Raw genomic sequence first — 230686 nt, forward strand, 5'->3', positions numbered from 1 at the left:
GTAAAATGTACTTGGGTCATGTAACGTCCTCCTGGGTATGTTTTTGTGGTTAAAAACATTGTACCGTAAAAAGGGCTGTTACATGGCCTTTTAACTTTTACACAATTATATGGACTTTATCTTTACATCTGTCTATTCTATTATATATAATTATATATATAAATATATTAGTTATTTTGTTTGTGTTTTAAAGGAGACTATTATGATACTTAATAATTTAAAAAAACTGGCAGCTGTCACATCTATTACGGCGATTTGTCTTGTAACCCCTAATATTGCCTTAGCTGATGGGATGCAACCTTCCGAAATTCATACATCAGGTTCTGCTAGCCGTACAATGGCCCCTACCTATGCCACTCTTAGTTTAGGAATTACTACAACAGACGGTAGTGTAAATACCGCCAAAATGGCCAATGATCGTGTCATGAGTAACATTATTGCAAACCTTGCAGGCCTAGGTATCGCGAAGAAGGATATTTATACGTCTAACATCAGTATCAATCCACAATATAACTATGATAATGGTAAACGTATATCACAAGGCTATACTATTACTAATACCGTTTCTATTAAAATTAATGACCTAGATAAGGTTGGGCCAGTTATTAACACAGCTGTTAATAGTGGGGCTACGGATATTCATTCCCTCAATTTTGAAAGTGACGTGAGCCAACAACTTAGTGACTCTTTAACAACGGAAGCTATTTCCAACGGTCGTCACAAAGCAGAAGTCATGGCAGCCGCCCTCGGCCGTACACTAGGACCAGTTAAATCCGTTTCCCTTATGTCTACACAAACAAGCTCTCTTGATGAAAACTACGGATCACCACGACTCTACAAAGCCATGGCTATCTCCTCCTCTACACCTGTAGAAAAAGGAACACTTATCGTATCTCAAGACGCAGATATAGTATATTACTTACAATAAATTCATTTCCTGAAAAACTCAAACACCCACATATCATTTCGCAATGACCTTCGACTTCGTCGTCAGGAGCAAGAAATGATATGTGGGTGTTCTGTTCTTTATTTTTTTGTTTCGGGCACTACACCCTCGTGCACAGCCACAATTCCACCAGTTAACTCTGTATACACAGCTTGTTCAAAACCGATGTCCTGCCAGATTTTTAGGATTTCAGTTTGATGTGGATATCGCCGTAATGATTCCGGTAGCCACGCATAAGAAGAGTTGTCCTTACTCATTTTACCTATTATTGGTAAAATATAGGTGAAGTAGAAATAGTATAACTGCTTAAAACCAAACATCGTTGGTTTAGCAAGTTCTAATACCACAACCTTACCACCTGGTTTTACAACGCGTTGCATTTCTTTCATAACTTGTTTAATGTCTGGTACATTTCTCATGGCAAAACCGCTCATAGCTGCATCAAAAGTATTATCTGCATACGGTAATGACATAGCATCGCCTTGTACCAAATTAACTCGCTCTAATAAACCGGCTTGTTCAAGGCGGATTTCACCTTGAGCTAACATCTCTGCATTAAAATCTAAAGCCTCTACCTTAAGACTTGGAACTTGTCGCAACGCTTCCTTTGTAAACACACAAGTACCACAGGCTAAATCCAACACGCGATCACTAGCTTTCAAATTCATACGTTGCACTGCAAATTTACGCCAAAAATAATCTTGCCCAAAACTCAATACAGTATTCATAACATCATAATGTTTAGCAATATTAGAAAACACACCTTGTACAAAGTATTCTTTTTCTTCAAAACTTTTAAACTCTTTTTTCACTGTTTTGCCTCAATCTCATATTTATCAAAATATCTTAATACCACTATAGTAATTCATTTCCTCTACTTAAGCAGTACTTATTATACTATATCATTACAAATTAATACCGACTTAAGGACCTCTACCCTTAATCGGAAAAATTATTATAGATATATATTATATACTATAATCTAATATTCTTGCATCTATTATTATTCTTGCATCTATTATCTAAAATAAATAATATAGCTCCATATAGCTCCATTCCATGGATACTATATCTATACAAAATTATATATTGCCATTCTAAGGTGTTCGTTGTATAATGACACATGTCTTTTCTAAAGGGATGATAATCCTAACATACACATTTCTACTGTGTGCGTGCTACTAGCGTTTACCTCTTTAGATATTGTGTTGTGTATTTCTATTTAAGTAATGGAGACTTATATGAACGGAATTATTAAATCCATCAACAGAGTCAGCCTAATCCAACAAATCATTATTGGTTTGATTATCGGTATTTTGGCGGCCCTATTCGTTCCTGAATTTGCAAAGGAACTTTCATTATTAGGCGTATTATTCGTAGGTGCATTAAAAGGAATTGCACCATTACTAGTATTCTTCTTGGTAATGGCTGCCATCAGTAAACATCGCTCTGGTCAAAAAACTGGTATGACGAATGTTATTGTATTATATTTACTCGGTACGTTTACTGCCGCAGTTCTAGCAGTAGTCGTAAGCTGGATGTTCCCAACAACACTAAACCTTGTAACCTCTGCTGCTGATGCAAAACCACCTGAAGGGATCGCCCAAGTTCTTACCACTGTATTAAAAAATGTCGTAGATAATCCTGTACATGCCATTATGACTGGTAACTACATTGGCATTCTGGGTTGGGCTCTTATGCTTGGCAGCGCGCTTCGACATGCGCCAACTACTACAAAGGAAGTTATCGAGCATATATCAGCCGCTGTAGCCACAGTAGTAGGCTGGGTTATTCGCTTCGCTCCGCTTGGCATCATGGGCTTAGTCGCAGATTCCATCGCTACTAGTGGTCTTGACGCACTACTTGGCTATGCAAAACTACTCGTAGTCTTACTTGGTTGCATGATTTTCGTAGCTCTTGTGGTAAATCCACTTTTAGTATTCATTTACCTTCGTCGTAATCCATATCCATTAGTATTCAAATGTCTTCGAGAATCTGCAGTATACGCATTCTTTACACGTAGCTCTGCTGCTAATATCCCTGTAAATTTGGATTTAGCTCGTCGTTTGAAATTAAATCCTGACATGTACTCTGTATCCATTCCATTAGGTGCAACGATTAATATGGCTGGTGCAGCGATTACGATTACAGTAATGTCCTTAGCCGCTGCTAATACATTAGGTATTCACCTTGATATTCCAACTGCTATCTTATTGAGCATCATCGCAGCTATTGGTGCCTGTGGTGCTTCTGGTGTGGCTGGCGGTTCCCTCTTGTTGATTCCATTAGCGTGCTCCCTCTTTGGCATTTCCAATGACGTGTCTATGCAGGTTGTAGGTGTTGGTTTCATCATCGGCGTTCTTCAAGACTCCACAGAAACAGCACTCAACTCCTCCACTGACATCCTATTCACTGCTACTGCAGACTATGCAAAACGTGGCTATCACGAGGATTGGGAATAATATAATAGTAATGATGATACACACTTTGGTGAAAGTGACAAAATAACACCACCTCAAGCTAGCCTGAGAAACTAGCAATGAGATAAAAGAGATAGAACAAAGCCCGTAAAGGAAACACTGAATTTCCTTTACGGGCTTATTTTAATTTGTTTTCATATACCGCATATGGACATTCATATTAGGATTAATAGCCCGGATACAGGCCACCATTACCTTCCGCACATCTGCCTCAGTAGTTTGATTACAAAATGGTACTGTCATCATAAAATCAAGTTGCTTATCTGTATCACTTCTTTCACTAATACGTACATCATGAACCTCTGCTTTTTCATCAAAGGCCTTCGCAATTTGATTGAGTCGATCCGCCCATTCTTGAGTCACTTTATCAAGCACCAATGGATCCATATGGGTTGTTAAATGAATATTTAATTTACGATACATACCTCGTTCAATACTATCAAGTAAATTATGACTATCCATAGTACTCATATTAGCATCTACTTCAACATGAATACTTGCATATTCATGGCCCGGTCCATAGTCATGAATTAATAAATCATGTACACCCAATACTCCTGGATAATTTTTTACAAAGGTTTTGATTTCATTTACACGAGCCTTTGAGGGTTCATAACCCATAATTCGGTTCGCCCCTTCCAGTAAGATACGAATGCCTGCCCACCCAATTAGGGCTGCCACAAACAACCCCAAATACCCATCAATATGAACATCAAGGTATTCACCCACTACTAATCCTATAGCAATAACAGCGGTGTCCATTACATCCGACAAACTTTCCTTACCATTAGCTACCAAAATAGGCGAATCTATATCTTTTCCGATAGCCTGTAAGAAAGAGCTCAACCAGAACTTTAATCCTATAACACCAAGCATAACAGCCAGTGACACAAAAGAAAATGCTACTGGTTCTGGATTAAAAATACGATGTACAGATTCAATACCAAGTTGCACTGCTACGACAAAAAGAATCAAGGAAAAGCCAATAGATAATAAATACTCCATTCGGCCATGACCATACGGATGCTCTGCATCTGGCTTTGCATCGGATAATTTGAAACTAATTAATGTTAATAGAGATCCCCCTGCATCGGCTACAGTATGAACTGCATCACTAACCATAGCAATAGAACCTATAAGTAATCCCACCACAAGTTCCATGACACAAATCAATACATTGACAATAACCCCAACAATGCCAGCCATACGCCCATAAACATAACGGATTCCTTGTTGATCCTTTCCCTTTGTTTTTATAAATAAACTTACCAAGAAGTTTTTCATTATATCCTCCACTGGACACCATACGATGAATTCTATTGGAAAATCATTATTCAATGATTACATTATACATCTTCGCGCCTTTATTATCAATTACTTATTTTAATTGATAATAAAGAAGATTCATATTAACACCAATTTTATAAAATATCACCAAATACTTCATCCATATCTACTTGTTTTCATCGCCAAGAGTATCTCATTAAAATTTATATTTATTTTTTTCAATATATGGTATACTAATATCATAAATAATGAGAACCAATGTACAGGTGTACTACTTTTAGTATTCAAAAAAGAAAGGATCAACTATGAAGCAATATGATGTAATTGTAGTTGGCACCGGTGGTGCTAATATTGTAGTAGACGCAGCACAACGCAAAGGTCTACGAATTGCTCAAATCGAAAAAGGAAAATTTGGTGGCACATGCCTTACACGCGGATGTATTCCAACCAAGGTTATGGTTACGGCAGCCAATGCTGTTCGTGAAGTAGAAGATTTCAAAAAAATCGGTATCCAAGTAGGCCCTGCGACCATCGACTGGGATGTCATGAGTAAACGAGTTTGGCACATGATTGACGAACACAAAGATATCTATAAATATTACAACGCCTTCGATAACGTTGATGTATATCGTGGTGTAGCAACATTCCTTGAGGACAAGGTAATGCAAGTGGCATTGAATGACGGCACTGTATCTGAACCAATTACAGCACCTATCATCGTCCTCGGCACTGGTGGTTATTCCAAAATTAATGATATCCCTGGTCTTGAGGAGGCTGGCTATCTCTCTAGTGAAAGTCTCTTCGGCGATAAATATCCAGAAAAGCCATTCAAAAGTTTAGCTATCATGGGTGGTGGTCCTATCGGTACTGAATTCGGTCACGTATTCGCTACTGCTGGCACAGACGTTCATTTGATTCAACACAATATACGTTTACTCCCTAAAGAAGATGCAGAAATCTCTGCACACATCTATGAAAATTTAACACACCAAGGTCTCCACGTATATCTTAACCAAGAACCTGAAGAAGTACGCGTAGAAAATGGTGAAAAAGTTGTAGTCATTCGCGATCGTGCTACAGGTGAAGTACAAGAAATCCGCGCTGAAGAAATCTTGATGGCGTCTGGTATCAAACCAGCTGTCGAAGAACTACATTTAGAACGTACCAACATTGAACAAAAACGCGGCGGTTGGATTCGTACGAACGAATTCCTTGAAACCTCTGTGGAAGGCGTATATGCCATGGGCGACGTAAATGGGGAAGCTCCATTCCGTCACAAAGCAAACTATGAAGCGGACATCTTGGCACACAATTTATTCGTTGCAGAATCCCCTGATGATTTCCGTTGGGCTCGTTACGATGTGGTACCAGCCGTTACTTTCACCTATCCAGAAGTAGGCCACGTTGGTCTCACCGAACAAGAAGCAAAAGAAAAAGGCTATAATGTGGGAGTGGGTAAAAACCATTACTCCAGCACGGCAAAGGGTTTTGCTATGGGCCTTAACCCAGGTGATGCTGATGACGGTTTTGTTAAAATCGTTGTAGATAAAGATACGAATAACATCCTTGGTATTCATGTTATCGGACCTCAAGCGTCCATCTTGTTCCAGCCATATGTAAACTTGATGAATAGTGGTACTACAACATTACAAGCCATCAATGAAGATATTGCATCTGAAACAACAAAAGCCCTTCGTGCAAAAGGACTCACTCGCAATATGGATCCACACTCTGTCATCACCGTTGGTGAAACTATGAGCCCTCATCCATCTTTAATTGAGGTTATTATGTGGACACAAGTATACTACGAAAATCGTTGGTAATAGATGATATGCAAAATCCCAGCATCAATCGGTGCTGGGATTTTATCTGTATCAAGTTTTTTATCTGTACAAGTTATAGAAAAAACGCAGTGCCCAGACGGCCCTGCGTTTTTTAGTATAGTGATTCATTAATTATCAATTAGTCTACCACTGGAGGTAATACTTTTGGTCTTGTTTTGGATACGAAAGAACCATCCTTTGCATTAATCAATACGTTTTGGCTATAACCACCTTGATGAACTAATACAGTGTATGTTACTTCACCTTTTTCAGCTACAATTTTCCAACCTTTAGATACTGCGTCTTCACCAAGAGCATCTACAGCTTTTTGTTGTGCTTCAGCTGGAGAAATAACAGAATCTTTATTAAAGATTCGTTGAGGTATATTTTTGGGTTTGCCCCCCATTTTTTCATTGCTTGTTTTACCAGTAATGATGTCAATGTTCATGTGCATTGTGTTATTTACACTGTATCCAGTAACTTTATACACATATTTAAGGTTCTCTGTATTTAATTCCACAGAGTGCAATGCTGCATTAGGGAATCTATTTTGAAAGATTGTGCCAATTTGGCTCATCGTCATAACAACGGATTGGCCATCTTTACGATTTAACGTCATAGTAGCGTCTGTATCTGGGTTTACTTTACGAGCTTGTACATCTGTTGGTGTTCCTACCGCAAAAAATCCACAAGTTAGTGCGCCCACAACTAACATAGATGCTAATTTCTTATTCATTATTAATCCTCCTAAACACGTTGGATATTGCTTTCACAGGAATTGCGTTCACACGAAGACCATCCTATTATACCTTCATAAACAGTGATGAAACGATATTGTTATTAAGGTATTCACAAAATTGTATATCTAAGTATACCACATGTTCTATTAATACAAAATGAAGCTCTATAAAATTCGTTCATTCTATGGTTTTCTAATAATACCATACCCAAGGTACAGATTAATGTATCAATTAATATACCAATCAATAAATCATTTAATATACCTATCTCTAGGTGTATCAAAATAATGATGTATCATACGGTTTAGATAATCGCTTATCTACATCCTCCATCAAGAGTTTGTAGATTGTTGCCACTAATGGTACACCTGCAATCATGCCAACTACACCATAGAGACTGCCCCCAACAATAACGGCGGCAAACACCCATAATCCTGGCAAGCCTACGGAATTGCCTACGATTTTTGGATAAATAAAATTGCTCTCAATTTGATGTAGTACTTCAAGGATAACTACATAAATGAAAGCCTCCATAGGGCTGACGGTGAGTAAAATGATAGCCCCCATGACACCACCAATATAGATACCGAGTAGTGGAATTAATCCAGTAAGGCCGATAACACAAGCAATCGTCAATGCATAGGAGATATTGAACAATGCCAATGTAATCCCCACTAAAACACCGAGTACCAGCGCATCCAAAAACTGCCCAACAAAGAAATTACTAAATGTATCAATAGCCACTCGACCTACATAAGCGCCTTGTTCTACCCGTTTATCTGGTAAATAAGCACATAGAATACGTTTCGTCTGAGTCAATAACCGCTCTTTATCGAGCAACATGTAAATAGCGAAAATGAGTCCAATAATAATATTGAAAGTCCATTCTACCACAGAGCCCATGGCGTTAACAATGTAAGTACCACCTTTTGTTCCCCATTGTTTTAACTCGCCAATCATGGAACCCCCGTTAAGAGTATTTATAATAGCTTGGTTTCCAAAATCCGGCAACATAGTAACGTAACTGGATACCCAGCTTTCAAAATCATTATATAAAGTAGGCAAAGCTGTTACGATAATGCTCAATGAATGAACCAGTTGTGGTATTGCCATTCTAGCAATGACATAAAGAATTAACCCAATCGTCAGTAATGCCAATGTTAAGCATAAGGGACGTCGTAATTTAGCTTTCCATCCTGCGGTAGCATTTGGTAATATAAATCGCTCATAGCGCACAATCAAAATATCTAGTACAAAAGCTATGCAGGCCCCCACCACAAGTGGTACAAAGGCCTCTAATGTTTTCCCTAACCATGATGTAATGTCAGAAATACGTAAGGCAATCATAACCATAATACCGGCCAGAATAATAGCGGCGATAATCTGTTTATAATGTTTCACTCGGACCATAGGCGTTACCGTTTTCCACTAATCATAGCATCAATACTGAATCGACCTGGACCAGCTAAAAATAACATCAAGAATCCTACGCCCACCTCAATTGGATAGATCCATTTCATCATGCCATTGTCCATTTGGAAGAGAAATGCAAATAACATAGTAATGGCCACGCCTAAAGCACCTAAGCGAGTAAATAAACCAATACATACTAAGACGCCACCAATAATTTCAGTCAAGGCCGCTAATGTGCCAAAAATAAAGAACCCTTCATGAATCCCCACATTGGCAACAGCGGACCCCACAGTTGTTAATGTGGCTTCACCGCCTTGCATTTTAGCTAAGCCGTGCATGAAAATACACGCACCGATGACAAGTCGATATACCAATAAGCCTAGATCTTGATTACCAAATAAATTTCTAGTCAACAATGACATAGTCTATTCCTTTCTACACATTCTCAAAAATCCATAGTATATAAATTCTACCGTTCATAAGAATAATTACTGCTATCAAATGAGCAACCATAATCAGTAAATTTCCATTCAATGCAGAATAATAGCATTATATACATATGTAATAGTATACCATATATAAGCTATATAATATAAGAATTTTAGAGCATTGCCGAGTTCTAACTCACGAGCTTGATAATAAAAAAACCGCCCTCAAAGAGGACGGTTTTTTTATGTTATATCCTAGCTTGTATAGCTACAGATTAACGGTTAACGTAAACGTCTACACGACGGTTGTTAGCTTTACCTAGAGCGGAGTCGTTAGTGGAAGCTGGTTTGTTTTCGCCATTAGCGATACCAACTAAACGATCAGCGGAGATGCCGTTGTTAACAGCGTATTGAGCTACGTTTTGAACACGACGTTCGGACAATTTTTGGTTGTAATCGCTGGAAGCGTCGGAGTCAGTGTTGCCCAACAATTTAATTTTAGCTGTAGGGTAAGCATTAGCTGCTGTTACCATAGCTTCTAAGTTACCTTTTTGGTCTGCACGAGGTACATCTTGGTCAACATCAAAGTGGATGGATTGTACATAGTAGTCCAATTTAGGTGTTGCGTATACAGGTTGTTCCACAACTGGAGCTGGAGTGTATACAGGAGCTGGAGTTACCATTGGTTCTTCTTCAGTAGAACCACCGAAACGGTAGGACAAGCCTACAACAGCGCCTTTGAAGGATGCGTTTTGGTCGTCGTTGATTTCAGTATTGATGTAACGGTAGCCAGCGGATAAATCCAAATCTTCAGTGATGCCATAGCCTAAGCCTGCTTCCCAGATTGTAGTGGATTTAGTACCTACAGCTGCTTTACCATAAATATCCAATTTGTCAGTAAGGTTAGCTTTTGCAATTACACCTAATTGAGCGATGTTGTTAGTATCTTCAAAATCATCGCCACTTAGACGGCCCCAACCACCATATACTGCAAAGTTTTTATTCAAGGATTGAATTACATTAACTTCATGCATTTTGTTATCAGAAGTCAATTCATCATCTTCTTTTACATTTAAACCATGGTAAGCATATTGAAGAGCAGTTTTATCACCTAAAGCGTAAGTCAAACCACCATCAAAGTTCCATTTATGACCTGCATCAATAGATTCGTCAGTTACATCGTAATCGATAGCAGATGCACCCAAATCTAATTGGAATTCGCCTTTGTTGAATTGTGTTTGTGGAGTTGCACCAGCAATGGAAATACCCATAGCCGCAACAGCCAATAATGCTAATAATTTCTTGTTCATAATATTTTTCCTCCAATGTGAATATGAGCCCATTCTCTAAGGTCGCTCATATCTTAAATCTTAGAATATACTCATAATACACTCTTTTACAAAAAAATTCAATATGCTATTAACAAGTTCATTAAACTTTCATATAAACTGTAAGTTTTTCTACAAATTTATAACAAATCTTCTATGTAAATTTTTTTTACAATTAGAACTTATTCCTTTACATAGTGACGCCTATTAGTCCTCATCGTTAGAGAACCAACCGCGATGAACAATGGCCGCAATCGCTGCGCCTACCAATGGCGCTACGATAAACAACCATACTTGGGACAAAGCCTCACCCCCAAGGAATACCGCGGGGGACAAACTACGTGCAGGGTTAACCGATGTACCAGTCAATGGAATGCCAATCAAATGAACCATAGTTAATGTAGCACCAATCACAATACCGGCGATAGAAGATGTCTTTTCACTAGAGGTTACCCCCAAGATCACAAGTACAAATACGAAAGTTAAGAATGTTTCTACTACGAATGCGCCCCCCATATTTAGGCCGACTGCACTAGCAGTACCATAACCATTGGCACCAAGGCCTTTTAAGGTGTTAGAGCTAGAAACGATAAATTGTAACAACCCAGTACCTGCAAAAGCACCAATAATTTGAGCGATTACATAACCACCAAAATCTTTTGCATCCATACGCCCTGCCATGAATACACCGAGAGATACTGCTGGATTAACATGACAACCAGAAATGTGGCCGATTGCATAGGCCCCAGCTACAATTGTTAAACCGAATGCCAATGCAATGGCCATGACACCCACAAAACTACCTGCAATACCCGCTGTCAAACCACTGGTGACAACGGCAGTACCAGTACCAAAAAATACTAGAATCATGGTACCAATAAATTCTGCAACATATTTGTTCATTACTGAACCTCCTTAATAAAATTATATATACCTGCAATAACTGCATAGAATACTATACTCCCCTTTACTGCATAGAATACTATACTCCCCTTTTATGAACATAAGATGTAAACTTCCTTACAATTTGATGGCTTATTATTAGGCTTGTTATTAGGCTTGTTATTAGGCTTGTTATCAGATGATTTTGTGATATTCTTCACTTAATATTCTATAGAATTTATCGTATAATAAAATGCATAACATCTAATCTTCATTTATTAGCATCCCTATATGTTGTCACCCGAATATATTACATCCATTAAGGAGGACCTATGTCACGCACAGCCTACATCATCCGCCACATCAACTTCGAAGACTTTGGTATTCTCGAGCCAGTACTAATCAATCTAGGCTACATCGTGACCTATCTCGATGCACCATTATTGGACTTCTCAGCCTATAATCCAACGTCGCCAGACTTGCTAGTAGCCTGTGGTGCCCCAATTGGTGCCTATGATGAAAGCACCTACCCATTCCTCATCACTGAAATGGACTTTATTAAAGCTAGATTAGATTCCAAGAAACCAATCCTTGGAATTTGCCTTGGCGCTCAATTAATGTCCCGCATTCTTGGTGGCTCTGTGGCCCCAATGACACATGGGAAAAAAGAAATTGGATTTAGCACGCTCACACTGACATCTGCGGGAGAAAGCTCGCCCTTACAATTTTTATCTAATGTCCCTGTACTCCATTGGCACGGTGATGAATTCCAAATTCCACCAACATCCACTCGTTTAGCAGAAACAGACCTCTGCCATAACCAAGCCTATGCCATTGGCAACAATGTATTAGGTCTCCAATTCCATATGGAGGCGGATCCTAATAAAATTGAATCCTGGCTCGTAGGACATGCTAGCGAACTCAACAGTGCTGGTATAGATGTGTGCCAAATCCGTGCAGATGCAAAGAAATATGGTGATGCATTAACAGAGGCGGCCACCAAAACGTTCCACGCATGGCTCGCCCAATTGGACGCGTAAGTTGTGCTATGTTCCTATCACGCCCGCGACGTAAGAGACTGTGGCAGCCGATAATGTTTTATATGTTAACCCAGTGGCGATTTGAGCATCATGAAATGCCCTAGCTCTTAATATCTTTATACACAAATAAGAACCCCTATATATCTTTGCAGCGACATTGCGACGCAGGAAGCTCGGAGCTAAAAGATATATAGGGGTTCTGTAATTTTGCTAATATAATAATGGATGTTAGAGCTAGGGCCAGTATTAATGCTCAAATTCCCACACTTTCACAAATTAAACGATTTTATGCTGCCACTGCCCTTTCACAAAGCGAGCGTAGGAACATAGCAGTCGAATCGACTGATCGTTGAGAAGCGCCAACCACGCCCCTGCCAGTCCCCATCCAATAGTAATACATAATGTATAGGTCACAATCGGTCGAATAATGGCGATACTGATGAGGGAATATTTCATGATGTAATAAGTATCGCCTGCGCCTTTCAGCACCCCGGAATAAACTAGTTGCAACGCCTGTGGGAATGCAGCGAGCGCCATGATTCCCATCATACTACCAGACATAGCCACTACAGCCACATCGCGAGTATAGAGTTGTACGATATATGTACCAAGCAATATAAATATGAGTGCACTGACAATACCCACTATCCAGCCAATACGAGAGCCGATTCGACCGTAAGCCAGCGCCATATCTGGACGTTTATGACCGAGACTCTGTCCGGTATGAGACGCCCCAGCAAATCCAAGGCCCATAGCAAAATAGTAAAAAATATCCATGAGATTCATACACACATAATGAGCCGCTAATGCCGTAGCCCCCAGGGATGCTACAATCATTGTGTAGGTATACATACCGAAACGTTCAAAGAATTGTTCCCCTAAAGAGCTACCACCTACGTGATACACCGTATGCACAACTTCACGATTAAACTTCCACGGCGCTTCGTGTTGTAATGTCAAAGTTTGGTCGCGCTTATTAATAACCCGAAACAATAGAGCTGCAATAAGGGCGCTGCTAAGCATTGTTGATATCCCCGCCCCCATAACACCTAGTTTAGGAAAGAATCCAATACCATAAATCAGGAAAAAATTCATCACCGTGTTCGCAATATTACCAATAACATTAGCCTTAAATATAACCTTCGTATTGCCATAACCAATGAGGGCGGCTCCCACAATTTGACTAAAGGACTGAAAAATTAACGCTATAACAATAAACTGACTATAATCGACAGCAGTTCCAATATAACTATCCTCTGCGCCAGTAAATCGCAAGATGTGCTCGATGCTAAAAAAACAAATGATGAGTAAAGGAATATAAAATAGCATAGTCATCATAATAGCTTGTTTTAATACGGAATTCATACCCGCATCGTCACCCTCGCCTTTACGACGTGCAATGATGGCTGTAATCGCTACGGACAGTGCTCGTACAAATACGAGCATAACCATTTCAGGCTGCCCCATGATTCCCACCGATGCTAGCGCCTCTGCACCAAGGGCCCCTACCATAGCCAAATCGATAGCCGTCATAAATTGTAACATCAACCCTTGCAATGTAGCAGGCCACGCGATTTTTAGGTATTTATCATATAATTCTTTTGTCGTGCCTATTGATCCCAATCGTTCTGCCTTAGGCAAAATATAATCGACTTGGAACCTTCGCAGTACGGCGTCAAACATAATATCCCCATTCACTCAATAACAATAACATACCCATACAGGTTCTAGTTAAATGAAAATCCATTTCATTTAAAATATTATCCCTATTATATCCAATATTTGATTTAATTTCCAGTATATATGAGTATCCATTCATATAAATATTTCATAATGAAAGCGCCCTCGGTTTAGAACTTAAACCGTAGGCGCTTTCATCACTATAGGAAAATTATTACTAGACTCTCTGGAATGTGCTGCTAGACGCTCTGGAATGTGCTGCTAGACTATCGGGCATTTACTGCTAGATAACACGTCCTTATATAACAGACCGCAATAATTCCGTTGTGTACTCCGATTTTGGATTGGTCATTACCGATTTTGTAGGTCCCGATTCAACTACAACACCATCGTTCATGATAAGGATTCGATCTGTCAACGAGCTCACTAAGGGTAAATCATGAGTAATAAAGATAATACTCATTTCATGCACCTCACGAAGATGTAATAAAATATCTACAATACGAGCCTGTACGAGTACATCAAGGGCTGACGTTGCTTCATCGCAGATGAGTATTTTCGGATTCACCGCAATGGCCCGCGCCAAGGCAGCACGTTGGCATTCACCACCACTGAGTTCATGGGGGTATTTTTTTATATAGGTGGCCGGTAATCCTACATCTCGTAGTGTTTCTATGACCAAGATAGATCGTTCTTCTTTGGATAAATCTCGCAGTTTACTAATAGCAGATTCAATGGATTGGCCTATGGTTTTACGAGGATCAAAGGACCCCACCGCATCTTGGAATACCATTTGAATATGGCTATAGGTATTACGACGAACACGCCCTTTCACATGAGAAATATCCATCGTCTCCAATAAAACTTCACCACTATCCATCGATTCAAGCCCCATAAGAATACTGGCAACGGTAGATTTACCACTGCCACTTTCACCAACGATACCGAGAATTTCTTGTTCCCCTACTGTGAAAGACACATCATTCACGGCTATTATTTGTTTGCCATCTTTCACAAAAGTTTTCGTCAAATGATTCACTGTTAATACATTACTCATGATACACCTCTGTGTCTCGTCCATCATGTGTATGAAGATTTCTATCATCATGACTATGGAATCCCATACCATCATGTGTATGACGACCTTGAGCATCGTGGTGATGATGACCATGCGCCTGATGAATCTGAGCTTGTTCCTTCGTCTCTATGGAGAATTTCAAATTAGATTTCGGCAATGGCCCATTTAATATAGGAACTGCCCCCAATAGAGCCTGAGTATACTCATGCTGAGGATGCTCCATAACGTCTGAGGTAGTGCCAGATTCTACAATACGCCCATCATGCATAACATACATCCGATGTGTAAACATAGCCGCCATATTAATGTTGTGCGTTACCAATAACAACGCCGTTCCATAAGCTTGACATAGTTCCAATAACTCTTGTAATACTTTTTTTTGCACCGTTGCATCTAGGGCCGCGGTAGGCTCATCCGCTAGCAGCAATTTTGGTTTCAACACCAGTGCTAGGGCTATGGCTACACGTTGTGCCATGCCCCCAGATAGTTCATGAGGATGGGCTGCCAAAATACGTCGGGGCTCTTGAAAGCCCATATGTGCTAACATTTGGCAAAAATCCTCAACCCCCTTATCTACGGGGACATGGTGCGCATCTAATAATTCCTTACATTGTGCCTGAATAGTACGCAATGGATATAAAGACATATAAGCCTGCTGGAATACGCGTGCAATCCCAGATCCCATCAAGGTACGACGTTCTGTTTCATTAATCTCACGTAAGTTCAAGCCATTGTATTGAATGGTCCCCTCTAAAATTTGTATCGGCGTCCCTTTCAACATCGTTATACTGTGTAATAATGTACTTTTACCGGATCCACTCCCACCTACTACACCGATGATTTCACCAGGTTGCACTGTTAGGTTAATATCGTGGAGAATTGGTGTAACAGTGCCCTCATCATTAATATATCCTGCATGGAGTACTTGTATATTCAATATTTCATTCATAATCTACAATCACTCCTTTTTTAAATCTTTCGTCATTTGGTAATAATCTGTTGGGGATGTGGCAAATCCGGTTATATGTTTAGACAAGCCTACGTAGGATGTATGGAATCCTAAGTAATTATAGGCCGCATCATTTAGTGCTTGTTCTTGAATATCATGAACGAGACGAATCTGCACAGCCTCCGGATTTCGCTGACTCAATTGATGTAACCATGTATCTACCTGTTCATTGTGATAATGTCCAAAATTAGCACTTCCCTTTTGTGACATCGTGTCATTTAAAAATGGATACGGTGAGCCTGTCGCGGTGGTAACCATAGCATAAATCCCCATTTCAAACTTGCCCGCCTTGAAGTAATTAGACTTTTCATGGGTATCAATAGTCATATCAATACCAATTTGTCGTAATTGTGACTGCATTTCGGTAGCAATATCTTGTATGGCCAAACGTTGATAAACACTCAAAACTATTTTTAATGGCTTCCCATATTTTTCCACTATGCCATCACCATTGGTATCTTGGTATCCATCTGCAGCTAAAATGGCACGCGCCTTAGTGGGATTATAGGTTGGCACTTGCAGATTACGTCCATTATACACAGTGAAATCCGGAAATGCTCCTTGCGTAGGGTACACACTGCCTTGCAATTGTTTAACCCCGATGGCTTCTTTATCGATACCATAAATCACGGCCTCGCGAACAGCCTTGTCCGTCATAACATCCATATTGAAATATAGATTGTATAGACGTGGTTGCACCGTTGAAAGCACCGTCATACTGCCGTCATCTTGCATTGTTTTTGCAATGGATTGTGGCAAATCAAGAGCAATATCGAGTTCCCCCCGTTTCATCGCCAAATAGAGCAAGTTCATATCGGATACAACACGATAATCAATAACTGCTGCTTGCGCCTTGCCATCCCAATAGTTTTCATTACGTACCATACGAGCGTACTTATTCGGTTCAAAACTAGCCGCATCAATCACAAATGGTCCTGTTGCGATAGGTTCATAGTTAAAATTCTTAGTATCCGCTACATCAAGAATGGTGGCAAAGGGATCTGATAAATCATTAATCAAGAGCTCATAGGGTTCCTTGGTAACAATCAAAATAGATTGCGCTTCTGCAGTCATGGTAGACTCTTTAAACACTTTCGCTCGGTTATTTTGTTCACCAGACCGTTTTAACGACGCAATGACATCCTCTGGTGTCACCTTACGCCCATTAGAAAATGTCACATTCGGTTTTAAATGAATACGCCATGTTTTATCATCAATGCGCTCATAGCCACTGGCAATCCATGGCTTAATTTGCAATTCCTGACTTAGTTTGAATAGGGTTTCCCCTATACCATAACGCAAGGTATACCAACCATCCCAATCCTTATGAGGATCAATTTGTGTTTGTACGATGGTGCGCCCCCCTACATGGATCGTAGTATTATCAAAGGTTTGCTCTCCACAACCGCCAAGAATGCCTGCCATAATTAGCAAACTAGCTACCAATATTCGCTTAGTAGGTTTCATATAGTTCGTTATTTTATTTACTGTCAAACGAATCATGGTCGCTCACCTCGATTCGTTTTAGGGTCTAAATAGTCTCGCACTTGATCACCTAATGCATTAAACACCATCATCACAATAACCAGTACTAGGCTCGTACTCAACGCCACCCATGGTGCCTGATATAAAACCTTTAAACCTTCACTAATCATGGATCCCCATTCGGCATCCGGTACTCGTACGCCTAGCCCCAAGAATGAAAGTCCCGCCAGCCCCATCACAACCGTACTAATATGGAGTACTGCGGTCACAATAATGAGTCCCCACGTGTTTGGTAAAATATGGTGCAATAAAATTTCACCATTCGTAGCACCGCTAATTTTGGCAGCTTTCACAAAGGTCTCATTTTTAATGTCTTGAACGAGAGAGCGAGATAGTCGTGCGTATTGTGTCCATGTAGTAGCAATAATAGCCACCATAGCATTTACGAGGCCCCCTCCGAGTACCCCTGCCACAGCAATGGCGAGAAGCAAATCAGGGAACGCCAAAAATATATCCGTTATACGCATCAAAATAGCATCGACGCGTCCACCATAATAACCGCCAATCATCCCCACCATGCACCCGATAATAGTGGCAATGACAATAATAGCAAAGGAAGCAAAAATAGAGGTTGTACTACCAATGAGTACACGAGAAAATACATCTCGACCGAAATTATCCGTCCCAAACCAATGCGTTGCGCTGGGCGCCTGCAATATAGCATCGGGATTGGTATCATACGCATCATAAGGCACTAGATATGGTGCCAGCACGCTAATGAGTAGTACAATGCCAATACTAGTGAGGAGGAAAACTTGTATTCGTGTTACTGTTCGTTTCATGGCCCCTCCTTAGGATTCCTTCATTTTAGGATTCATGATTTGTGAAATCAAATCTGCTAATAGATTCACTAGCAAAAATACAAATGCCATCCATACTACAATAGCTTGCACCACTAAATAGTCACGATGCATCAAAGCATTTAATAAAATATAGCCTAATCCAGGCCAGTTAAAAATCGATTCTACAATAACTGCACCACCCATCAATGAACCGATGGATAAAGCCGTCAATGTGACAATGGTGGGGCTAATGCTAATCAATACATTCGGCATCATCACGTGCCATTCTGATAAGCCCCGCGCCCGTAGGCCCATAATATAGGATTTAGATAATTCCTCCAGTGTAGCCACACGAACTTGGCGAATATAACGTGATGACATAACAATAGCTAATGTCATAGCTGGCAGAATAACACCTACAAAATGCCGTGTAGGCAATACGGGAACCCATTCTAATTGAAATGCCACCACATATAATAGAAATATGGCGATAATAAAATTAGGTATAGAATTTCCCAAAAATGTTAACCATCGTACACCGGTGTCTATACGACTATGCTGACGATTCGCCAAATACATTCCTACGGGTACGGATACTGCCAAGGTAATTACCATCGCCACCAAGGCCATAACAATCGTATAGGGCAATGCCGCCCCTAATAAATGAGACACTGATTGATCCGTAATATAGGATATGCCCATATCTCCTTGTACAAAATGACCAAGCCAACGACCATATTGTACCCAAAAGGAATCGTTCAATCCAAATGAATCTCTTAGTGCTTGTACCATGGCTGGGTCTGCTGCAATACCAGCGCTAGATAATCTAGTATCGATTGGATCTCCTGGTGCCATATGCATAAGGCCGAACGTCACAAAGGTAACGCCTAATATGGCGGGTATAAATTGTAATAATCGATACAAAATAAATCTTTTCATTATTGTTAGTCTCTATCTCTTTCTACTTAGCTTTCTGGTTAACTTCCCAATTTGTTATCTAGTTAGTATCCCACTTATATTTCACTTAGCGTTTCACATAGTTTTCTTTGCTAGATACTGCTCAAGTCATTCTTCATAGGCACATATTCCGTGCCATCCATGATAACTGGCTCTGCGTATTTATGAAAGCCTAGTTTTTCATACATTCCCGTCGTTGTATACCTTGCCGTCACAGTTACCGCATCAGCACCCATAACATTTTTTGCATGATGTAAGCCGACCGTCAACAATTGACGCGCCAAACCACATCCACGTTTACGCACCACCATCCGACTAAATGCCACATGCTCACTATTGATGCCTGGCTCTAACACACGCAAATAGCCTTGTAGTCCATTTTCATCAGACACCCAAAAGTGATAGGCATGATTATCTTTACCATCGATTTCCTTGCGAGCACATTCTTGCTCCGCTACAAATACATCTACACGAAGGCGCAAAATTTCATAGAGCTCTGTAGTTGTTAATTCATCAAATCGTTTACAATGTAATTCCATCATAGCCTCCTTTGTGTCCCAACGCACTAATGTATCTTCTTTACCAGAATTGCTACAAGTAGGCCAATCCGCCTTAACTTCCATCGGTGACATTTCTAGTCTTGATGAAAGCAAAATTAACGCAATCGTACAAGAAGCAACTGACTTTGATTCCTGGCAAGATATGTTTGGTACAGCAGTTAAAGAGTATGCTGCAAAAAAATTCAACGTATAATCAAATTTATAAAATAAGATCCCTATTTATAGAGTAATCGAGTAGGAGGCTACCCATTAGTTGAATAGCCGACCTCTCACACCACCGTACGTACCGTTCGGTATACGGCGGTTCAACCTCTTAAGCGTATTGACTCGTATGAGCTAGATATTTCGTAATATCCAGCTTGTACGAGTCTTTCGTTTGTTATTGACCTTGAGAGAATAGGACTTCCTGCCACTCTCCAATATCCAAGTCGAGTATTAGCCCACATATAGGCCTGTTCTTCAGAAATACCTAATTGTTTTAGACTTCTAGCTTTTGTAGATATTTTCTTCCATTGCTTCCATATATACATTCTAAATCTACGTCTTAACCATTTATCGGTCTTTTCCATAGGTTTCTTCATATCAGCAATTTTGTAATATCCAAGCCATCCTTGCATATATTTCTTCACGTTTTGCATAACATGTCTAACTTCTCGACCTTGGTTTCGTTTGGTCAGTAATTTTAGCTTATCTTTCATTTTCTTTAGCGACTTTGCGTGAGCACGGATAAATACTCCGCATTTCCCTCGTCCAAAGGCAAAGCCAAGAACCTTAAAATTTCGGATAGCAAATACACTAACCACACGACTTTTATCGGTGTTTACTTGTAGTTTCAGAGTTTTCTCTAAGAATTTAGTACTAGATTCGAGCAGACGTTTCGCTGCTCTCTCGCTTATCTTTCACATGCACTCGTACCATGTTAAGCAACATGTGTTGGTTCATGGTGTCGAAGTATTTAGACAAATCGAGTGAGACCGCATAGGTATAACCTTCCTCAGCGTACTGTTGTACCCGCTTAACGGCTTGTTGTGCGCTTCGGTTCGGTCTGTACCCATAACTGCAAATGGATACAAGTCTTCATATTTCGTCATACGTATTAAATAATAATTCTACATTATCCTCATCATATTCAATTTGTTCCGACCACAAGGCAGTCTGAATTAGTGGCTCTCCAAATACAGCGGAACAAATCAAAATGAACTCGGTACTATCTCGTGCATAAGCTACTACGGAATCTGGATAGTGCTCTGTCACCTGATCTAGTTGGCGATACAAAATGTATTGATACAATCGATTAAACATAGATTGATTACAATGTTCCCAATAGATAGCCGTTTTCACTGCTGCCATTTTAGGATTTTGTGTTAGTTCATGTAATTGCTCTGACCATTTCGGACTGAGTGCCTCCAGCCCAGACATAATGTCAAAGAGCATACTATAATCCTCTGCACTTGGTATTGGTTCAAACTGAAAATCTTCTGTAGGCAATTCGATGCCTATTTCGGCTATGATATCCTCAATATGGTATATTTCCTCTATTCCAGGGATAATAAATTCGAGATTTTGATTCTGACTACGATGCATTTCATGATTAGCGTATGTATTCATATCGCTATCTTCACCAGTAACTTGTTCATCAAATGCGATGCCCATTAATAGCTCACAACTCTCCTCACAAGATAGACCTACACCACAGAGTTCTAGTTCACCAATATATTTAAAGAACCTCGGATGCATATGACAGATATTGCACAGTCCATCCTCACCATGGTCAAGTACAATACGACATAATCCATCTTGTAATAACGGACATTTACCATCTTTATTAAATTTGAAATGATGCACTCCATCCGTAACGGTCATAGCAGCACGTACGTCATCACCAAGTGGACCTGGCATGCTCTCATAACGCGCTACAGAATCTGCATCAATATCGATTTCCCATTTCTGGCAACATGTATTTTTACAATCGGCGCCTTTACACTTGAAGGCATCATAAAATTTTGGATAAATTGAAATCACAATATACCTCTTGAGTGCTAAACTTATTTTCTATTTCTACTTACATTTAAATTATACCAAAAAAGACAACACCTTCGTGTTGCCTTCTCCAGTAAGTGATAACTTACATTACATAGTTGGGTATCATTTTCAATTAATAACTAATTTTTATAGACCTATAGGGATAATGGTAGGCGTGATTGATTAAGGGCGTTATACAGCGTTTTAGCACATACAAGTTCCTCTTCAGTAAACAGATTATGCTTCTTAGCATAGCCAGCACATACGTCTAATGACCAGTTAGCTTTTTTAACTTGCTCTGCAACCCAAATAGCAAATGGACTTTCAGACGTAATGCGCTGTTTACGACCAGAACGTTTTCTGTTTTCATAGTAAACGGCTTGACCTCGACTAGGTACATACTCTGTTGGTCTGCCTCGATGTGTCGTCTTAGTTGCAGTGCCACGTTTTAATTCGTAGCCCACAGTACTAGGTGAGCAATTAAGTGCTTTTGCAATCTGGCGATAAGAGTAACCTTGCTTATGGAGCACTTTGATTTCGCATCGATCTTCAAATCTTAAGTGTTGTCCTCTTTCGCGAGGTAGGGTATTAATGGTATTATTTAGGTAGTCCATAGTGATTGCCTCCGGTTAATTTTGTGTCGTAACTTAATTTTACCATTGATGCAATCCTATGGATCTTTTTATTTAGTTTTAGTGTTCAATTTCATTCTACAATTTACGAATATAGTTTATACTACAATTTATACTACATTTATCCTACATTTTATGCTCTAATATATATTCTACGTCTATATTACGTCTAGTGTGTATACAACGCTCAACCAAGTATCTTTCACGTGCTATAATAAGAATATATATCATATATCAAGGAGGTATTAGCATGGGATTTTTTGATGAACTATTAGGCAATGCAAGTGAAGTTAATATTGAGGAACTAAGAACTGAGTATGCTAAGATTCTAACTACGAACGAAGAAATTGAAAAAGCATACAAAGTTGTCCGCGATTTATTTATCTTTACTAATAAACGTCTGATTCTTGTAGATGTCCAAGGATTGACAGGCAAGAAAATCGAATATCAATCCATTCCTTATAAAAATATTACACATTTCAGTATTGAAACGGCTGGAAATTTTGATTTAGATGCGGAATTAAAAATATGGATCTCTGGCATGGGCGCAGTGCCAATCGAAAAAACTTTCAATAAGAACTTGAATATTTATGAATTACAGAGTGTACTAGCAGAATATGTATTGAATGCATAATAATGAAATACTCTCTAATGAAAGCGACAAGACCAGCCGTCTTGTCGCTTTTTTCATAATTTCTAGCATAAATGGTTCTAAAACCTTTTACTGAGATAGTTTTAAATGCTTTTCATTAAATAGTTTTATCCTATAACAAACTATATAATATAAATATTTCTCTATATCTACATATCATGATACTCTAATAACATCCTCTTCGATAATTATCGATATTCAAGAAATACTTGAACCACTCAATAGCTTTGATATCTTTTGAATTTTCGATATTTCAGTGTATTACATGACTAGTATAGATTGGAGATTTACATGACATTACAAGAACGTATTAATCAAGGCCACATGAGCACCTACCAGTGGGGTATTGTGCTACTGGTCACATCGTTGAACCTACTGGACGGGTTCGATGTATTAGCCCTCGCCTTTACAGCATCTGCCATCAAGTCCTCCTTTGGCCTTAGCGGTGTAGAATTAGGATATTTATTGAGTGCTGGCCTCATCGGCATGGCCGTCGGTTCCATCGTATTGGCCCCTATTGCTGATACCATCGGCCGACGTAAATTGATTATCTTCTCACTGCTGTTATCTACCATCGGGATGTTTGGATCAGCCATTTCGATGGGCGTTCTAAGCCTCGGTATTGCTCGTGTCATTACAGGCCTCGGTGTAGGTGGTATTCTGGTGGGCACGAATGTAATCGTCAGCGAATACGCCTCTAATAAATGGCGCAACCTTGCCATCAGTATCTTCGCCTCTGGCTTTGGCATTGGCGCTATGCTAGGTGGTATCTTTGCGGTGGCGTTGCAAGGAACCTATGGCTGGCATTCCGTCTTCATCTCTGGCGGTATCCTCACACTCATTTGCCTAGTGGCGGTTATCAAATGGCTGCCTGAATCTATCGATTTTATCGTTTTGAAAGGCGGATCAAAGCAGCAAGAACAGTTAGAGTCTATTGCTAATACATTACGTATTACAGAACCATGGACACAAGAAAGTAAAGATACCTCACAAAAGGTACAATTACCGGTATCCAAACTCTTTTCTCCTGAATATCGTCGTCCTGTGTTCGCTATATGGATTGCCTTTGCAGCCATCATGTTCTCCTACTACTTTGTCAGCTCCTGGACACCAGCCCTTTTGAAAGAAGTAGGCATGACAACGGAACAAAGTGTGAGTGTAGGGATGATGATTTCCATCGGTGGTACTATCGGTTCCTTGATATTTGGTGTATTAGCTAGTCGATTTACGGCGCGCAATGTACTCATTGCTTTTACCATAGGCTCTGCCATCGTAGCCAGCGTGTTTATTTCCGTGGTATCTCATCTATGGATTGCCATCGTGCTCGGTATTTGCATCGGCGCATTGATGAACGGTTGTATTTCTGGTCTGTACGCCATCAATCCCACACTGTATGAAGCAGGTCTTCGCAGTACTGGCGTAGGCATCGCCATCGGTGTTGGCCGCGTGGGTGCTATCTTGGCCCCTACTATCGCCGGCGTGTTGCTCGATGCTGGCTGGGAAAAGCAAAGCCTCTATATGGGCGCTGGCGTTGTGATGCTCGTGGCTACGGCGGCGGTTGGGGTGTTGAAGAATAAATAAGAGAAGTTGATAAATAGAGAAAGGGCGTATTCATTAGGGTGGGGACTAATGAATACGCTCCTTTAATTTGTGTGAAATTTTAAAATTGCTCAATTATATCTAATGAATACTAAGCAAATTGCCTATTTACGGATAGTTCTCCTTATTTTTGAACTGTCAGCTTATAGTTGACAGTTCAACTTTCTCTCAATTGGACACTTTTAGTGGTAAAATTATATCTGCCATCTGAACTATTCGGAATTTCCGAATAGTTGCCATTCTTATCAATAGCAAACATGTGCCAACTTTTAGACTAGCATTCATAATCACGTCTGGATGCTTTCAGTTTAGAATGTTTGATTTTTAATCGGCGGATTGAAGTACATATTATACGATTTATAGAATACATAATTTGCAGATTGATATGACGGTGAGAACAGAGCTGATTCTTGTGTGCTATCCACCTCAAGTGGATCAATATACATATATGGATATTTAATAGATCCATCTAGATTATATATAGTCATCCCATTCATTCTCCATTTAATTCCCGAATTATTCTTCATCGAATTAAGTAAAGCATCTCGGTTAGAAAAATGTCCCACAAGCGATTTGAAGCTACGATTATAATCTAAGAAATATGTATTTTCATATTTTGTAATGACACTCGTATTATATGTAACTGCATATGCTATTGCATTGATTGTATAATATGGTGGTGCATAACGAACTACAGAAATACTCGCATTATCCACATACTCATCCTCCCGTGCATCAGAAAATACCAGTTGATATCGAGATGGATTTGCACGAAGTTCATCTACTGAAATTGCATCTACTATGATTGGTATCAACGTAAATAAACAAGCTAATAAATGAACTATCTTGATATAGATTACCTCCCCTTAATACTTTATATTAAATAATCACTCTATACCTCTTTGACTTTCCAATAACCGCTTTTTTTGGAGCCGATTCTTTCAATATATCCATGTTCTTTTAAAAATCTTATATTAAAATCTATCGAACTTATTTTTAGACCAATTACATGAGCAATTTGTTCTCTTTTAATATTAGGATTATTCCTCATTGCTGCCAATATTTTATTGCTGCCAATATTTTCTCTCGCGTAGCATTTAACGCTGTAGCCGTCTGCGCTTCAATAGCTATAGACGATTTAACTTTATTAATCCAATTAAAAGGTATATTTACTGCAATGGAGTTCTTTCTGAAATCAAAAGCATTCTTCCCATACGATTCAATAATTTGGGGAACACCTCGACCTGAACGCTCACTAATATGAAGTTGTAAAAATATTTCTGGAAGTTTTTCATTTACGGGAATAGATTCTCCCATATAGAAACCATCTATCGTCTGATTATCCGGAATAGTTCCTCTTGATAAAATTTCCACCCGATTACTATATATCGTTATCATAGGTGCATTGCCATCAATCCATTTATTGTGAACAAATGCATTCACCAGAGCTTCTCTAAAAGCATCCATATCAAATAATGGCACATCATTTCTGCTGACAACTCTATTTGTCTCATCAGCTTGAATAATATTGATTACCTCTCCATATTCTAAAACTCTATCTAGGCTGAGTAAAATACAAATATTTCCAAATTCTTTTACAGAATATAATGGTGACGCTTTAGTTTTCCCCGAAAACACAGACACTCTAACGGGAATATGACTATCATCAGATAATAATTGCGCCATTAGATTATATTTACCATCTTTAGTAAGGAGTCCAAGATTCTTTTTAAAAGTTTCTAGCTTAAGTGATATTCCTCTACCAGCATAATATGTAAATAGTCGACTAAAACTTAAATCCTGATAATTAGATTCGAGATTTTCGATGGTTTTAGTTTTATTTCGTAAGATTTCAAATAAATGACCTTCTCTATCCTGACACCTATTCAAATTAACTTTACTAGACCCAATTCTAAGATATCGATTCCCATCAAATGCAGTTGGTATATTTTTAGCACAAGGAATTTCTAGTATAACTAATCGCTTATTTACAAAAACCATTTCATTAAAAGAAAATGCAATATCTGGACTTACTTGTCTTGCTAAATAATGTTCTAAAGGCTCCTTATTCACATCTATTCTGAAATTAAGTTTAGTTCCGACTATTTCATGAGTTTCATCATCTATTCCCCACACTAAATATGCTTTATCTCGTTTACACAATGCTGCTGCGTTAGATAAAGCTGATATATACTCACCCAGCCCATGAGCATCAAACCAATTTTTTTTAAATTCAAACCACGCTTCTTCAGTTTTACGATTAACTAAATCATTTACAATCTCAGCATATTGACTCACTATGTTCACCTCACTTTTACTATATATTTATTGTAGTATAAATTGTAGTATAAATTGTAGTATAAAAACTGGTCCAAGTAAGATCTTGCTATTCTCGATAAAAAACAAAAAGTGCCTTGCCGAAGCAAAGCACTTAATTTATTATGGTGATCCAGGAGGGATTCGAACCCCCGACCCACGGCTTAGAAGGCCGTTGCTCTATCCAACTGAGCTACTGAACCATGTGGACTGAATCATTTTATAGTCTTAGTATATGGTATGTTGTTAATATCGTCAATTTTATCGCCCATTTTTATTAGTTACCCTAAAAAAGGCAAAAAAAAATGGAGCGGGTGAAGGGAATCGAACCCTCGTGACCAGCTTGGAAGGCTGGGGCTCTACCATTGAGCTACACCCGCAACATGGTCGGAGCAGCAGGATTCGAACCTGCGACCCCCTGGTCCCAAGCCAGGTGCGCTACCAAACTGCGCTATGCCCCGTTCTGTCAACATTGCTATTATAGCAAATCGGTAGACCTACGTCAACCACTTCTTTTACGATTTATACAACTTAATTCTTAGAATTAAACTGAATTAAACTGTAGTGCCTCATAACAAAACATATTATAGCATAAGCCTAATATATCTGGCAATATTTTTTTACAATTTTTCCAAAAAGATTTTTTTACACGGGAATTTATGCAGAAAAAAAAATCATCTATATACGCCAAAGAGCCCGCGACCAAGTCGCGGGCCCCTCACCCTATCTCAACCGGCCCAAAGGCCCTCGTTGTGCTTATTATTTTACTTTTTGAGCAATGCCTGCACGAACTGCTTCGTCAGCAACAGCTTTTGCTACTGCAGGAGCAACGCGTTCGTCGAATACGGATGGCATTACATTGTCTTCTGCCAATTCTTCGTCAGAAATCAATGCTGCAATAGCATCAGCAGAAGCCAATTTCATTTCGTCAGTGATTTGGGATGCGCGAACATCGAAAGCACCACGGAATACGCCAGGGAATACTGCTACGTTGTTGATTTGGTTAGGAGCGTCGGAACGACCAGTACCAGCAACACGTACGCCAGCAGCTTTCATTTCGTCATAAGTAGCTTCTGGAGTTGGGTTACACATAGCAAATACGATAGCATCTTTGTTCATGCTTTCCATGATTTCTTTAGTGAATACGCCAGGAGCTGAAACGCCCAACAAGATATCTGCGCCTTTAGCATTTTCAGCCAAATCGCCAGATTTGCTTTCAAGATCAAGCATTTCGATCAATTCAGCTTGAAGGGAATCAAGACGTTTGTAATCTTTGTGCAATACGCCAGAGGAAACCAATACAGTGATGTTGCGAGCGCCAGCAAGGTATAACAAGCGAGCAATGTTAGCACCAGCTGCACCAGCACCATTAACTACTATTTTAGCTGTTTCCAAATCTTTTTTAACAAGACGAAGCGCCGCTTTCACACCAGCTAAACAAGCGATAGCTGTGCCGTGTTGGTCATCATGGAATACAGGGATTTCCAATTCTGCTTTCAAACGGTTTTCAATTTCATAGCATTTAGGGGAGGAAATATCCTCAAGGTTAATGCCGGCATAGTTTTTTTGTAACAATTTTACAGTGTTAATCAATACTTCTGGATCTTTTGTATCGATAACCAAAGGTACACAATCAACATTACCAAAACGTTTGAAAAGTAAGGATTTACCTTCCATAACTGGCATAGCTGCTGCAGCACCGATATCACCAAGACCTAATACACGAGTACCGTCGGAAACAACGGCTACCATGTTACCACGGCAAGTTAATTCAAAGGATTCTGCTTCATTATCTTTAATACGAAGGCAAGGTTCTGCTACACCTGGTGTGTATGCAACGGACAAGTCATGAGCATCTTTCAACTCATATTTGCTCGCTACAGTTAAGAAACCTTGTAGTTCACGTTTTTTTTGTACTGCTTCTTCACGAATATCCATGGAAATCTCCTTTACGAATGTAATTCGGACTCCCTGCATTATGAGACTAATTCAATAGACAGCTAATGAAAAATTCCATAATCGGAGTCAATATAACTGATAGATTAATTATACTCTATCAAGAAAACTGGTTCAACACTTTTCGATATAGTATTTTAGAATACTTTTCAAAAAGCTCATTAAAGCCACAGCTTATCCAAACCTCAATTAGGGCAAACTAGGCTTTCACAGATGGTAGGTTACGACCATAGAAAATTTCCATCATCTCTTGTTTCAATTGATGTTTAATTTCTTTGATTTCCTTTTGCCCTAACTCATCCTCAGTAATACCAAACAAGTAATTATCAAGGTCAAATTCTTTGAGCATCATTTTTGTATGGAAGATATTTTCTTGATACACATTCACATCAATCATGTTGTACAAGTTGCGTGTTTTTGAATTGATGTAATTTTGAATGGAATTGATGCGATGATCGATGTAGATTTTTTTCCCCGATACGTCACGTGTAAATCCGCGCACATGGTAATCTAATGTCAAAATATCGGAATCAAAATTATTGATCAAATAATTGAGCGCATTCAATGGGGAAATATGGCCACAAGTGGACACTTCGATATCCGCACGGAATGTGCTAACTCCCTTGTGTGGGTGGCTTTCAGGATAGGTATGAACTGTCAAATGGCTCTTGTCGAGATGCATAACCACGTCCTCTTTTTCAATTTCCTCCTCAGAAATCAAAATCGTTACGGATGCACCTTGTGGGTCATAATCTTGGGATGCCACGTTCAGAATATTAGCACCGATGATTTTAGACACCTCTGTTAAAATAGAGGTCAAACGATCTGCATTGTACACCTCATCAATATATTGAATGTATTGACGTTTTTCTTCCTCTGTACGAGTGTAACAAATATCGTAAATATTAAAACTCAACGTTTTTGTCAAATTATTGAATCCATATAATTTCATTTTAGGTTTTGATTTTACAGGTGTATCCATTATATGTAATTTACCTTCCTCAAAATACTTATTTTACTTCATCAGCTCTTGTATATAACAGAACTCAACAGAAAAATGGCCATTATCATAGGTTACAATACTGAAAGTACCGCCCGACAAATCCCTCGGCAATGCTAAACTGCCGGGGTTCACAAAGGTACAACCATCCTGTTCTACTTGACCATGATGATGTGTATGTCCGGCCACGACGAGCCTAGCCCCCATAGCTCGCCCCAAATAGAGCAATTCTTGTACTCGATTATAATATGATACCTCATGACCATGGGTCATGTAAATATACGTATCCTCTAAAGGGATTAATTGTTCCCGTGGTTCCAACGGTTGTTCACAATCCGTATTACCACGCACCGCATATACGGGTATATCTATGAGCGTTTGTAAATACCGCGCATCATCACCGAAATCCCCAGCATGCAGCCACATATCTAATTCTTCATCGGCTGTAATCTCCACTACTGCATCAATGAGCTCTCGATACCCATGGGTATCACTCATGATACCAATTCGCTTCATGTTCTACGCTCCTATCTCTATATGCTTGCAATACATACGTATACGTATAGTGTATACCTATGTGCCCTAACTCAAGATTTAACCCTCTAGGATAACGTATCTAACAACAATGTAATGGCACGTCCTCGATGGCTAATACTCTCCTTCGTGTCGATATCGAGTTGGGCCATCGTTTTTTGAAAGTCCGGTACATAGAAATACGGGTCATAGCCGAATCCACCGTCGCCTACAGGTTCGTCTTGAATGAGACCATCACAAGTGCCTTGGGATGTGAAAATGACCGCATCTAGTTTTTTATCTACAATGATTCTATCGGCATGTTTAACGCCTCTTACTATATTTTCAGCATCGACTGATGCCTGCTCAACCCCTGCTGTTGCGTTTTTAGACTCTTCTAATGTATTTGTAGTAAACTCTGATACATATTGATTAGGCACCGCCAATGCCAATGCCGCCACATAGTGGGCCGTTCTACTTTCAAAAGGGATACCTTGCAAATTCGCCACTAGTTTTTTATTGTTCGCATCGTCATCGCCATGTTCGCCATCGTGGCCCGCATAACGTGCCGAGTAAATACCGGGCTCACCATTCAGCGCATCCACGGCAAGTCCTGAATCGTCAGCTATGCAAGGCAATCCACAGGCCTGCATGTAATAGGTGGCTTTCAAAATGGCATTTTCCATAAAGGATGTGCCAGTTTCCTCAGGTTCCGGCACGTCGCACACGTCCTTAATGCCAATGCACTCGATGCCGCGATGACCGAAGGCCACTTGGAATTCACGAATCTTGCCCTTATTCCCCGTCGCCAGTACTAGTTTCATAGACCTTGCCTACCTTATTTGCTAAATCGCCAAGTGTCTCACGTTGAATCGCCATCAATTCATCTGTCGCTGCCTCAGCTAAATCTAATAATTCATTCAATTCCTTCCGTGTGAACGTACCGTGTTCACCAGTACCTTGCACCTCAACGAGATTGCCCGCACCTGTACGAATAACATTCATATCCACAACGGCTGCACTATCCTCAACATAGCAAAGATCCGTAATCGGGCCTTCCTCGCCAATGCCAACGGAAATGGCCGCTAGGAAATCCGTTACAGGAAATTTGCCGTAACCGCCGAAGATTTTATCTACAGCGTCCACCATCGCCACATAGGCACCTGTGATAGAGGCAGTACGCGTACCACCATCTGCTTGAATTACGTCACAATCTAGTGTGATAACTCGTTCACCAAGGGCCTCCATATCCACAACGGCACGCAAAGCGCGCCCAATCAAACGTTGGATTTCAACAGTACGACCTGTTTGCTTCCCCTTCGCCGCCTCACGGCTCACACGAGTTTGCGTGGAACGTGGCAACAAGGAATATTCCGCCGTCACCCAGCCTTGACGTGTGCCCTTTAGGAAACGAGGCACCTTATCGTCAACGCTGGCCGTACAAATCACCTTTGTATTGCCACATTCAATCAATACAGAACCTTCCGCATAACTGGTAAAGTTTCTTGTAATTTTCACAGGTCTCAATTGACCTGCTGCTCTATTATCTACACGCATAATTTCTCCTTAAACCAACACACTCTTTGGTCTTTTTCACATAGCAAGGCCCCTTTTATAAAAGGGGCCTTTTATACTTATAATTTTATCATATTCTAGAACCAATAGTATATTATTTTTATCACTAACTGAGCGGATTATTGTACTAGTGAAAGCTCTGATTCTCGCATTAATGAAAGCGACTTACAAGAGCCATAACCGCTAACACTATAACACGGTCTGCCCTTTGCCGAACGGATCCACTACGACGTATTGGCTCACTTCGCCCTCAGCCTTAACGCGTTCTGCCTCTGCATAGGCATCGGCCCTACATTGTTCGTCCGCCTGCCACGGGATAAACATGGCGTAAATGCTTTGACGGCCGTATGGGCCCCCGCGACCTTTTGAGAGAATACTGTGCCAGCCAAGGCGCGGGCGTACTGCATCATTAGGAAACGAGACATTGTCAACCTCTGTATTTCCACCAAACGGTTCCTTATACATACGAATAGTTTCCAACCGTTCCTCAGCGATGCCCGATTCATCATAGTAAATGCTCCGTTGTTCGCGATGCAGTTCGCCAGCACTTTCATATTCGTCGGACTGCATTTGATGACGTTGAGGCCACTGGATTTTCCATTTCGCGATAAGGTCATCAATGTATCGTGTCACATCAGGTTTCTGTGCATACCGTTTAGCATCAAAGGCCGGTTCCACTACATGACTGTAATCGAGTCCCGCCATGGAAAGGATAATGCCAGTGTTTACATATGGCAAAGCCTCTTGCACGGAATAGCCCCCCTCAAGAACCGCTATGTCCGCTTGAAGCATATCTACCAATTCTGCATAGCCCTTAGCAGTGACCTGCATATTCGCCAATGGATCGCTAAAGTGATTATCTTGGCCGGCAGAGTTAATGACGAGCTCTGGACCAAAGTCCTCAAGCATAGGCAACACTAGCTCTTTCATCACCTTTTTCAAACCTTCGTCACCCGTTCCTGGCGGCAAAGGAATATTTACATTCGCCCCAATGGCTTGGGGTCCGCCAAACTCGTCCATAAAGCCCGTCCCTGGATAGAGTGTCCGCCCATCTTGGTGGAACGAAATATACAAGGTATCTGGATCGTTATAGAACACCTCTTGGGAACCATCGCCATGATGCACGTCCGTGTCGACAACGGCTATTTTCTTGATGCCATAGGTGCGACGAATATGAGCAATCATGACGGCCTCAATGTTGATGGTACAGAACCCGCGAATGCCGTGTACCATTTGCATGGCGTGATGCCCTGGTGGGCGCACGAGGGCAAAGGCCCTGTCTACTTCGCCTTTCAATACCTCATCAGCAGCCGCAATAGCACCGCCAGCGGATACGCGATGGGCATCGGTCACCCAAGATTCTAAATCTGGTGTGCCCACATGGACGCGTTTGATAATATCCCAGCTCGCCACTTGCGGATTATATTCGCGAATGAGTGGACTATCTAACAATCCCTCCTCCACGATTTGATCGCGCGTATAGAGCAAACGTTCCTGCCGTTCCGGATGGGTTTCAGAAATCTTCCAATCGAAGGCCGGGAAAAATACGAGTCCTAAATTAGGGCGATTCGTTGTTTTCTCTCCGCCTTTATCGTGAAAGTGCCCCTTCCGTTTGATTATATTTGGATTATGATACATACGTGCTCACCCCTGCTTTCAATTGGACTTTCACAGTAATTAATCGTTCCATGGAATGCCAGCCCTCGACCACCGGAAAATCCTCTACGCTGATGAGTTCTGGTTCTTGTACATCGCTAAGGCCTAGTCGCTGAGCCTCGCGTTTTACATATTGGAACGCCAAATCGACCGTCTCTTGCCCATGATGAATGGTAGCATTTTTCTCGTTTATGCCCAATTCTGGTATGACCAGGAGTCGACGTTTCGTATCTACATGCAATGTGATTTCTATGGTATTTAGTGCCACAGCGGCACCAATAGCATTCGCCACGGCTGCCGATTCGGGTATTTCTACAGCAAGGTCCATCGTTTTCCCGATAATAGGGCCTAGGGATTGTGCCGTGCCGCCCACCACAACGAGAGCTTGTGGTTTGAATTCGTCAGGATTTACAATATCCTCTACCACATAGATAGGTCGTTTATTTTCGAGCGTTACCACCTCTTGGATGGCTTGTTGCACCTGAGATACGGCGTTTTGAATGATAAGGTCACTCACTTCGTCCGCGGAAAGCAATGCACCATTAATTTGAACCGGTAATCCCGATTCATTTAATTGGTCAGATGATGCCGATTCACTTGTTTGAGCCGCCAACAGTTTCCCCACTGCTATCATCGCCTCGCGTGCTAGTACTTCATCCCCATAGTAGGCGTAGCCCTTTGTGATAAGTGCATCACCCAATGTTGGCTCACTGCCACCGAGGGCCACGGATGGTCCTCGACGTTCAGGCCCCACATGTAGACCAGCTTCGTCTACTGTTACCACCGACTCGCCACCAATACCAACGGATTGCACCGCAAAGGAACGCACGGCACTAGGGTATTCTCGAATCATGACACCACCCTTGGTCATCAACGGCTTGCCCTCCTTCCATAGGGAAATATCTGTGGTAGTACCACCAATATCTAGAGCCACCGTATGATGGGCCTTGACCTGATCTAGGGCGTAGAGACCTAATACACTGGCCGCTGGACCGGTAAATACTGTTTCCACAGGACGGTCTGCCATTACCTCGATAGGTAATGAACCACCATCAGCCTTGAGGATATATAATGGTGCCGTAATATGACGAGCCGCGAGGGCTTGTTCTACGGAGCTTTTAAAATTAGAAAATACTGGTGTTACAGCACTATTGAAATAGGCGCTAATCGTACGGCGTGGAAAGTTTAAAGAACCACTCAAGGCACCACCACGAGATACCGTTTCGTAGCCAAGGTCTCGTAAGCCATCCGCCAATTTTTGTTCCTGTTCCGGATTGCGAACAGAAAATTTTGCGGAGATGGCCGCTAGAGCTGGCTGAGATTCTTCTGAGTTAGTATGTTCTGTTTGTCCAGAATTAGCATTCGCCGTCTGCACGGATTTTGTCCCTACCGATTTCGGTTTCAATTCCGCTAGCGAATTCACCGCCGATGGTTCCACCACGATTCCTCGATGATCCGTATAGCCATTAACGTAAATAGGCGCTACCGGGAAACTGTGATCCACATTCATGCCTGGGCCTGTTACCACATATAAATCTACGGGGGCCTCCTTGCGAGACACGATGGTATTCGTTACCACCGTCGTGGATAGGGTAACGCGCTCCACTTGGTCTGGAATGACCACATGCATGACACGGTCCAAGGCCGCTAGAATACCGTACATCAACTGTTCTTTGGTAGTTCGTTCCTTCCCAGATGCTAGGATGTGGCCATCTTGAATAACCACCGCATCCGTAAAGGTACCGCCTACGTCTATACCGATTAACATAGTACGCCTCCTTCCGGGCTATACATATTATAATTACTTCTTACTTTCATCATATCACAAAAAAAGATACCCATCGGCTACAAATGTAACAAATGGGTATCAAATTTTTATTTTATGAGTTTTGCGATGCCGAACACGGGCATCGCGAGCGCTCAATTATTTTGCGTTACATACAGCAATGCAATTTATTTTGCATTGGACACAGCGGCGTAATTTTTGATGATTACGATTGGTGTCATTTGGCTCGCATTACCGAATGGATTATCGATCAAAATTTTTGCGATTTTAGCTGGATTCATACCACGGCTAGCACCAAGTACAGCAGAGCGTTTCAAATCGTTTACGTCCGCTACAACGGCGCCGTAAGCACCAGTGCGAGACACGATTTTTTCAGCCACTGCATCAGGATTTTTAGGACCGTATACGATGTGTTTATCGTATGGAGGCATTGTACCTGTTACGTCATCTGTAAGAGAAGCTTGACGCGCCAATTGGTAAAACACGCCATTTTTTCGAAATACTTTCGCAATAGCGCCAGCGATGAAGGCGAACAATACTTTCCATTCTCCTTCCAGCTCCATCGCAGCTTGCATACCGTAGGCAGAGCTCATGGAACCTTCAGCTGGAACAAAGCGGCACAACATGCGCGCTTGCCAGGACAAGTTCAATTCTTCAGGACGCGTAATATGACCCTGTGTAATAGCCACAACGGATTCAGCCACACATACGATGTCCTCAGGACCAATTTTATCGCCACCAAATTCGATGATGGCATCAACGATATCGTCTTTTTCTGTTAGGATACGTGTAGGAACACATACCAATTCTAATTCTGCCATGTTTATTCCTCCTTATTGACCTAACGCTGCTTGTAATTCTTCAGATGTTAAACAAATACGATTTTTGGAAATATGCCAATCCGTACGTCCTACCACTTGGTATACGATGTCGATATTCATATCAGGGAAACCTTGTAAATCCTTGCGGATGTTGCCATTTTTACCAGTCATGATTACATGTAAACGGATGGTGCCACCTTTTTTAGGCTCTACGATGTAGGATTCAAAGTAACCGTCATGACGAGGTCTTGCCACGTCCATAGTCCAACATTCTACATGTACATTATCGAATTGTTCTTGTGGTAACAAATGACGTGGGTACAAATCCATGATAGTACCATTTTGTTTTCCTCGGTTGGTGAAAGGAATATCGCACACCAACGTTACTTTATCAAAGGAAATATCCTCTAATTGGAACGCTGATCTACGTTTTGTCACCATTTGAATGTGTTCGTCACCTTGTCTCACAACGTAGAATCGGAACGCTAAATACAGTACTGCAATTACTACTAAAATAGTAATTACTACATTTAATAGGGTATAAAACCACATAAATTACAACTCCTTTATCATGTAATGACGTCCATTGGAACGCCTTCTGGCATCACGAAACAACACGCTAGATTATACTGTCGCTATTTCATAGGCAATACCATTAATTTATAACGTAACGACCTTCACCTGTACGTCCTCTGGCTTCATAAACCGTTGGCATAATGTAGCGGCCAAATCCGTTTCTTGCGTAAACCACAGCCGAATAGTACCCGCTTCAGTACTAGGATTCAATAAATCCCCACTCTCTAAGGTACGTCGCACTACATCAGACGTTTCATAGGCTGGATCTATATAATGAATAGAATCCTTGGAAATAGATTCCATCGCCGTCTGAACAAAGGGAAAATGTGTACATCCCAATACAACGGCGTCAATTTTCTCTGCCATGATGGGAGCCAAATACTCTCGCAAAGCTTCGAGCACTGGTTCATCATCAATATGACCACCTTCAATCAATCCAGCTAGTTCTGGACAAGGTTGTTCCCACACAACAATCTCTGGATCATATTCAAGAGCTACATGCTTATGTATATGACTATTAATAGTTGCTACCGTAGCCATAACGGCCACACGTCGTGCATGACTTGCTGTAGTAGCAGATTGCATGCCTTGGCTCACCCCAATAACTGGGCAATGCACTCGATTACGTATAGCATCAATGGCTACAACCGTAAAAGTATTACAAGCAATTACTAGCATTTTAACAGGTTCTCTGTCTAAACGTTCGGCAATACGACTAGCAATGTTCTCAATTTCCTCTGTCGGTCGATTCCCTACAGGATTATTTTTATTATCGCCAATATAGATGAAATGTTCATGGGGAAATTGTTCTTTTAGAACTTTCAACACGGAGAGCCCGCCTACCCCAGAATCAAAAACACCAATTGGCAAATGTTGCTGTTCTAGTTTATTCATTTGGCATTTCCTCAACAGATTCCAACATTGGTTTATAGAATTTATCTGATACACGACAAATCTTGCCTGTAGATTTCATCATAAAAGCATTCTTAGTTTCCCCAGTAGCAAGCAACACATCATCTGCATCACGCACCATACGGTATTTAAATACCATTTGAGCCCGCGTCAATTTCGTCAAATACGTTTCAATACGAATCACATCATCAAATCGAGCTGGTTCGTTATAATGACAAGATACGTTCATGATGGGAAACACAATATCCTCATCCATCATGCTACCCAAAGTTATACCAATATGTCGTAGATATTCTACACGTGCATTTTCAAACCATCTAAAGTGGTTACTGTGATGAGCAATCCCCATCATATCGGTTTCGTAAAACCAGACATTAAATTTTGCGCTATACATATAATTCCCTCTTTTAGGTTAACATTCAACCTTCATTTTACTTCTATTGACGAGTACTGTCAAACGAAACCAGTATTTAGCGGGCTAAATTAGGGCCCACTATTCTCTGCAGTATACATTTACTGAAATATGTGTAACTTGAGTTTACAAAGATCTTTGAAAACAGAGTATAAAAATAGGAGACAATCTCTCGATTGACTCCTATATATTATAAACTATCTTTGCCAAATGGTACCCAAGATTTTGCTTTTTCATGATGAATAGCTTTAATATAGCGATTTGCTACCTTAAAGGCTACACCAAGAACAGCCAAATCATCGAGCCAACCAAGGCCTGCTACAGCATCAGGCATCATGTCCATAGGGATAATCAAATAGCCCAACGCACCAGCAATAACAGCCTTAACATATTTAGGTGTTTCTGGATCACGGAAACACAAAAATAGTACCACTGCTTGACGCAAGAATGTTAAATTCTTGCCAATATGAGAGGCAAAACTCATAAATCGTTTATTAGTAAAATGTTTTCCATACTTGATAATTTTAAATGGATTCATTAACTCATCCTTTATTTATTGCGGAATTCTTCAACTTTAGCTTTCGCTGTTTCAGTAACTTCCGCTGCTTTTTCTAATACAACACCGGTTTTTTCTTTCACAGTGTCTAAACTTACAGGTGCTTTTTCCAAAACGGCACCAGCTTTTTCCTTAACTGTTTCTAATGTAACAGGGGAATTTTCTTTTACATTCCCTGCCATTGCGCTCGCTGCTGCTGTTACCATAGCAGATGCACCAGTAGCAACGTCTTTCGCTGTAGACACTTTATCGCCGACTTTATCAGTCACTTTAGCCACTGCTTCAGCAGCTTTGTCGTGTACTTTGTATTTTGTTTCATTCTCCCATTGTTCTTTCAATGGTGTGACTTTTTCTTCCACTTTGGCTTTTAATTGACCGCCAGTCCATTCTACTTCATTTTGAATGCCTGCCCATAAATCTCTTTGACCTTCTGTGAAAGGAATGCTATTACCTGCATCACGTGCGATTTCGCTAGCCATTTTTTTGCCATTTTCGAAATACTCTTCGATCATTGGTTTATAGCGACCAATGTCACCAGGCATACCATCTTGAATCCAAATATTGGCTACTTTTCCCAATGCATATGTCAATGCTACAGCAATTGGGACACGACAAATTTTAAATGGTGAAAGCAACATTAAACTAGCCGTTGCAACTGCAGTTCCCAAGCCACCAACTAAGCCTACTACAGCACCGTTTTTAATATCCACATCATATAAACGGCCAATAGCAGTAATCATATATGCAGCGTTAGCGCATAAACCTACATAACTATACTTTGGAGATGACGCTGCAAGTGCTGCACGACCTGCACCCCAAAATATTAATTGTTCCACTAAATACTCACGATCTTGACTGCCATCAGATAAAGGTTGGATTACTACTCCATTAATTTCTGCCATGATTCTTCTCCTCGCTTTAACGTATTCCACTTGCGAATAAAATTGCGAATAAATATTTCTTTTATTATAACATTCCACACGGTGGAAATAAATTCTTTTATTCTCGATAATAAAACATTATGAGAAATTGATATACCTAACCTAATCAATAGTGAATTTATATCCGGTCTATAATCCTGTTAGGTTGTAGGCTCATTAAACCATTGGAACATATAAAATAGATGAAGATATTGCATATAATTTATGAACGATAATTATATGTCCAAACAGTTGCTATACAACTAGGCCATACAATCTATCATCAATTAAATCCCATCATTACCAGCTAGTAAGACCACCATCAATAGTCCAAGCAGCGCCAGTAACAAAGGATGCCTTGCTACTTAATAAGAACGCAATAACCTCGCCAATTTCATGAGGCTTGCCAATACGCCCTAATGGATAATGTTGTCCCATTTCCTCTTTGGCTTGTTCTGCATCTTGATTCGTTTGAGCAATTTGTTTATCTACTAATGAAGTATCTACATCACCAGGGCATACACAGTTAACACGTACACCATGCGGTGCCATTTCAAGAGATAAGGATTTTGTAAAGCTCACTACAGCACCTTTGGAGGCACCGTACACAGAGCATGCCACATTTCCCTGCAATCCCGCATCACTTGATACAGTTACGATACTCCCTTTTGTGTTACGAATATAAGGTAATGCGGCCTGACACAAGAATACTGTGCCTTTCACATTGGTACCAAACATTTCATCAAAGGATTGTTCCGTTACATCCAGCAATAGTTCTTCCTCGTAATACCCTGCGGCCGTCACTAACGCGCTAATGTCACCAAACATATCCACGGTTTGTTTCACAATTCGTTTACAGTCATCGACCTTACTCACGTCACCAACGACAAAACGTACCTTTGATGAAAATCGTCGTAATTTTAATGCAGCCCGTTGTCCATCTTTTTCATGACGTCCATTGATAACCACGCACCACCCTTGCTTGAGCAAGAGTTCAGCAGTGGCCATACCAATACCAGATGTACCACCACTAATAAGAGCCACTTGCATATCAGTTTTATGCGGCATTTACTCACCTCATCCCGTATATTACTAGTTATCGTCTTGAGTCGCTAATAGACCTAACACTAATTTGTATCCATCAGCTCCATAGACTAGACAACGTTTCACGCGACTGATAGTAGCTGTACTAGCACCAGTGCGTTCCACAATATGATCATAACTCTCGCCGTTTTGGAGCATTTTTGCTACCGCTAACCGCTGAGACAAAGATTTCAATTCATTGACAGTGCATAAATCCTCAAAGAATTCATAGCATTCATCAACGGTGTTAAGAGTCAAAATCGCTTTGAATAATTCGTCATTCATCGGATTTCGCAGTTTTTCATTGACACTCATGAGTGCCTCCTTATTTTTTATTCATCCGTTTGGACAATCCATCGCCTGCCATTTGGATTAGTTGTACTAATACAATCAAAATGATGATGGTCGCTAACATAACATCACCTTGGAAACGTTGATACCCATAGCGGATAGCAATATCACCAAGGCCACCGCCACCGATAGCACCGGCCATAGCAGAGTAACCAATTAAATTGACGATCAATACCGTAATGTTGTCAATAATCGTCGGTAAAGCTTCTGGTAACAATACTTTGCGGATAATCTGTAATGGAGATGCGCCCATCGCTTGTGCCGCCTCAACAACACCGAAATTAATATCCTTAATAGAGGTTTCTACAAGACGGGCTAAGAATGGTATGGCCGCAATTGTCAACGGAACACAGGCTGCCGTCGTACCAATAGATGTGCCAGCGATCATTCGTGTAAATGGAATAATGGCAACCATCAAAATGATGAACGGTACAGAACGCGTGGCATTAATCACTACACCTAATGCTTTATTAACAGCTAAGTTTTCAAGAATATGACCTTTAGATGTGACTACCAAAATCACCCCTAATGGAATTCCCAGAATCATAGCCACTACTGTACTGATAACAGTCATTTGTAACGTTTCTAAGGTACCGGTTAATAATAGCTTAATGATTTGCTCTGACATAACCGATCACCTCGCTTCCAATATTCAATTCATTCAAATAATGTAAGCCTTCTTGAGCTTTAGTGCGATCACCATTTAAAATGAGAATCAAACGACCTACACTAGTATTTTGAATGTAATCTACCCCACCAAAGAGAATGCTTACATCTAAATCAAAGCGTTTTACAAGACCGGCTACTACAGGTTCATCCGTAGCTTGGCCAGTAAACTTCAAACGCACTAATGGCGCCGTACCTTCAATCCACTCATCATGGAGTTCTAAATGTTCTAGTGCTTCTGGTGGTAAATTATCACTTACCACGGCGCTAATAAAGTCTTTCGTAGTTGCCTCTTGAGGATTCGTAAACACATCAACGACAGTGCCTTCCTCGAGTATGACACCACCTTCTATAACGGCTACACGGTCACAGATTTCACGAATAACTTGCATTTCGTGAGTAATCAAAACGATAGTAAGGTTTAATTTTTGATTGATGTCCTTTAATAGCTCCAAAATAGATTTTGTTGTTTGTGGATCCAAGGCAGATGTAGCTTCGTCACATAATAGTACCTTCGGATTACTAGCTAATGCACGTGCAATGCCTACACGTTGCTTTTGACCACCCGACAATTGGGATGGATAATTATCTAAACGATCTGATAATTTAACAATGTCTAGGATTGGCAAAATGCGCTCTTTAATTTCCGCTTTGCTCATGCCTTGCAATTCCAATGGAAATGCTACATTATCATATACGGTACGCGATGAAAGCAAGTTAAAATGTTGGAAAATCATACCAATATACTTGCGCTCTTCTCGTAATTGCTTTTCATTTAATGTTGTCAAATCTGTGCCATCAATAATGACATTACCAGAGGTAGGAACCTCTAACATGTTAATACAGCGAATCAATGTAGATTTACCGGCCCCAGACTGACCAATGATGCCATAAATTTGGCCCTGTTCAATAGTCAGGCTAATATCTTTTAATGCCTCTACACGATTAGCGCCTTCGTAAATTTTGCTAATGTGTTTTAATTCAATCACAATAAATTCCTTTCAAAGTCCATCTATATCGGAAAAAAGGCTTGCAATCAAGGCAAGCCTTCCTCCATTAATTTGTTCAATGACTCTTGAAGACGTTTTGTAACCTTACCAGGTTTACCATCGCCTACTACATTGCGTTCTAGTTTTGTAATCGGAATTACCCCACCAATAGTATCAGTAAAGAATAATTCATCTGCATCCTCTACAAAGGCACGATCAAACTCCTTTTCAATAACAGTAACACCAATAGAAGGTGCCACGCGAGTTAAAATCATTTGGCGTGTAATGCCTTTGAGGATTTTGTTATCCGCTGGATGAGTATAACAAATTTCGTCTTTCACCACGAATACATTAGAGCAAGCCCCTTCTGTACAAATATCATCGCGGAACAAAATAGCCGAGTAGGCAAATTTCTTTTCTGCTTTTGTTTGAGCCAAGATATTTGGAATCAAATTCGTAGTTTTAATGTCTACATGTAACCAACGTTCGTCAGGTAGGCAAATCGCCTTAACACCGTCTTCGTCCTTGCGAATAGCATCCATGTCTAAGTTTTTAATGTACATCAACATTTGTGGTTCTAATTTAGAACGATCATAGGCATGATGACGTGGAGCTGCACCACGAGAAATCTGTAAATAAATGTAACCATCTTTGATTTCACTTTGCTCACACATGATTTCAAGGAGCTCTGTCAAATCATCAGGTGTCATTTTTACAGGAATATCCATCTCACGCATAGACCGATACAAGCGATCTTGGTGATAGGACCAAGCAAAACATCTCCCATTCACAACACGAGTTACTTCATACACAGCATCACCAAATGTGTAGCCCCGATCGTCGATGCTGACAACCTTTGCACCAGGCTCGACGAATTCACCGTTAAAATACGTTAATTCTTGCATCTGAGTACCTCTCTTCACTATACAATCGCAATCACGAGTCACCCGCGTTGCGGAGAAATCAAATAATATTTATACGACATCATTATATCACAATTCTCAAAAAAATTTCACACTTTAATGAGCGAAAGTTTGAAATTTAAATCCTCTGTACTATTATCTCAATTCAAATCACTGCCATCATGTTTTAAGTTAAATTAATTCCATCAAAGTTTTAACAAAGAATATGGTGAGAACCAGTAAAATGATAGGCCGTACAGAAAAACTTTGCTTTCCAATAAATTGACGTGTCCCTAAATAATTTCCTGCAATACTAAAAAGACCTGCCGTTAATCCCAACATGAGATCAACCGTTCCGTGAGTGAGGAATACATAAAGAGCACCAAAATTAGTGGTTAAATTTGCTGCCTTGGTAATCCCATTAGCCTCTTTAATATTCATATTGGCCAATCCCATGAACGCAAGCAACATAAATGTGCCCGTACCTGGTCCATAAAACCCATCATAAATCCCCATTACCAAACCAATGGCCATACAAATTAGATTTTTATGATTGACGACCTTCCCGCTTGTCTCCTCTGTAGCGCCAAGACTATGACTTCTAAACACATACCAGGATGTTAGTGGAATAATAACGAGCATTAAAATCTTAAAAATGTGGGCATCAATGAGTAGCGCAATATACGCCCCCATCTGAGAACCAATTAAAGCACTAATAACCGCAAACAAAGCTTGTTTCCAAGGTATAAATCCATTGCGTGCCAGTCGCCATGTGGCCAGCGTCGTTCCCATAGAAGAACTCAATTTATTCGTACCTATAGCAAGATGTACGGGCATACCGGTCAATAAATACCCGGGCAGAGAAATAAATCCCCCCCCACCAGCCATGGCATCAACAAAGCCTGCTAAAAATACGAGGGGACAAACTATTAAATACCTAATTAATTCACTATCCATCTACACTATTACCTACCCTTACAACATACGCTACGTCAAGTCTAACCAAATCTACGGGCATCATTCTTTATGCCTGTATGATTCTTACACTTTTGTATGTTTTACGCTCCTGCATTTTATACTTATACATTTCTTATACTTATGTATTTCTTATACTATACTATATATACAACGAATTATCAGTAACATATTTTCATTTTCTGCAAGAAATTAAATCAAACCAAACTTGGAAAAGTCTAGGCAATCAAAAAAGGACAACAACTCACCATGAGCATTGTCCTTTTTGTACTATAGCAACTATAGTATATACAGTTTTTAACTGGCCCTAATGGCCCAACACATATTTCCGCACTGGTTTAGGCAATTGTTGCAGCGCCAATGTCGTTAAATAGGATAGGCACACGGCCACCATATACAACGCAACTACATGCACTACAGTATATGTCCAGTTGATTTTAGCCATCCAACCAGTAAGGATAATTAACCAGAACGGATGGGTAAGGTAAATGCCATAGGATGTATCCCCAATTTGTTCCCAAAAGGCCTTAATGCTGGCATTCATAGGAGATACTTGGAACAAGAATAGGAAAAATACTGTTCCCATACCTGTATAAAATAGCCCCATCGGACTCATTTGATGAACTGTATAAATTGCCTCGAGCAATGTGTAATGCCATTCATCCATGACGTAGTAATAGGCGCCAAGCATCAGTGCTACAGATACAACGAAACCAACGGTAATAAGGATTCGATATTTCCACAATTGTTCACAGATACTTTCATAGCGTTCTGCAAAAATGGCCCCCATAAGGAAGATCCACACATAATGGATGACCCAATAGTTGAGGCGCATATCAAACATATATTTCAAAGCTGGATAATTCGCTAGGTATTTTGTAGCCCAAGCCCCTGCCATGTAGGAGGACCAATAATCCACGCCCACTTGCAGGATAAAGAGTGCCGTTAGCCACACTGCCGCATTGGGTAGTATAGCTTTCACCATCCAGCGCCATAAAGGCATCATCAAGTAAAACCAAATCAAAATGACTAGGAAATAAAGATGATACATGGAGGTGCCTACGAGTAAATTTACAAGGAGTGGTAGGGGCTGAAGATTGCCAAAATTATGCGACATAGCGCCACTATATAGGAGATAGAACAAAGACCACACGATGTACGGCCACAGCACTACTTGAATGCGGCGACTCATAAAGTCCAGGAAGGAGAATTTATCCTCTACGGATGTGTGATAAAACAATCCAAACGCAGATAAGAAAAAGAATGCCGGTACAGCAAAGCGTGACAAGATCTCCAGGACGCTGATGAGTTGCACATTAGCGAGCGGATTTTGTAATGCGTAAGAGCCCACATGGATGCCGATGACACCAAGCATGCAGAGTCCCCGCATATACGTTATCTCTGGAAGAAATGGTCGTTTCATATTATTGTCCCACTGGAGTAGCTGCTGTTGTATTGGCCGCTGGTGTAGCTGATTTACCTGCTGCCGCCGCGTCCGCTGCAGCTTTCAATTTTGCTGCTGCTTCTGCTTTTGCTTTAGCCTCTGCTTCGGCCTTAGCTTTTGCTTCTGCTTCACGTTGTAAGCGCAATTCTTTTTGCAATGGCGCAATTGGTTTATCATACACAGAAATATCGGTCTCGAACAAACGTCCCCAAGGGAATCGTGCTGAAACCGTACGAGGATCGATGCCTAAATACTTTTCAGCAAAGTCTTGAATCCGTTCACCCAAATAACTTTCCAATCGTTCATTCAATTCGCCAGAATAACGCACATTGTCCGTGCGAATTGTATCTTGCATACGATAAATATCTTTACGAATATTTGCTTGATATGCCCAGTTGTCCAAATATTGTTGTGTGAGCATATCCTTATGCCCTTGTGGAGACATTGTTTTAGATAGCAAACCTTGTGCTACTGCATACCCCACCGTGTTACTTGCTGTATTCCATCCGTTATAAGCACCTAATTTATATAGTAAACCTCGTTTATAGAATGACCCTACCAATGTATTATCTGAGCCATTGGAATAGGCAATATCTGCTACGCTCACATCAACGCCTTGATTCAAGGCTGCTTCAATACGATCCACGAAAGCATTGGTACTATTAGAAATCATTGGGAAGTTTTCAAATGCTTCAGATTCACCTGTAGTTGTAGTCAATGGTGTATTCACCGCAAGCAATACATCTGGTTTACCCGATGTTGTCATGGTGCCACCAACGGCTTCAACGTGTTGTGCAATCGTTTTATCAATACTTTGGTCTTCGTAATGAGGCACAGTTTTACCGGCCCCACCTAGCGGATAAATGACCTCAAAACTAGGTTGCACGCTGCTTTCATCCACACGGGAACGAGCCATCAACAAGAGCCCTAACTGATCTGCCCCAGGGAAGCTACCATATTTTGTGATTGGCAAATCTTTTGCATATTTTGTCAAATAACGACCTTCCATGGCAGATTGAGACAAGCTAGAAGTATCATCATGACCTAGCGCAAAATATTGGAATACGTTCTTACGTACTTCATCAATCAAATTACGATTGACAGTCATATTTTTTTGACGACGGTCAAACCAATCTTGTAAATATTCCACTGGTACAGAGGATTGCAATGCCATCAATTGAGATGTTTCCTCAGCTGTGAGTGTGCCTGCGTCCATTTTATCTTGCAAAGCAGCGATTTGGAAAATAGTAGGACCATAATCCCCATAATATGCCGGCTCTGTGCCACCACCACTCGCACGAGGGGAACGCATAACAGTACCAAAACCATAAATTTTCAAATGTTTATTGGCTGCTTTAATAGCTTCGATACGTTTCACCCGAGCCTGTAATGTAGCCATCGGAATATTATGTTTACGAGAATCTACAAGGCCCCCATAAATCAAAGAGTCCGTACTAATCACCATCACATCTGCGCGGCCCGCATTTTGTTCCACCCAATCTAACATTTGATCGGCATAGCCTTGATAGGTTTTACCGGAAATCAAATTTTGTGGTGGGGTCAATACAGTAAAACCAGCATCTTCCGCCGTTTCCACTGTATATTTTAAACTTACTGGACGATCATCTTGTGGTACATATAGCACAGTTTCCGCGTCAACTTGGATTACTGCGCCACCCACTAATGCGGATACCATCAATGCTGTTCGCAACCACTTCTTACTCATTGCATAACTCCTTACTCCTACGACGTCTATTACAATGTCTCTATGATAAAAGCTATCGCTCTCGTCCATTTCATCGACTTCACATGAGACTTATACATTAACTCTCCGTGATGTATGAACGTACTTAGACATTTTATCTCGAATAATTTATTATATCACTTTCACCATTACTATTAAATGAAAAATGTTTTTATCGCACCTTAGGTAAGCTCCAATGAAAATATAATGCTAGCAAACGAATAACTAGTACTACCATAAATGCCCCATAAGCAGGCTCAAAGGTCCAATTGCCATGGCGCATCAAATAATACGCAACTCCCCCAATAATACTTGGCAACGCATACACATCTTCTTTCAGAACAGATGGAATTTGTTGTGCTAACATATCCCGTAAAATGCCGCCCCCAACAGCCGTAATAGTACCTAATAATACAATAAATACAGGTAATTCAGGATACGCCGCATAGCCCACCGAGGCTCCTGTAACGGTAAAGGAAGCTAATCCTAATGCATCAGCCATCATATAGCTACGTCGACTCCACAGCCCCATCACCTGTTTATAATACCGTGTCCGGTAAATAAAGAACACGATAAATGATACGCCACAAACAACGAGCACATAGGCCATACCTTGCAACGAGTTTGGCGGGAAATGACCAACCAGGCAATCCCGAATCACTCCACCACCAATAGCAGTCGCTAATGCCAATACAATAATGCCAAAAATATCCATTTTTTTAGCAACCCCCACTAGGGCCCCAGAAATTGCAAAGGCCACAGTGCCGAGCATATCAAATATATACCACATAATATCCATAATTCACCTATATAGAATCCTACAAAACACAATATAATCCCCATATACTCATTTATATAGCGGCTCTTTTTTGCTCTTTTCTTATCTAGCCGATACGCAAGTACATATGCTAAACTATACTACAGATATTATACATGACCACAAAGAGGTAGTCCATTGGATACAGACATTTTGAACCATAAAATTTCAGGAGTTTTAGATAAGGTACATTCCGAATCACCTACGTTAGAAAACAATGAAATGCGTGCAACGGAATATACCGATGAATATTACATGCAGCAAGCCATCGAGGAGGCAAAAAAGGCTTACGCCGTCGGTGAAATTCCTATTGGTGCCGTACTCGTGCACGAAGGGACCATCATTTCACGCCATCACAATCGGAGAGAGCTCGACCACGATGCAACGGCTCACGCAGAGGTCCTAGTTATCCGTGAAGCCAATCAGTTGCTAGACCGTTGGCGGTTGACTGGATGTACCCTGTATGTTACGATAGAGCCGTGTCCGATGTGCGCCGGAGCCATTATTAACAGCCGTATTGATCGTGTTGTATATGGCGCTAGCGACTATAAGGGCGGTGCCGTTGAATCCCTCTTCAATGTGCTGTCTCACCCAGGTTTAAATCACGAGCCAGAAATTCTAGCTGGTGTCCTAGGTGACGAATGTAGCCAATTAATGAAGAATTTCTTTAAAGACCGGCGTAAATCACGGAGGAGTACCCAAGTGGCTGAAGGGTCCGCACTCGAAATGCGGTAGGTCGGGTAACCGGCGCGAGGGTTCAAATCCCTCCTTCTCCGCCAATAATAAATAAAACACCGTCTACGTTGTAGGCGGTGTTTTATTTATTATGACAGGTTTTCATTACGTACTCCTTTATTCGTTTAAAACATTTATATTATATTTTTACTCATTACATGATTCCCTCACAAGATACCTACCATTATGTACGGTAACTACAAGAGGACATCTTTCATTAATGATTATTTATGATTAAATTATAACATTATTTTCTAAATAAATTATGAAGACCGTCATTCTATTTCCGCATGCACCTTGCTATAATGTAATCATTACTAAATTTTCGGCTAAGGAGACCACTATGAAAAAATCATACATCTATTTTATAACACTATCACATATGATTAATGACTCGTGCCAAAGCATTTTGCCGGCGTTATTACCATTATTTATATACACCTATGGACTCACCTTAGAGCAAGCAGGTTTACTCATTTTGGCAAACACCGCGTTGTCATCATTATTACAACCTCTGCTAGGCTATGTGTCGGACAAGTTATCAGAACCCCGCCTTATTGCCCTCGGTGTATTATTATCAGCTTGTAGTACCGGTGCCATGGGGCTCGTAGATTCCTATCCAGCATTACTCGTGTGCTCCACGATGGCCGGTGTCGGATCTGCCGTATTCCACCCGGAAGGCGCTAAAATTGTGAATCGCCTTGCTGGTACAAACAAAGGTAAAGCCATGGGGACCTTTGCCATCGGGGGAAGTTCGGGATTTGCTATTGGACCTATTTTTGCAGCGGCCATCGCCTATAATATCGGACCTAGCGGTTTAGTAGCGTTCACTGTATTCGGCTTGATTTGGTCCATTGTGTTATTCTTTATGATGCCACGCATCGTAAATCACGCTAACACATTGCAACACTCCCTCGCAGCTAAGAACGATTTACCAAAACGAGAACTCACCAATAACTGGAAATATTTCGGTCTCCTATTTCTTGTCATTCTCGCTCAATCGGTCAACTTCCGCGTCATGAATGCATTTATTCCTATTTTCTGGATTCGTGAGCTTGGAGCCAGCCCTGAACAAGGCAGCTTTGCCCTCACTGTATTCTTTACCATCGGTATTTTCACTACCTATATTGGTGGAATCCTAGCTGATCGATTTGGTCCGGCTCGTACTGTTAAATGGTCCTTATTATTATGGTTACCTGCGGCCATAATATTCCCACATAGCACCTCTATGTGGATGGCATTCCCAGCTATGTTCTGCGTCGGTGTAGCCAAGGCACTTGGTTATAGTCCCGTCGTGGTGCTTGGTCAAAGCTATCTCGCTAAAAGTATCGGCTTTGCCTCCGGCATCACCTTCGGTCTCAGCATGACCATCGGTGGTCTAGTAGCACCTCTAGTGGGAAAACTAGCAGATGCCTACGGTTTAGCTCATGCGCTAAATGTGCTCGTTCCATTTATGGCTATTGGTGCTATCGTCGCCTTCTTCCTCAAGGAACCAGAAAAAGAATATTGATACAATCTTAACGTCCCTGTCAATCGTACAGGGGCGTTTTTCTCGTCCCTATACTTCTGCCTATATAGCGACTCTATTGGTAGTAGTTCCATAGGAGAAATTTACCTTTATATAAAAAATCACCCACATTACAAAAAATCAATATAAATTATCACCCATCAATTTTATTGATAGACACCCCTTTTATCCTTACTTTTTACTAATTTCTTACCCTATTACTGTTATATTAGATAAATCCAAATATATCGATAAACACAAAGTATTTTCTATAAAATAGGACTATACTAATAGTATAAGGTATTTTATTGTAGTATTTTCCAGCAAATGAGGGATATCATGAAAAACAAACTTATCGCTTGGCTAATTCCTATTATTTTAGGTGTAGCCATATGGTTCATGCCAATTCCTGAAGGTGTAAAACCTGAAGCCTGGCATCTATTTGCTATCTTTGTAGCAACTATTATTGCTTTCATTACAGGTCCTGCAAGTATGGGTACCTTGTCAATCCTAGCAATTGTTCTTACGTCCCTAACAGGCGTATTGAAAATCGGCGTTGCATTATCCGGTTTTGCGAACAGCACAATCTGGTTAATCGTAGCGGCATTCCTATTATCTCGTGGCTTTATTAACACTGGCCTTGGCCAACGCATTGCGTATATTTTGATCAAATTATTTGGTAAAAGTCCAATTCGCCTTGCATACACATTATTAGTAAGTGATTTAATTCTTGCACCAGCAACTCCTTCCAATACAGCTCGTACTGGTGGCGTTGTATACCCTATCACTCGTAGTTTGGCATCTGCCTTCGGTTCCGAACCAGATGGCACTCGTCGTAAAATTGGTGCATACCTTGTACAAGTTATTTCTCAAACAAGTGGTGTAACATCTGCGATGTTCATGACATCCAATGCACCAAACCCAATGATTGTTTCCTTAGTTGCGGCATCCTTCGGTATCGCTATGAGCTGGGGTGGTTGGGCAATTGCCGGTTTAGTACCTGGTATCGTTTCCTTGTTATTGATTCCTATCGTATTGTACAAACTCTACCCGCCAGAAATTACAGATACTCGTATGGCTCAGGATCATGCAGAAAAAGAACTTGAGAAAATGGGGCCTTTCAGTTTCGGCGAAAAAATCATGTTAATCGTATTCATCGGTTGTTTAGTATTATGGGCTACTGGCACAATTACTAAAATCGATGCTACAACAGTCGCTCTATTGGGTGTTGTAGTATTGCTATTAACTGGTGTTATTTCTTGGTCTGATGTAAAAAAAGAACAAGGTGCTTGGGATACATTAGTATGGATGGGTACTTTGATTGCCTTAGCTACTCAATTGAGTAAACTTGGTTTTATTCCTTGGTTGGCTGATGTTACAGGCGCTGCTCTTGGTGGCGTTTCCTGGGTTCCTGCCCTCGTTATCCTATTCTTAATTTACTACTATATTCATTACATGTTCGCCAGCTTGTCTGCTCATGCAGCAGCATTGTACATCGCGTTCACAACTGTAGCAATCGGCTGTGGTGCACCGGTGATGTTAACATTGTACTTGTTCGCATTTGCTAATGGCTTGTTCTTACCATTAACTCACTACGCATCCGGTCCTGCTCCAATCTTATTCGGTTCCGGCTATGTATCTCAACCAGAATGGTGGAAACTTGGTTTCATCTTCTCTGTAATTTACATCCTCGTATGGGGCTCCATTGGTTCCATATGGTGGAAAGTACTTGGTCTTTGGTAAGATCACTATCATATTCATAGAATAAGAAAAGCTGCAAAAAATAACTTATCAGGTGTAACAATACACCTAAAATGAAAGTGGCTAGTCACCAAGGTGATTAGCCACTTTTGTATTTAATGCTTCAACATTTCGTTCAATATAACCACATCTGTTTGTTTCATACCCTCACGAGCGATGACACCAATACTTTTAATAGTTTCATCCACGGAATTACAAACGATACCGTCCCCTTTTTCGTAACTCTTACGAAGACGTGCTTGTTTATAACTCATAAATCCACTATCGATAGCGATAGCAATTTTCCCAGCACAAGATGGTTTTGCCCCATCACAAACGATGCCCGATGTATTGGCTAAGCCATTTGATACGGTATCTTCAATAATTTGTTGACTGTCGCCTTTCAAAAAAGCAACCGCTGCCACACCAGCTACACCAGCGCTGACAACACCACAGTAAGCAGATAGTTTACCGATACCAGATTTAATGTACAGTGTTAACAAATTCCCAAAGGCCAATGCACGATACAATTCCTCTTGGGATTTCCCTAATTGCTCGGCTGCCGTGATAATCGGCATGGATACGGTTAAACCTTGATTACCACTGCCAGAGCAAATCACTACTGGCAAGGGACAACCACTCATACGAGCATCCGAACCCGCTGCTGCGCGAGCCTTACACAAGAGTTCTAAGGATGGATTGCTTTCATCCAACAACAATAATTGACCGATGTTCGATCCATAATTATTCCCCATCCCCTCTGCCGAGATAGCTGTATTATAAGTAATTTGTTGCTCTAAACAAGGAATAGCCCCTGAAATATCACCCGTCTGAGCAAAATCGTAAATGGATTGGAAACTCATATCACATGTTTCTGATTTAGCTTTCACCTCAGAATGATGCTCATGAAGTACCTCACCATCACGTTCAACATAGGTTAAATTCGTATGGGATTGTTCAATAATAACTCTTGCCGTATGGTTCTCAGAGGTCATATAAATCTCAATAAACAGATTATCTACGCCCTCTGCCAATTCTACTTGACAAAAATCCGCATCAAGCAAGGCTGCTAATTGCTGACGATGTTCATCAGTAGCCGCCTACAGTACCTCTAGTTCACGTTCAGGTTTGCCCACTAAAGCCCCTAAAATAGCAGCACAAGCAAGGCCCTTACGCCCACCAGAATTTGGTATAGTAACGTTCTTGACGTTTTTAATGATATTCGCACTACAGCGTGCTGTCATAGACGTCGGGCACTCACCAAGCACCGCCACGCTCTTTGCAGCGGCATAAGCTAGGGCAATCGGTTCCGTACAGCCAAAGGCAGGACGTAGTTCTGCTTGCAATAACTCAATATAGTTCATAACCGATCCAATCTATTCTATAAAACTAAGGAATTAAACTTCTGCAATGATTTCGACTTCTACTAATGCACCTAATGGCAAATCTTTTACAGCCACACAGCTACGTGCAGGTTTAGATGTGAAATATTTTGCATAGATTTCGTTGAAAGCTTTGAAATCAGCGATATCCGCTAAGAAACAAGTTGTTTTGATAACTTGATCAAAGCTAGAGCCAGATGCTTCTAATACAGCGGCAATATTAGCCATCACTTGTTCAGTTTGTGCTTCTAAACCACCATCAACGATAGCACCAATGGCTGGATTAATACCAACTTGACCAGAGGCGAACAAGAAACCGCCACTAATCTTTGCTTGAGAATAAGGACCTACTGCTGCTGGTGCTTTATCTGTTTGAATTGTTTTCATGAGACTTCTCCTTTATAAAAATTATTTAATGGAACTTATTAATTGTTCCCATACAGGTTTTACATAATGACGTTCCACATCAGATGTGAGGGTTACAAATAATGTAGGATTACTATCATTTAATACTATTGTACCATGAACATAGAAAGGAAACTGCAATTGTTCTTCCTCTACCATCACCCGTGTGCCCAAGGTATAGGTTGGATATTTGGTACCATACACTTTACGCATGGATTCAGTATCCTCTAAGGTAATTTTTGTATCCTCTTCACCTGGTTTTGAATGCTTAGCTAGGCTATTATTGATACGTTGCTGTGCTTGTGGTAATGCTTGGTTAACGCCTAATAGTATCATTTGTTCCACTATAGGATTCATCTCTACTTTGCCATCAAGATTAATTGGTAATGTTACCTCTGGATGTTTAGCTTGAATTTCTTTCATCGCTTCACGCATATCCACAGCCACCACTAGGGCTGTTTTTTCACCCGTTTCGTCATGGCCTTGAATTTGGTATACATCATAGAGTTTACCGAAGTCTTTCAAGTAGTCTCCCAGCTCTGCAGTCTCTTTAATATCGTCAACCTTATGTTTCTTAACAGCTTCTGTATGGGCTTGTGTTTGGATATCTTTCACCACATCCAACAATGCACTATGGCTAAGTTGTGTTACATCCACTTGACTAGGCACGGTCATTTTACCAGCCAACGTATTAATTTGAGTATCAACTTTCGATAGGATGTTCACCATTTTTGGCATGTTATCAGGCGCCTTAGCAGTTGAGTTTTCAAAGGCAGAGCCTAACTTATTGGACCAGTAATCATAGCTAGTATCATTCATAAAGCCAAAAGAGGTAACATAACTTGTTTTTGTAGGAATCACATAGGCGCGCATGCCCAATGGTGCCACGAATCCACCAAAGCCAATGTCACCACGCAAATCAATGCGATTCGCTAATCCATAGCCACGATCTGTTTTTACACGATTAGAAGCACTCTTCGTAAATTTAAGATCTACTAGTGGCAATAATTCAGCTATATAGGAATACGTCAATTTATCGTCCTCTGTAAGGCCTGGCTTTGTCATCAATTTTTCTTTGAGTTGAGCACGCATCACAGGATCATATTTAAATTCGCTGAAATGAGTATTCACTCTATCTAACTCTGCTTGTGTAGCCTCTCCGCCACTCATTAACAAGGCCATATCAACCATTTCCAGATTTATCGGTGCCTGCCCCGTCGCCTTTGCCTCTTGGTCAAGGAAATATTGGTATGCCTCTTTAGCTATCCCTATATCTCCTAAATAGGCTGTATGATGCCCCAATTTGTCCTCGCCTTGTAATTGATAATATTGAGGTACGCCTGTATAGATTGGGCCTGTATATGGTGTAAATTTAGAACCAACTTTTTCAGAGAATTTCTTATTTAAAGAGTCACGCACTTGACTTTCAATGCCTTTAATAATTTCTGCCTCGGTCTTATGTCCGTATTCATCCTTATCATACATAACGGTACTTAGACTTACTGCTTTCACATCAGCACCTAAATCCACAGATGTTCCATCAGATAATTTGATTGTGTCTGCCATAGCCACAGAGGACATACATACGGTCATAGTTGTAGTACATGCTAATAGTATTGCTTTCTTACGTAGTTTTTTCATAAACGCACCTACACCTTCCAAATCTCTCATTCATACTGTTCTATCAAGCATTCTAGTCATAATTATACACCAATTTAAGAGGTTCTCTCAAATTTACATTTCTTACAATCTACTATACAATAGTGTATATTATTGTAAGAATTATAGGAGGCTTCATATGTGGCAAGCTCGATTTTGTTTATTATTAACCGCACTCATCTGGGGTTCTACGTTTATTGCACAACGGATGATAGCCGATATCATCAACCCTACCGGCTATAACGCGGTCCGTTTTGCCCTCGGAGCCCTGGCTCTATCACCATTACTCTTTATAATGAAAGATAGTACTCCCACCGCAAAACCAAAATTTAATATTTACTGGGCCAGCCTACTATTAGGATTATTCCTCTGCATGGGGGCTAGTCTACAACAATTTGCCATCGCCTATACAACGGCAGGCAAAACCGCATTCATCACGGGCCTATACATCGTGCTTGTACCACTAACTGGATTATTCTTGGGCCATAGCTTCACCGTTTATTCCGCCATTGGCGTGCTCCTCGCTCTTCTCGGCGCCGGATTTATGACGTTCAACGAGGCTTTCACCATTTCCTGGGCCGATGCAATTTTATTGCTCAGCACCGTATTCTGGGTTGGTCATATTTTATTATTAAATACGTTCACGAAACAATATCCTTCATTTCGATTGGCCTTCGGGCAATTCGTGGCATGTGCCGCATTCTCCTTTATTTATACACAAATAGACTCACCGATTACCATTGGTGAAATCGAGGCAGCATGGCTACCAATTCTATGGGGCGGTCTACTATCCGTATCCATCGGCTATACGGGGCAGCTCATCGGGCAACGCAAGGTACCGCCTACAGAGGCCTCCCTATTAATGAGCCTTGAAATGGTCTTTGCCGCCCTCATTGGCTACCTCGTGCTGGGCGAAACATTAACCTCCCGTGAATTATGGGGCGTATTTTTCATCAGCATCGGCGTAGTTCTAGCGCAAATCCCATGTCCCTGGGCCATTCCCCCTATTGTAAAAGCATCAAAATAGATTAATTCTATGTTCTATGCCGTCATCCTCTACAGGCTCTTACTCATGCGTCACTGTAACAGCTGTTTAATCTGATGATGGCATACTCTATTTTAATATATTATGAGGAGCTCTCATGTTAATCTCTGAAATTATCCCTTTAATGCGCCCCCGTACATTAGCAGCCGCATTCAGTCCCGTTTTTATTGGGGCCACTTTTAGTTATTATGCCTTTGGCGCCGCCCATGGCACAGGGCTCGCCCTATTCCATTCCCTATTAATCTTTCTAGCCGTTGTATGCGCTCAAATCGTAGCTAATATGTGGAATGAATATTGCGATTTTAAATCAGGCCTCGATCATGGGCAAAAAATCGGTAATGCTGGATCTGTTACACGTGGAGCTATTTCCATGAGTTTATTATTAAACCTCATCAAAGGTTTTACTGTAATTCCACTACTTATCGGCATATACCTGTCAGCTACCATAACTTGGTGGTACATTCCTGCCGGCCTGCTCTGCATCTTGATTAGTTTCTTGTACTCTGGCGGTCCTAAACCAATTTCTCGTACACCTTTTGGGGAAATTGCCTCTGGCCTTGCTATGGGCTTAGCCATCGTGTTGATTACAAGCTATGCCTGGACACGCGAATTATCTTGGGCACTATGGATTCCAGCTATTCCTTCCATTTATTTGGTAGGTGCCATCATGTTAACGAACAATATTAGAGACTATGAAAATGATAAATCCCATGGTCGTCGCACATTGCCAATCGTCCTCGGCCGTGACCGCGCCCTCAACGTAATGAGCACTGGTTACTTCTTTATCTACATGTGGTTATTCGCCTGGATCTATCAGGGCAATATTCCTATCACATCCCTCTTGGCTCTGCTCTCTGCCATTCCTGCCGCTAAGGTAGTATCCATCCTCGTTCGTAATGATGATGTATTCAAGCTAGACAAGGCGATGAGTTTTACAGCCATGGCCTCCATCCTTTATAACATTTTATGGGGTATTGGCCTCATTATCGGGAAATTCATACTTTCCCTGTAATTCACTGCCATGATACAGTAACCTTTAATTTCATATAGTATTATTGAAAGCCCCATTCACTTGTAATGGGGCTTTCACATTGTCATATATGATATTCGTTAAACTTATAATTCACAAAATAGATATAGCAATATCCTATAACCGACTATAAGTATTTACAGTTAGTAGAACCCTGTAAAATTTAGTAGTATATTGTCATTGAGAAAAAACGTTATACAGTGTTATCGAGCCAGTCTCGATTAAAGTAAGGAGATGTTATAATGAAGAAAATTTTAGCATTAGCAGCAACAGTAGTGTTAGGCGGGGCTCTATTACTCAGCGGTTGTGGCAGCGATAAACAAGCTGACAAAGCAGCTGCTGGCTCTAACGGTGGCAAAGTGGTATTAAAAGTAGGGGCAACACCAGTACCACATGCTGAATTATTAGCACAAGTAAAACCAATTCTTGAAAAAGAAGGTGTGGATTTACAGGTGGTAGAATTCACTGATTACAATACACCAAACTTGGCATTGAACGATAAGGAATTAGATGCAAACTTCTTCCAACACGTTCCATACCTTGAAGAATTTGCTAAAGGTCACAACCTTAAATTAGCAGCTGTTGGTAAAGTTCACGTGGAACCAATCGGTTTATATTCTAAAAAAGTTACTGATATCAAACAATTGACTGATGGTGCAAAAATTGCGATTCCTAATGACCCAACAAATGGTGGTCGCGCTTTGATCCTTCTAGACAAAGCTGGTCTTCTTAAATTAAAAGACAACAAAAATATCGCTAGCACAAAAGCTGATATCGTAGAAAATCCACATAATTACCAAATCGTAGAATTGGAAGGAGCACAATTACCTCGTAGCTTCGAAGACGTTGATTTAGCAACAGTAAATACAAACTATGCCTTAGAAGCTGGTTTGAACCCTGCTAAAGATGCATTAGTATTAGAGGATAAAGAATCTCCTTATGCTAACATCATTGCTGTTCGTCAAGGCGATGAAAATCGTCCTGAAATCCAAAAATTGGTGAAAGCACTTCAAAGCGAAGAAATCAAAAAATTCATTGCTGAAAAATACAAAGGTGCTATCGTTCCAGCGTTCTAATCGGCACTCTCATCCGGTATAGAATAGATTCACTCACCAAGCCATGCAACTTCTATCTGATGGCTTGGTACTCCACACCATATAAGGTTAAACAAAAAGACTCACCGACGGGTGAGTCTTTTTGTTATGTAAATACAGTTCTACCATATAGGCAAATCCATGTCCAGACTATTTCTAGACTATATATGAGGATATGCTATTTGTATATTGAGCTCTTTGCATATTGAGCGATTTATAAATCCTTTGGACCAAAACTCAATGGCAATAGTTCATCTAAGGTATACACCTGCGTATGCCCTTTAAGATTAGTCAAGATAATGGTCGGTATATTAAACTCCACCATCACCTGACGGCATGCACCACAAGGGGCACATGGACCTTCTGTATCAGCGATCACAGCAATGGCTTGAAATAGGCGATGACCTTCGGATACTGCCTTGAAAATAGCGGTCCGTTCAGCACAGTTCGTCATACCAAAGGAAGCATTTTCAATATTACAACCTTGATACACCGTACCATCCTGACATAGCAAGGCAGCGCCTACGGCAAAGTTAGAGTATGGGCTATAAGATTGTTCTCTCGCCACTGTGGCGAATTGTATAAGTGTATTGATTTCTTCGCTATCCATTGAACCTCCTTACTCTACCATGCCTAAAATTGGATTTTGTAACTCTACCGGATCTGCACCAATCGTCAAGGCTTGTACATATACATCAGCTGCACGTTCAAATAAGGATTCATCATTAGCATATAGCGTCGCCAATATTTCCCCTACTTGAACTGCATCTCCAGTTTTCTTTGCCATTACAATACCGGCTCCAAAGTCGATGGTATCTTCCTTAGTGGCACGGCCTGCCCCTAATTGTACTGCTGCCAACCCGATTTCTTCAGTTTGCATATGTTGTATATACCCGCACTTTGTGGCCTTAATATCATAGGTATATGTTGCGCCAGGCAATAGGCTCGTATCATAAATGACCTCTCCATTACCGCCTTGAGCGATAATCATGTCTTGGAATTTACGAAGTGCACTACCATCGAAAAGGGCTTGCTTTGCCTTCGCTAAACATGCATCATAAGTGCCTAAATTAGATAATTCTAGCATATGAGCCGCCATGGTGACACATTCGTGTTCTAAATCACTAGGACCATGACCAGATAATGTCTCGATGACTTCCTTTACCTCTAGGGCATTCCCAATGGATACACCTAATGGGCAATCCATATCGGTTAATAGAGCTTTCATACGACGACCATTATGTTGACCAATGCGCACCATGACTTCCGCTAGGGTATGGGCATCATCGATGTTTTTCATAAAGGCCCCACTGCCTACTTTCACATCCAGCAAAATCGCATCACTACCAGCAGCGAGTTTTTTACTCATAATAGAAGATGCGATTAATGGGATACTTTCAACAGTGCCCGTCACGTCACGAAGGGCATAGAGTTTTTTATCGGCCGGCGCCAATTCACCGGATTGACCGATGACGCTGACACCTATTTTACGAACCTGACGAAGAAAGTCTTGTTCATCCATCTCCACGCGCATGCCCGGAATGGATTCCATTTTATCCACTGTGCCACCCGTATGACCGAGGCCACGGCCAGACATTTTTGCCACCTTACCACCGCAGGCCGCCACGAGAGGAGCCAATACAAGCGTTGTTTTGTCTCCTACGCCGCCTGTACTATGTTTATCTACCTTGATACCATCAATGCTTGATAAATCCACCATGTCACCAGATTTGGCCATAGCCATCGTCAATGTGCCAAGTTCTCGATTCGTCATGCCTTGGAAGTAAATAGCCATCAAGAGTGCACTCATTTGGTAATCGGGAATGATTCCGCCTACGTAACCGTCGATGATGGCCTGAATCTCTTGATCCGCCAGCTCGCCGCCATTACGTTTTTTCACAATCATGTCGTACATTCTCATAGATCTGCCCTCAAATTATTACACCATATCATCAAGACGATTCTTCAATAGACCTACGGCGGCACTTGCACCAATACGAGAGCAACCTAATTCTAAATAGGCCACCATATCTTCCACCATACGAATACCGCCAGCAGCCTTGATTTTCACCTTAGCACCGATATGCTCCTTAAATAAGGCTACATCTTTAATTGTGGTACCACCAGTGCCAAATCCCGTAGAGGTTTTAATATAATCGGCACCAGCCTCGGTCACAGCCTTGCACATTGCTATTTTTTCGGCCTCTGTTAAATAGCACGCCTCTACGATGACCTTTAAAACATGGGTACCGCAGGCCTTTTTCAAAGCACGGATTTCCTCTGTCACCTTACGATAATCACCATTTTTCACATCAGTCACATCGATAACCATATCGATTTCGGTAGCACCTTCGGCTAAGGCTTGGCGCGTTTCTGCCAATTTCACTTCTGTTGTTTGATACCCCAGTGGGAATCCCACTACCGTACAAATCACTAAATCAGGGTATTCATCAGCCACGCGTTTAACATAATTAGGCGGAATACATACAGAAGCAGCCTTATAGGCTACGGCTTCATCGCACAAGACCTTGATAGCATCCCAGGTAGCATCAGGTTTCAATAAGGTATGGTCAACTTTTGAAAGTATGTCTCTTCCGTACATAGGAGTCTCCTTTTAGAAAAATGATAATTGTTCTGGTTCAGCAGGCTTACGTAATTCCTCTTGGGCTGCTCTATTTTTGTCATCAATGAATGGTTCTAATGGTACACCAGTTTTCCGGAGCAAATCCTCTAATGATGTAGCACCTTTCAATTTGGCTGCCTCAATGGCAATTTTAGTGCATGTTTCTGCATCATCTAATGCATAGTGATGTTTAAATTCCACCCCCAAATAAGACCCTATTGTATTCAATCTATGATTTACAAGATCAGGCCACACCTTGCGGGATAATTTCACGGTACATGCATAATCGAGCTCTGGCCAAGGAATCTTGTAATGATCGAGTGTAGCACGCAATACACCAATATCGAATTTAGCATTATGGGCAATGACAATTTTACCTTTTAAATGGTTTTCATAAATACGGTCCCACAATGTATCAAATGTAGGCTCGTTTAACACGTCCTCCATTTGAATGCCATGAATCTCGATACATTCTGGATCAAAACTCATAAATGGCGGTTTTATGAGGCTATACGCCTTTTTTACTATCTGTCCATCCTCAACGGTTACAATCGCCAAGGAACAGGCACTATTTTTAAATTTATTAGCTGTTTCAAAATCTATAGCAGCAAAGTTTAACATAGTTATCCTTTCTATCATAATTTTATTCTATTTTGCGAACACCCTGTTGATATCCACTCTCTAATTATACCACTAAATCAATCGTTTTCGATAAACAAATGCTCCTATTAGTCACCTCATGGGGAAATTTGTGCACATTAACTCAGAAAAATTAGAACCCTGATTTATGAGCTTTCATTCATATAATTATTGACAGTATCCCTAAAAATATGTGAAAATTATTAAGATATAGATGTACCAAGGAGGTTATGGCATGGCAGATGATAGATTAATTGTCGCTCTTGATGTATCAACGATGGATGGAATGAAACAAATTGTGTCCTCTCTCGGTGATTCCGTCAGCTTTTACAAGGTAGGTATGGAATTATTCTATGCCGAAGGTGAGCAAACGGTTCGTTATTTGCAAGAGCAAGGCAAACACGTGTTCTTGGATTTAAAACTCCACGATATTCCTAATACAGTCGCTCATGGCGTGTCCTCCCTAACAAAATTGGGTGCGAATTTGATTACCCTTCATTGCCAAGGTGGCCCTGTGATGATGCGTGCGGCGGCCGATGCCGTTCGTGAAAGCTCCGAAAAACTCGGCGTAGAACGTCCGTTGTTATTAGGCGTAACTGTATTAACTAGCTTTGATGACGAAGCGTGGTCTGCAACAGGTGGTCAATTACCAATCGCTGATCAAGTGATTCGTTTAGCAAAACTAGCTAAAGAGTCTGGTCTTGATGGCGTCGTAGCGTCCCCACTAGAGGCTAAACTCATCCGCGAAGCCTGTGGCCCTGATTTCCTCATCGTCACACCTGGTATTCGCCCTAGCTTTGCTGCTACGAATGACCAAAAACGTATTTCTACGCCAGCTAGCGCATTACAAGATGGTGCCTCTCTCCTCGTTGTGGGTCGCCCAATCACCCAAGCGGAACAACCACAAGAAGCCGTTCGTTTAATTATTGAAGAAATGGAGACCGTATCCAAATGATGACAGAACAAGAAGTAAAACAATTACTAATCGACACACAAGCAATTTTAGAAGGTCACTTTCTTCTAACTTCTGGCCTTCACAGCCCAATGTACGTAGAAAAATTCAACGTATTACAACATCCAAAATACACTGAAAAACTTTGCCAAGAATTGGCTGAACGTTTCCGCGATCAAAATGTAGAACTCGTTATTGGACCAATGACTGGTGGTATCCTATTGGCTCACGAAGTTGGTAAAGCTCTTGGCACACGCGCTATCTTCACAGAACGTGAAAAAGGCGTTATGACACTTCGTCGTGGCTTCAAAATCGAACCAGGCACTCGCGTATTAATCGTTGAAGACATCGTTACAACTGGCGGTTCCGTACAAGAAGTTGTAAACGTAGTTAACAACAGCGGCGGCGAAATCGTTGGTGTAGGCCTTCTAGTTAATCGTTCCGGTGGCAAAGCAGAATTCGGCGTACCTCACGAAAAAGTACAAGCATTATTGAACCTTACTGTTCCAACATACAAACCAGAAGAATGTCCTCTATGCCATGACGGCGTAGCCATGACAGAACGTGGTAGCAAACACATTAAATAAAATATCGGTGACGGTAAAAGGCGCCCCTCTCACGAGGAGCGCCTTTTTTGTTGCTGTATTGTTTCCTGTACTTTATGTTGCTATGTTTTTGTTGCACTTTATATAGTTACGTTAGTGAAGCATGTGCTTTCACCAAGATAACCGCACAGTTACTATTTACTTGTCTGTGACAATGTCACATCCTTAGTGAATGTCTGTCCATTACGTTTCGCCGTAATAGTAACAGTATCACCCGGTTTTAATGTATCCATCACCTGACGAAGTTTCATGGATGTAGTCACATCTTTGCCATTGATGAATGTAATGATATCGCCACGGCGAAGTCCCGCATTAGCTGCTGGACCAACACTATCTAATTGAACGATGGCAAGGCCATTACCGCTGAAGGCTAGATTATTTTGAGCTGCTGTTTCCTTGTCGATAGCCCACACACCAAGGTATGGACGGATTACATAACCATTTTTAATGATGGATTCAATAATCGGTTTCGCCTCATTGATTGGGATAGAGAAGCCCATCCCCTCTACACCTTCTTGGGCAATTTTCGAGCTATTAATACCGATTAAATCACCGTCTGCATTGAGCAAGGCACCACCGGAGTTACCGGGGTTAATAGCGGCATCCGTTTGAATCAATGGGAAACGTTGGCCACTTTCATCAACAGTACGAGCCAAAGCACTAATAACGCCGCTCGTTACGGAACCTTTGAATTCAAGCCCTAGTGGATTACCGATGGCAATAGCTGGCTCGCCTACCTGCAATGTATCAGAATCGCCGATCGTGATTGGTTCAATATCGGGTGGCGGATTGATTTGCACCACCGCCAAATCGGTGGACGTATCTTTGCCGATAACCGTACCGTTTACAGTTTCACCATTAGACAATGACACCGATACTGTTGTGGCATCCGCCACCACATGGGCATTCGTTACAATATGGCCTTCCTTGTCGATGAGGACGCCAGAGCCCACACCTTCACCAACGAATACAGCCCGATTAAACATGTCTTGTTGGTACACCTTAGTGGTAATGCCGACAACGGCGGAACCAGATTTTTTAGCTGCTTGCACCACATAGGTATTGCGCGCACCAGATAACTCGGCATTTGCCGCCTTACGTTGTGTACTTTCTGTTTTTACTTGCGGATTCTGCGTACCCGACTGTATTTCAGAATAAATGCAACCTGCACCCACCCCCAACACTGCCGCAATACACACCCCTGCAATTGCTTTTTTTAAAGAAATTCTATTCATATGTATACTCCTCTTTATCTATACGTTAACAGCAGATGAGAACCTTTAAAGGAATTATAATCTGTTACAATATAACACCTAGCTTGTTAACCCAACTGTTGATACATGAAATATAGTTCTTCTTCATGAAAACAATGTGAAATACATAAAGGCCGCTCACCACACTGTGAACGGCCTTTATGCATATAGTTTGAGAGCGTAAGGATATGTTGAGAGAGAGCCTTTCATAAGAAAAAGAGAGAGAGAACTTGTTAAGAGAGAGAAGTTTTAGTGTACACTTTTTCTTAATCCAGTAATATACCTTACAACACTTATAGTATACCGCGATAACTTAAATTATTAATTCTAAACTTTAAAAATCTTATAAATCGTACATTATATATATATATAATCATAATAAGTAGCGGTATAATGATTGTCCCACCTGGGTTTCTAGATAATTCTATAAATTATACAAATTTATAACCCACGCCCCATACAGTGACGATATGTTTGCAATCAGAAGGATTTGCTTCCACTTCTTCACGTAGGCGGTTAATATGTACGGCTACTGTTGCATAATCACCATAGGATTCAATGCCCCATACACGTGCATATAATTCTTCTTTACTGAATACAATATCTTTGTTGCGCATCAAGAATTCAAGCAATTGGAATTCTTTCTTTTTCAAATGTACGTCTCTTTCGCCAATCCAAACTTTCATCATTTTGGGATCAAGACGAATTTCGTCAATTTGAATCGCATTCGTATTCATAGTTTCACGATTCGTTAAACGTTTGTATTGTGACAACATCGCTTTGATTTTTGCAATCAATACACTTGGAGAGAATGGTTTCTCGATATAATCATCGGCACCTAAACCCAAGCCACGAATTTTATCGATGTCATCAAGTTTTGCTGTTACCATCACGATAGGCACCATAACTTTGTCACGGATTTGACGACATACTTCAAATCCATCCATCCCTGGCAGCATAACATCAAGAATAATCAAATCTACTGGTTCTTCTGTAGCTGCACGAACGCCTTCTTCACCAGTATTTACTACTGTTACATCATAACCAGCAACCATTAAATAGTCGCGTTCAATATTCGCAACATCCAAATCATCTTCAATAATTAAAATGTGTTCACTCATTAGTCTACCTTTCCCATTGGAAATTCCAGTATAATTCTCAACCCATGGGGTTTGACGTTCTCAATTGCTACATCTCCGTCAGATACATCCATAATTCTACGAATAATGGATAGGCCTAACCCACTCCCCTTTTGAGAATTCGTTCTTGATGGATCCACTCGATAAAATGGTCTCATCAATCGTTCTAACGATTCTGGCGGAACCCCTGGTCCATCATCACTTAACATACACACGATTCTATCGTTCTTTCGAGCTACATCAATGACACAATGTCCGATGTCAGCTGTTTTATATTTAGCACTATTGTTCAACACATTCTGAATAACACGCTGCAATAATTGTGGATTTACTTTAATGAAAGCATCCTTTTCGGCATTTACTTCTATTTCAATCCCTCGCGTCTTATAGTGTGGTGCATTTTCCTCACAGAAAACTTGAACAAAGCGACCTAAATCAATTTTTTGTTTTGGTCTAGACTCTTCCTTGTACTCCGCAGTCGTAATGAGGAATAACTCCTCTAACATGGATTCTAAATCATTAGCACGTTTTAGAATAATTTCCATATATCGACTACGTTGTTCATCTGTTGGAGCTATACCGTCTCTAACACCTTCCGCATAAGCCTTAATAGCCGTCAACGGAGTTCGTATATCATGAGAAATGCCTGCTAATAACTCTTTTTGTTGTTCTTGTTCAATTTCAATTTGATGATTAGCTTCCTCTAACGATATATAGGCTGATTCTAAAGATTCATTGGCCGTTTCTAAAGACTTATTAGCAGTCTCTAAGGACTTAGTCATACTCTTAACATGAATCATCAAGAACTTTGTCACAAAAGAGTTCAACAAATAAAACGACAATAGCAATACCAATAATGCTACTATCATGATATACACAGACACTGATTCTAACAAGTCATTATTACCGCCAATACTCTCTTTAGCAGAGAAAATATATACGTAATTGTGATTGTCGGTCCTACGTCGGCCTTCGTACACATTGGTTTCATTAGATTGATACATAATACCAACCAACTCTGGGTTTACATCTAATAAGCCCACAATGGCTGATGAATTATAAATCCCAGGATCACCATAGCGATAGATTACGCGTCCTTTATCAAGGACTTCTATATATACTTCTTTTGGGTCAAATAGACCATATGAATAATCAACAATATACTGTGCATCACGATTCTCCAAACCATAAAACGTCAATGGTTCTAGTACCCGTGTCACTACTTTCAATGTCCGCTCTGTTTCTATTCGATAATAAAATCCTGCATTAGCTAATAATTTTAACCCCAAAAAATAGGATAATAACAGCACCAACGCAATCAGAATAGGAACGACAAACATTACAATGTTTAATATCCATATACGACCTTGTAGTTTCAAACGCTTGTTACCTCATATAATTATTTAATCAGTATACATTATAGTTTAAGCTATTTATATCGCAATTAGCAAGTTATCTAGGTAAACTTATACTAACCCTAAACTAAGTATATACTGATTTTCAAAAAACACCTACTATATCGGCCGCATAGAGCAATTATATACTACTATCAATAGTATAAAAAGCACCACAGCAAGCTGTGGTGCTTTCACACTCATATATGAGGTTATTCAATCCATCGTATAGAATACAAAGGATTAAAAATTATTTACGGTTAGCATCGAAGAAGTTAACTGCTACTTCTGGGAACATAGCATAAGTTAATACGTCTTCATCAGTGATGCCATTGTAACCTTTGGAAGCAAGGTCTGCACGGTAGCCTTCCAATTCAGGAGCGATTTGGTCAGCTGGACGACAAGTGATAGGTTCTTCATCTTCGATGATTGTTCTGCGAGTTTCTTCAGAAACTGTACCAGGCAATTTACCGTATTTACCACGAACAAGGTCTTTAACTTCGTTAGGAACCATTTTGTAACGGTCGCCCATCATAACGTTCATCATAGCCATTGTACCAACGATCTGGGATGTTGGAGTTACCAATGGAGGGAAGCCCAAGTCTTCGCGTACGCGAGGCATTTCGTCCATTACGTCGAAGAAACGATCGCCCATACCCATTTCATTCAATTGGTTTTGAGTATTAGACAACATTCCGCCAGGGATTTGGTAGCGACGAACTGCTGGAATTACGTCAGAAGCTGGTTTCAAGTTAAATTCTTCAGCAATTTCAGTTTTAACTTTGCGGAAGTGTTCAACTAATGGAATGAATTTATCAAGGTCAAGACCAAGATCGTATTCAGTACCTTTGAACATTTCAATCATAGTTTCAGTAGCTGGTTGGCTAGTTGCATGAGCGAATGGGCTGATAGCAGTATCGATGATATCGCAACCTGCTTCAACAGCTTTCAAATATGTAGCACTAGCTAAACCGCATGTGAAATGGCTATGTAAGTCGATATCCAAGTTATCGCCAAAACGTTTTTTGAATGTGGATACCAAGGAGAATGCATCGTAAGGAGATAATAGACCAGACATATCTTTAATGCAAAGAGAATCTGTACCCATTTCTACCAAAGTTTCAGCAACTTTCAAGAAGCTTTCATCAGTGTGTACAGGGCTGATAGTGTAAACCATAGCGGATTGTACATGAGCACCAGCTGCTTTGGAGTATTTAATAGCGGCTTCCATATTACGAGGATCATTCAACGCATCGAAAATACGGATACGGTCGATACCGTTTTTAACTGCTGCTTTACAGAATGCTTCTACCACATCATCAGCGTAATGTTTGTAACCAAGTAAGTTTTGACCACGAAGCAACATTTGTAGTGGTGTATTTTTTACGTTAGCTTTTAATGTGCGAAGACGTTCCCATGGATCTTCGTTCAAGAAACGAAGACAGCTATCATAAGTTGCGCCGCCCCAACATTCAAGAGCTTCATAACCGATGTCATCTAATTGACCTAATACAGGCAACATTTGACCAATACGCATACGAGTTGCCAATAGAGATTGATGTCCGTCACGAAGAACGGTTTCCACTAGTCTTACTTTTTGAGCCATAACTTTTCCTCCACTTCAAGTCATCTGATTTATGTGTAACTTTATACAATCTACAATCAGATACCTCATACCTATTATTTAACGATACGAATTCTACATACATCCATAAGATTTCATAGGAATGATACCGTTAGAACATACTTATATTAGACTACAGTCAGATTTCTTTGTCAACAATGTACCTATGCAAATTACTCATCAAAACGGGAATTACAGGGCTATTTTTTATGGGATATTTTTATGTCCACCCTAAAAACATTGTTATTTACTCAACTTGTGAGAGCCAATCGTTTGACTCATGCTATAGAAATAAATATTATATTGAAAATCCATTTTTTTGAAAGAAAATAATTATTCTTAATAATCCTTATTTTATCTACTAAAACTCTCGATATTCTCCCAAATTTCTTTGATTTATATATAAATTTTATTGATGAGTTAATCCAGGATATATGAATGCATAAATTTTCGTTTTTATGATTTTATTTCCAATATTATTAGCATCCTATGACACTATAAAAATTACTCCACTAAAAAATTAGTGGAGTAATTTTCACATAGCAATTGATAGTCTATCTTATTTTACTTTTTTAGGAGCCGTTTCAAGAACGATATTCTTGCCATCTCGCTTTACTTGAATGGAAAACGCCCCTTCTCCTTCTTTAAAATACTCCATTTTAATATCTAGAAGCATCTTACCAATTTGAGTTTCCACCTTTTCCGTTAAAAACTCGCGGTAGAATTCATCTTGGCTATTGCCTTTATGAATAACGGTTTTCTTTGCCTCTGCTTCACGTGTAAGCATGGTATTCTCAAAGCTTACTTCTTCTTTGAAATTCTTCATCATATCCGCATCGGTTAACCCTTTTTGAATCTTAAATTTTGCCATACCCATACCTCCTATATCCTCTGTAACCTCTGTTATACAGACAGATTCTATATGCTTATATCGTCCGAGTTACTAACTCTCGTATAACCTGAGCCACACGTTCTGGTGTTAATTCATTCATACAGTTATGATGCCCTTTAGGACATTTCCGTTTTCGGCAACCTAAACAATCCATATCAGATTGCTGCAATACATGATAAGAGCCAGTAATAGGCCCCCATTGTTGTGGTTTTGTAGGGCCAAATAAGGATACACTAGGGACCATCTCAGCTGTGGCCATATACAAAGATCCCGTATCTCCACTAACCACGATATCACAAGCCTTGATAAGGGCTGCACTCTCGCGAATTGTGGTTTTCCCCATCATGTCATACACATGCTCACCTTGAGGTAATTGAGGACTAAATTCTCGTGCCTCCTTTGGCCCCCCAACATACACAATGTCCATCTCCGGTGAAAGTGCCCTCACTAATGATGTCCAGTGGTAAATAGGCCATTCTTTGCTCGCCCAAGAGGCACCTGGCACAATAGCGATACGAGCCCGTCTTGATTGTGTTTGAGTAGTTGGGGTAGTGCCCTCCAGAGACGGTATTTTAGAGTCATGTACCAATTTATTAAAATATGTATCCACCTCGGCTTGCGCCCAAGCGATTTCCGATTCGGACAGGTTCAATACCATCTGAAGATCTATACCATCCGATTGTGATACACCTAAAGATACTGCTGAAAAACCATGTTTCTCTAATGCCTTTGGCAATAGTTGAGCCACTTGCAAATAGCGTTTAATAACATGATCCTGGTTCGCCTCAGATTTAAAATTGGTAAATAGCCAATTCAATTCCTTCGTGCCGCCTAGTCCTAAACGGATGGGTGCGCCAGAAGCCAAGAGAACAAGTCCGGTGATGAGACGTCCCTGTACATCTACAGCGACATCAAATTTATAAGGTTTGATTTTCTCTCTTAGTTCCCACCACATGCGCCACATCGTCGGAATATGTATTTTTTTAGAATGGGCTTCGTACGCATCACGTTCCCACTCGATGATTTCGTCTACATATGGATTATGACGGAGAATCTCCGCCATAGTTGGTGTAACAATCCAGTGCAACTTGGCCTCCGGATAGTGCTCCTTAATCCATCTTGCTGCTGGTGTCGCATGCAATATATCTCCAATGTAGCTCATTCTTACAAATAATATATTCATAGGTTGAGCTTTCTATCTAAAATATTTACCAAGGCTCGTTGCTAATACCTCTATGCCATGGTCCCCCTCTCGGCAAACGCAGTTCCGTTGCATTGACTCAAGAGGGAATCAATACATTCTTGCACATACGTTTAACGAGTTTTCTTATCTGAATCAGATTTACTATCAGAGTTTGATTTACTGTCAGACTTACTATTCGATTTGCTATCCGATTTAGATTTGCCAGCAGTATCTTCTCTTTCATCAGTGATTTTTGTGGCCGTATCAGAACCATTAGCCATGATATCTTTCACCTCATCCATTGTCACCTCGGACAATGTGATAGGGTTATTATATTTGTACACAGGTTTAAATCCTACACCCAATTTACCTTCGTAGACCGCCAGTGCGTTATCATCCTCGTCAACGCGAGCAATGTAGATATTTTGTTTATTATCTACGCCAATCAAGCGGTAACGGCCGGATGGATTGATAACACGCCAACCACCTTCTGTACCGTCGAACATAAATACGTCGCCAGTACGAACATTGTCGTAGAAGAATTTATCTTCGTCATAGAAGACAGCGATACGGCCAATGTTGGAGGCCTGCATGTACACACGACGTGTATCATAATTGGCATCAGTACGGTAAATACGATATGTACTTTCCGCGACTTTCACCTTCATGTACACCACGTTTGTCGCCTCTGAATAAGCTACATCAACGATTTTACTTCCTTCTGGAACATCCTCGAGCTCAGTATCTACTTCATGGTCTGGGTCATCAGCATTGAGACGGGCCATGATAACTTGATCCTTAGGTCCACCATAGAGGCCCATGATGGCAAGGTTACGATCAGGCATCCAGTCAAAATAGCTAACGGAACGACCTTTGAGGTCAATTTCAGCAGGAGTATCCTTGCCAGATGTGTAAATACGAATAGATTTTTCTGTTACCACCGCCATATATTTACGGTCGTAGGAGAAGTATTTATTACCTTCTTTGATGTCAGGGAAATTGTCGTCTGCTTTTTGACTTTCACCAGCCACACTAAAATCCGTAGTTGGTGCAAACATATATTGATCTAAATAATAGTAAATACCGCCTTGTAGCAAGATGCCTAGGGTAAAAGCAGTCATTACCTTTGTGATAGGTTTCATGAGTCCTCCTATTTCACGATAAACGCAGTTGGAATCATGCGTTCACCCAGTAAATCGGCTGGTTTATTAACCACCTTGCCATTTAAATACAATGTTGTACTAGAACCACCATCGAGGTTCGCCGCAATGTACGCACCTTTTTCATACAAGATATCTTGTACATCCCGCAATGTGGCCCCGATGGAATAGCCCGGTTGACGACCGTCGATAACAAGGAACAATACTGTACCATCCTTGCGTTGACCAATCGCAGTACGAGGGCCTACGCCCCAACCGCCGTCACCGTCAGTAATCATTTTTTCACCATTCACAATCAATGGAGGTCCAAAGGTAATCCCTTCAGATGCATCCATATCTTTCAATTCAGTTTTATCGTAGTTACCGGCAATCAAGTTACCAGATTTAGAGAAACCAACAAAATCAACGTCTTCGTCAGGGCCAACGTCCTTGCCGATGATGTATTCCCCATCATGCAAGATGAAACCATATGGCAAACGTCCTGTACCAGTACCGTTTGGATCATGGAAACCACCACCATTGATAGCTGCTACCCCATCATTCATTTTAGCGATGTTACTTGTAGTATCGCCTTTTTCTTGAATGTTAGCAGCTGTGGCCACTTGAATACGTTTTGGATTCGGAATTTCAAGAATGTAACCCACGTAACGAGCAGACTCAATTTTTTGCAAATTGAGAGAAGCGTCCTCTTTAGCTTCAAATTTAAATAATTCTTGGCTTTTAACAACCCCTACCGTTCCTAGGATTTTTTGCAATTGCTCATCATTGAACAACCACGTAATATAGTGCGGATGACGAGATTGCAACACCGCACCGATAACGGCACGTTTTACATTGTTGAAAGGTCCAAACAACACCACGAACGGTGCAGACACGGCTGTAAATATAAACATGAGCAAGATAAACTTGACCCAAAACTTGCTGAAAAATGATTTCATAATAACCTCTTAAATATCGCTGTAATGCATTGTGTTCAAGCGTTCTTCAAAATGCTGTAGGTCTACGGCATTGCCAACCCAAACGCGTAAAATATTGTACGGATTGTCACCTTCGTGAGCCCAGCCAGATTTCATCATCATAGCCATTTTGATGCCCGCCTTCTTGGCAGCCGCTTGAGAATATTCGTTTGTATCACCATAAGGGAAACAGAACCACATGTTGTTATCAATGCCGACCTCTTTTGCTAATGCGTCTTGGCCCTTCTTGATATTTTCATATTGTTCTTGTTCTGACAGTTGCCCCATTTCCACATGGTTAAATCCATGATTTGCGATAGTCATACAGCCCTTTTTCATTTCCCGTACTTGATCCCATGTCAATCGTGTTCCGATATCACCAGGATTGATAAATACGGTGCCTGCAAAGCCATATTCTTTTAGCACTGGATACACAATGCTATATGTATCTGCGTAACCATCATCAAAGGTGAGTACCACTGGTTTTTCTGGCACTTTGTCACCCTTTGTGACATACGCGTATAATTGCTCCATTGTGAGCGGATGATAGCCATTGTCCTTGAGGAATTTCATTTGTTTACGGAACAAATCCTCAGCAATGACCGCATCATTGTCCTTGTCAGGACCTACCTTGTGGTACATCAATACTGGTATACCTTCCTTCGGTGTCACAAGATTTACCTTTTCCTTTGGTTTCTCTTGTTGTACCGCCGTCTGTCCAGCATTTGCCTGATTCTTGGAATCCGTGTCGGCACCAAACAGTCCACACCCTGCCATGAGCAGTGCCATCGATGCAATGGCGATTATGAGTAAAGAAATTCGTTTCATAGCGACTCCTTATTTTGCGTATTAAATTACAGTTTATTGTACCACTTTTTCACCATATAGTAAAAAATAAAAGGGCTCTCACCGTGAATATATTGCAGAATTTACAAAATATTCATGGTGAAAGCTCTAGTTTATGATTATTTGCCTATGAGAAACATAGTAACCGCCATATTCTGATAGTATGATACCGTTCGATGTATATGACTTTACTTGAATATCGAGTTATATTACTTTAATCGAATAGCGAGTTATACAACTTTAGTGGGATAACGACGCTCGAATTCATCGTAAATCTTGCGCAAGCGCTCATCTAAACATGCTTCTGTAGCTTCTTTCAATTCGCTAGGCACCCCATAGTAGGCAGCTGCTACTCCACCAGCTATAGCTGCTATAGTATCGCTATCCCCACCGATAGAAATGCAGTTGCGGATACAATCCACATAGTCGGTACTTTCAAAGAAGCACTGCAGAGCCTGCGGCACCGTCCCCTGGCAGGTACCATCAAATTTGTAGGTTTCACGCAGTTTATCAATGGTAAATCCAATTGGATAGTACTCATCATTAATGACGCGTTCGATATCGTCCATAGATGCACCATGTTTCGCCATAAATACGGCAACAGCGGTCGCTTCGGCCCCTTTGAGACCCTCAATATGATTGTGAGATACCATTGTCACGATTCTTGATAACACCTTGACCTCACCGATGTCATTCGCCATTTCGCCTACAGAACTGATACGCATGGCAGAACCATTGCCACAGCTGTTGTAGCCAATTTCATCATCAGAGTACATCCATTGATAAAAATGAGACCCATAGCCACAATCATCATAGGGCCGGCCAATCATTTTCATGAATTTAACAACGATTTCGGCAATTTCTTCCTCTTGTTTCCACGTCAATTGGTGATATTTATCAAATGCGAGCAGACCTTTTTCCTTGCAGTCCAAGAGTCCCCCACCAATGGCGATAGTCATGATAGAATCGTCCGTCACATAGCAACCTGGTGCAAAGAAATCAAAATCTTTCGCGCGGTAATTATTAAATTCAAATGGTGAGCCAATAATATCCCCAATAATTGCACCTATCATAGTTTTCCCCTCCGTAACGCAAACAAATTAAATTTCCCCTGATTTTTCTAATTCTAACAGCTTTATTTTTTTGTCAACGCCACCAGCATAACCAGTCATTTTCCCATCTGCCCCCATCACACGATGGCAAGGGACGATGATGGAAATAGGATTATGACCAACCGCACCACCAATAGCACGAGAACAAGCTTTGGAGGTTGGATCTATTTGTTTCAACATATCTGAAATTTCCCCATAGGTCACGGTTTTACCATGCGGAATTTCAAGAAGAAGATTCCACACTTGTTGTCTAAATGGTGTTCCTACGAATTGTATGGGTGGGAATTTCTTAGGTTTCTTACCAGCAAAATATTCCTCAAGCCACTGTTTTGTTTGTTCCAATACGTCGCAAGTTTTTTCAGTATATTCTGCGCCTAATGTGGCACGATCATATTTTTGTCCGTCAAACCATAGGCCTGTTAGGGCATCGCCGTTGCTAGCGATGGTGATGGGGCCTAGTGGGGAATTAAAATGTTGGATGAATTCCCTGGTGATACCCATATAGTTATTTTCCTTTTCAAAAATGCATTTACAGTTCTCAGCAATATACAAAGTTACACTACTCTCAAACGAGGAAGTTAATTGCACCACCAACTACATTGTTTTGGAGATTTACAGAATTACACTACTCTCAAACCACACTGTTGCATTGTTTGATAATGTAATAGTTTTGGAGATTTACAGAATTACACTACTCTCAAACCGTTCTATTCAGACAACTGATAGGGGTGTGGTTTTGGAGATTTACAGAATTACACTACTCTCAAACGCACGAATGGCTGGTGCAATTCACACCGTCGGTTTTGGAGATTTACAGAATTACACTACTCTCAAACTTGCACTGCCTACATTGTTTAGATGATAACGTTTTGGAGATTTACAGAATTACACTACTCTCAAACTATACACCCCTCTGTAGGGCAAGTTCCATCGTTTTGGAGATTTACAGAATTACACTACTCTCAAACCACCCTCTGTGCTTTCATATAATACCATTAGTTTTGGAGATTTACAGAATTACACTACTCTCAAACGAATAAAAAAGAGCGGTAAGTATTAGCAATGTTTTGGAGATTTACAGAATTACACTACTCTCAAACTTCACATGCCGGAGTTATCCATGAGCATATGTTTTGGAGATTTACAGAATTACACTACTCTCAAACGACTCCGCAAATGTTTGGCTCGCTGGGTTGAGTTTTGGAGATTTACAGAATTACACTACTCTCAAACTGACAGCATATCTGATTTAGTCGAGCGGTGGTTTTGGAGATTTACAGAATTACACTACTCTCAAACGTAATAACTACCCGCAGAGGCAACCGTATCGTTTTGGAGATTTACAGAATTACACTACTCTCAAACTTTAGGGTACGGTGGAATTGTAGCACAACGGTTTTGGAGATTTACAGAATTACACTACTCTCAAACTCAATTGTCGATAATATGATTGAGCCTATTGGTTTTGGAGATTTACAGAATTACACTACTCTCAAACTATACCCGAGTAATTTTATACTGGCCATCAGTTTTGGAGATTTACAGAATTACACTACTCTCAAACACTCTAAAGAGTGGTATAAAACTAGAAGCAGTTTTGGAGATTTACAGAATTACACTACTCTCAAACTGGTCAGAACAACGCACTACAAAAAGTGGTGTTTTGGAGATTTACAGAATTACACTACTCTCAAACACTCTAAAGAGTGGTATAAAACTAGAAGCAGTTTTGGAGATTTACAGAATTACACTACTCTCAAACGCGTAGCGTAGTCGAGTTATTAATGTGAATGTTTTGGAGATTTACAGAATTACACTACTCTCAAACCTCCTCTATTGCGTCTAAACGTTCGCTTAAGTTTTGGAGATTTACAGAATTACACTACTCTCAAACATTGACTGTATCTAACAGATTCGCCCATGGGTTTTGGAGATTTACAGAATTACACTACTCTCAAACACTCTAAAGAGTGGTATAAAACTAGAAGCAGTTTTGGAGATTTACAGAATTACACTACTCTCAAACCTTATTTGTCTTGCTACTAGTATCTTTCATAGTTTTGGAGATTTACAGAATTACACTACTCTCAAACTTTAAAAAACTCATCATCACGAAGCTTTAAGTTTTGGAGATTTACAGAATTACACTACTCTCAAACAGAGACTAGGAGGTACGTGGTGGCTAGAAGGTTTTGGAGATTTACAGAATTACACTACTCTCAAACTAAATAGGGGGTCATTATGAGCGTAAATCTGTTTTGGAGATTTACAGAATTACACTACTCTCAAACCGTACAGCAGGGCAATTAATCGAGGCCCTTGTTTTGGAGATTTACAGAATTACACTACTCTCAAACCACGCGTCTCTCGGCTATGAATACGATTTGGTTTTGGAGATTTACAGAATTACACTACTCTCAAACCTTATTTGTCTTGCTACTAGTATCTTTCATAGTTTTGGAGATTTACAGAATTACACTACTCTCAAACAGAGACTAGGAGGTACGTGGTGGCTAGAAGGTTTTGGAGATTTACAGAATTACACTACTCTCAAACTAAATAGGGGGTCATTATGAGCGTAAATCTGTTTTGGAGATTTACAGAATTACACTACTCTCAAACAATGGTTTGTATTCGTTCTAATTCGTCTCTGTTTTGGAGATTTACAGAATTACACTACTCTCAAACTGACGGTATATCGGATTTAGTCGAGCAGTGGTTTTGGAGATTTACAGAATTACACTACTCTCAAACACATCATATCAGCCATTTGCTTGCCACTTGGTTTTGGAGATTTACAGAATTACACTACTCTCAAACGCAGATGAATACAAGGACATCACAGGGGAAGTTTTGGAGATTTACAGAATTACACTACTCTCAAACAGAGGTGATTAAATGAATGAGATTATAGCAGTTTTGGAGATTTACAGAATTACACTACTCTCAAACGAGGAATGCAAATGTTCAAGACAATCACAAGTTTTGGAGATTTACAGAATTACACTACTCTCAAACCTAGTCCAGGCTCGGCTGTGCAGGATATCGGTTTTGGAGATTTACAGAATTACACTACTCTCAAACGTTCCTAATTGATGTCCTGTAACACTTGATGTTTTGGAGATTTACAGAATTACACTACTCTCAAACGCGTTCGGCTGGCTTTTGTTCGAACCGTTCTGTTTTGGAGATTTACAGAATTACACTACTCTCAAACGCACTGTAGTTGGTCTCCTACGCTGTAGTAGTTTTGGAGATTTACAGAATTACACTACTCTCAAACCAAAGCTTGAATATACAATATTACTATCCTGTTTTGGAGATTTACAGAATTACACTACTCTCAAACGACAAGGTTGACTTGGATGCGACAATTAAGGTTTTGGAGATTTACAGAATTACACTACTCTCAAACTATTTTGTATTGTAGCCGTTTCAACAAATTGTTTTGGAGATTTACAGAATTACACTACTCTCAAACTTAATTTTCCCATATGTGTCCATTGCGATAGTTTTGGAGATTTACAGAATTACACTACTCTCAAACTCATAATACGGATGCATCTGCACATACAGCGTTTTGGAGATTTACAGAATTACACTACTCTCAAACGTTCCGACTTGATGCCCCGTAACACTTGATGTTTTGGAGATTTACAGAATTACACTACTCTCAAACCACTTCCGCATCTTCTTTCTTATTCAAGTTGTTTTGGAGATTTACAGAATTACACTACTCTCAAACTGGTTATGGCCACTATATCCAAAGTCAACAGTTTTGGAGATTTACAGAATTACACTACTCTCAAACATATTAATTGTTTCTTCAACATCGTAAATGGTTTTGGAGATTTACAGAATTACACTACTCTCAAACGGTGATATCGCAATGGACACATATGGGAAAGTTTTGGAGATTTACAGAATTACACTACTCTCAAACCATTTTGACGCGGATAGGTGATGAACGCATGTTTTGGAGATTTACAGAATTACACTACTCTCAAACACACCTCACTCTTCTATCTTTAGACCTGATGTTTTGGAGATTTACAGAATTACACTACTCTCAAACTCAAACTCGAAATCCCAGAGCGGTTCGAACGTTTTGGAGATTTACAGAATTACACTACTCTCAAACTGGTTGTTTTTGTCTGTTCCGCGAGTAACAGTTTTGGAGATTTACAGAATTACACTACTCTCAAACAACTAATTGCTCGTTTTAAATGTTTGCGCAGTTTTGGAGATTTACAGAATTACACTACTCTCAAACGAACCATAAACTCCTAGCAAGTCGCCAGATGTTTTGGAGATTTACAGAATTACACTACTCTCAAACGACCAATGTTCGCAATTTAGAATATTTATAGTTTTGGAGATTTACAGAATTACACTACTCTCAAACAGGAGGATGTAAAATAATGGAAGACAATGAGTTTTGGAGATTTACAGAATTACACTACTCTCAAACAAAGCATTGCGACAGAAATAGGGGAAAAGTGTTTTGGAGATTTACAGAATTACACTACTCTCAAACTAACGCCTTGCGTTGGAATGGTGGAGTTGGGTTTTGGAGATTTACAGAATTACACTACTCTCAAACAAGTAGGCGAATTAAAAGGCGCTGCTGCTGGTTTTGGAGATTTACAGAATTACACTACTCTCAAACCATATTGTCTAGTATATGTTGATTTCTGATGTTTTGGAGATTTACAGAATTACACTACTCTCAAACTGCCGACGCCGATTGGCAATCTCGAGGATATGTTTTGGAGATTTACAGAATTACACTACTCTCAAACTGTCGAATGAACTCAAGTAATGTACGGTCAGTTTTGGAGATTTACAGAATTACACTACTCTCAAACCAGCCTAACATCTGTAACTACATTGTTAAAGTTTTGGAGATTTACAGAATTACACTACTCTCAAACTTAGAGTTAATACGGATATCCTCAATCTTAGTTTTGGAGATTTACAGAATTACACTACTCTCAAACCCCAAATACGCGTTTGGGGTTCAAAAGCAACTCGGGCTACCACCAGGTGTAATTCTGTAAACACCTTAAATCAAACAAAAATCTTTATCTAAAATATATCGTACTTCCAGATTTTTATCAAATTCAATCCTGTCCACGGAAGATTCCAAGCATAATACAGAAAATTTCTTTTCGATCAAGGTTTTAAACAAAATCCCCCTTTCATCCACGTTGGTTACTGCATGTAGATTGACTAGAACAAATAGATTAGGGTTAATAAATTCCTGTACGACCTCAATATAAGATACTAAATCTATAAGTTCTCCTGTATTCTCAATATAGAAATTGAATCCTCCCATTTTTACAAGTTCTTGTACACTAAGCTCTTGTTTATGAATGATATCATAAGGATATTCGTTTTCTAGGGAGTAGTAAAAATTTTGGATTTTCTGATTAATATCAAAAATCTCTTGCATAAAATCATTGCCAGTTTTAATTAATTGGTTCTGTAATTTTGTCAAAATCTCCCTACTATTGATATCCGTATTTAATGGATCTCTAATTACATAAAGCTGCTTTTCTAAATTTAAACACTTACCATCTTCACCTAATACCCACAGGCCCGCTTCACCATTACTTTGAGCGACCAGATCATATAATAAATGTCTAAACTGTCTTTTATCCTCAATCACAAGAGTACTAACTTTATCATCTGTGATATCCATAGTAATCACAGAATCTCCATAAGATAGCTTCATAATATAATTATTCTCTCTGTTGTATCTATAACTTCACTATGTTTTTCACCAACAAGAACCTCCATCTTTGCAAACTGCTTTTCCGTTATGGTGAGCATAAACAAGCTACCTTCAGGTGGTTTATTGTTCCGAATGTTATTCATAATTAGATTGGCACTGGTAGTATTTAACACCAACTTAGAATATACCGACTCTTGTAGCATTTGAAACCCAATCATTATCAAGTATTTTCGAAACTTTCGATATTCACGTTTTTCTGCTGATGATACGGTAGGTAAGTCAAACATCACTAATATTCTCATAAATCTATAACTCATGTTGAATAAACCTAATCATCTGGTTATTACCAGTCCGTAGCGCTTCAAACAAACTTTTACAATAGATGCGAATTGCATTATTTAGCACCTGCACATTGCCGTCAATATATACATCATTTGACATTATTTCTATGAGTAGTCGTTTCTCTGCACCACCAAACTCTGTAAATTGATTTTTTACAACCACCTCATCTACAAAAATTCGTAAAGGTTCGACAAAATCGGATCCTAGATTATACTGGTTGAATTGATTGCAATGATTAAGCCCCAATTGGGTTATATAGCCCATCCCTACAATTTCACGATTCACAGCTGATAGCAATATAGCATATCCATAATTCAATGCAGCATTTATTACACAATCTTGTTCTCTTGTAAAAGATTTTCCAAACAATGCATTAAAATAAACTTTTGCAGCATGCCCCTCCCGCTGTGTCTCATCATTTAATGTTAATTCATTTAAATATTGATCTAGTAAATAGGCTTCCTCTTTATTCTCCGCCTTTAGAAAATTACACTGGTTTTCGATTTTCCGTCGCACAATTTCAGTCCATATGATGGCTTTTGTCTGTGTATCCCATTCACTTTGCTCTCTGCAGCGTTTGCTACTATTATGAGCCCCATAAAAAGGATTCACTTCACACATAGGGTTCCGTTTTTCATCACAAAACACTATTTTTACTTTTGCCTTCACCAATTCATTTAAGAGTACAGCGGTTAAACTAACCGCTGTAGACTCAATAATTAACATGTAAATTTCACTAATATAAATCTTCGTCGTTTCAAAGTCTTTACGAACTAGCATGTAGTTCATCTTAAAGTCTAGTTTCGCTCGACTTCCGACCACTACAGTACGCCAACTCATATTAACCTCCAATAATTGGAATCTCGTTTTTAAATAATCCGGTCACGGACTCATTAATTACAACAAATTCGTCCACAGATGATAATTTAAAACCTTGAGTTGCTCTTGATGCTTTTATTCCTAATGGTTTAAGGTCAAATGTAGATTTCAACTGAGTTAAAAAATTCAAAACTTGCATTACCTGCTTACATTGCTCCGTCAAATCAAGCTTTTTAAAATTATCTAAACCCGTTGCTCTTAAATCCTCGTACTTATTACCCCTCATATGTTTATAGATGTTACTATTAAACTTATTTATTAACTCGATAAAAATTTCTAGATTTTTATCATATGAAATGATTTGGTCATTAGGCGCCAAATTACCATTTTCAGATTGAAGTTGCACAAATTTCTCAACACTCTTAATATACTTTGTAGATTTATCACTTAGTGCAACTTGTATTGCTGCGTCTATACAGAAACGATCATTTGTTTTGCCACCGACATAGTAATAAAAGCCATCAATTTTTACAAGAGAATTTATGCATATTTTTTTACAGAGTATTTTAATATCAGATAATTTATCTGTATTTACAGTTACATATTTTTGAATTGATACATCATCATTCAACCTATTACTTACATTTAATGGTATAGGCATCATATACACGTCTCTACTGCCCTTATTATTCATCCCACTATAAATAACAAAGTATGCATTCTTTATTTTTGTATACCCTCCATATTTCGTTACATCGCCTAATTTAGAATCATTTGGTTGCATTGCTACATAGGATTCTGGTTTAGCAACTCCAGCTTTGTACACTGTTGCATCATAAAGTGCGCCTTTTTGCTCAACCAACTTCCTAGTCACCCGCACATCATTGCTACTCATCATCTTCGTAATAATTGACATATCACGCTCTTTATTCCAAATCAGCACTTCTTTACCGTTTGCACGTTTTACTAAGATGTCATTATCAAACATTTTAGCCAAGTTATAGACTCTTCGGCTGCCATTTTTTTGGATGAAATTGTATGGGTTCTTTGTGAATTTTTCTGAATATTCATTCCCCACTACAATGTTAAGATACGCATCTTTAGCATGATGATGATTATTTAATGATCTTACTTTTACAAAATCGTTATCCTGTCTAAAATCAGATACATTTTCAGCTTTTACATAGACAATTTCAGTATCAGGATATATCCGTTTTAACAATTGTGTTGTGGCTTTCACCGATTGATTAGTCTCCACAATCTGACGGGCAATAAATGAGCTAAGTTCGTCTGCTGTTAATTCAGTATGACGAATTAAACGTTCATATTTACGTTTACTAATCAAATCATGGTCAAGCAACATTTTCCAAATGGGAGCCATCTTCGCTCTAATATTGTCATATATTGGGTACACATCACTTTTATCTCGATTTAGTTTCGCTTTCACCAAAACGGTATTATCAAAGCTATCATCCTTGGTCATGCTCCTCGGGAAAATATGATCTATATCATACGCATCAGTGAATAGTTCATCTAGGCTAATAAGATCTCCGGAGTACATGCATCTACCCATTTGCGTATAATATAGGAAGAGTTTTTTACTGCGGAATTGATTTTCAGAAAATTGTTCAATCTCAGTTTTCCATTCACGAGATTCATTTTTTATAGCTTTATACAATTCCAAGAATCGTGTTTTTCTTGAAGCTTTCCGCGTTTTTTCAGCGCGATTTGTACGAGCTACTTCTACAAAGATTTTGCTTGGTACACTGCCACGTAATTGAGTAACCTCTTTCACCAATTTCAATGCTTGCCAAACAGACCTTTTAACGCCTGGAGATACTGCTAATTCTTCAACTAACGCATAGGTATCACTACCTACTGGCGCCATTCTATCCTTATTAAATTCTTCAATAGCCTCAAGATATGAATATTTAGCACTGAGTAATTGCATAAGATTTTCAGTTGTATATTCTAATCGATACATAATACTAACAGGCATATCATCCTGAGAATCTTCTGACTTTTCGATGCCTTCTAAATTAAGTAAAAACTCTTTAGATAGTCTCCCCCAATCTTTATATTTAAGGCGTTTTATAGATTTAATTTGATTATCAGACAGTTTATCTCCATATGTATCACGCAACTTATTTACGAGCATTTTCTTACTTTCACCAAACAAAGTGACCCATAGAATAATCGTTTCCGCCATATCCGCATCAAATCCGCTACCTAAAATACGTTCCATATCACGATAGGATTTCAAATCTGCTTTTATATCGGCATCAATACCACTAATTTCACCAGCGCCCGTAATTAACCCTTCTGATTTTAAGAATTCCTTGATTAATTTCTTTGTAACACGTTTATGTCCATTTTTATTTTTGAAAATCGTATTGATGAAAGCTAATTTAACCTCATATGATAATGGCTGGTTATCATAACGAATATTATTTATTTCATTGAGCAACATGAAATAGCTGTACAGCAAAGATTCTTTAGGCAACACATCTTCACCTACAAGATAGGTGCATTTATTGGTCATTTTGCGGATAAATTTTTCAGCAGAGGCTGCTTCATCAATTTTCTCAGACAGATTCCATGGATAAATTTTGCCCGGTGCCTTACGAACTGCCCATGCATGACCTTTGTCGGCATGTGATGTATTTAGTGGGCCAATATAATAAGGAATTCTAAATTGGAACATAGCTTTAATTTTGTCTGACACAGTCAATCCATCGCTTACATTACGTAAAAATGCAAAATTTTCTTCTGCCTTTATTAAAATAGCCGTCAACTCATTAAAATGCAATTGGTATGGAATAACACCATTATCTGTAATTCGTTGTAATGGCAAATACTGTTCAATATCAATCTTTCGAAGAATTTCTGCTTTCATTGGAGAATCTGGCAAATTGGAGAGTTCCGATTTTAGGAATTTATAAAAATCAGCTTTAGAACAGCTTGTTTTATCTTCTTTGCCTTGTTTAATATACTTCACGTAGTTATTCAAACCTTTTTCATCGGCTTTTAAAACACGATTATATACCTTTCGATTACTTTTCAATAGGCCTTTTAATTCAACCAATTCATCTTTATGTTGCTCATAGATTTCTATTTTAGATTGCGAAAGTGTTTTGCCATCTTTCACAATATTAGAAAGTAAAATAGCATCATAGATGGATTTACAATTGTCTAGAATCTCAATCTTTTCACCCCATGCATTAGCATATTCAGGTTGCACTTCACTAAAGTCTTTCCCAGCAAATTCTAATTCTAAATAATTTTTATCACTGTCGTGTTCTTCCCCCTCCTTGCACAACAAATCAACTAAATTAGCTTTTAATCCAAGCACCAATTTTGAAAAGGCAGTAGCACGTTTTTTTATTTTAGTATCTGACGTATAGAATTCTACAAAAGCTTTTGAACGGTCACTCTTTGTTTTAGACATATCCAAAAGGATTTCAACCAACGATTCTACAGAAAATTTTTCGGTGGTCGGTAATAACTCAAGTTGAGACAATGCACTCCTTAATACTTCATTAATAGCACTATTGGCATTAAAACTTTGACCTTCATACAAGAAATTACCACGATATTTCATAATATGATGTAACGCTAAAAATAACTCTCTAATATCCTTCGTACCTTTAGTCATTAATGTATTTCTTAAATGATAGATGGTCGGATATGTTTCATAGAAATTTTGATCAGTATATGTAGAATCTGCAAACAGCACATCTTTTTGACCTGTGGTTTTATCTTCAAAATGATATTTACTTTCTTTTAGTCGCAAGAAAAATGTAGCATCTACTTTCGCAATTTCTTCAGCAAATAGTTCTTCTAACAAATTTAGTCGAGCTTTTCTACGGGCTAAGCGACGACGAGCCGAACGAAAGGTCCTACGCTCGACTGCAGTGCGACCTTCTTCAAAGAGACGACTGCCCCACATTTTATGACCTTTACATTTTAAGAGTTCATATTGAGGATTTGTTACAGCCCAACCAACAGAGTTCGTCCCAATATCTAGACCCATGAAATATTCTGAAGCTTTCCCTCCAACTAACACGTTTTCCATACGTACCTCCTACTAAATAGTGATAAAACATCTTGACAAAGTAATACGAATATTTTATTCTATAGGTATCCAAAGGTTTTGGATATTTACAGAATTACACTACGAGTTCAAATAAAAATTTATTCAAATTGCTTCGGCAGCCCAACGTGGGCTAATTTTTCTCAATTCTTCGGAATTGAGTTTTTTTATTTTCCCCCAAAAATTATCTTCGTATTGATTATCAAGCTTTCTTATTAAACCTTGCTTATCAGCATCTATATGGCCTCATATAAATTAATATTGCCCTTACTATTTAATATTCGACCTAAGCTTTTGATTTCCTACCTAATAGGCTATACTAAATATATAAATTTCTATAATACTTATAATCTTAATCTAAATTTTACTATTCTAGACATCACTGAGGTCACCCATGAAAAAAACTCTCGCACTCATTCAAATGAACGTCGTTGCTGGCGATGTTGAACATAATTACAAACACGTTGTTGAGCTTCTCGACGAAGCGATGCAATCCAATCCAGATATCATCGTGCTTCCTGAAACGTGGAACACTGGATTTCATCCATCCGAAGATTTGCCGAACCTTGCTGACCCTGATGGTGAAAGAACAAAAGCCCTCTTCAGCACCTATGCAAAAGATCATAATGTAAACATTGTGGCAGGCTCTGTGAGTGTGCTAAAACATGACCAGGTATTTAACACATCCTATGCTTTCAACAGAGAAGGCCGAGTTGTAGGAGAATATTCCAAAATGCACGGTTTTACGCCGGCTAAAGAAGATAAATATTTTGCTGGTGGCACTCATGTAGGTCATTTTGAGCTTGATGGCATTCCATGTAGCACTGTCATTTGCTATGACATCCGTTTCCCTGAGGTCGTTCGCATGGCCGCCCTTCCTGGTACTGAGCTATTATTCGTGCCGGCCCAATGGCCAACTATGCGATTACGTCATTGGCAAGTATTGAACGAAGTTCGTGCCATCGAGAACCAATTATTCCTCTGTGCCGTTAATGGTTGTGGTGCCGTTGGTCGCGTACAAAGCACTGGTCATAGCGCTCTGTTTGATCCATGGGGTACTAATTTACTTGAAATGGATACTACCGAAGGCGTTGGTATCGTCGAGATCGATTTGAGTACGGTTGAAGATATCCGCAATAAAATCAACATCTTCCGTGATCGTAAGCCAGAATTGTATACGCTATAAAACCATAAAAGCTGTATTAGAGTTAGCATTATCTCGCTAATTCCAATACAGCTTTTTATAATTCTATTCAATTATCTAAGCACGCTAGCCCAATTATCCCAGTTATGTGTCTAGCATAATAACTATGCCTCGCCTCCACGGCCTGATTGTATTAAGACCATTGAGGAAACTAGTCTTCCATAACTATTATACCTCAATCGTAAAAATATCGCAGTTATGTATCACCGGACAATCAAAGAATTCATTCATCAATTTTTGCACCGGCGTATTTGGTTGTTCTTGCACCTGGAAGAATGCTTTCATAAACAAGGCATGCGTGAATAGTGCCACTGTTTTTCGAGCACCACCAAAATCCTCGCGGAGGCGACGGTCCGTTTCTTTCACGCGGGCGATGAATTGTTCAAAGGATTCCGATTGTGGATGTACCTGTAGAAAGGCATCATTGGTGTTCCAGAATTCCTCCACCATCGGTTTACGGTCCTCCAGATTTGTGCCCATGCATTTTTCTGGATCCAGATAGGAGAACTCGCGCGCCGATGCCCATTCGGATACTGGTGCCGTTGGATGGGCCTCAATGGTTGGTGCCGCCGTTTCCTTCGTGCGAATATAGGTAGAATGAATGATGTGATCTATTTTGTCAGGCAAACGGCTGGGCACGCCTGCGGCTTGCTCTTCGCCGAGCGGTGTGAGATGGATGGTATCAGAACCATACGTCACTTGACCAGCATTGGCCATACTTTCACCATGTCGAATTAAATAAATTGTACTCATATCAAACCTCATATATTATGCATTAATTTCTACTATTTTACGTCCATAATCGATTTTGTAGCGAGGCATTTATACGCCACTGATTAGCATTATGTGGCACTAGTTCCAATGTGCCACGGAGATGTAAAATCTCGTTAATCTCAGTATAGCCTATGCACGTGCCCTTTTCAACGGGGCCATGTATAGGTCGTGTAAATTATGTAAAAGTACCACAACAATACTACCTATATCTCGTTTACACAATAGAGCTTGTTGCTAAACGAAAAACAAAACGGGCTACCCGCACAAACATCTCTGTGGAGTAACCCGTTCCTCGCATTCGCCATATGACGATGCACTATCTTTTTTATTGATGCCAGTTAACGTTATCGCCTGTCAGCATTAATCCTCAATTAACCTTTGATAATTTGCAAGCACCCTGCGCATGCTGGGCAGTCGCAATATTCAGCACCTTGTGCTTTAATTTCTACACCATGCTCATGCAATTGTTTTGCAAAATCTGGACCGAACAATTTAACGCCTGCTTCGGATGCTGTAAAACCGATTAATGCATCAATAGTGATGATGTCGGCTTTAGCTTCTGCTAACAATTTTTCAGTAGCAGCCGTTTCTTTGTCAGTGCCAGCTGCCTCTAGCCATTCTTGACCAACTTGTTTCATTTCAGGGCAGCAAGATGGTGCTTCAATGATAGATGTTACAATTGCTTTTAATTCTTGAGTATTCATAGTATAGATCTCCTTTTCTGAAAGCTAGGTTTAACCTAATCAACCTAGTTAATCACTATATACAATGATGATGTCTAATGATTGCATGCATCATGTAAAAACTAATTCAAAACAACAAACTATTATTTTGCTAAAAATTTCTCAATCATTGGCCATGCTTGATCAAAATCCGTTATTAATACTGGATGCGGTGCATTTGGCACTATGCCGAGTTCCGCATCAGGCAATAAATGGTATGCATCGATAACGGTTTGCAAAGGTGCATTAGCATCTTTTTCACCAGCGAGGACCAGTGTTTTTGCTTTCACAGCGTCGAATACATCCGCACCAACCTCAACGGAATCATAATAGGTATTCAACGAATTGAACCATTCCTCAGCGCGAGCTGATTCAGGACGAATGTCTTTCAATTGTTCATTTCGATAGGCAAACCGAGCATTCATTTTTGAATTTATGGCCCCATTCATTTGTTTCGTTACATTATATTGGTAAATCATGGCGAGTTCTTTAATATTATTTGTATCATAACTAGAATCATTACTGTGAAAGTCACCACTAACCGCCTGTCCATCATATTGGGCTCGAACTAATTCATATCGTAGCAGTACATTCTGTTGATTCACCTTTGCCAGTTGTGCTTTAAATATGACCTCCCGTACCGCTCGATCATCCAGTGGTACAATCAGATTATCTTTTACCTCCACATAGGCATGTGTAGTACTAACGGCACTTAATAGTACCAAACACGCTATTAATAAACGTTTTTTCATACACGCTATCCTTTATCAAAACAATATCTAACTCACACTGATGAAAGCAATTATATTTTTATTATAGCAGAAAAGCACTACATCTTTAGAATTATTCCCATTAACCATCTGGAATGAACGAAAAGATGCAGTGCTTTCAAAATTATTCAATTAATTCTATTTTAATGTTATTCTAGGGCCTTTAATTCAGTCAAATTTGGAATGTCGAAAATACGCCAAGTACCATCATCCAATTGTTTAGCCAACAATTGCAAATTTACGACTTCCTTAGTTGTAGTATTTTCCAATTTCACCGTAATCGTTGCGGTGTCCTCATTATCGATATCTGAGGAGATGTCTTTCAATGCTACGTTTTTAGATTTTATGATGTTGCCATCTAAAATATCCTGTACTATATCGCCAGCATCAGCAGATTTTTTTTGTGTAGCTGCAGATTTGGAGCTTTCACCATTCACTGCAGATGTATTATTTTCGCCATTTGCTGAATTAGTATCGGCATTTTGCACGCGATCGATAATCAGATTATTCACCGCCGCCACGGCCACCGTTTTAATCAATGGGGCAAAATGTTTCACATCATCCTTGTCCGAGCCAGTCGATTTTTCAATTTCCCGATCCACAGTTTTGCCAACAATGCTCTTGGTGTCGATGTGTTTAAAAATCGTATTCGCATCGTGATTATCCACCGCTGTCCGAATAATATTCAACGTATACACCGGCGTGCGTGGCACGTACCAATCCATATAAATCGCCGCGCCGAGGGCCACGACCACAATAACGATTAACGCCCAAAGAGCATATTTTTTCTTAGATGAATTCATGGTATTCCTCTCTCTTGTGAAAGTATAATAACGCGTATACCGCCATGCATCTATTGTACCATACACTGTATACGGCCTCTAATCCGTATTATTATTGAGATATAATGATATATATTTAGAATTAACTGTAAAAACGTATAATTTCTACTGATTTTTATATTTTTGAATGAATACGATTATATTTGATATTTTTTTTGTAAAAGTTTTGAAAAAAGTACTTGCATTCATTTCCGGGTCATGTTATTATAATCAAGTAGCTAACGCAAGTTAGTACGCGGCCCCGTGGTGTAGCGGTTAACATGTCGCCCTGTCACGGCGAAGATCGTCAGTTCAAATCTGATCGGGGTCGCCACTTTTTTTTTACAAAAAATGCCTCGGTAGCTCAGTCGGTAGAGCAACGGACTGAAAATCCGTGTGTCGACAGTTCGATTCTGTCCTGAGGCACCATTTAATAATTCCATGCGGTTGTGGTGGAACGGCAGACACGCCATCTTGAGGGGGTGGTGAGCGAACGCTCGTGAGGGTTCAAGTCCCTCCAACCGCACCATATAAAATATTAGTTCTTCGTTTCGGCGGAGAACTTTTTTGTTGTTGCATCGACGCACTAAGGTGTCTGCGTCTCTCCGTTCCTAGACACCTAAGTTGCTTACGTATCCAACCACACCATATAAAAAAAGCTCTTTGCTTCGACAAGGAGCTTTTTTTATTGCCCATTCCTCTATGCAGCATCCGCAAAATGACATACAATTAAATTATAAATATGCTCTATCATTCAATGATATACACACGCGATTAATAAGGAGGTTCCCCATGAAAGTTCTTATTTTTGGTCTCGGCGGTATTGGCGGCCTAGTAGGTGGTGCCCTTGCCGACAAATACGATACAATTTATTTCTATGCTCGTAACAACACTAAAAAAGCTATTGAAGAAAATGGTTTACGTCTCGATTCAGTCAAATTAGGAAATAAAGTCGTTCGCCCTGCTATGGTATCTGATAACGCTAGTGAACTAGGTGTAATGGATGTGATTTTCCTATCTACTAAAGGTGATAAACTAGGCTCGGTATGCGAAACGTTGAAACCCATGATTGATGAGCACACCATTATTATTCCACTACTTAATGGCGTACTCGTATCTGATGTACTACGTCAACACCTTACAACGGGCCTCCTTGCGGATGGTCTAATCCGTACTTTCAGCCATATTGAAGCACCTGGTCACATTGTCCAAGATGGTGGTCCATGTGATATGCGCTTTGGTATGCAAGGCGGTGAAAACCCAGCAAATTTCCAAGAAATTGCGGATATGTTAACACAGGCAGGTATTGAAACAACTGTATCTAACACTATTGAGTTAGATAGTTGGAAAAAGTTAGCTATTACGGGCTCTATGAGTGCAATACTCTGCTACTATGATGGCACCATTGGGGAATGCCGCGCTTATGCGGATGCACAAGAGATTATCCCTGCTGCATATCGAGAAGTCCAATCCGTTGCTGCCGCTACCGGCGTTCAAATGAGCGATAATTATATCGAAACACTGATTAAAAACTTTAACACGTCCGAACCAAGCACCATTACCTCCCTCTACCGTGATTTAAAATCTGGCAAGGCACCGCAAGATACCGAACTAGATCTCATGGTTGGGTATGTTGTGAACAAAGGCAAAGAACTTGGCGTGCCGACACCTGTGTTCGAGGCGGGATATAATCGGTTTAATAAATAGTAATAAAAAAGCATATAGTTACAAACTAAAACGAGCATTGATATTATAGTCTGTGCTCGTTTTCATGTTTATTATCAATTCAATTAATCTATATACTCCAGCCATTCAACAGATTTTGAATAAAATGTATAAATATGATCTAATAAATTCTAAAATTTACGTTTAAATTTCGCATACATTCGAATTATAATTTCTACAATCCACCCGTCAATGAGAAAATCACGAGCCCTAATACACCGCTCAATAGCAACACCTTAATCGTCCCCATTTTACCTGAATAAATCAAGCCCATGGAAATCAAGAAAATCACTACGCCGCGGATGTTCGTTTCCCCCAGGGATATTGGCAAATCGGCTTTATCCCAAAATGCCAATGTCATAATTCCTACACCAGCGCTAGCGATCAGCGCCACAACGGCTGGACGAAGGCCATTCAATACACCACGAATAATCCCAAGATCGCCATATTTGAAATATAAATACGCCATCAATAGCATGATGATAACAGACGGGAATACAAATCCCGCTGTGGCTACAATAGCGCCCATAATGCCAGCTATCTTGGCACCTACGAATGTAGCCGCATTAATACCAATTGGACCTGGCGTCATTTGGGAGATTGTGAAAATATCCACGAATTCATGCATGGTAATCCAATGATGGCCATCCACCACTTCATTTTGAATCAATGGCATGGATGCATAGCCACCGCCGATACAAAATAGTCCTACCTTGGCAAAGCTCAAAAATAATTGTAATAAAATCTCCATTGTTCTACACCTCGCCTATTCCTTAATCGTACTTTGCGGACTGCATCAACACGACGCCCACAATGGCATCGACGAGGATGATATATATAATATTAATATCGAATACATAGGCCCCGATAAAAGAACCAATCATGATTAACAACGGTAATACTAATTTCTTTTTGAATTGTTTTACCAATAGGTCGATGACTACTTTCAAAATAACCGCAGTCACACCACATTGCATACCTTTCAAGAGCATTTTTACATAGTAATTACTAGCGAAGGCTTCGTAGAAATAGCTAATAGCCGTCAGCATAATAAGAGGTGGCAAAACAGTTGCGAACAACGCAGTAAACATGCCTGCCATTCCCGCCATGCGATACCCCAAAATGATGGATGCATTAACCGCCACCACGCCCGGTGAGGATTGGGCGATAGCCACTAGATTCAATGAGTCTTTATCAGAAATCCAGTGATATTCGTCGACGAATTTTGCCTTCATCAACGGAATCAATACAAATCCACCGCCTACGGTGAAAGCACTGATCATAAATGTAGATTTAAATAATGTCCATAATTTCACAGGTTCGATGTGTTCGTTCTCAGTCGTTACTACCTGTACTTTTTCTTCGTTATTAGATTCCATATAAAGTCCTTACTCTAATTTACCAACTCGCCACGCAGCCATCGGCCCTTGGTTCTGTAGCCCCCATCAATACACCGTTTTCATCACGTACGATGATTTGACCTCGTCCAAAGGAGATGAAATCAGGTTGAATGTTGACATCATGTCCTTTTGCGATGAGGGCCTGGGCGATACTTTCACCAAAGCCCGGTTCGATTTCGATATATTTGTCGCCAGTCCATTGCCAACGAGGGGCATCCAGCGCTTCTTGAGGATTCATACCAAAGTGTAACATATTCATGAGCACTTGCACATGGCCTTGCGGTTGCATGTAGGCGCCCATGACGCCAAACGGGCCGACCGCCTCGCCCTGTTTCATCAAAAATCCAGGGATAATCGTATGATACGGTTTCTTGCCGGGCACGAGATAATTATCGGCAGCCAGATTCAAACTGAAATCGGAGGCCCGATTATTAAATGCCACGCCATAACCTGGGAGCACAATACCCGAACCGAATCCCATGTAATTACTCTGGATAAATGAAATCATGTTGCCCTCGCTGTCAGCAGCGCAGAGATACACCGTGCCACCACTGAGCGGATCAATCGCCTTCGGCGACGACGCCGTGGTACCAATTTCCTGTACCCTCGATGCAGCATACTCTCCACTCAACAAATGCGCCACTGTCATTTGCTTCATATATTTTGGATCTGCCACATAGGTTTTGCCATCTGTGAAAGCCAATTTCATCGCTTCTAATTGTTTGTGGATGGTATCCGCATCATCATGATGGCCTTGTTCCATATCAAGCTGTTCCAAAATATTTAGCGCCATAAGGGCTACGATGCCCTGCCCATTAGGAGGAATTTCACATACCTCATAGCCATGATACTTCGTGCGAATTGGTTCCACCCATTCCGCTCGATAGTTCGCTAAATCTTCCTTTTGAATAAAGCCACCTGTTTCGGTAGAAAATGCATCGATAGCATCAGCGATAGCGCCACGGTAGAAGCTTTCACCATTCGTTTTGGCAATTTCGCGTAACGCACGACCGTGATGAGGTAATTTCACAATCTCACCCGATTGGGGAGCACCGTTCGCAAAGAAGGTATCATAAAGCGGTTTAAATTCGGTTTGAGTTTTGTAATCCTTGTAGACATCGTCCGCCAATGCCCATTCGTATGCCACTAACGGTGACACGGGATAGCCCTCCTCCGCGCAAGTTATAGCCGCATCAAATAACGACTCGAAGGATTTCCGTCCAAAGCGCTTGTGTAATTCGGCCCACGTCGATACCGCGCCAGGCACCGTCATGGATCCCCAGCCACGTTTTGGCATCTTACCAGGTTCACATTTCATGGTACCGTTCTTTGATTGTTCCTGCACGTCACCATTATTAAATTGACTCTGCACCGCCTCTACCGTAAGTTTAGCCGGAGCATATCCACTGCCATTGATACCGTAGAGTTTCTTGGTTTTCGCATTCCAATAGAGAGCAAAGGCATCACTGCCAAGACCGTTACTACAAGGTTCTAATACCGTCAAACAGCTGGCCGTGGCAATAATGGCATCCACGGCATTGCCTCCCTTTTTTAATACGTCTAGCCCCGCTTGCGCCGCCAACGTCTGAGAGGTGCAGACCATGCCCTTCGTACCATATACGACGCTACGACGAGATGGATAGCGATAATTGTATGTATCAAAATTCATAGGATGAAGCCTCCTAAGGGTTGATTACGATTTCTTTAAGATAAATCAATGTGATTAAGCGAAATTAATATTAGCCGTGTGGATTTTGAGCCACTGAACGATATCTGGCGGATTGAGGTTACTTGAGGCGATGCCGATGATAAAGGTTTCTAGTTCATCATCTGTGGCTACTACCTGACAGTCATTAATCAACAGGAACGCCAGCATTGAATGAAGCGCTGTACGTTTGTTTCCATCCACAAAGGCGTGATTTTTCACTAGCCCATAACACAAAAGCAACTTCTAAATCTTTGTGGAATTCAAGAATATCCGCCAATACTAGTTGAATAAACTCCGTATTCATTTGTTTTCTAGCCTCTTATAAAGGTCATATCGTTCTTTAATTAATGTCGCCGATATCTCTTTTAATTTAGCCGCTATCTCACTACTAGTTTCACTAGTTACGATTGCCCGTCCAGTCTTGTGTGTATTTTCTAGTTTTTTCATTGCTCAGACTCCTCTCCTCCATTTTAATTCCCGCTCATATTCGTACTTTCATTATAGCATGCAAAAATCCTATCTACACAGTAAAATGCGGATAGGATTTTTTATTAGTTTTCAATTTTAATCAATGCATCGTTATCAATGAGTGTTTGCCAATCGCCAACAAAACCAAGTTTTGCATTAGCTTGAGCCATTTTCCAATCGTCCCCAGTTGGGCACCAATGGGATGGAATACAACAAGATTTACCAAAATTGATGAGATATCCCATCTTTTCAGCCTCTTGAGCGCCCCACCAAGCACCAATGGCATCCTCAGGCGCTAAATACATATCTGCTAATTGTGTATCTCCTAGCCATTTCGTAATGTTTGTCCATAGCTCTTTCGGGATACAACTACTTGCTAAATATTCTTCTAGTGTCCGCTCAGCGGTCTCGCGAATATCGATTTCCGTACTCATTAAATCCCTCCTATACGCTAAATTATTATATCTCTCGCTCTTGTGAAAGTCACTTTTACAAATGATTTCCTGTGAATCACATCTTATGAAAGCTATTTTCACTACGTATTATTTTAACTATATCATGAATATTCATTAGTTGACTAATTCATTTAATTTCTAAGCATTTTTATGCACTAAATCGTTCTAAATTTTACTTCTGCTCTTGATCGCGATTTACATCCACCACGATGCCCGTAACAGCAATCAAGGAAATTAATTTTCCCTCATCATTGGTAAATTTAATATTGAACACATGGCTATTACGGCCAACAAGGACCATTTCACCAGATGCATGTAAATAACCTTCTGCCTTGGTAGGACGCAAATGTTGAGCCGTAATATTTTGGCCTACTGCGTATTTACCTTCCGGCAATAATAAATAGGATACCCATCCAGATAAATTCTCTGCATAGGCCAATGTAGCTCCCCCATTCAACCAACCAAATGGCTGAGCATGAAATTTACCAAGCTTCATTTTGCTCGTAAATGTATTACCTACAATCACTGGATCAGTAAAATCGAGACAGGAATATAATGTTCCTTCCTCGCGTTTAGGAGCCTTTTGAATTTTCTCTGCCATGCGTGCATCAATTTCTGCTTGCGTTGCATGCACAACGTTTGTATCTTTTGTATCTGTCATATGTTTCCTTATGTTTTATAACGATTTCAATATATGAAATCACTCTTGTAATAGCCTTTTGGTCGACCTTATAATCGCTCTCTACGCTACTAATGTAGAACTAATTTATAATGTCTCAATCACCACTGTCTCCACCGCATATCGGCTCAACACGTCCGGTCGCACCTCAACGCCGAGGCCTGGCCCTTTCGGTACTGTCATCTGCCCATCTGTGAAAGTAATATCTGGCACGATCAAATCATCTTCAAAATAGCGTTTTGAATCCGATAAATCACCAGCCATATATGTATCTGCTAGGGCCGCTAATTGAACGTGGAGCATTTTAGAAACGCCAGTTTCCACCATGCTGCCAATCCAGAATTTAATGTCATTATCACGACAATAGTCAATGATTCGTTTCACTGGATATAATCCACCTAAACGACCAATTTTAATATTCAATACATCGATGAGATCATGCCGTACGGCATACTCTAAATCTTCGAAGGTTAGAATGCTTTCATCGAGACAAATTGGCGTTGTTATAGACCACAAGCCTTTGCTCAAAGTCTCTTGTTTTAGGAGTGCTAGGGTTTGCACCGATGACACATCGAAGGGTTCCTCGATACAAGCCAAATTGAAGTCATTCAACAAAGCCACGTCATCAATTTGAGCAAAGCTATAACTACGGTTCGCATCCACAGCGAGGGTAATATTTGGGAAGGCCGCACGCACGAGTTTCGTTCGTTCATAGCCATCCTCTGGTTTTATCTTTAGCTTGATACGTTGGCAGCCTTGTTCTACATGAGTTCTCACCACATCAATCAAGGTGTCCATAGGAATATCTCCAATAGCTACACCACAAGGGATAGTGTCTTGGAGACTTTCACCCATCACGTATTCCACGGTATTTTGACCTTTCACAGTGCATTCCAAATTCAGGAGTGCATTTTCAAGGCCCGCCACCGCCATCGGCGAATGGATGTGCTGATATTCTGATTCAGAACCAGCCCGCTCAGAGGCCATCATTCCTAGCGCCGCGTGCACAAAGTCGGCAATATCATGGATTTCCTTGGCCCGTTCAATTTGCGCCGACAACATAGCTGGCCCATAATGATGCACCAAACGATGCCATGCCAAATCCACCGTTTCATCCGTATAGAATGGATCCGCAAAGGCCACGCATTCGCCATAGCCCTTTTGGCCATCTTCATTTTCCATTTCAATAATAATGGTTTCCCTGTTTTGCACGGTTCCCCGCGCCGTTTTAAATGTAAATTGTAAAGGTATATTTACCCGATGCAAGGTGATGCGTTTCACCAACAATGAATCTTGCATAGGTCCTCCTCATCTACCTAGTCAATCGCTACTACCAACATCGTTAGAGCCTCCTACCACATGTATGTATCGCGACTCAGCATATATCTGCAAGTCCTTTCGCAAAATTTTTCCTGTTCCGTTTCTTGGTAATGAATCCAAAATCGTAATGTATTTTGGTATTTTGTACCTAGCTAAATGATTCGACAAAAAACAGCTCAATTCCTGCTTTACAAGCGCTTCTTGGGTAAGTTTTCCTGTATTTCCTACATTTTTATCTTGTGAAAGTTCAGAATGGGTCTTATCAACCGCCACAAATAGCGCTGGCACCTGTCCCCATTTTTCATCGGCCACAGGCACCACGGCACATTCTTTCACATACGGCAATGTGTAGAGTAAATCCTCAATTTCCTTAGGGTAAATATTTTCACCACCAGATATGATGATGTCCTTGCGACGATTCAAAATATATACATAGCCATCTTCGTCCACATAACCGATATCGTCCGTGTTAAAATCACCGCGAATCGGTTCTTTGTTTAGATAACCATCCATCAACATAGGCCCAGTCAAATGGATTTCGCCTACCCCATCCACATCAGGATTTACAATATTCACGGTCATCCCCGGCAATGGCTTGCCCACGGATTCGATTTTATCAGGATAGTCTAATATGGAGAACGTCACGCTTTGGCTGAAAGTTTCCGTCATGCCGTAGGTCTTGTAAATCGGCAAGGATTTCTCACGGCACGCCTCAACGAGAGGCATAGGAATAAATTCACCGCCCAATAGGATTACACGCATTCGATGGGTTGCAATATCACCCACCACATCCTTTAGGATGGTCGGCACGAGGGATACCATATTGATTTCTTGATCATTGACGAGTCTCACCAGTTCCTGCCGGTCTAGTTTTTCCATCATTCGCACCGCCGTCCCATTATAGAGACTGCGCATCAAAATGGATAATCCGCTAACGTGGAATAATGGCAATACCATGAGCCAAGTATCATCAGGCGTAACGCCCAATGTCTGGGCCGATGCCTCTACATGTGCGCGAATTTGTCCCCAACGGAGGGGAACGGATTTAAATTTTCCCGTTGTGGCACTGGTATTCATGATGGCTGCGATGTCGGAATCGTTGAAATGCCAATCGAATCTATCTACATCAAGATTCGCAGAGTCTGCTGAATGAATGGACGCCTCATCAAAGACGATAACCTGCCCTATCCCGCTCAGATGTTCTACACCATTGCAACGCTCCCCGTTTCTTAGCTGTTCCAGTCTTTCACCAGAAACGACCACCGTATGCACGTCCAGCTCGTCTAATTGATTACGAATTTCCGCCGGCGTAAGGTGCACATTGAGGAGTAACACCTCCTTGTGAAGGAGCATGAGCGCCAACAAATACACCGCCATAGTAACTGAGTTATCCGACAACAAAGCGACCCGAGAAACGGCAGAAACCGCAGAGGACAAAGAGTCCGCCACGGTTTGCACTTGTTTATACACGTCACCAAAGGTCTGGTCGTCAAGAAAACGTTTATTCGGTTGTTCTAAAAAATGTTTCTGTAACCATTCCATGACAATGTCCTCGATAACCGATTAAGGGAATTTAGGGAATTGTTTGAAATCTGGTTTACGTTTTTCTTTGAAGGCATCGCGACCTTCTTTTGCTTCGTCAGTTGTGTAGTACATCAATGTCGCATCACCAGCGAATTGTTGTAAACCTGCCAAACCATCTGTATCAGCATTGAAGGATGCTTTCAACATACGAAGTGCCATTGGGGACAATTGAAGAATTTCTTCGCACCATTGTACAGTTTCTTCTTCCAATTTGTCGAATGGAACCACAGTGTTAACCATGCCCATTTCGTACGCTTGCGCAGCTGTGTATTGACGGCACAAGAACCATACTTCGCGAGCGCGTTTGTGACCGATCATGCGCGCCAAGTAACCTGCACCATAACCAGCGTCGAAGGAACCTACGCGAGGACCAGTTTGACCGAATTTCGCATTTTCAGAAGCGATTGTCAAATCACATACGATGTGCAATACATGACCACCGCCGATAGCATAGCCATTAACCATAGCGATAACTGGTTTTGGTGTGATACGAATCAAATGTTGCAAATCAAGAACGTTTAAACGAGGAATGTTATCTTCACCTACGTAACCACCATTGCCACGAACGCGTTGGTCACCACCGGAACAGAACGCTTCTTTGTCTTCTCCTTGGCCATGGTTAGCGCCAGTCAACACGATAACGCCTACCTCTGCATCATCACGAGCCACGGAAAATGCGTCGATTAATTCCATAACAGTTTTAGGGCGAAATGCATTGCGCACCTCTGGACGATTAATGGTAATTTTCGCAATCCCATTATATGTTTCGTAAATTACGTCTTCGTAATTACGATTTAGTACTTTCCAATCAAATTTGCTCATAGTATCTCCTTTATGATTAGTATGAAAGCTCATTTTCTTTCGTGTTTGCTTTGTGAAAGGTCCACCCGCTGACATCTAGGCTTAGCAACATGAACCATTTCATAGCATACTCTTTGTCTATTATACTGAAAATTGCTACTAACTAGCAAGAAAATCGCGGATTACCCACAAAATTTCAACGTTTCCTAATCTTATGCCACAAAATAAGCAAGCAGACAATATAATTTTTAATACGCCGCTATATTAATCGCGTAAAAAATCGAGAACCACCTTGGAAAACTCCTCAGGTTGTTCTATATGGGTATTATGCCCCGCCCCTTCAATACAGTGGGTAGTCACGTTTGGTTGTCCTTCAAATACGGATTGGCGAATGCCATCGTATTTAGTATCAAGAGAACCACTCACATATAATGTCCGACATGGCAAACGATGTAGTTCATCACCTACATAAGGCATAATTCCCTGTCCAGAACCACGCAAGGTATTTGCTAGGGCGTGCACCTGATTATGCTGACGACGAGCCTGAATTTTTGCTTTCACCGCATCTGGAAGGGACTGTTGGGAAGCAAAAATAGACACATTCGCCCACATATTAGCAAACCACGCGCTGTCGAGGGACTCAATATTCTGCGCCAAGGCCTCATCTGAATCAACGCGGGCCTGACGTTCTGTTTCATCAGCGATGCCCACAGAGCCACTTTCAAGAACGAGGGCCTGTACCTCATCCCCATATTGCAATGCATAGAGCAGTGCCAAACGAGCACCCATGGAATACCCCATCAAGGCGTACTTGTCGCCTACCGCCAAATTGATGACCGTATGCATATCTTCGAGCATCGCAGGAATTGTGTAGGGTTCTAATGGCCTTGGTTTGTCCGATTGACCATGTCCAATACAATCGATGCGATACATCGCGTGATTTACCAGTTTCACATTGTCCCAAGTATTCCCAGATTCAGAAAATCCGTGAAAACACACAATAGGTTCGCCATCGCCTATAACGCTGACACCATAGGTGCAATCCCCCACCGTAATGCGCATGGAGTTTTTATAAACAGCCATCTCTGGATCCATAATGACACAGGTAGTATATTTCTGCTTCATGAACCCTCCTAATACAACACTATATGAAAATAATCCACTAACTATGGATTTAAATATTTCTTGTGCAATTGACGACTCAATTCCTTGTTCGTTGGCACCTCAATGATTTGGATGCCCGACCTTTGTAAACTAGAGCTGAGTGCCTCAGTAAATTCGTCATAGCTAGCAATCCGATGGTACGTAATACCATAGAGTGTTTCTAACCCACTATAATCAAGGCCTTGCTCTGTACTGAACAAGTAATTAAAATAGGTCGTTCCCTTTTGTGGTAGGTATTCAAAAATACCGCCACCATCATTATTATTGACCACAATCGTCAAATTGAGGCCATGCGTTTTCCCCATGGCTAGGCCATTCATATCGTGAAAGAACGATAAATCGCCTGTCAACAAAACAGTCGGTTTTCCAGTCGTACTCACACCAAGGGCTGTGGAAATAGTTCCATCAATACCGTTCGTGCCTCGATTACCATACACAACCGCATCAGATACACCACTGCGCCAGAAATAATCCATATCGCGAATGGACATGCTATTAGCCGTCACAATCTGAGCACCTGTTGGTAGGTTGTCTTGTAATAAAGTCACAATCTTGCCTTCGAATAGGGTTTCCTCATTAATGACACGATTCAATAGTTCTCGGGCTTGACGATTATACTGTACCCAATCCTCAGAATAAGTCACATCTTGGTTTACAATCTCCACTTGGTTTACGAAGCTTTCAATATGGGCTTGAACGTGGATCGTGGTAGATAATGTAGAATTGCGGTAATCCCCATTAGGATCAACCTGGATATAATCCACTCCGTTGAGGGTGCTCAAAAATTGATGTACTCGTTTGGATACTACCATTTGGCCCAATTGAATGACACAATCTGGTGCTAACTGATGTTTCACCTCATCAGAGGCAAGGAATGCATCGTAGGAATCGATAATGTAGTCACTGTCTAGGCAACGTACGTTGGATAATGGATCCGCTAAAATCGGCGCTTTCAAACGTTTTGCCAGTTGAACGATAGAGTCTGCAGCATTCATACCACTATTAGGCCCCGCCAGAATGAGGACCTTTTTATCTTGTAAATATGGCACTAGAGCTGTTGTATTATCCATCGCCATATGGCCTATGAACAATTGGAAACTTGGTCCTATTTGACCGCCCATATAATGTACATCGTCGAGTTCAGGCACCAATGGTTCCTCTAATGGCACATTGATGTGCACAGGACCTGGTTTCGTAGACATAGCTTTCAAAAAGGCACGCTGCCCCACCTGTCTCGGATAGGTGTAGTAATTCGTATCGTTTGGCACGGACAATTCCTCGTAGAAATTGACGGCATTGCCGAATAATTTTTGTTGATCAATGGTCTGTGGCGCCCCCACGTTTTGCAAGGACGGCGGACGATCGGCGGTGAGCACAATCAAAGGTACCCCACTATGTTTAGCCTCGATGAGGACCGGATAATAATGCGTCATGGCAGACCCGGAGGTGCACACGAGAACAACAGGCTGTTGTTTCGCCTTGGCAATGCCGAGGGCAAAGAAACCTGCACTGCGCTCATCCACGTTCATATAGGTATTGTAAGCCCCGTAATCTTGGAACAACATCGCCAACGGCGTGCATCTTGAACCAGGACTAAATACCGCATCACGTACACCAAGTACGTGTAATTCATCGACTAAGGCCGCTAAATATTCATTCATATTACAGAGCCTCCACTATAGTTTTCATTTTATTACGAGTCTCACGATATTCCTCGTTCACGTTGGATTGCTCCACAATGCCACAGCCCGCATAGGCGTAGAGTTTAGGACCTATCACGAGGGCAGAACGAATACCCACAACGAGAATACCATCCCCCATGTCCTTCATAAAGCCAAATGGCGCTGCATACATGCCGCGTTCATGACGTTCATGGTCCTTTAAAATCTGCAAGGCCCGTTCACGAGGTTCACCGCCCATGGCTGGCGTAGGGTGCAAGCGCTTGCCCCATTCCACCAAGGACAATGTATCGTCCTCTGCGGTAATAGTGGTGCGCAAATGGTAGAGATGTTTCAGTTCCATGATGCCCGTTTCGCCAACGGTAATCTTGGAGGTGATTTCCTTCATATTGTCTACGATAGCATCCGTTACAATGCCATGTTCAAAGAGATTCTTTGGATCGTGAAGCAATTCATCGGCAGTGCGGCGATCTTCGCCTTCCTTGGGAGCTGTGCCTGCTAGGGCATAGCTCAAGATTTCCTTACCGCGATGACGCACCAGAATTTCCGGGGATGCCCCTAGGAATGTACGACCATCTTTCTCATAGGCAAAAATAAAGCAACCCGGGTTATTATCCACTAGTTTGTTCAACATACTCGGCACATTGAACTCTGTATCACAGGTGAATTCTGCCTCACGAGAGCCTACCACCTTTTTCACGTGACCAGATTTAATATCTCGTTGGATGGCGCCGAATAATTGCTGCCAATCCTCGAAATCGTCGCTACTCTCGTGATAATCATGGCGGACGTCAGGAATGTCGAATCGCTCTATTGTCTTTGCTTCCTCCGCGTGTAAATAAAAGGACTCTCCATTCTCCACGATGTAGTAATGGCGGAATGCTACCATCTCATCGCCTAGGCCCTGCCATTTTTCATCGCGCACAGTCTCAAAAAACGTATCCCCATAGAATACGTATTCGTAATTTTGTCTATCCTCTTCGTCCCGCACCGTGGTCAAGCGCTCGGCGCCCACAACGACACGGTCACTTTGGCGATCCACCCAGAACACGCGTTCCGCGCCAGGGAAATTCATCCAAAACTCTAGAGGATTATGTAATTGTAAGGGTTCTCTTGTATATTTCATATCCGTCCCTAATCTATATATGATGTACATATTGATGGTAAAAGTTTCATTTCACCGCTGGCATGCAACATCTATACAATGATACTATCTGCTAGCTCATTTATTTGCAAAAATTCTATATTGATAATCCTCAATTATTGTATCATTTCAGGGGATAAAAATAAATGAAAACCAGCAGATTACTGTGTTGTATACATAATTCCAAAGGGATTATATAAACGAACAGTTATCTGCTGGTTGTATTGTCATATTTCAATCTAGAAAATTAGAGTGAAAACAATTTGTATTATTTTAGATGCTTGAACGCCTTTTGACCAATATCCTTGCGGAACTGCATACCATCAAAGGTAATGCCATTCACGCGTGCATAGGATACATCAAGGGCCTCTTGGAGGCTTTCACCAAGGCCAACAACGCCGAGGACACGACCGCCGTTTGTAACGAAATGGTCGCCATCAAGTTTTGTACCGGAATGGAATATCATGCTATTATCCGTAGTGCTAAGGTCACCATTGATGACATCGTTTTTGGAGGATGTTTCTGGATAGCCCTTGGATGCCATGATAACGCAAGTTGCGTAGGAGTTTTTCCAATTCACCATGGATGCCTCCAGTTTACCTTGAGCGCAAGCAAGCATGATTTCGCCGAGGTCACCATCAAGAAGTGGCAACACCACTTGCGTTTCTGGATCGCCAAAGCGCGCATTGAATTCCACCACGCGACAACCTTGATCCGTAATCATTAGGCCCGCATAGAGGCAGCCCACGTATGGCATACCTTCTGCAGCCATAGCCGCCATCATTGGTTTCAAAATAGTTTCCATGGCTTGGTCCCGAAGCTTCTCAGTCAATACAGGCGCTGGCGCGTATGTGCCCATACCACCAGTGTTTGGACCTTCGTCATTATCGAAGATACGTTTGTGGTCCTGGGAGGCAATCATAGGAACTACTGTTTTGCCGTCAGCAAAGGCTAACAAACTAGCCTCTTCGCCAACCATGAATTCCTCGATAACCACAGTGCTGCCCGCATCGCCAAAGCGATTGCCTTCGAGCATATCGTCAACGGCTGCATTAGCTTCGTCTAGTGTCATGGCAACCACAACACCTTTACCAGCTGCGAGGCCATCTGCCTTGATAACGATAGGTGCGCCAGTTTCCGCGATGAATTTCTTCGCCTGTACTGGATTAGAGTACACACCGTATGCTGCCGTTGGGATGTCGTATTTTTTCATCATGTCTTTAGCAAAGACTTTGGAGCCTTCTAATTGCGCTGCTACTTTGGATGGACCAAATACAGGGAATCCCGCCGCTACTAATGTATCGGATAGACCCGCTACCAGAGGAGCCTCTGGACCTACCACAACGAGTTTCACATCGTGATCACGCAAGAATGTCACCAATGCATCGGTGTCTTCCCATTTCATGTCGACCACAGTGGCCACGTCGGTCATCGCCGCGCTGCCTGGGATGGCATATACAATATCAACGCTAGGGCTCATATTGAGGCGCCACGCCAAAGTATGCTCGCGACCACCTGTACCAATTACGCAAACGTTCATAGTTGCCTCCTAGTGTTTGAAATGACGAATATGAGTGAATACCATAGCGATGCCTGCTTCGTCAGCAGCTTTGATGGATTCTTCATCGCGGATGGAACCACCTGGTTGAATAATCGCTGCGATGCCGTGTTGTGCTGCGGTTTCCACAGTATCACCGAATGGGAAGAACGCATCAGATGCCAATACAGCACCTTTCGCTGCGTCTCCTGCTTGTTCCAACGCAATTTTAGCGGAACCTACGCGGTTCATTTGACCTGCACCAACGCCTAATGTGCGTTTTTCATTGGAAATCAAGATAGCGTTAGATTTTACGTGTTTAACCAGCTTCCATGCGAAATGCAATGCTGTCCATTGTTCAGGTGTAGGTTGTGCTTTTGTCACAACAGTGTATTCTGCTTGAGATTCAGCGATGTCATCTTCTGTTTGTACGAGTAAACCGCCGGATACCTTTTTCACCATCACTTGACCTGGTTCAGGACGAGCCAATTCTACGAGGCGAATATTTTTCTTAGCACTCAAAATGTCCAATGCTTCTTGTGTGAAAGCTGGCGCCATGATGCATTCCAAGAAAATTTTGCTCATTTCTTCTGCTGTGGCTGCATCCACTTCACGGTTTAAGGATACGATACCACCAAAGGCAGATACGGAGTCTGCTTCATAAGCATTTACGTATGCATCATGAAGCGTATCTGCTGTGGCTGCACCACATGGATTTGTATGTTTAATAATACATGCTGCTGGTTCTTCAAATTCCCAAACCATGTTCCATGCTGCTTCCATGTCTACAATATTATTGTAAGACAATTCTTTACCATGCAATTGTTTCAACGCACCCATGCCATGAGCTGTGCCGATTTCTTTGTAGAAAGCAGCTCGTTGGTGTGAGTTTTCACCGTAACGAAGATCGGATACTTTTTCGTAAGCACTTAAATATTCTGGAGGTGTAGGACCTTCACCCATTTGTTTGCTCAAGAAGTTAGCAATAGCTGTGTCATACGCAGCCGTATGTGCGAATGCTTCTTTAGCAAGCATGAATTTATATTCTTTAGTCAATTCGCCTTTGTCAGCTAACATAGCGATGATTTCATCGTAATGATTTGGATTAACTACGATACCAACGTACGCATGGTTTTTCGCAGCGGAACGAACCATTGTAGGACCACCGATATCGATGTTTTCGATAGCATCTTCTAATGCTACATTTGGTTTCGCAATAGTTTCGCGGAATGGATACAAGTTAACAACCACCAAATCGATTGGTTGAATGTTGTGTTCTACCATAGCTTTCACATGCTCAGGGTTATCACGAACTGCAAGAATACCACCATGCACCATTGGATGCAATGTTTTTACACGACCGTCCATCATTTCAGGGAAACCTGTAAGGGAGTCCACTGCTTTCGCTGCTACACCTGCGTGAGTGATAGCTTTCAAAGTACCGCCAGTGGAGTACACAGTAACGCCTAAATCGGCTAATTGTTTCGCAAATTCCACTACACCAGTTTTATCGGATACGCTAATGAGCGCATTTTTAATCATATGTCCTCCTCTAATTTGTATTACTATGTCAATTGTACAAAGGTTTTACGTCAAGGCGCCATATTTATGAGCGCAGCAACAACAGCGTATAACACGTTGATAACCGCGTGCTGGCGCCTAGCGATTACCCTTTAATATGTACAATATGATCTTTAATTTCAAGTTTGTCATCGCAGAACAATGCCAACGCTTCCTTGTAGGTTACGTGTTCGATTGGCAACAAACGTTCTGCCAATGTGTCCTCTGTATCATCCGCGTACACAGGCACTGTATTTTGCATGATGATTGGGCCAGAGTCCATGCCAGTATCCACAAAGTGAACGGTACATCCGCTCACCTTAACGCCAGCTACCACAGCTTGACCTTGGGCATGTAACCCAGAGAAGGATGGCAACAACGCAGGATGGATATTTAAAATACGATTTTCGTACGGCGTGATAAATGTTGGGCCTAATAGGCGCATGTAACCAGCCAATACAATTCCATCAGGGCTATATGGCGCGATGGCATCAATCATGGCTTGTTCGAAGGCATCTTTGGATTCAAAACCTTTGCGTTCGATGACAATAACAGGCACGTTCCAACGTTCAGCGCGTTCGATAACACCTGCGTCTGCGTGATCTGTCACAACCACAACGATGTCGCCATTAATAGTCCCAGCCTTGATGGCATCATGTAATGCCTCTGCATTGGAACCGCGACCGCTAGCAAAAATGGCTAATTTCTTACGCACCAAATTCACGTCCTTCCAAGATTACTGGAGTGTATCCGTCTTCGATTCGACCAATTTCGTACACTGCTTCGCCACGAGCTTCGAGGTCGGCTTTCACAGCCGCTGCGTCATCAGCAGATACGATGAGAATCATACCGATACCCATGTTGAAAGTACGGTACATTTCAGGCCATGCTACATTGCCCCATTCTTGCAATTTGCTGAATACAGGGAGGCGAGGCCATGCGTTCACGTCAACGCGAGCACATACGCCTTTTGGCAATACACGAGGAATATTTTCATAGAAGCCACCACCAGTGATGTGGACCATGCCTTTCACTTGTTCTTTTTGAATGAGTGGCAATACTGCTTTTGGATATAGGCGAGTTGGTGTTAACAATTCTTCGCCCACTGTTTTACCGAATTCAGGTACCACATCATCGATGCCAAGACCTTGCAATTCGAATACAATTTTACGAACTAAACTGAAACCGTTGGAATGCACACCGGAGGATGGCAAACCAAGGATAACGTCGCCAGCTTTGATACTTTCACCAGTGATCAATTTAGGACGGTCCACGATACCTACAGCGAAACCAGCCACATCATAATCGCCATCGCCATAGAAGCCCGCCATTTCAGCAGTTTCACCGCCAAGAAGGGCACAACCAGATTCCTCACAAGCGCCAGCCACACCGCGCACGATGTCCGCAACTTGTACAGGATCGAGTTTACCAACCGCTACATAATCTAGGAAGAACAAAGGTGTTGCACCTTGAACCAAGATATCATTGACGCTCATAGCTACGCAGTCTTGACCGATAGTATCATGTTTATCCATCATAATAGCAAGACGCAATTTAGTACCAACACCGTCAGTACCAGATACGAGCATAGGGTCGGACATGGAATGACCCGCAAGGGAATACAAACCGCCGAAGCCGCCGATATCACCTACAACACCTGGAGTATAAGTGCGTTGCACCGCATCCTTCATCAATTCAACAGCCTTGTTACCTGCATCGATATCAACGCCTGCATCACGATACGTTACGCCTACTTTATTCGAGCACATATTTTACCCCTTCCTCTTGTTCCTCTGGAACCGCTACAGCATAATCACCATCGAAGCATGCAAAGCACATTTCATGGGATTCTAAATTAGTAATAGCACGACACAAACCTTCTTGTGTCAAATAATGTAATTTGTCTGCTTTGATATATTCGCGAATTTGTTCCACTGTATGAGTGGCGGCAATCAATTCCTTACGAACAGATGTATCAATACCATAGTGACAAGAATATTCGATAGCTGGGGAACTAATGCACATGTACACTTCCTTCGCCCCAGCTTCTTTTAACATTTTTACGATGAGACCACTTGTCGTACCACGAACGATAGAGTCATCAATTAATACGATACGTTTACCGGCCACAACCTCTGGCACAGCATTTAATTTCATACGAACCGCGAGTTCACGTTCCTCTTGATTTGGTTTGATGAAAGTACGACCGCTATAACGGTTTTTAATCAAACCTTCCGCAAATGGAATGCCGGACTCACGGGCATAGCCAAGTGCTGCCGTAGTACCAGAGTCAGGAATGGACATAACGATATCCGCATCGTATTTCGTTTCACGAGCCAATTCACGACCCATGTTCAAACGAGTTTCGTACACACTTTGACCATCGATATTACTATCGGAACGAGCAAAGTAAATATATTCAAATACACAAAGTTTCTTCTCAATTTTTTCTACTGGTGCGTAAATGCGACTACGAACTCCTTCGTCATTGATGATAACCATTTCCCCTGGTTCGATGTGACGAATGAATTCTGCCTTGATGACATCAAGGGCGCATGTTTCGCTGGCTAATACATAGCCATGTTCTGTTTTACCCAAGCACAAAGGACGGTATCCATGAGGATCACGAATACCAATCAATGCATTCGTCGTGTTAATAACGATGGAATAAGCACCTTCGATTTTATTAACCGCCTCAACAATACGATCTTCGATAGTTGCTGCTTTGGAACGAGCAATCAGATTTACAATTACCTCAGAGTCCATTGTAGTTTGGAATACAGAACCATCGTCCTCCAATTGACGACGAATCGCTAATGCATTCGTAAGGTTACCATTATGAGCAACGCCCATATGCCCATCTTGGTAATGGATAACTAATGGTTGAATGTTGCGAGGGCTGTTAGAACCCGTTGTGGAATACCGTACATGACCAGTCGCAATGTGGCCTTTCAATTTTGGTAATTCCTTAATCGCCTCTGTTAATAGGCCCATATTTTTGGCGAGCTCAATATCGTCACCGTTCGTAACGGCAATGCCGGCACTCTCTTGTCCACGATGTTGCAACGCAAACAGACCCCAGTAGGTATAACGGGCTACATCGAGATGGCGGTCATAAATACCGAACACGCCACACTCTTCATGCCACTTGTCAAAAACTGCATCGTAATTCATTATGTCTCCTAATTGACTAACTTTTAGAAACTCTAGTTTATGGAATATATGCATCTATGAATTTGCATACGATGCATTTCCCCTGACGCGAATCACAGATTCGCGGTGATGATTATTTATGTAAAATTATTTATTCAACTCAGCTTGTAGTTTAGCGTTATCTTCGTTAACTTTATCAGCCATATCTTTGCGGTATGCCACATATTGTGCTTTGATGTCTTTGTTGAAAGCTGCGCAAATTTGTACGGCAAATAATGCTGCATTTTTAGCTCCGTCTACAGCCATTGTAGCTACAGGCATGCCAGATGGCATTTGTACGATAGCCAACAAGGAATCAATCCCTTTAAGAGCTGTAGCATTCAAAGGAATACCGATAACTGGCAATGTAGTGAAGCTAGCAATAACACCAGGTAGATGAGCCGCTGCACCAGCGCCAGCAATAAATGCTACTGCGCCTTCTTCTTCCAAACGTGTAACGAAGGATTTTACTTCTTCTGGAGTTCTGTGAGCAGAAGAAATTACCATTTCATAAGGGATGTTGAATTCTTTCAAAACTGCTGCTGCTTTTTTCATAGTTTCTAGGTCAGATTTACTGCCCATAACAATACCGACTTTCATAAGGACCTCCTCATACATTATATAATTTCGTGTAAAAACTCTACGTACTGTATACCATCAAATTGATATTTCTAGCACATAATTTTATATCAAAACTGTAATACTAATTCATGACAATAAAAAAATGCTCAGCAAAATAAAGCTGAGCGAAAGCGCACAAAAATAGCCTGTTTAGATTGAATTGTTTGTTGGAATTGTTCCATCATGATCTTCACAGTCCTACCTCCTCTTGTAGCCTAAAAAAATTGTAACAAAGGCACCGTCATAAGTCAATTAAATTTCGAAGATTTATTCTATTGATTTATGCAATTATTCGGAACGTATCGAACTATATTTAAAATTTACATTATTTTTTGCATTTTATTCGTATTCGATACGAACAATAGAAAAATCAAAGTGCTCCTTCATTAGGAGCTCTTTTAATCTTATTATCCTATATTAACTATTTAATTAGGATTCCAGTTCCTTATAAAAATCTAGGAACACCTCCGCCACTCGATTCGTTTCAATCCAAGCCAATGCAGTTTGTTTGGATGTGGAAATGCTTACCACATTCAATTTTTGTTTAATATCTCCATATAGTTTTTCCAACGCCACCGCGCACCCACCAGATATAGCCACTGGTACATCTCTTAAATCTGACCATTTAATCTGATGCTTCCTAGGAAAGTTTTGAAAGTTAGATGAGGCTACTAATGCTAAGTGCTCCGCCCGGGTGCAAAGAATTTCAAATTTCTCAGGTTGTGTTAACTCTACATTACATATACCAATTTCCGTACGTCCCAACAACAACTGTTCTTCTTGAGTTGTAATAATCCCCTCATTCAACTCAAAGATTACATGGGGGTATCGTTCATGAAAAGGATGTAGTACGCGCTGAATAAAGCGTTCAGAACGCCCTGGTGCGATACTAAATCGTAATACACCTTCCACGCGATTCGTCGCACTAGCTAACTCGTTTAACATGAGATCTTCCACAGAGCACAATTCCTTCAAACGCTTATATAATATCTCCCCTGCAGCGGTAAGACGCATAAATTTAGCCCCCGCTTTGTGACGAGCAGCTCTGTTTGTAACATATTTTCTAACACTTGCATTTGCTTACTTAAGGTTGGTTCTGTCGTATGTAACACCTCCGCGGCTGACGTTATACTGCCACTCTCCACAATGATAATAAAATTCCTATAATAATTTGTTTCCATTTCAGTTCCTCTTAATCCACACACAGTCATTCACATTTTTTATATCTAATACTGTTGTTATTATAAGAATAATCTTTTATATAAAATAATGAATAATAGCTATATACAAATATCTACAGAGAATATAAACCCTTATATTTACTTGATTTATACCCCATATGGTTTATTTTTCAAATATAATACCCACATATAAAAAACAGCTATATTTCCTATCCCTAATATCAATTTTACTCATTACCTATCCAGTGATATTCTGTACGTGTCAGAAGGATTTCACCTAGAAAGGAGCCATATTATTACTATGGCAATAAAAACACTAACACTACATCAACACACTATGTTGGAAGATCAGGTATCAAATTTCAAACCGTCCATGAAACCTGTATCAGGACTACTTCAAAAACTCTATCAACATTTACTTCAATGCCGATTAGAAGCCGCTAGATGTAGTCTAGAAGGTTATATGATGGATATCCCTGGTTATCCATTTCCTATGACCCAAGAAATGCGTAGATCATTACTTCATCCTCAACACAATGTATAATTAGCTCAATAGAAACAGTGCTCCCGCCTCATGAATGCTGTTTATAATCTATCTATTGTAAAACCTATTAAAACCTATTCTATATACATTCAAAAAAACTAAATTATCGAATAGACATACTAGTTATTGTCTATAAATCACAAATAGCCCATCAACTCATAGTATTAAGAGTCAATGGGCTATTTATATATATGCCTTATTTCAATATATACTTAGTGTGCGTTACTTTCAAAAACCTCTTTTAAGTCACCTACAGCATTTGGAATATAATCAACGATAGATGTCATCAAAGCGTACATCAAAGCTGGTTCAAATGCATCGTCTGCACTCATATAGATACAGTCTAAATACAATGAGTTATCCTGTTCGTCTACGTAGAGTTTGAAGTTTTTATAGGTAGCATTTTCACGATTAATAAATGCATTGATGGCCGTTAGATTTTGAGCATTCACCTTTTCAGGGCCTACTACCAAACGCATCACACTATAGATGCTATTATCTAAAATCACAAAGAAGGGCATATCCCACAAAGGAGATTTTATATAAGATCGGTAAACAACAGTACCTTCTTCATCGTCAAAGTCTTTGCGTTCAAAGGCAGTGACCTCTTCCTCTTTTAGATATTTATCAAAGCTAAGAGCTTTAGGATTCATATTAGTTACCACCTTTAACCACATCTAGCAATGCTTTATGTGTATCTTTCAAATGAGGTACAATGACATTTTTTAACAAATCAGGAATAATCCCTGCATTGAAATCAAACTCTGTGGATGGAACACTAATATCAATATATACATTATGATCTTGATCACTAATATAATATTTGGAAATTTTGAAACGTTGATTCAATCCATTTATATGTGCTAATACTGCAGGAATTTGTTGTTCCTCTACACCTTGCAATGTTACACCAATGCGAATGAAAGAAAATGCTGTATCATCAATTACCACAAATATTGGTAGTTTCAAATCATTCATTTCTAAATGTGCATGGTACACAGTTGTGTGAAATTGATCATTTAACTCTTCTTTTGTGAACCATTTATCACCACGACTATTCATAATCGCGACTAGTTCATCAAATTGTTTAACTTTGCTTTTTGGTGGTTTTGGGCTTTTAGTCGCCATAGTTCATTCCTCTTAATCTTCTACAAATACGCAACGATCATCTTTAAATTCTTTAATGCGAACCAAAGACTCTACACGATACCCAGCTTTTTCTAATCTTTCACGACCTGGTTGGAAAGATTTTTCGATGGCAATTGCCATGCCTACTACTGTATCACCTGCGTCTTGTACCAATTTAGCAAGGCCCATAGCTGCCTCGCCACTCGCCAAGAAGTCATCAATGATAAGGACCTTTTCCCCTGCTGGCAAGAATTTTTTAGAGATTGTAATATCGTAATTTTCTTCTTTTGTATAGGAATACACCACAGAATGATATACATCATCAACCATCAAAATGGATTTTTTCTTACGCGCAAATACTAATGGCACGTTCAATTCAAGGGCTGCCATCAATGCTAACGCAATGCCAGATGCTTCGATAGTAACGATACGTTGAATGCCTGCATCTCTGTAACGATCCGCAATTTCCTTGCCGATGGCTTGGAATAATCCAGGATCAATTTGATGATTTAAAAAGCTATCTACTTTTAATACGCGATTGTTGAGGACTAAACCTTCCTCGTTGATGCGTTGTTTTAAGAGTTCCATATATAACCTCCGATACTTCTATCCTTAAATTTTATCGTATTGCCTATCCTACGGTCAACTGCACATAGAAATATTTTAATATGTATTTTATCCTTTTAGAATCTCCGTGAATCGAGACGCCCCTTCAGATTGTGGTACAAGACGCGAGCGTACAAGTACAATATCACGTGTGGGAACTGGAATATCTGTATCAATCTTCACCACAGTGCCTTCGGTGATTTTTTTATTTACCACAATGCTAGGGAGCATGGAAATCCCCATGTTGATTTCCACTAAATCGAGGAGCACATCGATACTGCCCAACTCGAATCTTGGTTTGCGGCAGGCGCCATGCGTTACGGCATCAAAAAATGTACGACTTGCGGTACCTTGTTGCAAAAGTAGCATCGGTTCATTGAGCAAACGGCCTTGATCAAAGAAGCCTGCACCTCTATAATTAGGTCCACCCACGAACACATCTTGCCCCGTTGCCAACGGGATTACTTCTAGCTGTGGATTTTCTTTTAAGCCTTCATAATCATTTACCACTGCTAATTGCGCTTCTTTATTTAGTACTAGCTCCACACAACTCGGGGACGGACGATTGATGATATTCAACCCAATATCAGACACTTGAGATTCCCACTTACGGAAATAGGGTAACAAGTAATGTCTACATAATGTATCTGTAGCTGCCAAATTAAGTGTTGCAAAATCCTGTGCCACACGTTCCTGCAATTGTGTAACCCCATTATCCAATATAGAAAAGGCTTTTGCTACTGTGTCGAACAATTCTTTGCCCTCTGGTGTGAAAGCAACAGATTTCGTCGTTCTCACGAACAAGGGAATATTGAGCTCCGCTTCTAATTGTTTAATGCTCTGACTAATGGCCGATTGGGATACACCAATTTCCTTAGCAGCACGCGAAAAGGACAAATACAGCCCGACTCCAAAAAATGTTCTGTACAAATCTGCTGAAATTGCCATACGAACCTCCATAAACTATTACCATTTTTTTATGCCTAGTATATACTATAATTATAAGTCATCATATATGACGAGCATTTGCTAGTCACTGTACTCAGCTGCCACTTAGTCTTGTAAAACTATAATTAGTATGATTAATGTATTTATAATTAACATTATATTTACTTATAAGTCTAGACCGTTTATACTGAAGTTGTCAATCAAAATATATCAGAGACCCATAGGCTCATTAAAATTTACTACCACTGTGTTTTTTCCAGTTAGTTAACCTATTCTCTTTTATATAATTTAACCTATAAGTACATTTAGGAGGTCCCCTATGTCCATCTACCGTTTGTATGTACGTAAACGAGAAGCATTTGGTCAAGAAGCAACTCGCATGTTAGACACCATTACAAAAGAATTATTGTTACCTGCCACTAAGGTAACAATTTATGAACGTTATGATATCGAAGGTCTTCCTCAAGATCAATTCGAGAAAGCAAAGCACTTAATTTTCTCTGAACCACCAGTTGATGAAGTGTTCACTGAATTGCCTGACACAGCTGGGGCCTATGTATTAGCTAGCGAATTCGTCCCAGGCCAATACGATCAACGCTCTGACAGTGCCGAACAATGTTTGTCCATGCTAACGCTCGACACTGGTTATACGGTTCGCACAGCACGTATTTTCGTTATTGAAGGTAGTTTTACAGCAGAACAAAAAAAAACTATCGAAAAATATTACATCAACCCTGTGGAATCTCGCGTAGCATCCCTCGACATGCCAGCATCCTTGCAATTAACATTAGAGAATCCTGCGCCTGTGCAAATCATGGGCGGTTTCCGCGATTACACTGAGGCTCAATTGACTAATTTTCTCAAGGAACTCGGTCTAGCTATGACATTAGCAGATTTGAAACTCATTCAGGAACAATATAAAAACGTGGAACAACGCGATCCAAGCATCACTGAAATCCGTTTGTTCGACACCTATTGGTCCGACCACTGCCGTCATACAACATTCATGACTGAATTAACGGACATCACTATTGATGAAAGTCGCTTCACGGCGCCTGTAAAACAAGCCCTTGAAGAATATACTGCAGGCCGCAACCTGCTATACACCACTAAAGTGAAAGCTCGCACCATGATGGATATGGCGACTCTTGCTGTGAAAGAATTACGTCACGCTGGGGGTCTCAAAAATCTTGATGAATCTGATGAAATCAACGCATGTACTATCATCATCCCTGTAGACGTAGATGGCAAAGAAGAAGAATGGTTGTTATTGTTCAAAAACGAAACTCACAACCATCCAACTGAAATTGAACCATTCGGTGGTGCCGCTACTTGTCTTGGCGGTTGTATCCGTGACCCATTGAGCGGTCGTTCCTATGTATACCAAGCAATGCGTGTCACTGGTTCAGGTGATCCTCGCACACCTATCTCTGAAACATTAGAAGGCAAATTGCCTCAAAAACAAATCACCCAAGGTGCTGCGCGTGGTTATTCTTCCTATGGTAACCAAATCGGTCTTGCCACTGGTGAAGTTAAAGAATACTATCACAATGGCTATGTGGCAAAACGTATGGAAATCGGTGCCGTTGTAGGCGCTGCTCCTCGTAGTGCGGTACGTCGCGAAGTACCAACACCTGGCGATATCGTTGTATTATTAGGTGGTAAAACTGGTCGTGATGGCTGTGGTGGTGCTACTGGTTCCTCCAAAGAACATACCCTTGAATCCTTGGAAACTTGCGGTGCAGAGGTTCAAAAAGGTAATCCATTAACAGAACGCAAAATCCAACGTTTATTCCGTCGCCCAGAAGTGACTACCCTTATTAAACGTTGTAATGACTTTGGTGCAGGCGGTGTATCCGTTGCCATCGGCGAATTAACAGATGGTCTCAACATCAACCTCGATAAAGTACCTAAAAAATATGAAGGCCTTGATGGTACAGAACTGGCCATTTCTGAATCCCAAGAACGTATGGCTTGTGTCATTGAGCCAAAAGATTTGGAAGCTTTCACAAAATACTGTGACGAAGAAAACATCCAAATCACTGTAGTGGCAAACGTTACAGACACAAACCGTCTCGTTATGACATGGCAAGGCACTGCTGTCGTAGATATTAGCCGTGATTTCTTGAATACAAATGGCGCAAGCCAATACCAAGAAGCCCATGTATTGGCACCGGAAGGTAAATCCTATTTTTCTGGTTACAGCGGAAAAGTAAGCAATTTCCATGACCAATGGATCGAAGGCATTTCCACATTGCAAACAGCATCCCAACAAGGTTTGTCCGAGCGTTTTGACAGCACTGTAGGTGCTGGCACTGTTCTCATGCCATTCGGCGGTAAATATCAAAAAACACCTACCCAAGGTATGGTAGCAAAATTACCGGTTCTTCATGGAGAAACTACAACAACGAGCATCATGACACATGGTTTCAATCCTGACCTTGCGGTTTGGAGCCCATACCATGGCGCACAATATGCTGTATTGTTATCCGTAGCCAAAGGCGTAGCAATGGGCGGTCATCGTGAAGATATGTACCTCACATTGCAAGAATACTTTGAACGTTTAAATAGCAAAGAATCTTGGGGTAAACCAGTGAGTGCCCTTCTTGGGGCATACAAAGCTCAAAAAGAATTAGGTATCGGCGCTATTGGCGGTAAAGATTCCATGAGTGGTACATTCATGGACCTCACCGTCCCTCCTACCCTCGTATCCTTCGCAGTCGCTACAGCACCTGTAGACCGCGTAGTATCCCCTGATTTGAAAGGCGCAGATCATCGCCTCGTATTCCTCGATGTACCTCGTACATACGAAGATACGCCTGATTGGAATCGATTCAAAGAAAACTGCGACATCGTACAACGTGAAATCGATAATGGTCGCGTATACAGTGCCTACGTTGTAGAAGCTGGTGGTATTCCAGAAGCTATTACTAAAATGGCTCTTGGCAACCGCATTGGTGTGAAATTCGACCAATATGCAGAAGCATCATTGTTCCAACCTGCATTGGGTGCTTTCATCATCGAAGTAGACGTAACAGCAGTTAACCATTTATTGGAAATACCTGGTGTACGCGTTATCGGCGTGACAACAGCAACACCAACTATCGAATGGAAAGACAATGTAGTAACACTCGACGAAGCACAGGCTGCGTACGAAGCACCATTGGAATCCATTTTCCCATTACGCGATGCGAACGGTACTGGCGAAGCAGTGGCATACATCCACGATCAACACGCACCTAAGGGTACTGCAACAATTTCTGCGAAACCTAAAGTATTGATTCCTGTATTCCCTGGCACAAACTGTGAATTCGACTCTGCTCGTGCCTTTGAACGCGCTGGCGCAGAGGCAGATATCGTTATCATCCGCAACCAAACAGTGCCTCAATTAGAGGACTCCATCCAAGTCATCAAGGAAAAATTAGAACAATCCCAAATCTTGATGTTCCCAGGTGGTTTCAGTGCTGGTGACGAACCAGATGGTTCCGGTAAATTCACTGCCACCCTATTCCGCAATCCATACCTTGCAGAAGGTTTGGAGAACCTATTGTACAAGCGCGATGGTCTTGTTCTTGGTATCTGTAATGGCTTCCAAGCATTGATCAAACTTGGTCTATTGCCTGGCGGTCATATCGAACCATTAACTGAGGCACATCCTACCTTGACGTACAACCGTATTGGTCGCCATTTGTCTGGCATGGTTCATACGAAGGTGATTTCTACGAAATCCCCTTGGATGAGCGATATGAAAGCTGGCGAAATCTATACAGTACCAATTTCCCACGGTGAAGGCCGATTCATTGCTAGCCCTGCCCAAGTATTGGAATTCAACAAAACTGGCCAAATTGCTACACAATACGTTGATTTTAACGGCATTGCAAGCATGGACTCTCGTTTTAACCCTAACCAATCTGTGGCGGCTATTGAAGGTATCTTCAGCCCTGATGGCAGAGTATTTGGTAAAATGGCGCATTCCGAACGCGTCGGTTACGGGATTTCAAAAAATATCCCAGGCCAATTAGAAATGCCAATCTTTACATCTGGCGTTAAGTATTTTAAATAAAAAGAAATCCTAGGAGGACACTTGCTGGGCTCCGAACGCATCCGCGTAAAGTCGCCTGCACAAGTATCCTCCTAGGATTTTCTTTCTACATAAGCTGTGAAGGATGTAAAGATTGGCATTCTAAGGTAGCTGTAAAGATTTTTTGAAATCCCTCACCTAAAAAAGATAATGTAGTTTACAACGCTTCTACTTGGTAGATGTGCTGGTTAGTACTTGCGCTTCTGCTTGGGATATGTAGTGTGGAGAACGGCGTAGTACCTCCGGTTGTGTTTAGCACAGGCGATGGATTAGCATGCCTCGTCCTCCGGACATCGGAGTGCATAGTGTTTCATACCGCATCTGTATTTTTCAGGTGATTTATATTTTCATTTTTTACAGTTAGTTATTTAAAAATAAATATTGCTTATTGGCCTAAATATTAGTATTATTATAATATCCCAATTTGTGACATGTTTCACGTTGGCTAAACTAGTTCTATACGCTACCTGGGTTGAAATCGATTCATTTACTGGACTTTCACCATGGGTAGACAGTCATGAGATATAAGTTTATTTAGAAAGGAATTCTCTATGCATTGCGCACAAAAGATTACTGAAAACATTTATTGGATTGGTAGCAATGATTGGACTACTGAACGTTTTGAAAATTTATTCCCTATCCCAAATGGTGTTAGCTACAACTCCTATTTCATCGATGATGAAAAAACTTGCGTTGTAGACAGTGTTGATGCTGAGATTCGTGAAGAATATTTTGACAATCTAGTGCATTTGTTAAATGGTCGTGATCTTGATTACATCGTTGTCAATCACATGGAACCTGACCATTGCCAAACATTGTTGGAAACTATCGAACGTTACCCTAATGTAAAAATGGTTGGTAACGCTACAACATTCCGCATGTTTGAACAATTCTACCGCACTCCAAAACCTGACAATTACCATCAAGTAAAAGAAGGCGACACTATCGACCTTGGTAAACACAAATTAGTGTCCTACACTATGCCAATGGTTCACTGGCCAGAGGTTACAGCTACATTTGAACAAACAACAGGCACATTGTTCTCCGCTGATGCGTTCGGTACATTCGGCACAATCAACGGTAACATCTTTGCTGACCAAGCGGATTTCCGTTTGACATTCGAAGAGGAAACTCGTCGTTACTACACTAACATCGTTGGTAAATACGGTCCTCAAGTACAAAATGCAATCCGTAAATTGGGCGCTTTGGAAATCAAAAACATTGCTCCATTGCATGGTCCAATCTGGCGTACACCTGAAACTATCGAATACATTTTTCATAAATACTTACATTGGAGCTCTTACACAGCTGAGAAAAAAGGTGTTGTTATCGCCTTCGGTTCCATGTACGGTAACACTCGCGACATCGCACAACAAGTGGCAAAACAATTGTCCTTTCGTGGTGTTGAGGACATCAAAATCTACGATGTATCCAAAACTAACCCTTCCTACATCATCTCTGATGCTTGGAAATACACTCATATGGTTTGCCTAGCTCCTACTTACAACTTGAACTTGTACTTAACGATGGAAAACTTCATCCACGAGTTGAAAGCTTTGAACTTCCAAAACCACAAAGTATCCATTATCGGTAACCACTCCTGGGCGTCCGCTGCTATGAAATCCATGGTGGCTCACTTCACAGAAGATTTCAAAAACATGGAAATCGTTGGTGAACCTTTGGATATTAAATCCTCTTTGAAAGAAGAAGATCTTCCATTGATCGAAAAATTAGCTGATGACATCAAAGCATCCTTAGATGAAACTGTTATCTTCCACGCTAAATTATAATTCAGTAATCACTGATACATAGACAACAAAAAGCCCCGAACACGCGTTCGGGGCTTTTTGTTGTCTATGTATTATATTTTTTCATCGTATTGTTTCACTAATGCATTAAATACGTCTTGGTTTCCTTGAATCCAATCATCAAATGTTGTATTAGCATTACGAACGGTAGTACCTAATTCAACGATGAACTCAGGTATAAATCGTGTTTCAATAACTGCCACTTGTTCACCTAGTTTTTCAGAACCAAAGGCTTCATTACCGCCAACAAATAATGCAAACGCATCTACCGGTTTCTTGTCCACTAATTTAGCGGCGCCTTGGAACCCAATACTAGCGGTTTCATGGGTACCGCAAGAGTTATGGCAACCAGAGATATATAGACGAGGCAATACGCCTTCTTCAAAGTGATGTGGTTTTGCAGCTGCTAAAATAGCTTCTAATAGACCATGGGAATCACGTACACCAATTTGGCACACAGTGGCACCTACACAAGATACAGATTTTTCAAATGTAGTTTGAGCAGAGCGATTATCCACAAAGGCGGCAACTGTTTTAGCTTCTTCCGCTGTTAAATTGGCAATATATGCTGTTTCTTCTGCAGCCAGACGAAGTTCTACACCTTCAAATGGTTCAACTAGATCTACCAATTCAATAAATTCTTCTGGAGTAGGGGTACCTCCAATTGGATGATATTCTACATAATATAAACCCGGTTGTTTTTGTGGTTTAATTCTCCAGTTATTAATGATCTCTACAGGACCTGTTTTTTCAATAATGTTGCCTATAGGATTAATCACATCAAGATCTTTTTTCTTTGCTTCTTCAACATATTCATTATAGATACGAAGATATTCTTCTAGCCCTAATTTCACTGGTAAATAACGGGATCGATTGCTGGCACGAGTTTTATAGTCAGAGTGTTCTGTAAAAATACGCACCATTGCCTCTGCATAATATAGTACATCCTTTGGATCAATGTGATCCGCTACTTTCACCCCAATTTTAGGATTTGGTCCAAGACCACCCGCCGTATATACATCAAATGTACCATCTGTATTAGCTAAATAACCCAAATCACGAATTCGAGTGTGTCCAGAACCATCATTAGAACTAGAGAAGGATACTTTCATTTTACGTGGATATTTAACTGTGCCAATTGTCCCCAATAAATATTCACTCACGGCATTCATATAGCCTGTTACATCAAAGTATTCGTCCTTTTCAATACCGATGAGGCCTGATGATGTAATGTTACGTGGATTATCTGAACCAGCACCACGAGTCAAAATATTATTGTCATATAGCTCATTCATCAACGGTTCAATAATATCACCTGTAATGTGATGTAACTGAAGGCATTGGCATGTTGTGAAATGTACCATTGGTACATGGTATGTTTTAATAACCTCACGAAATGCTAGTAATTGATTTTTATTAATTACACCACCGCTGAAACGGCAACGAATCATTGTGCTTTTGGCGCCTCTTTCACCATAATTACCAAAACCACCAGAAATCGCTTTGTAATCATTCGGTTTCATTTCTTGTTTGTAGAATTTGTCGGCCGCATCAAAAAATGTCGGTAAATCTTGTTTAAACAACACTGTCCATTTGCTCATGTGTACATCCTCCTTAGATGTCTATTCATTAAATAATATAGTCAAAATCAAAGACTACTTTTCTAAAACGACCAAAGCTGTAATAGCGATTGGCAAATTCAACGCGTTTACGATAATCGCTAGATTCTAATTGATCATAGGATACGAGCATATTTTGTAAATCCTCTTGATTAGCGATATATAAGGCAAAACCACGACCATTTACGAGTGGGGCCCCCGTATATTTATAATCATCTAGGGCTTGAATGGTATCGACTTTACCATCGCGTATCAAAATGGATACCTTGTCACGCAATACGAGTACGTCAAAGTTCGCTGGGTAGGTGTAGCTTTCACCAGTCAATGGAATGGCATCACCCTCAGCATAGACCTGATGATTGCTAGAGGATTTGGCCACCTCATTATTGCCCACATTGTAATAGAATTCATCAAATAGCTCGCCACGCGCCACTAGCTCATCCTTGACGAAGGCAGGTTGAATGGTTTCTGCCACAGATTTTTCTGCTGCATTGACGATGCCACCACCGGTTACGTCATAGCCATCGACGATGACAAAACGACCTGTCCCCTGATTTTCACGGAATGTATCAAAGGCGATTTCTTCCTTCGTACGCAAAATCACTTCTCCTACGTCGTTCAATTTGATTTCCTTGAGGGTATCATCACTGCTATCAAGGCTGGATGCATCGATAACCTTATTGATACTTTCTACCTCAACCTCTACCTCTTGGGTCGCTAATTTCAAACGGTATTTTTTACCCACCTTGAGCGGTGTTTTACCCATCCAGAACAAGGATACGAGTAAACGGTTGGAAATATGTGGGGCCGGTTCACTAGCAAGCGTAATCAGTTCACCACGTTTATTAAAGAATTCATCTCGCACTGTAATACCCACAGATTGACCAGCATAACCCTTATTTTTACGGTCACGAGGCGCCCAATAGGCCAATGTGGAGATATGTGTTTTTTTACCACTTGGCCAGATGACGATTTCGTCACCTACCGCTAATTTACCAGCCTCAATACGACCAGCGATAATACGACGGTTATCGAATTTATACACATCTTGAATTGGGAATCGAAGTGGTTTATCGATTTCCTGCTGCTCCCCAGGTAATTCATCCATAGCCACCAATAATGGTTGATCCGTATACCATGGCATTTTATCGGATGCAGTAGCAATATTTTCGCCTGCCAAACCAGATACTGGAATGTATCGTAATGGCGTAACACCCAGTGGTGTGATGAATTCTTTCATTTCACTGGCCACGCGATGATATGTCGCCGCATCATAATCAACGAGGTCCATTTTATTGATGACAACGTACACATTCTTAATACCTAACAAACTCAACATATAGGCATGGCGTTTGGATTGTTCTTGCACACCTTGTTTCGCATCAATGATGAGCAATGCGGCACTGGCATTAGCAGCACCAGAAATCATATTTTTCAAGAACTCTTTGTGGCCTGGTGCATCAATGATGACATAATCACGTTGATCCGTGAAAAATTGAATTTGTGTGCTATCTATGGTGATACCTTGCTTTTGTTCTTCTTCAAAGGCATCTAGCAAATAAGCATATTCAAAGGGTTTACCTGTTTCCTTCGCAATACGACGTACCTTTTCAACGGCCCCCTCAGGTAGTGAATTCGTGTCGTACAACAACTTGCCAATGACCGTAGATTTACCGTGATCCACGTGACCTACTACTACTATTTTCAGATTATCTCGTTTCTTTTTCGCCATTTTATCATCACATTCCTAACTATTCTCACTCATGTATATTCATCTATTTTGTGCATTTGTATGCCTGTGAAAGTTACAATGCATATCGCATTCTGCCTATATCAGTTGTTTACCAACAGACAATAATAATTGCGATATATTACATGTATCCTTCACGACATATTACATGTATCCTTCACGACGCAATTTTTGCATGGCATAGGAATCCTCTTGGTCCTGTGCACGGCCAGCACGTTCGCTGACAGTCGTATTTTTCAATTCTTCAATGATTTCATCTAATGTAGACGCATTGGACTCTACTTGGCCTGTGCAGCATTCGCAACCAAGGCTACGATAACGGTGTCCATCTTTGGCAAAGTATAAATCAATGATAGGAATTTCTTCACGACGGATGTATTCCCATACGTCGAGTTCACTCCAGGCTAACAATGGATGTACACGAATGTGATTGCCTTTTGGAAAGTCTGTTTTAAATTGATTCCAAAGTTCTGGCGGTTGATTAACATAATCCCAGCTATCATCTTTCTTACGTTCAGAGAATATACGTTCCTTGGAACGAGAACCTTCTTCGTCACGACGAACGCCAACGATGAGACCATCAAAACCATATTGGTTTACCACTTGTTGTAGGCCCTCTGTTTTAAGCGCCTTACAGCAAGCGAGTCTCCCTTTATCTGGGCTCATGCCTGCATTAATGGCATTCCAGTTCGTATGTACAATTAAATCCAAGCCTAATTCTTTCGCCACTCTGTCACGATATTCAATCATGGCTGGGATTTTATGTTTTGTGTCTACGTGGATAAATGGGAATGGGCAATGACCAAAGAAGGCTTTTTTCGCCAACCACAACAACACGGTGCTATCCTTACCGATGGACCACAACATGCCTAATTTACCTAATTTTTTATATGCTTCACGGAGAATAAATATACTTTCTGCTTCTAATTGATCAAGATGATCCATTTGTCCTTTTGCCATACTATGACCTCCTTCAAACTATCAATAGTTATTTGATTGATTCTTTTGTATTTCTATCGTCTTTGTCTGTCCCTCAACAGATTGGAATGTCCATGTTAATATATCGCCACTATCTTTGGCATATAACAGACCGCCTCTGCCACCCGCATCAGCGCCTGTATAGAGGGCAATGGCCTGCACTGGGCATTCCTTGATACACGCCGTACAAGACCAACAGGCTCGAGGCTCACGGCTAGTCGATTTACCATTCTTCATCACTAGTAAATTGCCGGGACATACTTTCGTACATTTTGTGCAACCAATACAGGTTTGTTCATCAATATGTATCATTTATATCCCTCCTTTTACCGATGGGTGATTTACACCTATTACCGATAGTTGATCTACACCTTTTGCTGATAGCTGTCCATTCGCTTCAACTAACGGTCGTTTTAGAATGGCTATATCGCCATCACGATATACCGAATTAATATAACAATTGAATTCATCATTTAATTCAGGATATTCTACATATTCACCATATCCAGGCCAACGTGTTTCTTTACGCGCTTTCAAATGAGCAATCAGTGTTTTACATACTAACAAGCGATCTTTTAATTCCATGTATTTCATCACGCCGTACATATCTTCGGCGCCAACTTGATTGAGTAAAGATTCAATGCCGTCTATTTCTCGTAATGCCATATCCAAGCTGCGTTCCGTGTATCGATATACCGTGCCGATACCGCCTGCATGGGCGTCCATCGCCGTTTGCATGGCTTCCTCTAATTCGTCAATGGAATATAGACCTGCGTTTTTAGTATTCAATAGGCGCTGACATTCACCATATAATGCGGCGCCTTCTGGTGAAAGTTCCTGTTGAGCAATTACCTCGTCACCCAAATTCTTTTTCTCTGCACCTTGTTGCAGAGAACCTTGTTCTTGTGTACTATGCTGATTTAAAACACCTTTTTCTTTGCCACGAGCTGCCAAGTCACGAGCCACGGTTTCTGCCACAATTTCGCCTTCACTAAAGCAACCCGTCACATATTTCTGAGGGGCCCCACCGGCTACATCACCAGCCGCATAGAGTCCAGGAATGGTAGTGGATCTATCTGTATGAATCCAATATCCGCTAGCTGTATGACCACCTACGATATATGGTTCTGAACCTTCGATTTCAACATCTTGTTCATTAGGACCTCGCCCCGTTTCCATCCACTTTAAGGACTGCATAGGCGCCATGTTTAGATAGGCTTTCAACAAGGAATCCTCTGCCTCTTGCCCAATACCGGTAGTTTGCAAATAACAAGGTCCATGTCCGGCCATCACCTCTGCATTTACCGCATAGACCCGCTCGTACGTTGTATTACCATATTTATATTGGTATTGCTCGCCTAGGGCATTCACTTGCTCGGCCCCAACACCTTGTGCTAGTGTACCAGTTGGTGCGATAGTGTCCTTGCAACGAAGTGCAACAAATCGCATTTCAAAGGTAGTCATCTCCGCGCCAGCACGTAATCCCATAGCATACCCAGCGCCCGTATTAAATGGACTGTACCACATGGTGTGACGGGAACTGCCTGGTTGATTTGGCCGATAGAGACCAGAGGCACCTCCAGTACAGCAAATCGTAGCATTCGCGTGAATCTCAACAAGGCTATCCATCTCAATATTGATGCCGACGGCGCCAATAACGCGATTATGTTCCAACATATAATCCGTCATCGTCACCCGTTCCAAAACTTGAATATTCTTAGCCTGTCTCACAGCCTTCGCTAAAATAGGTTTTATATTTTCTCCATTAATTTTGATATTTCGATTGCCTCTGCCTACATAGTCACCATGCTCATCTTTCAAAATGACGAGACCTAATTGTTCCATATCTTGGGTGACGTGGTTTAATCGTTCGCTCATGGTCAACAGGAGATCTGGTCGAACGATACCATGACCATCCTTTATGGCATAGTCCACATAATTTTGAGGTGTTTGACCCTTTGTAATATACGCATTCAATGCGTTGACCCCAGCCGCTAGACAACCACTACGCTCTATGGGTGCTTTATCCACCAGTAGGATATTCATATCTGGGTTTAATCGACTCAGAGAAATTGCTGCATAACACCCAGCGGCACCGCCCCCAATGATGAGGGCATCGCATATATATCGTTTCATCTCCATATCCAGTCCTTACTCAATGTATACTTACACTGCATCTATCTAAATAATTACATAATTATCTGCCGACCTTGCACTGTTCTCGAGAATCGTTGCGCCATCGTCATTAAATTCACAAATATAATGAATACAGAGGTATACCTCATCTCCAACTGTTAGAGGATCCTTATCTAAGCTCCAGGTACCTCTTAGCAGTTCACCAGCTACGTCGATTTCTACCTCTAACATGCGACCTCTGAAATATACGCCCCGCACAATGCCTTTATCGGCTGACACCGGCATAGATAATTCACTTTGTTTCTTGGCCAGTTCAATAAACTCAGGCCGTATGATTCCTTCCCTATTCGCATGCGCCTCTTGGTGAAAGCCTCTAAATTTAGCGACATTACTCACTTTCGCATGTTCACCAATGAATTGTGCTACAAATGGAGTTTTAGGATTACGGTAAATATCTGTAGGCGTTCCCATTTGCTCTACGCGACCTTTATTCATGACGATAATATCATCGGCCACCTCAACGGCTTCATCTTGGTCATGGGTCACAAAAATACTTGTAATTCCCAACTGAGAGATGGTCTGCCGCAACCATTGACGCAAATCCTTGCGAACCTTAGCATCAATAGCGGCAAATGGTTCGTCTAATAATAATAGATCTGGTTGCGGTGCCAAAGCCCTAGCAAAGGCCACCCGTTGACGTTGACCGCCAGATAATTTCATAGGGTATGCATTCGCCTGTGCAGATAATCCAATGAGATCTATCATGTCGGCTACACGAGAAGTAATCGTTTTGCTATCATAATTTTTTAGTTTCATCCCAAAGGCGATATTTTCAGCCACCGTCATATGCTTGAACAACGCATAATTTTGGAATACGAATCCGATGCCACGCTCACCAGGCGGTACATCATTAACACGTTTTCGGCCGATGAGGATATCCCCAGAATCGGGTGTTTCTAAGCCTGCAATCATGCGAAGCATAGTTGTTTTACCACTACCACTTGGTCCAAGGATGCCTACCAAGCGCCCTGGTGCAATACCAAAGTTAATATGATTAGAGGCTAGAAAATCTCCATAAGATTTTACGAGTTCTCGACATTCTACTTCATAACTCATTCTTGGAGCCTCCTTTCACCAATCCACTCTAATATATTTCTAATGATTAATAAGATAATGGATGCCATCACTAGCACCGATGCCACTGCAAAGGCAGCCGTAAAATTGTATTCGTTATATAACAGTTCCACATGCAGTGGTAATGTGTTCGTACGCCCTCGAATATGTCCAGAAATGACTGACACAGCACCGAACTCGCCCATTGCCCTTGATGAAGCTAGGACAATGCCATACATGAGGGCAAATCGGATATTGGGGAATGTTACATTCCAAAATATGGTCCACCAACTGGCCCCCATCAATGTGGCCGCTTCTTCTTCGCTACGGCTTTGGACTTTCATCAACGGAACGAGTTCTTGTACGATAAAAGGAATTGTCACAAAGATGACCGCAATGGTGACGCCGATGATGGAGAACACTACGGAAATATCATAGTCTCGCAATATCGTGTACAGTGGGCTCTGACGACCATACATCAAGATCAACATCAAACCGATAATGACTGGGGATATAGCCAGTGGCAATTGAATTAAGGATTCAAATACGATTTTTCCTTTGAAATCAAATTTCGTAATGGCCCATGCGGCTAAGATACTAAATATAGAATTTAGCGTTATCGCTACAACCACCGTGAATATGGTGAGATAAATGGCCTTTTGTGCATAAGGTTCTTGTAATGATGCCCAATACACGGCTACGCCTTGTTTCAGCGCCTCTATCATAACGACGGCTAGGGGCGCCACCAACATAACCGCTAAAAATACCGTGGCTATCGTAATTAAAATTATTTTTGTCATGCGTTCATTCACGAGTAACCACCTCTCATTCCTTCTCAATCAAACTAATGTAAACTAGTGTATTATCAATGTTCTGCGTAACTGCCATTCATATGCATTTCGTAACTTTCACCTATCAGGCCCCTCGCAGCTGATACACATGTCGTTGATACAAATTGATAGCCGCTAATGAAAGAAACGAAAACACCAACAGCACCAACGCAATGGCAACCGCTGCATCATAATCATAAGCCTCTAGTTGGTTCATAATTAATAATGGCGCAATCTCTGTTTTAAAAGGTAAGTTACCAGAGATGAATACGACGCTACCGTATTCCCCCACACCTCTAGCAAAAGCCAAGCCTGCGCCCAACAAAATAGATGGATAAATTTCTGGCAAAATGATAGAGGTGAATCGTTTCCAACCATTCGCGCCCATCACCAACGCCGCCTCCTCATATTGTTCATCAAATTCATGGAGCACCGGTTCTACCGTCCGAGTCACAAACGGTATGCCCACAAACACCAAGGCAATGATAATGCCAATTTCAGAAAAGGCCGTCTCGATGCCTAGGGAATAAAAGAATTGACCAAACCAACCGGACTCGGCATATAACGATGTAAGGGCAATCCCCGCCACCGCCGTAGGCAATGCAAAAGGTAGATCCACGAGCCCCGCCATAATGCGCCGACCTGGAAACCGATACCTCACTAGCACCCATGCTAAGATGGTTCCCATAATGGCATTCACTATGGCTGCAATCAAGGATGTGCCGAAGGTAATGACATAAGCATGGATAACGCGTTCACTGACGATAGTATCAATGAATTTATTCAGCCCCATGCCTGTGGCATCAATTAAAAATATGGCCACCGGAATCAATACAATGAGGGATAGATACAACATGGACACCGTCAGGCTGATGGTAAATCCAGGTATCACTGATGTGTTACAATTCATAAATTTCATCAAATGTCCCTCCTTCACTAAAATGAACTTGCTGTGCTGCACTCCAGCCACCAAAACTATCAATTGTCACAGTATTAGCTGGTTTGAATTTCTGATTATATTCTTTTAAAATATCTTGATTAATAGGACGGTAATTGTGTTCTGCAATCACCCGCTGTCCCTCATCGGAGTAGAGATATTGAATATAGCCTTGTGCAATATCTCTGGTGTGTTTGCGATCCACCACCTCATCTACAACCACCACTGGCAAATCGGTTCGCATCGTAATGGATGGAATTATCATTTCATATTCGCCAGGATAATCGTGCATGATGAGCAGTGCTTCGTTTTCCCAACCAATCAATACATCACCTTGTTTGCGATTTACGAAACTCGTTGTAGAATCACGTGAGCCAGAATCCAATACCTTTACATGTCCATAGACGGATTTGATGAAAGTTTTAATGTCCGCCTCATTACCTTGATATCGTTCTCTGCCATAGGCCCAAACGCTCAAGTAAATCCACCGAGCAGCACCAGAGGTTTTAGGATTCGGTACGACAATGGATACATCATCATGAGCCAAATCATTCCAATCTTGAATATGCTTTGGATTATCCTTTCGCACAAGAAAGACTACCAACGAGGTATATGGTACGGACTGATTAGGAAATCGGTCTCGCCATTCTTGATTGATGAGTCCGGTGTTAGCTACCTTATCCACATCGTAGGCGAGTGCTAAACTCAACACATCCGCATCTAGTCCCTCCATAACAGCTCGTGCCTGTTTACCAGAACCACCATTGGATTGACTAAACTCTAATGTTTCGCCTGTAGTATTTTCCCAATAGGTACCAAATTTTTGATTATAATCTGTGTATAATTCACGAGTCGGATCATAGGATACATTCAAAATATTATGACGTTCTTGATAGCTAGCATTCACTATGTAATTACCAATGGCAGCCACGGCCACCACACATAGCGCGCCTATAATAATAGACTTACTGTGACGTCGTAACCAACCATTCACATGTGAAGATCTTTTGTTATTCATATGTATCCCCCTTTCCATTAACCTATTATTTTTAAAGGATTAAACCAATACGCTATATACACTGTTAAGGTAGGAATAAAAAAGAGTAAAAAAAAATAGGGCCACCCCACCTCAGAGGCAGTGTCCCGCGATTCCACTCTGTTCCTAGATACCTATCTAGCTCATAATCCCATAACGGAGGATTCCGAATCAGCCTACTATTAGTTCTGCTGATTAACTCACGAATGCATTCCTAAAATTCCTATTCAATAAATTTCCAGCCTAGATTTATCTCTCTGTAGAACGGATATTAAAGTACTAATTTCGATCGTCGTCATTCTCAAATTCATGTAGTTGTTTTGATGTTTGTAATTCTACAGCAGACATTTATCTCTGTCAACAAGAAATCTATAGATTTTCAAAATTTCATATAATTCAGTAAACTCCTTAATTCAGCAGAGATTAAGGTATTTTAAATGTGATATCAATCACATAGTTTTGTTTTTATATAATGGACTTTTTATAGTTCGATTCTTCTTAATATCATGATGAAAGCCCCGAATGAGCCTTCGGGGCTTTGCTGATTTCTGTATTATTTTTTCCTGTGATCTATCTGCTCTAACAAATTTGGCCATTGCAGCCAATTATGCGTTTCACCAGTTTCAGAGTTTTGTACAGATACACTCATGGTGATATCTCGCATAATCTGTTCGTATTCAGGATGGTATTCTTTCGTATCAAATCCAATTCGATGCATATAAGTCTGATTCGCCACATAAATATCTAAATAACGTCAATAAATTTCTGTTTTACGACCTGTATAGCTAATATATGTACCAACTAGGTTGTTTGCAAAAACAATTTCAGCTTTATCCATAGGCCGTTTCTCTTCTAAAAATTTATCCATCATTCTAGCATATAGATAGATTGGATAATCATTGCGATAATCTACTTTAAAGTGATTGTCATTTAATCTAACCATAAACAAATCTGTATCAGGGTGCTTCGGATTTGCATAGATTATGATACGAACACCTTTTTCATCCACTGTATCCGATACAAATTTAAAATCATTCGTACACGATAATTTAATCCACCCATACTTTCAGGGCGAGAATAGGCATCCACATAAGAAACCTCTCTAAAGGATGGTAATATATCATTACATTGTTTCTCAGGATATACATATAAATCCCACACTGGCTTTTCTGGACCTGACTTGATTAATTTCCCCGCTGTTATTGTGCGAGTAAAACCTCTAGGATCATTATCATATTTATGAACCTGTTTCTCGTAACCTACATCAAATAACTCCTTGTCAGTAAGACTTTCAAAAGGTTTATCAAAATATGGATGTCCCACCTTGTAATCCTCAGCATTTTTAGTTTCAATCACATAACGCAAGCCATCCACCTGTACCGCACTCACAGTTTTTATTGTATGGCCTGTTTCTTTATTTACATAGTTTCTCGTATGAATTGATGCAGGCACCTTAGAGATATTTACAATATAATTACTCGATTCATTGCGCTGCAAAATAACCGTATCGGTCTCTCCCACGATATTATGGAAACCCTGTACATTTAGCGTTTTATATTGCCAATCCTTTTCAGCAGTCTGTGGATCACGGCCGGGTATATCTGCTAGGGATAGTGAAAATGAGCTCATTAAGGTGCCTAGTATTGCTAATGCTAGTAGTGATTTTTTCATATGTGACCCCAACATTACCTCAGCTATTTGCCTTAATCATTTCTTGTACTGCTTGATATTCTTCATCCTTATCGAAGTCATGAGCACTCTTAGCACCTACATTAAAGCGCATCCAGATTTTTTTGTCTGGCATCAATTCAATATGCGTTGGATCAAAGATGATAGGTTGGTCATCAGTTAATCCCTCTTTAGCAAGGAATAGTGGTTGTGTTGTAGAACAGCCATCAGCAGCGGGTGCCATCAAGAGGCTCATTTCATCAACTAAACCTTTTTGCATGAAGCTCCAGTTAATAACTGCGCCACCACCAAGCATCATAGTATTAACCTTCAATAGATCTTTTGCTTTTTGGCATACCAATTCTTCGTCAATAAAGGAGGCCCTATTATTAGAAACATTTTCTACCAAGGTTCTTCATACTGCTAACCATCATTTCATTCCTCACTCAAAAAGTTATTTTGAAAATTTACGCATTGAATATACGGATATACTACAACTCACAGACTATGGAATAATCTCAGCACTAGCCGATTCTTCATTGACCTTAGATGTTGAATGCAACTATAGTATACTTTGCCAGAACAATCAAAAATGTCTTTCAATAAAATCTACAACTGATACTTCGACAACACTATATCTTCCTATCTATCTACTATCAAAATTTGGAGCGGAATTAATCTCTATTATTAATCAAGGTTCCTCAAATGAAGCCCTAAATTATTTTGCTATGGAGATAAAAACTACCAATCCCGATATTGAAACTGATGTCCGTAATTTGGTAGAAATTTCAATAGAACCTATTAACAACTAAAAATTTAAACGGCAACCTTTAAATTTTTCGCCTAATAATAAGCGGATTATTTAAGAGTGCCGTTTGGTGATTTATATGATTATTTTTAGGGGGCATTTAGGGGGCAACCTACATGCTTATAAAAGAAAAAATCTGAAACGCTTCAATCTTACCAACCGCATATTTACTAAATAAACGTGCAGTTAGAAAAATGATGAAACATTTCAGATTTCTCTAAAAAATATGGCGGAGAGCCAGGGATTTGAACCCTGGGTACGGAGTTCACCGCACACATGATTTCCAATCATGCTCCTTAAGCCACTCGGACAGCTCTCCAGGTTGACCTGTTAATAGGTACTTAGTTAGTATACGAAAAGTCATTTTAATTGTCAAGAACTTTACAATTAATTCCTCAAAAATTTTTGTCTAAAATTCCTGACCATCGGCTGAAAAAGAAATAGTTATGTACTTGGACACATGATTTCCAATCATGTGTCCAAGTACACTGCTAATACAAATACATTGTTATAGAGATCACTAATTTACTTTCACTAAACAAATACTATATAGTATAGTCGTTTCACTAGATTAACCAGTCACTCTAGATAAGCAATTTTCCATCGCCTCTACAGTATCACCTTGACTGCGCATATCATAGTATTGTCCATCCTTTTCCAGTACAAAGGTTGGGAACGATTGGGCGCCTAATTCCATGGCACGTTTAAAATCAGGATGCATGGTAGTCGTTTTTTGTGCCTCTATAAAGGCAGTCTTGATTTGCCCACCATCTAAACCATATTTTGTGGCCACTTCTTCATAGAGTGTTACATCAGATAGACTTCGGCCTTGTTGGTAGAATGCATTTTGCAAATCCTGTGCTACATGAATCCATTGAGTCTGTGGCAATTGATCTCGCAATAAACCAAATCCGATGGCTGCATCTAGTGAATTCAATACTAAACTGCCATCTGTAATCAAGTTGTTATAGGCCGTGCCAAATTCAACGCTATACATTTGATGGATTTGTTCATTCGCTACCGCCATATGCGGGAAATCACCAATGCGATTGTTTTGTGTAAACAGTCCACCAGACACAATCTCTAATTCGATGTCTGGATGAGCATCTAAAAATGGCACGAGGTTGCTTTCAAAACCATACGGTTCTAAAAAATTATTCCCTATGCTTTCTTTCACCTGTTCCTGATGATACTGCGCCTCAAATTGATACATCACAGCCGCCATATGCTTGCAATTACAATTTTTAGCCGCATACGGACATGTGCAAGAATAGTTTACTGGACTACTATTCTGTGCATCTAACGTAATCTGAACTTAATACAGCTCACTACCTTTGCTTACAGCACTGATTGTATGATTCAGCTCATCAAACACACAGTCCTTTACATAATTTGTTATAAAATACCCACGGCCTCGCTCTAAAATAATCTCATCAAAATCATCTTCCCAATTAAACATATACACACCACCTAATACACACACATTAATTAAATAACACACTATGACAACACTCATTTTAAAGTATGCTTTACTTCATCAAAGTCATATCTTAAGCCATCATCATGTTTCATGGCATCACGTAATGCTTTTAAATCTTTTGCATCTTCATATTTATCTGAATACACAGTAAAAAGCTCCCCACTCAACATCCGTTCGTTCTTCTTCCTCTACGAGAATCTTGATCATCATACAATCATTATCCCGTGGATTCCAAAAACATCGTCCAGATTTTGAGTTATAGCGAAGCAATTCGTATTGCCCAAGTACATTTCTACTTTCACTAACGAGTGAGTTTCGAATACTAGCTATACCATCACCAGTCCGTATCGCCAACCATTTTGAAATTCCCTCTAGATAATCACCTATATAGGCATGACAACTAGCGATTAACGCATCTAACAAATGTTTCAAACGATTCCCCTTGTATAGGAGATTTTGACGTTTATTGGGTACCTTTAGCGACAATTCAATGCCATAAAATCCAGACTTTGACATATCTTGTTTTATAAATTCACCTTTCTCTATGGCCGACCAAAATCCGTGTACGCTATTACAAGAGGTAGCATAGTAAACATTAGACCATCGGCCCAGTGTCTCCCCTTCTTTCCAATGCATAGATGTTGTTGTGGGTGATATCATTTGATAGCACATATGATGATTCATTGTTGCTAGCTGCGATGCATCAACCTTATCAGTAGCGCTACATTGCACATTTTGAAAGCTTCGCTCCAATAAGATTCCGTTATACATTAATCCATCAAACGGTCTTGTTCCAACATTGTAGGTCAATATGTTTTCAATATCATAATTGATTTTCTCATGCACATCGCCATAACTGTAGCAAGCATAGAGAATACTTCCTCGTCATAGCTCACGAGGAAAATATAACACGTGCAGCAGGACTGTTGCACATCACGCAGCCGACGTTGTCGCGCCAACTAAAACAGCTTGAGGATGAGTTAGGTGTCGCCCTATTCACGCGTAGCAATCACAACATTCATCTCACGGCTGAGGGCCATTTGTTGCGCCATCGTGCGGAGGAAATGGTACAGCTGGCCGAGCAGACGAGGGCCGAGTTATTGCCTCAAACGGTGTTGGCTGGGCAAATTTCCATCGGTTGTGGCGAGCTCCGCAGCGTTCAGGAATTGTCGCAGCACATGCATAACTTTCAGCAGTTGCACCCGCAAGTGACATTTGATTTGTACACGGGCGACAACAGCAATATTCAGGACCGTCTCCATCAAGGCACACTCGACATGGGCCTGCTCCTCGAGCCGGTGGACCTCAGCAAATATAATTACATCCGCTCCATACCAAGGATTCGTGGGGTGCCCCTGGCATTCAATCTGAAATGGATATTCCAGATATGAAATTCCTACCGTTAGATCCGCCGCTAGAATTAACCTCTATCCTCGTATGGAAAGGACAGGTACCGCTTTCTCCATTGGTGAAAGCATTCATTGAGTATTTACAAGAACAATATTAGTTATTCAACAAATGTATTTCTACTTTCACAAACTAAGCATTATACATTTCTCTATTCCTCTCCTATAATGAACTCATCAGGTGAACAAAACACCGCGATATGCAAACAAATTCAGCATATTCATGTAACATAAATAGATTTATATCAGAGGAATACAACAATGACAGCTCCATCTACACAAACCACATTACAAACTCGTTTACAAAATAAAGTGGCTATCATCACAGGCGGCGGTTCTGGTATCGGCCAAGAGTTAGCATTGCGTTTGGCTAGCGAAGGCGTTCGCGTTCATATCCTAGGACGCTCTGGAGGCCCATTGCAAGAAACAGCAGCTATGCACGATAATATCCAATACTCCGTAGCCGATGTGGGTAATAGCGACGATTTAGCTAATGTCATCAAAACGGTAGAAAGCACATATGGTCAACTAGATATCGTCATCAACAACGCTAGTATGGCACCTGTGACACCGTTAGAACAACAAACTATGGAGGAAGTGAATCGTACATTCCGCGTCAATGTATACGGTGTCATCGATTTATCCCGCCAAGCATTACCATTACTCAAACAGTCCAAAGGTAACATCATTAACATCGGTTCTGCAGTAGCTGCTAATCCACCGGCTAATATGGCTGTTTATGCATCCAGCAAAGCAGCCGTTGTATCCCTTACCAAAGTATGGGCTAAAGAACTCGCAAAAGACGGAATCCGCGTTAACTCTATTTCTGTTGGTCCTATCTGGACACCTATTTACGAAAAAACGTCTTTATCCGAAGAAGAAAAGCGTGCCCATGAAGAAATCATCAATCGTATGGTCCCATTAGGACGCTTTGGCTCTGTTGATGAAGTCGCCTCTCTTGTAGCCTTTGTGGCATCTGATGAAGCGTCTTATGTAACCGGAGCTGATTTTGCCGTAGACGGTGGTTTCGGAATTTAATTAACTTTCACTATGGAGGAACACACACATGAAAAACGTATTAATCGTATCCGCACACGACACTGTAGTTGATTCTGTAGCTACAAAATAAATTCTTGAAGATTTACAACAAAATTTACCAAATGCCGTATTCGACGATTTGGATTCACAATACTCGAATTTTGAATATGACATCGAAGCAGAACAACAAAAATTAGTGGCTGCAGACATCATCGTATTGCAATTCCCATTCTACTGGCATTCCATGCCTGCATTGATGCAACGTTGGATGGAACAAGTATTCCAACATGGTTTCTCCCACGGTTCCACTGGCGAAGCATTAAAAAGCAAAACATTAGTAGCATCCTTTACAACTGGTGCCCCTGATTTCGCTTATGCTTACGACGGCATGATGAAATTCCCATTGGAAGATTACCTCGCGCCAATGAAGTCCACTTGTATTTTGACACAAATGAACTTCGGCGGTTTCATTGCCACTAGTGGCGTATCCTATAGCGACCGTAAACCAGAAAACGAAGCGGCCACACGTGCAAAACTAGAAGATCACACAGGCCTCATCATTGCCCAAGCGCAAAACTATGATGCTCTCGATGCGATTTTAAAAGAAGACGTATATTATCCAATCGGCGGTGCAAGCTATGAAACCACTGAATTCAAAGCCGTTATGATTGCAGATAATATTAAACAGTACCAAGCATAACCGACCTTGCTCTATTAAAATGGATATAATGAAAGCGCTGAATCCTTCAACCGAGATTCAGCGCTTCTTCGTTTCTATATACTCTTATGTATGTCCTAACAAAATTACAGCATTTGAATTCACTATATTCCTAGAACAATACAATTACATTTATTTACCACTCACCAAATGTAAATTAGCCAATTTCTGCTCAAACTCATGGCGAGTCATTTCAGCTTTCACATCAAGGCGCAAATCGGGCAACTCTTCATACAAATGCTCACCAGGACAAGTCGTATCATTATGATCGCGATGACCGCTGATGGCAGTGCTCGCATCGAGGTTATAAATGTCAGCTAACTCGGCTACGAGTTTTACAAGTGCATTATATTGCTCAGCCCCACGTATTCTTTTTCAAAGTTCCCGGCCATACAAATTCCGATAGTATGCAAATTATCCCCTTGTGCATGAGTTCCCACAACGCTCAATGGGCGACCACGTTCGATAGTACCGTCCTTGCGAATCACAAAATGATATCCAATGCCGGCCCAACCATTCTTCAAATGGGCTTTATGAATTGCTTGAGACGAAATATCTCCACTTGGAATCGCCACATGATGGATGACAATGCCATCCGTTTCAGGGCGTACCTTCAATGGTTCTTGGAACTTGTGATGCGGCTCAACGATCATCAAATATTCCTTCGGCGCCGTATCATTATTGGGGTCATACACCGGCAAATTTTCCATACCATCCTTCACGCTAGACACAACGGAATCCGGTGCATCTGTAACTGTGAAAGTTGGATTTTCTATACAAGGTTCCAATGGTGGCATTGTAGTCGGAATGACAAATTGATTTGTAGCAATATCCTCCGCCATAACTGGCATCACCATAGTAGATATTGTTAATACCCCCCCAATACCATGACTTTATATAATGTCTTCATTGTTTCTCCTTGCTCGCCAATCGTCTTTTGCAGCTTGGCTATAGTTGTAATGTATCTATTTATGTTACTATTAATCATAGAAATTGCAAAGGATTTTATTATAGTGAGATGAAAGTCTTCACTATATAATAAATCCTAACCAATTAAATTCTATTTTTTAATCATCGAGGCTCTCATGTCTATATTCACCCAACGCATAGATATGCTGCACGGCAGCTTATGGGACAAGTTAATATTATTTTCTCTCCCATTGGCATTTACAGCATTTCTAGAGCAACTCTTTAATATCGCCGACGTCATGATCCTCGGCCAGTATCTCGGCAAGGATGCGGTGGCCGCAGTGGGCACTAACTTTCCGCTCATTATCATGTTTATCTGCCTATTTATTGGGCTTTCGCTCGGCTCAAACGTAGTTATCGCCCAATGTATTGGGGCTAAGCGCCATCAAGAGGCAAATGATGCAGTTCACGCCTCATGGCTATTGGCTGTGATTTCTGGTTTTGCCCTCGCTATTTTAGGCCAATTCGTGACACAGCCATACCTAGATATATTGAAAGTTCCACCACATATCGCTTCATTATCCGACGCATACTTGCAAACCTATTTATGGTCCATGCCGGCTATTAGTTTGTATAATTTTGAAGCAGCAATGTTCCGAAGTCGTGGCGATACCCAAACCCCGCTCATTGGGTTGGCTCTTTCTGTTATTTTAAACTTTACCCTCAATATTTGGTTTGTACAAGCTTTCACCGACGGCGTATTTGGAGTGGCCCTTGCTACTGTTATTTCCATCAGTGTGTCTGCCCTTGTCCTATTAGTCAAACTTAAAAGAGCTCCTGACGTACTGCACTTGTCATTTCGAAAATTGCACATTCATCCACCATTGATGAAAGAAATCATACGCATCGGCTGGCCTGCTGCATTGCAAGGCATGGTATTTTGTATTTCTAATCTATTAATTCAAGAATCCATCAATCGCCTAGGTCCTGATGCGATGGCAGCATCGTCAATATCAACTAGTATTGAGCTCTGCGTATACTGCCTCATTAATGCTTTTGGGCAAGCTGGAACGACATTCATCAGCCAAAACTATGGCGCTCGTAATATATTACGTTGTTTAGAGATAACAAAGTGGGCCCTCATATTGAACCTCGTATTTACTACGGTGACCAGTATCCTTGTGCTGATTTTCGCCCATCAAATCATTTATGTATTTAACGATGATCCTAGCGTTGTTCATTTAACAATACAACGAATGTGGTTTGTCGTTCTATTAGAACCAATTCAAGCCATCATCGACGTTTATGCTGGTGCCATGCGTGGCTACGGCTTCTCTATGATGCCAGCCATGCTCACATTACTCGGTATTTGTGGCGTTCGAATCGTATGGTTATACACCATATTTGAATGGAATCCGACTTTTGAGTGGTTAATGGCGACGTATCCTGTCAGTTGGGGAGTTACTGGAGGGATGCTTGTAATATTGTATAAGTATTTCATTCGGCACCTGCCTAGGGAATAGAAGGCAGGTCTATCTACACAAAACCTGATGCTCTAATTATTAGATAGACCTAACTCGCATCCCACGGCATACTACCCCAAAAATACTTATACAATAAACGGGCGTCAGTCATATCTGAAATTTTAACATTGCGCCTAAGAGCTGGAGTTGAAATTTTAGATATGTCTGCTTTTTGTGTCCCTCTAGTATTCTATTAAATTAGCCACGAACCTCATAGCGACATCCAGAATTCCCCGAATACATAGGCCGACAAGAAATATCCAATGATGGTTACCAACGTTAGGACCGACATAAACGCCGCTGTCGTCCTCCATCCAATGGCCTTAATATCTTCAATCTTAGTATTAAACCCAATTCCTAAAAACGTTAAGGTAAAAAACCAATTCCTAATTATTTTCAATAAGCCTAGAACTTCGTTGTTAAATACTTTCCCTTGTTCACTAGGCAAAATATAAATAACAATAGAGCATAATATAAATAACAATAGAGCATAATATAGATGCCCCCAACAAACCAATAATAAATCTAGGGAATCGGTCCCATACTTTTCGTGCTAAAGATAAATTATTGTCCAACGACTCTTCAGCGTGAACTTTCACAATGGCCAATTTACTAGTATTGCTAATATCCAAAGCATTAGTTTTACCACGATACTGAGGACTCGTAGGTTCCCAATAACGAACTGCGATGATACCAACTAAAACTGTCCAAATCACAACGGACATATCACGGCCGATTACTTTTACCAATGTGTAGGATTGCATAGCTGAATCGGATCCAATAGCGGCCACTGTAGTAAAGCCCGCCACGGCAGCCACTGTAGAAGATCCTGCCCAAGCCCCCGCAATAGAATGGGGAATGCCGAAGTACTCAGTCATAGCCGTTTGTAGAAACAATAAGATAATAGATCCAATAATACACAGAGCAAACCCGGTACGAATGACACGTAATTTAGCCTTAGATGCCTCCGCACCAGCCACAATCCCCGTCACATTTCCCACCGCCATAGCCGTCGCTAAGGTAGCCACCAAGCGGCGTTCTATGCGAAAAACATAGATACCAATAAACATCATTAGCGCAAATCCAATAATCCCCACCAGTAAGGCTTGTACAACCGCAATAGGGCCAACAGACATAATCATGCTCATGGGCATGGTCGCACCCATCACCCCAAGCAAGACAAATAAGAGCAAGAAATAATAGCCTACGTGTGACTCTAGCAAGATTAGTAATTCATTAAACGTCGTCCATTTACGAATACTAATATCATTCACCCAGACTAGCAAATCTACACCTAAAAAATATAAAACTGTGGTACTCACAGCAAAACCCAAGGCGATAATCATGGCCCAACTATCCTCATGGTAAAGCCATTTTCGAACACCTGTCCTAAAACTCATTTTTCTCAACTACTCTCTATTTTCACCTATGACCTATTAGTCATAATTAAAGTCTACTGCCCGAAGTCCCCTATATTCATACAGTAGCTATTCCACACACGGTCGAATCTCAAATTATGTGGAATACTTATTTATGCGCCCACTCCGCAATACGTCCAATATTCTTAAGGCCCGTACGACAACAACCTCCGATAATTTGTGCCCCTGCTTCAGCCCATGTTTTTGCATATTGATCAAAAGCATCCGCCTCACCAAACCAAGTTTTATTCACATTATCATACAATTCCCCGGTGTTTGGATACACCACAATGGCTTTGTTTGTTTTTGCTTTAATATGACGAATCAATGACTCTACATATTTAGGTTGCGTACAGTTCACACCAATAGCCTGCACTGCATCAACTGTATCTAAAAATTCTGCACAATCCTCAATTAGATCTCCGCCACAAGTGTGTTCCTCATCAGCACAAGAGAATGAAATCCAAGCTGGAATATTTCTAGACACTAATTCATCCGATAATACCTCGGCTAATGCTCTAGCCTCCTGTAATGACGGTACGGTTTCACAAGCGAATACATCTGGTTGCTCCTCTGCAAACAAGGCAATACGTCCTTTGTGAAAGTCTACTAAAACATTATCTCCTACATTATAATCACCACGATATTCAGACCCATCCGCTAAAAAAGCACCATATGGCCCCACCGAAGCAGCTACAATTGGTGTAGCTAATTGACCGTTATCTAGCACATCAATAGCACTATAGGAATCCGTGCCATTGGGATCAGTGCAATTAGAATCACTATTATTAGACTCCACAGAGTTAGTCTTATGACCACTTGCTGCCACAAACTCATCACGGGCCGCTATAGCAGTGCGAACGGATAATTTTACAAGCTCAATAGCCTCACAATGAGAAAACCCTTTGTCTTGGAATCCTACTACTGTTGCTTGATAGCCGGAGCTTTCAATAATATCTGCACCAGCTGCCAAATAGGAATTATGTACCTTTTTTACAAGATCTGGTTGCTCAAATAAAACCTTTGCAGACCATAATGGATCATTTAAATTACAACCATAGGACTCTAATTCAGTAGCGAACGCCCCATCTAGGACAAGTTGTTTTTTACTAAGTACTGCATCTGTAAATTTGGATGTTATTGTTGCCATATAATGTACCTCGAATCATTCTTGTATTAATACTGACAAGAGGCCCACCTCACAGCGGGCCTTTTACCTTGTTTATAGTATCGTTCATTGTATATTCGCTAAACGAAATTTATATTACCTATGAACTATATGTATGTCATTATTTTTCTGTAGGTGGTTCTTTATCAAACCATTTTTTATAGATTTTTGCATACTCACCATTAGCTTTAATTTTGCCAAGGCCATCGTTGATTTTTTTCAATAATTCAGTGTTCCCTTTTTTCACAGCAATACCAAGTGGCGCGGCTTCATAATCTTCACCTACTACTTTAGCAATACCTTTACCCTTTGTATTTACATAGTATTCGTTTACTGGTGTATCATTGATTACTACATCAACACCACCATTCTGCAATTCAAGGAATGCATCTACGATATTATTGAATTCACGAATTTGAGCATTTGGAATTTTGCTTGCAATTTCAGAACCAGTAGAACCGATGGAAACACCAATTCGTTTACCTGGCAAATCAGAGAACGCTTTAATATCCGTGTTATCTAGATTTACTACGAGACCACTGCCAGCGATATAGTAGGAATTAGAGAAATCCACTTGTTTAGCACGTTCTTCAGAGATTGTCATATCTGAAATAGCAACATCTAATGTATTTGTTTGTAATGCTGGTAACAATGCATCAAAATTCAAATTTTGAACCTCTACCTTAAGGCCTTCTTCTTTTGCAATGGCTTTAATGATATCAATATCAAAGCCAGCTAGATCTCCAGTTTGTTGATCTTTAAAACCAAATGGTGCATAGGTAGCATCAGTACCTACTTTCAATACTTTTGAATTATCTGCAGATGTTCCGCAACCTGCCACTAACAATCCAAGTGCTAATGTGAGCACTCCTAATATCCATACTATACGTCTATTCTTCATCAAATTCCCTCCGTAATGATATCTCTATGTATCTCTCAAGTCGATTTCTCAACTAATGTACACTGTGTATCTCAACGCATGTACCATCGTATTAACTGGTCTAATTGTAACAGAGCATACCTTTGAGGTCAACAATTCCAACTACACTTGTAGGTTTTAATTCGTTATAAAAAAATCCTATAATCATTTCCCATGTTATAAAATAAGATTATAGAAATCAGGCATAAATGATAAGATGGTATTTTATGAGGCAATATGCCGCCTTACCAATCCTCTAAACTATAATAAATCATGTATAGAAAGTATTATTTGCTTTCACCAAAAAGAGTTATAATTATACTAGATTTAGTTGTATAATATAGAAAAGGAGGAAACTCCGATGAAACGTAGAGATTTTTTAAAATCTGCCGGCCTTGGCGCGGTAGGATTAATGGGGGCGAACATCTTGACTAAGACAACAAACGAACCAATCACAAATACAGCAGCTGCGGCTAGTAATGTAGCAAATCCAGTTCCAGGTACAGATGGCGACAAATATATTGCACCATCCGAACGTACTGGCAAAGAGTCTGTCGTATATTTCACACGTGACCTCTCCCCTGCAGGTCTTGTTAAAATCTATGATAAAATCAGCACTAATTTAACTGGCAAAATCGCAGTTAAATTACACACTGGCGAACAACATGGTCCTAACATCATTCCGGCACCATGGGTTAAGGAATTATTCGACCAAAAACTATCTAATGCCACAATTGTGGAAACGAATACATACTATGAAGGCGACCGCTATACAACAGAAGATCACCGTAAAACATTGGAAGTTAACGGTTGGACATTTTCACCCGTAGATATCATGGACGAAGATGGCACTGCTATGTTCCCATTAACAGGTGGCAAATGGTTCACGGAAATGTCCATGGGTAAAACGTTATCCAATTACGATTCCTTCTTGGCATTGACTCATTTCAAAGGTCACATGATGGGCGGTTTCGGCGGTTCCAATAAAAATATTGGTATCGGTAATGCAGATGGTCACATTGGTAAAAAAATGATTCATAGCCGAAATAGCCAATGGGATATTGCTGAAGAAGAATTGATGGAACGCATCAGCGAATCCACTAAGGCTACGCTTGAACATTTCGGCGATAACATTTCCTATATCAACGTAATGCGCAATATGTCCGTTTCTTGTGACTGTGAAGGCGTAAATGCTCAACCAGTGGTAACACCAAACGTAGGCATCTTGGGTTCCACAGACATCTTAGCTATCGATCAAGCATCTGTTGACCTAGTATTCGCTATGAAAGAATCGGATAATCACGATTTGAAAGAACGCATGATTAGTCGTCACGGTCTTCGTCAATTATCCTATATGAAAGAATTAGGCATGGGTAATGATCGTTATATCTTACTTGATATCGATAATAACGATGCGCCTATTTCCCTTGCTGACGCGGTGAAAGATGTAAAACCATTCACAAAATAATAGCATATGCACATCATTTGGATGCTAACCACTCCCTTATAGAAAGAGCCCACTAGCCCACTAATAGATATATTAGTGGGCTCTTTTTGAATACTCAGTATTTTAAAATATATTAGATTATGAAGACTGCCAACATATGGAGAAAATAGGCTCTATATTACGCTTTAGCAACGACTTTTTTTGCTTTTACTTTCATAGAAAATTTATACATGTAACCGCAAAGGAAAATGTACATTACCATACCTAAGTAGGTAGCACCTGGAGTTTCAACCCATTCACCAAGGAACCAGTCAACACCAGCGATACGAAGGATGGCACTGATTAAGGAACCGATAGCACCACCGGCTACTAAACCGGAATCGATAGTACCGCCTTCGCTCATGCGTAGACGGTTAGTGTCTTCGTCGTCGCTGCTTGTGGATACTAAGTAGTTAATCAAACCGCCAACAAGAACTGGCATGTTGATTTCCATTGGTAAGTACGCACCAAGAGCAAATGCCAAAGGTGGAACTTTTACCATCCATAATACGATAGCGAAGAAAGCACCAGCCATATATAGAGGCCAAGGAGCATCGCCACCGGACATCAATGGTTCAACGATAGCGGCCATAGCGTTCGCTTGAGGAGCATTCAACGCGCCTTCGCCAACGAAGCCGTATGCACGTTAAGCAATACCAAAACGCCTACGGAAACTACTGCGGACAATACGCAACCAACGGCTTGCCATTTTTGCATTTTCGCAGGTGTCGCACCTGTGAGGTACGCTACTTTCAATTCGGCCATGAAATTACCAGCCACGCCGATACCAATGTGACGAACATAGCCAAGGAATACGGCACGAACTGGTGCATCAGCCAACAAGATTCCTTGACCTTTCACAACCATTGGGAAGTCGCCGCCCATGTAGTACACGATAGGAATCGCGATGAACCAAGAGAAGAAAGAACCTGCTGCGATAATCGCTGCATAACGTAAACCAGTGAAGTAACCAATGCCTAATAAAGCCGCATCACTATCAAGGGACATAGCTAGTTTGAATTTAGATTGGATGGCTTGGCCCCAGCTAAATGTTGTTGTACTGATAACCTCTTGCCACCACCCTAATGTATTTAATACAAAGTCATAAGCCATACCGATTAAACCACTAGCGATCATCAATTTAGCTTTGCTACCTTCGCTACTAAGCAATACTTCGGCAGCCGCACGGCCGGATGGATATGGATACACATAGTGCATTTCCTCGCAAAAATAACGACGGAACATGACGGAGAAGAATACACCTAATACACCACCTAATAAAATAGGTACAATCATTTCAAATGCAGAGACACCTTGAATATTCAAGATATATAATGCCGGTAAAATAAACATACTACCACATAAAGAGCTAGTACCAGAACTAGCAATAGCTTGAATGTGAACTGTTTCTGCAAATGCATTTTTACAATGGAAAATAATAGCTATCCCCATTGATAAAATGGATACTGGTGCAAAGGCATCTACTGTTTGACCAATTTTCAAACATAAATAGCCTACTGCTAATGAAAAGATAGCTTCAAAGAATAAGCCCCAGAATACTACGTATCCATTAATTTCCTTATACTCCTTATGAGGGTCCAACACGGGCTCTGCTGTCGGTGCGGACAAATTCGATGTATCAAAATTCCCTGTGGACTATGCCTACACTATCGATGGTGAAAGCCTCGGCCAACTCGAATATGAAACATTTAACGCTGCTAGCGGCACCGTAATGTTAAAAGGCGTTTCCGTTCATACTGGCACAGCAAAAGATATCATGATCAACTGTGGTAAACTCGCAATGCAATTTGATGCCATGCTCCCTGGTGCTGCCGTTCCTGAACACACACATAATCGCGAAGGTTTCTTTATGCTCATGAGCATGGAAACACAAGTGGATACTGGTCGCATGAATTACATTATCCGTGACCACGACAAACAATTATTCGAAGCTAAGAAAACATTTTTTGAACAAGCTGGTCGCACTTTGAATGAAATCTACGGCCGTGAAGTTGTAGAAGTTATCGTAAAAGACCAATACTATAACATGTACGATGTCATCAAAGATCGTATGGAATGCGTGAACGTAGCGAAAGCCGCGATGAAAAAAGCTGGCATCGAACCAGATTGCAAGCCAATCCGTGGCGGCACTGATGGTTCTAAAATTTCCTTCATGGGTATTCCTACACCAAATATCTTTGCCGGCGTAGAAAATCTACATGGCCGTCATGAATTCGCATGCATAGACGATATGAAAAAAGCTGTTGAAATTATAGTAAACATTGCGAATGTAGAAAAATAAGTTTCATCACTTCCCAATCTACTATAAAAAAGACTCCATCTCGGATATATTCCGAAATGGAGTCTTTCTCTGTCTATGCTACAGTTGTTTAAGCACCCTCGCTGGCACCCCACCCACTACAACATTAGGTGGTACATCGGCACTCACTACGGCGCCAGCTGCAATGATGGAATTATCACCAATGGTAACACCTGGTAGCACCGTACAATTACCGCCTAACCACACATTATGGCCGATGGTAACAGGACTAGAGATAGCCATATAATACGTTTAACGTCCACCATTATAGTCATTCTATTTTTAACCATTCCATGTATACTAATTCTATTATTTTAGTGTTAGCACCATTTCATGCCATTGCACGCCGCCATGAGTAGAGTCGGAAATACCTTTATCTTTAAATCCAAAACTACAATAGAACGGAATCAAATGGTCCTTACATGTCAAAATGATAGATTCACGATTATGTTCTTTCGCTACGTCAATGTAAGCTTTCATTAATTTAGAGGCAATGCCTTGATGTTGTTCCTTGGGATCTGTAGCTAATCCAAAAATCATTTGATTAGGTGCTGCTTCGTCATGCAAATCATTAGAGGAATATAATTCATCAATCAAATGTGTTTCTTTTGTGACACAACCATTTACGTGGCCAACGATACGACCATCTTTTTCAGCTACTAGGTAGGATGTTTTAAAATCACGCAAACGGCGTTTCAAACTATCATACGTTGCGGCCTCAGCCTCAGGGAAACATTCACTTTCAATACGATTTACGTTTTCTAAATCATCTATTGTTGCAGGTCTAATGGTAATACTCATGGAACTACTCCTTATAAACTTGCGATCAAAATCTTTTCTATATCTTCTGGCGTCAATTCTATAAACCCTTTTAAAGTACCACCCTTAGCTGCATTCCTTGCCATGGCTTTAAAATCCTTATCGCTAATGCCTAAATCACTCAATTTACTATCTAGGCCCAAAGTATCAAAGAAGAATGTACTCAATGCAGCAATGGCTACTTTTGCACCATCTATGTCGTTCAAACTTTCATCAGTATTGAATAAATCTACGCCCATTTTTTTGATTTGAGGCGCTGTTTCATCAGTCAAAATATATGTTAACCAATGAGGAATAATTATAGCTAATCCGTGACCATGAGTAATATCATAATAGGCGGATAATTCATGCTCAATTTTATGGCATGTTGGAAAATCACCACTACGTCCGAGGAATCCATTTAGCGCCCAACTGGAAGCCCACATTAAATTAGCTCTAGCCTCATAGTTTGCTGGTTCTTTAAGGGCCAGCGGCGCATATTGAATAACGGTACTCAATACCTCTGTAGCCATGCGATGAATCATATCAAACTTAGGTTTCATTGTAAAGTACATCATATCAAACACATGAGCCATAATATCCACACTGCCACTAGCTGTTTGGTATGCATTCACAGTAAATGTATATTCCGGATTTAAAAAGGATACCTTTGGTTGCAATAAACTATGTCCAATCCCATATTTTTCATTAGTCTCTATATTACTGATGACACCTACAGGATCCATTTCAGAACCTGTAGCCGCTAATGTTAATACTGTCACGATAGGTAGAGCATTAGTCACAGCAGCCTTCCCAATCACCAAATCCCATGAATCACCATCATAGAAAGTAGCTGCTGCAATGGCCTTAGCACAATCGATAGTAGAGCCCCCACCTACAGCAAGGATCATATCAATACCTTCACGTTTACAAATATCGGCACCTTTATTAACTGTTGTATGACGCGGGTTAGGTTCTACCCCTGAAAGTTCAAATACTTCGGCCCCAACGTGCTCTAATTCGGCCATCACATCATCGTAGATACCATTAGCCTTTATTGAACCACCACCATAAACAAGCAATACTCTGGTGCCACAAGCGCCAACCTCTTCGCCTAAATGGCCCAATTGATCTTTACCGAAATAGATTTTTGTTGTATTTTGAAAGATGAAATCGTTCATGTTATGCCTCTTTTACGTTTCCCTTATGAGCTACTTTCACCATCAAAAATTACCCATTTCGACGCACGCCGAAGAGACGATAGAAAATAGCTGCCACTAAGATAAAGATAGAAAAATAGTTGAATAGGAATAGTAGTACTGGTTGGTCGAAATCAAAATATGCAAAGTCCGATATAAACGTTAAGTACATAAATAAGGATTCATACCAGAACGCATAGGCACCGTATAAACAAATCAATGCCACAATTCCCTGTAACCATATATTCTGAGATTGCAGTGCTCGTTTTAATACTGGCCATCGGCCGGTAATAACGGGTACATGTAATCCTACATGAGCCGCACAAATGATAAATACCCAATAGGCTGCATAGTGGTGAATCAATCGAATTGTTCCCATTTGTTTAAAGAATATCGTATTGGGAATAACATAATGGGACATACGGATGCCACTAATCATAGTGATAACAATCCCAATGGCTAGCGCGACATTCAGTAGAACTAAAACAAAACGCTGCACATTGTATTTGCCCTTAAATAGGGATTGCCACCAGGTTCTATTCTGTACTAAATGTACTAGCACCAATAGGCCCATAATGAGGCCTAAGGATTCATGAAATACACCAATGCCAATTAGTAGATTGGCCATCAATAGTAAGAGCACTACAATCAGTGCTACATGTAGATATCGTTTCATGGTGCTCCTTTCTAATATAATATAGTATATATCAGAAAACCCTTGTTAGCCAAATACAGCATACAGGCTTGTCCTAACAAGGGTTTTCAATTATTCATCACAAGTCCCAAAAGGTTTGGCAACAAATAAGAGCTAAGTCGAATTATTTACCGAATCCTAAGGATTTTATCCAATTTTGAATTTGTGGTGCTGCATCGTTAATATCGTTACGGCTAATGGACAAACCATCTTTTACCACCTTAGCATTTGGTTCTAGTTTTTGTATGCTATTGATAGTATCAGAGAATCCGCTACCACCATGTGTGTTAAATGGAATGATGGTTTTACCAGAGAAATCATTGGCTTCAAAGAATGTGTACAATACCATCGGCATATCGCCCCACCAGTTTGGGTAGCCTACGAAAATTGTATCATATTGAGGTAGATCAGGCACATTGGCTTTCATTTCAGGACGTGCATTCACACGTTGCTCTTCCTTTGCATCGGCAATCAATGTTTGGTAATCATCAGAATATATTTTCACTGTTTCAATACGGAAAATATCGGCACCACTTGCTTCTTTAATAACATTGGCGAAGTATTCTGTATTGCCATATACTTTACCATCTTTGATGACTGCACTATTATCAGCTTCTTTTTCAGTCATTTTAGCTGGATCATACGTCATTGGCAATGAATAATATACAACTAATGTCTTACCATTAGGCTTTACCGCTTCTGTAGATACCTTTGCTGGTTGTGCTGCACTATCGGCTTTTGAACTACAACCCCAAATGACCAAGGCCATAATTAGACTAACTAGTACCAATAAGATTCGTTTCATAAAGTCCTCCTCAATTTAACTACTGCTATCGTTTCCCCTATGTTATGATGATTCGCCATTCAGGACGAAATCCATGTCGTCAAGCAAATTTATCGCCACCAAATTGGGAATGAAATAGCTGTGCTAGCAGTACCATCATCCAAACTGATTTTATCGCCAATCATTGGTGTCATAAATTCATATGGTTTGCCTTGAGATGTCGCCAAAATCCTGTCCATTGATGACGGGCTAAGGCAAATTTACTGTTGTGGACTGAAATCATCTTTTTAGCATTTACATCTACGGCAGCCTGAGCAGCCTCTTCTGGCATATTATGAATTTTTGCCCAATCCTTATTGTATTGGCCATTTTCCATAATCGCTAAGTCCATAGATCCGTATTTTTCACCAATGGTTTTAAAGAAAAAATCATTTTTGCCTTCTGCAAATGGTGCCCATGCTTCGATTTGAACGCCATAGTCTTTCATATTGTCTTGTGCCGCTACTTGCTGGAAGAACGGGGTAACTTCTACTTGGTTGACATGAGGCACAATTTTGTTAAAGGATGCCATATCTGCCAAACGATCCGGATAGAAATTGGATACACCAATGGCACGAAGCACGCCTTCTTCGTATAAATCCTCTAACGCATGGTATGCACCATAGTAATCGCCAAATGGTTGATGCAAGAGCATCAAATCAAGGTAATCTACACCGAGACGTTCCATGGATTTATATACAGATTTTTTTTGCTTTTTCATAGCCGAATTCAGAAATCCAAACCTTTGTGGTTAGGAAAATATCCTTGCAATCCACACCAGATTGACGAATCCCTTCACCCACCTCTGTTTCATTCACATAGGCCTGTGCTGTATCGATATGGCGATAGCCCACCTCCAATGCTTCTTTCACCGCCTGTGCTGTTTCCTCTGCAGGAATTTGAAAAACGCCGAAACCTAATTTAGGGATTTTAACGCCATTGCTTAATGTAATACATTCCATGATAATATCCTTTCTCTAGAACTGATAGTTCATTTGATTACAACGAATGGTGAAAGCAAACTTTCACCAATGCATATTCTTATGATTCTATTGTATCTAGATTAAGGCACCTACAGAAGTAACTAGTCATTGTATGGTTTGAACTATTAGTTAACACTAAAATACAACAGCTCTTACCATTAGCATAATTGCTACAAGTAAGAGCTGTATATTTAGACTATCAACGAACTTTAGATTCAGATGTTAGGGTTCCGTTTTCACCTTTTATACGGCCTTGTCCAGTACATATTGCACGGTTTCAGACGGCTGTTCATTATGATAGATACACATAGGAGAAATATATTTCCACTCCATTGGTTTCATCGTTACCAGTGGATGAAAGGTTCCCACGCATCTACACCAACGAGCACATCATTAGAACCTACTATCTTATTAAAGATTTGTACATCAAAGAATGGGAATTCTTCAATCTTAACTTTCGGATGATTATCTAGAATTTCCTCTTTAATCTGTGTAATATCATCAATCCAAGATGTTGAATTTAACCACACCGTATGACCATCAAGATCCGCCCATGTTAACGAATCCTTTTGAGAGAGAGGATTACGTTTTGATACAGCCAATCTGAGTGGCACATAATAGAGGTAGGTGGCGGAACAACCAGGATAATTCTTAGTTTTTTCCGAATAATTGCCTACCACGATATCAATATCCTTGCCTAAATTGCTGAGAATCTCACGAGCATTTTCGGGGTTATTTTCATAGGATACAATCTGCATATTTAGACTACCACAGGTCGCAATCAAATCCGGCCACAAATCGGTAATAAATGTTTCTGGTGTGATTAGGGATATCCCCACACGAATAACGCAATCTGATTCACGATGTTAACTGGCAAGCCCGTTGAAGAACTTCTGCATTATATTGGACCAAATACTTCGCCTCTTTAAAAATCATCTGCCCCTCTAATGTGAGCGTAATGCCCTTCGGCGAACGATCCAACAACCGCATATCGAGTTCTGTTTCCAATGTATTGATTTGTTTAATGACCGCTTGCGTAGAGATGAATAAATCCTTGGCTTCCTTTGAAAAACTGCCTGCCTCTGCCACGGCAATGAATGTATCTAATTGAGAGTTATATAACATGTGTATTTGTATGACTTTCACCAAATGTACTAATTCCATTCATAGTGAAAGTATCCATACGTCTCCGCTCTTAGTTAATGTACTGATATCTATTATTATATCATAAGGTATATGTTAAGTTTTCAATCGCAATCTATTTTGCTGGAATCAGGTAGCAATTCTAATGTGTCTGTTAGCCCTATATTCTCCCGCTTATATCGCACAAAAGGCTGTATTTACTCTAATGAAATTAAACTTTCACAATGCAACTAATAACTAGTATCTAGTATCTAATACCTGCTATCTGATTACTGATTACTGATAACTGCATGCTAATCTAGTTCATCAATATCTGAGTAATACATGATTCGTTTGCCGAAAGCGGATTCAATTAATTCCACCGCCAATTCAGCCGTTTTATTTTGAATATCTAAGATAGGATTGACCTCTACCACCTCTAAAGAGGTAACAAAGTTTCCATACGTAGATATATATTTCATAATGAAATGTGCCTCGCGATACGTTAACCCACCTCGAACAGGTGTACCTGTTCCTGGCGCCTCAGACGGATCAATAGCATCCATATCAAAGCTCACATGTAAACATGAACAATTCTTCTCCAAATATTGCATAGCCTCTTGCATGATGTGTTGTATGCCATACAGGTCTACTTCTTCCATTGTATATACTTTCACCCCATGTTGACGCAACAAGACTACCTCACCCATATCAATATCTCTGGCTCCGACAACAACAACACGTTTCGGATCAATCTTTCGTCCCGGCGTGCCGATATCGACGAACTCAGGATCACCAATGCCACAACTCACCGCCAATGGCATACCATGAATGTTACCACTTGGTGATGTCGTATTAGAATTGAAATCCGCATGGGCATCAATCCAAATGACCCCCATCTCCGGTTCTTTCCGAGCTAGACCAGCAATAGAGCCCATGGCTATAGAATGATCTCCACCCAATATTAATGGAAAACTATCTTCTTGATAGATTTTATAAACTTCCTCTGCTAGGCTACGACAAGCCGTCAAGACTTCCTCTCGATACTTCATGGCTTCATTATCGCGGTTCAACCCCACAGGAACATGAATGTTTCCTCGGTCCTCCACGATTTTCCCCATAGATTGTAATCGTTTTACAAGACTTGCTAATCGAATAGCAGATGGGCCCATATCAACGCCTCGTTTACCAGCTCCTAAATCCATAGGAACGCCAAGAATTGTCACATTTTTCACTAATAATAACACCTCCAGTGTCACATTGGTCTTTGACCAAAATATGCTGTGATTACCTAAGAATAATCACAAAAATAAAATAACACTCAAAGTATAGCATGTATAACTACAAATATCTATCCTTAAGTCGGCACATAATTAAATACCGCTACCATATTGCAATGAACCGATCAAAGCGGAACCAGAACCAGCCATATCACCCGCTTTATCTAAGGCAATCGCATTTGTTACGGCTGCGATGATACCGGATGATACCGTTAGAGGAAAAGAATACTAAAACACCAAATACGATGGTCATCATACCACCAATATTAAACCATACAAGAGCCACAGCAATAATAGCTGCCGACATAGCCACTAATGTGGCCATTTTTAAAATAGTTTCTAGTTCAAAAGCTTTCACCATGCGACGATTTATGGCACTGACAACCATAACACCCACAATATTCAAGCCAAATAAATACCGATAATTGGTAGGATCCACATTATATAAATCAATATACACATGAGGTGAACCTGTAATAAACGCGTATGCCGCCACATAGAAGAAGGTTACACACAAGGTATATTTCATAAAGGATGTATTTTTTAATAGAATCCAATAATTTTTATAGGTATTCATTAAAGAGCCTGTGGCACGTTTATCAGCAGCATGTGTTTCTGGTAAAAATACCACTGACACCATTAACAAGACACCTAAGGCCACCATAAACCAAAAGATTCCATGCCAGGAACTAATGACCATGATTTGACCACCTACTAGTGGTCCAAGAATTGGTACTACCGCCATAATCATGGTCAATGTAGACAACATACTAGCAGCCTCGGTGCGATCAAATAAATCGCGAATCATAGCACGAGAGAGCATCGGGGCCACACAAGCGCCAAAGGCTTGGAATACACGCCACACCACCATCTCTGTCATCGAAGTTGACATGGCACATCCTACAGAACCGATAACAAATAATACCGGTCCTAATAATAATGGAATCTTACGACCATATTTATCGCTGACCGCACCCCATACCAGTTGTGCTATATCATCAAATTAGTTTTACTAATGTAGTATAGATATTATTTTACCTATTCAATGATTCCCTAGATAGTTTCTAAAGGTTCAGGCGTAGCAACTTTTAGTTCACTCCCGTTTCAACAAAAAACTAGCGCATATACGTGTCAATCAAACATGTATATGCGCTAGTTTATACTAACTATTTACTTATATTATAGCTATACTCTGTGAAATTAAAGGCTAGCTTTCAAAATTTCCACAAACTCATTGCGAGTCAATGTTTTTTAAGCCTCAACGACATTGGTTTGTTCATAGTCTTCTTCATATTTTCGGCGTCTAATATTGGCAAATACAGCACCAGACATATTATGCCATACACTAAAGATAGCGCCGGCTAGTGTAGCCAATGGATTCATAGCAAAATTAGCAGTCGCAAGTGCCACAGCAAGTCCACTATTTTGCATCCCTACCTCGATAGCTAGAGCTGTTGTTTTTTCATAATTCAAACCGCATGCTCTGCTTACGATCAAACCAACACCTAGACCCATTAAATTATGAAGGCACACAACACCCAATGTAAGCAATCCGCTCATAAGAATTATATCTCGGTTCACCGCAATAATCCCAGCGATGATGAGCACGATGGCAATCATGGAAATGAGTGGACTAATCGGTCTAATGCGATCCACCCGATGTTGCCCCATGGATTGTATTAAGATACCAAGTAATACGGGCAATAAGACTACTTTTACCACGGATATCATCATAGGCACTAATTGTACATCTACCCATTGACCACCGAGAGTATACACCAATAGAGGTGTTACCAATGGCGCCAATAATGTAGAGGCAATGGTCATCCCTACAGATAGGGACACATCACCACGGGCGATATAGGTAATAACATTACTCGCCGTACCACCAGGGCAGCAGCCAACCAAAATAACGCCGATAGCAATATCTGGTGGCAATTGAAACAAGTTACAAATTATCAATGCGCTAACAGGCATAATGGAATATTGAGCCAATACGCCGATAGCAATGTCCTTTGGTCTCGTCAACACAATAGCAAAATCCTTTGCCTTGATGTTGAGCCCCATACCAAACATAGCCGCACCTAGGAAAAATACCGTATATTGTACGGCCCACCCAAAGTACTGAGGCATGACAAAAGCCATACCTGAAAATAGTAAAATAATCACTGTCACATAGCGCGCGGTGAATGCATTAATCAGTTGAAGGTATCTCATAAGTACCTCCTACTTGTTAACGCTAGCATTAACTGCCTGCTCATCATTGGCATTCACAGTATTGGTAGCACCATGAATACTCATCTCATGGGCATTCCCAGCTCTATCGACAGCATAGCTAAAGTTATCAATCAAACGAGTCTTACCAATGTACACTGCCATAGCCACAAGTACATCTCGATCAATCGTTTCCACTGGCTCCATCGTCAACGCATCTACGACGGATACATAATCAATCTTAGCTAGCGGTTCTTCATTAATGACTGCTGTCATCACATCCAACACAGATTGTGATGACACGACTATATTAGGCGATGTTTTCGCCTGTTCTTGTAAATACGTCTGCCCAGACAGAACTGATTTATACAATACAGTAGCTGCCTTACGTTCTGCATCATTCAAATAGGTATTTCTTGAGGATTTCGCCAATCCGTCCTGTTCACGTACAATAGGTACCCCTACGATGGTAACAGGTATATTTAAATCACATACCATTTTGCGGATGATGGCAAGTTGTTGCGCATCCTTTTGCCCAAAGTACGCACGGTCTGGTGTGACGATGTTAAAGAATTTACTCACCACCGTACACACGCCTTTGAAATGGATGGGGCGAGTGGCACCACATAAGTGGTCCGACAGGCCTACAATATTCACATAGGCCTTTGGATCCACATACATTTCGCTAGGCTCAGGATGGAAAATCAAATCCACCCCCATACTTTCACATAAGTCACTATCATGGTCCAAATCCCGTGGATAAGAATCGAGATCTTCCGTTGGTCCAAACTGCGTCGGATTCACAAAGATGGATACCACCACCTTGTCATTATCTTGACGAGCTTGCTTCATCAACGACGCATGTCCTTCGTGTAAAAATCCCATAGTTGGCACATAGCCAACACTCAAACCAGCTTGTTTCCAAGCTTTCACCTGCTCACGCACCGCATCAATGGTATATACAATATTCATTTTATTTCTCCTCCGTCTACTATAGATACAGAAGATAGCCTATACTTGCCCACTGTATTTCAAAACAATCGATACTACTACTGATCTTAGTCCAATACATTATTACAGAGTGGATTCCTCCGCGAGGTCCTGCACGAGGATTCATCCTAGTGCGCTCCGCGAGGTTCACATCAAATAAACGTATTATTGGTCCATCAATCGTCCGTGTTTTTCATAATTCGTAATACGGCTAATCTTGTTATTCTCATCTACAAATACGACTTGAGGGTGTTCTGTTTTTGCTTCATCTGCGTCATATTGTGCATAACACATGATAATGATTTTGTCACCAGTGCTCACGCAACGCGCTGCTGCCCCATTGAGGCATATCACGCCACTGCCAGGCTCACCGGCAATAGTATAGGTCGTAAACCTTTGACCATTATTCACGTCCACAATATGAACTTGTTCATACTCCAAAATTCCGGATGCATTCAATAGTTCTTCATCTATCGTAATACTCCCTACATAATCGAGCGCCGCTTGTGTCACGGTTGCTCTATGAATTTTTCCTTTTAACATTGTAACTGTCATGTCAAACTCCTTGTTAGTGAAAGCTAAATCTTCGTACCCGCCATATAGGTCGGTTCTAGGTACTTTACTGAGGTTTGTTTGTCATGAAATAAAACAGAGGGCCTTAGAGTATAGTTCTGTGCTACTATCTCCAATTCAAAAGTATAGCACAAAAATTCATCAAAAAGCCCTTTGTTAAAAACGTTTTATCTATGAAATCATTTTATTAAATTGCTAATTCTAATCTTAAATATAAAAGCATTTTCTACTCTCAAATCACACCAGCCATTTCGAAGAATGCTCGATATGCCGAGGCTTTGTTAATAAGGCTCATAGGAAATGCCCGTGATGTTGATGGCAAGCGAGTCAATGTGAGTTCATGGCATTTGTAATTATAAGAGATAGTCTCCCCAGTCTTTGGTAATTTCACCTTTTCAGGCAACAATCCTAATAATACCTCTGTCGCCTTGCCACCAGTTGTGGCAATATGTTTGCAATTTGGAATCGTTGCTAGCACCTCATCCAAATGAACGGGTTCCACTACCTTTAAAAATGCATCGGACGCATTGCCCTTTTCACGAATGGCGCGCACTACGGTCGGACAAGAGGCAATACCACGTTCGCTGAGGAACGCCTTGATTTTCTCTGGATCAAAGGCCTTTTTCTCACCTTTTCTAAAATGGTCCTTGTCATCGAAAAATACTAACCCATACACACGCCACATATCATTTTGAAAGTTTGGATAATGGAATTCCATAACTCTCTTTTCTGATTTTGGTGGGAATGTTCCCATTAACATAACCGTAGCCTTTTCAGGTAAATACGGTGGAAATGGTCGTGTTTCAATCTCAATGCTCGGATCTAAGGTAGATTCGTCCACATCGATGGCACTTGGCTTCATCGTTTTTGTGAATTTCACAGTTCTTTTTGGTTTTGTTGCTTTCAAACCGTTTGTCTCTTTTCCTGATTTACTATGTTTTGTATCTGTACTCATAATTTCACTCTTTTCTGATGTCTGATGTCTGATATATCAATACATCTATTATAAATCTATTATCCTCAGAAACCTATGTAATAAATCAACTATCTCAGCAATTACAAAGATATGATGCTACTATTGAGGATAAAAAACCATCTGTACTTTCATCATGACCACCCGTCTAACGGGTGGTTTGCTCACAGACTATAAGCCTGAGTTACCGGCCAGCGCCTTAAGACGCTGGCTTTCACTTCGTTCAATCCACATTGCTCTTGCTACTTTAGCTAACCCCTAAAGGGCATATTGTCTACTTGCCACCCTTAAAAGGGTCCTCATATTCTTTAATACTAATTTTATCCGACATCTTGTCATGTATTTCCTGCTCAGTGATATACTTTTTAATTGTAGCCTCATTTAGTCCTACTGTTGATATATAATATCCCTCAGCCCAAAAGTGTCTATTTCCATATTTATACTTTAAATTGGCGTGCTTATCAAATATCATCAGAGCACTTTTACCCTTCAAATATCCCATAAAACTCGACACTGATATTTTTGGTGGAATCGTCACTAACATATGAACATGGTCGATCATTAGATGTCCTTCAATTATAGTAACTCCTTTGTAATCACATAATCGTCTAAGTATTTCTCCAATACTTTCTCGATATTGATTAAATATAGCTTTACGTCTATACTTAGGAGTAAATACGATATGGTATTTACATAACTATCTCGTGTGCGCTAGGCTTTGTGCCTTTGTCGCCATAGAAATCACCTCTTCATTTGCATATAATTCGGCTTGAACACCTTCATTATATAACGATTCAGAGGTGATTTTTTAGTATAACTATCGTTTCCGCACTCGCATAGCGGTTGGTTTTATGATTCGCGATTACATCGCGAACCAGTCTAAAGACAATAATAAAAAAGATACACCAGCTAGTAACCCTAGCCAGTGTATCTCTAAAAAGTATATTATGAACTGTTATTCTAGTAATAAATGATAGAAAAAGAAGTATCACTTATGTATGCTGAATGTGAGAAGTCATTCAACAGTATATGCAAAAGAAGTAATATAAATCTTTATCATTCATACAAAACTGTATTAATTTATAGAATAAATAAAATCCTATTCTTAGAAGGAGTAATTCAATTCGGCACGGTAGAAGTTGCCCAAGTCACATTCATAAAGATGTAGTAACCACCAATGGATTGATTTTTATCAAGATTACCAACTTGTGCTTGTACCAACGTCACGCGGGCATTTTGATTAGCATTTAACGCTGCATCATGCATTGTACCTTCTACCATGGAACCATAACCCACAACAGTACTTACGTGGTTATTACCAGCTACAATACCAACCCCATCAAATGCATCATCATACATCAAGCCACCACCAATAGTTAATGGGAATCGCCCACCAATCACAGTAGCTTTGCCTACTTGATGTGCCACATAGGCTAAATCAATACGTGCATCACCTGTGCCATTAGAATTACCAAACTCAATATCATCTGATGACACACGAATCACAGCAGATGTTTTATCATTTACAGTAGCATTAAATTGTACACGTCCACGAAGGTCAAATCTAGAATGTTTACCATACGCATTGTATACTTTGTTGTCGCCCTTTTCAGAGCCTACAAAACGCAAACGAACATCACCAGTAGCCTTAACATTGCCTACTTTATTTTCCAAAGCAGCAACCCTCACACCAAGGTTATTCAATTCACTAGCAAATTCATCTGCCAAACGATTAATCATCGCTTGTTGTTCCGCATTAGCGCGATCTTGATTTGCCATTGCTTTCGCTACCATTTGAGCCATTTCATAACGGGTAATATTGTTTTGCCCTTTGAAAGTTCCATCAGGATAGCCATTGATAATCCCCACAGATGCCAACTGAGATACCGATTGGTATGCCCAGCTATCTGGAGTCACATCAGAAAATGGATTTGCCGCGAATGCAGTAGTCACACCTACCACTGCTGTCGCCACTAAAGCACTTAATACACGTTTTTTCATTGTCATTCTCCTCTCACAAAGAACTTCACAATTACAACTCGTGCTCTCACAATACATAATTTAGTTTCTCTTACAGTATCCATGTTCCCTTATAAGTAAAACTCATTTACCTATTGCAAAAAACACATTAAATTTAATTACTTTTTAGCACTATCATTTAGTAATGTAAACCATTTTTATCCACTATCTTGCAAGACATTCTAGTTTTCACTTATTTTTAACGCAGAAAGGCCCCGACTATATCTTCGCAGCGACATTACGTCGGAGGCGTTCCGGAGCGAGAAGATATAGTCGGGGCCTTTCCCCCTTGTTATTTAGTTTTAAGGATAGGAACTGTGTAAGAACCGTGTGGCATCAAGATGATTTTAGCATCTTTGCCCATTTTCGCATACGCTTTTTCAAGTGCTTCTTCCATGCTATGCACAGGCGTAAAGAATGCAGTCTTAGCGAATTCATCATCAATTTTAGACAACAAATAGAAATCGGCTTTCTTCATCAAGCGTGTAACCGCATAGGCTTTATGACGACCGATTTGGAAATCAGCACGTACGGAATCTTCAATGGATTGCAATGTATCGTGTGTTTTAACTGTTTCGTCAAATACTGGAGATCCAGAACCTTCACGACATTCCGCAAGCAAGATAACTACGCCACCTTGTTTAACGGCTTTCACTGCGTTATCCATAGTTTTTTGGCTTTGGTAGATATTGATATCTTTAGGGAAACCACCGCATGTAGCGATAACGATATCCGCTTCTTCTCCGATTTCTACACCATTTTGTTTGTTAACGAAATCACAAGCTGCTTTATGAGCTGTAATATAGTTACCCGCAAAAATGCCAGTGAATTCTTTTTCACCATTCAATACAACGTTCAACAAGAATGTTGGAGGGCACATAGCCACACCTTCTATTTGATCGTCATAAATCGGATTACCTTCCAATTGGCCAATCATGGCTTCTGGATTTAACATCAAGCTGTGGTTTTTACGTACACAATCAAAGGATGCTACACCAGGTAGTACGGCTTTACGACCGCCACCGAACCCTGCAAAGAAATGATGAACTACAGAACCTGTAGCGATAAGCACATCAGCTTCTACGGCATGTTTGTTAACTTCTACTGGCGTACCGAAGGAAGTTTCACCTAAATGTACAAAATCTTCAGATTTTTTACAGGAGGAATTGTACATTTTTACACGGCGAGCTACCTCTTCGCCTACTTCGCTAACCATTTCTTCATATGGCATATCACGATGCGTACCAAGGGCAAACAAGATTTTGATGTTTTCATCAGGAATACCTTGGGCATTCAAGTAATTCAACAACAATGGCATAAACACATATGTGTTGGCAACGCGTGTTGTATCGTTGGCAATGATACATACTGTATCGCCAGCTTTCACCAAATCCTTGAGCGGTTTGGAATCGATTGGATTGTCCAATGCTGCGAGGATTTTTTCCTCTACATTATCAAGAACAGGCGTTTCAGCCATGTGCAATTCGCCGATTACTTGGCTTTCATCAACGGAGAAATCGAGGAACCCCTCACCATAATGGAATGAATATTTTTGCATAATACTCCTCTTGCATACAAACTAATGAAAGTATTTATTGAGCTGGCGCCTCTAATAGCGTATTAAATTGCTCAAACCCAAATGGAACTGGAGATACTAAATACAAGCTAATCACTGCCAATACGGCAACAGCGATAGCCAAGTATGAGAAACTACCACGTTTTGAGAACTCGTATACACCAAACAGACGAACACCGATGGCCGCTCCAAGAGCCGCCACAAAGGCAGGAATGGAGAACATTTCCTGTGTCGTAAACACCACCATAATACCAGCAAATCCTGCTACGACAGTAATAATTGGAATCATGGAGTCCAATTTGCTCGTAAATGTACGAGTCAAACCGGATGGATAATAGGACGCTTCCACCCCGAAGGCACCAAGAAAGAAGTTAAATATTGTCCAAATGTAACCCCAAGTACCGCGGAATGCATCACGATGTTCGCCAGCGTACCAAGCAAACCCAGTAAGGACCAAAATAGCTAACCCAGCTAGACCAAAGTAAATATCGTTGGAAATAAATGGAACTAATAATGCACCTACCGCTGCTAACACACTAGCCAACACAATATGAGTAGTTACCTCACTTGTTGCTGGTCGCTCTGCACTAGGAATACCTTTGTACACAACGGCACTAATTTCAAGGATAAAGCAAGCAATAAAGAATGCTACCCCTGCGGCAGGCCAGGTAAATGTTAATGCTAACGTAATCAACACTGGAATCAAGGCCTTCCATTTAGGGAAGAATGTTAAACTTTTGAAATCCAATCGCACATTTTGTGTTGCCACCGTGAAATTGTTGTACAACACAAATAACAACATAAAAGAAATCACATCAAGTGGCGTTGCTCCCCAAATTAACAGAGCTGGTACGATGATCATAGACATAGCTACGCCTGAAATACGAGAAATACCTGCTACGGCGAGGCCTAGCAAGAAAAATGGTAATAATAAAAATAATAACTCCATGGGATACCTATAGGCTCCTTTCAACAACAACAATGTATTCTATACTTTAGTATACTTTGAATGAGCCTATCTTATCAATGATTTTACAGAATTTCTAACATTAGGACCAACAATAAATCATAGAGTCTATAACAAGACGTTTTTGTAATTTATAATGGACACACACTATTTCAATATATTTTACATATTTCTAGCTCCTCGCAATTCCACCCCAGCCTCACGCAAGCGATTTGCCACTGTGGTGCCCTGTACACCATAGATATTTCCAATATCTACTGTCGATAATTGATGTCGTGTATATAAATAGGTTACATGCTTCATAGGTAGGGACTTTTGGGTTCCTATATTGCGCACACAACCACCATTAGTTCTCACAATTTGTAGTACCCGCCATTTTGAAAGCCCCAATGATTTGCTAATAAACTCAGCACTATTACCACTAGCATAAGCACGTTTAATTGTATCAATAACCTCTGCCGTAACCTCAACAGTGCTCCCCCTTTTCTCCCGATTACATGTAAGCTCCCCTCCATTAGCCCGTATTCTATTAGCAATGGTTGTATGAGAGCAATGATACTTACTAGCTAGTTTATAAATACTCCATTTCTCTCGTTCATATAAGACTGATAGTTCTTGCATTGGCAATTCATACGGCCAAGGACGTTGTTTAATACCATACTTTTTAATACGTCGCAATATCGTATCTGTGCTACATCCAAAATACTCTGCCACCTCTGATACAGATAGACCTTGACCTTCATACAAATCCTGTAATTTCTTTTGAGAAATCTCAATCTTGCCATGATAAGCCATCATACACCTCCGCGAATGAGTTAATCTGCTCATCCTGTTTTGATTCTCCTAATCTAATGAGATTCAACCATATCATTTACCAGGCTGAGCTACTATAGTTACAAATACAAGCACACTTCATACCTTCATTATGCCGATAGCCCTATCCCAATTACAATCCCCCTAATGTACCCTATCAGTCACCTCCACACAAAATCTATCTAATGATGTCCCTATATCTTTGTAGCGACATTACGCCATAGGCGTTCCGGAGCGAAAAGATATAGGGACATCATCTCTCCGTACAAAAACAGCGCTAAAACAATCCGACCATTCTTGGAACCTCCATTTGTCCAAATTACACCCATCGCAGATGCTCAACTTTACAGTCCTGTTTTGATAAATCAATTCTACAGATTTTTGCTTTTGATTCTTCAAGACAACAATAGTTTTTCAATCTGTGATATGGCAGATGCGATATCGAGATGTGTTCTGCATTGGCTAATGAACATCTAATATTATAAAAAGGTCCACTATATATCTTTGCAGCGACTTTACGCCAAAGGCGTTCGGAGCCAAAAGATATATAGTGGACCTTTGTTATTTAAATGTATCTAACCTGGCAGAACACAACTCGATAAAGTACTACCGTACGCGATTGTGTTGCAAAGCTTTTGGTTTTTCTAAAATAATCGACCAAGCAATTGCCTGACGTAACTGTGACTTGTCGAGCCCAGGTTGCATACTTAATGGTTGAAATGCTGCTACATTAGTACGACTAGTACTCTCAACTGAGCATTGTTTTTGGGCTACTTTTTGTAATTGCGCCTGCAACGCAAGTATTTCAGTTTTTCTAGCTTCTTCCGCTTTACGCAAAGCCCGTTCTTTCTTTCCTTGAGCTTCTTGTCGTTGCTGTTCTAAACGTTTCCGCTCAACTCGTTCACGTTCTATACTTTCCAAACGTTCCCGTTCCGCTTGCTCTGTATTTGAGGGCAGCACCTCATAATTCTCAGTCACATCGTAATTAGGCTGCTTTGGTGATTGTCCAGATTCGTGCTCTATCTTGATGCCATATTCTCGTTCCATGTCCTCCCACGTCATTGGGCGGCCCGTAGGCTTGTTGAATTGGCCTGGATTCTCTGAATTTTCGTAAGTATCATAGGAATCTTGATCGTCTTGACCAGATCTCTTTTTCTTCTTGTCAAAAATCATAGATCCTAAAATGAATAGAATCACGACGATTGCCATATCCATAGGATCACCTATTTTTCTTCAGATATACCACTGAGGCTTTCACGCATTTTTGTGTCCGCCATAATATTGTTCATGTTGTAATAATCCATCACGCCCATGTGGCCTTCACGCAATGCTTCTGAAAGTGCCTTCGGCACTTCTGCTTGTGCTTCTACTACTTTCGCTTGCATTTCTTGGGTGTACGCACGCATTTCTTGTTCTTGCGCTACTGCCATAGCACGACGTTCTTCCGCACGAGCTTGGGCGATATTTTTGTCTGCTTCTGCTTGATCTGTTAAAAGTTGCGCACCAATGTTACGTCCTACGTCAACGTCCGCAATATCGATGGACAAGATTTCAAAGGCTGTACCTGCATCAAGACCTTTGCTCAATACAGTACGGGAGATATGATCTGGATTTTCCAACACATCTGTATGTTGTTCACTAGAACCTACAGTTGTTACAATACCTTCGCCAACACGAGCGATGATTGTGGATTCACCAGCACCACCAACGAGGCGATCGATATTAGCACGTACCGTTACACGAGCCCGAACCTTTAATTCGATACCATTTTTGGCTACTGCAGAAATGATTGGAGTTTCAATAACTTTAGGATTAACGCTCATTTGAACGGCTTCTAGCACGTCACGACCAGCAAGGTCGATAGCGGCGGAGCGTTCAAAGCTCAATGGAATAGACGCACGTTCAGCAGCGATTAACGCATCCACAACGCGGTTAACGTCACCACCAGCAAGATAATGGGCTTCCAATTGGTTTACGTTTACATCGAGACCGGCTTTATTGGCTTTCACTAAAGGCAATACGATTTGAGATGGGTTTACACGACGTAGACGCATACCTACGAGTGTGAAGATACCTACGTTAACACCTGCGGCCAACGCGGAAATCCAAAGGCCGATTGGCACAAAATAAAAGAATAGACTCACTGCAAGGAATGCACCAAACAAGATGAGGATAAATAAGATTTCACTATCCATAGTAATCTCCTTTTTCAAAACAAATACACATTAATCTATTAAATGGCACAAGGCCTTAGATTACATAAATTTTCAAACTAGCTATAGCTACGATGCAACCAGATTTCTCGGCAAAAACTGAAGAGGCCTGCACAATTATTTATTAGTCGGTCGTACAATATTACGTCCACCAACCACTTGAACAACTGTAATTTCAGTGCCTGCTTTCACAAAGTCCCCTTCTGTGATGACATCCACATAGTTACCGTCAATCAAGGCCACGCCGGCTGGGCGTAATGGCGAATGCGCAATCCCCATCTGGCCTACAAGGTTTTCCTGGATTTCATTGGACACATAGCCTTGATCCGTTGTGGATCGCTGGCCTAATGTGAAATGTCGTCCAATCCACGTATCGGGGAATCGATTAATAAACCAGAGCAAAAATACGCCTAGTACTACCGTAACGCCACCTACCGTGTAAATAGCAGTCATACCCTTGCCCATGAGGCCATACACGCCCCACATCATGGCACAATAGCCAAGGATACCTAAAATTGCCCCTGGCAACACTAGCTCTAAGGCAATCATAATAACGCCGGCTACAAGCCAACTGATATAACTATCCATTTAATGCCCTCCTTTCATGGGAAACAGTATACCTATATTATACAATAGCCCAGCAAAACTACCTAATAGAATTACCGGGCTAGGGAGAATATATATTCAGTTTTACATATTTTTTACTTACTCACAAGTGACTGGTAGAGAACACTTCTTTGAAAGTTCCTATCAGTCACCTCAGCATAAATACGTTTTTGACAACCAAAGAAATACAGCTTCTAGCATTTTACCAATTATTTGACTTGGCTATTACCCAAACCAGTTTTCTTGAGAATCAAAATAATGATACTTAATGCCATACCTACCACAGTAGCAAGGCCCATGCCTTTTAGCACAACAGGACCAATTACAAGCTCTGCACCACTAAGACCTACAACAAGAATAACTGATGTTAAGATCATGTTTACAGGATTTGTATAATCTACTTTACGTTCTACAAGCATACGTAAGCCAGAAGCTGCGATGATACCAAATAACAAGATACTTACGCCCCCCATTACTGGTACAGGAATGGCATGAATCAATGCTGCAAATTTACCAACAAAGGATCCAATCATGGCAAGAACAGTAGCACCACCAATAACCCACACGCTGAAGCAACGTGTTATGGCTAATACACCGATATTTTCACCATATGTCGTATTTGGTGTAGCACCAAACAAACCAGATAAAATATTAGCTAAACCATCACCCAATAAAGAACGTTGAAGGCCTGGTTCTTTCATCAAATCACGACTTACGATATTGCTAGTTACCACCAAATGGCCTACATGTTCTGCAAATACTACGAATAATGCGGGCATAATCATGATAATAGCATTGATATCAAATACAGGCATACCATAGAAGTGAGGGAATTGGAACCATGCGGCTTGTTCTACCCCACTAAAGTCTACAACGCCCATAAAAGCAGCCAATACGTAACCGGCTACGACACCAATTAATACGGGAATAACTGCTAGGAATCCACGGAATACAACCGTCCCCAATAAAGTAACACCAAGGCTAAACAAAGACAATGTGATAGCTTGACTATGCGTCATGCCATAGGTTTGATCCCCAATAAGACCGGCCATAGACATCGCCACTGGGGCCAATTCCAAACCGATGATAGCAACAATAGCGCCCATCGCAGCCGGCGGAAACAATACATCAATCCATTTTATACCGATATAGCGTACTAAAATAGATAAGAGTACAAAGGATATACCAAAGACTACAAAGGCCCCTTTAGCCGCCTCATAGCCTAGCCCAGCAGCCAATACCGATGCTACAGGAGCTATAAAGGCAAAGCTAGATCCCAAGTAGGCTGGAATTTTCCCCTCACATACAAATAGGTAAATCAAGGTACCAATACCATTCATAAACAATGCCGTTGCTGGGTCGACTTTTAATAAATACGGTACGAGCACCGTAGAACCAAACATGGCAAATAAATGTTGAAAGCTGAGTGGCAACATTTGTCCCCAACTTGGTTTTTCTTGTACATCAATAAAATCTTTCATTGTGTCTCCCCTATTAATTAACGAAATCTATTAGCACTAACGAGATATGGTTTGCCGAGCAGAATTAGGTCTGAATCGACTCTGTGTTTCTTCACGCAAAGATGGCAATTGCTCTTTCTTGCCTATTTGTTTAACACCCACCACATTACGGCGAGCTATATTACCCAAAATGCCTACAGCCACAAAATTGATGAGCAGCGAAGAACCACCATAGCTGATAAATGGTAATGGTACACCGGTTACAGGCATAACACCACATACCATAGCAATATTAAATAGTGCCTGTCCACTTATTAGCATCGTAATCCCCGTCGCTAACCAACGTCCAAAATCATCGCGAGCTTCACTAGCAATTCGCATACCATACACTGTGAACATCACAATCATAGCAATGACTATAATACCGCCAACAAAGCCAAACTCCTGAGCCCATACAGCAAAGGCAAAGTCAGTGTGCGCCTCTGGTAGGTAGAAATACTTAGATGTGCCTTGCATAAAGCCTTGTCCAAGAAATCCACCAGAACCTACCGCCAATAATCCTTGAACAGTCTGATACCCCATATCTTGCGCATGAGGCCAAGGGTCAAACCAGGATAAAAGACGTTCCCAACGGTAAGGACTAAATCGAGCCATCATGAATCCAATTGGCAATAGGCCTAAAGTCGTAGCTGCAAATAATTTCGCATCAAAACCAGCAAGAAATATGAGCATATAAGAGAACATCACAATCAATACGGAGGTCCCCATATCTGGTTGCAACATCGTTAACCCACCAAATACAACAGGCCAGGCCAGTAATGGTAGCATATACCCAAAACGTATACCTATATATTGCAAAATCTCTTCACGACCGCGTCTCGGTCTCGGTTTTCTCCATTTATGAGTTCCCAACAAGGAAGCCGTCCATATAATAGCCGCCAATTTAGCAAACTCTGATGGCTGAATAGAAATAGGACCTAATATAATCCACCGTTGCGCACCATTAATGGTAGTACCGATGACTTTCACCAAAATTAATAATAATGCTACGGCAAACATAATATTGCGTCTGAATATGGGATTTTGGAATTTACGATAATCAATTTTATACGCTAGAATCCCAATCAATCCAGTAATAGCTAAGAAGATAAGATGCTTAGGAAAGAAACCAAACAAACCACCAAATAAGCCATCATTAGAGGAAATAGAGCTAACATAGGTAGCACTAAAAATATTGATACTTCCAATGAACGTTAAAACAATGACAGGCACAAGCATCCCTTGTAAATCATTTTTAAATAATTTACTCCATATGCTTGTTGATTTGGAACGTTCCATATTACGCCTCCGTCTTTGGCTTGATGGCTTCTAATCGGAAAATTGGTTGTCCTTTGGCACTAAATTTCTCTTCGTATTCCGTTTTTACATTAGGTAGGTCTGTACTATGTAAATCATACGTTACATTTTTCAATGTCCAGCCACAATTTTGGAATTCTTCGAGGGAAAACATGAATAAACCTTCGTTATCCGTTTTAAAATGAATTTCTCCATCTTCTTTGAGTAAACGTGCGTACCGGTCAAGGAAGGTATGGTACGTTAAACGACGTTTTGCATGTTTAGCCTTTGGCCATGGATCACAAAAATTAATGTAAAAATGATCAACTTCGCCAGATTCAACAATATCTTCAATGCCAGCAATATCAAATAACGCTACCTTCGCATTTGATAAATTGCGCTCATAGAGTTTTTGTGCAGCATAATAGATAACACCCATTTGCACTTCAAAACCAACAAAGTTAGCTTCTGGATGTTCCTCAGCCATGCCTGCAATAAAACGTCCTTTGCCCGTTCCAAGTTCCATGTACAAAGGTTTAGTAGGGTCCTCAAATAATTCTCTCCACTTTCCTTTGTGCTCACCATGGTTTTCTAAAATAATATGTGAATCATACTCGTGAATCGCTTCATCAATCCACGGTTTTCTACGTAAACGCATTCTATCTCCTTTATGTACATACGAATTTCATCTTATCCTTATTATAAGAAAGGCAATTTCTTACGTCAAATAAAACATCAAAAAAGGCTGTAAAAGAATTAACTTTCGTCATTCTTTCACAGCCTCATGAAAACAAAGTTTCATCTAGCACAGCTTAATAAGCTATAGACTCTAACATATTGATTTGTTCAGGTGTTAACCCTAATTCAATCAGTTTATTTCTATGTTGTTCGTATATGCTATTAGCACCAACATTAGCTGCTAAGGCAGCAGTAATAATGATTTCCCGATCCAAGTTGCCCATTTTCGCACGGTCACGATTATATGGTTTTGGTCTTTTCTTTGGGAAATTATTATATTTTATTCCTTTGCTAGCTTCAGTAGTGCTCTCATTACTACTTTTGCCCAACGCTTCATTCAAACCTTGTAAACGTTGTTCATTTAATTTATTATAATCAATCCCAAAATCTGACTCTGCCGACATTCGATCAAATAAACCCAATGCATTATTTGTTTTTTTCAAACCCGCTGCAGAGTACAATTGACGTATAGCTACACCTTGTTCTGCAGCACCTAGAGTCTCTATTGCATACCCGCCAGTTAGTAGTGAAACCGCTAGTGAAAGTATCACTAACTTTTTCATAAGTATATCTCCCTTAAACTCTCTTGCTATATTAAATTACAGTAAGAATAATATATTCGTATTATAGCATGACAATTTATATTTTACAAATTTTTCATAATTATTTTTATACCAATTTTAACTTTTTTCTTTTTTTGTACATTCATACTGAAAAATCCCTCTACTGAGGGATTTACAGAAAGCATATTTATTTAACATATATAAAGTTGTTATTCAAATAACTGATACGAATATAATATATTTAAATCAACCATATTATATCCCTGTATTGCATAAAAAAACCTCGCAAACACAAGGTGTTTACGAGGTTTTTATTTGATACTCTATTATTCTGCAGTGAATGGCAATAATGCGATTGCACGTGCACGTTTGATAGATGTAGTCAATTTACGTTGATGTTTTGCGCAAGTACCGGAAATACGACGTGGAAGAATTTTGCCACGTTCAGTCGTAAAACGACGAAGTTTAGCAACATCTTTGTAGTCGATTTGATCGATATGGTCTGCACAGAAAACGCAAACTTTTCTTCTTGGCTTTCTGCCTCTATCTCTTCTCATTGTGAATCCTCCTTTTCGAATTAGTAGGAGTCCCTAACACAAGAACGGAAACGATTCCTTAGAATGGAATATGTTCGTCATCTCCGCCTGTACTGAAACTATCAAAATTGGACCCACCATCGAAAGAATTAGTATTCATATCAAGGGATTGGCCCACGAAGTTAGCTACCACTTCGGTAACATAACGTTTTTGACCATCCTGCGTTTCATAAGAACGAGTTTGTAGACGACCTTCAACAAAGCAACGACTGCCTTTACGAAGATTGCCTGCAGCTTCACCAAGTTTTCCCCAAGCTACTACGTTAATGAAAGCGGTTTGTTCTTTCGTTTCGTTTGTAGTGGAATCAACATATGTGTTCGTTGCCGCCACTGTGAAAGTAGCAACAGCTCTGCCAGTCTTAGTAAAACGTACTTCAGGATCACGAGCTAAATTACCCAAAATTTGTACAGAGTTCATGTCTTTACCTCCTGGGCGTTTGAATTAAGCGTCGTGTTTAACAATCAGGTGTTTAAGGATCTCATCGTTGATTTTCATAACGCGGTCGATTTCTTTGATTTCAGCAGGATCTGCTTCAAAGTTAACCAATACGTAGAAACCATCAGTGAATTTTTTCACTGCGTACGCAAGACGACGCTTGCCCCAACGATCTACCTTTTCTACTGTGCCGCCTACACGAGCAATTAACGCCTCAATTTTTTCAATTACAGCATTAGTAGCTTCTTCTTCGGCTGGTTTCACAATAACCATGACTTCGTATTTGTTCATACAAAATCACCTCCTCTTTCGGACTAATGCCCCTATCTCACATAGGGGTAGGAAGTGCTTACCATCAATAAGCTTTATTATTATAACGTAACCGGCTAGAAAAAGCAATAAGAATATATATTCATTCTACTCTTCAAGATGTACAAAAAGATGTACAAAAAATGGTACATAACTGTAACATGTTGTATCCAGATAGTAATATTTCCGCTTTTATAATCTATAAATTTGTAAAACTATCTAGCCTATAGCTTCTAGTACCTCCACTTTGATGCCCCCATCTTGACGACTGCTGCCGTAATCGCACTTTCATCGACGATATCAATCACAGTATTACCATCTTTAGATTTTATTTTTGCATCTAACTTCATGCGTGCTTTATCCGAGGCTGGGGTTTCCCCTTCATAATTCACACACTCTTCTTTGTAAAAGTTCACTACTCGAACAATATCCCTCATATCTGCTTCACTAATGTCATCTCGATTCAGAGTCATACTATCCTTCATTGTACCTGCATGTTTAATATGTTTAGACACATTAATGTCGCCCAACAAACCTACTAATTGGGTCTTCATCCATTTTGTCGTTTTCTTATTGCTATCAGTCATATGATTACGGCTCCTTTAGAACGTCGTTTCGTTCCCTTCTATCCATTATGATTAGTCCTTTACATCTTTATCATATCCGTAATCTTTATCATATCCGTATATATACAATTTAATATCTTTATTATGTAAAATCTGTGTAATGTTTTGGTATCGAGCGTGATTAGACCTGATGAGACCTAATAATACCTATACACATTTACCATAGATATGCATTCAAAACTCAACATGTCTTCACCATATGCAAATATGAAATGCAAAAATTCTATAGAAAGTTATTTACACAAACCATATTCTCTATTACTATAGTAAGTAGATAAATTTAGATATACTTTCACCATAGAAGGGAATACACATGGCACAAGTTAATGAAAATTATTTAAACCTACAAGGTTCTTATTTATTTGCCACCATCGCTCGCAAAGTTACTGAATATAGCGCAGCACATCCAGAAGCAGACATTATTCGTTTAGGTATTGGCGACGTAACATTGCCACTCGTACCTGCTGTAACAGAAGCTATGCACAAAGCCGTTGATGAAATGGGCAATGCCGACACATTCCGCGGTTACGGTCCTGAACAAGGTTACGATTTCTTGCGCCAAGCTATCGTAGATGGCGATTACAAACCATTGGGTATCGCCATTTCCATTGACGAAGTATTCGTATCCGATGGCGCCAAAACTGACGTGGGCAATATCCAAGAATTATTCAGCGAAGATAATGTTATCGCTATCACTGATCCAGTATACCCTGTATACCTTGATTCAAATGTAATGGCTGGCCGTACTGGCAAAGCTGTGAATGGCATTTTTGAAAAAGTTGTATACTTGCCAACACATGCAGAAAACAATTTCTCTCCTGAGTTCCCAACAGAACACGTAGACATTGTATACCTTTGTTCCCCTAACAACCCAACGGGTACTGTATTGTCCCGTGCTCGTTTGGCGGAATGGGTTGCATTCTGTAAGGAAAACGATATTGTGTTGATGTTTGACTCCGCTTATGAAGCTTTCATCAGCGACACTGATACAGTTCGCAGTATCTACGAAATCGAAGGTGCTCGAGAAGTCGCTATCGAATTCCGCTCCTTCTCCAAAACAGCTGGTTTCACAGGTACTCGTTGTGCCTATGCAGTTGTACCAAACGAAGTCACGGCAAAAACTAAATCTGGCGAACGCCAATCATTGAATCCATTATGGAATCGTCGCCAATGCACTAAATTCAACGGTGTGCCTTACATCATTCAACGTGGTGCAGAAGCTGTGTACACACCTGAAGGTCGCAAACAAACTGGTGAAGCGATTGCCTATTACAAAGAAAATGCTCGCATCATCAAAGAAGGTTTGGAATCCATCGGCCTCACTGTATATGGTGGCGTAAATGCCCCTTACATTTGGTTGAAAACACCTGGCAACATGACTAGTTGGGAATTATTCGATCTTTTACTTGAACAAGTACAAATCGTATCCACACCTGGTTCCGGCTTTGGTCCTTGTGGTGAAGGATACCTTCGTTTAACTGCATTCGGTAGCCGTGAAAATACATTACGTGCCATCGACCGTATTAAAACATTGAAATTCTAATTTTCCCATATAGTATGTTAGAAAGAGACGTGGTCAATTTGAATTTCATTGACCACACTCAATTTAAAATTTGTCTTTTATTAATTTTACATGTATTTATAGACTCATAGGAGGCAAAACATGAGTAATATTCGCATTGGCATCGTTGGCTATGGTAACTTGGCACGCGGTGTAGAAGCATCTGTACAATTACAACCAGATATGGAATTAGTTGGTGTATTTTCCCGTCGTGCTGGTATCCAAACTGTAAGTGGTGTACCTGCGTACACAATGGAAGATCTTCCTAATTTTAAAGGCAAAGTTGACGTTATGGTATTATGTGGTGGCTCCGCTACTGACCTTATCGAACAAACTCCAATGGTTGCTAAATACTTCACAGTTATCGATAGTTTCGATACACATGCTCGTATTCCTGAACATTTTGACAATGTTAACAAAGTAGCAAAAGAAGCTGGCAATGCCGCTCTTATCTCTTGCGGTTGGGATCCTGGTATGTTCTCTTTACAACGTGTTTACGCTGAAAGCATCTTGCCAAAAGGCAAATCCTACACATTCTGGGGTCGTGGTGTTAGCCAAGGCCACTCCGATGCTATCCGTCGTATCGATGGCGTTCTTGACGCTCGTCAATACACTTGCCCTAAAGAAGAAATTCTTAACGACATCCGTAATGGTGCCACACCAGAAGTCGACGCTTACAAAGGTCATATTCGTGAATGCTATGTAGTAGCTGCTGAAGGCGCTGACAAAGCAAAAATTGAAAACGAAATCAAAACTATGGAAAACTACTTTGTTGGTTATGAAACTATCGTAAACTTTATCTCTCAAGATGAGTTAGACAAAAACCACAAAGGCATTCCACATGGTGGCTTCGTTCTTCGCTCTGGTGAAACTACAGATGGTACTCAACACGTGGTAGAATACTCCTTAAAACTTGACAGCAACCCTGAATTCACTGGCTCCGCTCTTGTAGCATATGCTCGTGGTATCTACCGCCTTGCTAAACATGGTGGTACTGGTTGTTACACAGTATTCGATATTCCTCCAGCTTGGATCTCCACTCACTCTGCTGAAGAATTACGTGCCCATTCTTTATAAGAAAATACCTAAAATGGCTAACAAGATTCGTCTTGTTAGCCATTTCTATTGTTTATATGGTATAATACATTGTTGACGAATATCGTCGCTTACTAAATATAAACTACTATCTTGATTGTAAATCGACCTTTCATTGTAAAAGTTCGAAACTTTCACAAAGCAAGATAATTGCAAGTATAATCATAAGTTTTTCTAAAAGGTGGTACCATGAGCACAAATCTTGAAGTAGGCATTGTTGGCCTTCCTAACGTCGGTAAAAGTACATTATTCAATGCCATTACAAAAGCAGGAGCAGAAGCGGCAAACTATCCATTCTGTACAATCGAGCCTAACGTAGGTGTTGTTGACGTTCCAGATAATCGTTTACAAGTATTGGCTGATATGTTCGGTTCAAAACGTATTTTACCAGCAGCTATGCGTTTCGTAGATATCGCAGGTCTTGTAGCCGGTGCGTCCAAAGGCGAAGGTTTGGGCAATAAATTCTTGAGTCACATTCGCCAAGTGGATGCCATTGCACAAGTCATTCGTTGTTTTGATGACCCTAATATCACTCACGTATCTGGTTCCATCGACCCGATTCGAGACATCGAAATCATTAATACTGAATTGTGTTTAGCTGATTTAGATTCCGTAGAAAAACGTAAACAACGTATCGAAAAAATCGCAAAATCTGGCGACAAAGATGCCCGTGCGGAACTACCGATTTTAGATCGTATCATCGAAGGTCTTGGCGAAGCGAAACCAGTTCGTGCACAAGGTCTTGAAGAAGAAGAATTAGAAATGATCAAGGAATTATCCTTGTTAACAGCTAAACCATCCTTATATGTAGCTAATATATCCGAAGACGAAGTATCCGATTACTCCGGTAACGAATATGTAAAACGCGTTGAAGAATACGCAAAAGCTGAAGGTTCTGGTATCGTTGTAGTATCTGCGCGTATCGAATCTGAAATCGCGGAATTATCTGACGAAGAAGCCAAAATATTCCTTGGCGATCTTGGTCTTGATGAGTCGGGCCTAACAAAATTAATCAAAGCAAGCTATGCATTGTTAGGTTTAATCAACTACTTCACAGCTGGCGAAATGGAAGCTCGTGCGTGGACCATCGTAAATGGCACAAAAGCTCCTCAAGCAGCTGGTAAAATTCACTCTGATATAGAAAAAGGTTTTATTCGTGCAGAAATCGTATCCTTCGCAGACCTAGAGGCTTGTGGCAGCCAAAACGCTGCGAAAGAAAAAGGTCTTGTTCGTCTTGAAGGTAAAGACTACGTAATGAAAGATGGCGATGTAACTCATTTCCGCTTCAATGTATAATAAAATTAAATGCCTAAAGGTCGACTACACACATAGATGTAGTCGGCTTTTTTATGTTCACCATATATGACTTATTAATATATCTCCACATATATAATTACATGATTCATATCGATTTTTTTCGCTATACGTAGTATACTATACATATAAACAATAAAAATTATTATATAGTTAAAAATTTTTGATTAATTGATGAAAGAGGATCTTATGGAAACACCAACAACTAATGGAAATGCGCCAACTGCAACTCCGCCTAAGCCAGCAGTAGCAGAAAAAATGGAAAAAAAAATTGCTACAGAATATGTTATCTGTCGTGTTTGTGGCTATATCGAAAAAGCAGACGAAGCAGATAAACCTTGTCCTGCATGTGGATTCCCAAGTACAGTTTGGATGGAATATAAACCGCGTAAAATGAATGCACAACGTGCTAAATTATTAGGTCTTCATTTACATCCAATTGCAGTACATTTCCCAATTGTAGGTTCTACCTTATCTTTTGTATTACCTCTATTAGCATTGCTAGTTCCTTACACTTTGGCTTTCCGTCTATTTGACTTTACTACATTAGTAGCAATGGTATTACCTTTATTGGTATTAGTTGGTGCTGTATCTGGTTACATCGGCGGTAAAATGCGTTACAAAACTACTACCGCGTCCGCACTGAAGAAAAAAATGTATTTAAGTATTATTTACTTTGTACTCAGTTTGATTCAATCCTACATGGCTTGGACATCAGGGATTCATGTTGATAATGCCCTAATCATGATTGCCTTAGGTATCGTATCCAGTGTGTTTGCTGCAGTTCTTGGCAAAATGGGTTCCTACCTATTCGCTGGTCGTTTCGGACCATACACAGCTGGTTAATGTACTAATAAACAGATTAATGGTGAAAGTAATTAAACAGCATTAGAACTTTATATGCACAAAAGACTCGTACTAAGCCGATAGCCTTTACAGGATATCGGGCTCGTACGAGTCTTTTATTTTTCACCATATAATTCTATCTATTCAAAATCATTTTTCAATACAATACGGTAACGGGCCTTACCAGCTTCTAAATGTTCCATCGCTTCATTCACTTCGGACATGTTGAAGTTTTCAGTAATTGGTAACACCCCTTTACGTGCTGCAAATTCAATCATCGTACGCAATTGTACTGGGGATCCTGTAGCAGAACCAGCTACGCCTCTTTCGCCAGCGATAAGGGCAAAGGCATTGATATCCATTGGATCTAATGTAGCACCAACAATATGTAATTTACCTTGTGGTTTTAATAGACGTAAATACGCATTCCAATCAAGTTTTACACTAACTGTTGATACAATCAAATCAAATGTACCAGCAGCGGCCGCAAACTCTTCGGAATCACGGGAATTCAAGATATTATGAGCACCCATAGCACGAATTTCATCATATTTATCAGGTGTAGAACTGAATGCAGTTACTTCACAGCCCCATTTGTTGAAGAAATCGATTGCCATATGACCAAGACCACCAATACCAATAACGCCTACTTTATGAGATGCATTGATATTGTGTTGTAACAATGGTTCAAACACAGTAATACCACCACAAAGTAATGGACCGGCTTTACTCATATCGATACCGCCTGGTAATGGAATCACCCATTGCCATTGTGCACGCATTTTGTCGGCGAAACCACCTTGGTGACGACCATTCCCAGCAATAGTTGGTACGTTTTCAGGGCAATAGTTACCATGACCACCGATACAAGGATTACAATGTTGACAAGATTCCGATGTCCAACCAATTCCAACTTTTTGACCTACTTTGAGACCTTTTACAGCACTGCCCATACGAATGATTTCGCCTACCGCTTCATGTCCAGGAACGAGTGGGTAACTGCTCATACCCCATTCATTGTTCATCATAGATAAATCAGAATGACATACGCCACAATATTCCACCTTGATTTCTACATCATCAGCACCTAATTCTCCGGCATCAAAATCATAACGTTCTAATTTACCGCCCGCTTCTTTCACAGCCCATGCGCGAATTACATTTTCATTACTCATGATTAAATCCTTCTTTCTTCTAATATACTGATAATTATGCCATTGGTCAGACAATTTTTTCGTGACGTCGATTCAACTGTAGACAGATTAAACGATGTCTTATGCCTCATACCGCTGGCAAGGTATGCCTTTTTCATAATAAAATATACCGGAATGACTCATTTTATGCACTTTCAATAGTGAAAGTACCATCCCAACCACATTGGGGTGAACACGGATACAGAGACCACACACATCACTTAGTTCAGGAGGTGTGGCCATCAATTTATGTGGTACCAGTTCCTTAGTGAGCATAGTGTCCGCCTTAGTGGCAAAGTAATAGGAGGTAAATAAAATGATTATATCCATATTTCCTCCTTCACGCACCATAATAGTGGTCTTCATCCCCATGAGCCACATAGTATAAACACTTAAATCTGTACACAAAGTACCATTGTCCAAGATAATTATAGCTTAACTAAATCTTGCCCTACGATAGCATCCGTAATGGCATACATATTTGTAATACTGCCAACGCCTACCTGTTCTTTTATGCCAAAGTAATCGAGGCAAATGCCACAGGCTGCGATTTCTACACCCTGTTCAGCTAGCAATTTTAAATTTTCAATATGTACAGAATCATTAATAACCATTTTTACACTACTATTGATAAAGTAAATAGTTGTCGGCTTTACATCGGATTCAGTCATGCAGAGCCAGAACGTTTTCATCAATGTACGGCCTAGTTCTTCACTGCCTTCACCAAGGTAGTCCTTTGTCATCAAAATCACTCGACCGCCCATATTGTAAATGCTTTCACCAGTTGTCATACCAACAATGGCATCACCGGTAATACCAGGGACATCTACATGCACTGTATTAGCACCGGGCACAAGAACAATATGGTAATCCTTGCCCACTTGGTACACAGATGTCATATATTGGCGAGATTCACCAAATTTTTTCACATTATCTCGGCTCACCTCGTTATCTACGATAGTTTCGATAGATTGATTTGGATGTGCATCCGCTACCTTTTTTGTTTCAATTACAGGAATCGGACATAACACGCCACGCACATCTACTACTAAATCTGCTAACTTGCTTTTTGTTTCAGCCATGAATTTTCTCACTTATATTAACTATATTAGAATAGGCATTAAATATATCTTATCTCACAAGGCTAATTTGATATGCGTCATCTAAAGATGTGAATTCGATGCGTATCATCGCACAACCAGATTTAATGTGTCTCATCGCACAACGCGAATCTGATGTGCCCCTTGTTCTACCACTCGTCCAATAATGCGAGCCGCCTTAACTCCGGCCTGTTGCAATGCATCTACCAATGCAATTCCTTCTGATTCAGGTACTGACAGTAACAAGCCCCCTGATGTTTGTGGATCAAAGAGAATATCGCTCCACACAGCTTCCAGGGACGCATCAATATGAACACCACTAATGGCTTTGCGATTGCCGTAAGTCGCCGCTGGTACTAGCCCCATGGAGGCCGCCTCAATGACATCGGTAAACAATGGTAATCCCTCTGCATAAATTTCTAATGTCACATCTGAGCCACGCGCCATTTCATAGCCATGTCCCATTAAACTAAATCCCGTTACATCGGTTGCACTATGTATGGTAAAATCACGTGCTATCTCACAGGCTAATTTGTTAAGGGCACACATACTTTCAATCGCCTCTTGACCGCCTTGATGGAATATATCTCCCTTCATGGCTGTGCTCATAATACCTGTGCCTATAGGCTTCGTCAAAACCAGCACATCTCCAACTTGGGCCCCTACATTTTTCCAAACCCCTTTCGGATTTACAGTGCCAGTAACGGATAAGCCAAATAGAGGCACTTCATTTTCAATACTATGCCCCCCCACGACAGCAACACCAGCTTCACGCAAAACATCCCCAGCACCATTTAATACATTGGCGAGAACGCCTTCTTTCACCAATGGTACAGGAAATGCCACGATATTCATTGCTGTCAAAGGGACCCCTCCCATAGCGTAAACATCGCTCAAACTATTAGCCGCCGCAATTTTACCAAACAATGTAGGTTCATCCACGATAGGGGTAAAAAAATCTAAGGTCTGCACGAGAGCCATCTCGTCATTAATGAGGTAGACACCAGCATCATCAGCACCAGTCATATCCACCATAACATTATCATTCGTAACAGAACGAACCTGTTTCAGAACCTGATCTAAAATATGGGGCCCAATCTTGCATGCACAGCCACCCTTATTAGCATATTTTGTTAGTTGTACCATGCTTCTCTCCTAATTATTGTTATGTTCGTTTTCACTTTCAGGTAAGCGATATACAATTTTCTTTACTGCTTTTTCAAACTTAGGGCGACTAATGAGTAATTGATGTCCGCAGCCCTTGCAATGTATGAGGAAATCGGTACCAATCCGTTTGACCTCCCACTCATCGCTACCGCAAGGATGGGCTTTTTTCATTTTCACCACATCGCCTACAAAATATCTGACAAATGCCATACTTTCACCTCATTCGGTATATTGTATCATCACGCATAGAGCTATCCATGCCATTTCGTAATTTATGTATATCTATATTTTACTACATATATGCTTGTCCTGCTATGATTATATGAATAATTACTAATATATATTCTCATGAATACTGTTAACCTTACCTAAAATTTGCTAAGTGGTAACAGTGTCTAACATTTCTGATAGTATGATCTATTTCTTGTAAAATTTAAATATAATCCTCTAGATTATCAACAATTTAATTAATAATGATTTTTATTTAGATGTCATTCTCAATCTCATTTTATATTTTCCAAAGTAAACCAATAACTATACAGCCCTCAAAACCCGCTTAGTTAGTGCATTGATAAACTTTATCATTTATATTTTTTCGAAATACTTTCAACAAAAAACTTGCATCTCTCATTTACGTGCGTTATAATATAGTTAACAATGATTATTCGTTAAGTATACGAATTCCAATTATTGCATCCAAACTTTTACCTATACAAGCAAATGCTCGTATACAAATGATACAAGTGTATCTCAATAAGAATAGCCAAGTGGTTCTTTCATATAGCCTGTAAGTACAGATTCAATATTAGGGCAAGTGCTCTTCTAAACTATGAGTAAGTACTCATTTTTATACAATTAGCGCTATCACATACATAAGTATCTAAGAGTATACTAAGCAAGTGCTTATATACAAATTTCCAAGTGGTAATCTTAATATCATCAACCAAGTGGTTATGTGTAAGGTGAATCATTTTAGTTCAAAACAAATTTTGAAAACCGTTAAGTTACGATGTATTCAATTTTGTAAGTACAAAGGAGACATTATCATGGCAGAATTAAAAGGCACAAACACTGAAAAAAATCTTCAAGCAGCATTTGCTGGCGAATCCCAAGCATTCCAAAAATACACTTACTATGCAAGTGCAGCTCGTAAAGCTGGTATGAACAAAATTGCTGAATATTTCGAAGAAACAGCTCGCAATGAAAGCGCTCATGCTAAAGTATGGTTCAAAGAATTACACGGTGGTGACATCTCCGCAGATATCGAAGCTAACCTTCGTGATGCAGCAGCTGGTGAAAACTACGAACATACTACAATGTATAAAGAATTTGCTGACGAAGCAGAAAAAGAAGGTTTCAAACGCATTGCTGTATTAATGCGCGAAGTTGGTAAAATCGAAGCTCGTCATGAAGAACGTTACCTTGCATTAGCAGCATCCGTAAACGGTGGTCGCGTATTCAAAGCGGATCAACCAGTTGCTTGGATTTGTGCGAACTGTGGTTATGTACACGTTGGTGCTGAAGCTCCTAAACTTTGTCCAGTATGTGCTCATCCACAAGCATTCTTCTCCCAACATGTAGAAGCTATCTAATAGTTAAGTAACTATTTATCCCCAAAAACCTCAAAAGAGAACTCTTCGGAGTTCTCTTTTTTTTATATATGCACCATGTGCGCACCACATTATAATTCATAGTCAAATGCTATTTAAACACAGCATTTTAATTGGCGGCACACATAGGAAAACGCACCTACTTACGTAAGTGCGTTTATTAGCATTCAATTTCTCCTTGTGTACAGGTCCAATGGCGGTCACCCACCACAGCCACCTCATCTTCATCATGGGTTACCCACAAACAAGGAATATCCCATTGTTTAATGATGGTGACCAAGTCTGTACGGACTTGTTTTCGTAAAGTCCAGTCTAGCGCCGATAATGGTTCGTCCAAGAGTAATACGGTTGGTTTAGAATATAATGCACGTCCTAACGCCACCCTTTGTTGTTCCCCACCAGAGAGTTTCCCCGCCTTGGTGTGTCGATATTTTTCGAGGCCTAATTGCTTCAACAATGTTTCACAACTGGCCGCATCACCGCGTTTGCTATAGGTAATATTCGCCTCTACTGTGAGATGAGGAAATACCATATTGCCTTGTGGCATATATCCTACATGACGTTCTCGGACTGGTACATATAATTTATGGTCTACATTCACCCACACTATTTCATCATGTCGAATAGTTCCTGTATTAGGTTTTACGAGACCTGCAATGGCCTTAATAAAAGTAGATTTGCCACTGCCGGATTGCCCTGTAAGCACAGTAATCCCCTGTGGCAATGTGCCTTTGGCTTTCACCAGCACGGAAGGGCGCTCTATAGTGATATCAAATGTAATCATAGATCCTCCTAAGCACGATCATGGTCGCTAAATAACGTGCCCTTCGTCATGAGATGAATAGCCGATAATAACGATAGTGTCAGTACACAAATATAAATTACAAGGTCAAAGGCATCACCGTATTGACCAGATTCCACATAGGAATAAATCGCCAGCGGCATGGTGCGTGTAACACCAGGAATATTACCAGCGATTAAAATGGTGGCCCCAAATTCCCCCATGGCACGGCAAAAGGATAAAATCGCGCCAGTTAAGATACCCTTCCAAGCAAGCGGAATGGAGATTGTCAAAAATATCCGTAACTCTGAGGCCCCTAAGGTGCGAGCCACATCCTCCATATTATAATCGATAGATTGTAGGGCAGAGCGAACCGTCTGATAAAATAGGGGGAATGCAATCACTGAGGAAGCACAAATGGCACCTAGTACGGAAAATACAACTCCTAGCCCGTGAGATTCTAGCCACGCCCCAAAGACATAGCCTGGCGAAAACATCATGAGCAAAGCGAACCCTACTACTACCGGAGGTAGCACCAATGGTAACGTGAGCAATGCGTCAATAATGGCCACACCACGACATCGGCATTGCTTCATACCGAAGCACACACAAAGACCTACAATAACTACAATAACTAATGATATCGTCGCGACGTATATAGATAAAACAAAAGGACTCATAAGAACTGCGCTCCAGTGAAGCCATATTTTTCTAATACTTTTTGTGCTTCTGGTGTTGTTAAGAATTTATAAAAATCTTTCGCCAATTGACTGTCATATTTTTTCACGATACCAATTGGGTACATAACAGGATCGTGGGAATCCGCTGGTGTTTCAGCGGCAATTTGTACGGCATCACCGGCTGCGATAGCATCTGTTTTATAGATAAAGCCAGCATCTCCAGCACCTTGGCTAATCGCTGCTGTGACTGCTTTTGCATCCTTAGCATAGACAATTTTATCTTGCATGGAATCCCAGATACCCATTTTTGTTAAGACTTGTTTACCATAATTACCAGCAGGCACCGTAGCTGGTTCCCCTAATACCAAACGATTAACACTAGATAATTGGTCTAAGGACACTTTATCTTTACCTTTTGGTACGACTAGTACCAAGGAGTTGGTTACAAATGGTTTCACTTCTGTCACCAATTCTTTATCTTGTAACAATTTCATATTCTTTTGGTCTGCAGAAATAAATACCGCTGCTGGTGCCCCTTGTTCAATTTGTTGGCGTAATGTACCAGAGCCAGCAAAATTAATAGCAATTTGATCATCTTGTAAGTGATGTTCTTTTTTGTAGGCATCCGCTAATTCTGTTAAGGCCTCTTTTAGACTCGCTGCGGCCGAAATAGTAATTTTTTCAGATGTACTTGGTTTACCTGACTCTTTGCTAGTATTGCTACCACAACCGACAAGGGCTAACACTATAATTAAAATACCTAAAATTAGGAATACATACCTTTTCATAGATGTTCTCCTCATCACGACATAACATAATACGCTTTCATTATAAATTGTATACTCCTATCAGTCTAGCATATGCGACTAATAACATAATCTTATCTATTTATCACGAAATTATCAGTGCTAATTCTCACCTTTTCATTGTAAAGTATCTCTTTATTTTGTTATTATAAATATATATACAAGATATTCATTAATAGTATACCGATATTTCGTTTGATGCCAGGGCACCAAATAATCTCGAGTGAGGATAGTGGTGATTTATGAACGTATTCACATTAATTGGACATATATTTATGAATTCAATGATGCCTATATTTATGCTCATTGGACTTGGTATTGTGCTAGATCGAAAGTTTAAATTAGATTTATATACCCTAAGTAAATTGAATTTCTACATATTACTCCCGTCCTTTGTATTTAGAGCACTATACGAGGCTCAATTTGGTTGGGATAGTTTAGAAATTGTACTTTGCGCCATTACCGTTTTATTTTTAAACTATCTAATGGCTGGCATCGTTGGTAAAAGTGCCAATTACGATCAACCTAAAACTGCAACGCTGAAAAACGTTGTTATGTTTAACAACTGTGGTAATATGGGAGTAGCCCTTGCTACTTTTGTTTTCACCAATGTACCTTATATCATTGATGGCCAAACACCATATGCTTCACTAGGGCTACTCAGTGTCGTATCCATCATGGTTATTCAAACCATCACTAGTAATACCTTTGGCTTTTATCAGGCCGGTGTAGGGCGTTTAACAAAACGTGATGCCCTTAGTGTAGTGCTTCATATGCCAATGATTTACGCCGTCCCAATTTCGTTATTACTTAAATTAGCCCCATTCGATTTGCACCACTTCTTTGCCTATGCGCCACTTAGTATTTTTGCCAATGCTTTTGTAGGTGTCGCTATGCTAGCTTTGGGCGTACAGATTAACAGAACTCCTCTCAATTTTTGGAAAAAGGACGTCCTGTTAGCCTCTTCATTGAGACTTGTAGCGAGCCCGTTACTAGCAACTGCTGTTGTCATTATATTCATACATGTATACGGCCCATTTCATCCTATAGCAGCCCAAACAATTGTGCTCACTTATAGCGTCCCTAGCGCAATCAACATGGCCCTAATAGCGATTGAAATGAAAAATAATCCAGAGTATGCTACTCAATGTGTAATGGCCACCACCGTTCTATCGGCGGTCACGATGCCACTATTTATTACATTAGCGTATTTCTTATTTCCCCTTTAATGCCACAAAACATATAAAACGCCTCCCTCAAAAGCTATTCTTTAAGGGAGGCATTTTTATATGTAAATCATTTTAATATGCTGTTCTAAAATATATTTTTAACTCTATGCGGTGCTATCACTACAAAACTAGAACAAGATCTATTTAGTATTAATGTGTATTCACCCAAATTTACTGATGAGATACATGATCTAAACCTTGACGTAATAACATTTCTACATGATCATCGTTCAGTGAGTAAAACACAGTTTTACCTTCTTTTCTAAACGACACTAACCTTGCTTGACGCAGTACACGTAATTGATGAGATATAGCCGATTGCCCCATTCCCATATCTTCTGCAATAGCATTTACACTAGATTCATGGTCTAATAACAACCGTACGATACGTAGACGCGTCGGGTCCCCAAGAATTTTAAATAACTCGGCCAATAATTGAATTGTTTCTTGTGAGTATTCCTTCATGTTATCCCTACCTCTACTAATTACGCTCTACTCGCACGTCCGTTTCTGTAGTACCAGATTTAATAATATCTTCTAGCTTTCTCCCCGTATCTTTCGCCTGCTCCTCTAGTGTCTCAGGTTTTGCAACCTCTAGAGGAACACCTTTTGAATAGATACCAGTAATAACCCCGTTACCATCCTTTAATTTCATAGTGGCAATGAGTGTTCCTTTATACTCATTATAAAAAGCTTTATCGACTTTAGACAAGTCTACCTTTACACGATTAAAAGGGATATCAAATTCTACTACACCATTATGAATGCGATGAGCACGGGCAATCACATATTCACCAGTTGATGGTCTATCCATAGATGCATTTTTAACGGCTAACATACCGGTAGACTTCACATCTAACGAAATATATACAGGTTCTCCCGGATTAGGCAATCGCGTTCCTACTATAGGTGCTGCATTACCAAGAAATTTTACATCTAGATAATCAACTGGTGTCCAACTAGCAGATTTTTCTAGCGCCACCGGCCATTGATATTCTATGCCGCCGGCCTGTAACAAAGTATAACGCTGCTGTACAAATACTTGACTCAAAATCGCTATGATAACGACAAATACAAAGGCGCCTAATCTCCAATATTTCTTAATCATAAGAGGCCTCCTTGATCTGAATCATTCGACAAGGTCTTTTGATTGGTAAAAGTATCATTTTGACTTTCACCATATTGTTCACGTAGCGATTGACGAAATGCTTGTCTACGGGCCTTGCGTTCTTCATGTGCTTTACCTAATTTATTATTGGATTTAGACCACATATAAATAATATTAACCACAATTACAAGAATACCAATAGAAATGAAGGATATTCCTCTTTCAAAGAATGTAAATCCAGGATCAAAGAAACGAGCGAGAATAAGTGCTAGTACTGCAAGTATAGCGCCATTCACATACCCCACACGTTTATCCATTGTACCTCGCAGAAATAAAATAAACGCTGTTAGCAGAACAAAAGCATCAAATACAATGGATACTACGAGCGGCATAGCCCCAGAATTTGCCAACAACAAACCAAATCCAACGATGAACGGAGTTAAAGTCATGACTGCGGCTACCCATTCACGCTTCATTACCAATTTACCAAGGAAGTAAGCACATACTGCGCCCAAAAGAATGGCCATCGTCAAAGCAAGACCATTTAATGCATCTTGAATAGATATATTCCACGTATGTAATAGGGTGCCTTGAATCACTACATACAATAATCCGATTGACCCCATCGTTCTAAATGGCAATGTCCACAACCCTTTATCACGCATCAGTGTGCCAATAGCGTAAGTGCTCACTGCCAACGTAGCTACAAAGTATAGTTCCAAACCAGCTCGATTACTTTCAATAGTCAAGAAAAATGCACTAAAGATAGCCGCCACATAGGCCCAAGACAGCCACACTAGCATAGAGTAACTAGAACTATGTTTCACCGCCACCATATAAAATGGTAAGGCCCCTAAAATCAACAGCCATACAGCCATTACATTTAGTGTAATATCTAAAGAATAAGGTGCGAAGCACCAAAGGATGGCACCTAACAAGTACCCGATCATACCTAAACTAGACCGCAACACGTAAATCGCTGGTAACGATGCAATGAGTACGATTAGTAAATATAACCCATAGGACTCACCCGTATAATACGTATCCGCCATAAGGAATGTACTGCCGCCAAGAGCTAGCATATAAAATATGGTGGCCCCTTCAGCCCATCGTTTTCCCGGTTCACAACGCCAAATAGCGAGCCCCAAAATGACGAGAGCGGCTACGACGAGCGTAATAGTCCAATCAAAACGCCCATTGGGTGAAAAACTATACCAATAGCCGGCGAAGAGAAGGAAAATTCCCAAACCAATCAATACAGCCCCCAGCAACAATACGGCAATTCGAGTCAATGAAGGCCCACTAGCTGGTTTTTCCATATTATATGAGGCTTCAAGCTGAGTCTGCCCCGCCTCACTGAGCCATCCTTTTTCTTTCCACAGTGGCAACTCGCCTTGCAGCCATTTCGCAATTTTTTTGTTCATACAACCTCCTCGTGAATGGCTGAAAAAAGGCTTTGCCCGAAAGGGCAAAGCCTTTTATTCATATGTTAGCTTATTTTACTACCAATACTGGACATGTGGAGTGACTAGTTACATAGCTACTTACAGAACCCATGAATAAACCTTTCAATGGGCCAAGGCCACGGCTACCCATTACGATAAGGTCAGCATCATATTTTTTAGCAACTGCTAATAAAGCAGGACCAGGGGAGCCAACTTCAAATACACTCTTAACACTTACACCAGCAGGAATATCTTTTACAACATCATTAAGAATTTCTTTGCCAGTTTCTTCCATATCTTCAGCGATTTGTTCAGAAACATAGCCACCACTAATAGGTGTTTGGTCAAAATTAGAAATAGCAGAAACAATATTTGCTACATGAACAATGATTAATTCCGCTTCGTTACGATCAGCTACAGCAATAGCATGTTCTAATGCACGTTTAGCATTTTCAGACCCATCTGTAGGTACTACAATTTTTTTATAGGTAACCATAATAACCCCTCCTATTTACTTGCCCAATCTGGGATATTCTCGTATGTTATTCTTTACTTAGTATTTCTACAATAACACCGAAAACTCCTCTTTTTTCTCTAAAATTTCTTCTATTATATCATAAATTCTCAAATTATAATACTGTAGACGTCCCATCAGAGCCAATAATATCATCTATACGCAAGCCATCAAGGACATCAATGAATTCAGCTTTGGTTAGTTCTGTTCCTTCTGGACCTATCATACGGGCCACACCAACTTTACCTTGGTTTCCTAATACGATTTCCGAGGCAAAGGCTACGCGTTTACTAGATGCTTTAGGCTTCATTACTGAATCTTGTGCTATTGTAGTATAAGCTTGACTAGGATCATTCATTACACCAGATACGTAAAAGGCCACACGATTATTAATAATACGCATTTCATAACGATCGATACGAGCATCATGAACCTTCACAAGGGAGGCCACATAATTATCTCCCAAGGTTTGCTTCCCCAACAATGTGGGAACTCCAGCACTAATCGCCTGCCAAGGGATAGCAATCGATTCTACATCTAATTGAATATTGCCTTTGGTGAAAGCAATCTTACCAGTGGATTTTACCCGAGAAAATCCAGCAGGTTTTACAAAGCTCACACCATCATCCACCATGATGTCACCCGTTTTTTCATAATCTGATTGGTCAATTAAAGAAAAAGATGGGACAATAGTTTCTAGAATACCAGCTTCCATAAATGTCTGTGCCGTAGATGGATAGGTGCTCGCCATGTTATAGCGATGCGTTGGATCTTGGTCCATAATGAACTCCACCTCCATCAAGGACCCAACTGTCTCATCGGAATCCTGTTTAGGAGTAATACGACTCCACCGAGCCGCTTGGGCGTCTCTCTTTTCAAAAAAGCCACCATCTACGGAATTATGTTCAAATATCCCGCTATTTTTACGCCAGATTTCCAAGTACTTTGCATTGGTCATCCCTTTGATAGGTATATCATACCATGTCGTATTCCAAACTTTTTGAGATGTTCCTGTTGTAGGCGTGTTATTCCGTTTTGTAAATGACACTGTATAGGCTTCACCTGTACCAGCTGTAGTTAAGTTAAAAGAATACCCTTGAATATGTTCGCTATCACTCTTAACATCCATGTTTACATGAACTCCATCAGCTACACGCCAAGGCAGAGTAAATTCAAATCCTGCATCATAATCTTTAACCACTGTATTCATTTTAGTGGCATACTGACGATATTGATCTGGTAGAATTTCAAATGCGCCTTCATGAGATTCAGTGATAGCCTCAGGTATTCTGACCACTTGAGTTACACTATGCCCATCATCAGTTACGGTATTTTCTGCCAATCCAGGGACCACCACTAATGTGGCTAGCAAAGCCCCTAATAACAAACCTCTATTTAATTGTTTTAGCAATACAGAGTATGGTAAATTCATTTATTCCACCACTTTAGATTAACTACTGTCATTTTCTAATTTCCTTGCACAAATACATAAACTATGAGGATATGCATTGTACACACACGTGCATTATGCACATGATATAGAATACATATCCTCGTAAATGTTTACAACATAGATTCCAAGAAAGCTCTTGTCCTTGGAGATGTAGGATTACCATAAATTTGTTCTGGCGTACCTTCTTCTTGGATGATACCATCCGCCATGAAAATAACGCGGTCCGACACATCACGAGCAAAGTTCATTTCATGTGTTACGATAATCATCGTCATATGATCTTCCGCCAAACCTTTAATGGTTTTTAATACTTCACCAGTTAATTCTGGATCAAGTGCAGATGTTGGTTCATCAAAGAGTAAAATTTCTGGATCCATCGTCAATGCACGAGCAATGGCTACACGTTGTTTTTGCCCACCAGACAATTGAGATGGATACCCATATCGTTTCTCCCAAAGGCCTACCTTTGTGAGCAAACGCTCTGCGATAGGTAAAATATCTTTATCTTTCATTCCTTTCACCATACGTGGGGCCACCATAATATTTTCAAGTACCGTCATGTGTGGGAATAAATTGAAGGATTGAAATACCATACCCATGCGCAACAAAATATCGTGCGCCTTGGATTTATCCGCGTAGGTTACGATGCCTTGCGCATCTGTACTAGCAAGCACATCCTCATCAACGGTAATGGTACCGCCATCAATGGTTTCCAATTGTCCCAAACAACGTAAAAATGTAGATTTACCAGACCCAGATGGGCCGATAATAGACACGATTTCACCGCGCTTCATCTCCAAAGATACGTCCTTGAGGACCTCTTGATCACCGAATCGTTTTTCTATATGTTGCATACTAATGAAAGTCATACCAAGCCCCTTATTCGTCATATACAGCAAGGCGTTTTTCTAAATAATTGAACGCATTGGTTAATATAAAGGTAAAAATTAAATAGAATACTGCCGCCACAAGAAAGGCAGAAATATCAAAATCACGTTGCACAATAGAACGAGTGATACGCAAAATATCATTCATTGCTAAAATGTATACGAGAGACGTATCTTTCAATAAATTGATAGTTTCATTGGCCAATGGTGGTACAACACGTTTTAACATTTGTGGAAGAATAATGGTTTTCATAGTTTGTACATAAGTAAAACCTAACACCTTCGCTCCTTCGTATTGACCACGAGGAATGGACTGAATACCACCACGGAAAATCTCGCACAAATATGCAGAATAGTTAAGCACAAAGGATACAACCGCTGCTGTAGTATCTTCCATTTGAATTCCTACATAAGGAATAATTGGTAAGGCATAATACATAAATAAAATTTGAAGCATTAATGGTGTACCACGCATCAAGTATACGAAAGCATCCACAATTCGCCCCATCCATGCAAATCCAGATAAGCGAATTAAGGCTAATAAAATACCGCCCGGAATAGATAATATCCAAACAACACAGAATAATGCAATTGTGACTTTGAGACCATCCGCAATAGCTGGAATAATCTGCAAAAAGTACTCTAACATAATAAACTCCTTATCATACGTAGGAAAGGGGCCTCATCGGCCCCTCTTCTATATTCAGTGCAATGCACTCTGTATCTTATTAATGACCCTATATATATTATATACTATCAAGTCCATCAGACATACAGTAAATATTATTTTACGTCGTCTTTATTGATTTCAGATGCAGTACCGAACCATTTAATGAAGATTTGGTCAGCAGAGCCATCTTTTTTCATGTCGATCAAGATTTGGTTGAATTTATCGCGAAGTGCAGTATCTTCTTTACGGAAACCAACTGCAAATACATCTACACCATAATCAGTACCTTCAACGATTTTATATTTACCAGGTTCTTTTTGCATCGTATAACGAGCAATTACGCCGTCAGCGATAACCGCATCAACACGACCAATACCTAAATCCATGAATGCATTCATGAAGTCTGGATAACGTTTGATTTCTTTTACAGTTTTTGCTGCTGCATCTGCATCGATAGCTCGTTCACCAGTACTTGCTTGTTGTACAGCTACTACTTTACCAGCTAGGCTAGCTTTATCAGTGATGCTATTGTCATCAGCACGAACTACGATATATTCTTTGTCATTATAGTAAGGATTGGAGAACAAGATATTTTTTTCACGTTCTGGAGTTACAGTCAAACCATTCCACAATGCATCGATGTGTTTACTTTTAAGTTCAGCTTCTTTACTAGCCCAGTCGATACCTTTAAATTCAACTTCCATGCCAGCACGTTTAGCGGCCTCTTTTGCCAAGTCGATATCAAGACCTACAATTTCACCTTTTTCATTTTTAAAGCCCATTGGTGGGAAACTGTCATCTAAACCGATAACGATTTTTTTAGGCAATTCGTTTGTGGCTGCTGGTTTTGCATCATTACCACAACCTGCAATAAGTGCCATCATGGAGATAGCAGTAAGACCTATAGCTACAATTTTCTTTAATTTCATGATATTTCTCCTACAATACACATACATTTTTATCTATGAACACCATTATACTTTAGTCTGCTAAATTTGTAAACTGCTAAATCAATTGTTTTTATCAATACTTTGACATACGTAATTATTAGAAACTATAGATTTTTGCCCCATAAAATTCCAGTCATATTATATTGTCCACTGGGCTGGTAAAAATGCATCCTATTCAGACACGGTATCTGTTGGTTACAACGCTGGTATGAATAGCAATTCTGGTGATAGCACATTCATTGGCCTCTATTCTGGCCGTAATATGACAACTACTACTTCCAATCCAATGGGTAGTGTTTATGGTAACAACGTAGGGCTTGGTAGTTCTACATTAGATGGTGCCTCTGGAAATATGAATGTTGGTATTGGCACTGGTGCCACAGCTTCTGGTACAAATAGCATTTCCATCGGTACCGGAAATATAGTGACAGGCAATAACTCTGGTGCTATCGGTGACCCAACAACAATTTCTGGTAATGCGTCCTACTCCTTAGGTAATGACAATAGTATTCCTACAGATAATACATTTGTAGTAGGTAACAATGTGACTGCTACGGCAGACAACTCTGTATTCCTTGGCGATAACACAGCTTATGTAGCGCAAGGTTCTACTACAGAGGGTTTGTCTACAACTTACACAAGTAGCACTATCGGTTCTCGTACTTACAGCTATGCTGGTGGCGATACTAATACTGGTGTTGTTTCCGTAGGTAGTCAAAGTGGCACACGTCGTATTCAAAACGTATCCGCTGGACTTGTAAGTGCTACGTCTACAGATGCCATCAATGGCAGCCAATTATATGCCGTTGCTAATACATTAGGCACTGAAATCGATACTTTAAGTAATATAGTAAATAACATCAACACAAACTTCTACGGTTCCCTCAATCGATTAGATAACAAAATCAATAAAGTAGGTGCTGGTGCCGCTGCATTATCCGCACTCCACCCGCTTGATTTTGATCCAGATGAAAAATGGAACTTTGCTGCAGGTTATGGTAACTATAACAGTGCCAATGCCATGGCATTAGGTGCATTCTACCGTCCGAATGAAGACACTATGTTCAGCATTGGTGGGTCCATGGGCAATGGTATGCTCGAAGGCTATCCAGATGGTACTTTCAAAGGTAACCAAGCTATGACTCGTTACGAAATTGCAGCATTATTCTACAGAGCCCTCAAAAACGGTGCCCCTGTAGATGACACCATGGATCGTGCTATGAATGAGTTCGAATCTGAGTTCCGTCAATTGCGCCTAGAACATTTCCGTGTAGACCGCATTTCTGGCAAAGACAATGACCGCCATAAAATAGAACGTATCCGTGTGAATAATGAAGATAATAAAGAAAAAGGAATCTACAAAGACGTATATGGTTCTATCATTCAAAAATAAACTTTATCGGATATAACAAAGAGCACAAAACATTAGAAAAAATCTCCACGATAATTTGTGGAGATTTTTTTATTGCTACCTCACTGAGATATCGCCTGTATTAATTTCATCTTGTCTGGATAGGCAACAAACTGCAAGTCCACTTGCATCATATAGAGCCCCCCGCTATTACTGACAGCTTGTATTTCTTCCCAACTTTCAGTAAAACCTATAATTTGCTCATAGGCAAGAAATACAAAGTATGCCTCCTCGTGAAAGAGTATATCGAATCGCTCCCGTAAATCAATGGGACCACGCAAGATAACAAGGCCTTTTTCACAGATGAACACCTTTGGGTCTGCAATGTGATGTGTCCACCACAATACGATAACCAACACTGCATAGTCAATAAATTTAGCGAATAGCTCCGTTGTTCCCCGCGAATGATAGACTGCAAATACCATGATGATAATTGCCAGTATACGTCCAATCCAATTTAGAGCCTTGTGATTAGCAATTTCTTCCTTCACCTGTCCACAGGGAAATTTTTCAAATACTTCTTGTTTAGTCATAGTACACCTTTATTGATACGTCCATGGGGGCATCCTCTAAGGATATCCATGGCTAAACGAATTCTTAAATAAATAGGCCCCAAGTCGGGGCCTATTATAGTCTCACCCGCTAAAATAATCAACGGATTATAGTTTAGTTATCAAATGATTAACGGCGGCAAAGGCCCATAGCGAGTTCTACTTTGCGATACATTTCGCTAGCTTTTGCATGCGCTTTTGCAGCACCTTCATCGAGAATGCTATCGAGCAATTCAGGGCTGTTAATCAATTCATTGTAATGATCTTGAATTGGTTTCAATGTATCTACCAATAAATCAGCAATATCGCCTTTGAAAGCGCCATAGCCTTTACCACTGTACATTTCCTCAATTTTTTCATAGCTATCTTTTGTAATAGCACGGTAAATGCCCATCAAGTTAGAAATGCCAGGTTTGTTTTCTTTATCGTAACGCACACAGTTATCAGAGTCAGTTTGAGCACGTTTCAATTTTTTCACAATCACATCTGGTGCGTCTAACAAGCGAATTGTCGCATTTTGATTTTCATCAGATTTAGACATTTTCTTCGTTGGCTCTTGCAAACTCATAACGCGAGCGCCGCCTTCACCGATTTTAATGTCCGGCACTACAAATGTTTCACCAAACAAACGGTTAAAACGTTCAGCCAATATACGAGTTAATTCCATGTGTTGTTTTTGGTCATTCCCTACTGGTACGTAGTTTGTGCCATACAACAAGATATCTGCAGCCATCAATGGCGGGTATGTCAACAATGCTGTTGGTACGGATTCACCACGTTTTTGTGCTTTATCTTTGTATTGTGTCATGCGTTCCAATTCACCTACATAGCTGATGGATTGCATAATCCAGCCCAATTTAACATGCTCTGGTACTTCAGATTGTACGAACAATGTTACTTTTTTAGGGTCCAAACCAACTGCCAAATATAGGGCTGCTAAATTACGTGTATTTTGGAATAATTCCTTTGGATCCTGTGGTACAGTAATCGCATGTTGGTTAACGATACAATAATAACATTCATCAGTATCTTGGTATTCTAGGAAATTGCGCAAGGCCCCTAAATAATTGCCCAATGTCAATTCACCGCTTGGTTGAATGCCTGAAAATATAACTGCCATTGTACTGGCCTCCTCTTATCTATTTGGTGAAAGTATAATCGATAGCCATAGAAGGTATTCTATGGCTATCTTTTAACTTATAAATTTAGTATTCGCTTATCTATGTGCTTGTTTACGGGTATTTCCCCGCGAAAGCATGACCTAGTGAACAATCTCATATTACTCTACAGTAACGGATTTTGCCAAGTTTCTTGGTTTATCTACATCAGCACCACGAGTGATGGCTGCATAGTATGCCAACAATTGTAATGGCACCACGGCTAAAATTGGAGCGATGAATTTATTAGCACGAGGAATATAGATGGTGTGATCCACATGTTTCGCGATTTCTTCGTCGCCTTTCATACCGATACCGATAACAACTGCTTCACGAGCTTTTACTTCGCGGATGTTGCTGATCATTTTATCGAATACATCTTCTTGTGTAGCTAACGCAATCACAGGTACGCCTTCTTCGATCAATGCTAATGTACCATGTTTCAATTCGCCACCAGCGTAAGCTTCTGCATGGATGTAGGAAATTTCTTTTAATTTCAACGCACCTTCCATAGCTACCGCGTAGTCAATGGAACGTCCAAGGAAGAACGCATCAGTTTTGAAGCCATAATGCTTAGCGAAGGCTTTCATGTCTTCGTCTACTTCAAAGATAGTATGAATCAATTCTGGTAATTCATGGATGCCTATCAAAATATCTTTTGCCAACGCAGCATCAAGTTTACCATTTAATTGGCCAAGATATACAGCGAACAATAAACCTGCTACCAATTGTGTGGTATAGGCTTTTGTGGATGCTACAGAGATTTCTGGACCAGCCCAAGTGTAAACTGTTTGATCAGCTTCGCGAGAAATGGAAGAACCTACTACGTTTGTAATCGCCAAGGAGCGAGCACCAAGACGTTTTGCTTCTTTCAAAGCCGCCAATGTATCACTAGTTTCACCAGATTGGCTGATAACGATGCACAATGTAGAGCTGTCAGTCAATGGATTGCTGTAACGGTATTCGGACGCGATTTCCACATTAACAGGAATGCGAGCTAGGCTTTCAATGTATTTTTTTGTCACAAGGCCCGCATGGTATGCTGTACCACAAGCAACGATTAAAATATTTTTGATACTATCTACGTCAGATGCTTCCCAGTTTAATTCACTGAACAACGCTTGAGACATATCCTCAGAGATATGCGTACCAAATGTGTCGCGAACGGCTTTTGGTTGGTCATGAATTTCTTTCAACATGAAGTGTTCATAACCACCCTTTTCAGCAGCCTCTGCATTCCAAATTACATGGAATACTTTTTTGTTGATAGGGTTACCAGCACGATCAGATACGGATACGCTATCTTTCGTAACGATGGCAATTTCGCCATCGCTCAAGATGTATGTATCACGAGTATAGTTGATAATAGCTGGAATATCGGAGGCAACAAAGTTTTCGCCTTTGCCCAAACCGATAACTAATGGGTTTTCTTTTTTAGTACAGATGATTTTATCTGGTTCGTCCGCACAGATGATTTCCAATGCATAGGCACCATCAACGCGATCAAGCATACGACGAACAGTACCTTCAAAATTACCATCATACATATCTGCTAACAAGTGAGCGATAACTTCTGTATCTGTTTCAGATTTGAAATGGTAACCTTTTTGAAGTAATTCTTCTTTCAAAGGCATATAGTTTTCAATGATACCATTGTGAACTACAGCAAATTTCATATTTTCATCCGCATGAGGATGAGAGTTCATATCGGATGGACGACCATGCGTTGCCCAACGAGTATGACCAATACCTACTACGCCTTCGTTTGGATCTTGTTTAACGATGGCCTCTAAATTAGCAAGACGGCCAACCTTTTTTTGAATTTTGATAACATTATTGGCACCGATAACAGCGATACCTGCGGAATCATAACCACGATATTCTAATTTCGCCATACCATCCAATAAAAAATCTGCAGCTTGATTAAAGCCAATATATCCTACGATACCACACATAAATGTGACCTCCTGTAAGTGTTCTTAATGTATAAAACTCACTCAGATAATCTTTGTCGCAGCTGTTACCAACTGTTTTTGCCTTATCTGTTACGACATGAGTGTGCCGAGAGAGCATCCGCTGATGATTCGATAACCCTCTGCCTCGTCGGCCATAACGGCTGTCTCCGTTTGGCACCTGCGCTATTCGAATGTACGAATTTAGGTATCCTTTCTGAAAGTTCCGACAGATCTGGGTGTATTAACTCTATATATACCAACCTATATTATATAGGAATTGCCTGCATCCTGTAAAGACTGAGACAACTTCCCATACAGAGCATCCCCCATTTTCTGTAAGTAAATAAAACAAAAAACCGAATCCTCAATCCATGTCAATAGGATTCGGTCCTTCTCTAACTATATTCACATCTTGTCTCATAGCTTCATATAAAAAAACAAGGACTAATCAACTCTATTTTTCAGAGTGATTGGTCCTTATATATTAACTTTTTTAGTTGTTTTTTTATAACTATAGCATTATGTATTCCCGCATCACAATTCCACCAATTTATAAATATTAATGTACCTCTGCTGTTGCCTTATCTACTTCTTGAATGAGTAAGTCTGGCAATTCAGCACCGATACGTTGTTTAATCATATCGATAACTGGGCTACGAGTGGCTTTCATTTGATCGAATAGCGTTTGATTAAACGAAACGATTTCTGTACCAGAATCCGTTACAATTTTCGAACGGCCTGCCGCACGTTTATCAGTTTGATCACCAGCCCAAACCGTAGCATCCTTTGCTACTTCATCAACCAGTTTTTGTAAATCTGGTGGCAATTGATTGATAATTTTCGGGGAACCAATCAACACTACCGTATGGTAAATATGATTTGTAGTGGTTACGTATTTTTGTTGTTCATAAATGCGCGCCGCTACAATGGTTTCGATAGGATTTTCTTCACCATCAATCACGCCTTGTTGTAGGCCCATGTATACCTCAGACCAGGTCATCGGTGTTGGGTTTGCCCCCACGCCACGCCAAAATGCCAAGTGGTAGCGATTTTCCATGGTACGAATTTTCATACCTTTCAAATCATCAATACTAGCCACAGGTTTGTTGTTCGTCAATTGACGGAACCCTTGGTCAGTAATGCCGAGTAATGCGATGTTTTTCTCTGCATAGTAGCCTTTGAGTTTTTCAAATACCGGACTACCTTGAGCAATCACCTTACGAGCTACCTTTTCATTTGGGAATGCCATTGGGATATCGAACACTGCCGCTTGTGGCACGAAATTCACCTCTGGTGCCGAGTTTTGCGCCACAAAGGTTACATTGCCATTTTGGATACTTTCAATTAGCTCAATATCACCGCCCACCTGCGCATCAGAATAGTAATGGGCACGGATGCGACCATTGGAACGTTTTTCTAATTCATGCCCGAAATATTTCAAATATTTGAACGTTACTGTGTCACGCCCATTATCAGCCGCCAAATACACATCATAGACCTGGCGAGTCTGTTTGTCAGATTGACCACAACCGGCCACTGCAAGCATCGTCAATACCATCATTAGGAGTAATACTATTTTTTTCATATTCACTCCTCCTATTTCAAAAATGCCAAACTAATGTCTGGCACAAATGTAATAATTAATAACGCTACGATGAAAGCACCAATAAATGGAATCGCAAATTTAATAATGCGTTCCACAGGAATTTTAGTCAAAGCACTAGATACGAATAAGTTAACACCTAATGGCGGTGTTACGAAACCAATGGCTAAATTTACAACCATGATAATACCAAAGTGGATTGGATCGAAGCCAAAACTCTTTGCTAGTGGCAATAGAATCGGCGTCAACACGAGAATGGCTGGTGTTGTATCCATAACCATACCAACGAATAGTAAAATTACATTTACTAGTAAAATAAAGGCCACTGGATTATCTACGACACTCGTAATGGCTTGCTCGATAGTTTGTGGAACTTCCATAAACGTCAATACCCGAGCGAATGCAATGGCGGCAGCGATGATGAAAGCAATGCTAGCATACATCTTTACGCTGGCTTTCAAAATGCCATAAATATCCCCAATCCATACGCGTTTGTAAATGAACATAGCTACAAACAAAGAATAGAATACGGAGATAACCGCCGCCTCTGTAGGGGATGCGATACCACTGTATATGGTGCCCAAAATGATAATCGGAGACAATAGAGCCCAAAAACTATCAAGGAACAATTTCCATAAACCGTCTTGTTTTAATTCCTCATGGTAGGCGTTGAGTTTTTCACGGTTCTCACCATGTTTCCAGCAATAGTAATACGCATAAACCATCAAACAAATACCAATTAATAGGCCCGGTAAAATGCCACCGATAAACAATTTGCCTACTGACACGTTAGCTGCCTGTCCATAAAATATAAATGGAATGGATGGCGGAATGACTACGCCTACCCCACCGGCTACGGCCACCAAGGAGGTCGCAAACACACGATTATAGCCCAGCTTTGTAAGCACTGGAATCGTCATTGCCCCTACAGCCGCTGCCGTAGCAGGACCAGAACCAGAAATGGCGCCATAGAATAGACAAGTCACAACCACGGAAATCGGTAGACCTGCTTTCAACGGAGCGATGAAATAAGAAAAGAAGTTGAACATCTTTTCAGAAATACCGCCTTGGGCCATGATATTGCCAGACAGCATAAACATTGGCACTGCAAGAATAGGGAAACTGTTAATGCCAGAAATCATGGCACGTACGAGGTACGGCCCATCCGTCGGAAACCAACTATCCACAAGATGTGGCATAAAACTCATGCCCGCCAGCACCGTACCAATTGGCACAGCGAGACAAACAAGAAGGAAAAATGTAATACCTAATACTACTGGTGACATCTATTTATCCTCCAATCCGTGTAACTCATCTAACACGAAATTGCGTTTGCGTTTCTCTTTTACATTCTCGTAATTCATGACGCATTGTGCGATGCGAAGAAGAGATAAAAACGCACTAATCATAACAGATGCCTGTACGATGTACATTGGTACACCTAGAGCCGGGCTTATCTGTCCACTGGTGAAAGTCGCCGCCACCACTTGATAACCATAGCCAAGCATCAATGCAGCCACGGCTGTTTCAATAGCGAAAATAACATAATCTAGTATAGTCTGAACACCTTCAGGTAGCTTCATTTTAATAAGCTCTACGGCAATAGAACTTTGGTGTTTGATGCAATACGGAATGCCCAAGAACCCCGACCAAACAAACATAAAACGAACGAGTTCCTCAGACCAACTCAAAGAATTAGAAAATACATACCTTGCCACTACCTGCACCCCCATGATCAATGTCATCGCGGCTAATAGTAGGACCAGAATAATTTCCTCGAAATATTCATCAATCCACTTCATAGTGCTCCCCCCCCATAGCAAAAAATAATTAATATCTGATTCTAATTAATATCTGATTCTATAGATATGTGTTCTATTATAGCCAATCGCTCTACAGTATGCAATTGTTTTCTCCAGGTAGATATTTTTGTTTTATCTTCGTCCTAGGCTCTGTAAATGAAAAGGCCACCATATTCCACTCGTGCTCCGAACGCCTTTGGCGTAAGTCTCAAAGGTGTGCGCTAGATAGTTGCACTGTCTCTTTGTCTAATTCTGTTCTCGTCCATTTAATCCTATGAAGTTTCACCAGAATGACCTCGACATTTCGTTGTGGATAGATGCTTAGCACAACTGTTTAATTTAGATCTTACTAATTTAATCCGATGGAGATTGGAAAGAATCATTTCGACACTTAGCTGAACAAGAATTCAGGTGACATTTTAATGAATTATATATATGATAGTGGTATAGATATAAATTCTCATTTTGTTAATTATATGCACTACATCCAAGGAGGTTTATTATGTTAGATTTAATCATCACCGTCCATGACGAGGCTAATGTTGGCGAGATTCACGCATATACACAGGATAATGTATTGGCAGGACGTATTACATATGTAAAAAACGATGCCCACCATATTACCATTGAACACACCTATGTAGAAGAAGCCTTTAACGGACAAGGTGTGGGCGGACAATTGGTGAAAGCAGCGATTGAGTATTGTGAAGCTAACAATATCAAAATCACCCCGGTGTGCCCGTATGTGGTTCACTATTTTGAAAAACACGCTGATGAAGTAGCTTCAGTTCTTTACAAGTAATCGGTAGATGGTGTGGCGAAAGATGTTTTTGTTCCGTTCACCTTACATACTAATTAAATAGAAAGAGCGACGAATTCCACTCTTGTTCCGAACTCCTTCGGCGTAAGTCACAATCGTAGAACACGTCACTCTTTCTATTTATAATCCCATCTACTAGCCACTAAAACAAAAATATCTTTCGTTGCACGGTTCTACATTAACGGTGTAAAGAACTATAATCTACAGCATCTACGGTATATGGAAACAGTGAACCACATCCGGAGCACACTTTTCCAAACCAACCAGATAAGTTTGGCAATCTAGCTTCTATACATCTTTGAAAAACATAATTTTATATATATCTACCGTTTTAGAGTTATGTCGTTTTTCCGCTAGTTCTTTATTATCATTCTGGTGGTCAATCCCAGATGATAATAAATTCATACTTCCAATAAGATACCATTCATTATCTTTTATAAATAATTTGTCATGCGTATCTGATTCTAATACTCTTAATAAATAATCCTTTCCAAGTTTTTGATATATCCGTTTTATTTCCTTAATAGCTTCTCTCGAATTTTCTAGCCTCCTTTTATTATCTAAATACTTAGTAGATGCTGGGTCTCCATATCCATAAATTATTTTAGTTACCACATTATTTTTAGCCAGTTCTTCAAAGCAAGACTTATAAGTATCCTTCACCAACTTTTTACTGACCCACGGTGAAATTATACAGACTTCGGTCTTCGCCGACTTTAATCCGTCCATAAAAACTTGCCGAATTTCTTCACTCTGGAGAATTTGATCATCGAGATGTTTCTCACTATTTAAAGCTTCTATCGCTTTTATTTGTTCACTATAGGATGCATGTAGCTCATCAATTTGTTTTTTTAGCTCTTGCTTATCAGTTTCCAATTGTTCATTTTGTTTTTTTTAATCCTGATCGTAAATTGTGAGCTTTTTATTTCGCCAATGTACCTTCTACTGCACCTTTTATTTACCTAGTATATTATTAGTAAAACACCACTACATACTATCTATTACTAAACATAAATTAATCTAATTACTCTTGTAGAGAAGGCTATCTGGCCTTTAAGTTTTTCTCCCCCAAATACTATCTATTAGGCTCTCATAACAGTATTGACGCTTATAAATAAAAGAACACAATGTGTTTCGCTTTGTGAATTACGCCGAAGGCGTTCGGAACAAAAGAAATACATTGTGTTTTTCATTTACTATCTATTAAATTGTATTTACGAGCCTAACAGATTTCAGCAACTACTCCGCTAACCCTTGTTCATGAGCAATGACGTCAGCGATTTCTTGGCATAATGATTGTAGTTCTGTTTGATCCGGCCCTTCAGCCATAACGCGAATCAATGGTTCCGTACCAGAAGCACGGACGAGAACGCGGCCGCTGTCACCAAGTTCACCTTCTGCTGTTACGATAGCAGCTTTAATCAAATCGTTATCTTCCCAACCAGTTTTTGTGACAACGCGAACGTTCACCAGAACTTGTGGGTATTTAGTCATAATTTTAGCTAGTTCAGACAAGGGTTTGCCAGATTCTTTCACCAAGGCAGCCACTTGAACAGCTGTGAGCATGCCATCACCGGTAGTGTTATGATCCAAGAAAATAACGTGGCCAGATTGTTCGCCACCAACGGAATATCCGTGTTCGCGCATGTATTCAAGCACGTAACGGTCACCTACAGCAGTGCTGTAGGTGTGCATACCTAATTCTTTAGCTGCTTTGTGGAAGCCGATATTACTCATTACGGTACCAACAACCATATTATCTTTCAATTTGCCTTCGTTTTTCAATTTCATGGCGCAAAGCAACATGATTTGGTCCCCATCAAGAGTTTCCCCTTCATTATCGATGAGCAAGCAACGATCCGCATCACCATCGTTAGCGATACCAAAATCGGCTTTATGTTGCAATACTGCAACACGAAGGCCTTCTAAATGTGTGGATCCACAATGATGATTAATATTTACCCCATCTGGAGCGATATTGATGTTAATCACTTTAGCGCCAAGACCAGATAGAATTTCAGGGCCTACGCTAGAAGCTGCACCATTGGCACCGTCATATACGATAGTCAAACCTTCTAGGGATGTATCGATAGTATGGCGCACAAAATGTGCATAATGATGCGCTAAATTACTATTGTACTCAATAGTACCAATACCGTCACCAGTAGGACGAGGCAATTCATTATCTGCACTTTGGTGTACGTATTGTTCAATTTCATCCTCTACTGCATCAGGTAATTTGAAACCATTACCATCGAAGAATTTAATACCATTATCTGGGAATGGGTTATGCGATGCAGAAATGACGACACCTGCATCAAAGCTTTGTTGACGCACTAAATATGCCACTGCTGGTGTAGGCACAATGCCAGCCATCACAACATTGCCGCCTACGGAGCAAATTCCTGATGCCAAAGAGCTTTCAAGCATGGAACCAGAAATACGAGTATCTCTACCGATCAAGAACGTTGGATGTTCTTTCACCTTACTAAAATGTGTTGCCGCCGCACGTCCCAAGTGGTATGCCAATTCAGGTGTCAAAAACTCATTGACCACACCGCGTACACCGTCAGTACCAAATAATCGAGCCATAATATCCTCCAGTACGCCGTCCCTCTTGGGTCGACGTCAACTATCTATGTTCAAACTATATACATTATACAACTATATGTATTATCTAACTAGTCAACTATCTATGTTCAAACTATATACATTATACAACTATATGTATTATCTAACTATATATATTATTTATATATTATTTCCATAAGTTACCTACAGATTGAAATATACCACTATTTACCGACTGGTTTGTATTTCGCCATACATATAATGGCCGTTTCTGCACCATCAAGAGCAGCGCTCATGATGCCACCCGCATAGCCAGCGCCCTCACCCATAGGATAAAACCCTCCTACTGTAGGGGAAACACGGTTGGTATCTCGCCCCATCCGTAGAGGTGCAGATGTTCTCGTTTCTACACCGGTCATACAAATATCTGCATTATCAAAACCATGAATACGTCGTCCCCAGTACGGCAATGCTCGCTCCAATACGGACGTTACAAAATCTGGCAAACAATCATGTAAATCTCGATCCACGATGGCTGGTTCATAACTGTGAAGGCTATTTCCTACACTGGCGGAACTTTCACCAGCATCAGCTAATAATTCACGCCCTCGTTGCGCTGTTTCCTCATCTTTACTATGTGCCAAGAAGCTACCGATAGTCTGAGCTGGCGCCGCATAGTTAGCGCCACCTAATTCATAGGCTTTGCGTTCCCAAGTTCGTTGGAAGGCTACCCCATCTAAAGGATGCTGACCAAAATCATCTGGTGACACATTGACTACGAGAGCACTGTTGGCAATACCGCTATCACGAGCATACAAACTCATGCCATTTGTCACAACGCCACCATTTTCAGACGCACTCGCTACCACTTGCCCCCCTGGACACATACAGAAGCTATAGGATGTCCGGCCGGTTTCCCCATCATGATACACCAAAGAATATTCTGCCGCACCAAGGCCAAGTTCTTCTGGCATAACACCATATTGAGACACATCAATCATAGATTGTGGATGTTCTATACGTACACCAATAGCAAAGGGTTTAGCCTCCATGGCCACATGACGTTCATAGAGCATTTCATAAGTATCTCGTGCACTATGGCCTACGCCAGATAATACTATTGTCGTATCAATTCGTTCGGAACCATTGACCTCGACACCTACAATATGGCCAGCCTCAATGAATAAATCCGTTACTTGTGCACCAAACCGAACAGTACCGCCCCATTCGATAATACGCTCACGCATATTTTTAACCATAGTTCGGAGTTTATCAGTTCCCACATGTGGTTTATGTTTATACAAAATCTCTTGAGGTGCCCCAAATTCCACAAAATATTCTGCAATTTCATGTAATCTTGGATGGGTTACACGAGTTGTCAATTTTCCATCAGAAAAGGTACCTGCACCACCTTCACCAAATTGAACATTAGAGGTCGGTTTAAATTGGCCTTCTTTCCAGAATGCCTCAATATCCGCAGTTCTTGTATCTACATCTTGACCACGTTCCAACACGATTGGTGCATAACCTTCACGGGCTAAGTAAAATGCCGCCAACATACCTGCTGGGCCAAATCCCATAACTACAGGGCGATGCGCTAATGGTACATTCCCTTGTACAATTGGCTCTGGCGCCTCTGGCGTAATCACGCTAAAGTTTTTATCCTTTTGGAGTTTTTTCATCACTGTAGTTTCGTCATGAACCTCTATAAATAAGGTATATACAAAAACTACATTTGGTTTTTTCCGTGCATCAACGGCACGACGAACCACGTGGATATCTTGAATTTGACCACGTAATGGAGGAAACTTTTTCTCCAACAACTCTTGCAAACCTGTTTTCACCGTAACGGCTACACGCAGGTTAATTAATCTAATCATATTATTCCTTTTTTACAATCTCAACTTTGACATTTACAGTCTTAGTTGTACTAGTTACCCCATTAGGGAGTAATAAGTTATATGAACCTTCTACATTCGCGGTAGCTCCCGAAATGTTAACTAAATCAGTCTGTGCTTGTGTAATTGAATCCATCAATTCTTCACGCCCTAGAATGGTAACCTGTGCTGGTGTAGATGTTATGGCTTTTACCACATAACCAGGTGCCACTGCCCCTGTAGTCGACACCACTACAGGCACGGCTTTTTCTGTACGAACCGAATTCAATTCATATTGAGCCTGTGCTTGCGCAGGATTAATGGCTAAATCGAGGACATTCCCGTTCGCATCCCACGCTTCAAGAGCGCCTACACTAGTAAAGTTTTTCGTTTGACCTGTCACATCTACTTTCATAACTACACGAGCCATTTTATCAAGTAATTGTTTTCGTCCTGTCACAGTCACCTCTTTAGGGGATGTTGTGACACTCTGAATAGCCACCGTATCAGATAGTTTTCCCACCGGAACAATTTCTACATTCATTCTTTTTTCTGCATATTCATCAACAGAAATAGATATGGAATCTGGCGTCAATGCGACTACATTCATACCATTAGGTGGTGTAAAGTATACTATTAAATTAGCTTGACCTGGTGATACCGCCGAAGCATCTACGTAAGCTTTCAAATTTTCATGTTGAACATTTAAAATTTTATCCCGTGGACCACTGAGGGTAACACGTATATCTGATGGCAATCCATCTAAAATATATTGAGAATTTAAATTTTGTACTTGTAAAGGTACACGATAGCTAACTTCTATAGTAGGATTCTGATCTTTCATAATGAAAAACCACATGAATATGGCTGCTAGTACCGACAATATTTTGGCCGGCCAGTTTCCTCTCAAATGTTTCATCATTTGGAACCACCCCATTTCCACATACCCGTAATTGTTTGACGAGGGCGTTCCATAAATGTCCGCAAGGCTTCTTTAATTTGATCCTCTGGCAAATGGCGATAAATATGACCGCCATAAGTATAGGAAATCTTACCAGTTTCCTCACTGACAACGACAACAACACAGTCAGCCTGCTCTGAAAGGCCTATGGCCGCTCTATGACGAGTACCAAGTTCTGTACTCAATGTGCGATCTTCTGTCAATGGCAACAAACAACCCGCTGCCATAATACGACCATTGCGAATAATCATGGCCCCATCATGAAGCGGTGTACTAGGAACGAATATATTTTTAATTAATTCTCGAGATAATTTCGCATCCACAAGAATCCCTGTATCAATATAATCACCGAGCCCAACCTCACGTTCAAATACCATGAGGGCCCCTGTATGTTCACGAGACATAACTCGAGCAGCGGCCATAACTTCATTAATAGCGGAATCCATCTCTGCCTCTGAGACATTTTGCGCACGATTAAAAATTCGACCACGCCCTAGTTGCTCTAAGGCTCGACGTAGTTCTGGTTGGAATACTACAGGTAAGGCAAACAAAAGTACTGTCATCCCTTGTTGTAGAATCCAATTAATAACATATAGGTTCAGTGTGTGACTCACAACATTTATGAAAGCTAACACTAATAAACCTTTTAACAAGGATACAGCACGTGTATCTTTTAGTTGCTTATAAACGAAATAAATCGCTACAGCAACGGTCATGATATCTATAAAATCAAGAAACCGGAAGGTCTCTATTAACGAACTAAACTGCATGGGGGTGGTTCAACTCCTAACGGTAAAATAATTAGAATCTATGGATCTCAATGCTCACACAATTTTCAAACCGCAAACTGCGCTATCGACTGTGTTTTCACAAAACTATACGTTCTGTATTTCTATCCATACATCCATTTGTCCACCGCAAACCATACCTTCTTTAACAGCTACATCGTCGTCAAGCAATACTTGAATACGTCGATGTGATTCCTTTTTTTCTAAGGATTCTACAGCACTCAAGCGAATTTCATTTTCTGCACGGCCTCCACCGATGGTACCAAAAATACCACCATCTGGATAGACAACCATGCTAGTGCCCGCTTTACGAGGTGTAGAGCCTTTTGTATATAAAATAGTGGCTACTGCCAAAATTTTGTCAGTACGTTGACTCAAATATTCAACAAACTCACGATTCATTTGGTATCCTCCGTTCTCTCAAATGTTCCCCTTGTTTACCACGGGTTACCGCTAAATATTCACTCACAATGGATAAAGCGATTTCCTCGGGTGTTTGCGCCCCAATGTTCAAGCCAATTGGTGCATAAAGCATATCTAGCTCCTCTTTAGACCAACCTTGCTCTACCATCACATCTTTTGCATAGCGAATACGTTGGTGGCTACCCATGATGCCCATGTATGTTGGTAGTTGGTCACGCAATTGCTGTAAACAAATATTGTCATATTCATGGGCTCTCGTAACTACGATAAACCCATTATATTCATTGAGTGGCAATACATCTTTGAAACTTTCCATCGGCGTACAAACGCGGTCCACGCGCTCATCAAAGAAATCAGGGCGCAAATATTCCGCACGGTCATCAACCACCGTTACTTGGCAACCGATAAAGAGCAATAAATCTGTAATTGCTCTACTCACATGACCAGCACCGAGTACGAGGACACGAGGATCTTTTTCTACAGGTTGCACAAAGCATTCCAAGTCTCCCACCACACAAAGACTATTCATCTTCGCGGAGTTTACATTGAACCCTTCAATAGGTGAACCATACAAAACTGCACCATCATCACCATAAATAGTTTTATCCCCTTTTCTAGGGCCTGACAAAATGGTAACCATCATAGTTCCTTCTGCAGTTTGTAGGCGTTCTTTCATTACGTCATATACGCTAATCATAGTAACCTCAATCACTCTTCCATAATATATTCTATTTAGCTACGCCCACTAATGTAGGCACAGTTATATTCTGTATTATTAGCAAAATTGCTTATCTTTTTCTACTTGGTATTCCCACGCAGTAATGGCCTCCATAGCGCCACCACCAACGGCAAGGGATTTATCTGAAATGCTGTAGCAATGGAATTCCTCGCAACGAGCATCTACGTCAGCTAATTTAAAACCTTCTGTAACCATGAGGCCATTTTTCAAAATGCCTCGCAATATACCTGTAATTTTAGCACGTACAGGTATATCCTCTACATAACCAATGACTTCATTGGCTTGTACACTGTCGCCAATATGGCGTTTTGCAGTAAATAGGCCTTCTGCAGGAGAGTGAATAACACGTTCATGAGTATACCCACCGACATTACCAGGAATGCCCGTATTTGGCTGCGCTGAACCATCATAAATACAACGACCTAACCGATGGCCTCTCATGGTTTCAATCACCACATCTACGTCGACACCAGCGGTAAAGCCAGGTCCGAGGCCAATTACTAAATCTGCATCATAGGCTTGTGTGCCTTTATTAACCTTCGCCAAAATACCGTCAACAACGACATCTGGCTTGAAGGCTTGTAATACATCTAAATACGCATCTGTCACAACAGGAATCACATCAGTATTGATAAGATTCTTCGCCTCTATCATAGATACATGGCGTGCCACAAAGCGCTCTAATACCATTTCTCCACGATGTACCGCATTACCATAAGAGACTTCACGGCGAATCATAGTAGGAATAGCAATTTCATTAACGATAACAGGATATCCTGCTCGTTTCAAGCGATAAATCACACCGGATGCAATATCGCCTCCGCTACGTACTAATACTAGTGGTTTCATTTAGACCTCTCTATTTCTAGTAATCGTTGATAATCATCTGGTGTATCTACATCAACCCCCATGTCCTCTTGTATGGACACATAAGTGACGTAAGGTTTGCCCGTCTCCTTGAGGATACGGCGTCCCCCTCTATCTCCGTCAATTTGTTTGAGTTCGTTAAACCAGTGCGCCCCAAACAGCACCGGGTTTCCTGGCTGTTGGCTTTCACCATAACGTGGACAAACAATAGCCTGCTCGGAATGCTGTGCTTGAAATTGTGTGACCAATTTCGACACCACCCCGGCAGACAACAGAGGTTGATCACCCACTGAACATACTATTCCGTCCAGATGAACGTTCAATGAGTTAGCTAATTCACACACTGCATTAACACCAATTTGTAATGACACACTTTGCCCTCTAGAGGGCTCTGGATTTTGCACACTAGTAAATCCATATTGACTCAAAATCGGCACCAACTCATCATGAGTGAGACCCGTGACAGCCACATAGGGATGTTCATAGGCCTCACCTACACCATGAATACAACCTAGAGCCTGACAGACTCCGCCTGTCAACGCATCACACACGGAGTCTAAAATAGTTCCTTCCAACCAAGGAAGTAGTTGTTTATTTTTTCCCATCCGCTTGGATTCACCAGCGGTGAGCAATACAATTCCTATCGCCATAACTCAGACATTATCGGCATTGAATAATCCGACGAATTTCGCAGCTTGCCTTGTATCCATCGGCTAAATAAATAGCTGTAATATCACTATCCACCACATGGTCGATAAAATCGTCAATCACACGATGTTGCACTGTATCATAACCAGTACAGAACAAGATTTTACGACCTTTGCTGTATTGGAACAAACCTTTTTTATCTAGCACCACATGTGCCAGCATGCTAGGTGTAACGATAGCGCCTTCTTGGCGCCCCATAATATCCTTCACGAGTTCAATATTATGCACATGCTCCTCATCCAAAGAGGAACCCAACATTTGAAGATTCACCACACCGATAGTGGTCTGTGTCAACTCTGGGATAACTGGTTCTGTAGTTTTCGGTGCTTTCAGCCATTTTTCCTTAGCCCCATCCGCCTCAACAATAATTTGCCATTTATGATGTAATTTGCTCATATCGTCGATTTGTTTAGAATCCAAGGCTTGTACTTTCGTACCGTCCACACCGGTAAACCATGCCGCGCATTGACCTTTGAGGACCGCTGCTGTGCATGCCTCGTCCGCTTTGTTGATATCCGTACCATAGAATGGGTTCCATTGTGCCACTTGTGATTCGTAGAGGTGGGTTGTGGTCGTAACCATCACAGATTGCCCTGCCAAACGGCCATACTCTACCAATTTTGAAAGTACCGTCGTTTTGCCACCGGCCCCTACGAGGGCTACAATGCCAGGTTTAATGAGTCGATTCCAATAATGAGTTTGCGTTGTCATACAATCAGTCCTCCTTATGGGATAGAGAGATTTTGCTTGCACCTCGGTGATTTCGCAGGTCCTAATCGGCGCATCTCACACAATAATTAGGCACTACGAAATACACTTTGGTGAAAGCTACAAAAATATCTATACTTTATATTTCTCGTCCATACCCATAAATACCTTCTCAGGAGTCATAGGTAATGTACGAACATCTGCACCAACTGCATTTTTAATAGCATGTTGGATTGATGGACAAGCTGTATTAATAACGACCTCGCCGATGGATTTCACACCATAAGCACTGGTAGGTTCATAGGATTCTACAAATTCCGTATGTAATGTTCCCATGTCTTGACGGGTAGGAATTTTATAAGTCATAAATGTATCTGTTTCGAGTTTACCGGACGCACTATAACGCACATCTTCGTATAGAGCCATGCCAATACCTTGCACTACCCCGCCTTCCACTTGGACACGCGCCAATGTTGGATTAATTACCGTACCACAGTCAACAACAGAATAAAAATTCACTGGTGTCACTTGACCGGTTTGGGTATCTACCTTCACCTCAGCAATGGATGCCATGAATGGTGGAGGAGATGTATGACTGCCCCAAGAGGCAAAACCCGACAATTGACCATAGGTAGGACCAAAATTAACCAGCAATTTTGGCGCCAATTCTGCAACGGTCATTGTTTTAGATCCATCTTTTGTAGTAGCCACAAGGCCATCAAATTCGATAGTGTCTGCCTCAACATCCATAAATTTAGCGAACGTATCTACAATTTTCTTCACTAATTCTTCGGCTGCCGTTTTTGCAGCTGTACCAGTAACATAGGTTGTACTAGATGCATAAGAACCTGGGTCGAATGGTACCACGTCAGTATCTGATTCAACAACGGTCATGTATTCCATTGGACAACCTATGATTTCACAAGCCATCTGCGCCAATACAGTATTAGAACCCATGCCCATATCAGAGGAGCCTGTGTAGAGTGTATAACGGCCGTCATCACCTAAACGAATTTCAACGGACGCTGTATCAATTTTGGCGATACCAGAACCTTGCAATGCCAAAGACATACCAAGGCCTCCACGGTAACGGTCATCGATTTGCCAACTATGTGGACGTTCATCCCAGCCGGCCATTTTCTTAACCTTCTCCACAGCCTCTTGGAACAAACCAGATTCCATATATTCATCTTCATCGTACACGAGACTTTGCTCGCCTACAGCGATCAAATTCTTCTGCCGAAGTTCTGCAGGGTCCATGCCTAGCTCATCAGCCAAACGGTTCACTGCACATTCTAATGGCCATAAAGCCTCTGTAGCACCATATCCACGGAAGGCACCACCTGGAGAATGATTCATATACACCGCTTCAGAACCATAATGAACGGCTGTATTTTTATTATACAACGGCACTGATTTATGTTCCGCTGCCGTTGTGGTAGTAAATGCATGTGTGCCGTGAGCCCCTGCATCTGTAAGGGCGTACATATCAATAACCTTGATGATACCGTCTTTATCGGCACCAATACGGATATTCCAATCGCGGCCATGACGTGTAGTGGAGCATGTTTGTGCTTCCTTACGTTCATACACAAGAACAGCTGGTTTTTGTAACTTCCAAGTTACAAAGGCTACCATCAACTCTGTGCAAGCGGTCTGTTTAGAACCAAAGCCACCACCGATACGAGGTTTAATAACGCGAATCTTGGAGGTTGGAATGCCTAATGCACGAGATACATGACGGCGCACGTGGAATACGATTTGCGTGGAGCTTACTAATACCAAACGACCTAGTGCGTCGATATAACCAAATGTTTGGAAGGGTTCCATCGCGGATTGTACAGTTGCTTGATTATAGTACGTACCTTCCACAATGTGGTCACATTTAGCGAGTTCACCTTCCACATCGCCGACTGTTTTATGGTAGGAAATAGCAATATTACGTTTTGGTTCTGCCCCAACGTTCATATTGAAATGGATATCGTCCTCTGGATGCACAATCGTTTCATTATCGATAGCCGTATGAAGGTCTAATACAGGTTTCATCACCTCGTATTTCACCTTAATCAACGGCATTGCCTTTAGGGCCGTCGCTTCATCACGAGCTACCACTAGGGCCACTTCATCACCTACATAACGCACGATTTCATCAAGAATGAGCGCATCATAGGCAGATGGTTCTGGATAGGATTGGCCAGCTAGAGTAAATCGAGTTTTAGGCACATCTTTGTATGTATATACCGCTTCTACGCCTGGTACCAATAAAGCTTTGGATACGTCAATATCTATAATGCGAGCCATCGCATGAGGGCTGCGCAATACTTTAATAATGAGGGCATCTTTCGGGATAAAATCGCTAGTGTACGCTGGTTTACCACTCAAGATGCCTTTATGGTCTACCTTTTTATAGGATTTGCCTACATGTTTCATGCGTTTCCTCCCTGTAAAAATTTACGAACACCGCGAAGTTGAGATTCATAACCTGTGCAACGGCAAAGGTTACCAATCAAATATTCACGAATTTCATCATCGCTCGCGCTTGGATTACGTCGTTTCAACGCCAACGCACTCATCATCATGCCTGTAGTACAGAAGCCACATTGATCGGCCCCTTCAGATGCCAGGCAATCAGCTAATTGGGATGCTTCTTCTTCAAGACCTTCTAATGTAGTGATCTCATGACCAGGTGCACGGAAGGTTGGGTATGCACAGGATAATGTCACTTCGCCGTCCACCCATACCGTACAAAGGCCACAGTTCGTTGTATCACAACCACAACGAACACTATAAAAACCAAGACCTCGCAATGTGTCTAGTAACATTTCGTCGGTAGCAACATTAACAGGAACGTTTTTGCCATTAATTTTAAGTACTAGTTCCATGCTTCTACCTCCTTCACTAAACGAACCACCATGGATTTAGTCATGGCTTGGCGATATTCTTTTGATGCATGAGAGTTCTTTTGTAAATTTAATTCTTCCGCTGCCAGCTCACCAGCTTCTTTAGCGGCAGCTGCGCCTTTTTCTGTTAATAGAGCGCTCGCTTTTACAGCCTTCATAGGTGCGCCTGGACGAGTACCAACGTATACAGCATAGCCAGTCTCATCCTTGCGGATAGAACCAGTTAAATACGGGAAATCACCACGAGAAATACGGAGAGCCTCTATGGCTACTGGTACTTCATAATTAGGAATGCGGATTTCCACTAAAATATCACGATCGCGATAGGTCATATAATCCTCAAGGCTCATACGACCACCATTAGCAAGGACTACGTCGGCCTTTACAGCGAGGAGGGCTGGAATAATATCGGAGAAACCGAAACGACTCGCTACGGAACCGCCCATGGTCGCCATATTTCTAAATTGAACACCTAGGATTTCATGAATACCTGCAGGAATGATGCCCTTTACAAATTGACGAAGTGGCTCGAATTGCTCCACATCGCTTTGTGTTGCCATAGCACCAATAACAAACTCATTATTTTCTTCTTTCACATAACGAAGGCCAAGCTCGCTCAAATCAATCACGACAGGCCAAATACGACGACCTAATCGAATCCAGCACCCACCGGCGAGGAGTGGTGCCATTTTGTTTTTAACCGCTGCTTCATAGGCTTCGGCAACCGTCTTCGGTTGAATGACTTTAGAAAATGCTAACATATGATTTCCTCTCAATGTTATAATTGAACCATGATTACTAAAACTACACTTACAAACTATTGTCAAAAATTACATATACCCGTCGTCGGCGTCGCACCGTGGCCACTCCCCACAGAGGCTCGCGAGATTTTGTTCGAATCCGAACCATGTCCGTTTACCGAACCTGACATCGATGCACGTCTATCCGGTAATACAGATTTTACGCCTCACAGCGCTATCGTCTGTCTATTCCCATACTATGTACCCCATACTGGTGAAAGCAATCTCTCACGGTATACGTGGTCGGAGGATTATCACCTGGTGGTACCAGCCTATCTACAGCGTTTGGTGGACCGTCTTTCCCGGAACTATCCTGGTGAAAGCTTCTCCATTCACTGTGACACATCACCTCTAGCGGATCGCTACATGGCCTATTTGGCAGGACTTGGATTTTACGGCAAAAATCATTGCTTTATTAACCCCGTGTACGGCTCCTTCGTGTTCATCGGTACCATATTAACCTCTCTCGAGATTGAACCAGATATCCCCATGAGTGATACTTGCTTAGGATGTAATCGCTGTATCACTGCTTGTCCAGGACAATCACTGGGGAAAATTTCCACCAATCGTCAGACGTCAACCGCAACCGCAACCGCAACCGCAACCGCAACCGCAACCGCAACCGCAACCGCAACCGCAACCGAGCATAGCATATTTGGTTTTGAAACCTGCAAGAGCTATCTCACCCAGAAAAAAGGCGATTTAACTGAATCGGAACAGCACATTATACAAAAGACACCGCTTATTTTTGGTTGCGACGTGTGTCAGGATGTATGTCCTCATAATCAGAATCTTCCGACCACACCCATCCAGGAATTCCACGCTATCGATCCAAAGGTAGATGTATCTGCCTTTGAAGCCATGACGAACAAGGAATTCAAGGCCGCTTATGGGCATAAATCCTTTGCGTGGCGAGGCAAGAAAATTCTAATTCGTAACGACGAATATATTCACAAAAAATCAAAATAAACACTATATAATTATTATACTATATGCATCACCGTCTATACAGACATTATTTACTGGTCATATCGTAATAATTTAATGTATCTAAAGACTGACTTAATGCAGGAATGTACAGTTCAAGAAACTTATCTACTTCTGGCATATGCAAATCCTTTAATTTTTGCAAAATGCTAGAATATGCTTCATTGAACTCATCATTACCTGCATTTTTTTCATGTACACATTTCATGAAAGCTGAAATTGTGTCCGCTGCTTTCACCAGTGACCATTCATCGGATTCCTCAGCGTCCACAATCATCGGTTTATACGTAGCTTGCAATTCTGCAGGCAATGTGGAAAGCATTTTTTCTTGCGCCAATGTTTCCACCTCACCGTAGAGGCTACGCAATTTAGGATCAAAATACTTGATTGGCGTAGGCATATCACCGGTAAAAATTTCGCTCACCTCATGATACATAGCCATCACAGCCACCTTATTCACATCTACAGTACCACCAAAATATTCATTTTTTATACATGCCAAATTGTGTGCCACAAAGGCCACTTCTAGGCTGTGCTCCTGTATATTTTCTGTTTCTGTGTTCCGCATCAATCCCCAGCGTTTAATAAAACGCATGCGATGCAAGAATGCAAAAAATGAACTCGTCATAAAGACTCCTTATTTATCTCTTAACGCCGCAACCTCAAATCCATAATCAAGAAAAGCCGGTGCATCAGTCCAACGATCATCATCGTTCAAGAGGACCACAATCATAGTATGTCTATCCCGCGTGGCTGAGGCAATTAAGCAATCCCCTGCCGCTTCTGTATATCCTGTTTTCAGCCCATTCGCACCAGGGTATTTATTTCGGATAAAGAGATTCGTTGTACGTACGGTTTCGGCAGCACGATTTTGATATTTAACAGTGTAATAATCATTGGCCACCTTGTCTCGAAACATTTTATATTTCATACCGTATGCCGCAATCATTGCAAGGTCACGGGCTGTAGAATAATGACCTTGTTGCGTTAATCCATGGGGATTGAGAAAATGACTATGCTTAGCTCCCGCCTTTTTCGCGACTTCGTTCATAGCTTTTGCGAAATTGTGCACAGAACCACTCACATTTTCAGCCACCACAACGGCCGCATCATTACCACTAGCTACCATCATACCTTCAATGACAGCTTCTAATGGTAATTGATCGCCTACACGCAAGCCTAAATTAGATTCCTCCATGCTAACCGCATAGGGACTCACCGTGGCTAATTCATCAAGGAGTGTTCCTTTTTTTTCAAGAGCCGTCAACAAGGTCACCATCTTGGTAGTGCTAGCTGGATGCATCCATTTATCAGGATTCTTTTCAAAGAGAATTTCGCCGGTGTCCGCATCAATAAGCACGGCCGCTCCTGCAATCGTAGTAGGTGCGATAGGTTTTACTGTCAATTGGCTCACATCAACATTGCCAATGTCTGTATTATTTGTGTCAATAACAGCCACTTCTTTGGCGCCATTTTTTTGAGATGCCACAGTCGATTGACTCAGAATACTACTAGATGAACTAGCCGCCTGAACTGTGGAGCCCCCCATAAGACTTGCAGTAAAACTCAACATGAGTAGAACAGGCATTATTTTATTTCGTAATGTACTACATTTCATATACTTATTTAAATTTTTTCTCCTTAAATCGTTGCTTGTTCATCCTTTGTCACATCTGCATCAGACTCAGGATTATCTACAAGATCAATATTATTTTTCGTTTCTTCAGGTGCTTCATACACATGTATAACCCGTTGAGGGTATGGAATATCGATGCCATTAGCATCGAAAGTATCTTTCACTTGGGACATAATTTCATAAAATACAGGCCAATACTTCTCTGTACGTACTTTTGGATACGCCACAATACGCACAGAATTTTCAGCAAATTCTCGAATCCCAATTTCCAGAGTATCCGCATTGATAATCTCATCATGAGATTTAAAAATTGTTTTTAGCAATTCAATAGCCATGTGATGATCATTGGCATAATTAATATCAAAGGAAAAACTCATAACCCGCTCGTTAACAGTAGTCGTATTCGTCACCACTTGCGATGTAAGTAAGGAGTTTGGTACATAGACTAATTTATTTTCCTTCGTGGCGATAACGGTATGCATGAATTGGATACTTTTAACAGTGCCCTCTACATTATTATCCGTAGAAATCCAATCGCCCGCCTTAAATGGTTTAAATAATAGCAGTAATAAACCAGAAGCAAAATTGGACATATTATTCTGCAGAGCCAAACCAATGGCGATACCAAAGGCACCAAAAGCAGCTACAAAGGATGTAGTAGGAATACCGATTTGGTTAATACATATGAGCACTAAAACACCATACATAGTGTAATACGCAATTTGACTGATAAATGTCATCGCTGTGCGATCATAATTACCATGAATCATTACCTTTTCAATCATTTGGCGAATAAATCGAATAATCGCTCGGCCAATCAAAAATGTAATAATAGCGATGATAATATCTGGTCCTCGATCCCCCACCCAAGTGTGAAATCGTTTTAATAAATTCGCATCTTTAAAAAATATGCTTTCTAAATCTGCCCAAAATTCTGACATAGCAAAACCTCATATAATTCAAATATTTTAATATCTCTAGTATACCAAATTATGATGGTGAAAGTATGGTATAATTTGAAAAGTAGTCATACTAATTTGACAAAAAAATCGTTTCATTCAATTTGCAAACACTTTGCAACCAATTGTCTGTCCTATTCAATCAAGTAACAATAACATAGCGTATAGATGTTAAGATTATACGCAAGGAGATATTATGTCATACAACAATCCTTACATGGCCCCTAGCGAACTCGCTACGGGTGGCTATATCAACTATGAGCCGTCAGCCATAACAGTGACGTTCATGGATGTACACTATTCCTTAAGCACTGGGCAACTCAATGGTGGCTTTCACCACACACTAGGCATTCGTAACCAACAATTAACATTTATGGTAAATACAGAAAAAGAATTGCCTGGTGGCTCTGCAGCAGAGTATTTGTCTATGGAGTTCCAGCATTTAGATTTACCAATCCACTTCTGCACGGCCCTAATGACGTCAGCCACAATGGAACGTCACGTGTACACAAAGATTGAACAAGATGATACCATTGTAGAAACCATCGTCACTGGTGGATTTGAATGCACTACCCAACGCGCCGGCACAGGTTACCATTATGTGGAAAAAGATGGTGAATTTCATCAGCCCGGTACATTAAATATTTTAGTATTTACCAACAAGGCCCTCACTGATGGCGCCATGACAAAGGCCCTTATCACTATTACAGAGGCAAAAACAGCTGCATTCCAAGACGCCCAAGTCGCTAGCACTATGAACCCAGTCCATGTGGCCACCGGCACCGCTACGGATGGCATTATTTTAACCATCGATACGAATGGTGAAATCTTAACAGACGTTGGTACGTTCTCTCTGTTTGGCGATACATTGGCCAAGGCCGTGTACATTGGGGTGCAACGAGCGTTAGAGGTAAGTAAGAATTTTCCAAATTAATGACTTGCACAGCATTAATATCACGCTCCCATATATCAATGTGGTAAATCAAATTAAAAATTAAGCACATGAACCAAGAGTTTTTACTCTTAGCTCATGTGCTTTTATTTTACTAGTCTCCATCAGATGAAATTACTTCAAACTCAATACCATTAATATTCGCCAAACATGCGGCGCAATTCATTTCTATCAGCAGTTTTGGTCAATCCCAAAGCTAACAAAATACGCGCCTTTTGCGGATTCAAGGAATCGCTGACCAAGTAATCAGCTCTTTTGTCAGTTGGCACCGCAGACACAATGCCACTGCCCGTACGAGAGGCACGGACTACGGGAATGTTAATACGTTCCGTCACATTACGTATATTTTGTGGAATGGTACCATGCCCAAGGCCTGACAAGATCACTCCCGCTGGTTTTGTACCGAGAACGACTACGGCCGTCTCCTCCTGAATACCGGCATAGCAGTAAATAATATGTACCTTTGGTAGCACGTTCAATTGACGACAATCAAATTCAGACTGATTTGTGTGTCGGCGTGTAGAGGATTTATAAAAATGGGCTACCCCATCTTGGACGATACCCAAATGTCCCACAAGAGGACTATTAAATGTAGACACGTCCGTTGTATTCGTTTTTGTTACCTCCCGAGCACCATCAATCATGCCATTGAGGGCTACGAGCACACCTTTACCTGTGCTCGATGGAGTACGAACAATTTGCATCGCCTGTAATAAATTAATAGGACCATCTGCACTGACTGCACCGGATGGGCGCATGGATCCAGTCACCACCACAGGCCTGTCCGTATGCACTGTGAGATTTAGGAAAAACGCTGTTTCCTCCATACTGTCCGTACCGTGAGTAATTACAATGCCTTCCACGTCATCCCGCTCCACCGAATCTTGTACGAGGTTAGCTAAATCAATCCATTGTTGCTCCGAAATGTCCGAGCTTTCAATATTACTAAATTGATGGTATTCAAATGGACCGTATTCATCTACGCCTGGTACAGCTGCCAAAATAGCCTCTAGTGAAAGCACCCCAGATGTATAGCCCGTCAAATCAGTCTCTGAAGCCCCCTGACCGGCAATAGTTCCCCCCGTACCGATGAGGATAATTTTTTTATCATAAGTCATACTATTTCTCTCTATTTCTATTTTTTCACATATTCATCCGCATCAAAGGACGGCATCAATTGTAATTTATGTAAATTAATCTTGTGCATATGATCAATGCGTTGTTTTGTCTCCACATTATCACAAATGCCCGTGCGAATGTATCTATCTAATTCCGCATAAGTAAAGCCCAGTTTATCTTCGTCAGATTGACCACTGAGACCATCGCTCGGTGTTTTATCCACTAAATGAGCTGGGATTGGCAAGGTGCGCCCAATTTCTCGTACCTCCTCTACCAATAAATGTGCCAAAGGACTAAAGTCGCCTGCAGCATCACCATATTTAGTAGAATAACCTACGTAGTCCTCAGAACCATTACATGTATTCGCCACACGAGCACCGCCTGGCAGATTTTGACCCACTGCATAGAGTGTAGTCATCCGAATGCGAGCTGGCAAATTAATAACCGCATCACGTGCATGCTCAGTGCTACCTGTAATATCAGAAAAATGGTCTCCATCCAAAATAGATTGTTTTAAGGATTCCACAGCAGCCCCAATATTGACAACCATATGTCGAATCCCTAAGGTTGCTACAACCTCTTTGGCATCATCGATATCCGATTGCACTCCATTGGGCATCAACACACCTACCACGCGCTCTTTACCTAGGGCCTCTACACAGAGGGCCGCTACTACTGAGGAGTCCTTCCCCCCAGAAATGCCCACTACGGCAGAGCAGGTTGGTCCATTTTTGGCAAAATACTCTTGTATCCATTTCACAAGGGCTTGTTTTGTTGCCTGTGCATCTCGTAACATATAATCTCCTAATACTTGATTAACTATTTCCCATTAATAGGTTAAAAATTGATGCTTCCCCACTAATACACATATTCCAATACTATGACCATGCATACTACTAATTCTCTACGTGATGCAATAAATTCATTTTCATTTTATAATAAGCGGGACTCATATCTAGATAATGTTTGTGTGGGTTTACAAAACGTTGTTCTTCTTCCCAAATTTCATGTTTTAGTTGATGATTCACGAAATCACGCACTTCTTGTAAAGATGGCGATGGTTGTGTACGTTTACCAGATTTCACCACCAATTGTTGCATTTCTTTAAACGTGCAGTTTTCAAAATTCAACACTTTCCATGGCTTTTCAGGATCAATATAACGATACGGTTGAGACCCATCTGGCGTTTCGGTATTCAGAGTAATTAATTCTGCAATGGCTTTACCCGACGAACTATACACACGATATACTTTTTTAAGACCAGGGTTCGTAATTTTTTCTACTGACTCAGATACCTTAATGCGAGGTTCCCAAACGCCTTGTTTCCGTACACCTGCAATTTTATAAACGGCCCCAAATACAGGATCACTCTTGGCTGTAATCATTCTTTCACCAACCCCAAAGGCATCGATAGGCCCCCCCTGACGAAGCAAGGATTCAATGGTATATTCATCGAGGCTATTGGATGCGATAATTTTACAATCCTCCATACCAGCTGCATCAAGCATCCGTCGTGCACGTTTTGCCAAATAGGCCAAGTCCCCAGAATCTAAGCGCACACCTTTGAGGCGCTGACCCTGAGGTTCCAATATATCCTTCGCCACCTTGATGGCATTGGGAACGCCAGAATTTAATACGTCATAAGTATCTACAAGAAACACAGAATTTGTAGGGTAAATCTCCGCATAAGATTTAAATGCTTCATATTCAGAATCATGGTACATCACCCAGCTATGGGCCATAGTACCACTGACAGGAATATTGAACATCTGCCCTGCCAATACTGTGGCAGTACTGTCCACTCCACCAATATAGGAAGCGCGAGCACCATACACAGCAGCATCCACATTATGTGCACGACGAGCGCCAAAATCAGACACTCCCCGTCCTTGGGCAGACCGGACAATGCGATTCGCCTTCGTAGCGATAAGAGATTGATGGTTCATCATCGCTAGCACTGCAGTTTCCACAATTTGTGCATCAATAAGAGGTGCCACAATCGTCATAACTGGCTCATTAGGATAAATGACAGCACCTTCTGGAAATGAATAAATATCCCCTTTAAAAGAAAAATTTTTCAAATACTCTAAAAATGCATCACTAAATAAATGCAAACTACGGAAATATTCCACATCTTCCTCATCAAAATGGAGATGTTCAATATAATCTATAATCTGCTCTAACCCAGCAAAAATAGAAAATCCAGCTTCATCCGGATTTTTACGGAAAAATACGTCAAAGCACACAAGATCAGTATTTTCAAACTTATCAAAATATCCATGGGCCATCGTCATTTCATAGAGGTCCATGAGCATCCCTATATTTCTAGATTCATGTTGCATGGGACAATCTCCCTTCTACTATTCATTATTCTACGACGCAGCACTAATAGCTACCTCATCGAGAACTCTATTTCAAATATATTTTCTAATATCCAACTAAATGAACTCTATTGGTTGATAACTTGTACTTGGCAACTCGCCATGGTTTCGAGGGCGACTAGATGCTTTTCTGGCGTCACACCAGCACAGCAACTGGCATCTACTACAATAGGAACCTCTGGTAAGAACGCTTTAATAGCCAATGCATTACTAACCACACAGATATCTGTACAGAGCCCAATCAGTTCAATGGATTCGATACCTTCTGTTTCATAAATATGTACTAATGATGTAATCAAGGCTTTACTGCCAAATGTTACTTTTTCAAACACCGTGGCTCCATTGTCCTGTTGCCATGTTGCTAGCGCTGGTGAAAGCTCCCAGCCGGTTGTCCCTTTTATGCAATGCTCAACAGGTAAATGTTTGCCCTCTTGAGTTTTTAAATACGTAGGGCTATGTGTATCTTGAGTAAATACGACGGTTCCGTCAAAGTGTTTTACCTTATGTATCACATTATCTACGATAGCCTGAGCCTCAGGTGTACCCAAGGAACCATCAATAAAATCATTCTGCATGTCTACAACAATTAAATACTTATTCATGATCTCTAATCCTTCTCCTTCCACTCACAATTAACAATGATACCTATTTCATCAAACAGCTCTTACTAAATGTATATGTATTGTCATATATGGTTTAACAGGATGAATCATAGCGCTGCGTTTATCCCAAAGTGGTAGGCCAATGATTGTTGGTATATCTTACCAACCCCTTGCCCTTAGAATACCACGTTTTCTTCATTTTGTAATTGTCCATTGTAAAGATACACTGGCTATCTGTTTATACTAAAAAACTCTACCAAAATACCCCTCAGTGTACTATAATTATAAATAGACATAATATAATTTTATTTATACTATCATTAAGAAAACGAGGTGCGCCATGAACGCAATTGTTCAAGCAGAAAAAGTTCTTCAATTCTTTCACGATATCAGCCAAATTCCTCGTGAATCTGGCCATGAAAAGGAATTGAGCGATTATATCGTTCAATTTGCCAAAGACCGTAATCTTGAGGTGTCCCAAGATGAAGCCTGGAATGTAGTCATCAAAAAACCTGCATCTGCGGGCTATGAAGATCGTCCTACTGTAATCTTACAAGGACATATCGATATGGTTTGTGAAAAAACTCATGAATCTAATCACGATTTCCGTAAAGATCCAATTGCCAACATCATCGATGGTGAATGGTTGCATGCAGATGGTACTACACTTGGCGCCGATAACGGCATGGGTGTATGTATGGCTATGGCTATCCTTGATGACGATACCTTAGCACATCCAGCACTAGAAGTGTTGTGCACAACTAGCGAAGAGACCGGTATGAATGGTGCATCCGCAATTAAACCTGGCCAAGTAACAGGTAAATATTTATTAAACCTAGATACAGAGGTAGAACACGAATTCATCGTTAGCTGTGCTGGCGGTTGCCATGTTATTGTAAACATTCCATTACTTCGTGAAAATACATTACCTGGTTTCAATGCAGGCCTCACAATTACTGTGTCTGGTTTACTAGGCGGCCACTCTGGTCTTGAAATCAACAAACAACGTGGTAACTCTAATCAAATCTTGGCACGTATGCTCTATGCATTAGGGAAACAATATTCCTTCACATTGTCGAACTTCACAGGTGGTACAAAACATAATGCCATTCCAAACAAATCCGTGGCTACTCTCGCAGTACGTACTGAAGACGTAGAGGCTATTAAAAATCTTATTGCTCACTATGAAAGCACATTCCAACACGAATTCGCTGCCCAAGATCCTTGTTTGACAATCACTGTTGACGGCACAGATGTACCTGATGTAGTGTATGCTGATGATACAACAGAAGCGTTAATTTCTTACCTTTACCTTGCAGAAGATGGTGTTCACTCGGTTAGCAAATCCATCGAAAACCTTGTGGAAACTAGTAACAACCTTGCCGTTGTAAAAGAGGATTCTCACGCACTATCCATCTTGGTTTCCGTACGTAGTTCTTCTAAAAATGGTTTAGACTACTTAACTACGAAAATGTTACTCCTTGCTGATACATTAGGTGTGAGTGCCCGAAAAACTGATGGTTATCCAGCATGGGAATACGAACAAGGCTCTGCCCTTGAAGAACAAGCATTGACATTGTACAAAAAAATGTCACCTGTAGAGCCAACAGTGAATGCAGTCCATGCAGGTTTGGAATGTGGTCTATTAAAAGGTGCTTTACCTGATACCCAAATGATCAGCTTTGGCCCTACTATCACTGGTGCCCATACACCACAAGAAAAATGTCACCTTCCATCCGTGGAAAATGTATACATCTACCTTAAAGAATTATTAAAAGAATTACATTAATTCTAAGTTGCACCATACGCAACACCTTATTCCATTTATATTGATATTAAAAAGAGGCAGTATTGCTACACAATTTTCATGTAGCGATACTGCCTCTTTGCAGTCTATAAAACTATTTTACCGTCAATACTGGGCATTCTGCATTAGCTACCACATAGCTACTTACACTTCCAAGAATCATCCCTTCTAATTGACCTAACCCACGGCGACCAATCACAATAAGATCCATATTCTCCTCTTTCACCACCTTAAGGATACAATCACGTGCATTACCTTGCATTACACGCGTATTTACATGAATACCTTCTGGTATCATCTTTTTATGTTCCCCAAGAATATCTTGTGCAGTATGAGCCATTTCTTTCAAAATAAATAAATCTGCCCCAGCTTGTTCAAATCCTGGTACATATTCCCCCACATTCACTACAGATAATAGTTCAATATATGCTCCGCAGGACTTAGCCAGCATGCTTGCATAGGCAACTGCTATTTCCCCATATTTAGAACCATCAATAGGTACTAGAATTTTTTTAATGCTTACATCCTTAGTCATAGTAATCACTCCTTTTTCTAGAATTAGATTATCAATTAGATTATCTATGCAATCAACTTAGATATTCTAATCTTATTGTATATATTCGAGATATATCACCAATTATCCTGCCGCCATAAAAAATTAATATCTCTCCTGCAAGATTGTTCACCTAACACAAAATAAATACGCCACAAATGCAAATAGACTGGCCCATGGGCCAGTCTATTCTAGATTCATACCATTGATACCATAGATACCATAGATACTATAGATACTATTGATATCTCTTTATATGTAATTTCTAAGTTTATACTTATGCGTTCGCCAAAGCTTGCTCTAAATCAGCAATCAAATCATCAGCGTTTTCAATACCGATGGAGATACGAATCATATCTGGCGTTACACCAGCTGCTTTTTGTTCCGCTTCGTTTAATTGAGCATGAGTTGTGGATGCTGGGTGGATAACAAGGGATTTCGCATCGCCAACATTAGCCAAGTTAGAGAAGATATCTAAGGCATCAACGAATTTGATACCCGCTTCTTTACCACCTTTTACACCGAATGTGAATACAGAGCCCACACCTTTAGGGAAGTATTTATCAGCCAACGCTTTGTATTTGCTTGTAGCCAATTCAGGGTAGTTAACCCATTCAACTTTTGGATGATTGGACAAGAATTCTACGACTTTACGAGCATTTTCTACATGACGTTCAACACGTAAAGACAATGTTTCAACACCTTGCAAAATGAACCATGCAGCGATTGGTGTCAAGGATGCACCAGTGTCACGGAGCAAGGTAGCACGAATTTTTACAGTAAATGGAATTGGAAGGTCACCGTATACAATGCCATTGTAGTGAGAGTCGCCTTCTACGAAGTCTGGATATTTACCAGATGCTTTATAGTCGAATTTACCACTTTCAATAACAACACCTGCCAAAGTAGTACCATGACCACCTAAGAATTTTGTAGCAGATTCAACAACTACGTCAGCGCCGTGTTCCAATGGACGGAACAAGTATGGAGATGCAAATGTATTATCTACAATCAAGATGATATTATGTTTA

225 protein-coding genes, 8 tRNA genes, 6 pseudogenes, 1 CRISPR repeat array and 1 other annotated feature (1 of these 241 cut by a window edge) are annotated in these 230686 nt (G+C 40.6%); of the genes and pseudogenes, 43 read left to right on the forward strand and 196 right to left on the reverse strand.

The window, feature by feature from the left end; all coding sequences use genetic code 11:
- Positions 1–202: 202 nt before the first annotated feature.
- Complete coding sequence (locus tag RVY80_RS00005; RefSeq protein ID WP_310746441.1) at positions 203–928, forward strand: SIMPL domain-containing protein; 726 nt, start codon at positions 203–205, stop codon at positions 926–928.
- Between the two features lie 98 nt (positions 929–1026).
- Here the strand turns inward: RVY80_RS00005 and RVY80_RS00010 are convergent, their stop codons facing one another.
- Positions 1027–1758: a ubiquinone/menaquinone biosynthesis methyltransferase gene (locus RVY80_RS00010; protein WP_317329126.1), complete on the reverse strand. Its 732-nt coding sequence runs from the start codon at positions 1756–1758 to the stop codon at positions 1027–1029.
- A gap of 429 nt (positions 1759–2187) precedes the next feature.
- Between RVY80_RS00010 and sstT the strand changes: the two genes are divergently transcribed.
- Entirely contained in the window at positions 2188–3408 is a 1221-nt protein-coding gene (sstT, locus tag RVY80_RS00015; RefSeq protein ID WP_310746440.1) for a serine/threonine transporter SstT, read from the forward strand.
- A gap of 141 nt (positions 3409–3549) precedes the next feature.
- Here sstT and RVY80_RS00020 read toward each other — a convergent pair whose 3' ends face one another.
- Positions 3550–4710 (reverse strand): cation diffusion facilitator family transporter, encoded by a 1161-nt coding sequence (locus tag RVY80_RS00020; RefSeq protein ID WP_317329127.1) that lies wholly within the window; start codon positions 4708–4710, stop codon positions 3550–3552.
- A gap of 308 nt (positions 4711–5018) precedes the next feature.
- On the opposite strand from RVY80_RS00020, the gene RVY80_RS00025 reads away from it, so the two are divergent.
- Complete coding sequence (locus tag RVY80_RS00025; RefSeq protein ID WP_295191183.1) at positions 5019–6536, forward strand: dihydrolipoyl dehydrogenase family protein; 1518 nt, start codon at positions 5019–5021, stop codon at positions 6534–6536.
- A 139-nt stretch (positions 6537–6675) separates the two neighbouring features.
- Here RVY80_RS00025 and RVY80_RS00030 read toward each other — a convergent pair whose 3' ends face one another.
- The 5 genes from RVY80_RS00030 to RVY80_RS00050 all read right to left on the reverse strand — a co-directional run bounded on the left by RVY80_RS00030 (position 6676) and on the right by RVY80_RS00050 (position 11348).
- Positions 6676–7272 carry a PepSY domain-containing protein gene (locus tag RVY80_RS00030; protein WP_317329129.1) on the reverse strand — a complete coding sequence of 199 codons (597 nt, stop codon included), beginning with the start codon at positions 7270–7272 and terminating at the stop codon, positions 6676–6678.
- Positions 7273–7555: 283 nt separating this feature from the next.
- On the reverse strand, positions 7556–8686 hold the full coding sequence (locus RVY80_RS00035) for an AI-2E family transporter (RefSeq protein ID WP_310746377.1): 1131 nt from the start codon (positions 8684–8686) through the stop codon (positions 7556–7558).
- Positions 8687–8691: 5 nt separating this feature from the next.
- On the reverse strand, positions 8692–9111 hold the full coding sequence (locus RVY80_RS00040) for a DoxX family protein (protein ID WP_317329130.1): 420 nt from the start codon (positions 9109–9111) through the stop codon (positions 8692–8694).
- 281 nt (positions 9112–9392) lie between these two features.
- Positions 9393–10427, reverse strand: a complete 1035-nt coding sequence (locus tag RVY80_RS00045) for an OmpA family protein (RefSeq protein WP_317329131.1) — start codon at positions 10425–10427, stop codon at positions 9393–9395.
- Between the two features lie 225 nt (positions 10428–10652).
- On the reverse strand, positions 10653–11348 hold the full coding sequence (locus tag RVY80_RS00050; protein ID WP_317329133.1) for an MIP family channel protein: 696 nt from the start codon (positions 11346–11348) through the stop codon (positions 10653–10655).
- 311 nt (positions 11349–11659) lie between these two features.
- Here RVY80_RS00050 and RVY80_RS00055 point away from each other — a divergent pair, with 311 nt between their 5' ends.
- Positions 11660–12367 (forward strand): glutamine amidotransferase, encoded by a 708-nt coding sequence (locus tag RVY80_RS00055; protein WP_317329134.1) that lies wholly within the window; start codon positions 11660–11662, stop codon positions 12365–12367.
- A gap of 276 nt (positions 12368–12643) precedes the next feature.
- Here RVY80_RS00055 and RVY80_RS00060 read toward each other — a convergent pair whose 3' ends face one another.
- From RVY80_RS00060 to RVY80_RS00090, 7 genes are all read right to left on the reverse strand, one after another.
- Positions 12644–14050: an MATE family efflux transporter gene (locus RVY80_RS00060; protein ID WP_317329135.1), complete on the reverse strand. Its 1407-nt coding sequence runs from the start codon at positions 14048–14050 to the stop codon at positions 12644–12646.
- Between the two features lie 295 nt (positions 14051–14345).
- Positions 14346–15104, reverse strand: coding sequence for an ABC transporter ATP-binding protein (locus RVY80_RS00065; protein ID WP_295193939.1), 759 nt, complete (start codon positions 15102–15104; stop codon positions 14346–14348).
- Complete coding sequence (locus RVY80_RS00070) at positions 15097–16074, reverse strand: ABC transporter ATP-binding protein (RefSeq protein ID WP_317329137.1); 978 nt, start codon at positions 16072–16074, stop codon at positions 15097–15099. The genes RVY80_RS00065 and RVY80_RS00070 overlap by 8 nt, the downstream gene beginning before the upstream one ends.
- A 9-nt stretch (positions 16075–16083) precedes the next feature.
- Positions 16084–17601, reverse strand: coding sequence for an ABC transporter substrate-binding protein (locus RVY80_RS00075; protein WP_317329138.1), 1518 nt, complete (start codon positions 17599–17601; stop codon positions 16084–16086).
- Positions 17602–17633: 32 nt separating this feature from the next.
- A complete protein-coding gene (locus RVY80_RS00080; RefSeq protein ID WP_317329139.1) occupies positions 17634–18461 on the reverse strand; it encodes an ABC transporter permease in 828 nt (275 codons plus the stop codon).
- Between the two features lie 9 nt (positions 18462–18470).
- A complete protein-coding gene (locus RVY80_RS00085) occupies positions 18471–19400 on the reverse strand; it encodes an ABC transporter permease (RefSeq protein WP_295191150.1) in 930 nt (309 codons plus the stop codon).
- A gap of 110 nt (positions 19401–19510) precedes the next feature.
- On the reverse strand, positions 19511–19957 hold the full coding sequence (locus RVY80_RS00090; RefSeq protein ID WP_317329141.1) for a GNAT family N-acetyltransferase: 447 nt from the start codon (positions 19955–19957) through the stop codon (positions 19511–19513).
- A gap of 13 nt (positions 19958–19970) precedes the next feature.
- Between RVY80_RS00090 and RVY80_RS00095 the strand changes: the two genes are divergently transcribed.
- Positions 19971–20171: a hypothetical protein gene (locus RVY80_RS00095; protein ID WP_317329142.1), complete on the forward strand. Its 201-nt coding sequence runs from the start codon at positions 19971–19973 to the stop codon at positions 20169–20171.
- Positions 20172–20283: 112 nt separating this feature from the next.
- Here RVY80_RS00095 and RVY80_RS00100 read toward each other — a convergent pair whose 3' ends face one another.
- The 3 genes and pseudogenes from RVY80_RS00100 to RVY80_RS00110 form a co-directional block, all read right to left on the reverse strand.
- On the reverse strand, positions 20284–20781 hold the full coding sequence (locus tag RVY80_RS00100) for a group II intron maturase-specific domain-containing protein (protein WP_317329143.1): 498 nt from the start codon (positions 20779–20781) through the stop codon (positions 20284–20286).
- A 274-nt stretch (positions 20782–21055) separates the two neighbouring features.
- Positions 21056–22000 carry a flagellin lysine-N-methylase gene (fliB, locus tag RVY80_RS00105; RefSeq protein WP_317329145.1) on the reverse strand — a complete coding sequence of 315 codons (945 nt, stop codon included), beginning with the start codon at positions 21998–22000 and terminating at the stop codon, positions 21056–21058.
- Between the two features lie 158 nt (positions 22001–22158).
- Positions 22159–22614 (reverse strand): annotated as a pseudogene (locus RVY80_RS00110) (transposase); the annotation flags it as partial.
- A 268-nt stretch (positions 22615–22882) separates the two neighbouring features.
- Here RVY80_RS00110 and RVY80_RS00115 point away from each other — a divergent pair.
- Both RVY80_RS00115 and RVY80_RS00120 read left to right on the forward strand, forming a co-directional pair.
- Positions 22883–23266 carry a PH domain-containing protein gene (locus RVY80_RS00115; RefSeq protein WP_295190301.1) on the forward strand — a complete coding sequence of 128 codons (384 nt, stop codon included), beginning with the start codon at positions 22883–22885 and terminating at the stop codon, positions 23264–23266.
- Positions 23267–23575: 309 nt separating this feature from the next.
- Complete coding sequence (locus tag RVY80_RS00120) at positions 23576–24865, forward strand: MFS transporter (protein ID WP_295193927.1); 1290 nt, start codon at positions 23576–23578, stop codon at positions 24863–24865.
- A gap of 326 nt (positions 24866–25191) precedes the next feature.
- Here RVY80_RS00120 and RVY80_RS00125 read toward each other — a convergent pair whose 3' ends face one another.
- The 28 genes from RVY80_RS00125 to RVY80_RS00260 all read right to left on the reverse strand — a co-directional run bounded on the left by RVY80_RS00125 (position 25192) and on the right by RVY80_RS00260 (position 48835).
- Entirely contained in the window at positions 25192–25599 is a 408-nt protein-coding gene (locus RVY80_RS00125) for a hypothetical protein (RefSeq protein WP_317329148.1), read from the reverse strand.
- A 176-nt stretch (positions 25600–25775) separates the two neighbouring features.
- On the reverse strand, positions 25776–25934 hold the full coding sequence (locus RVY80_RS00130) for a hypothetical protein (protein ID WP_317329372.1): 159 nt from the start codon (positions 25932–25934) through the stop codon (positions 25776–25778).
- Positions 25931–27181 carry an RNA-binding domain-containing protein gene (locus RVY80_RS00135; protein WP_317329149.1) on the reverse strand — a complete coding sequence of 417 codons (1251 nt, stop codon included), beginning with the start codon at positions 27179–27181 and terminating at the stop codon, positions 25931–25933. The genes RVY80_RS00130 and RVY80_RS00135 overlap by 4 nt, the downstream gene beginning before the upstream one ends.
- A 144-nt stretch (positions 27182–27325) precedes the next feature.
- Positions 27326–27402: transfer RNA gene (locus RVY80_RS00140), tRNA-Arg, on the reverse strand.
- Between the two features lie 103 nt (positions 27403–27505).
- Positions 27506–27579 (reverse strand) — tRNA-Gly (locus RVY80_RS00145).
- 4 nt (positions 27580–27583) lie between these two features.
- Positions 27584–27660 (reverse strand) — tRNA-Pro (locus tag RVY80_RS00150).
- A gap of 298 nt (positions 27661–27958) precedes the next feature.
- A complete protein-coding gene (locus tag RVY80_RS00155) occupies positions 27959–29137 on the reverse strand; it encodes an NAD(P)-dependent malic enzyme (protein ID WP_295193039.1) in 1179 nt (392 codons plus the stop codon).
- 217 nt (positions 29138–29354) lie between these two features.
- Positions 29355–30137, reverse strand: a complete 783-nt coding sequence (speD, locus tag RVY80_RS00160; protein ID WP_295193038.1) for an adenosylmethionine decarboxylase — start codon at positions 30135–30137, stop codon at positions 29355–29357.
- A gap of 33 nt (positions 30138–30170) precedes the next feature.
- Positions 30171–30671: a metallophosphoesterase family protein gene (locus tag RVY80_RS00165; protein WP_317329152.1), complete on the reverse strand. Its 501-nt coding sequence runs from the start codon at positions 30669–30671 to the stop codon at positions 30171–30173.
- An 86-nt stretch (positions 30672–30757) separates the two neighbouring features.
- The gene (locus RVY80_RS00170; protein WP_295190322.1) at positions 30758–31492 is read right to left on the reverse strand and encodes a non-canonical purine NTP pyrophosphatase; all 735 of its coding nucleotides are present in this window, start codon (positions 31490–31492) and stop codon (positions 30758–30760) included.
- Positions 31464–32225 (reverse strand): ribonuclease PH, encoded by a 762-nt coding sequence (gene rph, locus RVY80_RS00175; RefSeq protein ID WP_317329153.1) that lies wholly within the window; start codon positions 32223–32225, stop codon positions 31464–31466. Before rph ends, RVY80_RS00170 begins: the two co-directional genes overlap by 29 nt.
- 207 nt (positions 32226–32432) lie before the next feature.
- Positions 32433–33881, reverse strand: a complete 1449-nt coding sequence (locus RVY80_RS00180; protein ID WP_317329154.1) for a histone deacetylase family protein — start codon at positions 33879–33881, stop codon at positions 32433–32435.
- Positions 33871–35667 carry a hydantoinase/oxoprolinase family protein gene (locus RVY80_RS00185; protein ID WP_295190330.1) on the reverse strand — a complete coding sequence of 599 codons (1797 nt, stop codon included), beginning with the start codon at positions 35665–35667 and terminating at the stop codon, positions 33871–33873. Before RVY80_RS00185 ends, RVY80_RS00180 begins: the two co-directional genes overlap by 11 nt.
- Positions 35668–35852: 185 nt before the next feature.
- Positions 35853–36506: a coenzyme F420-0:L-glutamate ligase gene (locus RVY80_RS00190; RefSeq protein ID WP_295190333.1), complete on the reverse strand. Its 654-nt coding sequence runs from the start codon at positions 36504–36506 to the stop codon at positions 35853–35855.
- A 12-nt stretch (positions 36507–36518) separates the two neighbouring features.
- Positions 36519–37058, reverse strand: coding sequence for a hypothetical protein (locus RVY80_RS00195; RefSeq protein ID WP_295193029.1), 540 nt, complete (start codon positions 37056–37058; stop codon positions 36519–36521).
- 108 nt (positions 37059–37166) lie between these two features.
- Positions 37167–37976, reverse strand: a complete 810-nt coding sequence (murI, locus tag RVY80_RS00200) for a glutamate racemase (RefSeq protein WP_295190338.1) — start codon at positions 37974–37976, stop codon at positions 37167–37169.
- Positions 37969–38388 carry an acyl-CoA thioesterase gene (locus RVY80_RS00205; RefSeq protein WP_310746112.1) on the reverse strand — a complete coding sequence of 140 codons (420 nt, stop codon included), beginning with the start codon at positions 38386–38388 and terminating at the stop codon, positions 37969–37971. The genes murI and RVY80_RS00205 overlap by 8 nt, the downstream gene beginning before the upstream one ends.
- Positions 38389–38596: 208 nt before the next feature.
- Positions 38597–38944, reverse strand: a complete 348-nt coding sequence (locus RVY80_RS00210; RefSeq protein WP_317329156.1) for a YkvA family protein — start codon at positions 38942–38944, stop codon at positions 38597–38599.
- An 11-nt stretch (positions 38945–38955) separates the two neighbouring features.
- Positions 38956–39864 carry a hypothetical protein gene (locus tag RVY80_RS00215; RefSeq protein WP_317329157.1) on the reverse strand — a complete coding sequence of 303 codons (909 nt, stop codon included), beginning with the start codon at positions 39862–39864 and terminating at the stop codon, positions 38956–38958.
- A 318-nt stretch (positions 39865–40182) separates the two neighbouring features.
- Positions 40183–40950, reverse strand: coding sequence for an SDR family NAD(P)-dependent oxidoreductase (locus tag RVY80_RS00220; RefSeq protein WP_317329158.1), 768 nt, complete (start codon positions 40948–40950; stop codon positions 40183–40185).
- 24 nt (positions 40951–40974) lie between these two features.
- Entirely contained in the window at positions 40975–41280 is a 306-nt protein-coding gene (locus RVY80_RS00225) for a YerC/YecD family TrpR-related protein (protein WP_295190352.1), read from the reverse strand.
- A gap of 10 nt (positions 41281–41290) precedes the next feature.
- Entirely contained in the window at positions 41291–41944 is a 654-nt protein-coding gene (locus RVY80_RS00230) for a methionine ABC transporter permease (protein WP_295190355.1), read from the reverse strand.
- Positions 41925–42971: a methionine ABC transporter ATP-binding protein gene (locus tag RVY80_RS00235; protein ID WP_295190358.1), complete on the reverse strand. Its 1047-nt coding sequence runs from the start codon at positions 42969–42971 to the stop codon at positions 41925–41927. The genes RVY80_RS00230 and RVY80_RS00235 overlap by 20 nt, the downstream gene beginning before the upstream one ends.
- Before the next feature lie 47 nt (positions 42972–43018).
- Entirely contained in the window at positions 43019–43876 is an 858-nt protein-coding gene (dat, locus tag RVY80_RS00240; RefSeq protein WP_295190361.1) for a D-amino-acid transaminase, read from the reverse strand.
- Positions 43877–44065: 189 nt separating this feature from the next.
- Positions 44066–44830, reverse strand: a complete 765-nt coding sequence (locus tag RVY80_RS00245; protein WP_317329159.1) for a sulfite exporter TauE/SafE family protein — start codon at positions 44828–44830, stop codon at positions 44066–44068.
- A gap of 325 nt (positions 44831–45155) precedes the next feature.
- A complete protein-coding gene (locus tag RVY80_RS00250) occupies positions 45156–46271 on the reverse strand; it encodes an acyltransferase (protein ID WP_317329161.1) in 1116 nt (371 codons plus the stop codon).
- A 1-nt stretch (position 46272) separates the two neighbouring features.
- Complete coding sequence (locus RVY80_RS00255) at positions 46273–48018, reverse strand: DUF4127 family protein (protein WP_310746114.1); 1746 nt, start codon at positions 48016–48018, stop codon at positions 46273–46275.
- A 190-nt stretch (positions 48019–48208) separates the two neighbouring features.
- Positions 48209–48835, reverse strand: coding sequence for a trimeric intracellular cation channel family protein (locus RVY80_RS00260; RefSeq protein WP_317329163.1), 627 nt, complete (start codon positions 48833–48835; stop codon positions 48209–48211).
- A gap of 240 nt (positions 48836–49075) precedes the next feature.
- On the opposite strand from RVY80_RS00260, the gene tadA reads away from it, so the two are divergent.
- The 4 genes from tadA (at position 49076) to RVY80_RS00280 (ending at position 52838) form a co-directional block, all read left to right on the forward strand.
- Positions 49076–49588 carry a tRNA adenosine(34) deaminase TadA gene (gene tadA, locus RVY80_RS00265; protein WP_295190383.1) on the forward strand — a complete coding sequence of 171 codons (513 nt, stop codon included), beginning with the start codon at positions 49076–49078 and terminating at the stop codon, positions 49586–49588.
- Positions 49542–49632 (forward strand) — tRNA-Ser (locus tag RVY80_RS00270). The genes tadA and RVY80_RS00270 overlap by 47 nt, the downstream gene beginning before the upstream one ends.
- 299 nt (positions 49633–49931) lie before the next feature.
- The gene (locus RVY80_RS00275; protein ID WP_317329164.1) at positions 49932–51098 is read left to right on the forward strand and encodes an MFS transporter; all 1167 of its coding nucleotides are present in this window, start codon (positions 49932–49934) and stop codon (positions 51096–51098) included.
- A 336-nt stretch (positions 51099–51434) separates the two neighbouring features.
- A complete protein-coding gene (locus RVY80_RS00280) occupies positions 51435–52838 on the forward strand; it encodes an anion permease (protein ID WP_295193009.1) in 1404 nt (467 codons plus the stop codon).
- 113 nt (positions 52839–52951) lie between these two features.
- On the opposite strand, the gene RVY80_RS00285 is transcribed toward RVY80_RS00280, so the two are convergent.
- Genes RVY80_RS00285 through RVY80_RS00300 form a run of 4 tightly spaced genes read right to left on the reverse strand, consistent with a single transcriptional unit; the run spans position 52952 to position 56293 of the window.
- The gene (locus tag RVY80_RS00285; protein ID WP_317329165.1) at positions 52952–53899 is read right to left on the reverse strand and encodes an L-cysteine desulfidase family protein; all 948 of its coding nucleotides are present in this window, start codon (positions 53897–53899) and stop codon (positions 52952–52954) included.
- A 36-nt stretch (positions 53900–53935) separates the two neighbouring features.
- Entirely contained in the window at positions 53936–54199 is a 264-nt protein-coding gene (locus RVY80_RS00290) for a hypothetical protein (protein ID WP_317329166.1), read from the reverse strand.
- 33 nt (positions 54200–54232) lie between these two features.
- Entirely contained in the window at positions 54233–54604 is a 372-nt protein-coding gene (locus RVY80_RS00295; RefSeq protein WP_295190781.1) for a RidA family protein, read from the reverse strand.
- A 21-nt stretch (positions 54605–54625) separates the two neighbouring features.
- Positions 54626–56293: a hypothetical protein gene (locus RVY80_RS00300; RefSeq protein ID WP_317329168.1), complete on the reverse strand. Its 1668-nt coding sequence runs from the start codon at positions 56291–56293 to the stop codon at positions 54626–54628.
- A 127-nt stretch (positions 56294–56420) separates the two neighbouring features.
- On the opposite strand from RVY80_RS00300, the gene RVY80_RS00305 reads away from it, so the two are divergent.
- The 3 genes from RVY80_RS00305 to RVY80_RS00315 all read left to right on the forward strand — a co-directional run bounded on the left by RVY80_RS00305 (position 56421) and on the right by RVY80_RS00315 (position 59432).
- A complete protein-coding gene (locus tag RVY80_RS00305) occupies positions 56421–57308 on the forward strand; it encodes a DMT family transporter (RefSeq protein ID WP_317329170.1) in 888 nt (295 codons plus the stop codon).
- Positions 57309–57423: 115 nt separating this feature from the next.
- The gene (locus RVY80_RS00310) at positions 57424–58338 is read left to right on the forward strand and encodes a prenyltransferase (protein WP_317329172.1); all 915 of its coding nucleotides are present in this window, start codon (positions 57424–57426) and stop codon (positions 58336–58338) included.
- 260 nt (positions 58339–58598) lie between these two features.
- Positions 58599–59432, forward strand: coding sequence for a MetQ/NlpA family ABC transporter substrate-binding protein (locus RVY80_RS00315; RefSeq protein ID WP_317329174.1), 834 nt, complete (start codon positions 58599–58601; stop codon positions 59430–59432).
- A 232-nt stretch (positions 59433–59664) separates the two neighbouring features.
- Here RVY80_RS00315 and RVY80_RS00320 read toward each other — a convergent pair whose 3' ends face one another.
- The 4 genes from RVY80_RS00320 to RVY80_RS00335 are packed head-to-tail and all read right to left on the reverse strand — an operon-like array spanning position 59665 to position 62694.
- On the reverse strand, positions 59665–60060 hold the full coding sequence (locus RVY80_RS00320; protein WP_295190812.1) for a cytidine deaminase: 396 nt from the start codon (positions 60058–60060) through the stop codon (positions 59665–59667).
- A 9-nt stretch (positions 60061–60069) separates the two neighbouring features.
- On the reverse strand, positions 60070–61371 hold the full coding sequence (locus RVY80_RS00325) for a pyrimidine-nucleoside phosphorylase (RefSeq protein WP_317329176.1): 1302 nt from the start codon (positions 61369–61371) through the stop codon (positions 60070–60072).
- Positions 61372–61389: 18 nt separating this feature from the next.
- Positions 61390–62052 carry a deoxyribose-phosphate aldolase gene (gene deoC / locus RVY80_RS00330; protein ID WP_317329177.1) on the reverse strand — a complete coding sequence of 221 codons (663 nt, stop codon included), beginning with the start codon at positions 62050–62052 and terminating at the stop codon, positions 61390–61392.
- Between the two features lie 12 nt (positions 62053–62064).
- Positions 62065–62694, reverse strand: a complete 630-nt coding sequence (locus tag RVY80_RS00335; RefSeq protein WP_317329178.1) for a 3'-5' exonuclease — start codon at positions 62692–62694, stop codon at positions 62065–62067.
- A gap of 253 nt (positions 62695–62947) precedes the next feature.
- On the opposite strand from RVY80_RS00335, the gene pyrF reads away from it, so the two are divergent.
- Both pyrF and pyrE read left to right on the forward strand, forming a co-directional pair.
- Positions 62948–63667 (forward strand): orotidine-5'-phosphate decarboxylase, encoded by a 720-nt coding sequence (gene pyrF / locus RVY80_RS00340; RefSeq protein WP_317329179.1) that lies wholly within the window; start codon positions 62948–62950, stop codon positions 63665–63667.
- Positions 63664–64251 (forward strand): orotate phosphoribosyltransferase, encoded by a 588-nt coding sequence (gene pyrE, locus RVY80_RS00345; protein ID WP_295190829.1) that lies wholly within the window; start codon positions 63664–63666, stop codon positions 64249–64251. Before pyrF ends, pyrE begins: the two co-directional genes overlap by 4 nt.
- 152 nt (positions 64252–64403) lie before the next feature.
- Here the strand turns inward: pyrE and RVY80_RS00350 are convergent, their stop codons facing one another.
- From RVY80_RS00350 to cas9, 15 genes are all read right to left on the reverse strand, one after another.
- Positions 64404–65504, reverse strand: coding sequence for a S1C family serine protease (locus RVY80_RS00350; protein ID WP_317329180.1), 1101 nt, complete (start codon positions 65502–65504; stop codon positions 64404–64406).
- 449 nt (positions 65505–65953) lie between these two features.
- Complete coding sequence (locus RVY80_RS00355; protein ID WP_317329181.1) at positions 65954–66643, reverse strand: response regulator transcription factor; 690 nt, start codon at positions 66641–66643, stop codon at positions 65954–65956.
- Positions 66643–68040, reverse strand: coding sequence for a sensor histidine kinase (locus tag RVY80_RS00360; RefSeq protein WP_295190836.1), 1398 nt, complete (start codon positions 68038–68040; stop codon positions 66643–66645). Before RVY80_RS00360 ends, RVY80_RS00355 begins: the two co-directional genes overlap by 1 nt.
- Before the next feature lie 265 nt (positions 68041–68305).
- Positions 68306–69661 carry a pyruvate carboxylase subunit B gene (locus RVY80_RS00365; RefSeq protein ID WP_295190839.1) on the reverse strand — a complete coding sequence of 452 codons (1356 nt, stop codon included), beginning with the start codon at positions 69659–69661 and terminating at the stop codon, positions 68306–68308.
- Positions 69662–70238: 577 nt separating this feature from the next.
- Positions 70239–70550 carry a hypothetical protein gene (locus RVY80_RS00370; protein ID WP_310746157.1) on the reverse strand — a complete coding sequence of 104 codons (312 nt, stop codon included), beginning with the start codon at positions 70548–70550 and terminating at the stop codon, positions 70239–70241.
- A 55-nt stretch (positions 70551–70605) separates the two neighbouring features.
- Complete coding sequence (locus tag RVY80_RS00375) at positions 70606–71733, reverse strand: glycosyltransferase family 9 protein (RefSeq protein WP_317329182.1); 1128 nt, start codon at positions 71731–71733, stop codon at positions 70606–70608.
- 152 nt (positions 71734–71885) lie between these two features.
- Complete coding sequence (locus RVY80_RS00380) at positions 71886–72896, reverse strand: hypothetical protein (protein WP_317329183.1); 1011 nt, start codon at positions 72894–72896, stop codon at positions 71886–71888.
- 8 nt (positions 72897–72904) lie between these two features.
- On the reverse strand, positions 72905–73852 hold the full coding sequence (locus tag RVY80_RS00385; RefSeq protein ID WP_317329184.1) for a phosphodiester glycosidase family protein: 948 nt from the start codon (positions 73850–73852) through the stop codon (positions 72905–72907).
- Between the two features lie 9 nt (positions 73853–73861).
- Positions 73862–74698 carry a polysaccharide deacetylase family protein gene (locus RVY80_RS00390; protein WP_317329186.1) on the reverse strand — a complete coding sequence of 279 codons (837 nt, stop codon included), beginning with the start codon at positions 74696–74698 and terminating at the stop codon, positions 73862–73864.
- 248 nt (positions 74699–74946) lie between these two features.
- On the reverse strand, positions 74947–75789 hold the full coding sequence (locus RVY80_RS00395; protein ID WP_317329187.1) for an ADP-ribosylglycohydrolase family protein: 843 nt from the start codon (positions 75787–75789) through the stop codon (positions 74947–74949).
- Positions 75790–75816: 27 nt separating this feature from the next.
- On the reverse strand, positions 75817–76329 hold the full coding sequence (locus tag RVY80_RS00400) for a methylated-DNA--[protein]-cysteine S-methyltransferase (RefSeq protein ID WP_295192980.1): 513 nt from the start codon (positions 76327–76329) through the stop codon (positions 75817–75819).
- 100 nt (positions 76330–76429) lie between these two features.
- A CRISPR array of direct repeats spans positions 76430–80828; the repeat unit is 36 nt; unit sequence GTTTTGGAGATTTACAGAATTACACTACTCTCAAAC.
- 65 nt (positions 80829–80893) lie between these two features.
- Positions 80894–81565 (reverse strand): type II-A CRISPR-associated protein Csn2, encoded by a 672-nt coding sequence (gene csn2, locus RVY80_RS00405; protein ID WP_295192978.1) that lies wholly within the window; start codon positions 81563–81565, stop codon positions 80894–80896.
- Positions 81562–81867 carry a CRISPR-associated endonuclease Cas2 gene (gene cas2, locus RVY80_RS00410; protein WP_295192976.1) on the reverse strand — a complete coding sequence of 102 codons (306 nt, stop codon included), beginning with the start codon at positions 81865–81867 and terminating at the stop codon, positions 81562–81564. The genes csn2 and cas2 overlap by 4 nt, the downstream gene beginning before the upstream one ends.
- A 4-nt stretch (positions 81868–81871) precedes the next feature.
- Entirely contained in the window at positions 81872–82747 is an 876-nt protein-coding gene (gene cas1 / locus RVY80_RS00415; protein ID WP_295192974.1) for a type II CRISPR-associated endonuclease Cas1, read from the reverse strand.
- A gap of 1 nt (position 82748) precedes the next feature.
- A complete protein-coding gene (cas9, locus tag RVY80_RS00420) occupies positions 82749–86801 on the reverse strand; it encodes a type II CRISPR RNA-guided endonuclease Cas9 (RefSeq protein WP_317329188.1) in 4053 nt (1350 codons plus the stop codon).
- Between the two features lie 412 nt (positions 86802–87213).
- Between cas9 and RVY80_RS00425 the strand changes: the two genes are divergently transcribed.
- On the forward strand, positions 87214–88005 hold the full coding sequence (locus RVY80_RS00425) for a carbon-nitrogen family hydrolase (protein ID WP_295188668.1): 792 nt from the start codon (positions 87214–87216) through the stop codon (positions 88003–88005).
- 186 nt (positions 88006–88191) lie between these two features.
- Here RVY80_RS00425 and RVY80_RS00430 read toward each other — a convergent pair whose 3' ends face one another.
- The 4 genes from RVY80_RS00430 to RVY80_RS00445 all read right to left on the reverse strand — a co-directional run bounded on the left by RVY80_RS00430 (position 88192) and on the right by RVY80_RS00445 (position 91092).
- Positions 88192–88776 (reverse strand): histidine phosphatase family protein, encoded by a 585-nt coding sequence (locus RVY80_RS00430; protein ID WP_317329189.1) that lies wholly within the window; start codon positions 88774–88776, stop codon positions 88192–88194.
- 392 nt (positions 88777–89168) lie between these two features.
- On the reverse strand, positions 89169–89501 hold the full coding sequence (locus RVY80_RS00435; protein ID WP_295192967.1) for a hypothetical protein: 333 nt from the start codon (positions 89499–89501) through the stop codon (positions 89169–89171).
- Between the two features lie 122 nt (positions 89502–89623).
- Complete coding sequence (locus RVY80_RS00440) at positions 89624–90271, reverse strand: alpha/beta fold hydrolase (RefSeq protein ID WP_317329193.1); 648 nt, start codon at positions 90269–90271, stop codon at positions 89624–89626.
- 167 nt (positions 90272–90438) lie between these two features.
- Positions 90439–91092, reverse strand: coding sequence for a hypothetical protein (locus RVY80_RS00445; RefSeq protein ID WP_317329195.1), 654 nt, complete (start codon positions 91090–91092; stop codon positions 90439–90441).
- A gap of 276 nt (positions 91093–91368) precedes the next feature.
- On the opposite strand from RVY80_RS00445, the gene RVY80_RS00450 reads away from it, so the two are divergent.
- The 4 genes from RVY80_RS00450 to RVY80_RS00465 all read left to right on the forward strand — a co-directional run bounded on the left by RVY80_RS00450 (position 91369) and on the right by RVY80_RS00465 (position 92817).
- A tRNA-Asp gene (locus RVY80_RS00450) sits at positions 91369–91444 on the forward strand.
- 19 nt (positions 91445–91463) lie between these two features.
- Positions 91464–91539 (forward strand) — tRNA-Phe (locus tag RVY80_RS00455).
- A 14-nt stretch (positions 91540–91553) separates the two neighbouring features.
- Positions 91554–91639, forward strand: a tRNA-Leu gene (locus RVY80_RS00460).
- A gap of 263 nt (positions 91640–91902) precedes the next feature.
- Positions 91903–92817 carry a ketopantoate reductase family protein gene (locus RVY80_RS00465; RefSeq protein ID WP_317329196.1) on the forward strand — a complete coding sequence of 305 codons (915 nt, stop codon included), beginning with the start codon at positions 91903–91905 and terminating at the stop codon, positions 92815–92817.
- Positions 92818–93010: 193 nt separating this feature from the next.
- Here RVY80_RS00465 and RVY80_RS00470 read toward each other — a convergent pair whose 3' ends face one another.
- The 22 genes from RVY80_RS00470 to RVY80_RS10170 all read right to left on the reverse strand — a co-directional run bounded on the left by RVY80_RS00470 (position 93011) and on the right by RVY80_RS10170 (position 113358).
- Positions 93011–93586 (reverse strand): chromate transporter, encoded by a 576-nt coding sequence (locus RVY80_RS00470; protein WP_317329197.1) that lies wholly within the window; start codon positions 93584–93586, stop codon positions 93011–93013.
- A 22-nt stretch (positions 93587–93608) separates the two neighbouring features.
- Complete coding sequence (locus RVY80_RS00475) at positions 93609–94214, reverse strand: chromate transporter (protein ID WP_317329199.1); 606 nt, start codon at positions 94212–94214, stop codon at positions 93609–93611.
- Between the two features lie 19 nt (positions 94215–94233).
- A complete protein-coding gene (locus tag RVY80_RS00480) occupies positions 94234–95904 on the reverse strand; it encodes a gamma-glutamyltransferase family protein (protein WP_295193995.1) in 1671 nt (556 codons plus the stop codon).
- Positions 95905–95958: 54 nt separating this feature from the next.
- A complete protein-coding gene (locus RVY80_RS00485; protein ID WP_317329200.1) occupies positions 95959–96162 on the reverse strand; it encodes a type II toxin-antitoxin system death-on-curing family toxin in 204 nt (67 codons plus the stop codon).
- Positions 96089–96247, reverse strand: a complete 159-nt coding sequence (locus RVY80_RS00490; RefSeq protein WP_317329202.1) for a hypothetical protein — start codon at positions 96245–96247, stop codon at positions 96089–96091. Before RVY80_RS00490 ends, RVY80_RS00485 begins: the two co-directional genes overlap by 74 nt.
- Complete coding sequence (locus tag RVY80_RS00495; RefSeq protein WP_317329203.1) at positions 96244–96390, reverse strand: hypothetical protein; 147 nt, start codon at positions 96388–96390, stop codon at positions 96244–96246. The genes RVY80_RS00490 and RVY80_RS00495 overlap by 4 nt, the downstream gene beginning before the upstream one ends.
- Before the next feature lie 104 nt (positions 96391–96494).
- On the reverse strand, positions 96495–96845 hold the full coding sequence (locus RVY80_RS00500) for a hypothetical protein (protein WP_295188698.1): 351 nt from the start codon (positions 96843–96845) through the stop codon (positions 96495–96497).
- Between the two features lie 193 nt (positions 96846–97038).
- Positions 97039–97527, reverse strand: a complete 489-nt coding sequence (locus tag RVY80_RS00505) for a PaaI family thioesterase (protein WP_317329204.1) — start codon at positions 97525–97527, stop codon at positions 97039–97041.
- A gap of 105 nt (positions 97528–97632) precedes the next feature.
- On the reverse strand, positions 97633–98844 hold the full coding sequence (gene menC, locus RVY80_RS00510) for an o-succinylbenzoate synthase (RefSeq protein ID WP_317329205.1): 1212 nt from the start codon (positions 98842–98844) through the stop codon (positions 97633–97635).
- A 21-nt stretch (positions 98845–98865) separates the two neighbouring features.
- The gene (gene menE / locus RVY80_RS00515) at positions 98866–100407 is read right to left on the reverse strand and encodes an o-succinylbenzoate--CoA ligase (protein ID WP_317329206.1); all 1542 of its coding nucleotides are present in this window, start codon (positions 100405–100407) and stop codon (positions 98866–98868) included.
- A gap of 21 nt (positions 100408–100428) precedes the next feature.
- Complete coding sequence (gene menB, locus RVY80_RS00520) at positions 100429–101271, reverse strand: 1,4-dihydroxy-2-naphthoyl-CoA synthase (protein WP_295188706.1); 843 nt, start codon at positions 101269–101271, stop codon at positions 100429–100431.
- 243 nt (positions 101272–101514) lie between these two features.
- The gene (gene menH, locus RVY80_RS00525) at positions 101515–102375 is read right to left on the reverse strand and encodes a 2-succinyl-6-hydroxy-2,4-cyclohexadiene-1-carboxylate synthase (protein WP_310746237.1); all 861 of its coding nucleotides are present in this window, start codon (positions 102373–102375) and stop codon (positions 101515–101517) included.
- Positions 102376–102416: 41 nt separating this feature from the next.
- Complete coding sequence (gene menD, locus RVY80_RS00530; RefSeq protein WP_295188712.1) at positions 102417–104075, reverse strand: 2-succinyl-5-enolpyruvyl-6-hydroxy-3-cyclohexene-1-carboxylic-acid synthase; 1659 nt, start codon at positions 104073–104075, stop codon at positions 102417–102419.
- A gap of 1 nt (position 104076) precedes the next feature.
- A complete protein-coding gene (locus RVY80_RS00535) occupies positions 104077–105219 on the reverse strand; it encodes an isochorismate synthase (RefSeq protein WP_317329209.1) in 1143 nt (380 codons plus the stop codon).
- Positions 105220–105505: 286 nt separating this feature from the next.
- A complete protein-coding gene (gene purD / locus RVY80_RS00540) occupies positions 105506–106777 on the reverse strand; it encodes a phosphoribosylamine--glycine ligase (protein ID WP_317329210.1) in 1272 nt (423 codons plus the stop codon).
- 9 nt (positions 106778–106786) lie between these two features.
- Positions 106787–108316, reverse strand: coding sequence for a bifunctional phosphoribosylaminoimidazolecarboxamide formyltransferase/IMP cyclohydrolase (purH, locus tag RVY80_RS00545; RefSeq protein ID WP_317329212.1), 1530 nt, complete (start codon positions 108314–108316; stop codon positions 106787–106789).
- 124 nt (positions 108317–108440) lie between these two features.
- The gene (gene purN / locus RVY80_RS00550; RefSeq protein ID WP_411040679.1) at positions 108441–109052 is read right to left on the reverse strand and encodes a phosphoribosylglycinamide formyltransferase; all 612 of its coding nucleotides are present in this window, start codon (positions 109050–109052) and stop codon (positions 108441–108443) included.
- A complete protein-coding gene (purM, locus tag RVY80_RS00555) occupies positions 109042–110103 on the reverse strand; it encodes a phosphoribosylformylglycinamidine cyclo-ligase (RefSeq protein ID WP_317329214.1) in 1062 nt (353 codons plus the stop codon). Before purM ends, purN begins: the two co-directional genes overlap by 11 nt.
- Positions 110090–111508: an amidophosphoribosyltransferase gene (purF, locus tag RVY80_RS00560; RefSeq protein ID WP_317329215.1), complete on the reverse strand. Its 1419-nt coding sequence runs from the start codon at positions 111506–111508 to the stop codon at positions 110090–110092. The genes purM and purF overlap by 14 nt, the downstream gene beginning before the upstream one ends.
- A 126-nt stretch (positions 111509–111634) precedes the next feature.
- On the reverse strand, positions 111635–112126 hold the full coding sequence (gene purE, locus RVY80_RS00565; protein WP_295188734.1) for a 5-(carboxyamino)imidazole ribonucleotide mutase: 492 nt from the start codon (positions 112124–112126) through the stop codon (positions 111635–111637).
- A 450-nt stretch (positions 112127–112576) separates the two neighbouring features.
- The gene (locus tag RVY80_RS00570) at positions 112577–113161 is read right to left on the reverse strand and encodes a LysR family transcriptional regulator (protein WP_317329217.1); all 585 of its coding nucleotides are present in this window, start codon (positions 113159–113161) and stop codon (positions 112577–112579) included.
- Positions 113119–113358, reverse strand: coding sequence for a LysR family transcriptional regulator (locus RVY80_RS10170; protein WP_411040680.1), 240 nt, complete (start codon positions 113356–113358; stop codon positions 113119–113121). The genes RVY80_RS00570 and RVY80_RS10170 overlap by 43 nt, the downstream gene beginning before the upstream one ends.
- Positions 113359–113629: 271 nt before the next feature.
- Between RVY80_RS10170 and RVY80_RS00575 the strand changes: the two genes are divergently transcribed.
- A complete protein-coding gene (locus RVY80_RS00575; protein ID WP_295188741.1) occupies positions 113630–113872 on the forward strand; it encodes a hypothetical protein in 243 nt (80 codons plus the stop codon).
- A gap of 212 nt (positions 113873–114084) precedes the next feature.
- Here RVY80_RS00575 and RVY80_RS00580 read toward each other — a convergent pair whose 3' ends face one another.
- From RVY80_RS00580 to RVY80_RS00595, 4 genes are all read right to left on the reverse strand, one after another.
- Positions 114085–114525 carry a hypothetical protein gene (locus tag RVY80_RS00580; protein WP_317329219.1) on the reverse strand — a complete coding sequence of 147 codons (441 nt, stop codon included), beginning with the start codon at positions 114523–114525 and terminating at the stop codon, positions 114085–114087.
- A 1-nt stretch (position 114526) separates the two neighbouring features.
- Positions 114527–115000: a hypothetical protein gene (locus RVY80_RS00585; RefSeq protein WP_295188747.1), complete on the reverse strand. Its 474-nt coding sequence runs from the start codon at positions 114998–115000 to the stop codon at positions 114527–114529.
- A gap of 12 nt (positions 115001–115012) precedes the next feature.
- Entirely contained in the window at positions 115013–115588 is a 576-nt protein-coding gene (locus RVY80_RS00590) for a xanthine phosphoribosyltransferase (protein ID WP_295188750.1), read from the reverse strand.
- An 87-nt stretch (positions 115589–115675) separates the two neighbouring features.
- Entirely contained in the window at positions 115676–116554 is an 879-nt protein-coding gene (locus RVY80_RS00595; protein ID WP_295188754.1) for a LysR family transcriptional regulator, read from the reverse strand.
- Between the two features lie 319 nt (positions 116555–116873).
- On the opposite strand from RVY80_RS00595, the gene RVY80_RS00600 reads away from it, so the two are divergent.
- Complete coding sequence (locus RVY80_RS00600) at positions 116874–120617, forward strand: phosphoribosylformylglycinamidine synthase (protein WP_317329220.1); 3744 nt, start codon at positions 116874–116876, stop codon at positions 120615–120617.
- Positions 120618–121186: 569 nt separating this feature from the next.
- The gene (locus RVY80_RS00605; RefSeq protein ID WP_310746088.1) at positions 121187–122425 is read left to right on the forward strand and encodes an FprA family A-type flavoprotein; all 1239 of its coding nucleotides are present in this window, start codon (positions 121187–121189) and stop codon (positions 122423–122425) included.
- A 71-nt stretch (positions 122426–122496) separates the two neighbouring features.
- Here the strand turns inward: RVY80_RS00605 and RVY80_RS00610 are convergent, their stop codons facing one another.
- The 13 genes from RVY80_RS00610 to RVY80_RS00670 form a co-directional block, all read right to left on the reverse strand.
- Positions 122497–124044 (reverse strand): nitrite/sulfite reductase, encoded by a 1548-nt coding sequence (locus RVY80_RS00610; protein WP_317329222.1) that lies wholly within the window; start codon positions 124042–124044, stop codon positions 122497–122499.
- A gap of 28 nt (positions 124045–124072) precedes the next feature.
- Positions 124073–125794 carry a sulfate adenylyltransferase subunit 1 gene (locus RVY80_RS00615; RefSeq protein WP_317329223.1) on the reverse strand — a complete coding sequence of 574 codons (1722 nt, stop codon included), beginning with the start codon at positions 125792–125794 and terminating at the stop codon, positions 124073–124075.
- Positions 125795–125956: 162 nt separating this feature from the next.
- Positions 125957–126772, reverse strand: a complete 816-nt coding sequence (cysD, locus tag RVY80_RS00620) for a sulfate adenylyltransferase subunit CysD (RefSeq protein WP_295192956.1) — start codon at positions 126770–126772, stop codon at positions 125957–125959.
- A 21-nt stretch (positions 126773–126793) separates the two neighbouring features.
- Positions 126794–127102 carry a 4Fe-4S dicluster domain-containing protein gene (locus RVY80_RS00625; RefSeq protein WP_295188774.1) on the reverse strand — a complete coding sequence of 103 codons (309 nt, stop codon included), beginning with the start codon at positions 127100–127102 and terminating at the stop codon, positions 126794–126796.
- The gene (locus RVY80_RS00630; RefSeq protein ID WP_317329224.1) at positions 127103–128926 is read right to left on the reverse strand and encodes an adenylyl-sulfate reductase subunit alpha; all 1824 of its coding nucleotides are present in this window, start codon (positions 128924–128926) and stop codon (positions 127103–127105) included.
- A 45-nt stretch (positions 128927–128971) separates the two neighbouring features.
- Entirely contained in the window at positions 128972–130042 is a 1071-nt protein-coding gene (locus RVY80_RS00635; protein WP_295188780.1) for an ABC transporter ATP-binding protein, read from the reverse strand.
- Entirely contained in the window at positions 130039–130851 is an 813-nt protein-coding gene (locus RVY80_RS00640; RefSeq protein WP_295192949.1) for a sulfate ABC transporter permease, read from the reverse strand. The genes RVY80_RS00635 and RVY80_RS00640 overlap by 4 nt, the downstream gene beginning before the upstream one ends.
- A 103-nt stretch (positions 130852–130954) precedes the next feature.
- On the reverse strand, positions 130955–131788 hold the full coding sequence (cysT, locus tag RVY80_RS00645) for a sulfate ABC transporter permease subunit CysT (RefSeq protein ID WP_295188786.1): 834 nt from the start codon (positions 131786–131788) through the stop codon (positions 130955–130957).
- A complete protein-coding gene (locus RVY80_RS00650; protein WP_317329225.1) occupies positions 131769–132824 on the reverse strand; it encodes a sulfate ABC transporter substrate-binding protein in 1056 nt (351 codons plus the stop codon). Before RVY80_RS00650 ends, cysT begins: the two co-directional genes overlap by 20 nt.
- A 110-nt stretch (positions 132825–132934) precedes the next feature.
- Positions 132935–133144 (reverse strand) — a binding site (T-box leader).
- Positions 133145–133395: 251 nt separating this feature from the next.
- On the reverse strand, positions 133396–133560 hold the full coding sequence (locus RVY80_RS00655; protein ID WP_310746084.1) for a hypothetical protein: 165 nt from the start codon (positions 133558–133560) through the stop codon (positions 133396–133398).
- Between the two features lie 36 nt (positions 133561–133596).
- Positions 133597–133851 carry a hypothetical protein gene (locus tag RVY80_RS00660; protein WP_317329227.1) on the reverse strand — a complete coding sequence of 85 codons (255 nt, stop codon included), beginning with the start codon at positions 133849–133851 and terminating at the stop codon, positions 133597–133599.
- Positions 133824–134513 carry a hypothetical protein gene (locus RVY80_RS00665; protein WP_317329229.1) on the reverse strand — a complete coding sequence of 230 codons (690 nt, stop codon included), beginning with the start codon at positions 134511–134513 and terminating at the stop codon, positions 133824–133826. Before RVY80_RS00665 ends, RVY80_RS00660 begins: the two co-directional genes overlap by 28 nt.
- Before the next feature lie 19 nt (positions 134514–134532).
- Positions 134533–134919 (reverse strand): dihydrofolate reductase family protein, encoded by a 387-nt coding sequence (locus tag RVY80_RS00670; RefSeq protein ID WP_295188799.1) that lies wholly within the window; start codon positions 134917–134919, stop codon positions 134533–134535.
- Positions 134920–134947: 28 nt separating this feature from the next.
- Here RVY80_RS00670 and RVY80_RS10175 point away from each other — a divergent pair, with 28 nt between their 5' ends.
- Positions 134948–135322 carry a DUF2806 domain-containing protein gene (locus RVY80_RS10175; protein WP_411040684.1) on the forward strand — a complete coding sequence of 125 codons (375 nt, stop codon included), beginning with the start codon at positions 134948–134950 and terminating at the stop codon, positions 135320–135322.
- Positions 135323–135545: 223 nt separating this feature from the next.
- Here RVY80_RS10175 and RVY80_RS00675 read toward each other — a convergent pair.
- From RVY80_RS00675 to RVY80_RS00690, 4 genes are all read right to left on the reverse strand, one after another.
- Positions 135546–135637, reverse strand: a tRNA-Ser gene (locus RVY80_RS00675).
- Positions 135638–135889: 252 nt separating this feature from the next.
- Positions 135890–136627, reverse strand: a complete 738-nt coding sequence (locus RVY80_RS00680) for a hypothetical protein (RefSeq protein WP_411040685.1) — start codon at positions 136625–136627, stop codon at positions 135890–135892.
- A gap of 6 nt (positions 136628–136633) precedes the next feature.
- Positions 136634–136777 (reverse strand): hypothetical protein, encoded by a 144-nt coding sequence (locus RVY80_RS00685; protein WP_317329231.1) that lies wholly within the window; start codon positions 136775–136777, stop codon positions 136634–136636.
- A gap of 153 nt (positions 136778–136930) precedes the next feature.
- On the reverse strand, positions 136931–137569 hold the full coding sequence (locus tag RVY80_RS00690) for a hypothetical protein (protein WP_317329232.1): 639 nt from the start codon (positions 137567–137569) through the stop codon (positions 136931–136933).
- A 110-nt stretch (positions 137570–137679) separates the two neighbouring features.
- Between RVY80_RS00690 and RVY80_RS00695 the strand changes: the two are divergent.
- From RVY80_RS00695 to RVY80_RS00710, 4 genes and pseudogenes are all read left to right on the forward strand, one after another.
- A pseudogene (locus RVY80_RS00695) lies at positions 137680–137826 on the forward strand (LysR family transcriptional regulator); the annotation flags it as partial.
- Positions 137815–138189, forward strand: a complete 375-nt coding sequence (locus tag RVY80_RS00700; protein ID WP_411040686.1) for a LysR substrate-binding domain-containing protein — start codon at positions 137815–137817, stop codon at positions 138187–138189. The pseudogene RVY80_RS00695 and the gene RVY80_RS00700, both read left to right, overlap by 12 nt.
- A gap of 276 nt (positions 138190–138465) precedes the next feature.
- Complete coding sequence (locus RVY80_RS00705) at positions 138466–139242, forward strand: SDR family NAD(P)-dependent oxidoreductase (RefSeq protein ID WP_317329234.1); 777 nt, start codon at positions 138466–138468, stop codon at positions 139240–139242.
- Between the two features lie 91 nt (positions 139243–139333).
- On the forward strand, positions 139334–139942 hold the full coding sequence (locus RVY80_RS00710; RefSeq protein WP_317329377.1) for an NAD(P)H-dependent oxidoreductase: 609 nt from the start codon (positions 139334–139336) through the stop codon (positions 139940–139942).
- A 315-nt stretch (positions 139943–140257) separates the two neighbouring features.
- On the opposite strand, the pseudogene RVY80_RS10180 reads toward RVY80_RS00710, so the two are convergent.
- Together RVY80_RS10180 and RVY80_RS00715 are read right to left on the reverse strand one after the other, a co-directional pair.
- Positions 140258–140329 (reverse strand): annotated as a pseudogene (locus RVY80_RS10180) (hypothetical protein); the annotation flags it as partial.
- A complete protein-coding gene (locus tag RVY80_RS00715; RefSeq protein ID WP_317329236.1) occupies positions 140296–140817 on the reverse strand; it encodes an N-acetylmuramoyl-L-alanine amidase in 522 nt (173 codons plus the stop codon). The pseudogene RVY80_RS10180 and the gene RVY80_RS00715, both read right to left, overlap by 34 nt.
- Before the next feature lie 228 nt (positions 140818–141045).
- On the opposite strand from RVY80_RS00715, the gene RVY80_RS00720 reads away from it, so the two are divergent.
- Entirely contained in the window at positions 141046–142392 is a 1347-nt protein-coding gene (locus RVY80_RS00720) for an MATE family efflux transporter (RefSeq protein WP_317329238.1), read from the forward strand.
- Positions 142393–142832: 440 nt separating this feature from the next.
- Here the strand turns inward: RVY80_RS00720 and RVY80_RS00725 are convergent, their stop codons facing one another.
- From RVY80_RS00725 to RVY80_RS00735, 3 genes are all read right to left on the reverse strand, one after another.
- Complete coding sequence (locus RVY80_RS00725; RefSeq protein ID WP_317329239.1) at positions 142833–143792, reverse strand: putative sulfate exporter family transporter; 960 nt, start codon at positions 143790–143792, stop codon at positions 142833–142835.
- A gap of 127 nt (positions 143793–143919) precedes the next feature.
- On the reverse strand, positions 143920–144960 hold the full coding sequence (mmuM, locus tag RVY80_RS00730) for a homocysteine S-methyltransferase (protein ID WP_317329241.1): 1041 nt from the start codon (positions 144958–144960) through the stop codon (positions 143920–143922).
- Between the two features lie 139 nt (positions 144961–145099).
- Entirely contained in the window at positions 145100–145879 is a 780-nt protein-coding gene (locus RVY80_RS00735) for a basic amino acid ABC transporter substrate-binding protein (RefSeq protein ID WP_295188823.1), read from the reverse strand.
- Between the two features lie 379 nt (positions 145880–146258).
- Between RVY80_RS00735 and RVY80_RS00740 the strand changes: the two genes are divergently transcribed.
- Positions 146259–147365: a DUF362 domain-containing protein gene (locus RVY80_RS00740; protein WP_317329242.1), complete on the forward strand. Its 1107-nt coding sequence runs from the start codon at positions 146259–146261 to the stop codon at positions 147363–147365.
- Positions 147366–147522: 157 nt separating this feature from the next.
- Here RVY80_RS00740 and RVY80_RS00745 read toward each other — a convergent pair.
- Positions 147523–149012: pseudogene (locus RVY80_RS00745) on the reverse strand (OPT/YSL family transporter).
- On the opposite strand from RVY80_RS00745, the pseudogene pepT reads away from it, so the two are divergent.
- A pseudogene (gene pepT / locus RVY80_RS00750) lies at positions 148999–149685 on the forward strand (peptidase T); the annotation flags it as partial. The pseudogenes RVY80_RS00745 and pepT overlap by 14 nt on opposite strands.
- A gap of 78 nt (positions 149686–149763) precedes the next feature.
- Here the strand turns inward: pepT and RVY80_RS00755 are convergent.
- The 31 genes from RVY80_RS00755 to RVY80_RS00905 all read right to left on the reverse strand — a co-directional run bounded on the left by RVY80_RS00755 (position 149764) and on the right by RVY80_RS00905 (position 175570).
- On the reverse strand, positions 149764–149946 hold the full coding sequence (locus RVY80_RS00755; RefSeq protein WP_317329243.1) for a DapH/DapD/GlmU-related protein: 183 nt from the start codon (positions 149944–149946) through the stop codon (positions 149764–149766).
- A gap of 66 nt (positions 149947–150012) precedes the next feature.
- The gene (locus RVY80_RS00760; protein ID WP_317329244.1) at positions 150013–150504 is read right to left on the reverse strand and encodes a GNAT family N-acetyltransferase; all 492 of its coding nucleotides are present in this window, start codon (positions 150502–150504) and stop codon (positions 150013–150015) included.
- 11 nt (positions 150505–150515) lie between these two features.
- Positions 150516–151682 carry an iron-containing alcohol dehydrogenase gene (locus RVY80_RS00765; RefSeq protein WP_317329245.1) on the reverse strand — a complete coding sequence of 389 codons (1167 nt, stop codon included), beginning with the start codon at positions 151680–151682 and terminating at the stop codon, positions 150516–150518.
- A gap of 49 nt (positions 151683–151731) precedes the next feature.
- On the reverse strand, positions 151732–152376 hold the full coding sequence (locus tag RVY80_RS00770) for a DUF4405 domain-containing protein (protein ID WP_310746219.1): 645 nt from the start codon (positions 152374–152376) through the stop codon (positions 151732–151734).
- Between the two features lie 142 nt (positions 152377–152518).
- The gene (locus RVY80_RS00775; protein ID WP_317329246.1) at positions 152519–153199 is read right to left on the reverse strand and encodes a flavodoxin; all 681 of its coding nucleotides are present in this window, start codon (positions 153197–153199) and stop codon (positions 152519–152521) included.
- A 169-nt stretch (positions 153200–153368) separates the two neighbouring features.
- Entirely contained in the window at positions 153369–153938 is a 570-nt protein-coding gene (locus RVY80_RS00780) for an aldo/keto reductase (RefSeq protein ID WP_317329247.1), read from the reverse strand.
- Positions 153910–154179 (reverse strand): aldo/keto reductase, encoded by a 270-nt coding sequence (locus RVY80_RS00785; protein WP_317329248.1) that lies wholly within the window; start codon positions 154177–154179, stop codon positions 153910–153912. Before RVY80_RS00785 ends, RVY80_RS00780 begins: the two co-directional genes overlap by 29 nt.
- A 365-nt stretch (positions 154180–154544) precedes the next feature.
- Entirely contained in the window at positions 154545–155039 is a 495-nt protein-coding gene (locus RVY80_RS00790) for a LysR substrate-binding domain-containing protein (RefSeq protein ID WP_317329249.1), read from the reverse strand.
- A 19-nt stretch (positions 155040–155058) separates the two neighbouring features.
- Positions 155059–155325, reverse strand: a complete 267-nt coding sequence (locus RVY80_RS00795) for a LysR family transcriptional regulator (protein WP_295192922.1) — start codon at positions 155323–155325, stop codon at positions 155059–155061.
- A gap of 311 nt (positions 155326–155636) precedes the next feature.
- Complete coding sequence (gene rocF, locus RVY80_RS00800) at positions 155637–156557, reverse strand: arginase (protein ID WP_317329250.1); 921 nt, start codon at positions 156555–156557, stop codon at positions 155637–155639.
- Between the two features lie 205 nt (positions 156558–156762).
- Positions 156763–157596, reverse strand: coding sequence for a Bcr/CflA family efflux MFS transporter (locus RVY80_RS00805; protein WP_317329378.1), 834 nt, complete (start codon positions 157594–157596; stop codon positions 156763–156765).
- Between the two features lie 257 nt (positions 157597–157853).
- On the reverse strand, positions 157854–158819 hold the full coding sequence (locus tag RVY80_RS00810) for a bile acid:sodium symporter family protein (RefSeq protein WP_317329251.1): 966 nt from the start codon (positions 158817–158819) through the stop codon (positions 157854–157856).
- A gap of 9 nt (positions 158820–158828) precedes the next feature.
- On the reverse strand, positions 158829–159788 hold the full coding sequence (panC, locus tag RVY80_RS00815) for a pantoate--beta-alanine ligase (protein WP_295188857.1): 960 nt from the start codon (positions 159786–159788) through the stop codon (positions 158829–158831).
- A 183-nt stretch (positions 159789–159971) separates the two neighbouring features.
- Entirely contained in the window at positions 159972–160361 is a 390-nt protein-coding gene (gene panD, locus RVY80_RS00820; protein WP_295188869.1) for an aspartate 1-decarboxylase, read from the reverse strand.
- Between the two features lie 250 nt (positions 160362–160611).
- A complete protein-coding gene (locus RVY80_RS00825; RefSeq protein WP_317329379.1) occupies positions 160612–161241 on the reverse strand; it encodes a DNA glycosylase in 630 nt (209 codons plus the stop codon).
- A 385-nt stretch (positions 161242–161626) separates the two neighbouring features.
- Positions 161627–162034 (reverse strand): IS200/IS605 family transposase, encoded by a 408-nt coding sequence (gene tnpA, locus RVY80_RS00830; protein ID WP_317329381.1) that lies wholly within the window; start codon positions 162032–162034, stop codon positions 161627–161629.
- 437 nt (positions 162035–162471) lie between these two features.
- Entirely contained in the window at positions 162472–163353 is an 882-nt protein-coding gene (locus RVY80_RS00835; RefSeq protein WP_317329252.1) for an S-layer homology domain-containing protein, read from the reverse strand.
- Positions 163354–163663: 310 nt separating this feature from the next.
- On the reverse strand, positions 163664–164929 hold the full coding sequence (locus RVY80_RS00840; protein WP_317329253.1) for a nickel-dependent lactate racemase family protein: 1266 nt from the start codon (positions 164927–164929) through the stop codon (positions 163664–163666).
- A 34-nt stretch (positions 164930–164963) separates the two neighbouring features.
- On the reverse strand, positions 164964–165896 hold the full coding sequence (locus RVY80_RS00845; RefSeq protein ID WP_317329254.1) for a hypothetical protein: 933 nt from the start codon (positions 165894–165896) through the stop codon (positions 164964–164966).
- A gap of 180 nt (positions 165897–166076) precedes the next feature.
- Positions 166077–166709: a sortase gene (locus tag RVY80_RS00850; RefSeq protein WP_295192912.1), complete on the reverse strand. Its 633-nt coding sequence runs from the start codon at positions 166707–166709 to the stop codon at positions 166077–166079.
- A gap of 624 nt (positions 166710–167333) precedes the next feature.
- Positions 167334–167936: a hypothetical protein gene (locus RVY80_RS00855; protein ID WP_295188884.1), complete on the reverse strand. Its 603-nt coding sequence runs from the start codon at positions 167934–167936 to the stop codon at positions 167334–167336.
- A gap of 14 nt (positions 167937–167950) precedes the next feature.
- A complete protein-coding gene (gene floA / locus RVY80_RS00860; RefSeq protein ID WP_295188886.1) occupies positions 167951–168922 on the reverse strand; it encodes a flotillin-like protein FloA in 972 nt (323 codons plus the stop codon).
- A 135-nt stretch (positions 168923–169057) separates the two neighbouring features.
- Positions 169058–169528, reverse strand: coding sequence for an NfeD family protein (locus RVY80_RS00865; protein ID WP_295188888.1), 471 nt, complete (start codon positions 169526–169528; stop codon positions 169058–169060).
- A 227-nt stretch (positions 169529–169755) separates the two neighbouring features.
- Positions 169756–171027, reverse strand: a complete 1272-nt coding sequence (uraA, locus tag RVY80_RS00870) for a uracil permease (protein ID WP_295188890.1) — start codon at positions 171025–171027, stop codon at positions 169756–169758.
- 36 nt (positions 171028–171063) lie between these two features.
- Entirely contained in the window at positions 171064–172344 is a 1281-nt protein-coding gene (locus RVY80_RS00875; RefSeq protein WP_317329255.1) for an FtsW/RodA/SpoVE family cell cycle protein, read from the reverse strand.
- Position 172345: 1 nt separating this feature from the next.
- Complete coding sequence (gene trmB, locus RVY80_RS00880) at positions 172346–172999, reverse strand: tRNA (guanosine(46)-N7)-methyltransferase TrmB (protein ID WP_317329258.1); 654 nt, start codon at positions 172997–172999, stop codon at positions 172346–172348.
- A 154-nt stretch (positions 173000–173153) separates the two neighbouring features.
- Positions 173154–173642: a hypothetical protein gene (locus RVY80_RS00885; protein ID WP_317329259.1), complete on the reverse strand. Its 489-nt coding sequence runs from the start codon at positions 173640–173642 to the stop codon at positions 173154–173156.
- 326 nt (positions 173643–173968) lie between these two features.
- Positions 173969–174199 carry a 30S ribosomal protein S18 gene (rpsR, locus tag RVY80_RS00890; RefSeq protein ID WP_004693795.1) on the reverse strand — a complete coding sequence of 77 codons (231 nt, stop codon included), beginning with the start codon at positions 174197–174199 and terminating at the stop codon, positions 173969–173971.
- A 58-nt stretch (positions 174200–174257) separates the two neighbouring features.
- The gene (locus RVY80_RS00895; RefSeq protein ID WP_295188908.1) at positions 174258–174656 is read right to left on the reverse strand and encodes a single-stranded DNA-binding protein; all 399 of its coding nucleotides are present in this window, start codon (positions 174654–174656) and stop codon (positions 174258–174260) included.
- A 24-nt stretch (positions 174657–174680) separates the two neighbouring features.
- Complete coding sequence (gene rpsF / locus RVY80_RS00900; RefSeq protein ID WP_295188911.1) at positions 174681–174965, reverse strand: 30S ribosomal protein S6; 285 nt, start codon at positions 174963–174965, stop codon at positions 174681–174683.
- A 251-nt stretch (positions 174966–175216) separates the two neighbouring features.
- Positions 175217–175570, reverse strand: a complete 354-nt coding sequence (locus tag RVY80_RS00905) for a hypothetical protein (protein WP_310746124.1) — start codon at positions 175568–175570, stop codon at positions 175217–175219.
- A 352-nt stretch (positions 175571–175922) separates the two neighbouring features.
- On the opposite strand from RVY80_RS00905, the gene RVY80_RS00910 reads away from it, so the two are divergent.
- The 4 genes from RVY80_RS00910 to RVY80_RS00925 all read left to right on the forward strand — a co-directional run bounded on the left by RVY80_RS00910 (position 175923) and on the right by RVY80_RS00925 (position 180425).
- Complete coding sequence (locus tag RVY80_RS00910) at positions 175923–177152, forward strand: LL-diaminopimelate aminotransferase (protein ID WP_317329269.1); 1230 nt, start codon at positions 175923–175925, stop codon at positions 177150–177152.
- Positions 177153–177272: 120 nt separating this feature from the next.
- The gene (locus RVY80_RS00915) at positions 177273–178247 is read left to right on the forward strand and encodes a diaminopimelate dehydrogenase (RefSeq protein ID WP_295188920.1); all 975 of its coding nucleotides are present in this window, start codon (positions 177273–177275) and stop codon (positions 178245–178247) included.
- Positions 178248–178454: 207 nt separating this feature from the next.
- Positions 178455–179561 carry a redox-regulated ATPase YchF gene (ychF, locus tag RVY80_RS00920; protein ID WP_295188922.1) on the forward strand — a complete coding sequence of 369 codons (1107 nt, stop codon included), beginning with the start codon at positions 178455–178457 and terminating at the stop codon, positions 179559–179561.
- Positions 179562–179768: 207 nt separating this feature from the next.
- Positions 179769–180425 carry a rubredoxin-like domain-containing protein gene (locus RVY80_RS00925; protein WP_317329271.1) on the forward strand — a complete coding sequence of 219 codons (657 nt, stop codon included), beginning with the start codon at positions 179769–179771 and terminating at the stop codon, positions 180423–180425.
- A gap of 140 nt (positions 180426–180565) precedes the next feature.
- Here the strand turns inward: RVY80_RS00925 and ahr are convergent, their stop codons facing one another.
- From ahr to RVY80_RS00950, 5 genes are all read right to left on the reverse strand, one after another.
- On the reverse strand, positions 180566–181600 hold the full coding sequence (ahr, locus tag RVY80_RS00930; protein WP_317329273.1) for an NADPH-dependent aldehyde reductase Ahr: 1035 nt from the start codon (positions 181598–181600) through the stop codon (positions 180566–180568).
- Between the two features lie 99 nt (positions 181601–181699).
- Positions 181700–181948 carry a DUF3343 domain-containing protein gene (locus tag RVY80_RS00935; RefSeq protein ID WP_317329274.1) on the reverse strand — a complete coding sequence of 83 codons (249 nt, stop codon included), beginning with the start codon at positions 181946–181948 and terminating at the stop codon, positions 181700–181702.
- A 98-nt stretch (positions 181949–182046) separates the two neighbouring features.
- Positions 182047–182700, reverse strand: coding sequence for a sulfurtransferase-like selenium metabolism protein YedF (yedF, locus tag RVY80_RS00940; RefSeq protein ID WP_310746125.1), 654 nt, complete (start codon positions 182698–182700; stop codon positions 182047–182049).
- A 132-nt stretch (positions 182701–182832) separates the two neighbouring features.
- Positions 182833–183864 (reverse strand): selenide, water dikinase SelD, encoded by a 1032-nt coding sequence (gene selD / locus RVY80_RS00945; protein ID WP_317329276.1) that lies wholly within the window; start codon positions 183862–183864, stop codon positions 182833–182835.
- Positions 183865–183873: 9 nt separating this feature from the next.
- Positions 183874–184095 (reverse strand): DUF951 domain-containing protein, encoded by a 222-nt coding sequence (locus tag RVY80_RS00950; protein WP_317329278.1) that lies wholly within the window; start codon positions 184093–184095, stop codon positions 183874–183876.
- Positions 184096–184931: 836 nt separating this feature from the next.
- Here RVY80_RS00950 and rbr point away from each other — a divergent pair.
- Positions 184932–185477 carry a rubrerythrin gene (gene rbr / locus RVY80_RS00955; protein WP_295188936.1) on the forward strand — a complete coding sequence of 182 codons (546 nt, stop codon included), beginning with the start codon at positions 184932–184934 and terminating at the stop codon, positions 185475–185477.
- Between the two features lie 178 nt (positions 185478–185655).
- On the opposite strand, the gene RVY80_RS00960 is transcribed toward rbr, so the two are convergent.
- Genes RVY80_RS00960 through modA form a run of 3 tightly spaced genes read right to left on the reverse strand, consistent with a single transcriptional unit; the run spans position 185656 to position 187744 of the window.
- Positions 185656–186279, reverse strand: coding sequence for an ATP-binding cassette domain-containing protein (locus RVY80_RS00960; protein ID WP_295188938.1), 624 nt, complete (start codon positions 186277–186279; stop codon positions 185656–185658).
- Positions 186280–186287: 8 nt separating this feature from the next.
- Positions 186288–186956, reverse strand: a complete 669-nt coding sequence (modB, locus tag RVY80_RS00965) for a molybdate ABC transporter permease subunit (protein WP_317329279.1) — start codon at positions 186954–186956, stop codon at positions 186288–186290.
- Positions 186953–187744 (reverse strand): molybdate ABC transporter substrate-binding protein, encoded by a 792-nt coding sequence (gene modA, locus RVY80_RS00970; protein ID WP_317329281.1) that lies wholly within the window; start codon positions 187742–187744, stop codon positions 186953–186955. The genes modB and modA overlap by 4 nt, the downstream gene beginning before the upstream one ends.
- A 260-nt stretch (positions 187745–188004) precedes the next feature.
- On the opposite strand from modA, the gene RVY80_RS00975 reads away from it, so the two are divergent.
- Positions 188005–188991, forward strand: coding sequence for an AEC family transporter (locus RVY80_RS00975; protein WP_317329283.1), 987 nt, complete (start codon positions 188005–188007; stop codon positions 188989–188991).
- A 171-nt stretch (positions 188992–189162) separates the two neighbouring features.
- On the opposite strand, the gene RVY80_RS00980 is transcribed toward RVY80_RS00975, so the two are convergent.
- From RVY80_RS00980 to RVY80_RS01015, 8 genes are all read right to left on the reverse strand, one after another.
- The gene (locus RVY80_RS00980) at positions 189163–189456 is read right to left on the reverse strand and encodes an ArsR/SmtB family transcription factor (RefSeq protein WP_295192890.1); all 294 of its coding nucleotides are present in this window, start codon (positions 189454–189456) and stop codon (positions 189163–189165) included.
- 16 nt (positions 189457–189472) lie between these two features.
- A complete protein-coding gene (locus tag RVY80_RS00985) occupies positions 189473–190099 on the reverse strand; it encodes a hypothetical protein (RefSeq protein ID WP_295188951.1) in 627 nt (208 codons plus the stop codon).
- On the reverse strand, positions 190096–191523 hold the full coding sequence (locus RVY80_RS00990; protein ID WP_317329285.1) for a DUF2157 domain-containing protein: 1428 nt from the start codon (positions 191521–191523) through the stop codon (positions 190096–190098). The genes RVY80_RS00985 and RVY80_RS00990 overlap by 4 nt, the downstream gene beginning before the upstream one ends.
- Before the next feature lie 70 nt (positions 191524–191593).
- On the reverse strand, positions 191594–192040 hold the full coding sequence (locus RVY80_RS00995) for a universal stress protein (RefSeq protein ID WP_295188957.1): 447 nt from the start codon (positions 192038–192040) through the stop codon (positions 191594–191596).
- A gap of 133 nt (positions 192041–192173) precedes the next feature.
- A complete protein-coding gene (locus RVY80_RS01000) occupies positions 192174–193490 on the reverse strand; it encodes a hypothetical protein (RefSeq protein WP_317329287.1) in 1317 nt (438 codons plus the stop codon).
- Positions 193491–193621: 131 nt separating this feature from the next.
- Positions 193622–194380: an amino acid ABC transporter ATP-binding protein gene (locus RVY80_RS01005; RefSeq protein ID WP_317329288.1), complete on the reverse strand. Its 759-nt coding sequence runs from the start codon at positions 194378–194380 to the stop codon at positions 193622–193624.
- 10 nt (positions 194381–194390) lie between these two features.
- On the reverse strand, positions 194391–195047 hold the full coding sequence (locus RVY80_RS01010) for an amino acid ABC transporter permease (protein ID WP_295188966.1): 657 nt from the start codon (positions 195045–195047) through the stop codon (positions 194391–194393).
- A gap of 134 nt (positions 195048–195181) precedes the next feature.
- Entirely contained in the window at positions 195182–195997 is an 816-nt protein-coding gene (locus RVY80_RS01015; protein ID WP_295188969.1) for an amino acid ABC transporter substrate-binding protein, read from the reverse strand.
- A gap of 754 nt (positions 195998–196751) precedes the next feature.
- On the opposite strand from RVY80_RS01015, the pseudogene RVY80_RS01020 reads away from it, so the two are divergent.
- A pseudogene (locus RVY80_RS01020) lies at positions 196752–197411 on the forward strand (YadA-like family protein); the annotation flags it as partial.
- Positions 197412–197491: 80 nt separating this feature from the next.
- On the opposite strand, the gene RVY80_RS01025 reads toward RVY80_RS01020, so the two are convergent.
- From RVY80_RS01025 to RVY80_RS01050, 6 genes are all read right to left on the reverse strand, one after another.
- A complete protein-coding gene (locus tag RVY80_RS01025) occupies positions 197492–197962 on the reverse strand; it encodes a hypothetical protein (protein ID WP_295188975.1) in 471 nt (156 codons plus the stop codon).
- A gap of 148 nt (positions 197963–198110) precedes the next feature.
- Positions 198111–199100 (reverse strand): tryptophan--tRNA ligase, encoded by a 990-nt coding sequence (gene trpS / locus RVY80_RS01030; protein ID WP_317329290.1) that lies wholly within the window; start codon positions 199098–199100, stop codon positions 198111–198113.
- A 159-nt stretch (positions 199101–199259) separates the two neighbouring features.
- Positions 199260–201092 (reverse strand): glutamine--fructose-6-phosphate transaminase (isomerizing), encoded by a 1833-nt coding sequence (glmS, locus tag RVY80_RS01035; protein WP_295188980.1) that lies wholly within the window; start codon positions 201090–201092, stop codon positions 199260–199262.
- Between the two features lie 559 nt (positions 201093–201651).
- On the reverse strand, positions 201652–202677 hold the full coding sequence (locus RVY80_RS01040; protein ID WP_295188983.1) for a TRAP transporter substrate-binding protein: 1026 nt from the start codon (positions 202675–202677) through the stop codon (positions 201652–201654).
- A gap of 11 nt (positions 202678–202688) precedes the next feature.
- A complete protein-coding gene (locus RVY80_RS01045; protein ID WP_317329291.1) occupies positions 202689–203981 on the reverse strand; it encodes a TRAP transporter large permease in 1293 nt (430 codons plus the stop codon).
- On the reverse strand, positions 203982–204497 hold the full coding sequence (locus RVY80_RS01050) for a TRAP transporter small permease (protein ID WP_295188991.1): 516 nt from the start codon (positions 204495–204497) through the stop codon (positions 203982–203984).
- A 502-nt stretch (positions 204498–204999) separates the two neighbouring features.
- Between RVY80_RS01050 and RVY80_RS01055 the strand changes: the two genes are divergently transcribed.
- The gene (locus RVY80_RS01055; protein ID WP_295192875.1) at positions 205000–205299 is read left to right on the forward strand and encodes a GNAT family N-acetyltransferase; all 300 of its coding nucleotides are present in this window, start codon (positions 205000–205002) and stop codon (positions 205297–205299) included.
- A gap of 306 nt (positions 205300–205605) precedes the next feature.
- Here RVY80_RS01055 and RVY80_RS01060 read toward each other — a convergent pair whose 3' ends face one another.
- From RVY80_RS01060 to RVY80_RS01120, 13 genes are all read right to left on the reverse strand, one after another.
- Positions 205606–206193, reverse strand: coding sequence for a phospholipase D-like domain-containing protein (locus RVY80_RS01060; RefSeq protein ID WP_310746468.1), 588 nt, complete (start codon positions 206191–206193; stop codon positions 205606–205608).
- Positions 206194–206556: 363 nt separating this feature from the next.
- The gene (gene glmM / locus RVY80_RS01065; protein WP_310746467.1) at positions 206557–207909 is read right to left on the reverse strand and encodes a phosphoglucosamine mutase; all 1353 of its coding nucleotides are present in this window, start codon (positions 207907–207909) and stop codon (positions 206557–206559) included.
- Between the two features lie 203 nt (positions 207910–208112).
- The gene (locus tag RVY80_RS01070) at positions 208113–209768 is read right to left on the reverse strand and encodes an NAD(P)/FAD-dependent oxidoreductase (RefSeq protein WP_295189003.1); all 1656 of its coding nucleotides are present in this window, start codon (positions 209766–209768) and stop codon (positions 208113–208115) included.
- Between the two features lies 1 nt (position 209769).
- A complete protein-coding gene (locus tag RVY80_RS01075) occupies positions 209770–210687 on the reverse strand; it encodes a CdaR family protein (protein WP_317329293.1) in 918 nt (305 codons plus the stop codon).
- On the reverse strand, positions 210684–211496 hold the full coding sequence (cdaA, locus tag RVY80_RS01080; RefSeq protein WP_317329294.1) for a diadenylate cyclase CdaA: 813 nt from the start codon (positions 211494–211496) through the stop codon (positions 210684–210686). The genes RVY80_RS01075 and cdaA overlap by 4 nt, the downstream gene beginning before the upstream one ends.
- 105 nt (positions 211497–211601) lie before the next feature.
- Positions 211602–211916 (reverse strand): XdhC family protein, encoded by a 315-nt coding sequence (locus RVY80_RS01085; RefSeq protein WP_317329296.1) that lies wholly within the window; start codon positions 211914–211916, stop codon positions 211602–211604.
- Positions 211906–212634 carry an XdhC family protein gene (locus tag RVY80_RS01090; protein ID WP_295189016.1) on the reverse strand — a complete coding sequence of 243 codons (729 nt, stop codon included), beginning with the start codon at positions 212632–212634 and terminating at the stop codon, positions 211906–211908. The genes RVY80_RS01085 and RVY80_RS01090 overlap by 11 nt, the downstream gene beginning before the upstream one ends.
- Positions 212635–212712: 78 nt before the next feature.
- Positions 212713–213525: a selenium-dependent molybdenum cofactor biosynthesis protein YqeB gene (gene yqeB, locus RVY80_RS01095; RefSeq protein ID WP_317329297.1), complete on the reverse strand. Its 813-nt coding sequence runs from the start codon at positions 213523–213525 to the stop codon at positions 212713–212715.
- Positions 213522–214193, reverse strand: a complete 672-nt coding sequence (locus tag RVY80_RS01100; RefSeq protein ID WP_317329298.1) for a nucleotidyltransferase family protein — start codon at positions 214191–214193, stop codon at positions 213522–213524. The genes yqeB and RVY80_RS01100 overlap by 4 nt, the downstream gene beginning before the upstream one ends.
- A gap of 10 nt (positions 214194–214203) precedes the next feature.
- On the reverse strand, positions 214204–214962 hold the full coding sequence (gene yqeC, locus RVY80_RS01105; RefSeq protein WP_317329299.1) for a selenium cofactor biosynthesis protein YqeC: 759 nt from the start codon (positions 214960–214962) through the stop codon (positions 214204–214206).
- A gap of 129 nt (positions 214963–215091) precedes the next feature.
- Positions 215092–217389 (reverse strand): xanthine dehydrogenase family protein molybdopterin-binding subunit, encoded by a 2298-nt coding sequence (locus RVY80_RS01110; protein ID WP_317329300.1) that lies wholly within the window; start codon positions 217387–217389, stop codon positions 215092–215094.
- Positions 217386–217841, reverse strand: a complete 456-nt coding sequence (locus RVY80_RS01115) for a (2Fe-2S)-binding protein (protein ID WP_295190772.1) — start codon at positions 217839–217841, stop codon at positions 217386–217388. Before RVY80_RS01115 ends, RVY80_RS01110 begins: the two co-directional genes overlap by 4 nt.
- Positions 217832–218620, reverse strand: coding sequence for an FAD binding domain-containing protein (locus tag RVY80_RS01120; protein WP_317329301.1), 789 nt, complete (start codon positions 218618–218620; stop codon positions 217832–217834). Before RVY80_RS01120 ends, RVY80_RS01115 begins: the two co-directional genes overlap by 10 nt.
- A gap of 30 nt (positions 218621–218650) precedes the next feature.
- Here RVY80_RS01120 and RVY80_RS01125 point away from each other — a divergent pair, with 30 nt between their 5' ends.
- On the forward strand, positions 218651–219628 hold the full coding sequence (locus tag RVY80_RS01125; protein ID WP_317329302.1) for an epoxyqueuosine reductase: 978 nt from the start codon (positions 218651–218653) through the stop codon (positions 219626–219628).
- Between the two features lie 46 nt (positions 219629–219674).
- Here the strand turns inward: RVY80_RS01125 and yfbR are convergent, their stop codons facing one another.
- From yfbR to RVY80_RS01140, 3 genes are all read right to left on the reverse strand, one after another.
- Positions 219675–220274 carry a 5'-deoxynucleotidase gene (gene yfbR, locus RVY80_RS01130; RefSeq protein ID WP_295190769.1) on the reverse strand — a complete coding sequence of 200 codons (600 nt, stop codon included), beginning with the start codon at positions 220272–220274 and terminating at the stop codon, positions 219675–219677.
- 9 nt (positions 220275–220283) lie between these two features.
- Positions 220284–221219, reverse strand: coding sequence for a D-alanyl-D-alanine carboxypeptidase family protein (locus RVY80_RS01135; RefSeq protein ID WP_317329304.1), 936 nt, complete (start codon positions 221217–221219; stop codon positions 220284–220286).
- Between the two features lie 68 nt (positions 221220–221287).
- Positions 221288–222223: a mechanosensitive ion channel family protein gene (locus RVY80_RS01140; RefSeq protein ID WP_317329305.1), complete on the reverse strand. Its 936-nt coding sequence runs from the start codon at positions 222221–222223 to the stop codon at positions 221288–221290.
- 214 nt (positions 222224–222437) lie between these two features.
- Here RVY80_RS01140 and RVY80_RS01145 point away from each other — a divergent pair, with 214 nt between their 5' ends.
- Positions 222438–223175, forward strand: coding sequence for an adenosylcobinamide amidohydrolase (locus tag RVY80_RS01145; protein ID WP_317329306.1), 738 nt, complete (start codon positions 222438–222440; stop codon positions 223173–223175).
- Positions 223176–223327: 152 nt separating this feature from the next.
- On the opposite strand, the gene RVY80_RS01150 is transcribed toward RVY80_RS01145, so the two are convergent.
- From RVY80_RS01150 to RVY80_RS01165, 4 genes are all read right to left on the reverse strand, one after another.
- On the reverse strand, positions 223328–224311 hold the full coding sequence (locus tag RVY80_RS01150) for an asparaginase (protein WP_295190761.1): 984 nt from the start codon (positions 224309–224311) through the stop codon (positions 223328–223330).
- A gap of 17 nt (positions 224312–224328) precedes the next feature.
- Positions 224329–225108 carry an NAD(+) synthase gene (gene nadE, locus RVY80_RS01155; RefSeq protein ID WP_295190759.1) on the reverse strand — a complete coding sequence of 260 codons (780 nt, stop codon included), beginning with the start codon at positions 225106–225108 and terminating at the stop codon, positions 224329–224331.
- A gap of 100 nt (positions 225109–225208) precedes the next feature.
- Positions 225209–226654, reverse strand: a complete 1446-nt coding sequence (locus tag RVY80_RS01160; RefSeq protein WP_317329307.1) for a nicotinate phosphoribosyltransferase — start codon at positions 226652–226654, stop codon at positions 225209–225211.
- 107 nt (positions 226655–226761) lie between these two features.
- A complete protein-coding gene (locus RVY80_RS01165; protein WP_317329309.1) occupies positions 226762–227295 on the reverse strand; it encodes a cysteine hydrolase family protein in 534 nt (177 codons plus the stop codon).
- A gap of 340 nt (positions 227296–227635) precedes the next feature.
- On the opposite strand from RVY80_RS01165, the gene RVY80_RS01170 reads away from it, so the two are divergent.
- Entirely contained in the window at positions 227636–229084 is a 1449-nt protein-coding gene (locus RVY80_RS01170; protein ID WP_317329311.1) for an aminoacyl-histidine dipeptidase, read from the forward strand.
- A 112-nt stretch (positions 229085–229196) separates the two neighbouring features.
- Here RVY80_RS01170 and RVY80_RS01175 read toward each other — a convergent pair whose 3' ends face one another.
- A complete protein-coding gene (locus tag RVY80_RS01175) occupies positions 229197–229637 on the reverse strand; it encodes a universal stress protein (RefSeq protein WP_317329313.1) in 441 nt (146 codons plus the stop codon).
- A gap of 295 nt (positions 229638–229932) precedes the next feature.
- Positions 229933–230686, reverse strand: the 3' portion of a protein-coding gene (locus RVY80_RS01180; RefSeq protein ID WP_295190745.1) for an O-acetylhomoserine aminocarboxypropyltransferase/cysteine synthase family protein. The gene runs 518 nt beyond the window's last position; only the last 754 of its 1272 coding nucleotides appear in the window; its start codon lies beyond the right edge, outside the window — the gene reads right to left on this strand; its stop codon occupies positions 229933–229935.

Source organism: Veillonella absiana (assembly GCF_032970865.1).
Classification (GTDB): Bacteria; Bacillota; Negativicutes; order Veillonellales; family Veillonellaceae; genus Veillonella; species Veillonella absiana.

Excerpts from the sequence above, each read along its gene's own strand:
- RVY80_RS01010 (WP_295188966.1), bottom strand. The coding sequence starts at position 195,047 with ATGTTAGAGTACTTTTTGCAGATTATTCCAGCTATTGCGGATGGTCTC.
- RVY80_RS01150 (WP_295190761.1), bottom strand. The coding sequence starts at position 224,311 with ATGACTTATGATAAAAAAATTATCCTCATCGGTACGGGGGGAACTATT.
- RVY80_RS00585 (WP_295188747.1), bottom strand. The coding sequence starts at position 115,000 with ATGGCGACTAAAAGCCCAAAACCACCAAAAAGCAAAGTTAAACAATTT.
- ahr (WP_317329273.1), bottom strand. The coding sequence starts at position 181,600 with ATGAGTAATGAAAATGTAATTCGCGCATGGGCTGTGAAAGAAGCGGGC.
- RVY80_RS00195 (WP_295193029.1), bottom strand. The coding sequence starts at position 37,058 with ATGTGGTTTTATACCCTATTAAATGTAGTAATTACTATTTTAGTAGTA.
- RVY80_RS01125 (WP_317329302.1), top strand. The coding sequence starts at position 218,651 with ATGATTACTAAAACTACACTTACAAACTATTGTCAAAAATTACATATA.
- RVY80_RS00130 (WP_317329372.1), bottom strand. The coding sequence starts at position 25,934 with ATGAGGAATAATCCTAATATTAAAAGAGAACAAATTGCTCATGTAATT.
- RVY80_RS00735 (WP_295188823.1), bottom strand. The coding sequence starts at position 145,879 with ATGAAGAATAGACGTATAGTATGGATATTAGGAGTGCTCACATTAGCA.
- RVY80_RS00080 (WP_317329139.1), bottom strand. The coding sequence starts at position 18,461 with ATGAAACGAACAGTAACACGAATACAAGTTTTCCTCCTCACTAGTATT.
- RVY80_RS00840 (WP_317329253.1), bottom strand. The coding sequence starts at position 164,929 with ATGCAAAAATATTCATTCCATTATGGTGAGGGGTTCCTCGATTTCTCC.
- cas9 (WP_317329188.1), bottom strand. The coding sequence starts at position 86,801 with ATGGAAAACGTGTTAGTTGGAGGGAAAGCTTCAGAATATTTCATGGGT.
- panD (WP_295188869.1), bottom strand. The coding sequence starts at position 160,361 with ATGACAGTTACAATGTTAAAAGGAAAAATTCATAGAGCAACCGTGACA.
- RVY80_RS00615 (WP_317329223.1), bottom strand. The coding sequence starts at position 125,794 with ATGGCGAAAAAGAAACGAGATAATCTGAAAATAGTAGTAGTAGGTCAC.
- RVY80_RS00045 (WP_317329131.1), bottom strand. The coding sequence starts at position 10,427 with ATGAACAAGAAATTATTAGCATTATTGGCTGTTGCGGCTATGGGTATT.
- csn2 (WP_295192978.1), bottom strand. The coding sequence starts at position 81,565 with ATGAAGCTATCTTATGGAGATTCTGTGATTACTATGGATATCACAGAT.
- RVY80_RS00020 (WP_317329127.1), bottom strand. The coding sequence starts at position 4,710 with ATGAAAAACTTCTTGGTAAGTTTATTTATAAAAACAAAGGGAAAGGAT.
- RVY80_RS00180 (WP_317329154.1), bottom strand. The coding sequence starts at position 33,881 with ATGTATCATAATCCAAATATAATCAAACGGAAGGGGCACTTTCACGAT.
- RVY80_RS01100 (WP_317329298.1), bottom strand. The coding sequence starts at position 214,193 with ATGGCGATAGGAATTGTATTGCTCACCGCTGGTGAATCCAAGCGGATG.
- RVY80_RS10170 (WP_411040680.1), bottom strand. The coding sequence starts at position 113,358 with ATGACTGTGTGTGGATTAAGAGGAACTGAAATGGAAACAAATTATTAT.
- RVY80_RS01025 (WP_295188975.1), bottom strand. The coding sequence starts at position 197,962 with ATGACTAAACAAGAAGTATTTGAAAAATTTCCCTGTGGACAGGTGAAG.
- RVY80_RS00440 (WP_317329193.1), bottom strand. The coding sequence starts at position 90,271 with ATGAAAAAACGTTTATTAATAGCGTGTTTGGTACTATTAAGTGCCGTT.
- RVY80_RS01040 (WP_295188983.1), bottom strand. The coding sequence starts at position 202,677 with ATGAAAAAAATAGTATTACTCCTAATGATGGTATTGACGATGCTTGCA.
- RVY80_RS00350 (WP_317329180.1), bottom strand. The coding sequence starts at position 65,504 with ATGAATAGAATTTCTTTAAAAAAAGCAATTGCAGGGGTGTGTATTGCG.
- RVY80_RS00850 (WP_295192912.1), bottom strand. The coding sequence starts at position 166,709 with ATGGCTTATCATGGCAAGATTGAGATTTCTCAAAAGAAATTACAGGAT.
- RVY80_RS00250 (WP_317329161.1), bottom strand. The coding sequence starts at position 46,271 with ATGAAACGACCATTTCTTCCAGAGATAACGTATATGCGGGGACTCTGC.
- RVY80_RS00320 (WP_295190812.1), bottom strand. The coding sequence starts at position 60,060 with ATGGATAGCGAAGAAATCAATACACTTATACAATTCGCCACAGTGGCG.
- yedF (WP_310746125.1), bottom strand. The coding sequence starts at position 182,700 with ATGGCTGAAACAAAAAGCAAGTTAGCAGATTTAGTAGTAGATGTGCGT.
- RVY80_RS00720 (WP_317329238.1), top strand. The coding sequence starts at position 141,046 with ATGTCTATATTCACCCAACGCATAGATATGCTGCACGGCAGCTTATGG.
- trmB (WP_317329258.1), bottom strand. The coding sequence starts at position 172,999 with ATGCGTTTACGTAGAAAACCGTGGATTGATGAAGCGATTCACGAGTAT.
- purH (WP_317329212.1), bottom strand. The coding sequence starts at position 108,316 with ATGATTAAAAATGCGCTCATTAGCGTATCCGATAAAACTGGTGTAGTG.
- RVY80_RS00765 (WP_317329245.1), bottom strand. The coding sequence starts at position 151,682 with ATGAACGATTTCATCTTTCAAAATACAACAAAAATCTATTTCGGTAAA.
- modA (WP_317329281.1), bottom strand. The coding sequence starts at position 187,744 with ATGAAAAGGTATGTATTCCTAATTTTAGGTATTTTAATTATAGTGTTA.
- RVY80_RS00025 (WP_295191183.1), top strand. The coding sequence starts at position 5,019 with ATGAAGCAATATGATGTAATTGTAGTTGGCACCGGTGGTGCTAATATT.
- RVY80_RS00220 (WP_317329158.1), bottom strand. The coding sequence starts at position 40,950 with ATGCCGCATAAAACTGATATGCAAGTGGCTCTTATTAGTGGTGGTACA.
- RVY80_RS00990 (WP_317329285.1), bottom strand. The coding sequence starts at position 191,523 with ATGAACAAAAAAATTGCGAAATGGCTGCAAGGCGAGTTGCCACTGTGG.
- RVY80_RS00300 (WP_317329168.1), bottom strand. The coding sequence starts at position 56,293 with ATGAGAGATTTGGAAGGTGTAGGTGCGTTTATGAAAAAACTACGTAAG.
- RVY80_RS00255 (WP_310746114.1), bottom strand. The coding sequence starts at position 48,018 with ATGAGTAAGAAGTGGTTGCGAACAGCATTGATGGTATCCGCATTAGTG.
- RVY80_RS00535 (WP_317329209.1), bottom strand. The coding sequence starts at position 105,219 with ATGAAATATACAAGAGAACCCTTACAATTACATAATCCTCTAGAGTTT.
- RVY80_RS00845 (WP_317329254.1), bottom strand. The coding sequence starts at position 165,896 with ATGGAGTTATTATTTTTATTATTACCATTTTTCTTGCTAGGCCTCGCC.
- RVY80_RS00685 (WP_317329231.1), bottom strand. The coding sequence starts at position 136,777 with ATGTTTAATTGGGAAGATGATTTTGATGAGATTATTTTAGAGCGAGGC.
- RVY80_RS00470 (WP_317329197.1), bottom strand. The coding sequence starts at position 93,586 with ATGGAGATTTTATTACAATTATTTTTGAGCTTTGCCAAGGTAGGACTA.
- RVY80_RS00835 (WP_317329252.1), bottom strand. The coding sequence starts at position 163,353 with ATGAAAAAACGTGTATTAAGTGCTTTAGTGGCGACAGCAGTGGTAGGT.
- RVY80_RS00165 (WP_317329152.1), bottom strand. The coding sequence starts at position 30,671 with ATGAAGCGAATTGGTATCATGAGTGATACCCATGGGTATCGAGAGCTC.
- RVY80_RS01165 (WP_317329309.1), bottom strand. The coding sequence starts at position 227,295 with ATGAATAAGTATTTAATTGTTGTAGACATGCAGAATGATTTTATTGAT.
- modB (WP_317329279.1), bottom strand. The coding sequence starts at position 186,956 with ATGAGTCCTTTTGTTTTATCTATATACGTCGCGACGATATCATTAGTT.
- RVY80_RS00480 (WP_295193995.1), bottom strand. The coding sequence starts at position 95,904 with ATGAATTTTGATACATACAATTATCGCTATCCATCTCGTCGTAGCGTC.
- RVY80_RS00050 (WP_317329133.1), bottom strand. The coding sequence starts at position 11,348 with ATGAACAAATATGTTGCAGAATTTATTGGTACCATGATTCTAGTATTT.
- RVY80_RS01090 (WP_295189016.1), bottom strand. The coding sequence starts at position 212,634 with ATGATTAGCGTATATGACGTAATGAAAGAACGCCTACAAACTGCAGAA.
- RVY80_RS00925 (WP_317329271.1), top strand. The coding sequence starts at position 179,769 with ATGGAAACACCAACAACTAATGGAAATGCGCCAACTGCAACTCCGCCT.
- RVY80_RS00490 (WP_317329202.1), bottom strand. The coding sequence starts at position 96,247 with ATGAATACGGAGTTTATTCAACTAGTATTGGCGGATATTCTTGAATTC.
- RVY80_RS00275 (WP_317329164.1), top strand. The coding sequence starts at position 49,932 with ATGAAAAAATCATACATCTATTTTATAACACTATCACATATGATTAAT.
- RVY80_RS00915 (WP_295188920.1), top strand. The coding sequence starts at position 177,273 with ATGAGTAATATTCGCATTGGCATCGTTGGCTATGGTAACTTGGCACGC.
- menE (WP_317329206.1), bottom strand. The coding sequence starts at position 100,407 with ATGGAATGGTTACAGAAACATTTTTTAGAACAACCGAATAAACGTTTT.
- RVY80_RS00500 (WP_295188698.1), bottom strand. The coding sequence starts at position 96,845 with ATGAGTACGGAAATCGATATTCGCGAGACCGCTGAGCGGACACTAGAA.
- RVY80_RS00315 (WP_317329174.1), top strand. The coding sequence starts at position 58,599 with ATGAAGAAAATTTTAGCATTAGCAGCAACAGTAGTGTTAGGCGGGGCT.
- RVY80_RS00755 (WP_317329243.1), bottom strand. The coding sequence starts at position 149,946 with ATGGCTATCTCTAGTCCTGTTACCATCGGCCATAATGTGTGGTTAGGC.
- RVY80_RS00355 (WP_317329181.1), bottom strand. The coding sequence starts at position 66,643 with ATGAGTGAACACATTTTAATTATTGAAGATGATTTGGATGTTGCGAAT.
- dat (WP_295190361.1), bottom strand. The coding sequence starts at position 43,876 with ATGCAAGAATTAACGTATTTTAACGGTGAATTCGTCGAGCCTGGTGCA.
- RVY80_RS00575 (WP_295188741.1), top strand. The coding sequence starts at position 113,630 with ATGGCAATAAAAACACTAACACTACATCAACACACTATGTTGGAAGAT.
- RVY80_RS00785 (WP_317329248.1), bottom strand. The coding sequence starts at position 154,179 with ATGGAATGTATTACATTAAGCAATGGCGTTAAAATCCCTAAATTAGGT.
- RVY80_RS01135 (WP_317329304.1), bottom strand. The coding sequence starts at position 221,219 with ATGTTGAGTTTTACTGCAAGTCTTATGGGGGGCTCCACAGTTCAGGCG.
- RVY80_RS00395 (WP_317329187.1), bottom strand. The coding sequence starts at position 75,789 with ATGATAGGTGCAATTATTGGGGATATTATTGGCTCACCATTTGAATTT.
- RVY80_RS01120 (WP_317329301.1), bottom strand. The coding sequence starts at position 218,620 with ATGTTAGCATTTTCTAAAGTCATTCAACCGAAGACGGTTGCCGAAGCC.
- RVY80_RS01140 (WP_317329305.1), bottom strand. The coding sequence starts at position 222,223 with ATGTCAGAATTTTGGGCAGATTTAGAAAGCATATTTTTTAAAGATGCG.
- RVY80_RS00810 (WP_317329251.1), bottom strand. The coding sequence starts at position 158,819 with ATGAGATACCTTCAACTGATTAATGCATTCACCGCGCGCTATGTGACA.
- RVY80_RS00120 (WP_295193927.1), top strand. The coding sequence starts at position 23,576 with ATGACATTACAAGAACGTATTAATCAAGGCCACATGAGCACCTACCAG.
- RVY80_RS00325 (WP_317329176.1), bottom strand. The coding sequence starts at position 61,371 with ATGAGAATGTACGACATGATTGTGAAAAAACGTAATGGCGGCGAGCTG.
- RVY80_RS00625 (WP_295188774.1), bottom strand. The coding sequence starts at position 127,102 with ATGATACATATTGATGAACAAACCTGTATTGGTTGCACAAAATGTACG.
- selD (WP_317329276.1), bottom strand. The coding sequence starts at position 183,864 with ATGGTACAACTAACAAAATATGCTAATAAGGGTGGCTGTGCATGCAAG.
- cysD (WP_295192956.1), bottom strand. The coding sequence starts at position 126,772 with ATGGCAAAAGGACAAATGGATCATCTTGATCAATTAGAAGCAGAAAGT.
- RVY80_RS00665 (WP_317329229.1), bottom strand. The coding sequence starts at position 134,513 with ATGAAAAAATCACTACTAGCATTAGCAATACTAGGCACCTTAATGAGC.
- panC (WP_295188857.1), bottom strand. The coding sequence starts at position 159,788 with ATGAATATTGTATATACCATTGATGCGGTGCGTGAGCAGGTGAAAGCT.
- RVY80_RS00895 (WP_295188908.1), bottom strand. The coding sequence starts at position 174,656 with ATGAACTCTGTACAAATTTTGGGTAATTTAGCTCGTGATCCTGAAGTA.
- RVY80_RS00090 (WP_317329141.1), bottom strand. The coding sequence starts at position 19,957 with ATGGAATTACATTGTAAACGATTTGATGAATTAACAACTACAGAGCTC.
- RVY80_RS00380 (WP_317329183.1), bottom strand. The coding sequence starts at position 72,896 with ATGAAACCTATCACAAAGGTAATGACTGCTTTTACCCTAGGCATCTTG.
- RVY80_RS00435 (WP_295192967.1), bottom strand. The coding sequence starts at position 89,501 with ATGAATACTCAAGAATTAAAAGCAATTGTAACATCTATCATTGAAGCA.
- RVY80_RS00310 (WP_317329172.1), top strand. The coding sequence starts at position 57,424 with ATGTTAATCTCTGAAATTATCCCTTTAATGCGCCCCCGTACATTAGCA.
- RVY80_RS01005 (WP_317329288.1), bottom strand. The coding sequence starts at position 194,380 with ATGACTTTCATTAGTATGCAACATATAGAAAAACGATTCGGTGATCAA.
- menD (WP_295188712.1), bottom strand. The coding sequence starts at position 104,075 with ATGAATGAATATTTAGCGGCCTTAGTCGATGAATTACACGTACTTGGT.
- RVY80_RS00795 (WP_295192922.1), bottom strand. The coding sequence starts at position 155,325 with ATGTTATATAACTCTCAATTAGATACATTCATTGCCGTGGCAGAGGCA.
- RVY80_RS00865 (WP_295188888.1), bottom strand. The coding sequence starts at position 169,528 with ATGGATAGTTATATCAGTTGGCTTGTAGCCGGCGTTATTATGATTGCC.
- RVY80_RS01075 (WP_317329293.1), bottom strand. The coding sequence starts at position 210,687 with ATGATGAAACATTTGAGAGGAAACTGGCCGGCCAAAATATTGTCGGTA.
- yqeB (WP_317329297.1), bottom strand. The coding sequence starts at position 213,525 with ATGAAACCACTAGTATTAGTACGTAGCGGAGGCGATATTGCATCCGGT.
- cdaA (WP_317329294.1), bottom strand. The coding sequence starts at position 211,496 with ATGCAGTTTAGTTCGTTAATAGAGACCTTCCGGTTTCTTGATTTTATA.
- RVY80_RS00590 (WP_295188750.1), bottom strand. The coding sequence starts at position 115,588 with ATGGAACTCTTAAAACAACGCATCAACGAGGAAGGTTTAGTCCTCAAC.
- RVY80_RS00225 (WP_295190352.1), bottom strand. The coding sequence starts at position 41,280 with ATGAGTGTCAATGAAAAACTGCGAAATCCGATGAATGACGAATTATTC.
- RVY80_RS01015 (WP_295188969.1), bottom strand. The coding sequence starts at position 195,997 with ATGAAATTAAAGAAAATTGTAGCTATAGGTCTTACTGCTATCTCCATG.
- RVY80_RS00075 (WP_317329138.1), bottom strand. The coding sequence starts at position 17,601 with ATGAAACCTACTAAGCGAATATTGGTAGCTAGTTTGCTAATTATGGCA.
- glmM (WP_310746467.1), bottom strand. The coding sequence starts at position 207,909 with ATGGCTCGATTATTTGGTACTGACGGTGTACGCGGTGTGGTCAATGAG.
- RVY80_RS00085 (WP_295191150.1), bottom strand. The coding sequence starts at position 19,400 with ATGAAAAGATTTATTTTGTATCGATTATTACAATTTATACCCGCCATA.
- RVY80_RS00780 (WP_317329247.1), bottom strand. The coding sequence starts at position 153,938 with ATGAAAAAGCAAAAAAAATCTGTATATAAATCCATGGAACGTCTCGGT.
- RVY80_RS00280 (WP_295193009.1), top strand. The coding sequence starts at position 51,435 with ATGAAAAACAAACTTATCGCTTGGCTAATTCCTATTATTTTAGGTGTA.
- RVY80_RS00430 (WP_317329189.1), bottom strand. The coding sequence starts at position 88,776 with ATGAGTACAATTTATTTAATTCGACATGGTGAAAGTATGGCCAATGCT.
- RVY80_RS00655 (WP_310746084.1), bottom strand. The coding sequence starts at position 133,560 with ATGCATCGAATTGGATTTGATACGAAAGAATACCATCCTGAATACGAA.
- RVY80_RS00705 (WP_317329234.1), top strand. The coding sequence starts at position 138,466 with ATGACAGCTCCATCTACACAAACCACATTACAAACTCGTTTACAAAAT.
- RVY80_RS00400 (WP_295192980.1), bottom strand. The coding sequence starts at position 76,329 with ATGGGTATCACCAGGGAATTCATCCAACATTTTAATTCCCCACTAGGC.
- RVY80_RS00725 (WP_317329239.1), bottom strand. The coding sequence starts at position 143,792 with ATGAGTTTTAGGACAGGTGTTCGAAAATGGCTTTACCATGAGGATAGT.
- murI (WP_295190338.1), bottom strand. The coding sequence starts at position 37,976 with ATGAATAAACTAGAACAGCAACATTTGCCAATTGGTGTTTTTGATTCT.
- RVY80_RS00715 (WP_317329236.1), bottom strand. The coding sequence starts at position 140,817 with ATGGTGATGCCAGTTATGGCGGAGGATATTGCTACAAATCAATTTGTC.
- menB (WP_295188706.1), bottom strand. The coding sequence starts at position 101,271 with ATGAGCAAATTTGATTGGAAAGTACTAAATCGTAATTACGAAGACGTA.
- glmS (WP_295188980.1), bottom strand. The coding sequence starts at position 201,092 with ATGTGTGGTATCGTAGGATATATTGGCTTTAATCAAGCTGCAGATTTT.
- pyrE (WP_295190829.1), top strand. The coding sequence starts at position 63,664 with ATGATGACAGAACAAGAAGTAAAACAATTACTAATCGACACACAAGCA.
- RVY80_RS00985 (WP_295188951.1), bottom strand. The coding sequence starts at position 190,099 with ATGATTAAGAAATATTGGAGATTAGGCGCCTTTGTATTTGTCGTTATC.
- RVY80_RS00570 (WP_317329217.1), bottom strand. The coding sequence starts at position 113,161 with ATGCGTCTTACCGCTGCAGGGGAGATATTATATAAGCGTTTGAAGGAA.
- RVY80_RS00770 (WP_310746219.1), bottom strand. The coding sequence starts at position 152,376 with ATGAAACGATATCTACATGTAGCACTGATTGTAGTGCTCTTACTATTG.
- RVY80_RS00185 (WP_295190330.1), bottom strand. The coding sequence starts at position 35,667 with ATGTTAATCGGTATAGACGTAGGCGGTACCTTTACGGATGCGGTGGTT.
- RVY80_RS01000 (WP_317329287.1), bottom strand. The coding sequence starts at position 193,490 with ATGAATTTACCATACTCTGTATTGCTAAAACAATTAAATAGAGGTTTG.
- RVY80_RS00245 (WP_317329159.1), bottom strand. The coding sequence starts at position 44,830 with ATGGATAGTGAATTAATTAGGTATTTAATAGTTTGTCCCCTCGTATTT.
- cas2 (WP_295192976.1), bottom strand. The coding sequence starts at position 81,867 with ATGAGAATATTAGTGATGTTTGACTTACCTACCGTATCATCAGCAGAA.
- RVY80_RS00370 (WP_310746157.1), bottom strand. The coding sequence starts at position 70,550 with ATGGCAAAATTTAAGATTCAAAAAGGGTTAACCGATGCGGATATGATG.
- RVY80_RS00060 (WP_317329135.1), bottom strand. The coding sequence starts at position 14,050 with ATGTTTGACGCCGTACTGCGAAGGTTCCAAGTCGATTATATTTTGCCT.
- RVY80_RS00385 (WP_317329184.1), bottom strand. The coding sequence starts at position 73,852 with ATGAAATCATTTTTCAGCAAGTTTTGGGTCAAGTTTATCTTGCTCATG.
- RVY80_RS00960 (WP_295188938.1), bottom strand. The coding sequence starts at position 186,279 with ATGATTACATTTGATATCACTATAGAGCGCCCTTCCGTGCTGGTGAAA.
- RVY80_RS00030 (WP_317329129.1), bottom strand. The coding sequence starts at position 7,272 with ATGAATAAGAAATTAGCATCTATGTTAGTTGTGGGCGCACTAACTTGT.
- RVY80_RS00610 (WP_317329222.1), bottom strand. The coding sequence starts at position 124,044 with ATGAGCAAATGGACAGTGTTGTTTAAACAAGATTTACCGACATTTTTT.
- RVY80_RS00980 (WP_295192890.1), bottom strand. The coding sequence starts at position 189,456 with ATGAAGGAATACTCACAAGAAACAATTCAATTATTGGCCGAGTTATTT.
- RVY80_RS01070 (WP_295189003.1), bottom strand. The coding sequence starts at position 209,768 with ATGATTAGATTAATTAACCTGCGTGTAGCCGTTACGGTGAAAACAGGT.
- RVY80_RS00650 (WP_317329225.1), bottom strand. The coding sequence starts at position 132,824 with ATGAATAACAAAAGATCTTCACATGTGAATGGTTGGTTACGACGTCAC.
- sstT (WP_310746440.1), top strand. The coding sequence starts at position 2,188 with ATGAACGGAATTATTAAATCCATCAACAGAGTCAGCCTAATCCAACAA.
- RVY80_RS01170 (WP_317329311.1), top strand. The coding sequence starts at position 227,636 with ATGAACGCAATTGTTCAAGCAGAAAAAGTTCTTCAATTCTTTCACGAT.
- RVY80_RS01110 (WP_317329300.1), bottom strand. The coding sequence starts at position 217,389 with ATGAAACATGTAGGCAAATCCTATAAAAAGGTAGACCATAAAGGCATC.
- ychF (WP_295188922.1), top strand. The coding sequence starts at position 178,455 with ATGAGCACAAATCTTGAAGTAGGCATTGTTGGCCTTCCTAACGTCGGT.
- speD (WP_295193038.1), bottom strand. The coding sequence starts at position 30,137 with ATGGATACACCTGTAAAATCAAAACCTAAAATGAAATTATATGGATTC.
- RVY80_RS00055 (WP_317329134.1), top strand. The coding sequence starts at position 11,660 with ATGTCACGCACAGCCTACATCATCCGCCACATCAACTTCGAAGACTTT.
- cas1 (WP_295192974.1), bottom strand. The coding sequence starts at position 82,747 with ATGAGTTGGCGTACTGTAGTGGTCGGAAGTCGAGCGAAACTAGACTTT.
- RVY80_RS00155 (WP_295193039.1), bottom strand. The coding sequence starts at position 29,137 with ATGGATATTCGTGAAGAAGCAGTACAAAAAAAACGTGAACTACAAGGT.
- RVY80_RS00775 (WP_317329246.1), bottom strand. The coding sequence starts at position 153,199 with ATGAAACGAATCTTATTGGTACTAGTTAGTCTAATTATGGCCTTGGTC.
- rph (WP_317329153.1), bottom strand. The coding sequence starts at position 32,225 with ATGCGTGTAGATAATAGAGCAGCAGGTCAATTGAGACCTGTGAAAATT.
- yqeC (WP_317329299.1), bottom strand. The coding sequence starts at position 214,962 with ATGACAACGCAAACTCATTATTGGAATCGACTCATTAAACCTGGCATT.
- RVY80_RS00170 (WP_295190322.1), bottom strand. The coding sequence starts at position 31,492 with ATGAAACTAGTACTGGCGACGGGGAATAAGGGCAAGATTCGTGAATTC.
- RVY80_RS00635 (WP_295188780.1), bottom strand. The coding sequence starts at position 130,042 with ATGAGTTATGAAGTAGAATGTCGAGAACTCGTAAAATCTTATGGAGAT.
- purM (WP_317329214.1), bottom strand. The coding sequence starts at position 110,103 with ATGTGCTCGAATAAAGTAGGCGTAACGTATCGTGATGCAGGCGTTGAT.
- deoC (WP_317329177.1), bottom strand. The coding sequence starts at position 62,052 with ATGTACGGAAGAGACATACTTTCAAAAGTTGACCATACCTTATTGAAA.
- RVY80_RS00630 (WP_317329224.1), bottom strand. The coding sequence starts at position 128,926 with ATGAAACGATATATATGCGATGCCCTCATCATTGGGGGCGGTGCCGCT.
- RVY80_RS00040 (WP_317329130.1), bottom strand. The coding sequence starts at position 9,111 with ATGTCATTGTTGACTAGAAATTTATTTGGTAATCAAGATCTAGGCTTA.
- menH (WP_310746237.1), bottom strand. The coding sequence starts at position 102,375 with ATGAAGCAGAAATATACTACCTGTGTCATTATGGATCCAGAGATGGCT.
- rbr (WP_295188936.1), top strand. The coding sequence starts at position 184,932 with ATGGCAGAATTAAAAGGCACAAACACTGAAAAAAATCTTCAAGCAGCA.
- RVY80_RS00760 (WP_317329244.1), bottom strand. The coding sequence starts at position 150,504 with ATGAGTATTACCATTAGACCTGCAACAATAGATGATTTAGAAAACGTA.
- RVY80_RS00305 (WP_317329170.1), top strand. The coding sequence starts at position 56,421 with ATGTGGCAAGCTCGATTTTGTTTATTATTAACCGCACTCATCTGGGGT.
- RVY80_RS00600 (WP_317329220.1), top strand. The coding sequence starts at position 116,874 with ATGTCCATCTACCGTTTGTATGTACGTAAACGAGAAGCATTTGGTCAA.
- pyrF (WP_317329179.1), top strand. The coding sequence starts at position 62,948 with ATGGCAGATGATAGATTAATTGTCGCTCTTGATGTATCAACGATGGAT.
- yfbR (WP_295190769.1), bottom strand. The coding sequence starts at position 220,274 with ATGACGAGTTCATTTTTTGCATTCTTGCATCGCATGCGTTTTATTAAA.
- rpsR (WP_004693795.1), bottom strand. The coding sequence starts at position 174,199 with ATGAGAAGAGATAGAGGCAGAAAGCCAAGAAGAAAAGTTTGCGTTTTC.
- RVY80_RS00505 (WP_317329204.1), bottom strand. The coding sequence starts at position 97,527 with ATGACAGATACAAAAGATACAAACGTTGTGCATGCAACGCAAGCAGAA.
- RVY80_RS00995 (WP_295188957.1), bottom strand. The coding sequence starts at position 192,040 with ATGGTTACCTATAAAAAAATTGTAGTACCTACAGATGGGTCTGAAAAT.
- RVY80_RS01050 (WP_295188991.1), bottom strand. The coding sequence starts at position 204,497 with ATGAAGTGGATTGATGAATATTTCGAGGAAATTATTCTGGTCCTACTA.
- RVY80_RS00495 (WP_317329203.1), bottom strand. The coding sequence starts at position 96,390 with ATGAAAAAACTAGAAAATACACACAAGACTGGACGGGCAATCGTAACT.
- RVY80_RS01145 (WP_317329306.1), top strand. The coding sequence starts at position 222,438 with ATGTCATACAACAATCCTTACATGGCCCCTAGCGAACTCGCTACGGGT.
- RVY80_RS00605 (WP_310746088.1), top strand. The coding sequence starts at position 121,187 with ATGCATTGCGCACAAAAGATTACTGAAAACATTTATTGGATTGGTAGC.
- RVY80_RS00070 (WP_317329137.1), bottom strand. The coding sequence starts at position 16,074 with ATGAATGAAATATTGAATATACAAGTACTCCATGCAGGATATATTAAT.
- RVY80_RS00975 (WP_317329283.1), top strand. The coding sequence starts at position 188,005 with ATGAACGTATTCACATTAATTGGACATATATTTATGAATTCAATGATG.
- RVY80_RS00580 (WP_317329219.1), bottom strand. The coding sequence starts at position 114,525 with ATGAATCCTAAAGCTCTTAGCTTTGATAAATATCTAAAAGAGGAAGAG.
- purE (WP_295188734.1), bottom strand. The coding sequence starts at position 112,126 with ATGAAAGTCGGTATTGTTATGGGCAGTAAATCTGACCTAGAAACTATG.
- RVY80_RS00905 (WP_310746124.1), bottom strand. The coding sequence starts at position 175,570 with ATGACTGATAGCAATAAGAAAACGACAAAATGGATGAAGACCCAATTA.
- RVY80_RS00475 (WP_317329199.1), bottom strand. The coding sequence starts at position 94,214 with ATGGAATCTAATAACGAAGAAAAAGTACAGGTAGTAACGACTGAGAAC.
- floA (WP_295188886.1), bottom strand. The coding sequence starts at position 168,922 with ATGGATAGTGAAATCTTATTTATCCTCATCTTGTTTGGTGCATTCCTT.
- RVY80_RS00690 (WP_317329232.1), bottom strand. The coding sequence starts at position 137,569 with ATGTATAACGGAATCTTATTGGAGCGAAGCTTTCAAAATGTGCAATGT.
- tadA (WP_295190383.1), top strand. The coding sequence starts at position 49,076 with ATGCGTGCAACGGAATATACCGATGAATATTACATGCAGCAAGCCATC.
- menC (WP_317329205.1), bottom strand. The coding sequence starts at position 98,844 with ATGCAAGATTCATTGTTGGTGAAACGCATCACCTTGCATCGGGTAAAT.
- purF (WP_317329215.1), bottom strand. The coding sequence starts at position 111,508 with ATGAATTACGATGCAGTTTTTGACAAGTGGCATGAAGAGTGTGGCGTG.
- RVY80_RS01055 (WP_295192875.1), top strand. The coding sequence starts at position 205,000 with ATGTTAGATTTAATCATCACCGTCCATGACGAGGCTAATGTTGGCGAG.
- RVY80_RS00290 (WP_317329166.1), bottom strand. The coding sequence starts at position 54,199 with ATGAACTATATTGAGTTATTGCAAGCAGAACTACGTCCTGCCTTTGGC.
- RVY80_RS00935 (WP_317329274.1), bottom strand. The coding sequence starts at position 181,948 with ATGGATATAATCATTTTATTTACCTCCTATTACTTTGCCACTAAGGCG.
- RVY80_RS01045 (WP_317329291.1), bottom strand. The coding sequence starts at position 203,981 with ATGTCACCAGTAGTATTAGGTATTACATTTTTCCTTCTTGTTTGTCTC.
- RVY80_RS00365 (WP_295190839.1), bottom strand. The coding sequence starts at position 69,661 with ATGGCTCAAAAAGTAAGACTAGTGGAAACCGTTCTTCGTGACGGACAT.
- uraA (WP_295188890.1), bottom strand. The coding sequence starts at position 171,027 with ATGAAAGATTTTATTGATGTACAAGAAAAACCAAGTTGGGGACAAATG.
- RVY80_RS00740 (WP_317329242.1), top strand. The coding sequence starts at position 146,259 with ATGAAACGTAGAGATTTTTTAAAATCTGCCGGCCTTGGCGCGGTAGGA.
- cysT (WP_295188786.1), bottom strand. The coding sequence starts at position 131,788 with ATGAAATTTATGAATTGTAACACATCAGTGATACCTGGATTTACCATC.
- RVY80_RS00825 (WP_317329379.1), bottom strand. The coding sequence starts at position 161,241 with ATGAAGCCAAGTGCCATCGATGTGGACGAATCTACCTTAGATCCGAGC.
- RVY80_RS00950 (WP_317329278.1), bottom strand. The coding sequence starts at position 184,095 with ATGGCATTTGTCAGATATTTTGTAGGCGATGTGGTGAAAATGAAAAAA.
- rpsF (WP_295188911.1), bottom strand. The coding sequence starts at position 174,965 with ATGAACAAATACGAAGTCATGGTTATTGTGAAACCAGCCGAAGAAGAA.
- RVY80_RS00295 (WP_295190781.1), bottom strand. The coding sequence starts at position 54,604 with ATGAAAACAATTCAAACAGATAAAGCACCAGCAGCAGTAGGTCCTTAT.
- RVY80_RS01175 (WP_317329313.1), bottom strand. The coding sequence starts at position 229,637 with ATGACTAAGGATGTAAGCATTAAAAAAATTCTAGTACCTATTGATGGT.
- RVY80_RS01160 (WP_317329307.1), bottom strand. The coding sequence starts at position 226,654 with ATGCAACATGAATCTAGAAATATAGGGATGCTCATGGACCTCTATGAA.
- trpS (WP_317329290.1), bottom strand. The coding sequence starts at position 199,100 with ATGGCAGTTATATTTTCAGGCATTCAACCAAGCGGTGAATTGACATTG.
- RVY80_RS00035 (WP_310746377.1), bottom strand. The coding sequence starts at position 8,686 with ATGGTCCGAGTGAAACATTATAAACAGATTATCGCCGCTATTATTCTG.
- RVY80_RS00065 (WP_295193939.1), bottom strand. The coding sequence starts at position 15,104 with ATGAGTAATGTATTAACAGTGAATCATTTGACGAAAACTTTTGTGAAA.
- RVY80_RS00595 (WP_295188754.1), bottom strand. The coding sequence starts at position 116,554 with ATGGCAATTTCAGCAGATTTGTACAGAACATTTTTTGGAGTCGGGCTG.
- RVY80_RS00855 (WP_295188884.1), bottom strand. The coding sequence starts at position 167,936 with ATGGCAATCGTCGTGATTCTATTCATTTTAGGATCTATGATTTTTGAC.
- RVY80_RS00190 (WP_295190333.1), bottom strand. The coding sequence starts at position 36,506 with ATGGCAGAATTAGAATTGGTATGTGTTCCTACACGTATCCTAACAGAA.
- RVY80_RS00230 (WP_295190355.1), bottom strand. The coding sequence starts at position 41,944 with ATGTCAGAGCAAATCATTAAGCTATTATTAACCGGTACCTTAGAAACG.
- RVY80_RS00910 (WP_317329269.1), top strand. The coding sequence starts at position 175,923 with ATGGCACAAGTTAATGAAAATTATTTAAACCTACAAGGTTCTTATTTA.
- RVY80_RS00425 (WP_295188668.1), top strand. The coding sequence starts at position 87,214 with ATGAAAAAAACTCTCGCACTCATTCAAATGAACGTCGTTGCTGGCGAT.
- RVY80_RS00210 (WP_317329156.1), bottom strand. The coding sequence starts at position 38,944 with ATGAATCCATTTAAAATTATCAAGTATGGAAAACATTTTACTAATAAA.
- RVY80_RS00335 (WP_317329178.1), bottom strand. The coding sequence starts at position 62,694 with ATGTTAAACTTTGCTGCTATAGATTTTGAAACAGCTAATAAATTTAAA.
- RVY80_RS00885 (WP_317329259.1), bottom strand. The coding sequence starts at position 173,642 with ATGAAAAAGTTAGTGATACTTTCACTAGCGGTTTCACTACTAACTGGC.
- mmuM (WP_317329241.1), bottom strand. The coding sequence starts at position 144,960 with ATGGCAACAATAACATCCAAATTTACAGATGCAGTACTTAGTAAAAAA.
- RVY80_RS00205 (WP_310746112.1), bottom strand. The coding sequence starts at position 38,388 with ATGTATAGCGCAAAATTTAATGTCTGGTTTTACGAAACCGATATGATG.
- RVY80_RS00115 (WP_295190301.1), top strand. The coding sequence starts at position 22,883 with ATGGGATTTTTTGATGAACTATTAGGCAATGCAAGTGAAGTTAATATT.
- RVY80_RS01115 (WP_295190772.1), bottom strand. The coding sequence starts at position 217,841 with ATGGAACTAGTACTTAAAATTAATGGCAAAAACGTTCCTGTTAATGTT.
- purD (WP_317329210.1), bottom strand. The coding sequence starts at position 106,777 with ATGAACGTTTGCGTAATTGGTACAGGTGGTCGCGAGCATACTTTGGCG.
- nadE (WP_295190759.1), bottom strand. The coding sequence starts at position 225,108 with ATGTTACGAGATGCACAGGCAACAAAACAAGCCCTTGTGAAATGGATA.
- RVY80_RS00465 (WP_317329196.1), top strand. The coding sequence starts at position 91,903 with ATGAAAGTTCTTATTTTTGGTCTCGGCGGTATTGGCGGCCTAGTAGGT.
- RVY80_RS00445 (WP_317329195.1), bottom strand. The coding sequence starts at position 91,092 with ATGAATTCATCTAAGAAAAAATATGCTCTTTGGGCGTTAATCGTTATT.
- RVY80_RS00215 (WP_317329157.1), bottom strand. The coding sequence starts at position 39,864 with ATGGCAGAAATTAATGGAGTAGTAATCCAACCTTTATCTGATGGCAGT.
- RVY80_RS00005 (WP_310746441.1), top strand. The coding sequence starts at position 203 with ATGATACTTAATAATTTAAAAAAACTGGCAGCTGTCACATCTATTACG.
- RVY80_RS00260 (WP_317329163.1), bottom strand. The coding sequence starts at position 48,835 with ATGGATATTATGTGGTATATATTTGATATGCTCGGCACTGTGGCCTTT.
- RVY80_RS00375 (WP_317329182.1), bottom strand. The coding sequence starts at position 71,733 with ATGAGCTACATTGGAGATATATTGCATGCGACACCAGCAGCAAGATGG.
- RVY80_RS00875 (WP_317329255.1), bottom strand. The coding sequence starts at position 172,344 with ATGGAACGTTCCAAATCAACAAGCATATGGAGTAAATTATTTAAAAAT.
- RVY80_RS01085 (WP_317329296.1), bottom strand. The coding sequence starts at position 211,916 with ATGAATCGTGAGTTTGTTGAATATTTGAGTCAACGTACTGACAAAATT.
- RVY80_RS00390 (WP_317329186.1), bottom strand. The coding sequence starts at position 74,698 with ATGAAACGAATTTCTTTACTCATAATCGCCATTGCATCGATGGCACTG.